Annotated in this window: 202 protein-coding genes, 1 tRNA gene, 1 riboswitch and 1 other annotated feature (1 of these 205 cut by a window edge); of the genes, 126 read left to right on the forward strand and 77 right to left on the reverse strand. The window is 43.4% G+C overall.

Annotated features, from left to right (window positions below):
• Positions 1-474 precede the first annotated feature (474 nt).
• Positions 475-1,974, forward strand: coding sequence for a PTS glucose transporter subunit IIBC (gene ptsG, locus CW749_RS10585; protein ID WP_101112013.1), 1,500 nt, complete (start codon positions 475-477; stop codon positions 1,972-1,974).
• Positions 1,975-2,043: 69 nt separating this feature from the next.
• Here the strand turns inward: ptsG and CW749_RS10590 are convergent, their stop codons facing one another.
• From CW749_RS10590 to CW749_RS10600, 3 genes are read right to left on the reverse strand one after another with little or no spacing between them, the layout of a single operon-like run.
• Positions 2,044-2,817, reverse strand: a complete 774-nt coding sequence (locus CW749_RS10590; RefSeq protein WP_101112296.1) for a heme ABC transporter ATP-binding protein — start codon at positions 2,815-2,817, stop codon at positions 2,044-2,046.
• Positions 2,818-2,822: 5 nt separating this feature from the next.
• On the reverse strand, positions 2,823-3,860 hold the full coding sequence (locus CW749_RS10595) for an iron ABC transporter permease (RefSeq protein ID WP_180958390.1): 1,038 nt from the start codon (positions 3,858-3,860) through the stop codon (positions 2,823-2,825).
• A complete protein-coding gene (locus CW749_RS10600) occupies positions 3,860-4,726 on the reverse strand; it encodes a hemin ABC transporter substrate-binding protein (protein ID WP_101112015.1) in 867 nt (288 codons plus the stop codon). Before CW749_RS10600 ends, CW749_RS10595 begins: the two co-directional genes overlap by 1 nt.
• A 195-nt stretch (positions 4,727-4,921) precedes the next feature.
• On the opposite strand from CW749_RS10600, the gene hutW reads away from it, so the two are divergent.
• The 4 genes from hutW to CW749_RS10620 all read left to right on the forward strand — a co-directional run bounded on the left by hutW (position 4,922) and on the right by CW749_RS10620 (position 8,147).
• Entirely contained in the window at positions 4,922-6,286 is a 1,365-nt protein-coding gene (gene hutW / locus CW749_RS10605; RefSeq protein WP_101112016.1) for a heme anaerobic degradation radical SAM methyltransferase ChuW/HutW, read from the forward strand.
• A gap of 4 nt (positions 6,287-6,290) precedes the next feature.
• Entirely contained in the window at positions 6,291-6,812 is a 522-nt protein-coding gene (hutX, locus tag CW749_RS10610; protein WP_180958391.1) for a heme utilization cystosolic carrier protein HutX, read from the forward strand.
• A 99-nt stretch (positions 6,813-6,911) separates the two neighbouring features.
• Positions 6,912-7,442 carry a heme utilization protein HutZ gene (gene hutZ / locus CW749_RS10615; protein ID WP_101112297.1) on the forward strand — a complete coding sequence of 177 codons (531 nt, stop codon included), beginning with the start codon at positions 6,912-6,914 and terminating at the stop codon, positions 7,440-7,442.
• A 252-nt stretch (positions 7,443-7,694) separates the two neighbouring features.
• A complete protein-coding gene (locus CW749_RS10620; RefSeq protein ID WP_101112018.1) occupies positions 7,695-8,147 on the forward strand; it encodes a hypothetical protein in 453 nt (150 codons plus the stop codon).
• Between the two features lie 65 nt (positions 8,148-8,212).
• Here the strand turns inward: CW749_RS10620 and CW749_RS28075 are convergent, their stop codons facing one another.
• Positions 8,213-8,311 carry a MetS family NSS transporter small subunit gene (locus CW749_RS28075; RefSeq protein WP_104399330.1) on the reverse strand — a complete coding sequence of 33 codons (99 nt, stop codon included), beginning with the start codon at positions 8,309-8,311 and terminating at the stop codon, positions 8,213-8,215.
• Positions 8,308-9,774, reverse strand: coding sequence for a sodium-dependent transporter (locus CW749_RS10625; RefSeq protein ID WP_101112019.1), 1,467 nt, complete (start codon positions 9,772-9,774; stop codon positions 8,308-8,310). The genes CW749_RS28075 and CW749_RS10625 overlap by 4 nt, the downstream gene beginning before the upstream one ends.
• Before the next feature lie 683 nt (positions 9,775-10,457).
• Here CW749_RS10625 and CW749_RS10635 point away from each other — a divergent pair.
• Entirely contained in the window at positions 10,458-11,615 is a 1,158-nt protein-coding gene (locus tag CW749_RS10635) for a patatin-like phospholipase family protein (RefSeq protein ID WP_101112021.1), read from the forward strand.
• Positions 11,616-11,713: 98 nt separating this feature from the next.
• Here CW749_RS10635 and pyk read toward each other — a convergent pair whose 3' ends face one another.
• Positions 11,714-13,159 (reverse strand): pyruvate kinase, encoded by a 1,446-nt coding sequence (gene pyk, locus CW749_RS10640; RefSeq protein ID WP_101112022.1) that lies wholly within the window; start codon positions 13,157-13,159, stop codon positions 11,714-11,716.
• Positions 13,160-13,415: 256 nt separating this feature from the next.
• On the opposite strand from pyk, the gene CW749_RS10645 reads away from it, so the two are divergent.
• Together CW749_RS10645 and CW749_RS10650 are read left to right on the forward strand one after the other, a co-directional pair.
• Positions 13,416-14,630: an ROK family protein gene (locus CW749_RS10645; protein WP_101112298.1), complete on the forward strand. Its 1,215-nt coding sequence runs from the start codon at positions 13,416-13,418 to the stop codon at positions 14,628-14,630.
• Between the two features lie 102 nt (positions 14,631-14,732).
• Positions 14,733-15,671 (forward strand): chemotaxis protein CheV, encoded by a 939-nt coding sequence (locus CW749_RS10650; protein WP_101112023.1) that lies wholly within the window; start codon positions 14,733-14,735, stop codon positions 15,669-15,671.
• A gap of 76 nt (positions 15,672-15,747) precedes the next feature.
• On the opposite strand, the gene CW749_RS10655 is transcribed toward CW749_RS10650, so the two are convergent.
• On the reverse strand, positions 15,748-16,491 hold the full coding sequence (locus CW749_RS10655) for a YciK family oxidoreductase (protein ID WP_101112024.1): 744 nt from the start codon (positions 16,489-16,491) through the stop codon (positions 15,748-15,750).
• 144 nt (positions 16,492-16,635) lie between these two features.
• On the opposite strand from CW749_RS10655, the gene sohB reads away from it, so the two are divergent.
• The 7 genes from sohB to pyrF all read left to right on the forward strand — a co-directional run bounded on the left by sohB (position 16,636) and on the right by pyrF (position 23,104).
• A complete protein-coding gene (gene sohB / locus CW749_RS10660) occupies positions 16,636-17,697 on the forward strand; it encodes a protease SohB (protein WP_101112025.1) in 1,062 nt (353 codons plus the stop codon).
• Between the two features lie 213 nt (positions 17,698-17,910).
• Positions 17,911-18,588, forward strand: coding sequence for a (d)CMP kinase (gene cmk / locus CW749_RS10665; RefSeq protein WP_101112026.1), 678 nt, complete (start codon positions 17,911-17,913; stop codon positions 18,586-18,588).
• A 109-nt stretch (positions 18,589-18,697) separates the two neighbouring features.
• Positions 18,698-20,368, forward strand: a complete 1,671-nt coding sequence (rpsA, locus tag CW749_RS10670) for a 30S ribosomal protein S1 (protein WP_101112027.1) — start codon at positions 18,698-18,700, stop codon at positions 20,366-20,368.
• A gap of 65 nt (positions 20,369-20,433) precedes the next feature.
• The gene (ihfB, locus tag CW749_RS10675; RefSeq protein ID WP_167404719.1) at positions 20,434-20,730 is read left to right on the forward strand and encodes an integration host factor subunit beta; all 297 of its coding nucleotides are present in this window, start codon (positions 20,434-20,436) and stop codon (positions 20,728-20,730) included.
• Positions 20,731-20,878: 148 nt separating this feature from the next.
• A complete protein-coding gene (locus CW749_RS10680; RefSeq protein WP_101112029.1) occupies positions 20,879-21,151 on the forward strand; it encodes a lipopolysaccharide assembly protein LapA domain-containing protein in 273 nt (90 codons plus the stop codon).
• An 11-nt stretch (positions 21,152-21,162) separates the two neighbouring features.
• Positions 21,163-22,332, forward strand: a complete 1,170-nt coding sequence (gene lapB, locus CW749_RS10685; protein WP_101112030.1) for a lipopolysaccharide assembly protein LapB — start codon at positions 21,163-21,165, stop codon at positions 22,330-22,332.
• 76 nt (positions 22,333-22,408) lie between these two features.
• Positions 22,409-23,104 (forward strand): orotidine-5'-phosphate decarboxylase, encoded by a 696-nt coding sequence (gene pyrF / locus CW749_RS10690; protein WP_101112031.1) that lies wholly within the window; start codon positions 22,409-22,411, stop codon positions 23,102-23,104.
• A gap of 105 nt (positions 23,105-23,209) precedes the next feature.
• Here the strand turns inward: pyrF and CW749_RS10695 are convergent, their stop codons facing one another.
• Together CW749_RS10695 and CW749_RS10700 are read right to left on the reverse strand one after the other, a co-directional pair.
• Entirely contained in the window at positions 23,210-23,986 is a 777-nt protein-coding gene (locus CW749_RS10695; RefSeq protein ID WP_101112032.1) for a tRNA isopentenyl-2-thiomethyl-A-37 hydroxylase MiaE, read from the reverse strand.
• A gap of 66 nt (positions 23,987-24,052) precedes the next feature.
• Positions 24,053-24,817, reverse strand: coding sequence for a DNA repair protein (locus CW749_RS10700; protein ID WP_101112033.1), 765 nt, complete (start codon positions 24,815-24,817; stop codon positions 24,053-24,055).
• A gap of 396 nt (positions 24,818-25,213) precedes the next feature.
• On the opposite strand from CW749_RS10700, the gene cysB reads away from it, so the two are divergent.
• Together cysB and CW749_RS10710 are read left to right on the forward strand one after the other, a co-directional pair.
• Positions 25,214-26,188, forward strand: coding sequence for an HTH-type transcriptional regulator CysB (cysB, locus tag CW749_RS10705; protein ID WP_101112034.1), 975 nt, complete (start codon positions 25,214-25,216; stop codon positions 26,186-26,188).
• A 55-nt stretch (positions 26,189-26,243) separates the two neighbouring features.
• A complete protein-coding gene (locus CW749_RS10710) occupies positions 26,244-27,446 on the forward strand; it encodes a methyltransferase (RefSeq protein ID WP_101112035.1) in 1,203 nt (400 codons plus the stop codon).
• A gap of 52 nt (positions 27,447-27,498) precedes the next feature.
• Here CW749_RS10710 and ald read toward each other — a convergent pair whose 3' ends face one another.
• On the reverse strand, positions 27,499-28,623 hold the full coding sequence (gene ald / locus CW749_RS10715; protein WP_101112036.1) for an alanine dehydrogenase: 1,125 nt from the start codon (positions 28,621-28,623) through the stop codon (positions 27,499-27,501).
• 155 nt (positions 28,624-28,778) lie between these two features.
• On the opposite strand from ald, the gene lrp reads away from it, so the two are divergent.
• The 5 genes from lrp (at position 28,779) to serS (ending at position 35,817) form a co-directional block, all read left to right on the forward strand.
• Complete coding sequence (lrp, locus tag CW749_RS10720; protein ID WP_004406045.1) at positions 28,779-29,273, forward strand: leucine-responsive transcriptional regulator Lrp; 495 nt, start codon at positions 28,779-28,781, stop codon at positions 29,271-29,273.
• A gap of 233 nt (positions 29,274-29,506) precedes the next feature.
• The gene (locus tag CW749_RS10725; RefSeq protein WP_101112037.1) at positions 29,507-32,389 is read left to right on the forward strand and encodes a DNA translocase FtsK 4TM domain-containing protein; all 2,883 of its coding nucleotides are present in this window, start codon (positions 29,507-29,509) and stop codon (positions 32,387-32,389) included.
• 77 nt (positions 32,390-32,466) lie between these two features.
• Entirely contained in the window at positions 32,467-33,072 is a 606-nt protein-coding gene (lolA, locus tag CW749_RS10730; RefSeq protein ID WP_101112038.1) for an outer membrane lipoprotein chaperone LolA, read from the forward strand.
• Complete coding sequence (locus CW749_RS10735; RefSeq protein ID WP_101112039.1) at positions 33,072-34,418, forward strand: replication-associated recombination protein A; 1,347 nt, start codon at positions 33,072-33,074, stop codon at positions 34,416-34,418. Before lolA ends, CW749_RS10735 begins: the two co-directional genes overlap by 1 nt.
• Before the next feature lie 91 nt (positions 34,419-34,509).
• Positions 34,510-35,817, forward strand: a complete 1,308-nt coding sequence (gene serS, locus CW749_RS10740; protein WP_101112040.1) for a serine--tRNA ligase — start codon at positions 34,510-34,512, stop codon at positions 35,815-35,817.
• Between the two features lie 127 nt (positions 35,818-35,944).
• On the opposite strand, the gene bioA is transcribed toward serS, so the two are convergent.
• Complete coding sequence (gene bioA, locus CW749_RS10745) at positions 35,945-37,222, reverse strand: adenosylmethionine--8-amino-7-oxononanoate transaminase (RefSeq protein WP_101112041.1); 1,278 nt, start codon at positions 37,220-37,222, stop codon at positions 35,945-35,947.
• A 137-nt stretch (positions 37,223-37,359) separates the two neighbouring features.
• Here bioA and bioB point away from each other — a divergent pair, with 137 nt between their 5' ends.
• The 4 genes from bioB to bioD are packed head-to-tail and all read left to right on the forward strand — an operon-like array spanning position 37,360 to position 41,030.
• Entirely contained in the window at positions 37,360-38,412 is a 1,053-nt protein-coding gene (gene bioB, locus CW749_RS10750) for a biotin synthase BioB (RefSeq protein WP_101112042.1), read from the forward strand.
• Entirely contained in the window at positions 38,396-39,553 is a 1,158-nt protein-coding gene (gene bioF, locus CW749_RS10755; RefSeq protein WP_180958382.1) for an 8-amino-7-oxononanoate synthase, read from the forward strand. Before bioB ends, bioF begins: the two co-directional genes overlap by 17 nt.
• A complete protein-coding gene (gene bioC / locus CW749_RS10760; RefSeq protein WP_101112043.1) occupies positions 39,550-40,356 on the forward strand; it encodes a malonyl-ACP O-methyltransferase BioC in 807 nt (268 codons plus the stop codon). The genes bioF and bioC overlap by 4 nt, the downstream gene beginning before the upstream one ends.
• Positions 40,350-41,030, forward strand: a complete 681-nt coding sequence (bioD, locus tag CW749_RS10765; protein ID WP_101112044.1) for a dethiobiotin synthase — start codon at positions 40,350-40,352, stop codon at positions 41,028-41,030. The genes bioC and bioD overlap by 7 nt, the downstream gene beginning before the upstream one ends.
• A gap of 47 nt (positions 41,031-41,077) precedes the next feature.
• Here the strand turns inward: bioD and CW749_RS28185 are convergent, their stop codons facing one another.
• On the reverse strand, positions 41,078-41,245 hold the full coding sequence (locus CW749_RS28185) for a hypothetical protein (RefSeq protein ID WP_167404720.1): 168 nt from the start codon (positions 41,243-41,245) through the stop codon (positions 41,078-41,080).
• 361 nt (positions 41,246-41,606) lie between these two features.
• Here CW749_RS28185 and htpX point away from each other — a divergent pair, with 361 nt between their 5' ends.
• The 9 genes from htpX (at position 41,607) to CW749_RS10810 (ending at position 48,715) form a co-directional block, all read left to right on the forward strand.
• Positions 41,607-42,473: a protease HtpX gene (htpX, locus tag CW749_RS10770; RefSeq protein ID WP_101112045.1), complete on the forward strand. Its 867-nt coding sequence runs from the start codon at positions 41,607-41,609 to the stop codon at positions 42,471-42,473.
• Positions 42,474-42,688: 215 nt separating this feature from the next.
• Positions 42,689-43,108: a nuclear transport factor 2 family protein gene (locus tag CW749_RS10775; RefSeq protein WP_101112046.1), complete on the forward strand. Its 420-nt coding sequence runs from the start codon at positions 42,689-42,691 to the stop codon at positions 43,106-43,108.
• On the forward strand, positions 43,105-43,839 hold the full coding sequence (locus CW749_RS10780) for an SDR family NAD(P)-dependent oxidoreductase (RefSeq protein WP_101112047.1): 735 nt from the start codon (positions 43,105-43,107) through the stop codon (positions 43,837-43,839). The genes CW749_RS10775 and CW749_RS10780 overlap by 4 nt, the downstream gene beginning before the upstream one ends.
• A 16-nt stretch (positions 43,840-43,855) precedes the next feature.
• Positions 43,856-45,133, forward strand: coding sequence for an FAD-dependent oxidoreductase (locus CW749_RS10785; protein ID WP_101112048.1), 1,278 nt, complete (start codon positions 43,856-43,858; stop codon positions 45,131-45,133).
• Positions 45,130-45,888, forward strand: coding sequence for a DUF1365 family protein (locus tag CW749_RS10790; protein WP_101112049.1), 759 nt, complete (start codon positions 45,130-45,132; stop codon positions 45,886-45,888). Before CW749_RS10785 ends, CW749_RS10790 begins: the two co-directional genes overlap by 4 nt.
• The gene (locus CW749_RS10795) at positions 45,882-47,111 is read left to right on the forward strand and encodes a cyclopropane-fatty-acyl-phospholipid synthase family protein (protein WP_101112050.1); all 1,230 of its coding nucleotides are present in this window, start codon (positions 45,882-45,884) and stop codon (positions 47,109-47,111) included. Before CW749_RS10790 ends, CW749_RS10795 begins: the two co-directional genes overlap by 7 nt.
• A gap of 19 nt (positions 47,112-47,130) precedes the next feature.
• Entirely contained in the window at positions 47,131-47,655 is a 525-nt protein-coding gene (locus CW749_RS10800) for a DUF2878 domain-containing protein (protein ID WP_101112051.1), read from the forward strand.
• A complete protein-coding gene (locus tag CW749_RS10805) occupies positions 47,652-48,203 on the forward strand; it encodes a chalcone isomerase family protein (RefSeq protein WP_101112052.1) in 552 nt (183 codons plus the stop codon). The genes CW749_RS10800 and CW749_RS10805 overlap by 4 nt, the downstream gene beginning before the upstream one ends.
• Positions 48,200-48,715: a DUF3833 domain-containing protein gene (locus CW749_RS10810; protein ID WP_101112053.1), complete on the forward strand. Its 516-nt coding sequence runs from the start codon at positions 48,200-48,202 to the stop codon at positions 48,713-48,715. Before CW749_RS10805 ends, CW749_RS10810 begins: the two co-directional genes overlap by 4 nt.
• A gap of 90 nt (positions 48,716-48,805) precedes the next feature.
• Here CW749_RS10810 and rsmS read toward each other — a convergent pair whose 3' ends face one another.
• The 4 genes from rsmS to dinG are packed head-to-tail and all read right to left on the reverse strand — an operon-like array spanning position 48,806 to position 52,400.
• Positions 48,806-48,979 (reverse strand): pleiotropic regulatory protein RsmS, encoded by a 174-nt coding sequence (gene rsmS, locus CW749_RS10815; RefSeq protein ID WP_101112054.1) that lies wholly within the window; start codon positions 48,977-48,979, stop codon positions 48,806-48,808.
• The gene (locus CW749_RS10820; RefSeq protein WP_101112055.1) at positions 48,976-49,527 is read right to left on the reverse strand and encodes a primosomal replication protein; all 552 of its coding nucleotides are present in this window, start codon (positions 49,525-49,527) and stop codon (positions 48,976-48,978) included. Before CW749_RS10820 ends, rsmS begins: the two co-directional genes overlap by 4 nt.
• Positions 49,524-50,303: a TSUP family transporter gene (locus CW749_RS10825; RefSeq protein WP_101112056.1), complete on the reverse strand. Its 780-nt coding sequence runs from the start codon at positions 50,301-50,303 to the stop codon at positions 49,524-49,526. The genes CW749_RS10820 and CW749_RS10825 overlap by 4 nt, the downstream gene beginning before the upstream one ends.
• Positions 50,304-50,324: 21 nt before the next feature.
• Positions 50,325-52,400: an ATP-dependent DNA helicase DinG gene (gene dinG / locus CW749_RS10830; RefSeq protein ID WP_101112057.1), complete on the reverse strand. Its 2,076-nt coding sequence runs from the start codon at positions 52,398-52,400 to the stop codon at positions 50,325-50,327.
• 514 nt (positions 52,401-52,914) lie between these two features.
• Here dinG and CW749_RS10835 point away from each other — a divergent pair.
• Both CW749_RS10835 and CW749_RS10840 read left to right on the forward strand, forming a co-directional pair.
• On the forward strand, positions 52,915-53,847 hold the full coding sequence (locus tag CW749_RS10835; protein ID WP_101112058.1) for a porin: 933 nt from the start codon (positions 52,915-52,917) through the stop codon (positions 53,845-53,847).
• A 60-nt stretch (positions 53,848-53,907) separates the two neighbouring features.
• A complete protein-coding gene (locus CW749_RS10840; protein ID WP_101112059.1) occupies positions 53,908-54,558 on the forward strand; it encodes a DUF2057 domain-containing protein in 651 nt (216 codons plus the stop codon).
• 97 nt (positions 54,559-54,655) lie between these two features.
• Here CW749_RS10840 and CW749_RS10845 read toward each other — a convergent pair whose 3' ends face one another.
• The 4 genes from CW749_RS10845 to CW749_RS10860 form a co-directional block, all read right to left on the reverse strand.
• The gene (locus tag CW749_RS10845; RefSeq protein WP_101112060.1) at positions 54,656-57,727 is read right to left on the reverse strand and encodes an error-prone DNA polymerase; all 3,072 of its coding nucleotides are present in this window, start codon (positions 57,725-57,727) and stop codon (positions 54,656-54,658) included.
• Between the two features lie 7 nt (positions 57,728-57,734).
• Positions 57,735-59,135 carry a DNA polymerase Y family protein gene (locus CW749_RS10850; protein WP_101112061.1) on the reverse strand — a complete coding sequence of 467 codons (1,401 nt, stop codon included), beginning with the start codon at positions 59,133-59,135 and terminating at the stop codon, positions 57,735-57,737.
• A gap of 3 nt (positions 59,136-59,138) precedes the next feature.
• On the reverse strand, positions 59,139-59,813 hold the full coding sequence (gene imuA / locus CW749_RS10855; RefSeq protein WP_101112062.1) for a translesion DNA synthesis-associated protein ImuA: 675 nt from the start codon (positions 59,811-59,813) through the stop codon (positions 59,139-59,141).
• 366 nt (positions 59,814-60,179) lie between these two features.
• Complete coding sequence (locus CW749_RS10860; protein WP_101112063.1) at positions 60,180-60,584, reverse strand: H-NS family nucleoid-associated regulatory protein; 405 nt, start codon at positions 60,582-60,584, stop codon at positions 60,180-60,182.
• 323 nt (positions 60,585-60,907) lie between these two features.
• Positions 60,908-61,091, forward strand: a riboswitch (Lysine riboswitch).
• A 98-nt stretch (positions 61,092-61,189) separates the two neighbouring features.
• Between CW749_RS10860 and CW749_RS10865 the strand changes: the two genes are divergently transcribed.
• Positions 61,190-62,818, forward strand: a complete 1,629-nt coding sequence (locus tag CW749_RS10865) for a Na+/H+ antiporter NhaC family protein (protein WP_101112065.1) — start codon at positions 61,190-61,192, stop codon at positions 62,816-62,818.
• A gap of 73 nt (positions 62,819-62,891) precedes the next feature.
• On the opposite strand, the gene CW749_RS10870 is transcribed toward CW749_RS10865, so the two are convergent.
• Complete coding sequence (locus CW749_RS10870) at positions 62,892-63,353, reverse strand: hypothetical protein (protein ID WP_101112067.1); 462 nt, start codon at positions 63,351-63,353, stop codon at positions 62,892-62,894.
• Positions 63,354-63,612: 259 nt separating this feature from the next.
• Positions 63,613-63,745: a sequence feature (His leader region), on the forward strand.
• Between the two features lie 56 nt (positions 63,746-63,801).
• Between CW749_RS10870 and hisG the strand changes: the two genes are divergently transcribed.
• Genes hisG through hisIE form a run of 8 tightly spaced genes read left to right on the forward strand, consistent with a single transcriptional unit; the run spans position 63,802 to position 70,905 of the window.
• Positions 63,802-64,698, forward strand: a complete 897-nt coding sequence (gene hisG / locus CW749_RS10875) for an ATP phosphoribosyltransferase (RefSeq protein WP_101112069.1) — start codon at positions 63,802-63,804, stop codon at positions 64,696-64,698.
• A 4-nt stretch (positions 64,699-64,702) separates the two neighbouring features.
• Complete coding sequence (gene hisD, locus CW749_RS10880; RefSeq protein ID WP_101112071.1) at positions 64,703-66,001, forward strand: histidinol dehydrogenase; 1,299 nt, start codon at positions 64,703-64,705, stop codon at positions 65,999-66,001.
• Entirely contained in the window at positions 66,001-67,053 is a 1,053-nt protein-coding gene (gene hisC, locus CW749_RS10885) for a histidinol-phosphate transaminase (protein WP_101112073.1), read from the forward strand. Before hisD ends, hisC begins: the two co-directional genes overlap by 1 nt.
• A gap of 14 nt (positions 67,054-67,067) precedes the next feature.
• The gene (hisB, locus tag CW749_RS10890) at positions 67,068-68,141 is read left to right on the forward strand and encodes a bifunctional histidinol-phosphatase/imidazoleglycerol-phosphate dehydratase HisB (protein ID WP_101112075.1); all 1,074 of its coding nucleotides are present in this window, start codon (positions 67,068-67,070) and stop codon (positions 68,139-68,141) included.
• 13 nt (positions 68,142-68,154) lie between these two features.
• Positions 68,155-68,769, forward strand: a complete 615-nt coding sequence (hisH, locus tag CW749_RS10895; protein WP_101112077.1) for an imidazole glycerol phosphate synthase subunit HisH — start codon at positions 68,155-68,157, stop codon at positions 68,767-68,769.
• Between the two features lie 11 nt (positions 68,770-68,780).
• Positions 68,781-69,518, forward strand: a complete 738-nt coding sequence (hisA, locus tag CW749_RS10900; protein ID WP_101112079.1) for a 1-(5-phosphoribosyl)-5-[(5-phosphoribosylamino)methylideneamino]imidazole-4-carboxamide isomerase — start codon at positions 68,781-68,783, stop codon at positions 69,516-69,518.
• Positions 69,500-70,273, forward strand: coding sequence for an imidazole glycerol phosphate synthase subunit HisF (gene hisF, locus CW749_RS10905; protein ID WP_101112081.1), 774 nt, complete (start codon positions 69,500-69,502; stop codon positions 70,271-70,273). Before hisA ends, hisF begins: the two co-directional genes overlap by 19 nt.
• Complete coding sequence (gene hisIE / locus CW749_RS10910; protein WP_101112083.1) at positions 70,270-70,905, forward strand: bifunctional phosphoribosyl-AMP cyclohydrolase/phosphoribosyl-ATP diphosphatase HisIE; 636 nt, start codon at positions 70,270-70,272, stop codon at positions 70,903-70,905. Before hisF ends, hisIE begins: the two co-directional genes overlap by 4 nt.
• Before the next feature lie 107 nt (positions 70,906-71,012).
• Here hisIE and CW749_RS10915 read toward each other — a convergent pair whose 3' ends face one another.
• From CW749_RS10915 to CW749_RS10930, 4 genes are all read right to left on the reverse strand, one after another.
• Positions 71,013-71,525 (reverse strand): YchJ family protein, encoded by a 513-nt coding sequence (locus CW749_RS10915; RefSeq protein WP_101112085.1) that lies wholly within the window; start codon positions 71,523-71,525, stop codon positions 71,013-71,015.
• A gap of 121 nt (positions 71,526-71,646) precedes the next feature.
• On the reverse strand, positions 71,647-72,858 hold the full coding sequence (locus CW749_RS10920) for an HDOD domain-containing protein (RefSeq protein WP_101112087.1): 1,212 nt from the start codon (positions 72,856-72,858) through the stop codon (positions 71,647-71,649).
• A 107-nt stretch (positions 72,859-72,965) separates the two neighbouring features.
• The gene (gene lpxH, locus CW749_RS10925; RefSeq protein ID WP_101112089.1) at positions 72,966-73,700 is read right to left on the reverse strand and encodes a UDP-2,3-diacylglucosamine diphosphatase; all 735 of its coding nucleotides are present in this window, start codon (positions 73,698-73,700) and stop codon (positions 72,966-72,968) included.
• Positions 73,701-73,738: 38 nt separating this feature from the next.
• Positions 73,739-74,233 carry a peptidylprolyl isomerase gene (locus CW749_RS10930; RefSeq protein ID WP_101112091.1) on the reverse strand — a complete coding sequence of 165 codons (495 nt, stop codon included), beginning with the start codon at positions 74,231-74,233 and terminating at the stop codon, positions 73,739-73,741.
• 220 nt (positions 74,234-74,453) lie between these two features.
• Here CW749_RS10930 and cysS point away from each other — a divergent pair, with 220 nt between their 5' ends.
• Together cysS and CW749_RS10940 are read left to right on the forward strand one after the other, a co-directional pair.
• A complete protein-coding gene (cysS, locus tag CW749_RS10935) occupies positions 74,454-75,842 on the forward strand; it encodes a cysteine--tRNA ligase (protein ID WP_101112093.1) in 1,389 nt (462 codons plus the stop codon).
• 65 nt (positions 75,843-75,907) lie between these two features.
• Entirely contained in the window at positions 75,908-76,486 is a 579-nt protein-coding gene (locus CW749_RS10940) for a thymidine kinase (RefSeq protein ID WP_101112095.1), read from the forward strand.
• Positions 76,487-76,652: 166 nt separating this feature from the next.
• Here the strand turns inward: CW749_RS10940 and CW749_RS10945 are convergent, their stop codons facing one another.
• The 6 genes from CW749_RS10945 to CW749_RS10970 all read right to left on the reverse strand — a co-directional run bounded on the left by CW749_RS10945 (position 76,653) and on the right by CW749_RS10970 (position 82,780).
• Positions 76,653-77,621, reverse strand: coding sequence for an alpha-L-glutamate ligase-like protein (locus CW749_RS10945; protein ID WP_101112096.1), 969 nt, complete (start codon positions 77,619-77,621; stop codon positions 76,653-76,655).
• Between the two features lie 4 nt (positions 77,622-77,625).
• Positions 77,626-79,134, reverse strand: coding sequence for an inactive transglutaminase family protein (locus CW749_RS10950; RefSeq protein ID WP_101112098.1), 1,509 nt, complete (start codon positions 79,132-79,134; stop codon positions 77,626-77,628).
• A 19-nt stretch (positions 79,135-79,153) separates the two neighbouring features.
• The gene (locus CW749_RS10955; RefSeq protein WP_101112100.1) at positions 79,154-79,900 is read right to left on the reverse strand and encodes an ATP-dependent zinc protease; all 747 of its coding nucleotides are present in this window, start codon (positions 79,898-79,900) and stop codon (positions 79,154-79,156) included.
• Positions 79,901-80,049: 149 nt separating this feature from the next.
• Positions 80,050-81,021: a tRNA 5-methoxyuridine(34)/uridine 5-oxyacetic acid(34) synthase CmoB gene (gene cmoB, locus CW749_RS10960; RefSeq protein WP_101112102.1), complete on the reverse strand. Its 972-nt coding sequence runs from the start codon at positions 81,019-81,021 to the stop codon at positions 80,050-80,052.
• A gap of 45 nt (positions 81,022-81,066) precedes the next feature.
• The gene (gene cmoA / locus CW749_RS10965) at positions 81,067-81,795 is read right to left on the reverse strand and encodes a carboxy-S-adenosyl-L-methionine synthase CmoA (RefSeq protein ID WP_101112104.1); all 729 of its coding nucleotides are present in this window, start codon (positions 81,793-81,795) and stop codon (positions 81,067-81,069) included.
• A 118-nt stretch (positions 81,796-81,913) separates the two neighbouring features.
• Positions 81,914-82,780 (reverse strand): DUF72 domain-containing protein, encoded by an 867-nt coding sequence (locus CW749_RS10970; RefSeq protein WP_101112106.1) that lies wholly within the window; start codon positions 82,778-82,780, stop codon positions 81,914-81,916.
• 127 nt (positions 82,781-82,907) lie between these two features.
• On the opposite strand from CW749_RS10970, the gene CW749_RS28540 reads away from it, so the two are divergent.
• The 18 genes from CW749_RS28540 (at position 82,908) to nadA (ending at position 98,557) form a co-directional block, all read left to right on the forward strand.
• Positions 82,908-83,039, forward strand: a complete 132-nt coding sequence (locus CW749_RS28540) for a hypothetical protein (RefSeq protein WP_272897856.1) — start codon at positions 82,908-82,910, stop codon at positions 83,037-83,039.
• A 21-nt stretch (positions 83,040-83,060) separates the two neighbouring features.
• Positions 83,061-84,839: an aspartate--tRNA ligase gene (gene aspS, locus CW749_RS10975; RefSeq protein WP_101112108.1), complete on the forward strand. Its 1,779-nt coding sequence runs from the start codon at positions 83,061-83,063 to the stop codon at positions 84,837-84,839.
• A 137-nt stretch (positions 84,840-84,976) separates the two neighbouring features.
• Positions 84,977-85,720, forward strand: a complete 744-nt coding sequence (locus CW749_RS10980) for a YebC/PmpR family DNA-binding transcriptional regulator (protein WP_101112110.1) — start codon at positions 84,977-84,979, stop codon at positions 85,718-85,720.
• Positions 85,721-85,858: 138 nt separating this feature from the next.
• Complete coding sequence (ruvC, locus tag CW749_RS10985) at positions 85,859-86,380, forward strand: crossover junction endodeoxyribonuclease RuvC (protein ID WP_101112112.1); 522 nt, start codon at positions 85,859-85,861, stop codon at positions 86,378-86,380.
• Between the two features lie 85 nt (positions 86,381-86,465).
• The gene (gene ruvA / locus CW749_RS10990; protein ID WP_101112114.1) at positions 86,466-87,083 is read left to right on the forward strand and encodes a Holliday junction branch migration protein RuvA; all 618 of its coding nucleotides are present in this window, start codon (positions 86,466-86,468) and stop codon (positions 87,081-87,083) included.
• Positions 87,084-87,104: 21 nt separating this feature from the next.
• Positions 87,105-88,118, forward strand: a complete 1,014-nt coding sequence (gene ruvB, locus CW749_RS10995) for a Holliday junction branch migration DNA helicase RuvB (RefSeq protein WP_101112116.1) — start codon at positions 87,105-87,107, stop codon at positions 88,116-88,118.
• 504 nt (positions 88,119-88,622) lie between these two features.
• On the forward strand, positions 88,623-90,209 hold the full coding sequence (cydA, locus tag CW749_RS11000; protein WP_101112118.1) for a cytochrome ubiquinol oxidase subunit I: 1,587 nt from the start codon (positions 88,623-88,625) through the stop codon (positions 90,207-90,209).
• Between the two features lie 15 nt (positions 90,210-90,224).
• Positions 90,225-91,361: a cytochrome d ubiquinol oxidase subunit II gene (gene cydB / locus CW749_RS11005; RefSeq protein ID WP_101112120.1), complete on the forward strand. Its 1,137-nt coding sequence runs from the start codon at positions 90,225-90,227 to the stop codon at positions 91,359-91,361.
• An 11-nt stretch (positions 91,362-91,372) separates the two neighbouring features.
• Positions 91,373-91,483: a cytochrome bd-I oxidase subunit CydX gene (gene cydX / locus CW749_RS11010; RefSeq protein ID WP_004398540.1), complete on the forward strand. Its 111-nt coding sequence runs from the start codon at positions 91,373-91,375 to the stop codon at positions 91,481-91,483.
• Complete coding sequence (gene ybgE / locus CW749_RS11015) at positions 91,473-91,781, forward strand: cyd operon protein YbgE (RefSeq protein ID WP_101112122.1); 309 nt, start codon at positions 91,473-91,475, stop codon at positions 91,779-91,781. The genes cydX and ybgE overlap by 11 nt, the downstream gene beginning before the upstream one ends.
• Positions 91,782-91,931: 150 nt before the next feature.
• A complete protein-coding gene (gene ybgC / locus CW749_RS11020) occupies positions 91,932-92,354 on the forward strand; it encodes a tol-pal system-associated acyl-CoA thioesterase (protein WP_224055353.1) in 423 nt (140 codons plus the stop codon).
• Positions 92,344-93,030: a protein TolQ gene (gene tolQ / locus CW749_RS11025; RefSeq protein WP_101112126.1), complete on the forward strand. Its 687-nt coding sequence runs from the start codon at positions 92,344-92,346 to the stop codon at positions 93,028-93,030. Before ybgC ends, tolQ begins: the two co-directional genes overlap by 11 nt.
• Positions 93,030-93,470: an ExbD/TolR family protein gene (locus CW749_RS11030; protein WP_101112128.1), complete on the forward strand. Its 441-nt coding sequence runs from the start codon at positions 93,030-93,032 to the stop codon at positions 93,468-93,470. Before tolQ ends, CW749_RS11030 begins: the two co-directional genes overlap by 1 nt.
• Positions 93,471-93,488: 18 nt before the next feature.
• The gene (tolA, locus tag CW749_RS11035; RefSeq protein ID WP_101112130.1) at positions 93,489-94,544 is read left to right on the forward strand and encodes a cell envelope integrity protein TolA; all 1,056 of its coding nucleotides are present in this window, start codon (positions 93,489-93,491) and stop codon (positions 94,542-94,544) included.
• A gap of 12 nt (positions 94,545-94,556) precedes the next feature.
• Entirely contained in the window at positions 94,557-95,909 is a 1,353-nt protein-coding gene (tolB, locus tag CW749_RS11040) for a Tol-Pal system beta propeller repeat protein TolB (protein WP_101112132.1), read from the forward strand.
• A 69-nt stretch (positions 95,910-95,978) separates the two neighbouring features.
• Entirely contained in the window at positions 95,979-96,515 is a 537-nt protein-coding gene (gene pal, locus CW749_RS11045; protein WP_101112134.1) for a peptidoglycan-associated lipoprotein Pal, read from the forward strand.
• A gap of 13 nt (positions 96,516-96,528) precedes the next feature.
• Positions 96,529-97,308, forward strand: a complete 780-nt coding sequence (gene ybgF, locus CW749_RS11050) for a tol-pal system protein YbgF (protein WP_101112136.1) — start codon at positions 96,529-96,531, stop codon at positions 97,306-97,308.
• Between the two features lie 187 nt (positions 97,309-97,495).
• On the forward strand, positions 97,496-98,557 hold the full coding sequence (nadA, locus tag CW749_RS11055; RefSeq protein ID WP_101112138.1) for a quinolinate synthase NadA: 1,062 nt from the start codon (positions 97,496-97,498) through the stop codon (positions 98,555-98,557).
• Between the two features lie 207 nt (positions 98,558-98,764).
• Here nadA and CW749_RS11060 read toward each other — a convergent pair whose 3' ends face one another.
• On the reverse strand, positions 98,765-99,334 hold the full coding sequence (locus CW749_RS11060) for a UPF0149 family protein (protein WP_101112140.1): 570 nt from the start codon (positions 99,332-99,334) through the stop codon (positions 98,765-98,767).
• Positions 99,335-99,453: 119 nt separating this feature from the next.
• On the opposite strand from CW749_RS11060, the gene CW749_RS11065 reads away from it, so the two are divergent.
• The 3 genes from CW749_RS11065 to CW749_RS11075 all read left to right on the forward strand — a co-directional run bounded on the left by CW749_RS11065 (position 99,454) and on the right by CW749_RS11075 (position 102,877).
• Positions 99,454-101,889, forward strand: a complete 2,436-nt coding sequence (locus tag CW749_RS11065; protein WP_101112142.1) for a hybrid sensor histidine kinase/response regulator — start codon at positions 99,454-99,456, stop codon at positions 101,887-101,889.
• A gap of 299 nt (positions 101,890-102,188) precedes the next feature.
• Positions 102,189-102,638, forward strand: coding sequence for an L-alanine exporter AlaE (locus CW749_RS11070; protein WP_101112144.1), 450 nt, complete (start codon positions 102,189-102,191; stop codon positions 102,636-102,638).
• Between the two features lie 151 nt (positions 102,639-102,789).
• Positions 102,790-102,877: transfer RNA gene (locus tag CW749_RS11075), tRNA-Ser, on the forward strand.
• 156 nt (positions 102,878-103,033) lie between these two features.
• Here CW749_RS11075 and CW749_RS11080 read toward each other — a convergent pair.
• Entirely contained in the window at positions 103,034-103,894 is an 861-nt protein-coding gene (locus CW749_RS11080; protein ID WP_101112146.1) for a WYL domain-containing protein, read from the reverse strand.
• A 116-nt stretch (positions 103,895-104,010) separates the two neighbouring features.
• Here CW749_RS11080 and CW749_RS11085 point away from each other — a divergent pair, with 116 nt between their 5' ends.
• From CW749_RS11085 to CW749_RS11125, 9 genes are all read left to right on the forward strand, one after another.
• Complete coding sequence (locus CW749_RS11085; protein ID WP_101112147.1) at positions 104,011-107,583, forward strand: hypothetical protein; 3,573 nt, start codon at positions 104,011-104,013, stop codon at positions 107,581-107,583.
• A complete protein-coding gene (locus tag CW749_RS11090; protein WP_101112149.1) occupies positions 107,565-109,628 on the forward strand; it encodes a hypothetical protein in 2,064 nt (687 codons plus the stop codon). The genes CW749_RS11085 and CW749_RS11090 overlap by 19 nt, the downstream gene beginning before the upstream one ends.
• Positions 109,629-109,771: 143 nt before the next feature.
• Positions 109,772-112,153, forward strand: a complete 2,382-nt coding sequence (locus CW749_RS11095) for a class I SAM-dependent DNA methyltransferase (RefSeq protein WP_101112151.1) — start codon at positions 109,772-109,774, stop codon at positions 112,151-112,153.
• A gap of 4 nt (positions 112,154-112,157) precedes the next feature.
• Positions 112,158-113,453, forward strand: a complete 1,296-nt coding sequence (locus CW749_RS11100) for a restriction endonuclease subunit S (protein WP_180958383.1) — start codon at positions 112,158-112,160, stop codon at positions 113,451-113,453.
• Complete coding sequence (locus CW749_RS11105) at positions 113,454-114,866, forward strand: DUF262 domain-containing protein (RefSeq protein WP_101112154.1); 1,413 nt, start codon at positions 113,454-113,456, stop codon at positions 114,864-114,866.
• Positions 114,859-116,850: a DUF262 domain-containing protein gene (locus CW749_RS11110; RefSeq protein WP_101112156.1), complete on the forward strand. Its 1,992-nt coding sequence runs from the start codon at positions 114,859-114,861 to the stop codon at positions 116,848-116,850. Before CW749_RS11105 ends, CW749_RS11110 begins: the two co-directional genes overlap by 8 nt.
• Before the next feature lie 36 nt (positions 116,851-116,886).
• Entirely contained in the window at positions 116,887-119,958 is a 3,072-nt protein-coding gene (locus tag CW749_RS11115) for a type I restriction endonuclease subunit R (protein ID WP_180958384.1), read from the forward strand.
• A 23-nt stretch (positions 119,959-119,981) separates the two neighbouring features.
• Positions 119,982-120,461 carry a hypothetical protein gene (locus tag CW749_RS11120; RefSeq protein WP_101112160.1) on the forward strand — a complete coding sequence of 160 codons (480 nt, stop codon included), beginning with the start codon at positions 119,982-119,984 and terminating at the stop codon, positions 120,459-120,461.
• Positions 120,448-121,128 (forward strand): hypothetical protein, encoded by a 681-nt coding sequence (locus CW749_RS11125; protein ID WP_101112162.1) that lies wholly within the window; start codon positions 120,448-120,450, stop codon positions 121,126-121,128. The genes CW749_RS11120 and CW749_RS11125 overlap by 14 nt, the downstream gene beginning before the upstream one ends.
• Before the next feature lie 53 nt (positions 121,129-121,181).
• On the opposite strand, the gene CW749_RS11130 is transcribed toward CW749_RS11125, so the two are convergent.
• On the reverse strand, positions 121,182-122,093 hold the full coding sequence (locus CW749_RS11130; protein WP_101112300.1) for a 1-aminocyclopropane-1-carboxylate deaminase: 912 nt from the start codon (positions 122,091-122,093) through the stop codon (positions 121,182-121,184).
• A 456-nt stretch (positions 122,094-122,549) separates the two neighbouring features.
• Here CW749_RS11130 and CW749_RS11135 point away from each other — a divergent pair, with 456 nt between their 5' ends.
• Both CW749_RS11135 and CW749_RS11140 read left to right on the forward strand, forming a co-directional pair.
• Positions 122,550-124,037 (forward strand): glycosyltransferase family 39 protein, encoded by a 1,488-nt coding sequence (locus CW749_RS11135; RefSeq protein ID WP_101112301.1) that lies wholly within the window; start codon positions 122,550-122,552, stop codon positions 124,035-124,037.
• Positions 124,028-124,468, forward strand: a complete 441-nt coding sequence (locus CW749_RS11140; RefSeq protein ID WP_237322419.1) for a GtrA family protein — start codon at positions 124,028-124,030, stop codon at positions 124,466-124,468. Before CW749_RS11135 ends, CW749_RS11140 begins: the two co-directional genes overlap by 10 nt.
• Positions 124,469-124,561: 93 nt before the next feature.
• On the opposite strand, the gene CW749_RS11145 is transcribed toward CW749_RS11140, so the two are convergent.
• From CW749_RS11145 to CW749_RS11155, 3 genes are all read right to left on the reverse strand, one after another.
• Positions 124,562-126,820 carry a YgiQ family radical SAM protein gene (locus tag CW749_RS11145; RefSeq protein WP_101112164.1) on the reverse strand — a complete coding sequence of 753 codons (2,259 nt, stop codon included), beginning with the start codon at positions 126,818-126,820 and terminating at the stop codon, positions 124,562-124,564.
• Between the two features lie 140 nt (positions 126,821-126,960).
• Positions 126,961-130,518 (reverse strand): ATP-binding protein, encoded by a 3,558-nt coding sequence (locus CW749_RS11150; protein WP_101112166.1) that lies wholly within the window; start codon positions 130,516-130,518, stop codon positions 126,961-126,963.
• On the reverse strand, positions 130,515-131,564 hold the full coding sequence (locus tag CW749_RS11155) for an ABC transporter substrate-binding protein (RefSeq protein WP_101112168.1): 1,050 nt from the start codon (positions 131,562-131,564) through the stop codon (positions 130,515-130,517). Before CW749_RS11155 ends, CW749_RS11150 begins: the two co-directional genes overlap by 4 nt.
• 296 nt (positions 131,565-131,860) lie before the next feature.
• On the opposite strand from CW749_RS11155, the gene CW749_RS11160 reads away from it, so the two are divergent.
• The 3 genes from CW749_RS11160 to CW749_RS11170 all read left to right on the forward strand — a co-directional run bounded on the left by CW749_RS11160 (position 131,861) and on the right by CW749_RS11170 (position 135,398).
• Positions 131,861-134,338 (forward strand): EAL domain-containing protein, encoded by a 2,478-nt coding sequence (locus tag CW749_RS11160; protein WP_101112170.1) that lies wholly within the window; start codon positions 131,861-131,863, stop codon positions 134,336-134,338.
• Between the two features lie 162 nt (positions 134,339-134,500).
• Positions 134,501-135,124: a hypothetical protein gene (locus CW749_RS11165; protein WP_237322421.1), complete on the forward strand. Its 624-nt coding sequence runs from the start codon at positions 134,501-134,503 to the stop codon at positions 135,122-135,124.
• Positions 135,125-135,197: 73 nt separating this feature from the next.
• Positions 135,198-135,398, forward strand: a complete 201-nt coding sequence (locus tag CW749_RS11170) for a DUF4250 domain-containing protein (protein WP_101112173.1) — start codon at positions 135,198-135,200, stop codon at positions 135,396-135,398.
• 49 nt (positions 135,399-135,447) lie between these two features.
• Here the strand turns inward: CW749_RS11170 and CW749_RS11175 are convergent, their stop codons facing one another.
• A complete protein-coding gene (locus CW749_RS11175) occupies positions 135,448-136,359 on the reverse strand; it encodes a LysR substrate-binding domain-containing protein (protein ID WP_101112175.1) in 912 nt (303 codons plus the stop codon).
• A 212-nt stretch (positions 136,360-136,571) separates the two neighbouring features.
• Between CW749_RS11175 and metE the strand changes: the two genes are divergently transcribed.
• Complete coding sequence (gene metE, locus CW749_RS11180) at positions 136,572-138,854, forward strand: 5-methyltetrahydropteroyltriglutamate--homocysteine S-methyltransferase (RefSeq protein WP_101112177.1); 2,283 nt, start codon at positions 136,572-136,574, stop codon at positions 138,852-138,854.
• A gap of 123 nt (positions 138,855-138,977) precedes the next feature.
• Here the strand turns inward: metE and CW749_RS11185 are convergent, their stop codons facing one another.
• Complete coding sequence (locus CW749_RS11185; protein WP_180958385.1) at positions 138,978-139,421, reverse strand: META domain-containing protein; 444 nt, start codon at positions 139,419-139,421, stop codon at positions 138,978-138,980.
• Between the two features lie 216 nt (positions 139,422-139,637).
• Between CW749_RS11185 and CW749_RS11190 the strand changes: the two genes are divergently transcribed.
• Positions 139,638-139,889: a DUF1289 domain-containing protein gene (locus CW749_RS11190; RefSeq protein ID WP_101112180.1), complete on the forward strand. Its 252-nt coding sequence runs from the start codon at positions 139,638-139,640 to the stop codon at positions 139,887-139,889.
• 388 nt (positions 139,890-140,277) lie between these two features.
• Positions 140,278-141,753 carry a chitinase gene (locus CW749_RS11195; RefSeq protein ID WP_101112182.1) on the forward strand — a complete coding sequence of 492 codons (1,476 nt, stop codon included), beginning with the start codon at positions 140,278-140,280 and terminating at the stop codon, positions 141,751-141,753.
• A gap of 135 nt (positions 141,754-141,888) precedes the next feature.
• Here CW749_RS11195 and rplY read toward each other — a convergent pair whose 3' ends face one another.
• Positions 141,889-142,167: a 50S ribosomal protein L25 gene (gene rplY, locus CW749_RS11200; RefSeq protein ID WP_101112184.1), complete on the reverse strand. Its 279-nt coding sequence runs from the start codon at positions 142,165-142,167 to the stop codon at positions 141,889-141,891.
• A 274-nt stretch (positions 142,168-142,441) separates the two neighbouring features.
• Here rplY and CW749_RS11205 point away from each other — a divergent pair, with 274 nt between their 5' ends.
• Together CW749_RS11205 and CW749_RS11210 are read left to right on the forward strand one after the other, a co-directional pair.
• Positions 142,442-143,167, forward strand: a complete 726-nt coding sequence (locus tag CW749_RS11205) for a glycosyltransferase (RefSeq protein WP_101112186.1) — start codon at positions 142,442-142,444, stop codon at positions 143,165-143,167.
• Positions 143,168-143,172: 5 nt separating this feature from the next.
• Positions 143,173-144,462, forward strand: coding sequence for an LssY C-terminal domain-containing protein (locus tag CW749_RS11210; protein ID WP_237322423.1), 1,290 nt, complete (start codon positions 143,173-143,175; stop codon positions 144,460-144,462).
• Positions 144,463-144,809: 347 nt separating this feature from the next.
• On the opposite strand, the gene CW749_RS11215 is transcribed toward CW749_RS11210, so the two are convergent.
• Complete coding sequence (locus tag CW749_RS11215; RefSeq protein WP_101112190.1) at positions 144,810-148,250, reverse strand: M4 family metallopeptidase; 3,441 nt, start codon at positions 148,248-148,250, stop codon at positions 144,810-144,812.
• Between the two features lie 606 nt (positions 148,251-148,856).
• Positions 148,857-150,668 (reverse strand): PLP-dependent transferase, encoded by a 1,812-nt coding sequence (locus tag CW749_RS11220; RefSeq protein WP_101112192.1) that lies wholly within the window; start codon positions 150,666-150,668, stop codon positions 148,857-148,859.
• A gap of 134 nt (positions 150,669-150,802) precedes the next feature.
• Here CW749_RS11220 and CW749_RS11225 point away from each other — a divergent pair, with 134 nt between their 5' ends.
• On the forward strand, positions 150,803-151,258 hold the full coding sequence (locus tag CW749_RS11225) for an Lrp/AsnC family transcriptional regulator (RefSeq protein ID WP_101112193.1): 456 nt from the start codon (positions 150,803-150,805) through the stop codon (positions 151,256-151,258).
• Here CW749_RS11225 and CW749_RS11230 read toward each other — a convergent pair.
• The 5 genes from CW749_RS11230 to CW749_RS11250 form a co-directional block, all read right to left on the reverse strand.
• Positions 151,255-152,604: an ATP-binding protein gene (locus CW749_RS11230; protein WP_101112195.1), complete on the reverse strand. Its 1,350-nt coding sequence runs from the start codon at positions 152,602-152,604 to the stop codon at positions 151,255-151,257. The genes CW749_RS11225 and CW749_RS11230 overlap by 4 nt on opposite strands.
• Positions 152,594-153,253 (reverse strand): response regulator transcription factor, encoded by a 660-nt coding sequence (locus CW749_RS11235; RefSeq protein WP_101112197.1) that lies wholly within the window; start codon positions 153,251-153,253, stop codon positions 152,594-152,596. The genes CW749_RS11230 and CW749_RS11235 overlap by 11 nt, the downstream gene beginning before the upstream one ends.
• Positions 153,254-153,258: 5 nt before the next feature.
• Positions 153,259-153,657: a PepSY domain-containing protein gene (locus tag CW749_RS11240; protein WP_101112199.1), complete on the reverse strand. Its 399-nt coding sequence runs from the start codon at positions 153,655-153,657 to the stop codon at positions 153,259-153,261.
• A gap of 194 nt (positions 153,658-153,851) precedes the next feature.
• Complete coding sequence (locus tag CW749_RS11245; RefSeq protein WP_126606961.1) at positions 153,852-154,034, reverse strand: hypothetical protein; 183 nt, start codon at positions 154,032-154,034, stop codon at positions 153,852-153,854.
• 269 nt (positions 154,035-154,303) lie between these two features.
• On the reverse strand, positions 154,304-155,188 hold the full coding sequence (locus CW749_RS11250) for a LysR family transcriptional regulator (RefSeq protein ID WP_101112202.1): 885 nt from the start codon (positions 155,186-155,188) through the stop codon (positions 154,304-154,306).
• Positions 155,189-155,295: 107 nt separating this feature from the next.
• Here CW749_RS11250 and CW749_RS11255 point away from each other — a divergent pair, with 107 nt between their 5' ends.
• Positions 155,296-155,667, forward strand: a complete 372-nt coding sequence (locus CW749_RS11255) for a nuclear transport factor 2 family protein (RefSeq protein WP_101112204.1) — start codon at positions 155,296-155,298, stop codon at positions 155,665-155,667.
• A gap of 44 nt (positions 155,668-155,711) precedes the next feature.
• Here CW749_RS11255 and CW749_RS11260 read toward each other — a convergent pair whose 3' ends face one another.
• Positions 155,712-157,448 (reverse strand): DEAD/DEAH box helicase, encoded by a 1,737-nt coding sequence (locus CW749_RS11260; protein WP_101112206.1) that lies wholly within the window; start codon positions 157,446-157,448, stop codon positions 155,712-155,714.
• Positions 157,449-157,519: 71 nt separating this feature from the next.
• On the opposite strand from CW749_RS11260, the gene rsuA reads away from it, so the two are divergent.
• The 3 genes from rsuA to CW749_RS11275 all read left to right on the forward strand — a co-directional run bounded on the left by rsuA (position 157,520) and on the right by CW749_RS11275 (position 160,176).
• Positions 157,520-158,215: a 16S rRNA pseudouridine(516) synthase RsuA gene (rsuA, locus tag CW749_RS11265; RefSeq protein ID WP_101112207.1), complete on the forward strand. Its 696-nt coding sequence runs from the start codon at positions 157,520-157,522 to the stop codon at positions 158,213-158,215.
• Between the two features lie 111 nt (positions 158,216-158,326).
• Positions 158,327-159,517, forward strand: a complete 1,191-nt coding sequence (locus CW749_RS11270; RefSeq protein ID WP_101112209.1) for a Bcr/CflA family multidrug efflux MFS transporter — start codon at positions 158,327-158,329, stop codon at positions 159,515-159,517.
• Positions 159,517-160,176, forward strand: a complete 660-nt coding sequence (locus CW749_RS11275) for a DUF2913 family protein (RefSeq protein WP_101112210.1) — start codon at positions 159,517-159,519, stop codon at positions 160,174-160,176. The genes CW749_RS11270 and CW749_RS11275 overlap by 1 nt, the downstream gene beginning before the upstream one ends.
• A gap of 251 nt (positions 160,177-160,427) precedes the next feature.
• Here the strand turns inward: CW749_RS11275 and CW749_RS11280 are convergent, their stop codons facing one another.
• Positions 160,428-161,879, reverse strand: a complete 1,452-nt coding sequence (locus CW749_RS11280) for a DUF2867 domain-containing protein (RefSeq protein ID WP_101112212.1) — start codon at positions 161,877-161,879, stop codon at positions 160,428-160,430.
• A 310-nt stretch (positions 161,880-162,189) separates the two neighbouring features.
• Here CW749_RS11280 and CW749_RS11285 point away from each other — a divergent pair, with 310 nt between their 5' ends.
• From CW749_RS11285 to nhaA, 5 genes are all read left to right on the forward strand, one after another.
• A complete protein-coding gene (locus tag CW749_RS11285; protein ID WP_101112214.1) occupies positions 162,190-163,569 on the forward strand; it encodes an MATE family efflux transporter in 1,380 nt (459 codons plus the stop codon).
• 128 nt (positions 163,570-163,697) lie between these two features.
• Positions 163,698-164,369, forward strand: a complete 672-nt coding sequence (locus CW749_RS11290) for an ABC transporter ATP-binding protein (protein ID WP_101112216.1) — start codon at positions 163,698-163,700, stop codon at positions 164,367-164,369.
• Positions 164,350-166,803: an FtsX-like permease family protein gene (locus CW749_RS11295; protein ID WP_101112217.1), complete on the forward strand. Its 2,454-nt coding sequence runs from the start codon at positions 164,350-164,352 to the stop codon at positions 166,801-166,803. Before CW749_RS11290 ends, CW749_RS11295 begins: the two co-directional genes overlap by 20 nt.
• 1 nt (position 166,804) lies before the next feature.
• The gene (locus CW749_RS11300; protein ID WP_101112219.1) at positions 166,805-167,923 is read left to right on the forward strand and encodes a lipocalin-like domain-containing protein; all 1,119 of its coding nucleotides are present in this window, start codon (positions 166,805-166,807) and stop codon (positions 167,921-167,923) included.
• A gap of 328 nt (positions 167,924-168,251) precedes the next feature.
• Positions 168,252-169,421, forward strand: a complete 1,170-nt coding sequence (gene nhaA, locus CW749_RS11305) for a Na+/H+ antiporter NhaA (RefSeq protein WP_101112221.1) — start codon at positions 168,252-168,254, stop codon at positions 169,419-169,421.
• A 72-nt stretch (positions 169,422-169,493) separates the two neighbouring features.
• Here the strand turns inward: nhaA and xthA are convergent, their stop codons facing one another.
• Positions 169,494-170,300, reverse strand: coding sequence for an exodeoxyribonuclease III (gene xthA, locus CW749_RS11310; RefSeq protein WP_101112223.1), 807 nt, complete (start codon positions 170,298-170,300; stop codon positions 169,494-169,496).
• A 550-nt stretch (positions 170,301-170,850) separates the two neighbouring features.
• Here xthA and CW749_RS11315 point away from each other — a divergent pair.
• From CW749_RS11315 to CW749_RS11340, 5 genes are all read left to right on the forward strand, one after another.
• Positions 170,851-171,357, forward strand: a complete 507-nt coding sequence (locus tag CW749_RS11315; RefSeq protein ID WP_101112225.1) for a GNAT family N-acetyltransferase — start codon at positions 170,851-170,853, stop codon at positions 171,355-171,357.
• Positions 171,358-171,804: 447 nt separating this feature from the next.
• Positions 171,805-172,305: an SLATT domain-containing protein gene (locus CW749_RS11320; RefSeq protein ID WP_101112303.1), complete on the forward strand. Its 501-nt coding sequence runs from the start codon at positions 171,805-171,807 to the stop codon at positions 172,303-172,305.
• A 541-nt stretch (positions 172,306-172,846) separates the two neighbouring features.
• Positions 172,847-173,659, forward strand: a complete 813-nt coding sequence (locus CW749_RS11330; RefSeq protein WP_101112226.1) for an ABC transporter ATP-binding protein — start codon at positions 172,847-172,849, stop codon at positions 173,657-173,659.
• Positions 173,659-174,612, forward strand: a complete 954-nt coding sequence (locus CW749_RS11335) for an ABC transporter substrate-binding protein (protein ID WP_101112228.1) — start codon at positions 173,659-173,661, stop codon at positions 174,610-174,612. The genes CW749_RS11330 and CW749_RS11335 overlap by 1 nt, the downstream gene beginning before the upstream one ends.
• Positions 174,613-174,618: 6 nt before the next feature.
• Positions 174,619-175,620 carry an iron ABC transporter permease gene (locus CW749_RS11340; protein WP_101112229.1) on the forward strand — a complete coding sequence of 334 codons (1,002 nt, stop codon included), beginning with the start codon at positions 174,619-174,621 and terminating at the stop codon, positions 175,618-175,620.
• 77 nt (positions 175,621-175,697) lie between these two features.
• Here CW749_RS11340 and CW749_RS11345 read toward each other — a convergent pair whose 3' ends face one another.
• Positions 175,698-175,994, reverse strand: a complete 297-nt coding sequence (locus CW749_RS11345) for a metalloregulator ArsR/SmtB family transcription factor (RefSeq protein ID WP_101112231.1) — start codon at positions 175,992-175,994, stop codon at positions 175,698-175,700.
• A gap of 106 nt (positions 175,995-176,100) precedes the next feature.
• Between CW749_RS11345 and CW749_RS11350 the strand changes: the two genes are divergently transcribed.
• Positions 176,101-177,018: a permease gene (locus CW749_RS11350; RefSeq protein WP_101112233.1), complete on the forward strand. Its 918-nt coding sequence runs from the start codon at positions 176,101-176,103 to the stop codon at positions 177,016-177,018.
• A 116-nt stretch (positions 177,019-177,134) separates the two neighbouring features.
• Positions 177,135-177,596, forward strand: a complete 462-nt coding sequence (locus CW749_RS11355; RefSeq protein WP_101112234.1) for a GNAT family N-acetyltransferase — start codon at positions 177,135-177,137, stop codon at positions 177,594-177,596.
• A gap of 24 nt (positions 177,597-177,620) precedes the next feature.
• Here CW749_RS11355 and CW749_RS11360 read toward each other — a convergent pair whose 3' ends face one another.
• On the reverse strand, positions 177,621-178,376 hold the full coding sequence (locus CW749_RS11360; protein WP_101112236.1) for a 3-hydroxybutyrate dehydrogenase: 756 nt from the start codon (positions 178,374-178,376) through the stop codon (positions 177,621-177,623).
• A 253-nt stretch (positions 178,377-178,629) separates the two neighbouring features.
• Between CW749_RS11360 and CW749_RS11365 the strand changes: the two genes are divergently transcribed.
• From CW749_RS11365 to CW749_RS11385, 5 genes are all read left to right on the forward strand, one after another.
• Complete coding sequence (locus CW749_RS11365) at positions 178,630-178,932, forward strand: Dabb family protein (RefSeq protein WP_101112237.1); 303 nt, start codon at positions 178,630-178,632, stop codon at positions 178,930-178,932.
• 215 nt (positions 178,933-179,147) lie between these two features.
• Positions 179,148-179,495, forward strand: coding sequence for a hypothetical protein (locus CW749_RS11370; RefSeq protein ID WP_145997847.1), 348 nt, complete (start codon positions 179,148-179,150; stop codon positions 179,493-179,495).
• A gap of 143 nt (positions 179,496-179,638) precedes the next feature.
• Entirely contained in the window at positions 179,639-180,100 is a 462-nt protein-coding gene (locus CW749_RS11375) for an OsmC family protein (RefSeq protein ID WP_101112241.1), read from the forward strand.
• 73 nt (positions 180,101-180,173) lie between these two features.
• Positions 180,174-180,698 (forward strand): lipocalin family protein, encoded by a 525-nt coding sequence (locus CW749_RS11380; protein WP_101112243.1) that lies wholly within the window; start codon positions 180,174-180,176, stop codon positions 180,696-180,698.
• 174 nt (positions 180,699-180,872) lie between these two features.
• Positions 180,873-181,820, forward strand: a complete 948-nt coding sequence (locus tag CW749_RS11385) for a polysaccharide deacetylase family protein (protein ID WP_180958386.1) — start codon at positions 180,873-180,875, stop codon at positions 181,818-181,820.
• Positions 181,821-181,944: 124 nt separating this feature from the next.
• Here CW749_RS11385 and CW749_RS11390 read toward each other — a convergent pair whose 3' ends face one another.
• From CW749_RS11390 to CW749_RS11415, 6 genes are all read right to left on the reverse strand, one after another.
• Positions 181,945-183,639 (reverse strand): LruC domain-containing protein, encoded by a 1,695-nt coding sequence (locus CW749_RS11390; protein WP_101112247.1) that lies wholly within the window; start codon positions 183,637-183,639, stop codon positions 181,945-181,947.
• Between the two features lie 9 nt (positions 183,640-183,648).
• Positions 183,649-184,134: a hypothetical protein gene (locus tag CW749_RS11395; RefSeq protein WP_101112248.1), complete on the reverse strand. Its 486-nt coding sequence runs from the start codon at positions 184,132-184,134 to the stop codon at positions 183,649-183,651.
• Positions 184,135-184,392: 258 nt separating this feature from the next.
• Positions 184,393-184,857, reverse strand: a complete 465-nt coding sequence (locus tag CW749_RS11400; RefSeq protein ID WP_101112249.1) for a DUF302 domain-containing protein — start codon at positions 184,855-184,857, stop codon at positions 184,393-184,395.
• A gap of 122 nt (positions 184,858-184,979) precedes the next feature.
• Positions 184,980-185,657 carry a spondin domain-containing protein gene (locus tag CW749_RS11405; protein ID WP_101112250.1) on the reverse strand — a complete coding sequence of 226 codons (678 nt, stop codon included), beginning with the start codon at positions 185,655-185,657 and terminating at the stop codon, positions 184,980-184,982.
• A 176-nt stretch (positions 185,658-185,833) separates the two neighbouring features.
• Positions 185,834-186,715: a DMT family transporter gene (locus tag CW749_RS11410; RefSeq protein ID WP_101112304.1), complete on the reverse strand. Its 882-nt coding sequence runs from the start codon at positions 186,713-186,715 to the stop codon at positions 185,834-185,836.
• A 148-nt stretch (positions 186,716-186,863) separates the two neighbouring features.
• Positions 186,864-188,036, reverse strand: a complete 1,173-nt coding sequence (locus CW749_RS11415) for a phytanoyl-CoA dioxygenase family protein (RefSeq protein WP_101112251.1) — start codon at positions 188,034-188,036, stop codon at positions 186,864-186,866.
• Positions 188,037-188,304: 268 nt separating this feature from the next.
• Between CW749_RS11415 and iolB the strand changes: the two genes are divergently transcribed.
• Positions 188,305-189,129, forward strand: coding sequence for a 5-deoxy-glucuronate isomerase (iolB, locus tag CW749_RS11420; protein WP_101112252.1), 825 nt, complete (start codon positions 188,305-188,307; stop codon positions 189,127-189,129).
• A 3-nt stretch (positions 189,130-189,132) separates the two neighbouring features.
• A complete protein-coding gene (gene iolG, locus CW749_RS11425; RefSeq protein WP_101112253.1) occupies positions 189,133-190,119 on the forward strand; it encodes an inositol 2-dehydrogenase in 987 nt (328 codons plus the stop codon).
• A gap of 21 nt (positions 190,120-190,140) precedes the next feature.
• Here the strand turns inward: iolG and CW749_RS11430 are convergent, their stop codons facing one another.
• Entirely contained in the window at positions 190,141-190,956 is an 816-nt protein-coding gene (locus tag CW749_RS11430) for a MurR/RpiR family transcriptional regulator (RefSeq protein WP_101112254.1), read from the reverse strand.
• 470 nt (positions 190,957-191,426) lie between these two features.
• Here CW749_RS11430 and CW749_RS11435 point away from each other — a divergent pair, with 470 nt between their 5' ends.
• Together CW749_RS11435 and CW749_RS11440 are read left to right on the forward strand one after the other, a co-directional pair.
• Positions 191,427-192,032: an HD domain-containing phosphohydrolase gene (locus CW749_RS11435; RefSeq protein ID WP_101112255.1), complete on the forward strand. Its 606-nt coding sequence runs from the start codon at positions 191,427-191,429 to the stop codon at positions 192,030-192,032.
• A gap of 248 nt (positions 192,033-192,280) precedes the next feature.
• Positions 192,281-193,735 carry a DUF3360 family protein gene (locus CW749_RS11440; protein WP_101112256.1) on the forward strand — a complete coding sequence of 485 codons (1,455 nt, stop codon included), beginning with the start codon at positions 192,281-192,283 and terminating at the stop codon, positions 193,733-193,735.
• Between the two features lie 136 nt (positions 193,736-193,871).
• Here CW749_RS11440 and CW749_RS11445 read toward each other — a convergent pair whose 3' ends face one another.
• The gene (locus tag CW749_RS11445) at positions 193,872-195,083 is read right to left on the reverse strand and encodes a hypothetical protein (RefSeq protein WP_101112257.1); all 1,212 of its coding nucleotides are present in this window, start codon (positions 195,081-195,083) and stop codon (positions 193,872-193,874) included.
• Between the two features lie 250 nt (positions 195,084-195,333).
• On the opposite strand from CW749_RS11445, the gene CW749_RS11450 reads away from it, so the two are divergent.
• A complete protein-coding gene (locus CW749_RS11450) occupies positions 195,334-195,882 on the forward strand; it encodes a DUF2975 domain-containing protein (RefSeq protein ID WP_101112258.1) in 549 nt (182 codons plus the stop codon).
• A 9-nt stretch (positions 195,883-195,891) separates the two neighbouring features.
• Entirely contained in the window at positions 195,892-196,107 is a 216-nt protein-coding gene (locus CW749_RS11455; RefSeq protein WP_101112259.1) for a helix-turn-helix transcriptional regulator, read from the forward strand.
• A 102-nt stretch (positions 196,108-196,209) separates the two neighbouring features.
• Here the strand turns inward: CW749_RS11455 and CW749_RS11460 are convergent, their stop codons facing one another.
• From CW749_RS11460 to iolD, 6 genes are all read right to left on the reverse strand, one after another.
• Positions 196,210-197,370 carry a Gfo/Idh/MocA family oxidoreductase gene (locus CW749_RS11460; RefSeq protein WP_101112260.1) on the reverse strand — a complete coding sequence of 387 codons (1,161 nt, stop codon included), beginning with the start codon at positions 197,368-197,370 and terminating at the stop codon, positions 196,210-196,212.
• A 103-nt stretch (positions 197,371-197,473) separates the two neighbouring features.
• Positions 197,474-198,304, reverse strand: a complete 831-nt coding sequence (locus CW749_RS11465; protein ID WP_101112261.1) for a class II fructose-bisphosphate aldolase — start codon at positions 198,302-198,304, stop codon at positions 197,474-197,476.
• Between the two features lie 17 nt (positions 198,305-198,321).
• The gene (locus CW749_RS11470; RefSeq protein ID WP_101112262.1) at positions 198,322-199,179 is read right to left on the reverse strand and encodes a 5-deoxy-glucuronate isomerase; all 858 of its coding nucleotides are present in this window, start codon (positions 199,177-199,179) and stop codon (positions 198,322-198,324) included.
• Complete coding sequence (gene iolC / locus CW749_RS11475; RefSeq protein ID WP_101112263.1) at positions 199,172-200,263, reverse strand: 5-dehydro-2-deoxygluconokinase; 1,092 nt, start codon at positions 200,261-200,263, stop codon at positions 199,172-199,174. The genes CW749_RS11470 and iolC (CW749_RS11475) overlap by 8 nt, the downstream gene beginning before the upstream one ends.
• On the reverse strand, positions 200,253-201,434 hold the full coding sequence (locus CW749_RS11480; protein ID WP_101112264.1) for a Gfo/Idh/MocA family oxidoreductase: 1,182 nt from the start codon (positions 201,432-201,434) through the stop codon (positions 200,253-200,255). The genes iolC (CW749_RS11475) and CW749_RS11480 overlap by 11 nt, the downstream gene beginning before the upstream one ends.
• A gap of 10 nt (positions 201,435-201,444) precedes the next feature.
• Complete coding sequence (gene iolD / locus CW749_RS11485) at positions 201,445-203,301, reverse strand: 3D-(3,5/4)-trihydroxycyclohexane-1,2-dione acylhydrolase (decyclizing) (protein ID WP_101112265.1); 1,857 nt, start codon at positions 203,299-203,301, stop codon at positions 201,445-201,447.
• Positions 203,302-203,538: 237 nt separating this feature from the next.
• Between iolD and CW749_RS11490 the strand changes: the two genes are divergently transcribed.
• From CW749_RS11490 to CW749_RS11530, 9 genes are all read left to right on the forward strand, one after another.
• Entirely contained in the window at positions 203,539-204,429 is an 891-nt protein-coding gene (locus CW749_RS11490; protein ID WP_101112266.1) for a TIM barrel protein, read from the forward strand.
• A 62-nt stretch (positions 204,430-204,491) separates the two neighbouring features.
• On the forward strand, positions 204,492-205,619 hold the full coding sequence (locus CW749_RS11495) for an ABC transporter permease (RefSeq protein ID WP_101112267.1): 1,128 nt from the start codon (positions 204,492-204,494) through the stop codon (positions 205,617-205,619).
• Positions 205,620-205,640: 21 nt separating this feature from the next.
• Positions 205,641-206,447 (forward strand): ATP-binding cassette domain-containing protein, encoded by an 807-nt coding sequence (locus CW749_RS11500; RefSeq protein ID WP_101112268.1) that lies wholly within the window; start codon positions 205,641-205,643, stop codon positions 206,445-206,447.
• Between the two features lie 85 nt (positions 206,448-206,532).
• Complete coding sequence (locus CW749_RS11505; RefSeq protein ID WP_180958388.1) at positions 206,533-207,498, forward strand: sugar ABC transporter substrate-binding protein; 966 nt, start codon at positions 206,533-206,535, stop codon at positions 207,496-207,498.
• A gap of 378 nt (positions 207,499-207,876) precedes the next feature.
• The gene (locus CW749_RS11510; RefSeq protein ID WP_101112269.1) at positions 207,877-208,911 is read left to right on the forward strand and encodes a LacI family DNA-binding transcriptional regulator; all 1,035 of its coding nucleotides are present in this window, start codon (positions 207,877-207,879) and stop codon (positions 208,909-208,911) included.
• Between the two features lie 338 nt (positions 208,912-209,249).
• Positions 209,250-210,551: a hypothetical protein gene (locus tag CW749_RS11515; protein WP_145997848.1), complete on the forward strand. Its 1,302-nt coding sequence runs from the start codon at positions 209,250-209,252 to the stop codon at positions 210,549-210,551.
• A 110-nt stretch (positions 210,552-210,661) separates the two neighbouring features.
• Positions 210,662-211,633, forward strand: a complete 972-nt coding sequence (locus tag CW749_RS11520; RefSeq protein WP_101112271.1) for a hypothetical protein — start codon at positions 210,662-210,664, stop codon at positions 211,631-211,633.
• A 6-nt stretch (positions 211,634-211,639) separates the two neighbouring features.
• On the forward strand, positions 211,640-212,860 hold the full coding sequence (locus tag CW749_RS11525; RefSeq protein ID WP_101112272.1) for a cytochrome c: 1,221 nt from the start codon (positions 211,640-211,642) through the stop codon (positions 212,858-212,860).
• Positions 212,850-214,226 carry a hypothetical protein gene (locus tag CW749_RS11530; RefSeq protein ID WP_101112273.1) on the forward strand — a complete coding sequence of 459 codons (1,377 nt, stop codon included), beginning with the start codon at positions 212,850-212,852 and terminating at the stop codon, positions 214,224-214,226. Before CW749_RS11525 ends, CW749_RS11530 begins: the two co-directional genes overlap by 11 nt.
• Positions 214,227-214,340: 114 nt before the next feature.
• Here the strand turns inward: CW749_RS11530 and CW749_RS11535 are convergent, their stop codons facing one another.
• The 3 genes from CW749_RS11535 to iolC (CW749_RS11545) form a co-directional block, all read right to left on the reverse strand.
• Positions 214,341-214,706 carry a VOC family protein gene (locus CW749_RS11535; RefSeq protein WP_101112274.1) on the reverse strand — a complete coding sequence of 122 codons (366 nt, stop codon included), beginning with the start codon at positions 214,704-214,706 and terminating at the stop codon, positions 214,341-214,343.
• 115 nt (positions 214,707-214,821) lie between these two features.
• Positions 214,822-216,333 carry a CoA-acylating methylmalonate-semialdehyde dehydrogenase gene (locus CW749_RS11540; protein WP_101112275.1) on the reverse strand — a complete coding sequence of 504 codons (1,512 nt, stop codon included), beginning with the start codon at positions 216,331-216,333 and terminating at the stop codon, positions 214,822-214,824.
• Positions 216,334-216,358: 25 nt separating this feature from the next.
• Complete coding sequence (gene iolC / locus CW749_RS11545) at positions 216,359-218,302, reverse strand: 5-dehydro-2-deoxygluconokinase (protein ID WP_101112276.1); 1,944 nt, start codon at positions 218,300-218,302, stop codon at positions 216,359-216,361.
• Positions 218,303-218,877: 575 nt separating this feature from the next.
• On the opposite strand from iolC (CW749_RS11545), the gene CW749_RS11550 reads away from it, so the two are divergent.
• Positions 218,878-220,998, forward strand: coding sequence for a methyl-accepting chemotaxis protein (locus CW749_RS11550; RefSeq protein ID WP_101112277.1), 2,121 nt, complete (start codon positions 218,878-218,880; stop codon positions 220,996-220,998).
• Between the two features lie 67 nt (positions 220,999-221,065).
• On the opposite strand, the gene CW749_RS11555 is transcribed toward CW749_RS11550, so the two are convergent.
• From CW749_RS11555 to CW749_RS11590, 8 genes are all read right to left on the reverse strand, one after another.
• Positions 221,066-222,211 (reverse strand): cupin domain-containing protein, encoded by a 1,146-nt coding sequence (locus CW749_RS11555; RefSeq protein ID WP_101112278.1) that lies wholly within the window; start codon positions 222,209-222,211, stop codon positions 221,066-221,068.
• A 183-nt stretch (positions 222,212-222,394) separates the two neighbouring features.
• Positions 222,395-223,423 (reverse strand): glycosyltransferase family 2 protein, encoded by a 1,029-nt coding sequence (locus CW749_RS11560; RefSeq protein ID WP_201797007.1) that lies wholly within the window; start codon positions 223,421-223,423, stop codon positions 222,395-222,397.
• A gap of 391 nt (positions 223,424-223,814) precedes the next feature.
• Positions 223,815-225,041, reverse strand: a complete 1,227-nt coding sequence (alr, locus tag CW749_RS11565) for an alanine racemase (protein WP_101112279.1) — start codon at positions 225,039-225,041, stop codon at positions 223,815-223,817.
• A 135-nt stretch (positions 225,042-225,176) separates the two neighbouring features.
• Positions 225,177-226,811, reverse strand: coding sequence for a methyl-accepting chemotaxis protein (locus tag CW749_RS11570; RefSeq protein ID WP_101112280.1), 1,635 nt, complete (start codon positions 226,809-226,811; stop codon positions 225,177-225,179).
• A gap of 414 nt (positions 226,812-227,225) precedes the next feature.
• Entirely contained in the window at positions 227,226-228,596 is a 1,371-nt protein-coding gene (purB, locus tag CW749_RS11575; RefSeq protein WP_101112281.1) for an adenylosuccinate lyase, read from the reverse strand.
• A gap of 34 nt (positions 228,597-228,630) precedes the next feature.
• Positions 228,631-229,248: a high frequency lysogenization protein HflD gene (gene hflD / locus CW749_RS11580; RefSeq protein WP_101112282.1), complete on the reverse strand. Its 618-nt coding sequence runs from the start codon at positions 229,246-229,248 to the stop codon at positions 228,631-228,633.
• An 18-nt stretch (positions 229,249-229,266) separates the two neighbouring features.
• Complete coding sequence (mnmA, locus tag CW749_RS11585; RefSeq protein ID WP_101112283.1) at positions 229,267-230,379, reverse strand: tRNA 2-thiouridine(34) synthase MnmA; 1,113 nt, start codon at positions 230,377-230,379, stop codon at positions 229,267-229,269.
• Between the two features lie 133 nt (positions 230,380-230,512).
• Positions 230,513-230,686, reverse strand: partial view of a pseudouridine synthase gene (locus CW749_RS11590; protein ID WP_180958389.1) — the 3' end only. The gene runs 501 nt beyond the window's last position; 174 of the gene's 675 nt are visible here — the last part of the coding sequence; the start codon falls outside the window, past its right edge; the stop codon is at positions 230,513-230,515.

Raw genomic sequence — 230,686 nt, forward strand, 5'->3', positions numbered from 1 at the left:
CCTTAACTGATCGGCATTAGCTTATGCTCCCTTTTTTTATTCTAATTAGCCCATTTGCTGATGTTCACCATATATGTTGGTGAATTAAATAACAAAATTGATGACTTGTAATTTTGTTACGTAAAATAACAAGTGTTCATTTTTTGTTTACCTTATGCTTAAAAGCTAAAGTTCGAATATATCAATTAAAAACAATACTTTATGTGTTTGCAATCCTTTGCATCAGAGAATTACGATTGTGATCACGGTACTGTTTTGGAACTAAATTTCAGAATGAGATTTAAAGGGTGAGTTAGGTCACGAAATATTTAGAGGCTAAAAATATAATCCATCTCAGGAATTCGTTCCTTTGAAACCTGACATGTTTACTAGAGTGATTGATATCGCGACATCGATATTGATTGTGGATGGTACAAGGCTACGGGGGTGTGCCGTCAGTGTTCAAAATACTAATAATCAATTTGGAGCATAAACATGTTTAAAAATCTTTTCGCTAACCTACAAAAAGTAGGTAAGGCGCTGATGCTTCCCGTTTCTGTGCTGCCGGTCGCGGGTATTCTCTTAGGTGTCGGTGCTGCCGATTTAAGTTTCATTCCAGAAGTTGTTTCTAATCTCATGGAAAAGGCGGGTGGTTCAGTATTTGGTCAGATGCCATTGCTGTTTGCCGTCGGTGTTGCTCTTGGCTTCACGAACAATGACGGTGTTTCTGGGTTGGCGTCAATCGTTGGTTACGGCATTATGGCTGCGACCATGAGCGTCCTTGCTCAAATGGATGTCGAATCCGCACAAGCAGCAGCTCTAGCTGCTGGGCAGGTGTTAGATGACAGAAGCATTGAACTCATTACCAAACAGTATGAGACCGGTGTTCTAGGTGGGATCTTGGTTGGTGGTATTGCTGCTTGGTCATTTAATCGATTCTTCAAAATTCAGCTGCCTGAATACTTGGGTTTCTTTGCGGGTAAACGCGCGGTGCCAATCATTACTGGCTTTCTAGCCATTGCGTTGGCGTTAGCTCTTTCTATTGTGTGGCCACCTGTTGCTGTTGTTATGCAAACTTTCTCGGATTGGGCTGCTCATCAAAATCCACAAGTTGCGTTTGGTATTTATGGCGTGATTGAACGTTCATTGATTCCATTTGGCTTGCATCACGTTTGGAATGTACCTTTCTTCTTTGAAGCGGGCTCATGTGTGAATGCGGCTGGTGAAGCTCAAAACGGCGTTCTTACTTGTTACCTAGTTGCTGATGAAGCATCTCGCGAAGCAGGTAATGGTTTTGGTCAGCTTGCTGGTGGATACATGTTCAAAATGTTTGGTTTGCCAGCAGCCGCGATAGCGATTGCTCATTGTGCAAAACCAGAAAACCGTGCGAAAGTGATGGGTATCATGGCATCTGCTGCTCTGACATCATTCCTAACGGGTATTACTGAACCAATCGAGTTCTCGTTCTTGTTCGTTGCACCTGTGCTTTATGGTATTCACGCATTGTTAGCTGGTTCTGCATACGTTGTTGCAAATACCTTAGGCTTTGTTCACGGTACGTCGTTCTCACATGGCTTGATCGATTTTATTGTTCTTTCAGGAAACGCGCAGAAGCAATTCCTAATGATTGCAGTAGGTTTGGGCTATGCCGCAATATACTACTTTGTTTTCCGTGCCGTCATTGTAGCGATGGACCTAAAAACGCCAGGTCGTGAAAGCGAATCTGAAGAAGAAGTGGTTGTATCGACTGGAACAGAGCTAGCGGGTGATCTAGTATCAGCATTTGGTGGTAAAGCGAATATTACTGGCTTAGATGCATGTATCACTCGATTGCGTGTATCAGTAGCAGATACGGAGCAAGTTAATCAAGATCAGCTTAAAAAACTGGGAGCGGCTGGTGTCGTTGTTGTCTCTGGTGGTGTACAAGCTATCTTTGGTACTCGTTCAGACAATCTAAAAACAGACATGGATGAGTGGATTCGCAACAACGCTTAATTTGCGTTTGCCTTATCCAACAAAGCCAGCCTTATTACGAGGCTGGCTTTTTGTTTTTTAATGGCGGTATTAAGCAGGGTAGACCACTGGAAAGTCACTTTTTGGGTGTTTCTCTATCAGTGTAGAAAAGCCATAAACTTCTTCAATGAGCTTTGGTTTTAGCGCCGACCAAGGTTCGCCATCTTCCACTATTTTGCCTTTATTTAGGAAGACTAATCTATCTGCATACTGAGCTGCCAAATTGAGATCATGCAGAACAACAATGACCGCTGCCCCTTCTGCTGCAAGCTTATTGGCAAGATTCAATGTACTGTGTTGATGAGCAAGATCGAGGGCCGAAGTCGGCTCGTCCAGCATAAGAATCTTATTTTCGCTGCTTGAGAGCTGTAGAAGAACTCGTGCGAGATGGACACGTTGTTTTTCGCCTCCGGAGAGTGAAGGGTAGAGCCTATCTGCCAAATTCGACACATCGACTTGTTCCATCATCTCAGTCGCGCGCGTTTGAATATCAGAGTGGGAGATCTTAAGCGGCATAGCGCCCAGCTCTACCACTTCTTTTGCTAGAAAAGGGAAACTTAAAGTACTGTGTTGAGGCAGTATACCCACGTGTTTCGCAAGTTCACTTTTATTCCAATTCGAGCGTGATTTTCCTAAATATTGGATGTCTGAGTGAGAAGGTATTTCACCATTAAGCAATTTAAGAAGGCTACTTTTTCCAGCACCATTTGAACCTAATAGTGCTGTTACTTGTCCTGAAAAAATTTCGATGGAAAGGTTATCAATGATCTTTCGATTACCAAAACTTAAATCGAGATTCTGTGCAGACAACACTCGAGAATTCAGAGGCATCATATTATTTTCCCTCTTTGCTGAACCAAAATGAACAGGAAAAAAGGTGTACCAATGAGAGCGGTAACAATCCCCACAGGCAATTCAGCTGGAGTCACTGCCACGCGAGCTATCATGTCCGACATGGTTAACAGCAGCGCACCAAACAAAGCAGATAGTGGGAGTAAGCTTCGATGATCGGGGCCTACCAACATTCTAATTAAGTGTGGAACGACCAAGCCAATGAAGCCTATGATACCTGTTAAGCTTACTGCTACCCCAACGCCCATTGCTGACATAATAATGAGCCGTCTTTTAAAAGACTGAACGTTTACGCCCATGTGCGCGGCTTCAGATTCTCCTAGCAACATAGCGTTTAAGGGCATAGCTTCACGTCGAAAGGCAAAATAGAGTAACGCAAGAGTTGCAGCACTTAGACTTATTCCAGACCACGTTGCACCTGCGAGAGAGCCCATAGACCACAAAGAGAGGTCGCGGAGTGCTTGATCGTCGGCAGCAAAGTTCAGATAACCAATACCAGCACCGCTTAGCGCACTGATGGCAATGCCTGCTAATAGCATTATCGTGACTGATGTACCGAACTTACTCGTACCCAATCGGTACACGATCATAGTCGTAATTACGCCACCAATAAAAGCAAACACTGGAACTGCAAAAAGGCTCGCTACGGCAGATGCATTTTCTAGCCAACTTGCAAGTAATACCATTGCAAGGGCTGCCCCAAGCATTGCGCCCGCCGACACACCAATAATACCAGGTTCGGCAAGTGGGTTGCGAAATAATCCCTGCATTACGGCACCACAAAGCGCCAATATAGCACCAATAATCAAACACATGAGTGTACGAGGCAAACGTATTTCTGTGATGACTACCTGAATATGGCTCGGCAATTCAAAAAGTGAAGGGAGTAAGCTTTTGAAGCTATCCAATATGGAGATGTTCATTGGACCAACCGCAATAGAGCTTGCTGAAATAAACACCAATAACGCAGAAAACAGCAACAACAATGCTGAAATTGGAATTCGTCTGAGCATGATTAGTTCTTTTCAGGTGCGTATAAAATCTTATTTACGCGTTGAGCTTCTTCAAGTGTCTTAAGCCCCAAACCGCCAACTAAAGCTTGTCCATCAATAGTAATAAAAGCTTTGTTTTTACCTGCTGGTGTGGCGGCTAATAAGGGCATTGATTTCAATATTGCATCAGCACCACCCAGTTTTTCCCAACTTCGTCCACTGACGAGAATGACATCTGGCTGCATCTCTACCAAAGACTCAGTTGAAAGGGGTTTATAAGACTTTACGGATTGAGCCACGGGGTTAAGTGCACCAGCCAATGTGATTAACGCATCTGGGGTCGTTTCGCTACCTGCAACATTGGCAGGGCGACCTTCATGAATTAGAAGGAAAAGTACACGTTTTTGTTCGGCTTTGGCCGGGTGGTTGTTTTGAATGGACTCAATCTTTTCTTGCACGGTTTGTTTTAGTGCACCTGCTTTTTCGTTTGTATGAGTAATCGATGCCACTTCATCAATTCGCTCTAGCAGACCATCAACAGTAGGGGAGGTATTAACGACTTCAACTTTTACGCCAGCATTCTTTAATAATGTCAGTGTGGTTTCTGGTCCCATTTCTTCAGAGCCGATAAGCATGTTTGGCGACAACGCTAAGAGACCCTCTGCAGACAATTGACGATGATAACCAATCACAGGCAAGCGCTTTCCCTCTGGTTGTGCGCTTGTGACATCGACGGCAACAAGCTGGGACGATGCACCAAGTGCGTCAACCAATTCAGTTACCGCTGAGCCCGCACTGATAAGACGCTCTTGGGCGATAAGAGATGTACTTGCTAGCAAAGAAGCCAGTGCAATCGTCAGAGTTTTTAAGAATGAGTGAGTCTTGTCCATAATGTGAAATATTCTTTTTTTGGTTAAAGTTTCAGTTTGTACTGTTGCATATTGTTGATTTTAGAAATAAATACACTGTTGTGACATACTGATACGAATGACACTAATTATCAATTGCATTATCATAATCGGAAACTTACTATATTGCGAGCTTAGTTATCTAAGCCTTTTGAGGCACAATTCGTGTAAGTAAAAATGACTATAAACCTTCAAATGCTGGACGAATCTGTATTGGGTGCATCTACCCCAGATCCGTTGAGATTTGCCTTCGAGAAAAAGCATTCAGCACACGCTGGAGCTCATGCACAGCCTCCACTTTCTCAAGAGCAACTATCCGAGCAGCTAAAAAAAGTGTTGTCAGATACACAAGGTGTAGCTGGCAAAAAAAGATGCCTTTATGTTCATGTTCCTTTCTGCCGAGTGCGTTGTACGTTTTGCAATTTCTTTCAGAATGCAGCAAGCCGGAAACTGGTCGATGAATATTTCTCTGCATTGTTAGTTGAACTGGAACATAAAGCGAAACAACCTTGGACTCAGTCCAACGCGTTTCATGCTGTGTATATAGGTGGCGGAACACCAACAGATCTGTCACCTGAGCAAATTAGGATTCTCGGAACCAAGATTCGAACCTTGTTTCCACTGACCACGGATTGTGAAATTACACTTGAAGGTCGTATAAATCGTTTCGGCGATGAAATGTTTGATAATGCTTTGGAAGGTGGGTTTAACCGCTTTTCTTTTGGTGTACAGAGTTTTAATACGCTTGTTCGCCGGACAGCGAAACGCTTAGATGACAGAGAAGTAGTGCTTAAACGTTTATCTGAGCTGAGCCGTCAAGAAGCTGCACCCATTGTTATCGATTTACTCTATGGCTTGCCTCATCAGAATAGTGAGGTTTTTGAGCAAGATCTAAAGGATTACATAGATACAGGTGCGCATGGCATTGATTTGTACCAATTGATGGTTGGAGGCTCTGCTCCGATGATCAATTTAGTTGAAAAAGGGAAAATGCCTCCGCCGGCATCAACTCCCGAAAAGGCAGCATTGTTCGCACAGGGTGTGGATTTTATGTCTAAGCACCACATCAAGCGACTGAGTGTTAACCATTGGGCTCGAGATAACCGCGAACGTAGTCTGTATAACAGTATCGCAAAAACATCTGCTGAGGTTTTACCTGTTGGATGTGGAGCGGGAGGACATTTGTCGGGGTATTCATTGATGAATGTACGTACGCTCGATCAATATAATGAGCGAGTGAAATCGGGCTTACCGACAGCCGCCATGATGATGCCCCGATCTTTGCACGCCGACTTGCACGACGAGGTAAAAGCTGGCTTTGATTCTGGAGTCCTACGTGCAAGTGGTCTTGAAAGTGCCGGATATTCTGGAGTGTTTTCATGGCTAAGACCATTGTTTGAAAATTGGCAGGAAAAAGGCTTGGTCAACCTTGAAGGAGACTACCTTACGTTGACAGTTGCTGGCTCATTTTGGTCGGTTACATTGGCTCAGGGAGTGATTCAGGCATTGCAATACTACGAAAGAGAAGCCTGCGTGGCTTAGCTCAATATTGGAAATGATTATGGAAAAAAATGAACTAAAGCAGAAAGTCGCACAGATTTTAGAGCAAGACCCAACATTGTTACCTGTTTCAGTTGCGGAGCAGCTTGACGTTTCTGAACATGATGTTGTTCGCTCGTTGCCTGAAGGTATGGTGACAATGATTGATGGTGAGTTCGCACAGGAACTTCTAGAAGGGCTTGTAGGGTGGGGACCTGTAACCACCATCGTTCACTCAATGGGATCAATATTTGAAGTGAAAGCCCCTTTCCCGAAAGGAAAAGTAGCACGAGGCTACTACAACCTTATGGGAGATAAAGGCGAAATGCATGGCCATTTAAAACTAGACCTTGTGAAAAGCGTTGCGCTTGTTAGTAAACCGTTTAGGGGTAAAGAAAGTCATTACTTTGGATTTTTTACAGAGCAAGGTGACAGCATCTTTAAAATTTACCTAGGGCGAGACGAAAGCCGGAAGTTGCTTCCGGATCAGGTAGAGAAATTTAACGCGCTTAAAAAGCAGTACGTCTAAATTACATAGTCACACGCTACGCCACATAAATGGGGTTCCATAAATTAATAAACTTAAAGTAGCGTGCTAGATTGAGAATAAGTGGTAGGAGAGAAAATGATGGATCAAGTTGTTAAGCAAGAGCGTCTTCAAACGCGTTTGGGACCAGAAATTAAAGAATTTCGTGCAGAGCGAAAAACACTTCAACTGGCTACGGTAGATGGCGAAAACCGACCAAATGTTAGTTATGCTCCTTTTGTTCAGAATGAGAACGGATATTTCGTTTTGATTTCTGAGATTGCTCGTCACGCTAGAAACCTAGGTCAAAACCCTCAAGTTTCGATCATGATGATTGAAGATGAAGATTCATCTAAGCAATTATTCGCACGCAAGCGCTTAACATTTGACGCTACGGCATCAGTCGTTGATAGAGAAGAAGCACTTTGGGGAGAAGTTGTCGATCAAATGAGAGGTCGATTTGGCGATATCATTGATGGTCTTAGCCAGCTTCAAGATTTTAAACTCTTTAAACTAACGCCAATACAAGGGTTATTTGTTAAAGGTTTTGGTCAAGCGTTCCAAGTATCTGGTGATGATTTAGTTGATGTTGTGCATCTTCAAGAAGGTCACAAAAAAGCCGAACAAGATTAAGATATGCTCAGTAGGACCTAACTTTGCGTCAAGCGAAGAGACCAGAGGAAAAGATCAGCAATGCTGGTCTTTTTTTTGTTTTCCAAGCCGATAAAAATGGATTTCTCAACAGCAAGAGTTTGTACACTCGAACACCATCGTGTTCATGAGCTCTAGTGTTTAATGTTTTTACAGAAACCTTACGTCTTTCCTATTTACCCTTTCGAGAGATTTACGCACAATCCGCGCAATGAAAATATGTGAGGGTTGAAAATGAATCGACTTACGTTATCGCTAAATACTTTGTCGCTAAGATCACTATCTCTAAGCGTATTCGCGCTAACAATAGGAATATCTCAAACTGCAATGGCTGAATCGTCACCAAGTGGGGATTGGAAGTTTGGTATGGCAATCGATCAAGGGCTGAGTGCGGTTGCTCAATATCAAGACACCTATAATTTTGCTATTGGCAATCATGGCGTGTCTGCCGACTATCTACTAAAAAAAGGACGCTTTGAATCCTCTGATGTTCCATTCACTTGGTATTTTGGTGCAGGTGGCTGGATTGGGTGGGAGGAAAGCTTTGGTCCAAGACTGCCTTTGGGGTTAGATTGGGATTTTGCTAATGGCTGGGATGCTTATGCTCAGGTAGCACCAGGGTTAAATGTGCATAAAGGACTGAATCTCGGTTTAGATGCTTCGTTAGGCATTCGTTATGCGTTTTGAGCAGATTGAAGAATAGAAAATGCCGGCTATTTTAGCCGGCATTTAACGTAAATAGAGTAGAGATTTTAATCTTGCTTATTCATTGCACGTTTGATGCAGATGGCCGCGCCACCCCAAGTAATGCCTAAGCCTAAAACCATCATGATGATTGCACTTGTTGTCATGCGTTGCTCTCCTTACTGCTCGTAGCGTTAATAATTAGACCGAATACAAATAATGCAGCAATGAGTGCCCAACCTAGCGTCAGGTCGTAGCCGCCATAGCCTTCTGTGAATAGCGCGTTCAGTTTAGTCACCAAAATAATCGCTAAAATCACTGGAGTAATGAAACGTAGGCAAATGTCGAACCATTGGCCAATTGAGAAATCCGATGTGGAATTCACGTATTCACGTACATCGCCGACTTTATTCAACAACCAAGCCATTAGCAAGATTTCAATGAAGCCACCCAGCATAATACCAACGTTGTTCGCGAAATGGTCAACCAAGTCAAGTAGCAACAAACCACCATTGGTTGCAAATGCCATTGAAACAACAAGGCCTACACCGATGACAATATTTGCCGCTTTCTTACGGCTCCAATTTAGTTTGTCCATAATGGCAGATGTTACGGCTTCCATTATGGAAATGTGAGAACTCAAACCAGCAACAACAAGAGCAAAGAAGAACAGCGGACCAAGAATATAAGGTGCCGGAAGTAAGTTAATGGCAGCTGGAAGTGTTACGAAAGCCAAGCCAACACCTGCTGAAACAACTTCAGTAAGTGGCTTGCCTTGTTCCTGAGCCATATAGCCCAACACAGAGAATATCATGATACCTGCAAGGATAGAGAACCCGCAGTTAATCAAAACAGTCATGAATGCGTTGTTTGTTATGTCTGATTTTTCAGGCAAGTAGCTTGAGTAAGCGAGCATAATGGCAAAACCAATACTCAAGGTGAAAAAGATCTGACCATACGCAGCGGCCCAAACTTTTACGTCCCAGATCTTACTGAAATCAGGTTCAAACATATAGTTCACACCATCTAGGGCGCCTGGTAGAAATACCATACGACCAATAAGTGCGATAACCATAATGAATAAAACAGGCATCATAATCTTAGAAGCACGTTCGATACCGGCCTTTACGCCTCCAACGATTGCAGCGTAGGTGATTCCCCAAGCAATAAGCATTGCAATGGCAATTTTCCATTGGATACTGCCTAGATTCGTCGGGGAGTTGTCGCCGAGTTGCAAGTATTCGCTGAAGAAGAATGCATTAGTATCTTCTCCCCACTCCTGAGTAAACGACATTCCGAAATAAGAAATCGCCCATCCAATAACGGCAACGTAGTACACAGCAATAACTGCGGCTACACCAACTTGGAACCAACCAAGCCATTCAAATTTTGAATGTATTTTTGCGAGTGTTTTCGGTGCAGAACCACGATATTTCTGTCCCATACTGAACTCTAGGATCATGAATGGGATACCAGCGGTGATCATGGCAAAAAGGTATGGAATAAAAAATGCGCCGCCACCGTTCTCGTAAGCCATGTAAGGGAAACGCCAAATGTTCCCTAACCCGATTGCTGATCCTACTGCGGCAAGAATAAAGCCCGCACGGGATCCCCATTGTTCTCGTTTCATTATGTAACTCCTAACGACTTTACTAAGATCAAAATTTTCACCACAAAACGGTTCCCTTTTATGTTTTGTTATTGCTCTGGAGTCATATGAACGATACGAATCGTATGTTAAACGGCAATATCTTAGGGGTTAACTCTGATTTGTGGGTTGTAACTTAGTGGTTAATTCTGATTATTACGATGTGTGTGTGCATATTCTGGAACATTCCGCTATGCATAGAGTCGAGACTACCCATTAACCAGTTGTAAGGCAATAGTTTCTATTGTGTGGATTATTGTTTGTTACTTGTCTTTAATTTGACATAAACCTAATAAATCAGTGAATGATTCTAATTTTTTGCTTCTATCGTTTCTTATAAAACTATTATTAGCTATTTAATAAATATTTATAACTTTGGATATGAAAAGTTCATTTGACGGAAAAAAGAGCAAATATTGATGTTTGTGTACTGAATTCATCGAAATGTGATGAAAGAATTCAAATGTGATACTGGCAGCATACTTAAAACGTGGATAGCGAGAAGTCTTGAATGGAAGAGTATCTGCTGTTATTAATTTGTTAATAACCGGAGGTGATGTATGGACTTTGATTTTAAATTTGCCCTTGGAACAACCATTGTTGTATTTACTGTGCTTGTGGCGTTTGCAGTTATAGCCATTACAACTGCTTAAGATTGTTCATGCATGAGTAATACAGGGGTAGTAACCGACTCTACCACCAATGTTAATACTCAACGTTTGCAAAATTACTTTGGTGGTAAAACAGCACTGGTTGCCCAAGGTGGTGGGCAACGTGGAATCTTCACAGCTGGTGTTTTAGATGCCTTTCTCCTCTCTGATTTTGATCCCTTCAATACTTACTACGGCACTTCTGCTGGCGCGTTGAATTTATGTGCTTATATCTGTAGGCAGGCTGGGCTTGGTCGCTCGTTTCTACTAGACCTGACGACTCAGCCAGAATTTTTTAGCCTGTTTGGCTATATCCGAAACAAGCAAACGCTCGATATAGATTGGGCACTGGATAAAGTTAGCCAATACCCATATAAGCTCGATGTTGATCTGGGCAGAAGTCAATTAGTCGGGAAAAGTGCTTTTGCTTCAGTAACGGATGCTGTTCATTTACAGGATCATTATCTTCCCATGCTTGAAGATAACTGGGTCAATGTACTAAAGGCAACATGTGCCATACCTAGGCTGTATAAAGGAGAGGTCGTGATTGATGGTAAGCGATACCTTGATGGTGGCGTCTCTGCTTCTATTCCCGTACAGGAAGCGTGGAGGACCGGAAGTCGATGCATTGTTGTTATTAGAACGGAGCCGTTTGAACAAGAAATACCGAAAGATGATGTTCCCGCTACAGTGAATGACGGCATGCCTATTTGGTTGCGTCAGTCTGTCGATGCTTTGCAAAACCAATGGGATAGCAAAGTACAAGAATGGAAAAATGATTGGTCTGATTTCTTCATTGAAAGATTTAATCAATCTGCGCAACAAAACAAATTGCTTTCGCAAGCAAGGCTTTTGAATGGTGGGCGATGGCTATTTGGCGCGGGTGACGTTTACCGTTTAAGTCATATGTTGGGGGAAACATTCGATTCTGGTTTAGCGGATATGTTGATGGTGCATTATCAGACTTACTCATTGACACAACAATTTCTGACTTCGCCTCCTGATGATTGTTTTATTCTTCAAATCCACCCTGAATCTCCACTTGAGTCCACTTCTCTACTTAGTGATCGTGAAGCCCTTCTTGCGGACTATGAGCTTGGATTAAAAGCCGGTAATAATTTCGTCAATACGTTTTTGCAAGCCGAGTCTGATATGAACCCTCGCTCTGCATAGCTTTAAAAGGTAATGACGGAAGAAAGAGCAAGTTAATGAGCCTTTTTACTTGCTCTTTCTATGTTTACATCGAAATATTTACGTCAATTTAAGTGACGTTATCTTACCTCAATGATTCTCATACAGTTGGTAGATCCAATAAGGTCCATGACATCGCCTTGCGTGATAATGACAGTATCACCGACATCCAATAACCCTTTCCCTTTTAATGTTTCCAGAGCAGAGTAGGTAGTATCTAAGCCAGATGCACCATCGCTACCAAAGTAAACGGGAGTCACCCCACGATATAAAGTACATCGATTAAGGGTATCTTCATTGCGAGACAGAGCGAAGATGGGAAGCCCGGAGCTTAAACGAGACATCATGAGTACAGTTTTACCTGACTCCGTTAGGCTCACCATCGCTTTTACGCCATCTAGGTGGTTTGCGGCATACATGGTTGCCATAGAAATAGTTTCAGATGCTGACTCAAATTTCGTTTCTAAGCGGTGTCCAGACACGTTGAGCGAAGGCATTTTTTCCGCACCAATACACACTTCAGCCATAGATTTAACGGTTTCGACAGGATACTTACCCGCAGCAGTTTCCCCAGAAAGCATTACAGCGTCAGTACCATCCAGTACTGCATTGGCGACATCCATAACTTCAGCTCGGGTAGGAAGTGGGTTCTCAATCATGGATTCCATCATTTGGGTTGCCGTGATAACGGTACGATTGAGTCGTCGAGCACGAAGTATGAGTTGTTTTTGCACGCCTACGAGTTCTGGGTCTCCGATTTCAACACCGAGATCACCCCTCGCTACCATAACCGCGTCTGATGCGGAAATAATATCATCCATGCTTTCTTCGTCTTCAACGGATTCGGCTCTTTCTACTTTGGCTACCAGCTTTGCACTCAGCCCTGCGTCGGTGGCGAGCCTGCGAGCGTATCTCATATCTTCGCCATTGCGAGGGAAAGAAACGGCAAGGTAGTCGACTTTTATTTTTGCGGCAGTAAGAATGTCGGCTTTGTCCTTATCTGTCAGTGCTTCGGCAGACAGTCCACCCCCTTTTTTATTTATTCCTTTGTTGTTTGAAAGAGGACCACCGACGAGAACCGTTGTGTGGACTCTGGTATTTTCTACTGACATGACCTTCAACTGTACGCGACCATCATCCAGAAGAAGGACATCTCCTTTGGATACATCTTTTGGCAACTCTTTATAGTCAACGCCGACTGATGCGACCGATCCTTCGCCAGGTAGCAGCTCTGCATCTAAGACAAATTTTGCTCCAACGTCTAAGTTGACCTTATTGTCTTTAAATGTTGATACTCGAATTTTAGGACCTTGTAAGTCACCTAATATGGCAACATGTGTTCCAAGTTTTGCAGCGATTTGTCGGACTTTTTGCGCGCGATGTATGTGGTCTTCTGAACTTCCGTGAGAAAAATTCATCCTTACAACATTAGCGCCTGCTTCTATTATCTCTTTTAAATTGTTGCCTTTGTCTGTTGAGGGACCCAAGGTAGCAACAATTTTTGTTCGTCTGAGTAATTTAGACATATCATTCTCCGTTTGATCGCGAATTTTCCATGCATTTTTGTTCTTGTATGAATTAGTGTAGCGATTGAGAGATATTTTCGTGCGCAAAAAAACATCGACTTGATCACTATTCTAGTCTTTAAAAAATGTCTAAATTCAAACTTGTATAAAAAGATCTGATAGATACGTGATGGGAGTCACGACGATGGATCAAGCCGCTTCACAATTACTTTTCAAAGTAAAAAAATTAGTGGGTTTACAATCTTCGGAGTTTTCTATGTACATGGCTCAACCAGGCCATATTGATCATATCAAGCAGGTCAATGCTGGCCGTGTATATAAATTGATAGACCTTAAAGGTCCTATTTCTCGTATAGACTTATCCAAAACCAGCGAGCTGGCACCAGCCAGTATTACTAAAATTACCAGAGAGCTCATTGATGCTCACCTAATTCACGAAACGACGGTGCAAGAAGCGACAAGCCGTGGTCGTCCTGCTGTTGGTCTTCAAACCAATAACGAAGGGTGGCAGTTTCTGTCTATGCGTTTAGGGCGTGGTTATTTAACGATTGCCTTACATGAGCATGGCGGCTCTGTGCTGGTGGATACAAAAATCACCATTGAGGAAATAGAGCAAGAAGATGTGTTGGAAAGACTTCTTCATGAAATTGAAGAATTTTTCCAAGGTTACTCCGACAAACTAGATCGGGTAACGAGTATTGCACTTACCCTTCCAGGCTTAGTGGATTCTGATAAAGGTGTGGTGTTACAAATGCCACATTACAACGTGAATAACTTAGCGTTGGGACCAGAAATCTATAAAGCGACAGGGCTCCCTGTGTTTATTGCGAATGATACTCGGGCTTGGGCGCTGGCTGAAAAGTTGTTTGGCAACTCTCAAAGTGTCGATAATTCAGTACTGATTTCCATTCATCACGGTTTAGGCGCTGGTATCATACTGGATGGGCGAGTTTTACAGGGGCGTCATGGCAATATCGGAGAGCTGGGGCATATCCAAATCGACCCAAAAGGTAACCAGTGTCATTGTGGCAATATAGGATGCCTCGAAACACTCGCAAGCTCAAAAGCGCTCAGAGAAGTCGTGGCTGCGCGAATTGAAAAAGGTGACCATACTTCCATTCCTCGCGATAACGTAACCGTCGAAAGTATTTGCGAAGCAGCCGAATCGGGCGATCAATTAGCCATTGAAGAAATACAGCAGTTAGGACGTTATCTTGGGGCTGCGGTTGCTATTGTTATCAATTTATTTAACCCCGAAAAAGTGTTGATTGGCGGTGTGATTAATCAGGCGAGATCGATTTTGTATCCCGTGATTCAAGAATGTATCGAGACTCAAACCTTGCCAGTTTACCATCAAGACCTACAATTGGAGGAGAGTCGTTTCTATACAGAAGCAACGATGCCGGGTGCCGCTTTGATTAAACAAGCTATGTATGATGGTCAACTGCTCATGAAAGTGGTTGAAGGGTAAGCTAATCCTGTATAGGTTGAACCTGTTTTGTTGGTTCACAATATGGCGCAGATGCAATTGATGCTGTACTCTGTAATTATTGATAAATGAGTGAGAAACTTTATGTCTGGAGTATTAAGCAGCGTTGACCAAAGAACACAGCTAGTCGGTGAAAACCGATTGGAGCTGTTATTGTTCCAGCTCAATAGCTCACAAATCTTTGCTGTAAACGTTTTTAAGGTCCGTGAAGTTTTAAAGCTTCCTCCTCTCACCAAATTGCCAGGCTCACATCACTACATAACGGGTGTTGCTTCATTGCGAGGGGAGTCTCTTCCTGTTATCGATCTTCGGGCTGCTATTGGTTTTAGACCTATGCAAGATGAAGAAGAGCAAAACTTGATCATCACCGAATACAACCGGACTATTCAAGGCTTTCTGGTTGGCCAAGTAAGAAACATCATAAACACAGCTTGGACCGAGATTCAACCACCGCCAAAAACCGCGGGTCGAGCTAATTACTTAACCGCAATCACCAACATTGTTGAGAACGAACAAAAGCGTATCGTTGAAATCATTGATGTTGAAAAAGTATTGGCTGAAATTGTTGATTATGATGTGTCGATTTCTGATGGCGTTTTAGATGAAGATCTGTCTCAACAGATGTCGGGTCGAAAAATCCTCATCGTTGATGATTCTTCTACAGCAAGAAACCAAGTGAAAGGTACGCTAAGCCAACTTGGTTTAGAGATTTTAGAATGTAATGATGGCTTAGAAGCGCTGACTCTACTTAAATCTTGGTGTGATGAAGGAAAAGATGTTGCCAGAGAACTTCTTCTGATGATCACCGATGCAGAGATGCCAGAAATGGATGGCTACAAGCTGACCCATGAAGTACGAAGTGACCCGCGTATGAAAGACTTATACATCACTCTCAATACCTCTTTGAGTGGGAGCTTCAATGAAGCGATGGTTGAGAAAGTAGGGTGTAATAAATTTATATCGAAGTTTCAACCCGATGTATTGGTAAAAGTTACCCAAGATAGGTTGAGAGACATTCTTTAGAAAAACCCGGCAGCCGCCGGGTTTTTTGTTTTATGAACTTCTTAAAGCCAACCTTTTTGGCTTCAGGAATTTAATTCTATTTTTTAGGTTGCGCGTCGATGCACTGCCCGTTAACCGCTTTCCCTTCAGGAGCCATCAAGTACAAATACAAAGGCATAATGTCTAAAGGCGTTTTTAGCAGCTCAACATCTTCTGCAGGGTAGGCTTTGGCTCGCATTCCTGTTCGAGTTCCGCCTGGATTTATAGCGTTAACTTGTACATTCGTTTCTTCTAACTCATCAGCTAAGACTTGCATCATTCCTTCAGTCGCAAACTTGGACATTGCGTAAGTCCCCCAAAAAGCGCGACCATCATGCCCGACCGTTGAAGATGTGAAGACAAGTCGAGCATCAGGGGATTTTTTGAGCAGAGGTAAGACCGCTTGGGTCATCAGAAATTGAGCTTTTACGTTGACCTGCATTACATCGTCGTATGTATCTTCTCCGATTTGGTCAAATGGGCTAATAACACCTAATAGGCTGGCATTGTGTAGAACACCATCTAAACGTCCGAATTGACCTTCAATTGTCTCTACCATATCAATATAGTTTTGTTTGCTAGCGCCTTTCATATCAAGGGGAATAATGGCAGGTTGGGGAGCGCCTAAAGCTTCAATTTCATCATAAGTTTTTTCTAGTTTCGCAACAGTTCGACCAAGTAATATTACGGTCGCACCATGTTGCGCGTAGCTTAATGCTGCTTGTTTCCCTATGCCAGCACCTGCACCGGTCACTAAAATTACTCTTCCTTCTAGGGCTTTCTCTGAGATTGAATAATCCACTTTTCTCACCTTGTTTAATGAATCTTTAACCACCTTGCAGACTCATAAGTATTTGATAGGTCATCAAGGTATTTCGGTTTTAACTATTGGTAATCGTGACAAGATCGTTACAATACACCAATTCATTCTTTTGGGGATATCACATTGGAATTTTTGTTAGATTACGGATTATTTTTAGCTAAGATCGTCACATTACTGGCTGCGGTCGTGGTTTTGCTGGTGGTTGTTAAGTCAGTGAGCGGAAAGCAAGCTGGTGCAAAAGGCGAGCTTGAAGTCACAAACCTGACTGAGCGATACGAGCACAGCGTTGAACAGCTAGAGCATCATTTGCATGACGACGCTTATTTAAAAGCCAAACATAAAGCAGATAAGAAAGCACAAAAAGAAAAGGACAAAGAGCGAGAAAAAGAAGTTAAAAAAGCGGCAAAGGGTGGTGAGCTAGAAGCAAATCGAAAACCGCACTTGTTTGTACTTGATTTTAACGGTTCGATCGACGCAAAAGAAGTGGCAGCGCTTCGTGAAGAAATCAGTGCCATTATCGCTGTAGCGCAAGACGGCGATGAAGTCTTGGTGAAGCTTGAGTCTGGTGGCGGCATGGTACATGCGTACGGTCTAGCGTCTTCTCAGCTTGATCGACTAAAAGCAGCGAACCTTCCATTAACCATTTCTGTCGATAAAGTTGCGGCAAGTGGGGGATACATGATGGCGTGTGTCGCCGATAAGATTATTTCTGCCCCATTTGCAGTAGTCGGATCAATCGGTGTTATTGCTCAGTTGCCTAACTTCAACAAATTGCTTAAAAAGCATGATATTGACTATGAGCAACTTACTGCTGGTGAATATAAGCGCACCTTAACCATGTTTGGTGAGAATACCGATAAGGCCCGTGAAAAATTTAAAGAAGAGTTGGAAGAAACTCATGGTCTGTTTAAAAACTTTATTCGCGAGCGCAGACCCTCTCTTGAATTAGATAAAGTGGCGACGGGTGAGCATTGGTTTGGTACTCAGGCAAAAGATCTTGGTTTGGTCGACGAGATTTCGACGTCCGACGATTTGGTTATGCAAGCATGCAAAGATAAAACTGTCTTAGCGATACATTATGTTCAAAAGAAAAAATTGTCTGACAAGCTTACTGGGGCAAGTGCAGACATTGTTGATAACGTGATCATGAAGTGGGTATCGAAAGGTCAAAGACCTATTCTTTAAGCTATAATTTAGCAAGGTCTTATATTTTGAAGAAAAGTCCGTTTGGTGTAAGTGGTATTACAATTTCTCGAATAAACAGAAAGTTGTAGAAAGCACACACCTTAATATACGGACTTTTTTGTGTTTTATTCACCATAGCTTTCGGTATAATAGCGCGCCGATAAAAGCGAATGCTCACTAAAGTGTTTGCTACAAACGAAAACGGAGAAAAACATGTCCCTTCAACCTCCAGTCATTACAGTAGATGGTCCAAGTGGTGCAGGTAAAGGCACGCTTTGTATGTTGTTGGCGGAAAAATTAGGCTTTCACTTGTTGGATTCCGGAGCGATATATCGGGTATTGGCTCTGGCCGCTATACATCATGGGGTCGACACGAGCTCGGAAGAGGCTTTGGTTCCGATTGCTACCCATTTGGACGTGCAATTTATTGCCGATGGTGACTTGGTTAAAGTTATCCTCGAGGGCGAAGATGTTTCAAAAGAACTTCGCAAAGAAACCACTGGTGATGCAGCATCAAAAATTGCCGCGTTACCTCGTGTAAGAGAGGCTTTGCTACGTCGTCAACGCTCTTTTGCTGCAGAACCTGGTTTGGTCGGTGATGGTCGAGATTTAGGCACGGTTGTATTTCCGTCTGCTATCGCCAAAATCTTTTTAGATGCAAGTGCAGAAGAAAGAGCCAATCGCCGCTACAAGCAGTTGCAAGAAAAGGGGCATGATGTTAAATTTGATGACCTTTTACGCGAGATCCAAGACAGAGACGACCGTGATCGTAATCGAGCGGTTGCACCGTTGCGTCCTGCGGATGATGCGTTAGTACTTGATTCTACATCGCTTTCTATCGATGAAGTGGTGGTTCAAGCACTTGAATATATTGAATCTAAATTGTCTTGATAACGATATCGAGGCAATAGGACTGTTGGTCGCAAGGATGATGACTGGCATTTTTATCAACCCCATGCGGTAGGATACCCGTGGACGTTTAATTATTGAAGATCAAATAATGACTGAATCTTTTGCTCAACTCTTTGAAGAGTTTCTAAACGAGACTGAATTCCAACAAGGTACTATTGTTAAAGGTACTGTAGTAGCTATCGAGAACGGTTTCGTTCTTGTTGACGCTGGCCTTAAGTCTGAGTCTGCTATCCCTGCTGAACAATTCAAGAACGCTGCTGGCGAACTTGAAGTTGAAGTTGGTACTGAAGTAGATGTTGCGCTAGACGCTGTTGAAGATGGTTTCGGTGAAACTCAACTTTCTCGTGAGAAAGCGAAGCGTCACGAAGCTTGGATCGTACTTGAGAAAGCATACGAAGAAGCTGAAACTGTTGTTGGTGTTATCAACGGTAAAGTTAAAGGCGGTTTCACTGTTGAACTAAACGGTATCCGTGCTTTCCTACCTGGTTCACTAGTAGACGTACGTCCTATTCGCGACACTGCTCACCTAGAAAACAAAGAGCTAGAGTTCAAAGTAATCAAGCTAGACCAGAAGCGTAACAACGTTGTTGTTTCTCGTCGTGCGGTTATCGAATCTGAAAACAGCGTTGAGCGTGACGAGCTTCTTGAAACTCTTCAAGAAGGTACTGAAGTTAAAGGTATCGTTAAGAACCTTACTGACTACGGTGCATTCGTTGACCTTGGTGGTGTTGACGGTCTTCTACACATCACAGACATGGCTTGGAAGCGTGTTAAGCACCCATCTGAGATCGTGAACGTTGGTGATGAAATCCTAGTTAAAGTTCTTAAGTTCGACCGTGACCGCACTCGTGTATCACTAGGTCTTAAGCAACTAGGCGAAGATCCATGGGTAGCAATCGCTAAGCGTTACCCAGAAGGTCACAAGCTTTCTGGTCGTGTAACTAACCTAACTGACTACGGTTGCTTCGTTGAAATCGAAGAAGGCGTTGAAGGTCTAGTTCACGTTTCTGAAATGGATTGGACTAACAAGAACATCCACCCATCTAAAGTTGTTAATGTTGGCGACGAAGTTGAGGTTATGGTTCTTGAGATCGACGAAGAACGTCGTCGTATTTCTCTAGGTCTTAAGCAATGTAAAGCTAATCCATGGCAGTCATTCGCTGAAGCTCAAGCTAAAGGCGACAAAGTTACTGGTAAGATCAAGTCTATCACTGACTTTGGTATCTTCATCGGTCTAGAAGGCGGCATCGACGGTCTTGTTCACCTATCTGACATTTCTTGGAATGTTGCTGGTGAAGAAGCAGTACGTGAATACAAGAAAGGCGATGAAATCTCTGCAGTTGTTCTAGCAGTAGATGCAGAGCGTGAGCGTATTTCTCTTGGCGTTAAGCAAATGGAAAACGACCCGTTCAACGCATACGTTGCTGACAACAAGAAAGGTACTCTAGTAAACGGTACTGTAACTGCAGTTGACGCAAAAGGTGCTACAATTGAACTTGTAGAGGGCGTTGAAGGTTACATCCGTGCTTCTGAAGTATCTCGTGACCGTATCGAAGATGCGTCTCTAATCCTAAGCGTTGGTGACAGCGTTGAAGCGAAGTTCACTGGTGTAGACCGTAAGAACCGCGTAATCAACCTATCTATCAAAGCTAAAGATGAAGCTGAAGAGCAAGAAGCAATGGCTTCACTGAATAAGTCTGAAGACGGCGGATTCGGTAATGCTATGGCTGATGCATTCAAGGCTGCTAAAGGCGAATAAGAAATCGCTTAAGGGGAGCCATTAGGCTCCCTTTTTTCGATAAGTGCCTTTTTGATACCATTGAAATGAGGGGAACTATGACTAAGTCTGAACTAATTGAAAGACTCTGCGCGCAGCAAACACATCTTTCTGCAAAAGAAGTAGAAGATGCCGTCAAGGATATACTTGAACATATGGCGTCAACCCTAGAGAGCGGAGATCGTATTGAAATCCGTGGTTTCGGTAGTTTCTCACTGCACTATCGAGAGCCAAGAATGGGTCGTAATCCTAAAACTGGTGAAAAAGTTGAGCTGGAAGGCAAGTATGTCCCTCACTTTAAGCCGGGTAAAGAATTGCGTGAACGCGTAAATATCCACGGCTAATCACCTTTTGGTATTATAGAAAAGCGGCATGCATCTCGTATGCCGCTTTTTTATAATTAAATTACTCATATTCCATCGATTCTGGATGGTTTGATAATTCAATTTCCTGCATAATCTAACCCTTAAGCTTATTCCGGAGTAGTGATTTATGAAAATTATAAAAATAATCTTGGTGATTGCTCTTGTACTGATCGCCTTAGCATTAGGTGCTCAAAATCAGCAAGTTGTATCATTTAACTACTTACTTGCTAAAGGCGAATTTCATCTATCATTACTCTTAGGCTTGGTGTTTGTTGTAGGGTTTAGTCTCTCGGCTCTTATTTTTGGTAGTTTGCAATTTAAGTACAAACTCACTATTCGTAAGCTGAAGAAACAACTTAACAAACAGCCAGCGATAGAGAAGCAACAAAGTAACGCCTAAGGCAACATTGAATGCTTGAACTTCTCTTCTTGTTGTTACCGATTGCCGCTGCCTATGGTTGGTACATGGGTAATCGCAGCGCGAATTTCGACAAGCAGAAACAATCTAATCAAATTTCCCGACAGTATGTCACGGGTTTAAACCTCTTACTTTCTGATCAATCAGACAAAGCGGTCGATCACTTTATCGAGCTTCTCCAAGTCGACGATGAAACGATTGACACGCATTTAGCGTTAGGGAATCTTTTTCGATCACGTGGTGAAGTTGATCGTGCTATTCGTATTCACCAAAATCTTATCTCTCGTCCTGGTTTAACCATCGATCAAAAAAATATCGCTCTTCAGCAGCTCGCGAAGGATTTCATGGTATCTGGCATCCTTGATCGTGCAGAAAAGATATTTATGCAGCTTTTGGACGAGCCTGATCACCGAGAAGCAGCCCTTCATCAACTGGTCGTCATATTCCAACAAACCAGAGAGTGGAGTAAAGCTATTGAATATGCTTCAGCATTGGTCAAATTAGGCAGGAAGCGAATCAAAAAAGATATTGCTCACTACTACTGTGAATTGGCGATGCAAGAGCAAGGGGAGGGAAACACCAAGAAATCAATTAACCTCCTCAAGAAGGCTCTAACAGAAGACTCTCGCTGTGTTCGGGCGAGTATCACGCTAGGTAAAATATACCTTTCTCAGGAAGATTACATAAATACAGTTCGTTATTTAGAGCAGGTTATTGATCAAGACATCGACTTTGTAGGACAGGTTTTACCTACCATTGCCGAATGTTACCAAAAGCTCGATAGAGAAGGCGATTTACTCGCATTTTTACATCGTTGTATTGAGAAAAAAGCAGGGGTATCTGCAGAACTTATGCTTGCTCAGCTTGTGGCAAACCACGACGGTGTTGCCGCGGCACAGACTTTATTAACGAGGCAACTTGTTAAGAACCCAACAATGAAAGGCTTTTATCGATTGATGGATTATCATCTTGAGGAAGCTGAAGATGGAAGAGCAAAAGATAGCTTAACAACGCTACAAGGAATGGTGGGTGAGCAGCTTAAAGTAAAACCTCATCATCGATGTAGGAAGTGTGGTTTTTCTACCCGCTCTTTGTATTGGCATTGTCCATCTTGCAAAGGTTGGGGTACCATTAAGCCGATTCGCGGGTTAGATGGCGAATAGCAGGATTTAAAGACCACCGCTTATTGAGCGGTGGTTTAGTGTCTGGATGCAGACGAAATACAATTAGGAGAGAAAAGTGATCGACCAGAAAATCATCGTAGCACTTGATTATGACAAAAAAGCGGATGCACTAGCGTTTGTTGATAAGATTGACCCAAGTTCGTGCCGTTTGAAAGTTGGCAAAGAGATGTTTACTCTGTTTGGTCCTGAATTTGTTCGTGAGCTCCATAAGAGAGGCTTCTCAGTATTTTTGGACCTTAAGTTTCACGACATCCCAAATACTTGCTCAAAAGCGGTACGAGCGGCTGCTGAATTAGGTGTATGGATGGTAAATGTCCACGCAAGTGGTGGTGAGCGCATGATGAGTGCTTCTCGTGAAATCCTTGAGCCTTACGGTAAAGATCGCCCACTGTTGATTGGTGTAACTGTACTGACAAGTATGGAACAATCCGACCTTGCAGGAATCGGTTTGGATATCACTCCTCAGGAACAAGTTGTTCGTTTGGCGAGTCTGACTAAAAACTCGGGTTTAGATGGTGTAGTGTGCTCTGCGCAAGAATCATCGATGTTGAAGTCAGAACTAGGGAAAGATTTCAAACTGGTTACTCCAGGTATTCGTCCCGCAGGTGCTGCTATTGGTGACCAAAAGAGAATAATGACTCCTGCTGAGGCTATTGAAGCAGGGTCTGATTACCTAGTTATTGGCAGACCGATAACTCAAGCACTTGACCCAGCGAATGTTCTTGCAGACATTAATCAATCTTTGGTTTAAAGCAAAACTTGATTGGAAACTAAAGACCGTGTTTAGTTCAATGTTAGGCTTTTCTAGTCGTTTATATTGAATTCGGAAAGCCCGCCAATATGGCGGGCTTTTTGTCTACATCCTATTAGGAATACCGCTATGAAACTTGAACTCTTTATCTGGGGTTGTAATTAATTCGGCTTCAACCTTGCCAAAAAATACCACTCTCTCTGTTATATCTTTTCCAGCAATCTGCTCCGCTAATGACAAGTAGTCTTGGTAGTGACGAGCTTCTGAGCGCAGTAGAGACACATAAAACTTGCTAATGTCGTCTTCCATATGTGGAGCCAATTTAGCAAAACGCTCGCATGAACGAGCTTCGATATAGGCACCTATTATCAGCTTATCGATCAACGTTTCCGGCTCATGAGTCTTCATATGCGAAAGTAGCCCTTTAGCATAGCGACTAGCAGATTCATTTCGATAAGTGATCCCACGATTGTCCATAATCTCAAGAACTTGATAGAAGTGATGGAGCTCTTCTTTTATCAGCAACACCATTTTATCAATGAGATCTTGGCTGTATGGGGAGTCTCCTTTTGCTTTGATTGCTTTTGAGATACTACTTTTACCCTTGAGAGTTTCAATGGTCCCTATTTTGCGATAGGCAAAGTCCTCATACGGTTTAAACCAGTCTAGTAGAGTATGAGCACTGTCTTTGTCTACAGCATATTTCCGAATCAAATACATCGCTGATTGACCGGCTTTCAGTTCACACATTAAGTGATCAAGTAAAACGGTTGGTAGATTCTTCGGTTTTTTAGCTTCATCTATCCACTCTTTAGGTGTCTCGCACTGGAGAAAGGATTGGATAGGAACAAGGAGCTTTTGGATATTTTCTTCTTCAATCATAACATTGCATCAATATAAAAAAGGTCGCATAAAGCGACCTTTGATTTCAATAAGTCTATGGCTAGTTTACCACTTTTTCTTTTCACCGAAGAGGGCATCCATATCATCGTTACGTTCTTTCTCGTCTCGATCTTTAGCATGTTCCGCTTCTTTGTCTTGTCTTTTCTGATCCATATCATCCAGCATGGCTTGCAGTTTTTCTTTAGCCTTGTTGGAATATGAATCATTTTTAGACGCCAGTGCATCTAAGCCTTTTTTCAAAAGCTGCTTCGCCGTACCAGCTTGTCCTCTCAATACCGAATCATTAGCACGTTTAATAACGTTTTCGATGTTTATGCGAACTTGGATTTGTTCTAAGCGAGAATTTTCCGCCACATAAGCTTGAGTCTCAAAGCGACCTTTATTGTGCTCACTTCGAATTGTCTCGCGCAATCGTTTAACAAGCTTCAGCATTATAATGGCTTGCTTATCACTGCTCGGTACTTTGAACGAAGCCGTTTCGCCACCTTGGTAGTTTTCTTTTAATTGTTGGATTTGAGATTGCATGTTGGCAACACGAGACTTCAACTGCTTGTTTTTAGGATCTAATTCAAACATAGATTCTAGTGCATCAAGAATTCGCGTGTTCAAACACACCAAAAGATCCTTACTGTAGGGTAGGTGATGAGCGTTCCCAATAAGATCCTCTGTTGCATCAATAACTGCTAGATGCCGTGTGGACTCTTGTTTTTTTGCAGTCTCTACTTTCATGCGGTACTGAAGCATAATGTTGTAACCAATTACGAGAACCAACAAAATAGCAACAAGCGCGATTATTAAACCAATATTCATAAACTTAAGTCTGCGTTCCGTACAAAAAGCTAACCCCCGAGGATACACGATATCGTGTTGTTTCTATACCCGAGATAACAACAAACTTCATTATTATCCTTACTTAGAGGAAAATTAATGAAAAAATCAAATTTGCCCCAATTTATGCGGGGTCTATAGCAAAACATACTTAATACTATAGTTGATAGTCAAACTCAGCACATAAGTATCTGCGTTTTTGCTGTCTTTTTTTAGCTTAAGGCGTTATAACTAATACTTATATACCTAAGCAACTTAGGTGTTCGCTGAATCTAGCATCTTAAGGTGGTTTGGGTATATACCCAAGTGACTTCAACATTAAAATTATGTGAGGTTATTTGTGTATATAAATTTAGAGTAACGGAATACGGGGTAACGATGAAATTACAGCAACTGAAGTACATTGTTGAAGTTGTTAATCACAACTTGAACGTCTCAGCGACGGCAGAAAGCTTGTTCACCTCGCAGCCAGGTATTAGTAAGCAAGTTCGTTTGCTAGAAGATGAACTCGGGATACAAATATTTGAGCGCAGCGGTAAGCATCTCACACAGGTTACCGACGCTGGTGAAGATATAGTACGTATTTCAAGTGAAATATTGGCAAGGGTAGAAAGTATTAAAGCCGTTGCGGGAGAGCATACCCACCCAGAAATGGGAACACTGAATATTTCTACTACTCATACTCAAGCACGTTACGCTTTACCTGATGTTATTAAAGGCTTTACGGCTCGTTATCCGAAAGTTTCACTTCACATGCATCAAGGAACACCTTCTCAAATGTCGGAAGCTGTTGCTAAAGGAACCGCAAATTTTGCAATTGCAACTGAGGCTCTGCATTTGTATCAAGATGCCATTATGCTACCGTGCTATCACTGGAATCGTTCAATCGTAGTCACGAAAGATCATCCGTTGGCTAAAAAAGAGCATGTCACCATCGAAGACTTGTCGACATACTCTTTGGTTACCTATGTATTTGGCTTTACAGGACGCTCTGAACTGGATACGGCGTTCAACAATGCAGGTCTCACACCTCGCATTGTGTTTACTGCTACAGACGCTGACGTTATTAAAACTTATGTTCGCATGGGGATTGGTGTTGGTGTCATCGCTTCTATGGCTGTCGACAAAGCACTAGATTCAGATTTGGTCGCTATTGATGCGAGCCATATTTTTGGTGCAAGTACCACCAGCATTGGTTTCCGTAGAGGAACGTTCTTACGCTCATACATGTATGACTTCATGGAGCGATTTGCCCCTCATTTGACTCGCCCAGTTGTCGAGCAAGCTATTTCATTAAAAAGTAATGTAGAAATTGAAGAGATGTTTAAAGACATCGAACTACCCGTTAGGTAAACCACTTTAACTCTCTTATGATTCCCCTTACAATCGCCCGATTCTAGGGGGAATCATGAATAAAACTTTCCAAAAGATCAGTTCATTATTGGCTTTGCACGATAATGAATGGCGATTTCAGCCATTTCACATGAGTGATTGCGCAGATTTTCCGTGGGATCTAAATTACCCCAACCTCACCCCTTGGTTAAGAGGTCTTTCCGAAGCAGAAATCATTAGCCTCAAAGCTAATACCCCCCAATTGGTAAAGGAAATATCAAGATTTATTCCTGATGTAGCTTACTTACACGAGCTTTCTTACTTAAATAGACTGACACCCTCTGAATTAACAAAGCGATCTAGGGGCTCCGAAGCCGGTATACCCGGGAGAAAGCTAAATCAGATACGTTTAATGAGTGATGCTTGCCTAAAAGGAAATGCTGGAGGGGAATGGCTTGAATGGTGTTCTGGTAAAGGTTTTTTAGGACAACTACTTGCATCAAACTCCACAATGCCAGTCACAAGTTTTGAATGGCAGGAAGCCTTGTGTAATAGCGGACAAGCCCTAGCGGACAAAAAAGGATTAGCTATGCGCTTTGTTCAAGGAGATGCCCTCACCAAGAGTGCATCTCTGATTATGAAGCCTAATCAGCACGCTGTCGCTCTACACGCTTGTGGAGATTTGCACGTTAACCTTATCAAGCGAGGGTGTGAAGTAGGTATAAGCGAGTTTTCTATCTCTCCCTGCTGCTATCACCTTATTCAGTCGGACTGTTATCTGCCTCTTTCATCGGAAGGTATTGAGAATGATATGAAGTTGACCAAAGCCGAATTAAGAATACCTCTGCAAGCGACAGTAACTGGGGGAGAGCGGGTTCACCGTCATAGATTTGAAGAAATGAGTTATAGGCTCGGATTGGACTCATTTCTAAAAGAGCAGAAGGGGCACCTTAACTATACGGCTATCCCTAGTATTAAGAAGTCGATGTTATCGGGTGGATTTGAAGCGTTTTGCTTATGGGCTGACAAGGAAAGAAATCTCGAACTGGGGTCAATAGACTTTGAGTATTGGAATCGACGTGGTGAAGAGCGATTTTGGCAGATGGAGAGATTAAGCCTAATTCAGCAAGTTTTCCAAAGACCACTAGAGCTTTGGCTCATTTTAGATCGGGCTTTATATCTTGAAGAAAATGGATATTCGGTTAGCGTGAATGAGTTTTGCCCTGAAGAAGATACACCAAGAAACATACTCATACAGGCAAAAAAAAGACCCGCGTAAGCGAGTCTTTTCCATCATCATTCAGTTAAGAATAACTAATAACATATCGTTCTTAGTTGAACATAGCGATAGCTTGCTTCGCTTCAACGTATTCTAAGTCGAAGCTTTCAGCTACTTCTTTGCAGGTTACTTTTCCGTGAATTACATTTAGTCCTTCAAGTAGCCCTTCGTCTGCAAGGAGTGCTTTCTCGTATCCATTGTTTGCGAGCTTAATAATGTAAGGTAATGTTGCATTATTTAGCGCAAAAGTAGACGTTCGTGCTACGGCTCCTGGCATATTTGCTACACAGTAGTGTACAACTTCGTCAACGATGTAAGTTGGTTCAGCATGTGTTGTAGCCTTTGATGTTTCAAAACAACCGCCTTGATCGATTGCGACATCCACTACAGCTGCCCCTGGCTTCATGCGTTTGATGTGTTCTTTCGTGATTAGCTTTGGTGCTGCCGCACCAGGTATTAGTACTGCACCAATCACTAGGTCAGCTTCAAGTACATGTTTTTCAAGCGCATCTTCAGTAGAGTAAACGACTTTCGCACGGCCTTGGAACTCTTCGTCTAGCGCACGTAGAGTGTCAATGCTGCGGTCTAAAATGGTGACGTCTGCACGTAAACCCACCGCCATACGAGCCGCATTTGAACCTACTACGCCACCGCCAACGACAACAACTTTTGCTGGTTCAACACCTGGAACACCACCTAAAAGTAGGCCGCGACCACCGTGTGATTTCTCAAGAGTTTGAGCGCCAGCTTGAATCGACATACGACCTGCAACTTCAGACATTGGTGCTAAAAGTGGCAGACGACCCATATTATCTGTTACAGTCTCATATGCTATGCAGACAGCTTTGCTCTTGATAAGCTCTTCAGTTTGTGGAAAATCTGGTGCTAGGTGTAAATATGTGAACAATATTTGCCCCTCACGCAGCATAGCGCGCTCGACGGCTTGAGGTTCTTTAACCTTAACAATCATGTCTGCTTTCGCGAAAACGTCAGCAGCAGTAGGAAGAATGGATGCACCTACGGCAATATAGTCTTGATCGGAAAAACCGATACCACTACCGGCATTAGTTTCGACAACGACTTGGTGACCGTGAGAGACAAGTTCTCTCACACTGGATGGAATCATGCCCACTCTGTATTCGTGGTTTTTGATTTCCTTCGGTACGCCAATAATCATCCTGACTCCTCAATATTTTTGGTTGTATTATCTATGTGTAGGGTAATTCCGTCGAATTAATATCTAGTATAGAGTTGTATTTGAAAAATTTGATACTGAATATTAAAAAGTTGTAGTATATTTTTTTGCAAGGAAGTAATAAGGTGGGATAAAAAATGGTGGATAACTATAAGAAGCCGTCCAAGGAATTAGATCGTATTGATAGAAACATTCTTAACGAACTTCAGAAAGATGGTCGTATTTCGAATGTAGAGTTATCTAAGAGAGTGGGATTATCTCCAACGCCATGTCTAGAACGTGTGCGTCGATTGGAGAGACAAGGATACATTACTGGATACACAGCTTTGCTGAATCCTCAGTATCTAGATGCGTCGCTATTGGTATTTGTTGAGATTACGTTAAATCGAGGCGCACCAGATGTGTTCGAACAATTTAATCATGCAGTACAAAAGCTGGATGACATTCAAGAATGTCATTTAGTGTCTGGCGATTTTGACTATCTTCTAAAAACCCGTGTATCAGATATGAGTGCCTACCGTAAGCTGTTGGGTGACACGCTTCTGCGTTTACCTGGCGTTAACGATACCCGCACATATGTGGTTATGGAAGAAGTTAAACAGACCAACCAGTTGGTTATTAAAACTCGATAAGTACAAGACGTAATTTCTGTTGTGTAGTGGCGAATTCGATTGAGATCTGGATTCAACTTCAGGAATTACGTTAGTTAATTGTCCTTATTTTGTTCGGGAAACTACCCGTTTATTGGGTTTGCGAACCGAACAGAGATTGGGTTTTATTGCTTGATGTGGTTAAATCATCTAACAAACCGAGCGGCTATTGCCGCTCGGTGCGTTTTTGAAATCAATAAGCATAAAGTTGGTATATGTTCAGAGAGAACAAAGAAAAGGTTGAAACCATTATAAAGTCCCAAGAAGAGACTTCATCTCCTCGATTAAATGGGCTACAACGACTTCGCGATTGCTGCTTCATATTAGGTTGTCTTACAGCGATTCTAATCTCTATTGCTTTACTTTCCTTTGATCCTGCCGATCCTTCATGGTCTCAAACTGCATGGGGAGGCGAGGTGAAAAACCTAGGTGGGCAATTTGGCGCTTGGGTAGCAGACAGTCTTTTCTTTGTTTTTGGCTCTATAGCTTATCCTCTACCTATTGCTATCTCCGTGATGACTTGGGTGTTCTTTCGAAAAAGGGCAGAAGATGAACCCATCGATTTTATGTTGTGGGGAACTCGCCTCTTAGGGCTAACCGTCGTCATAATTACGAGTTGTGGCCTTGCCGATATCAATTTTGATGACATCTGGTATTTCTCATCAGGTGGCGTGATTGGTGACGTGATCACTAATCTGGCGTTACCCGCATTTAACTTGCTCGGAACAACACTTGTTCTGCTGTTTTTATGGGGAGCAGGCTTCACCCTTCTTACGGGCATTTCTTGGTTATCTATTGTTGAATGGTTAGGCAATTCGTTTATTTCATTCTGCGCATGGGTCATAAATTTGGTTCGCGGTTCTAAAGAAGAACACATTAAACCTACATTGCAGGATCCAGAGCTTAAAGATTCTGACCAGCAAGAACCCATATCGCCTTCGTTGGTTATGGAAAGCCCATACCAAGAGCCTGCTGACGACATTGAACCGAATTTCTCCCAGTTGGATGATGACGATGGTCATGCCGAGTCAAGATTCAACATTCACCTCCCTCAAGCGGTACACAGAGATGATTCTGATCATATTCCCATCAGCGAGCAAATGGCTGAAGCGAATGAATTCGACAGTGGTGTGCTTGAGCAAAATGAAGAACGGGCACTTTCACCTAATGCAACCATCGAAGAGCTGACCTATCAAGCAGAGCAAGCGAACGATTATGCTGAAGGAGCAGATGCTGTTGCGGTGAGTGATATTCAGCCGAGTGAAAACTCTCAGGAAGTTGAAGATGTGCAGCAAGACATGCATGACTCTATTAATTTCGATGATGTGGATATAGAAGAGAGTACGCCAACAATTTCTGAATTTGATACCGAATCTAACCTTATTGAAGAAGAAAGAGCTTCTGAGGTAGAAGTAGAAGCTCCATCTGATTTTAATGAGGAAGCCATTGAGCCAGCATCAGACTCTTTAGCAGAGGTTGAAGAAGTTGTGGAAGGCGACGCAGATGTTGCGGCATTCCAGTCATTGGTGGCGGACGCGCAGCAAAATGTTGCCGCGAGTCAAAATCCGTTCCTCGTACAAAAGGACCAAACATTACCCAAGCCCACTTCTCCTATGCCAACTCTTGAGTTGTTGTATCACCCGGAGAAGCGCGAGAATCACATAGATAGAGCAGCTCTAGAAGATATTGCTCGTTTGGTTGAATCAAAATTAGCTGATTACAAGATTACCGCGAAAGTGGTTGATATCTTCCCCGGTCCGGTTATTACTCGTTTCGAGTTAGATTTGGCACCTGGGGTAAAAGTAAGCCGCATATCTGGTCTGTCTATGGACTTAGCGCGCTCTCTATCTGCTATGGCAGTACGTGTGGTTGAAGTCATTCCGGGCAAACCTTATGTTGGATTAGAGTTACCCAATATGAGCCGTCAGACGGTCTTCTTGTCAGACGTGATCAACAGTCCTCAATTTGAAAATGCCACTTCACCAACTACGGTGGTACTTGGTCAAGATATTGCTGGTGAGGCTGTTGTTGCGGACTTGGCGAAAATGCCACATGTCCTTGTCGCTGGTACGACGGGTTCAGGAAAGTCAGTCGGCGTGAATGTCATGATCTTAAGCATGCTCTATAAGTCGAAGCCGGAAGATGTTCGATTTATTATGATCGACCCGAAAATGTTGGAGCTTTCGATTTACGAGGGTATCCCGCATCTTCTTTCGGAAGTGGTAACCGACATGAAAGATGCGTCGAACGCGCTGCGTTGGTGTGTTGGTGAAATGGAACGTCGATACAAGCTCATGTCCGCTCTGGGTGTTAGAAACATAAAAGGATTCAATGAAAAATTAAAAATGGCAGCAGACGCTGGGCACCCAATCCATGACCCACTGTGGCAAGCGGGTGATAGTATGGACGAATTGCCACCTCTATTAGAGAAACTGCCGTACATTGTTGTCATTGTCGATGAATTTGCCGATCTTATGATGGTCGTCGGTAAAAAAGTGGAAGAGTTGATAGCCCGACTGGCGCAAAAAGCACGAGCTGCTGGTGTGCATTTGATTTTAGCAACGCAGCGTCCATCGGTTGATGTGATCACCGGTTTAATCAAAGCGAACATACCTACACGTGTTGCCTTTACGGTATCAACGAAAACGGATTCAAGAACCATTCTTGATCAAGGTGGTGCCGAATCACTACTTGGGATGGGTGACATGCTTTATCTTCCTCCGGGATCTAGCCATACGATTCGTGTTCACGGAGCATTTGCCTCGGACGATGATGTTCATGCCGTTGTTAATGATTGGAAAGCTCGTGGTAAGCCAGAGTACATTGATGAAATCACTAACGGTGAGCAGACAGCAGATACTTTGTTGCCCGGTGAGGCTATGGAAGCTGACGAAGATGTCGATCCATTGTTTGACCAAGTGGTAGAACACGTTGTTGAAAGCCGACGTGGCTCTGTTTCCGGTGTACAGCGTCGATTCAAGATCGGGTATAACCGCGCAGCCAGAATTGTGGAACAACTTGAAGCTCAAGGTATTGTTAGTGCCCCAGGTCACAATGGTAATCGCGAGGTTCTTGCACCGCCACCAATTAAAGACTAGGTCAACAGGTCCTAATGAAACAGAGACAAAAAAACGTTGTCCAATTCGTTATCGGTATTAGTTTAAAGAGATTTTAAATGAAAAAATGGCTTATTCTGTTCACGTTTAGTGTATCTGCCACCACAGTGGCATTACCTAAATCTGAATTAAGTGAACGATTGAGTAAAACAGACGGGTTCAGTGCGGCGTTTTCGCAAACGGTGACAGCGCCTGACGGCGAAGTGATTCAGCAAGCAAATGGCACTGCGGACATTGCACGTCCAAGCATGTTTCGTTGGTCGACAATAGAACCAGATGAGACAGAGCTTGTTTCTGACGGTGATGTGGTTTGGTATTACGAACCTTTCTTGGAGCAGGTGAGTATTTATAACCAAGAGCAAGCCACGGGACAAACACCCTTTGTTCTGCTCACACGAAATAGACAAAGTGACTGGGATAATTACCGAGTTGCTCAAAAAGATAACCGGTTCACCCTTGAGCCTGTCTCTGAAAATTCCACACAAGGGCAATTCATCATTGATGTGACCGCCAAAGGTAAAATAGAAGGTTTTTCGGTTGTCGAGCAAGATGGCCAAACAAGCCAATTTACATTTAATTCAATCAGTATGAAGACGCCAGAAAAAGAAAGATTTACTTTCACACCACCCAAAGGTGTTGAAGTCTATGATGAGCGTGGCAACTAATGAGTAACTATTCGCTCGACTTTTCTGGTGATGAGGACTTTCGTCCTTTAGCCGCACGCATGCGCCCAGAAACCGTCGAGCAATATATTGGTCAGCAACATATTCTGGGCGAAGGTAAGCCTCTACGTCGTGCTTTAGAAGCTGGGCATTTGCACTCCATGATCCTATGGGGGCCACCGGGCACTGGAAAAACGACATTAGCTGAAGTCGCGGCAAATTATGCTAATGCGGAAGTTGAGCGGGTTTCTGCGGTGACCTCTGGTGTCAAAGACATCCGTATTGCCATTGAAAAAGCACGTGACAACAAAGTCGCAGGCAGGAAAACCATCTTGTTCGTGGACGAGGTACACCGCTTCAATAAAAGTCAGCAAGATGCTTTTTTACCCCATATTGAAGATGGCACCGTGACTTTCATTGGTGCGACAACCGAAAATCCTTCCTTTGAGCTGAACAATGCACTTCTTTCAAGAGCGCGAGTTTATAAGCTATCGTCTTTAAAAGAAGGGGATATTCTCGATGTTCTTAACCAAGCACTGTCTGATGAAGACAGAGGGTTAGGTAAAGAATCAGCAGAATTTGAAGAGGGTGTGTTAGACCGTTTATCTGAATTGGTTAACGGTGATGCCCGAATGTCGCTTAATTATCTCGAGTTGTTGTTCGATATGGCAACAGAGAAAGATGACAAGAAGCAAATCACATTAGCGTTACTTGCAGAAGTCGCAGGGGAAAAGGTCGCCCGTTTCGATAACAAAGGCGATATTTGGTACGATTTAATCTCCGCACTCCATAAATCCATTCGAGGTTCTGACCCAGATGCTGCGTTGTATTGGGCAGCAAGGATGATCAGTGCGGGTTGCGATCCACTGTATGTTGCGCGTCGGTTGCTTGCTATTGCATCTGAAGATATTGGTAATGCTGATCCTAGGGCGATGCAGGTTGCGCTATCTGCTTGGGATTGTTTCTCTAGAGTTGGTCCCGCAGAAGGTGAGCGAGCCATTGCTCAAGCGGTGGTGTATTTAGCCTGTGCACCCAAAAGTAACGCAGTATATAACGCTTGGAAACAAGCATTGAGAGATGCACAAAATCACCCAGAATACGAAGTTCCCCCACACCTACGCAATGCGCCGACCAGCCTAATGAAAGATCTCGGTTACGGAGAAGAGTACCGTTATGCTCATAATGAGCCAGGTGCTTATGCTGCAGGTGAGCAATATTTCCCCCCTGAAATGGCAGAGACTCGTTACTATTTTCCGACAAATCGCGGCTTAGAGACCAAAATCGGCGAAAAGTTAGATTATCTCTCCTCTTTGGACGCAAAAAGCCCACAAAAGCGCTATGAAAAGTAGCGCTTTTTGGATATCTTTAGCGAGATAATTTTCTCAGTAGCAGGACAGCCTGCTACGTCTTCAAAACAAACCAAAAGGCATAGGATTAGCAATGCTGGATTCTAAATTACTTCGAACTGAGCTGGATGAAACAGCTGCAAAATTAGCACGTCGCGGCTTCAAGCTGGACGTAGAGACAATCCGTCAACTTGAAGAGCAACGTAAGTCCATTCAAGTAGAAGTTGAAAATTTACAATCCTCACGCAATTCCATCTCCAAACAAATCGGTCAGAAAATGGCTGCTGGTGATAAAGAAGGTGCCGAAGAGATTAAAAAGCAGATCGGTAACCTTGGTAGTGAGTTGGATGCTAAGAAAGTTGAGCTGGCTGACGTTCAATCTAAACTTGAAGACATCACGCTTTCGGTACCTAACTTGCCAGATGATTCTGTGCCTGATGGAAAAGATGAAAGCGACAACGTAGAAATTTCTCGCTGGGGCGAACCAAAAACTTACGATTTTGAAGTAAAAGATCACGTTGACCTTGGTGAGTTAAGTGGTGGTCTTGATTTCGCAAGTGCGACCAAAATCACTGGTGCACGTTTTATTGTGATGAAGGGGCAGTTTGCTCGCCTTCACCGTGCTATTGCGCAATTCATGCTTGATCTTCATACCGATGAGCATGGTTACTCTGAAATGTATGTCCCATACCTTGTGAATGCCGACAGCCTATATGGTACAGGTCAGCTTCCTAAATTTGGTGAAGATCTGTTTCATACAGAACCATTAACCGAAAAAGTAAACGATGAAGAGCCTCGCAAATTGTCTCTTATCCCTACGGCAGAAGTTCCTGTAACAAACATGGTTCGCGATACCATTACAGACGAAGCAGACTTGCCAATTAAGATGACGGCGCACACACCGTGTTTCCGTTCAGAAGCAGGTTCTTATGGTAGAGATACTCGTGGTCTCATTCGTATGCACCAATTTGATAAAGTTGAGTTGGTTCAAATCACTAAGCCAGAAGATTCAATGGCAGCGTTAGAAGAGCTGACAGGGCACGCAGAAAAAGTACTTCAGCTGCTTGAGCTTCCATATCGTAAAGTGATTCTATGTACAGGCGACATGGGCTTTGGTGCTCGTAAAACTTATGATTTAGAAGTGTGGGTTCCGGCTCAAGAAACCTATCGTGAGATTTCGTCTTGTTCGAATACGGCAGATTTCCAAGCGCGTCGCATGCAAGCTCGCTTCCGTCGTAAAGGCGAGAAAAAACCGGAACTTGTGCATACATTGAATGGTTCAGGTTTGGCAGTCGGTCGTACAATGGTTGCTATCCTAGAAAACAACCAAGAGTCAGATGGTCGTATTGCTATCCCTACTGTACTTCAGAAGTACATGAACGGTGCGACTCACATCGGTTAATTCCTACGCTAATCAATTGATTAGCCGGTCAACACCTGAGTATGAAATTGAAAAAGCTGACTTCTGTCAGCTTTTTTTGTACTTGCTACTTAGATTCGCACTTTTTATTTAAATTCGAGCTTTCAAATCATTTGAAGCAGCTATCTAGATCGAGCGCGCTTGAAATGGCGCCTATCAGTTTTTCTAAATGCTCTGGTTCACTAATGTACGGAGGCATTAGGTAGATTCTATTCATAAAAGGGCGGATCCAAACACCGTGATCAACAAAATGCTTCTGAATCGACTCCATATCAACATTTTCGTGAGTTTCAACGACGCCTATGGCTCCCACCCATCGGACACTTTTGACTCGTGCATGATGCTCTAAATTTGGTAGTTTTTCGGAAAACTGAGCTTCAATTGTCGAAACTTGTTGTGACCACCTTCCTTCTTCTAATAGCCCTAAGCTGGCATCGGCGACAGCACAAGCGAGTGGATTCGCCATAAAGGTTGGGCCATGCATAAAGCAACCCGCTTCACCACCGCACACTGTATCTGCGACGTGTTTAGAGGTTAGCGTTGCAGATAACGTCATATATCCACCCGTTATGGCCTTGCCTACGCATAGAATATCGGGGAGAACATTTGCGTGCTCGCAGGCAAACATCTTCCCAGTCCGCCCAAACCCCGTCGCGATTTCATCTAGAATCAAGAGCACATCATATTGGTCGCAAAGATTACGTACCTCCGATAGAAACTGCGGGTGATAAATATTCATTCCTCCCGCGCCTTGTACTATCGGCTCGAGGATAACTGCCGCAATATCTTTGTGATGAGTTTTTAATTGCAGTTCAAAGTCACTGATATCTGTGGCGTCCCAAGGTTCAGAAAAGCCTGTCTTCGGACTGTCGGCGAACAAGTGTTCTGGCAAGAACCCTTTATACAAGCTGTGCATGGAATTATCTGGGTCGGTGACAGACATAGCAGCAAATGTGTCGCCATGGTAACCATTTCTGAGGGTGAGGAACTTAGGGCGATTTTGACCTTTGGCGTGCCAATATTGCAGTGCCATTTTTAGGCTAACTTCAACAGCGACTGATCCTGAATCCGCTAGAAACACATGCTCCATATTACTGGGTGCTAGATTCAATAGCTTTTTACAAAGGTTAATCGCTGGATCATGCGTAATGCCACCGAACATCACATGAGACATCTTGTCAATTTGAGATTTTGCGGCGTCATTTAATACTGGATGATTGTACCCATGAATCGTCGACCACCAAGACGACATGCCATCTATTAGCTTATTCCCACCCTCTAATTCGAGGTGTACACCGCACGCTCCTACTATGGGGTAGCAGGTCAGAGGTGTCAGTGTTGATGTGTAGGGATGCCAGATGTGCTCTCGGTCGAAGGCTAAATCCATAGCAAATACTCTCCGCTTGAGTGATTATTTTTTAATCAATTGTAAACCCTGTAAGGGTTTGGAATGTTGACAGTCTATCGGTTGTCAGTACACTAGCCAAGTAGCAATTAACAATAATCAAAATTAAGGATACGCACGTGGAAGTTCGTCATAACTGGACTCATGCCGAAGTCAGAGCCTTTATGGATAAACCTTTTATGGACCTACTGTTTGACGCACAGATCGTTCATAGGCATTACCAACAGCACAATCATGTCCAAGTAAGCACATTACTTTCCATAAAAACGGGTGCGTGTCCTGAAGACTGTAAATACTGCCCTCAGAGTGCTCGATACACGACGGACGTTGAAAAAGAGCGCTTGATGGAAGTAGAGCGTGTATTGGATGCGGCTAAAAAAGCAAAAAACGCGGGCTCCACTCGCTTCTGTATGGGAGCTGCATGGAAGAACCCGAAATCTCGCGACATGCCGCATCTGACTGAAATGATTAAAGGCGTGAAAGGCATGGGGCTCGAAACCTGCATGACGCTAGGTATGTTGACCCCCGATCAGGCAGACGAATTGGCAACCGCGGGGCTGGATTACTACAATCACAATCTTGATACCTCTCCAGAATTTTACGGCAGTATTATTACCACTCGTACGTACCAAGACCGCTTAGATACACTTTCACACGTCCGCGATGCAGGTATGAAAATCTGCTCTGGCGGTATCATCGGCATGGGAGAAAGCGTCAACGATCGAGCAGGTCTTCTCGTTGAATTAGCGAACTTACCGGTCCACCCTGAAAGTGTGCCAATTAATATGCTGGTTAAAGTGAAAGGAACACCGTTAGAAAGTGTGGACGATGTTGACCCGTTTGACTTCATTCGCTTGATTGCGATTGCTCGTATTATGATGCCAATGTCTGCTGTTCGTTTATCTGCTGGTCGTGAGAATATGAATGAACAAATGCAAGCACTTTGCTTTATGGCTGGTGCGAATTCTGTCTTTTACGGTTGTAAGCTTCTTACGACACCAAACCCTTCTGAAGATAAAGACATGCTGCTATTCAAAAAGTTGGGTATTAATAGCCAAGCCGTTAGTCAAAAGCCGGATGAAATCGAAGAGAATGAATTATTAGACAGGGTTGTTGAGCGTGTTGCTGCACGTCCTGCTAAAGACGATTTATTCTATGATGCAAGCGTTTAGACAAAGAATCCAGCACCAACTGAAGCATAGAGAGGAGAACGGTTTAACTCGTCGCCTCTCGGCTTTATCGGGTGGTAACAGTGCTCATTTCAAGCTTGGCGACCAAGCTTATATCAATTTTTCCAGCAACGACTATCTAGGTTTAGCCACAGACAAATCAATGGTTAAAGCGTGGCAAAGTGGTTTGGAAAAATACGGTGCGGGTAGCGCGGCGTCACCTCTTGTGACTGGATACTCTCTTGCACATCGTTGTTTGGAAGAATCATTGTGTCGTTGGCTGAATTTTGACAGAGCTATATTGTTCAGCTCCGGATTCAGTGCCAACCAAGCCGTTTTGTATTCTTTGCTTGAGAAAGGTGATTGGCTGTTTCAAGACAAGCTGAATCATGCTTCGTTAATAGAGGCGGGGATGCACAGCCCTGCGATGATGAAGCGTTTCAAACACAATGATGCCGATAACCTCAAAGGCTTACTCGCCAATAAAGAGAATGCGCTTATCGTGACGGAAGGCGTATTCAGTATGGATGGTGATAAATCACCACTTACTCTCCTTAGTCAGATTGCCACCGCTTCAAATAACCTATTTATGGTGGATGATGCACACGGCATTGGAGTTTTGGGTACTGAAGGGCAAGGTAGCTGTAATGCTGCTGGGGTTCACCCCGATATTTTGGTGGTGACTTTCGGAAAAGGGGCAGGGCTATCTGGCGCAGCTGTTTTGTGTGATCACGAATTAGGTGATTATCTAACCCAGTTTGCACGGCATCATGTTTACTCCACAGCAATGCCGCCATCTCAAGCGCATGCATTAACTCATTCTATAGATATGATGCGAGAGCAGCAGTGGCGCAGAGACAAATTAACTGAATTGTCCGGTATATATGATGAAGTGCTTTCTGAGGTTCCTGGGTTCATTCACACAGAAACACCGATAAAACCTTTTATTTGTGGTGATTCTGATTCGGCTCTTGAATGCGCAAGTTCTCTCAGAGAGCAAGGTTATTGGTTAACCGCAATTCGTCCACCCACTGTACCTAATGGGCAAGCAAGGCTTCGAATTACGTTAACAGCGAATCACAGTAAGAAAGATGTGATAGAAATGGCAAGCAAAGTTAAACAGGTAGTAGCGAGTCGTACATGATAGAGCAAGCAGTATTCATCTCTCATTCTCAAGCCGACAAAAAGGCGATTTCCGAATCGTTTAGTCGTGCTGCCAGTACATACGACCAACATGCTGAGTTTCAGCGTCAGGTTGGTCAACATATTTTAGAAAGAATGCCCTCAGATCTTACTGGAACAAAGGTTCTCGACTTAGGTTGCGGGACTGGGTATTTTGCAAAACTTCTCGCATTGCGAGGGGCTAAAGTTATTGCTGCAGATCTGTCTGACGCTATGTTACGAGCGACCGCATCACGTTGTGAACAACTGGATGTAATGTGTGAACTTGTGGATGCCGATGCTCTTCCGTTTTCAGACGCCAGCTTTGATTTCGTATTTTCAAGCTTAGCGCTTCAATGGTGCGAGGACTTGTCTTTACCACTTCGAGAAATCCGTCGCGTATTAAACCGCGGTGGGCGAGCATACTTTTCTACCTTGCTAGATGGTTCTTTACTTGAGTTGAAAAACGCTTGGTCTAAAGTTGATGCATATCAACATGTCAATGAATTTCTGACGAGTAAACAGGTAAAACTTGCGTTAGCGCAAGCAGGGTGCAGTACTCATAAAATAGACTCATTTCCTATCACTTTGAGGTACCGCTCCGCTCTGGAGCTGATGAAAGACCTAAAGGGGATAGGCGCGAGCCATGTAGACGGTCGTGCTGTAGGGCTAGTCACTAAGTCCAAGCTTATTCGTGTGGATAAAGCTTACCGACAATTACATGCCCCTCAAGGTTTAATACCTGCAACTTATCAAGTTTGTTTAGGAGAAATTTCAGCATGCTGAATGCATTTTTTATCGCCGGTACGGACACCGAAGTGGGGAAGACTGTTGCTTCTAAAGCCATTCTTCAAGCGTTAAATGAGAAAGGACTATCGACTATTGGATACAAGCCTATCGCTTCTGGTTGTGAAATTACCGAGCATGGGAAAAGAAACTCAGACGCATTGCACCTCCAGGAAGCGAGTAGCGTAAGCGTTGATTATGATGACGTGAATCCTTTCGCAATGTATATACCAGCTTCACCACACATTGCGGCTAAACACGATAACATGGAGATTGACTATCGTGTGCTAAGCCAGAAACTACACCAGCATAAAGAAAACGCTGAGGTTGTTCTGGTAGAGGGGGCTGGCGGTTGGCGCGTACCGGTATCGGATTCTGATTGTTTGTCTACTTGGGTGCAGCAAGAAAAGTTACCTGTTGTTTTAGTTGTTGGTATTAAGCTCGGTTGTTTGAGTCATGCCATGCTTACTGCCGAAGTGATAAAACATGATGGTTTAGAGTTGGTGGGCTGGGTTGCCAATCGTATTAATCCAGGAACTGAGCATTATGCTGAAATCATTAAAATGCTAGAAGATAAGCTACCAGCACCAAAGCTCGGAGAAATTCCTTATGTTCCCGGACCTAAGCGAAGAGATATAGGCAAATACATTAACGTATCGCCCTTAATTGAATGAAAAAAAACGGCTGCGAATTTCGCAGCCGTTTCTTTAATAATACATTACTACTTTTCAGCAGATAGACCCATCAATGCTTGCTGAGTATCAGTGATCTGCCGTTGAAGCTGAGTATCAGATTTTAAACCTAATTGCTCTCTTGCTTCATCTTCAGTCAAGCCTAAGTGGCAGCAAAGCATATCAATAGCCATCTGAAAATTTCCGTTGTCATTCATGTTTCCATTCTCCGTGGATATTATGTATTTGAGGACCGCTTTTCCGACCCCAACACTCTAGAACTTGTGATGACTGACAGCAATAAGACTATGGTCTAATACTTTTTAAGAGATCGGAACAGTGAGCTTTAAAGCCTTGATGTTTCAGAAGATGGTCATCTATTTACATATGAACCCTTTTAGACATCAAATGTTGCAATTTTGCTCTTAACCTTGTTTTTAAAATTTAAGACTATATGTATATGTTACATTCTTAGGTGTAATGGTTCGTTGGGTTAGCTCTCAATCATTAGCCATAACGCCTTAGAGTATGACTAACCGAAGAGTTAGAAAAAGTTAAGCTTCCTATTGGAGAAAACAAATGAAGCGAGTGATGTTGTTCTTGGCAACCAATTTAGCCGTAATTTTGGTGCTGAGTATTGTATTGAACATTGTTTATGCTGTAACTGGAATCGCACCTGGTAGCCTGTCTGGTCTGCTTGTAATGGCAGCCATATTTGGTTTTGGTGGTTCCTTTATTTCGCTGTTGATGTCTAAAAAAGTTGCTCTACGTTCAGTAGGCGGTCAAGTCATCGAGAGTCCACGTAACGAAACCGAGCATTGGTTGCTGGAAACGGTTCAACGTCAATCACAACAAGCGGGTATTGGTATGCCGCAAGTTGCGATTTATGATTCCGCAGACATCAATGCATTTGCAACAGGCGCAAAGCGGAACGACTCGCTTGTCGCTGTTTCAACCGGGCTTCTTCATAGTATGACGCGTGATGAAGCTGAAGCGGTGTTAGCGCACGAAGTAAGCCATATTGCGAATGGTGATATGGTAACCATGACGCTAATGCAAGGTGTTGTGAATACGTTTGTCATCTTCTTATCCCGTTTTATTGCCAATATTGTGGCTTCGAATGATGACGAGGAAGGAGAGGGCGGTTCGAACACTATTACGTATTTTGTCGTGTCTATGGTGTTGGACTTGGTGTTTGGCTTTTTGGCAAGCTTTATCACAATGTGGTACAGCCGTCGTCGAGAGTTCTATGCGGATGCGGGGGCAGCGCAACTTGTCGGCAAACATAAGATGATAGCGGCATTGGAGCGGTTAAAAGTCAGCCATGAATCAAAGTTAGAAGGCTCAATGATGGCTTTTGGTATCAATGGTAAAAGCTCAATCTCACAGCTTATGATGAGCCATCCACCGTTAGATAAGCGTATCGATGCGTTACGCCAAAGCTAGGGTTAAATGTTCTAGAACCTATTGAATATATGACGAAAAGGTCCAGTTTTTACTGGGCCTTTTTTGTTTGTGATCCATTTTCATTTTCTCATCGTAAACAAACCTGAATACAAAAAAGTTATACAAAAATATATTTGTACAACTTTTACAGCTATATTAAACATGTACAAAAAAATATCTTGTACAATGCAATGGGTGTCATTAGCGAGGTAAAGATGGATATTGGTCAAGTGGCGGATTTTTACCGTTCATTAAGTAAGCATAATTTGGAATCGGTTAGAGACCTATACCATCCAAATGTCGTATTTGAGGACCCTGCTCATCGCTTAGAGGGTAACGAGGCTCTTTATGATTATTTCGAAAACCTCTTTGCAAATGTTGATCAATGCGAATTTCAGATCCACAACCACTATCAGGCGGGTGAAACGGGATTTATCGTTTGGACAATGCTGCTGAGACACCCAAAGCTAAACCGTTCAAACCCAGTTGAGGTAGACGGGGTTAGTCAGATTGCTTTTGAAGATAACAAAGTTGTGTACCACCGAGATTATTTCGACTTGGGCTCGATGCTTTACGAACAGATTCCTGTATTGGGTGCGGTTGTTAAGAAAATAAAAGCGGGGCTAGGGCAATGAGTCAGCAGGTAGTGTTGATCACTGGGGCGACATCTGGGATAGGGCATCAGCTTGCCAAAGATTATGCGTTGAGCGGTTTTAAAGTCTGGGCTTGTGGTCGAAATCATGAAAGTCTCGCTAGTCTGGAAGCTTTTTCTAACAATATCCAAACGCTTCAATTTGATGTTACTGATCTTGAACAGGCAAAAGCGGCGTTGTCAGATCTTACTCCCAAACCCTCTATTTGGATAATGAATGCCGGCAGCTGTGAGTATATTGATGATGGAGAAATAGACGCCGAGCTGTTCCGAAGAGTATTAAACGTCAATGTAATGGGGGTTGTTAACTGCATTGAAGCGTCTCAATCTCAAATCATTCAAGATGACCATTTAGTTATCGTGGGCTCCATTGCGAGCGAGGTAGCACTGCCAAGAGCAGAAGCCTACGGAGCATCTAAAGCAGCAATTAATTATTTGGCAAGAAGTCTCGCGCTACCGATGAAACAAAATGGCGTTGACGTTTCTATGGTATTTCCAGGATTTGTTGAAACGCCTTTAACGGACAAAAACGATTTTCCAATGCCGATGAAAGTCAGTGTTGAAAAAGCGTCAAAGCGTATTCGTGCAGGTATTCACTTGCGTAAAGAAAATATTTATTTTCCACGTCGATTCACGATGTTTTTGAGATTAATAGGGGCTTTGCCGTACTCATGGCAGCGCTTGTTCATCTCCAAATGGGTTACTACGGCTTAAGGTTGAAGGACAAATCATGAAAATAGCAATAATAGGATCAGGTATTTCTGGATTAACATGCGGTTACTACCTTCACCAAGAGCATGACATTACGGTTTTTGAAGCAAATGACTATATCGGTGGGCACACTGCTACTGTAGACGTAAGCATAGAAAACCAATCCTATTCAGTTGATACTGGCTTTATCGTTTATAACGACAGGACTTATCCTAATTTTATCGAAATGATGAACGAAATTGGGGTCACTGGCACACCGACTCAAATGAGTTTTAGCGTGAGCAACCAGAGTAATGGTTTGGAGTACAACGGGCATACCTTATCGACGTTGTTTGCCCAAAAACGAAACTTCCTGAACCCGAGATTTTATCGGTTTATCTATGAAATATTGCGTTTCAATAAACTCGCTAAAGAAGCGGCTATTCAACCCCATAATGGGGAACTGACACTAGGCGACTTCCTTCAACAGCATCGATTTAGCGATTATTTCTCTGACAATTACATTCTCCCTATGGGGGCTGCAATTTGGTCATCCACTTTGGCGGATATGCGTGGCTTCCCTTTACCATTCTTCCTCAACTTCTTTCTGAATCATGGATTACTCGATATCGTAGATCGCCCTCAGTGGTATGTGATTGATGGCGGATCTAAGGCGTATATCGATCCCTTGACCAAAGGATTCAAAGAAAAGATACGCTTGAATTGCCCAGTAAATTCAGTCGAACGAAACCATGACGGCGTTCTTATTCAATCTTCTTTTGGAACTGAGCACTTTGATGCTGTCATTTTTGCTTGTCATAGCGATCAAGCCCTAAGAATGCTTCAAGACCCGAGTGAGATGGAACATAACCTGCTTTCTAAAATGGAATATCAGGCAAACGAGGTTACGCTGCACACAGATACAACACTGTTACCGAAAAGCGAAGCGGCATGGGCTTCTTGGAATTATTTGCTTTCAGGTCAAAAAGGCGAACAAGAGGCACTTCCCTCATTAACTTATAATATGAATATCTTGCAGCACATAAAAAGTAACAAGACATTCTGCGTTTCGCTAAATTCAAACGATAAGATCGACGCAGATAAAATTCTCAGAACATTTACCTATCATCACCCTGTTTTTACCCAAGATTCCCATGTTGCTCAAAAGCAAAAATCCAGTATTGATGGTTTCAATTCTACTTGGTACTGCGGGGCATATTGGTACAACGGGTTCCACGAAGATGGGGTTCGAAGCGCGCTAGATGTTGTTGAAGGTATTAGGTTGCTGAACTCGGCCTCAGAGAAGGAGGTTGCATGATTTTCTCTAGTTGTATGCTAGATGGTGAAGTGACTCATAGGCGATTTTCTCCAATAAAACATAGCCTGAGATATCCGCTTTTTATGCCGTGCTTAGATCTAGATGAGATCGATGTTCTAAAAGAAAAACTTATTGGTTTTGGAGACAAGGCGTGGCATTGGGCTCGATTTCGAAGAGAAGACTACGTAGGGACTGGAGATCTAAAGCTGGCAGTTCAGAACAAAGTGTTTGAACTTACAGGTGTTAGGCTGAAGGGTAAGGTAAAAGCGGTTTGTCACTTGCGTTACTTCGGTTTGTATTTTAGTCCAGTAAACTTTTACTACTTGTATGACGAGGCAGGAAATTGGAAATATTTGCTCGCGGAGGTGAGTAATACACCATGGAATGAATGCCACTATTATGCAATTGATTCTAACGCTGGTAGTGAAAGGGAAAATTGGCGTCATGACAAAGAATTCCATGTATCTCCTTTCAATCCAATTGAACAAGAATATGTATGGTCACTCAAACCTCTAGATAAAAAGTTAATGATACATCTGGAGTGCCATCAAGAAGAAAAAGTGTTTGATGCTTCTATGGCAATGAATGCAATACCTCTGAACAGAATGACTCTGATTAGATACCTACTGAAAACCCCCGTTATGGCATTAAAAATCGTCATTGGTATTTATTGGCATGCCCTTAAATTGTGGGTTAAAGGTGCAAAATTTTATTCTCATCCAAATAACAAAAAGAAGGAGACACCCTCATGCTAAATAGCCGTTCATATGCATCCGAAGGTGTACTTAGTGTTCGTCAGCAAGCTTATCGCACATTGATTTTTAGAATGCTTTCTCAATTGATGACTGGTCACATAACAATTACTGAAAGCTTTGGCGAGCGGGTGGAGTTTGGTGACGGATTGTCTGACTTACACGCTGTTATTGAAATTCATGAACCTAAGTTTTATGAGAGGCTTCTAAAAGGTGGCAGCATCGCAGGAGCCGAAGCGTATATGGATGGTTGGTGGGACAGCCCGAATTTGACAACTGTTACACGCATCATGGCTGAGAACCTCGACACCTTAGATGCTGTTGATAGCAAAGTGAGTTGGATTCAAAAGCTAACCTTACAATTTTCGCATTGGCTGAATCGCAACTCCTTGTCGCAGTCAAAAGAGAATATAGAAGCGCACTATGACTTAGGGAACGATCTTTATAAGCTGTTTCTTGATGAAAACATGCTGTACTCCTCTGGTGTTTACAAAACGAAGGATGATTCGTTAGCCGTGGCACAAATCAATAAGATGGATAGGCTTTGCAAGCAGCTTAAGTTAAATGAAAATGACCACGTGTTAGAGATCGGTACTGGTTGGGGCGGGATGGCGATATATATGGCTTCTCAATATGGTTGCCGTGTTACAACTACGACAATTTCTGAAGAGCAATATCAATATGCTAAAACGTCAATCGCTGAAGCAGGGCTAAACGACCAAATAACGCTTCTCAAGCGAGACTATCGTTTACTTGAAGGCGAGTTTGATAAGGTTGTCTCTATAGAGATGATAGAGGCGGTAGGTAAACAGTACCTATCTTCTTATATAGATAAGTGTTATTCGCTATTAAAGCCGGATGGGTTACTCGCGATTCAAGCCATCACTATTGCGGATCAAAGATTTGATAAATACAGTAAAGAAGTCGACTTCATTCAAAAATATATCTTCCCTGGCGGATTCTTGCCGTCGGTTACACATCTTATGGATCAAATGACGAATAACAGTCAATTTGTGATCAGAGACTTATATGACATAGGGCAAGATTATGCCCGCACTCTGTCTGACTGGCATTACGCATTTAATCAATCCTATTCAAAAGTTATTCAGCTGGGTTATGACGAACGATTTGTACGTATGTGGCGCTATTACATGAGCTATTGTGAAGGTGGATTTCTTGCCAATACCATCAGTACTGTTCACTTAACTTTTCACAAAGTTCGATAAGTAACGAGCGAGTCGACAGATGATGCTTAAGTCTTTGTTCGATAAAAGTAATGGGTCTGTACTCCTGAGTAGTTTGTGGTTTCAGATACTTTGGTTTTTTGCGGTGATAGGGCGAGAAGACACACTCTTTTGGTTGATGTCTGGCAGCCTGATTACTTTGATTTATTGTATCTACGAAGAAGCTAAAAAACTTAAGCTAGTTATTGCAATTAGCTCTGTTGGCATTGTCATTGACTTTCTTAACTGGCAAACGGGCTTATTTAGCTTCTCTACCGATGCATTTCCGGTTTGGTTGCTTTTACTGTGGGGTTTATTTGGTTGGTACGCTGTTCAGATGACTTCCATAGTGAACCGTACTCCTCGCTACCTCGTATTAACTCTGGTGTCTGTATCTGGTGGGCTTAGTTATTTTGCTGGGCACAGGCTTGGTGCTGTGGAGTGGACATTTGGTGTTCCTTTGACACTTGCAGTTTTGTTTTTGGAATGGTTTTTGCTCGCTTATTTTGTAACCACATTACTAAGCTCTCGCTGGGGGAAGTTATGAATAAGTACATCGGATTTCTAGTTTTAAGTTTGTTGATAATGGCAAACGCTCAAGGCTCTACTCCAAATTCTCAAGACGATCAGAACTGGGATGGTTGGAAAACAGTCGGAAAATCGAGCTTGAGTTGGCTTTTTTTTGATATTTATAAATCAGAACTTAAAACGCCCAGTGGAGTATATGAAGAAAGTACGGATGTTTCCCCTCACCCGATGGCATTGCTCATTAATTACATGAGAGATATTCCTAAGCAGCAGTTGCTCGATGCAACTCAAGAGCAATGGGAACATCTAGGCTACAGCGAAGAGCAGCAACAGAATTGGATTTTAACACTATCGGATATTTTACCGGATGTGAGTAAGGGTGAGCGATTGGTGTACATTTCAGACGGAGAAAAAGGGCAATTTATCTTCTATGATTCCGCCAATCAAACGACTCATTTAGGAGACATTACAAACGAACAGTTAAATGATGCCTTCTTATCCATCTGGTTTTCACCTGACACTGAATATCCAAAACATCGTAGACAATTATTGGGAAAGATTAGATGAGAACACTCCTAACACTTTGGCTTGCCGTTTTACTCAGTGCTTGTACAGCTGATGTTGAAGAATACCGCCAAGCAACGCCAGATTTTGATTTGTTTGGTTACTTTCAGGGCAACACCAAAGCTTGGGGAATGATTCAAGATTACACAAAAAAACAAACCCGACGATTTTCTGTTGATCTTTCAGGGGAGGTCAACGGGAATACGTTGGTGTTAGTAGAAGATTTTATTTTTGATGATGGCGAAAAAGATCAACGTATTTGGACTATCGAACGCCAAGAAGACGGTCGGTTTACAGGCAAAGCCGACGATATTATTGGGCAAGCCGTCGGTGTTCAGGTCGGCAATGCTTTGCAGTGGAAATATGACTTTTTGCTTGAAGTAGATGGTTCTGAGTTAGAAGTACATTTCGACGATTGGCTTTACCGCCAAGATGAACGTCATGTCTTCAACCGAACGTCGATACGCAAACTAGGGTTAGAAGTCGCTGAAGTGACGATATTCTTTCAAAAGTAACTATTTTAATCCAAACGCATTTATTCGATAAAACGTTACAACGCGATATTCCTAAAAGAGTCGATTTGAGTCTATTTGATAAATTCGTTATTAGTTTTCTTTAGTTAAGCGTTTTTTTTGTAGGTCTGACTTTACAATTTCTAGAGCTGCCAGAGCGGTTTCAATATCCACTTCGTTCGACTCCAATAAGTAGATGAGATCAACAGCTAGCTTGATTTCGTCTGGTGCTGTATCTAAAGGAGAAGAAGAGTTGGAATGGGTCATACTTGATTACGCTCTCTATAGGTGATTTGGTTTTCAATTTTTAGCTTAGATTCTTGGCAGCGTTTAAGGCGCTGTTCTGCAGCTACCAGCGTTTGTTGAGCCTGACTCTGCATATATGCGGGAGCCGACTCAAGCGCATTGGACTTTTCGACGACGAGCTCCTTTAGCCGACGCTCCCATTCTTGATGTTGTGCCATTTCTTGATAGAGCTGGTTGATTGGCTTCTGAAAATGGCTCGAATGCTTGATTTCACTTTTCCTGATCGTTTGCGTCGACAGCTCGCGCTGTATGGCTTCGAGCTGTGCCACCATTTGAGCCGTTAAATGCTCCGCTCTTAAAGGTGTTAGCCTTCCACTCTCTTGTTCTCTGATAATGGATTGAAAGGTGGATTCAAGCTCCTGGACACAAGGAACCAGTAAACGCGCTTTGCAGTGGAAAAGTCGCTCATCAAAAAGTGCCTGATGATGCTCGCCTCGTTGGCGGTCAAGTTGTGCCGCTTGAAGGCTTAACTGAGCAATGTTTTCTTTCAGGGAACTGAAATTCTTCATAGAGTTACAAACCAAGCATCAAACGCCAGTTTACCAGCAAGTACAACCACGACGGTGACAAAAACAGGGCGAATGAATTTTGCTCCAAATTTGATAGCTGAATGAGCGCCTACGTAAGCACCTACCATTAAGCATACACCCATCGTAAGACCTAATACCCAATTAATGTGCCCTAAGAAGGCAAACATAACTAAAGAGGTAAAATTACTGGTGAAGTTCATGGCTTTGGCTAAACCGGAAGCCAGCAGAATGTTCATTTTGTACAAAGCCATACTGCTTACTGTCCAAAATGCACCTGTTCCAGGGCCTGCTACTCCATCATAGAAACCTAAAGTTAGGCTTTGTAGCCATTGTTTTTTCGTAAGGCTAGGGCATGGCTCTGGTACCGCATTATTTGATGCTTTCACTGGTTTGTGGAGGATCGTATATAAAGCGGTAATTAAAATAACAAGAGGCAGAACTTTCTCCAACCACTCAGTGCTGATGGCGTCGACGGCAAAGGTTCCTATGGTCGCACCTATGAGTGTGCCAATGAATGCCTTCTTCCAACATTCTGGTTTAAATAACCGCTTCTTATAGTAGGTGAGAGCAGCTGTAGAAGAGGCAAAGGTTGCTGCGAGCTTATTCGTTCCTAAGGCGATATGCGGAGGCAAACCTATCGATAGTAACGCGGGGACAGTAAGCATTCCGCCGCCACCAGCTACCGCATCAATAAATCCTGCAAGAAATGCCACAAGAGCGAGAACAACCAACATTGTTGGTTCTATAAATTCCATATGATTGCTTATTATTTGTTATTAATAATCGATACGTCTTTTGAATGGGGGTAATGAGTCTATTAAAGACTTGCCATAACGCTTTGTGACGAGTCGCCTGTCTAGGATGACGACTCTACCAGAATCTCGTTCCTTACGCAGCAATCTACCAACAGATTGAATGAGCTTTTTGCTGGCTTCTGGCACAGAAATTTGGAGAAATGGGTTTCCTCCCTTCCGCTCAATATACTCCGCATGAGCCTCTTCTACTGGAGAGGTGGGAACCGCAAAAGGAATTTTAGTAATAATGAGGTTTTCTAATAATTCACCAGGTAAGTCTAACCCTTCTGAAAAACTCCCTGTTCCAAAGAGAATGCTGGTTTTTTTCTTACTGCAGTAAAATTTATGTTTCTTGAGGATCTCGTTGCGCGAGGTTTCGCCTTGGACTTGTAGCATCCATTTATTTTTCTTTGCGAGTTTCTCTATGCCTTGCTCTACTTTATTCATTTGCCAATAAGAGGCAAACAAAACCAAGTTGGCCTTCCCCTCTTCTATATAAGAAGGAAGAGTTTCAATTAAACAATCGGTAAACTCGCTGGCTTGTGGCTCGAATTTAATTTTAGGTATGTAGAGCTCACCCTGATTTTGGTAATCAAAAGGAGAGGCGAGTGCAAGAAATTGTGTACCGTCTTCCTTTTTCTCGCTTATACCCGTCTGGCGGCAGAAGAATGAAAAGGAGTTGAGCGCTCTCATCGTGGCAGAGACCAAAACAGCACCCGCGCAGCGACTCCACAATAGTTGGTCTAATTGCCAACCTACCTCTAATGGAGATACCGATATAATAAAATCGCCCTCACGCTCTTCCGAGGTTTCCACCCATCGAGCTAATGGTGCACCTTTCTCTCTTGTAGGTTCTGCCATTAAATGCCAAACCTTCGATAAATTTTCGTATCTTTGCAAGAAGAACCCAATCTCAGCCAATGCGGGCTCAGCTAAACGATTTGATAACTCTCCTTCTTTTACGCGCTCGGAAATTAAATCGGCAATCTTAGCTAGAGCTTGCGCGCCCTTTTTACTCGCTTTCTTAAGTTCCTGAGATTCATTTTCTAGCCATGTAGGCAGCTCGCCGTGCTCAAAGCGGTAACTTTTTTCAACAAATAGTGAAGGATCGAATTGCTTCGCCAGTTGGTTGAGGCTCGGAATTAGGTGTTGTATCGAGTCTTGAAGCTCATTTCTAAATCGACTTACTCGCTTGTCATCGGCTAGGGAGCACAGCTTTGCAGATTGTGAATTTAACTTCTCTAACCAAGACGCCACTCCTTTTAAACTTGCCGAAGCAGATGAATGATCACGTGCCACTTTAGGGAGGTGGTGGGCTTCATCAAAGACAAAAATAGTCTGTTCAGGCTCTGGAAGAATAACCCCGCCTCCTAATTCGGCGTCTGCCATGACTAAGCTGTGGTTTGCGATAATAACGTCGACTTTATCTAACTGAGAACGTGCTTTTTGAAAAGGGCAGTCGCGGTGAGAAGGTAATGTTGTATTACAGCTGTGTTTGTCGCTGACAATACGTGACCATAAAATATCTGATATAGGGGTTGACCATGAGTCTCGCTCCCCATCCCATTTATTTGAACTCAATTGAGAGTACATTTGTTGCAACGTTTCTATATCGCTACTCGATGGTTTGTCTTCAAAAATAGCAATTTGTTGATCTGAGCTTCCACTTGCTATGGCTAATTTTTCAGCACAGCAATATCTTTGCCGACCTTTTGCTAATGCAAATGAAAACGGAACATCGCTAATTCTACGAAATAGTGGGAGGTCTTTGTGAACCAGTTGTTCCTGTAGCGCAACTGTGGCGGTAGAGATCACTACCTTCTTCTTACTAAAAGACGCAAAAGGGATGGCACTCATTAAATACGCTAAAGACTTACCGATTCCTGTTCCTGCTTCGGCAACAAGCATTCTATTTGACTTGTGATACTGCCCTGCCAATGTGCGAGCAATCTCTGATACGAGATAGTTTTGCGCGCGTCTTGGTATAAAGTTTTCTAAATGATTTTGCAGATTGCTATAGCTGCTGCGAATGGACTTTTGAATCGTTGTATTAAGCATTTTCTGCCTCTGATTTAACCGCGCGAGATTGTAGCACAATCCTGCTGTTGCATGTGTTTTCGTCAGAATGGCGTGCTTTTTAGGTAAATCTAGATCTCAATCACAAAAAAAAATTGAACGATCATGGGGTTAGGTAAAGTCGGTAAAAAGTATAGATAATAATATCAAGAAACCCCATTAAGTGGAATTATTGACTTTATTTATCGCTTTATTTTTGCCTAATTAATTTTTTGTGCTGAAAAAATAAAAACAACAGGAAAAGATTTTCTATGAAAATGTGATGTGATTTCACTCTAAAAGTTTATGTTGTCAATGTAAGTTATTGAATTTTGGTTATTTACGAATTTTTATTTTTATTTTTTTAGTCATTTGACATGTAGCGGATTCTTCTGCAATCTTAACATCGAAATTTAGAGGAGTTGTGCCTTAAGCAAATGCTTAAGAATCGACTCTAATAAAACTAAATAAGGGAACCGAAAAGGAATTCCCAGCTAAGAAAAGGCAGTGGATTATTATGAAAAAGACTCTAGTAGCTCTAGCAGTTATGGCGGTTGCAGGTTCTGCAAACGCATCTATCGAACTTTACAACAAAGATGGCGTTACAGCTAACCTTAAAGGCGACATCGAAGTTCGTTACAAGAAAGACACTAAGAAAGATTCTGAGCTAACGCAAGAAGTCGATGATGCGGATTTCGCATTTGACCTACGTTACGCTCTAAACGACGACCTTCAAGTTGGCGGTTTCTTCGAAGTACAAGACACTGGTTCTAAAACTGGTGACGCGTACATCGGTTTCTACTCTGCTTCTATGGGTGACATCGTATTCGGTCGTACAGTAACTATTCTTGATGACCTTGGTATCGGTAACGATTACCTATTCGGTATCAAGTCAAAAGTTGACGAGTTCGACTTCTCTGGCGACGAAGTTGTTAAGTACAACCTAGACAAAGGTCAGTTCTACGGTGGCATTGCATTCATGCAAAACAAATCTGCTGACCACAAAAAGCTACAAGACGCAAACAGCAACCACGTTGATGCTAAGCTTGGTGCACGTTTTGGTGACCTAGATGTTCAAGGTTTCTACGGTAAAACTAAAGGCACAGCAGCTGGTAACGACCAAACTATCCTTGCTCTAGAAGCAGCATACACTATCGATGCTCTTAAGCTAGAAGCTTTGGTTTCTCAGGGTAAGCTTGAGAAGACTGGTACTACAGTTAAAACAAACATCCTAGGTGGTGCAGCAACTTACACTATGGATGCATGGACTTTCTCTGGCGGTATCTCTAGCTCTAAAGATGATACAGATGGCGCAGATACAGTTACTAACACGTACGTTAATGCTGGTTACGCTCTGACTTCTAACGTAACAGCTTACGCAGAACTTGGTCACACTTCTGAAGACAACACTGAGACTGGCTACGGCTTCGGTGTTAAAGCGTCATTCTAATTCGCTTTAAAGTATTGTATAAAAGCCACCTTAGGGTGGCTTTTTTATTATGGAGGATTCATGAAGTTTAGGAATACGTTTATTGTTCCTTTGGCAATGTGCTTTTCTACTTTTTTAAGTGCAGCGCAGTTAGAGCTAAAATCAGGTGTCGACCTTTTGGTATTGAATGGTATGGAGAGTTCAGAGTTTGAAGAAGGCTTCAAGCTATCTGAAGGGACCAATCAGGCTGTAGTTAAAATGTCCAAATCTTTTGGGACGGGTGGAAGTAAGGATATTTTTACCTCCAACCCATATATTGTGTCTTTCCAATCAAGTGGTAAAGACATTACGATCGCACATCCTAAAGTTTATAGTGTTCAGCATGCTCGTAATACTTTTAATAAGAACCCGGAATGGCTTGTGTATGAAGACGGTGATCTAATTGAAAGTCAGTCTGTTTTTTTAGAAGGGAAAGGGGGCTTTGTTCCTTATTGGGATGTGAAAGCACTAGTTCGCGATTATAATGAGAAGCAGGGTATTTCATTTTCAGCGGCCCCTGTAGCAGTAGCTGCGACGGCAAAAGCAGCCCCAGTCGCTAAGCCTCAAAAATCGGTTGCTAAAGCGGCTCAAGGTGAAAAACCTCAGACGTTAGAGCAATTGCAAGCTTGGTACTTGAAAGCGTCCAAAGAGGAGCGTAAGGCTTTTCGTAAATGGATGATCGACCAAGAATAAAGAATTATATAGTTGAGAGCGGCAATTGCCGCTTTCTTGCTTTTTAAGTCTTTCAATTAACTCAATAAGTTATACTATTTCTTATCCAAAACTGAGGTTAATGAAAGTCTCTTGATTGTGTTCTTAATTTGGATAAGTGGTTGGTCATGTCAGTCAGTTTTCCCGCAATTACATGTATAACTTCCCCTTCTCGTTCTAGAATCCCTTTTACCTTTAGAATCTTTGCCGTAAGGTAAGCTTGCTTTTGGGCTCTTGCTGTTGCTCCCCATACAACCACATTCACGTTTCCAGTGTCGTCCTCTAACGTGAAAAATGTGACTCCGGCGGCTGTGCCGGGAGATTGTCTGCCTGTCACTAAGCCAATCACAGTGATCAGAGACTTATGCGGTTTATTAGAAAGATCTTGCATACGCGTGAATTTCGGCAGTATACCTGCGTTGCTTAACAACGTGACAGGGTGCTTGTTTAAAGAAAGCCCTGTAGCGGCGTAGTCTTCTGTTAAGGTACTGAAATCGTCAGGCTGATAAAAGTAGCGACTATCTTGCTCTTTCTGTGAATGAAACAAGGGGAGGTCATCAGTACCATCCATTATCTTCCAACGTGCGGAGAAACGATTACCAGCAAATACTTTTAGTGCATCTGCAGAGGCGAGAGTTTCTAAATCTTTACGTTCGATTCCTATACTTTTCAAATCTGAAGTGTGTTGATAACCTGAATGAGGGCGGCGGTGAGTGATTCTTTCTGCAGTTTCTTTTTTTAATCCTTTGACTAGCCTCATCCCTAATCGAATATGAAAACTATCGTTATTTCTTACTACTAAATGATCGTAGTCTGAGTGATTCACACAAATTGGTTTTATATTAATCCCATGCCTTCGAGCATCTTGGACTAGCTGAGAGACACTGTAAAACCCCATAGGGTGGCTGTTCATTAGCGCTGTATAAAAAGCTTCGGGGTAGTAATATTTAAGCCAAGATGAGACGTACGCAAGGACTGCGAAAGAAGCAGAGTGGCTTTCAGGAAAACCATACTCACCAAATCCACATATTTGGTCAAAGAGTCTTTTCGCGAACTCTTCTTGATACCCTCTCTCTAGCATGCCATTAATGAGTTTGGAGCGGAACTGCATCAATTGACCATTCTTTTTCCAGGATGCCATTGCTCTTCGAAGTTTGTCGGCTTCTCCTCCGGAAAAACCGGCTGCAACCATTGCAAGTTTGATCACTTGTTCCTGAAATATGGGTACGCCCATTGTCCTTGATAGAACATCTTTGACGGCTTCCGATGGGTAGGAGACTTCTTCAATGCCATTACGTCGCTTGAGGAATGGATGAACCATGTCACCTTGTATTGGACCTGGGCGGACGATGGCGATTTGAATGACTAAGTCGTAGTAGTTCTTGGGGCGTAATCTAGGCAACATGCTCATTTGAGCGCGAGATTCTATTTGAAATACACCGATGGTATCGGCTTTTTGAATCATGTTATAAACATTAGGATCATCTTGCTTTCGAGTAATGTCCGCAATGCTCAACTCGATGTTATGGAAAGATTGGATCGTTTTGAAGCACTTACGAATTGCCGTTAGCATCCCTAATGCTAAAACATCGACTTTGAGTAGCCCCAAACTTTCGAGATCATCCTTGTCCCATTGGATGACCGTACGTTCGTCCATTGCTGCATTCTCAACAGGAACCAATTCATATAAAGGACCTGATGAGATGACAAAACCACCGACATGCTGAGAAAGATGACGCGGAAACCCAAGTATTTCATTGACCAATTGAATGAAAAGTTGCCCTTGATAAGCGTCAGGGTCGAGACCTAGCTCGACTATTTGCGCTTGCCAGTTCAATTCTTTATCTCGTCTATTCACATTCTTTATAAAGAATTCGAGTTGCTCTGCTGAGATCTCTAAGGCTTTACCCACCTCTCTCACCGCGCTTTTAAACCGGTAGGTGATAACGGTTGCAGAAAGAGCAGCGCGACTGCGTCCATATTTCTGATAGATATATTGAATGACTTCTTCGCGTCGTTCATGTTCAAAATCGACATCGATATCGGGTGGCTCATTGCGCTCTCTACTGATGAATCTTTCAAAAAGCACTGATATTTGACGAGGATCGGCCGCTGTGATTTCTAGGCAGTAACAAACAACAGAATTGGCGGCAGACCCCCTACCTTGATAGAGAATTTTCTTCCGTTTGGCAAACATGACAATGTCATAGATGGTTAGGAAGTAAAATGGGTAATTTAACTCTTCAATTAAAGCCAATTCTTTATCGATAAGTTTTTGTATATCGGATGGGACGCCTTGAGGAAATCGGCGTTTGCTGCCCGCTTTTACTTGCTCTTTTAGATAATCTATTGCCGTGTATCCATTTGGAACCAGTTCGCTTGGGTATTCGTATTGAAGAGAACCTAAGTCGAAACGACAACGCGAGAGAATACGCTCGGTTTCAACATACCATTCTTTCTTGAAGATTCTTTGAAGCTTATCTTTCGAACGAAGTGAATGCTCACAATTGCTTTGGAGTAATCGACCAGCGTTGCTGACGCTCGTACCATGCTTAATCGCGGTCAAAGTATGCTGTAAAGGAAGCCTAGCTGCGCTATGCATGAGGACACCACCACAAGCCGTTATCGGAATATGGTATAAAGCGCTAAGGTGTTCGCAGTGCTCTATGAATGCATGGTCATCATGCTGTAGATGGCGTTGTAGGCCTATCCATAACTTTTGAGAGTGGTGTCTCGTTAACCATTTTGCCCAATGGTAGTCACAATCTTTATGAGTTGGTAGCCAGATAATCAAACAATGTTTTGCTGACATGATATCCCATTCAGATAAGCTGTATTCTCCTTTAGGACTACGTCTTCGTGCATTTGATATAATTCGGCATAACTCACCATACCCCTGTCTATTTGTGGATAGCAGGATTAATTCAAGCTCATTCCCCATTCGAAATAATGAGCCAACAATGAGTTTCAGTTGTAGCTCTTGAACTTGTATCGCCTTATAAGCTCGTACTACACCAGCAACGGAACATTCATCGGTAATGGCAATCCCTGAATATTGTAAGAAATCAGCTTGAACAACTAACTCCTCTGGGTGAGAAGCCCCCTCTAAGAAGGAGAAATTAGTTTGGCAAAACAATTCGGTATAACCCATAAGAACCCTAACTGAATATTCCGTGTAGAAACCACTGTTTCTTTGGTGTTCTGAATACCCAAAGCCAGCGACCATCATGACTTTGCACAATAAAATAATCTCGAATCACAGGGTTATTATCCCACCAGCCGGTGGCAACCCTTTCAGGACCATGTGCTATGGATATTTCATCTGTCAGCCGCTCTGGGTGTGGAAGGAGAATACTTGGTCTAAGTTTGGGTTTGAATAAAGGGTCTCTCAGTTGTTCAGAGAGAGGAGAAGAGTATGAATTAGCAATTTCTGGCCGGGGATCTGGGGCAATACTGGGTCGGCTCACAGCCTTTTTACCTAGTTTCGCTTCTAATACTGACATTAACTCTAGTGCCGTTGTCTTGCCCTGTTGCCCTGTAAATAGGTCGGTGTTGAAGCTGGCTTGTTGCTCAACTCGTTTAGTACTCAAGCTTATTGCTATTACGGGAGAACGGATTGAAATAGACTCTAAGGTGAGCTTAGATAAGTTTATCCAATTAACAGCTAGATATTCTCCTTGTGCAGAGCTTATTATAAAGCTGGTGTTCTGTTTATTCCTGAGAAACAAAACAACTTCAATTTCATGAGCGATTTGATCACGTAATTTAAGGAAATGTTCCAACTTTTTCAGTAATTTACTTAGCGGTTTTTCGAGCCATTGGACATTTTCTATTTCATATAATAGATCGAGAGAATATTTAAAGGTTTGCTGTGGATGATAGAATTCAACTGGATGCTTAAACCTACCCGTTACTTTTCCTATATAGTTAATAAGATCTATATCAAAACGCTTAGCAATATCAGCCATTGGTATGGCTAATAGGTCATCGAAAGTTTCAATACCTACGCGGGAAAGTTTTTCTACTGTTTTATGGGGTAGTCCACTAACCGATAAAGACAATGCATAAAGTTTCTTTTTTAAGACTTCTTTATTATCTGTAATTAAATGTGTTTTCTGTTGAGAAAGTATTTGTGCTGAAAATGGGGAAAATCCAGTTGAATAGTCATAGCGTATATTAAAAGATTGCAAGTGGGACTGAATGATTGACCAGTAATGTTCAATATTAGAATACAACGAAAGCATATCGCTGATTTTAAAAAGAATTCCATTTGGCTCAAACAATGTGATGTCTGAGGTTATTAAGTAAAGCCACCGTGCTATTTCCTGCAATTTTGTTTGTTCAATATAGGGATCGTATGAATGAACTTGTAAATCGTGGCAGAGCGATGCAGCCGTTCCAAGCCCCATACCGATTTTTAATCCTGAGGTATAAGCATGAGGTGTAAGTTGTACGATTTGGTGATCGTGATTAATGATGGCAAGGTTACCATCATAAGCTGAGCCACAAAATGAAGAATCTAGCTGTAGGTGAGTAAAGTTCAGGTAAAGCCACAGCATAATTTATCCTCGTTTTAGAAGAGGAAAGGTAATGATGGTATTATCTGTGGGAGCCCTAGTTAAATTCACCCAGTTATGGGACATGTCTATGCATAAGGCTGTTCTACCTAAGCCTCCCTTTCGTTTATTGATTGTAATGTTCAAACCTTTTGAGTGAGCCTCAAGACTTAAACTAAGTGATACAGGTAGAGGAAAGGCTTGTTTTTGTGGTTTGAAGATAATAAGTGAGCAATTACCATTTTCACTCGCCATTTGTAACCGTTTTACTTGATGTATTTCTAACGTGTCACGCCATAGTAATACATGAGAGCAAGCCCCACTTTTCAATGATTGTTCGGCAGCCCATAAAGCTTCCTTGTAGTTTCTTGGCGAAATAACAACAATCCTGTCAAGTTTATAGCCTTGTGCTACGAAAAACTCTCCACATATCTTTCCGGGAGGGTGAATAAAAACTCTAAGTCTGTTGTCTGCAGTGTTGCTTAAAAATGCATCTAGCAATCGTAGCTCACCGATACCAGTAACAGTATCTATTTCGATAACCCCTTTACTTGGAAAGCCGCCGCCTAATTTGTTATCTAGTTCGGTATAGCCTGAAGAGATAACATCTGCATAATTTGATGTGTTTACCCCGTTCCATAGTAAGTTTTTATGCTTTAGTGTCTTTATTATCTCATGCATCCTCATAAACCTGTATGTATGTACAGTATTTATAGTATATGCATTCAAAAGGGAGCGGCAAGAACTTTCTGCACTACTGAGCTTGTAGAAGAAGAAAGTACAAATAAATCATAAATGTATGACTCAGGTGTTTTCTTCAAAAGAGATGATAATGAAATGAGCTTAGATGAATATATTTTAAATGAAATAGCTTGAATGGTTATCAATAATATAAATATATGCAGTTTGAAGATAATCGATGTAATGCAAATAGTGGCATTAAAAAAGCCGAAATTTATATAAATTTCGGCTCAATATATGAAACACTGGTGTATAGAATCGAGGGACATGCCCAGTGCTGCAATAATTTTTGTAACAAAGTGAAAGCTAGATTAGGAAATCATCCAAAGCTTTACCTGAATCCAAGTGAGCTTGAATTGCAGAAGGAGTACGACCTTGACCTGTCCAAGTCTTTTCTACACCATCAACAGTATATTTGTATTTAGCTGGGCGAGGATCGCGCTTTTTCTTCGCTTTAGATTTTGTTTCTCCAGATAGCGCTGCAATAAGGTCATCTACATCGATACCATCTTTAGCAATCATATTTGCGTATTCAGCTAATTTAGCTTCGCGTTCAGCTTTTTCTGCTAATTCTGCAGCTTCTACTTCACGACGTTCATCAACAACGGTAGTTAATTTATCTAGCGCTTCTTCCAAGTGCTCAAGCGGTAGATCACGAGCAAATGCTCGTAGACTGCGAATATTAAGCAGGGTTTTTGCAATATCTGACATGTTCAGTCCCATTCTTATTTTAGTAAACGTACACAATAATAACAGTGTAAGACGAGAATACAATATAATTTTATTTCAAATATATCGAAATTCAAATACACATTTCTAAAAATATATTTAATTACTTATTTAGCAGAATAGAATACGTCAATATTTAATACGCTAAATGTCAGAAAAGTGTAAGTGTAAGGCATATAGACGCTCAATCTAGTCGAAAGTTTCATCAGGTTGGTTGAAACTTGAAATTATATGTTGCAAAAAGCTTTTGCATCCGTAGAATGACTCGAACCTGATTTAAGTGGTGGATTTTTAATCAATCCAGTACTTAAGGTAGAGGCGCAGTAATGATTAGTATGTTTCAAGAGGGTGATACCTAAGAGGGAAACAGAAAGGCGTTATTGCCGAAGTATTGAAAGCCATCATTCTTCAATGCTGGGGTTATATCCGAATAGGTATAACACTGCCATAGTCTATATTGTTGTTAAACTATGGAGCGCTACTGTGGGGTTGGGTGAAGTGTTCACTTCCCTTTCGCTTGTTCAACTTAAGGTATATATAATACCGACTACAGTAGATCTCTAACCAAATATTGGTTTCTGAAGATCATGAATTTATTAGATTTTGCATCGTCCCCCCTTTCATTGTTGCCGCCGCTTGTCGCTTTAGGGCTAGCTATTATTACTCGTCGAGTTCTTGTCTCATTAGGTATGGGCATTTTTCTTGGTGGTTTACTGATCACTGACTATTCCATTGCTGATTCCATTAAATATATATGGGACAAAGTATATGGCGTAGTTATTGAAACTAATGAAGTTACTGTTGATGGTGTAAAAGTAGAAGAGAGTAGCCTTAATAGCTGGAATATGAGTATTGTTGCGTTTCTTTTATTATTAGGAATGATGACAGCTTTACTTACATTGTCTGGTGGTACACGGGCATTCGCTGAATGGGCACAAAGCCGCGTGAAAAGTAAACGTGGTTCAAAATTACTCGCCGCATTTTTAGGTGTATTTATTTTTGTTGATGACTACTTTAATAGCCTAGCCGTCGGAGCAATATCTCGCCCAGTCACGGATCGTTTTTATGTATCACGTTCTAAACTTGCTTATATTCTAGATTCTACAGCCGCTCCGATGTGCGTGTTAATGCCAGCATCTAGCTGGGGCGCTTATATAATGACTATCATTGGCGGGATTTTAGTCACTCACGGGTTGACGGATTATTCTTCTGCGCTTAGTGCTTACGTCAATATGGTTCCAATGAATTTTTATGCGGTATTTGCATTACTGATGGTTTTTGCTGTGGTGTGGTTCCAGCTAGACGTTGGACCGATGCGTAAAAAAGAAATTGAAGCCTCTCAAGGAATGGGATTTGATGATGCAAATAATCAATCCAGTAGTGAATTGAGTGAAGACCTTGATATTAGCGAAAGTGAAAAAGGTAGAGTTGCCGATTTAATTATGCCAATTGTTGCTTTAATTCTAGCGACAATATTTTTTATGCTATATACCGGAGCAGAATCACTCACCGAATCAGGTAAAGAATTTGATCTGTTAGGTGCGTTTGAAAATACCGATGTAGGTGCATCTTTATGCTATGGCGGTCTGATTGGTTTAGCGACAGCACTTATTACCGTCTTCCGCCAGAAAATTGAACTATCTCAAATTGCTCGAACTTTATGGATCGGCGCTGGTTCAATGTTCGGTGCTATATTAATTTTGTTTTTTGCATGGACAATTGGTTCAGTAATAGGTGACTTAAAAACGGGCACTTACTTGTCTTCGTTAGTACAAGGCAACATCAGTGTTCATTGGCTACCTGTTATTTTATTCTTGTTATCTGGTTTGATGGCATTCTCGACGGGAACTTCTTGGGGAACATTTGGCATCATGTTGCCAATCGCTGGTGATATAGCTGGTGCGACAGACTTAGCGTTGATGCTTCCTATGTTGAGTGCCGTTTTAGCTGGTTCTGTATTCGGAGACCATTGTTCTCCAATTTCTGATACGACGATTCTATCTTCGACGGGAGCTCGTTGTAATCACATTGATCACGTTGCAACGCAATTGCCTTACGCATTATCCGTTGCACTAGTATCTTGTGTTGGATTTGTCGTTCTGGGAATGACGTCATCCATTCTATTCTCATTCGCCGCTGCGAGTGTGACATTTGCTGTGGTATGTGGTGCTTTAAGTGTCATTTCCAAACGCAAACAAAGCCTAGCTAAGGCTTAATTACTAAGTTCAATAGCTCTTAATCAAAAGAGCAGGTGAAAACCTGCTCTTTCTCTATCCACTCTTCTTCTATTTACTCTTTTCTATACATCTTCTGCAACGTCACAAGGCAGCTTTTCGCTGAATCTCTCGTTGCTTTCTCTACTGCTTGCATTGAAATGTATGCCACATTAGCCAAAGACGTTTCATTTAAACTTTCTGCTGGGATATCTTCACAATTTTCAGGGACAGATTGATAAGTTGCATCAGGGAAGGCATGGGTTACCACATCAGCGTAATTTTGAAGTTGTTCGGGTGCCATGTCTTTTACTGGTAGAGCTTCCAGTTCCTCATGGGTATAAGCCAATCCATCATTGTTAAAAGGGCGACCCTCGAGGCTGTGTGGTGAAATTTCATATGCAGCTTCAGTAACGTAAGGGAAATCCCAAGAAGGTGGCTCAGGGTAACCTGCATTATGAGAAGCAGTAGTATCGGATGTACAGCCTGCTAATAAGATAGAAGCGCTTGCAGTCATCAACACCTTTAATTTGTTCATCACGTTTGTATCCTTAGGTAGAGGTAATAATATTGTTGTGAATATTTTGAATGGTGTTTTATTGTTGGGCAATACAAGAAAATCGCATTTAATTACCAACTTGATGCATTTGTTTAACAGCTTCTAAGGACAAGCAGAAAAAGTGTAATTACCGAGAAGACAATTTTTTTCGAATAGAGTCTTGCAAATCCAATTGAGCTTAGTTAGTGTGGAGTTAACTCAAGGAGAAACTAAATATGCGTAAAAGTGTAATGAACATTCATCACCATCATCATCCTGACTAGTCTTTCGGGAGGTTTACGCATACCCGAGAGGCTCAGAACTCTCGGTGGTTGAATCAGAAAATACAGATTTAAACCCTCGGGAGAGAAAACTCCCGAGGGTTTTTTCATTTTTAACGACTTATAAAATATTAAATATTCACTAAATTTCGCATAGGGACATCGTAATGCAAACACAACGCCTAAGAATTGCTATTCAAAAAAAAGGACGCTTGAGTAAAGAGTGTCTAGACCTACTTAAAAAATGTGGCGCTAAGTTCAATATCATGGGGGAGAGACTTGTCGTTCACTCTGAAAACATGCCTATCGATCTTCTGCTTGTGCGAGACGACGATATTCCAGGGCTTATCATGGACGGTGTTGTCGACTTAGGCTTCATTGGCGAAAATGAATTGGAAGAGGTGCGTTTAGACAGAAAAGCACTAGGGGAGCCTTGCGAATTCGTTCCGCTTCGTCGTTTAGATTTTGGTGGCTGCCGTTTGTCCATCGCTATCGATAAAGATGAAGAATATAAAGGTCCGCAAGACCTTGCGGGTAAACGTATTGCAACGACGTATCCTCAACTACTAAAAAGCTACATGGATGAACAAGGCGTTGAGTTCAGTGCTTGTGTACTGACAGGTTCTGTTGAAGTTGCACCAAGAGCAGGGCTTGCTGACGCTATTGCTGATCTCGTCTCAACAGGTGCAACGCTTGAAGCAAATGGTCTTAAAGAAGCGGAAGTTATCTTTAAATCTAAGGCGACCCTGATTCAACGTAAAGGTGAGTTCGAAGCAGACAAAAAAGCTCTGATTGAAAAGCTGCTGACTCGAATGCAAGGCGTTTTACAAGCCAAAGAATCTAAGTACATCATGCTACATGCCCCAACGGATAAGCTAGAGCAAGTCAAAGCTTTACTTCCAGGGGCTGAAGATCCAACCGTGCTTCCACTGTCTGCTGAGCAAAACCGCGTTGCTGTACATCTTGTTAGCACTGAAAACCTGTTCTGGGAAACCATGGAACAATTAAAAGAGCTTGGCGCCAGCTCAATTTTGGTACTGCCAATTGAAAAAATGATGGAGTAATGGGATGAGAACCGTAGTTTGGCAATCATTAAGTGAACAGCAACAAGACGCTGTCCTAGAGCGCCCTGCCATAACGGAAGGGGCGAATATTACCGCCGCTGTTTCTGATGTTATAAAGAAAGTGCGAATTGGCGGTGATGCAGCGCTTATCGAATTGACTGAAAAATTTGATGGTGTCACTCCAGATTCAGTTCGAGTGTCTAAGCAGGATATTCAGGCAGCTTCAGATCGCCTTTCTAGTGAGATGAAACAAGCGCTAGAACAAGCGTATGCCAATATCTCAATGTTCCACAAAGCACAAAAGCCCCAGCCGATTAAAGTTGAAACTCAACCAGGGGTGGTTTGTGAACAAGTGACTCGCCCAATTAACACCGTCGGGCTATACATTCCGGGTGGTAGTGCTCCGTTGCCCTCGACCGTGCTTATGTTAGGCGTACCAGCTAAAATTGCTGGGTGCCGTAAAGTCGTATTGTGTTCGCCACCTCCGATTGCTGACGAAATACTTTATGTCGCACAGCTGTGTGATATCGATGAGGTATATAACGTGGGAGGTGGGCAAGCGATCGCCGCGATGGCATATGGTACTGATTCTGTAAGTAAAGTGGACAAGATTTTCGGCCCCGGTAATGCGTACGTAACAGAAGCGAAGCGTCAGGTAAGCAACGATTTTCGTGGTGCGGCTATCGACATGCCAGCAGGTCCGTCAGAAGTGCTTATTATTGCCGATGAAACAGCAGAACCGGATTTTATCGCTGCCGATTTACTGAGTCAGGCCGAGCACGGACCAGATTCGCAAGTGGTTTTGGTTACCCCTTCTCCTGTTATTGCAGACAAAGTCACGGACGCTGTTCAACGTCAGTTGAAAGCGCTTTCCCGTGCTGAAATCGCAGAGCAAGCATTAGGTTCAAGCTTGATTGTTATCGCTGAATCTCTAACACAATGTGTCTCTATTTCTAACTTTTATGGTCCTGAACACCTGATTGTTCAAACTAAAAACCCACGTGAACTGCTACCACTTCTAGATAATGCAGGCTCAATTTTCCTTGGGGATTGGTCACCAGAATCTGCAGGCGATTATGCTTCAGGTACCAACCACGTGCTTCCGACATACGGGTATACCCGCACTTACTCAAGCCTTGGCTTAGCTGATTTTTCAAAGCGTATGACAGTGCAAGAGTTAACATCGGATGGTCTGAAAATTTTGGCTCCAACTGTTGTTACAATGGCGGAAGCTGAAGGGTTGGATGCACACAAGCGTGCTGTCACTATTCGTATAGAAAAGCTACAAGAGGGAGAGTCGTGATGGAAAAATTGGCTCGTAAACAGGTTCAAGCACTGACCCCTTATCTTTCTGCTCGTAAAATTGGTGGTACAGGGGACGTTTGGCTCAATGCAAACGAATCGCCTTTTAATAATGAATACAAAACAGACTTTGCTCGACTGAATCGCTACAGCGAATGCCAGCCGAGAGATCTCATTGAAGCGTATGCCGCTTATGCTGGGGTTAAGCCAGAGCAAACACTAACATCACGCGGTGCAGATGAAGGCATCGAATTATTGATTCGTGCTTTTTGTGAACCCAATGAAGATGCCATTCTCTACTGCCCACCCACCTATGGCATGTATGCCATTAGTGCAGAAACCATTGGTGTTGAGCGAAAAACAGTGCCGTTGACACAAGATTGGCAGTTGGATCTGAAGGGAATTGAAGAAAACCTAGCGAACGTAAAACTGGTTTTTGTATGCAGCCCTAACAACCCAACCGGAAATTTAGTCAAACGCGAGGACATTGTTTCCTTGCTTGAAATGACAAAAGATCGCGCCATTGTGGTGATGGATGAAGCGTATATTGATTTCTGTCCAGAAGCTTCAACCACTGATCTTTTAGCGCAGTATCCTAACCTGGCTATTTTACGTACGCTTTCTAAAGCTTTTGCACTAGCAGGGCTTCGCTGCGGATTCACATTGGCAAATGAAGAGCTGATCAATGTGCTATTGAAAGTCATTGCACCCTATCCAGTGCCAGTTCCAGTTTCGGAGATTGCCGTTCAAGCGCTTTCTGAAGCAGGGTTAGCCAGAATGAAATTCCAATCGTTAGATCTGAATGCAAACCGTGCCTATCTTCAAGTGGGTCTCAGTATGCTGGAAGGGGTTGAAGTTTTTGAAGGATGGGGTAACTACCTATTAGTTAAATTTGAAGATGGCGATGCAATATTCCAAGCTGCATGGGACAGCGGAATCATTCTGCGAAATTCTCCCATTGAAAACTGCATACGCATTAGCGTAGGAAATCGTGATGAATGTGAAAAAGTTGTCGCTTTTATTCGCAATCAGTTAGCTAAAAATGTCGCTTAAGAAAGGAAATCGTAGTGAGCAAGCAACAAAAAATTCTATTTATTGATCGTGATGGCACTTTAATCGTTGAACCACCCGTTGATTTTCAGGTGGACCGTCTCGATAAATTAAAGTTCGAACCGTTTGTGATTCCTAGCCTACTGGCTTTGCAAGATGCGGGCTATCGATTGGTTATGGTGACGAACCAAGATGGACTCGGTACAGACAGCTACCCTCAAGAAGATTTCGATGCGCCACATAATATGATGATGGAGATCTTTGAGTCACAGGGGGTGAAATTTGACGATGTTCTAATATGCCCACACTTTGATGAAGACAACTGTTCTTGCCGAAAACCACAACTGGGGATGGTGAAAGAGTACCTTCAAGGTGGGAAAGTGGATTTTCGAAGCTCAGTAGTGATTGGTGATCGCGAAACGGATCTTCAATTGGCTGAAAACATGGCCATTCGCGGAATTCAGTACAACCCAGAAACCATGGGATGGCGGACCATTCTAAAAGATCTGACCGTGAATGCGCGTGTGTCTGAAGTGGTTCGTACAACTAAAGAAACCGACATCAAGGTAAACGTTAACCTTGATGAGCAAGGTGGGAATGACATCAAAACAGGTTTGGGCTTTTTTGACCACATGTTGGATCAAATCGCGACACACGGCGGATTCCAAATTAAATGCAGTGTGGACGGAGACCTGCACATCGATGACCACCATACCATTGAAGATACTGCTCTGGCGTTAGGGCAAGCATTAAAAGAAGCGTTAGGAGATAAGCGTGGTATTGGTCGCTTTGGCTTCAGTTTGCCAATGGATGAATGCTTGGCGCAATGTGCGCTGGATTTGTCGGGCAGAGCTTACCTCGTCTTCGATGCAAAATTTAGCCGTGAAATGGTTGGCGACTTTTCAACTGAAATGGCGGAACACTTTTTCCGTTCTATAGCGGATTCTATGGCTTGTACCTTGCACCTATCTTCTACCGGTGAAAACGACCACCATATTGTAGAGAGCCTATTCAAATCGTTTGGTCGTACACTTCGCCAAGCCATTAAAGTAGAAGGTAACGAATTACCAAGCAGCAAGGGCATGCTTTAAAGGGGAAAGACACGTGACAGAACAAAAAGTTGTCATTATTGATACTGGATGCGCCAATGTGTCCTCTGTGAAGTTTGCTATTGAACGCCTAGGCTATAAAGTCACCATTTCCAAAGATCCTGAGGTGGTACTCGCAGCGGACAAGTTGTTTTTGCCCGGTGTCGGGACCGCAAGTGAAGCCATGAAAAACCTTCGAGAGCGAGATCTGATTGATCTCGTTAAGAAGGTTGAGAAGCCACTACTTGGTATTTGTTTGGGTATGCAGCTGCTCGGAAAAGTCTCTCAAGAGAAAGGGCAGAAGGCGAATGAGTTGGTGGAATGCCTTGGGCTGTGTGACGGTGAAGTCAATTTGATGGAAACGGGCGAGTTACCTTTACCACATATGGGGTGGAATACAGTTTCAGCGAAAGTAGGGCACCCGTTGTTCAAAGGTATTGAGGAAGGTGAGTACTTCTATTTTGTGCATAGCTTTGCCATGCCAGTAGGTGACTACACAATCGCCAACTGTGACTATGGAAACCCGTTCACCGCAGCGGTACAAAGTAGTAACTATTATGGTGTGCAATTTCACCCAGAACGTTCTTCTAAAGCCGGCTCTAAGCTCATTGAAAACTTTCTGAATTTATAAGGGAATTATAAGTGATTATTCCAGCTCTCGATTTAATTGAAGGTCAAGTCGTTCGCCTGTATCAAGGGGATTACGGTCAAGTAACCGAATACAAAGTAGACCCAGCTGAGCAATTTAATTTATACCATCAAGCCGGCGCGGGTTGGCTGCATTTGGTCGACCTGACTGGTGCAAAAGATACATCGGCACGCCAGCTTGATTTGATCGCCAAGCTACTGGCAAGTACCCCAGCAAATATTCAAATTGGCGGTGGAGTAAGAAGCGAACAAGATGTGGTCGACTTACTGGAAGCCGGAGCCCAGCGAGTTGTGGTTGGTTCTACTGCGGTAAAACAACCTGAACTGGTAAAAGGTTGGATGGAGAAATACGGTGCAGAGAAAATCGTTCTAGCACTCGATATTAATATTGACGAAAATGGCGTGCGCAAAGTCGCTATTTCCGGTTGGCAAGAAGATTCCGGCGTCACTATTGAAGCGCTTATCGATGATTATTTAACTGTCGGCTTAACGCATGTGCTTTGTACTGATATTTCTCGTGATGGGACATTAGCTGGCTCAAATGTAGAGCTTTATGTGGACCTATGTAAACAATACCCACAAGTTCAGTTTCAATCGTCCGGTGGTATCGGGTCACTAGCAGATGTTGAAGCCTTAAAAGGCAGTGGAGTCGCTGGTGTGATTGTTGGACGTGCTTTATTAGACGGTAAATTTACAGCAGAGGAGGCATTTGCATGTTGGCAAAGCGAATAATTCCGTGCCTTGATGTTCGAGATGGTCAGGTGGTAAAAGGGGTTCAGTTCCGCAATCATGAGATCATTGGTGATATCGTTCCTCTTGCACAAAGATACGCTCAAGAGGGCGCCGACGAGTTGGTGTTTTATGATATTACGGCATCGAGTGATGGTCGTGTGGTCGATAAAAGTTGGGTCGCGCGCGTAGCAGAAGTTATCGATATTCCTTTTTGTGTAGCTGGCGGCATTAAATCAGCAGAAGACGCAGCCCGAATCCTAGAGTTTGGCGCAGACAAAGTGTCCATTAACTCTCCTGCTTTAGCAAACCCTTCCCTTATAACTGAGCTTGCCGATAAGTTTGGTGTTCAGTGTATCGTCGTCGGTATTGATTCCTACTTTGATAAAGAAACAGGTAAATATCAGGTTTATCAATTCACAGGTGATGAAGCCCGTACAAAAGCGACGCAATGGGAAACCCGAGATTGGGTTCAAGAAGTGCAAAAACGCGGTGCTGGCGAAATCGTCTTGAACATGATGAATCAAGATGGCGTGAGAAATGGATACGACATCGAGCAATTGAACATGGTTCGAGAAGTCTGCAATGTACCATTGATCGCTTCTGGTGGGGCGGGCGCTATGGAGCACTTTGCCGAGGCATATCAAGCGACAAATGTGGATGGAGCTCTTGCAGCATCGGTATTTCACAAACAGGTCATCAATATTGGTGAACTGAAAAAGTATTTGAAGAAAGAAGGCGTAGAGGTGCGATTATGAGTTTTGAATCAGCTGAAGTAAGTGCACTGTCTGAGCGCATCAATTGGGACAAAGTGGATGGCTTGGTTCCAGCCATAGTGCAAGACTTCCAGTCTAGCCAAGTCTTAATGATGGGCTACATGAATCAAGATGCGCTAGCGAAAACAGGTGAAACGGGTCAGGTGACTTTTTTCTCTAGAACGAAAGAGCGTTTGTGGACCAAAGGTGAAACGTCGGGCAACGTCCTAGCATTAAAAAATATCTCATTAGACTGTGATAACGATACGTTACTTGTAAAGGTCGATCCTGTTGGACCTACTTGCCACAAAGGCACTACGACGTGTTGGGATGGTGATCCTCAAGAAGAGTCACAAATGGTGTGGCTTCATCAGCTTGAGCAGCTATTGGCTGCCCGCAAGAATGCCGACCCAGATTCTTCCTATACTGCCAGCTTATACGCCCGTGGCACCAAGCGTATTTCGCAAAAAGTGGGCGAAGAAGGGGTTGAAGTTGCGCTTGCGGCGACGTCGGGCGACAAGGCGGAGTTAGTCTGTGAGTCTGCCGATTTGATATATCACTTGTTGGTGCTATTACAAGATCAAGGCTTATCGATGGACGATGTGATTAATAAACTGAAAGAGCGTCACAAATAGCATTCTAATCGTTGTTTTTAGAAGCCTCTACGTAAGAGGCTTCTTTCTCTTCTTTCTCTTCTTTCTCTTCTTTCTCTTCTTAGTTTCACCTTTTTGCGTAGCATCAGCTAGCCACAGCATTTCTTAAATTTCTTGCCACTTCCACAAACACATGGGTCGTTTCGCCCAACTTTAAGGTTTTTAATGGGCTGACTCAGTCTAGGATCAGGATCTTCAGAGGGCTGATTTTCCTCTTTTGGAAAAGTCCCATCGACGTAATACCACATACCATTTTCACGAAGGAATCGAGAGCGTTCACCTAAACAGTATTGTTGGTTATCTTCATTGAAGTAAGCTTTAAACTCGACGTAACCCTCGTCAGCATGGCTTCCGCTTTCGGTGTTGATCACTTCCAGCTTACACCAGTCACTTTCTACCGAATTAGCAATCCCTTCTCTTTGTTCATCGGCATATTGTGATGGATGATAAGTATCAACAACGAAATCCACCAATCCTTTAACGTGTGCACTGTAGCGAGCACGCATCAACATTTCAGGTTGGATGGCAGCAGCGTGATTTAGGTGAACGATTTCACAGCAATCTTGATAAGAACGAGAGTTTCCACATGGGCAATTAGACATAGCACTTCTACCAGATAGAGCGTAGTAAGCTAAACCGAAGTGCACCTTCAATTTAGCCTGCAGTTTATTTTAGCTAGGAGGCTATCACGCTTTAAAAATGAAAGGTAGAGAGTGGTATGTGTTAATCTACATCCATTAATTCTTGAGACCAACTAATTGCCTCTCGGTAACAATCAGCCACACAGTTTTCACTTAAATTCAGTTCAGTTCGCTTACTTACTGCCGTTGTCCAATCGGCACGTTCAAACGCTTTAACCAGTGTATAAATGTCACCCAATATACCCTGTTGGCCCAATAAAGCGTCTTTAACCTTTTGGTCTACAGGAATAGATTGGAGGATTTCCTCCATGGATTGATCTAATAAAGAATCCAGTAAAGACAACATACCAGTTAAAAATGCGAGACTTTTATCTACGTCGCCTCGATAGCTAGACGCGACCAATTCGCAGAATCTCGCTCTGGTTATCGATAAGGTATAAAGCGTATTGGGTTTCCCTTCATTGGTGTTTGAAACAGCAACCAAAGAGATGAATTTTCTCAGTTTATCTTCACCCAAATAAACCAACGCTTGTTTGAATGACTTTATCTCATTTGAAACGCTAGATGATGAATTGACATAGCGCAGAAGCTTGTAGGAGAGAGAAACATCCGTTGCGACTAAGCGTTCAATCTCGTTGTAGTTGATTTGGTCGCTAGAGATTTCTTTACACAGCTGAACAACCGTTAATAATGCTGGTTCAATAGCGCGATGCTGTATCATTTCAGGCTTGGCAAAAAAGTAACCTTGGAATAACGTAAACCCAACGTCTTTAGCATGCTGAAACTCGTCATAAGTCTCTACTTTTTCTGCCAAAAATTGAATTTTTGAGTTTTTAAGCTTTGAAATGAAATAAGCCGCCTTGCTGATAGGGACGGTGCGAATATCAAATTTTATGATGCATATTAATGGCAAGAAGCGCTTCCATTCTGGGCTTGGAACAAAGTCATCCAGAGCGATCTTATAGCCAAGTAAGTATAAGTCTTTAAGCGCTTTAAAAAGCTCGTCCGTGGGTGCACAATCTTCCAATACTTCAATAATGATAGAGCTACGTGGAAAGAGAGCCGGAATCTGGTTGATCAAGCTTTCATAAGGGAAATTCACAAACCCTTTTAGAGAGCCTAGATTGTTTTGATTGGGGCTCAAGAACTGGTCGCTAAATAATCGCTTGGTTGCGAGTTCTGGTTCGATGTCTGGAAACGTGTTTTTAGGACCATCACGAAATAACAACTCGTAACCCATAGTCTTGAGGTCGAGGTCAAATATGGGCTGCCTTGCAACATAAGAGTATTTCAATGGTATTACTCACGTCTAATTACTGGAATGGTGCTGCATAATAATCAGACGAAAAAAAATATCTATATTTAGCTCAATAACCCGTTACACAGTGTTACGTTAGACGGCTATTTTATCGGGTTAAGTGGAAACGTAATCCGTCTTACCCCAGCTTCATTGTAGGCTAACGCATAGCCTTCCTTGTACCAATCCCCTAACACAACCCTTTTACCATGGGAGTTTGTGAGCTCAACGTCGTGTTCATCTGGTCTATGGGTATGACCATGAATCATCAACAGAACGTTATGCGCATTCATAACACGTTCTACTTCAGGTTCTGTAACATCCATGATGTCCAGAGCTTTTGATTTCTTGTCACTTCGGGTTTTATTTTGAACGTTTTTGACAATTTTCTTTCTTAGAAAAAGGGGGACACATAAAAATAATCTTTGTAGCCATCGCTGATGTACTTTTTTCCTGAATTCTTGGTACTTAACATCATCAAGACACAATGTATCACCATGAAGAAGTAGAGTAGGGGTACCATAAAGGTCAATTTTTGTTTCTTCAGGCAAAAGCTCAACACCGGTCTCTTTGCTGAAACGCCTACTGATTAAAAAGTCACGATTTCCGTGAATGAAGTAACAACGAACGCCAGAGTCAGTGAGAGACTTGAACGCATTGATAATTGATCGGCTGAATGGCGAGTTATCATCATCACCAATCCAGAAATCGAACAGATCACCCAATACGTATAGCTTTTCAGCCTGAGTGGCGTGATGTTCAAGGAAATAAAAAAAACCTTCAGTGATTTCAGGGTGGGCAGGAGATAAATGCAGGTCAGAAATAAAAAGAGTGGTCATAAGCCTTAGAAAAGGGAGCGAAAAGCTCCCTCAATTGATTATTCTTCGATAGTTGTGCCAGTGATAAGCACTTCTTCAAGAGGAACGTCTTGGTGCATGCCCATTGAACCGGTAGCAACGTCTTTGATTTTGTTGACTACGTCCATGCCTTCCACAACTTCACCAAACACACAGTAACCCCAGCCATCTAAGCTTTCAGATTTAAAATCAAGGAAAGTGTTGTCGTTCACATTGATGAAGAACTGAGAACTTGCAGAATGCGGTTCCATAGTACGAGCCATAGCAAGTGTACCCACTTTGTTGCTCAAACCATTGTTCGCTTCGTTTTTAATTGGAGCGCGAGAATCTTTTTCACGCAAGCCTGAAGTCATACCACCACCTTGAACCATGAATCCATCAATGACACGGTGGAAAAGAGTGTTGTCATAAAAACCATCACGGCAGTACTGTAAAAAGTTAGCACTGGTTTCTGGTGCTTTTTCATCATTAAGTTGGATCTTGATGTCACCAAAGTTTGTGTGAAGGGTGATCATGATTACTTCCTTTAAAAATTAATGGGAATGGATACAGAATTCTAGCGTAACTTCAAATTTACACAAGCGATACCCGAATGAAGATAGCATGGGCAAAAGTTGTTCGATTGGAACGAAATAACATTTTCAACGGCGATTTCTGAAACGGAGCTATTACTTAACCTCAGCTGTCTTGTTATACTCATGCGTCCTAAAACTCACCAATTGATAAATAGAGATCATGTTAAAGATATTCAACTCACTCACACGACAAAAAGAGGAATTCAAACCCATTCATGCTGGCAAAGTTGGCATGTACGTTTGTGGAGTAACTATCTATGATCTCTGTCATATTGGACATGGTCGTACGTTTGTTTCCTTTGATGTTGTTTCACGCTACCTTCGCTACCTTGGTTATGACTTGACGTTTGTTCGTAACATTACCGATATTGATGACAAAATCATCAAGCGAGCAGCAGAGAATGGCGAGACATGTGATTCGCTAACTGAGCGTTTAATCGGTGATATGCACGCCGATTTCGATGCATTGAATATGAAACGCCCAGATGTAGAGCCAAGAGCGACTCAGTTTATTCAAGAAATCATTGCTTTAGTTGAAACCTTAATTGAACGTGGTTTCGCTTACGTTGCCGACAACGGTGATGTGATGTTTGAAGTGAAGAAATACGACGAATACGGGAAGCTTTCTCGTCAGGATTTGGACCAGCTTCAAGCAGGTGCTCGAGTTGACGTTGAGTTAGCAAAACGCAGCCCACTTGATTTTGTACTGTGGAAAATGTCCAAGCCAGGTGAACCAACTTGGGAATCACCTTGGGGACCTGGCCGTCCAGGTTGGCACATCGAATGTTCTGCAATGAACTCTTCTATTTTAGGCGACCATTTTGATATTCATGGTGGTGGCTCAGATTTGCAATTCCCACACCATGAAAATGAAATTGCTCAGTCATGCTGTGCTCATGATACTCAGTACGTGAACACTTGGATGCACAGCGGTATGGTGATGGTTGACCGTGAGAAAATGTCTAAGTCACTAGGCAACTTCTTCACGATTCGCGATGTTTTGACGCATTATGATGCGGAAACGGTTCGTTACTTCTTAATGTCTGGTCATTATCGTAGCCAACTCAACTACAGCGAAGAAAACCTAAATCAAGCTCGCGCTTCGCTTGAGCGTTTATATACTTCTCTTCGTGGCTTGGATTTGACCGCGTCACCAGCAGGTGGTGAAGAGTACGTAACTCGCTTTACTGAGTCTATGAACGACGATTTCAATACACCTGAAGCTTATTCAGTGCTGTTTGATATGGCACGTGAAGTAAACCGTCTTAAAGGCGAAGATCTAGAAAAAGCGTCTGCATTGGGTGCATTACTGCGCGAATTAGCGGATGTGATTGGTATTCTTCACCAAGAGCCAGAGGCATTCTTGCAAGGTGGCGCAGCGGCGGGTAATGATGACGAAGTGGCTGAAATTGAAGCACTGATCAAACTGCGTAACGACTCTCGTGCTGCGAAAGATTGGGCAAATGCGGATATGGCGCGTGACAAGCTAACCGAAATGGGTATCGTACTTGAAGATGGTCCTGAAGGGACAATCTGGCGTCGTAAGTAATAACGATTTTATAAAGGGCTGAGATTTCAGCCCTTTTTTCTGATTTAGATTCTTGGAAACATTCTGTGGCTCAAATGTATTTCTATTACTCGGCGATGAACGCGGGTAAATCGACAACTCTTCTTCAATCTTCATTTAATTATCAAGAGCGTGGTATGAATCCTTTGATTTACACTGCGGCGCTTGATGATCGTTACGGTATGGGTAAAGTCAGTTCCAGAATTGGTCTGCAATCGGAAGCTCAATTGTTTAGTGAGAAAACCGATCTCTACGCAGAAATATCAAATCACAATGCAGAAGAAAAACGCCACTGTATTTTGATTGATGAGTGTCAGTTTCTTTCCCGTGATCAAGTGTATCAGCTGACAGAAGTCGTCGATAAGTTAGGCATCCCGGTTTTATGTTATGGCTTACGAACCGATTTTCTTGGTGAGCTTTTCGAAGGGAGCCGCTATTTACTTTCATGGGCAGATAAACTGGTAGAACTGAAAACCATTTGTCATTGTGGAAGAAAAGCCAACATGGTGATTCGAACGGACGAGCAAGGCAACGCCATCGCCGAAGGCGATCAAGTGGCTATTGGTGGAAACGATCGATATGTCTCGGTTTGCAGAAAGCACTATAAAGAAGCGTTAGGCAAATAAGAGCGCAACAAACACAGACAAAAAGAGCACCGGAAAGGTGCTCTTTTACGTTATGGGATACCGCTAGATAGCTGTTCCAATGCAGGTTAACTATTTATAAGGCTAACTATATATAAGGCTAACTATATATAAGGCTAACCATCTACAAGATTACCTATATAAAAGGCTAACTTTCGCTTTGCGAACCAAAAGTCTTAGCGGCATAAGCGACCCTTTCAGCTGGCTTAGGGTATTCCGCTGGTTCGCCAAGGCTTTCTATATGTCTAAGCCTTGGCAGCAACCCGCAACCATTGGCAATCTGTATTGCCAAGCCCGGTCTAGCGTTTAGCTCCAAAACCATAGGACCTTCTTCTCTGTCCAGTACCATATCGGTGCCCATGTAACCCAGCCCGGTCATTTCCCACGCACTGGATGCCAACACCAGTAAGCGCTCCCAATGAGGGACTTGCAGCGTAGAGAGATCTTTCCCAGTATCTGGGTGGGCTTTAATGGGCTGATCAAACTGCACCGCTCGAATTGCTTTGCCTGTGGCAATATCGATGCCTACACCTACCGCACCTTGGTGCAAGTTAGCTTTTCCGTCTGAATCGGATGTTGATAATCGCATCATTGCCATCACAGGATAGCCTTTGAACACAATAATACGAACATCGGGCACGCCTTCGTAACTGAAACCTTCAAAGCAATCATCAAATTTAATTAGGTTTTCTACGACCGCGACATCATTCTTGCCGCCAAGAGAAAACAAACCCGCGAGTGCGTTACTTACGTGGCGTTCTACGTCTTCTTTATTGATGGCTGAACCCGATGGCTTAATGTATTCCCCATCTTTGTGGGAAGTGACAACCAATATGCCTTTGCCACCACTGCCTTGAGCTGGCTTAATCACAAACCCTGGCCAGTCTTTCACCATATTGTGAATCGTCTTTACTTCTGCTTGGTGGCTAATAACACCAATCAACTTGGGTACCGTTGCTCCAGCACGTTCAGCGATGATTTTCGTCTTCAGTTTATCGTCAACTAATGGGTACTTTGAGCGATCGTTATATCGCCCAATGTAGCTATGATTTCGTTGATTCATGCCCATAATCCCTTTGCTTTTCAGCTTGAAGGGTGAGGTGAACTTACTCCACATGGCTTTAGTCCTCTGCTAGTGGCTTAAAGCGTCTAAGTTCAGTTAAGCGGTAACCTGTGTAGGTGCCGAGTAACAAAATCAGAGCAAGAACAATGAGCTGAAGCCCAATGAAGTTGAACGTCAGGTGCTGAACAAATGGGTTGGTCATCGCTAGGTAAACCAATACCGCAGTGAGGAGAGAACCACCACCTTGGATAAATACCTCTTTACCGCCTTCTTCTTCCCAAAGAATCGACATTCTTTCGATTGTCCAAGAAAGAATAATCATCGGGAAGAAGGTAATGGTCAGCCCTTCATTTAAGCCGATATTGAAAGAGACAATGGTAAAGATAGAAATGATTAAAATAACCGTGATGATAACGGCGGAGATTCGTGCGACCAACAGTAGGTTGAGTTTCGATAGATACCCACGTATTACCAAACCTGTACCAACAATCAATAAGAAACCGACGATACCCGTTAGGAGCTGAGTCTGTACAAACGCGACTGCGATGAGCACAGGCATAAATGTTCCAGACGTTTTCAAACCCACAATGACCCGCAGAAACACAACAATCAACGCCCCAATTGGAATGAGCATGATGGTTTTAAACATCGATTGCTCAGCAATAGGCAAACTGTGAATGGAGAAATTCAGCAAGCTGTCAGCTTCCACTTTTTTACTGGTTGCTTGCTGCGGTGTGACCTCTTGAGCAATCATCGAGAACAGTACTTGGCTGTTTTTACCGCCAATCAAGTCAAGGAGCGAGATATTGGAATCGTCCCACACAAGCCAGTGGCTTTGTTTACCTTGTACTCCTGTATTGGTATCGAAAAGTTCCCAGCTTTCGCCATCCCAAACCTCAATCATCGGAATGATATTCTGGCGACGGCGTCCATCTTCAAGTTGGATGACACCGACAACTTTATTGGGAATATCAGCGTAGCTAAGTAATTTTGATGTAGTGCTTACTGCGTCTTTTGCATTTAACAACAAAGCTGCGTTTTGGTTATCACTGTCATTAAGCTGCTTGATCAGCTCACGAGTCAATGTTGCGTTATCGGCGCTGCGATTTGTTGCTTGCTGAAGTAGAGACTGGGCGGCTGCATCTTGTGGACCATCAAAAATGGGTTTTTCAATGGCTTTATCTGCTGGAGGAACCACCGCTACTTTTGCTTGTTCATCAACCAAAAATTGCGCTTTGTAGTATATAACTTGCGGTCCTGTTGCGTTTCGAATGCTCCATTCCGCTCTACGACCCGTGTCAGTATTCACATAAGCGACACCATAGCCTGGAGACGACGTGCTTTTGTTGATCAAGGTAAAACCGCTTTGCGTTCCTGGTGCGGCAAGAGATGCTTTTACAGATTCACCGTTTGCAGTGAATTCGACACGGGCTTCTACATCCCATACTTGCCTTGTTTCGCCTGGCGTCCAAGGTACGCCATAATCAGTATGGCGAAGAATACTGAGTGCAATCCCTGCAATTATCAGAAAGGCGACCGCAAGGTAAAAGGGCACTTTAGACGTCATGGTACTCGTTCCTTAACGATTATTTGGTTTCAGATTGCAGATAAGATTTGCTGACATCAACAAGCGCGATGTCTTGAATAAATTCACGACCTAACAGTATTGGATGGCTCATTTGAGAACGGTCAGCTAGTGTGAATTGTGCTTTTTCATGTATTTTCCCAACTTGCACCCAAAGTTCTACCACGGGTCTACGTTCTGTTTCTTCGCTGGTGGATTGTCGAATTTTGGCATAGCGGATGACGGGGGACTCAATCCAAAGTTGATCTTCTTTTGCCGTTTTATCATCGCTGATATGGAACTTAATCCATGTTTTACCATTACGTTCGAATTCTTGAATGTCGACGGCATTGATGGAAGATGTAGCGGCTCCAGTATCAACGCGTGCATCAAACTGCTGTTTAATCGTGTCGACTTTAACTTTCTCTATGCCACCGAGAACAATGGTTTGAGAGGGTTCGATAACGGGTTTTGCCTGCTTTGGCGGTTCGCTAGTCGTTTTTTTAGCTTTTAGCTTTTTGAACTGAGCAGCTTGATCTTGTCTGAGTTTAGCCACTTCGTTGTTTAAATTGGACAGCTCTATACTCAAGTAATTAATTTGATCATTTTGTTTGTCAATTTGAGCAGAATAAGAGTGAAGCTGATTGGTCAGGTTTGTTTCAGATTGTTGGATGGCAGCTTGTGTAGACTGACTGTATTTATCGCCATCGATCAGCGAACATCCGGAAAGCGCTGTAATAACAGCTAAGGCGGCAACCTTCTTAAGCATTATTGACCTATTTTTGCGGGTTAAAAGCGGGAAGTGAGACAAAGTGTATATTATAAAAAAGGATGCGTGAAGCATCCTAATGTTAATCTGTTGTCAGAGCTTACTGAGCTTTTTTGAGATCTTTACCCCAAACCACAAAATTTTGAAGGTTAAGGGTTCTTTGCAACCAGAACGGCGCGCCTTGGTGCAGGGTAGCCTTCTACGGTTTTGCTTGGATCGGCGGGGTCGAGATAATCAGGTAAGGAGTTGTGTGTCATCCAGCCTGTTGTGCGTTGTTCACCCGTTGATGTGACATTTTCATCAACGATACGAACATCTTCAAATCCACATTTTTCCAACCAAACTTTCAGTGCTTTAGCTGATGGGAAAAAGTACACATTACGCATTTGAGCATACCGATCGACAGGCACCAATACCGCGTTTTCATCACCTTCAATAACCAAGGTTTCCAAAATGAGCTCGCCACCAGAGACCAATTGGTTTTTTAGTTGGATGATGTGATCTAGAGGAGAGCGGCGGTGGTACAAGACTCCCATACTGAATACTGTGTCAAATGCTTGCAAATCAGGCAGTTGTTCAATACCAAGCGGTAACAAGTGGGCACGTTGGTCACCACCCATCAGTTTTCTGACGGCTTCAAACTGCACTAAAAAAAGATGTGAGGGGTCAATGCCCACACACAGTCTTGCCCCTTCGCCCAACATACGCCACATGTGGTAGCCATTACCACAGCCCACATCTAAAACCGAGCGATCTTTTAAAGGGGAGATATGTGGAAGTACGCGATCCCATTTCCAATCACTTCGCCACTCTGTATCGATGTGAATGTCATGGAGGTTGTAAGGACCTTTACGCCATGGGTGAAAAGTTTTTAGCAGATTTTCTAGTTTTTTTAACTCGCCGGAAGCTAAGGGAGCATTGTTGGACAATGTTACCGAATCTTTTAAGTCGACATTGTCCGGTTTGCCTTCCTGAATCTTATTCAGCGCTTTAAGCCAGCGTTCGAAATCACCGTGCTCTGCATTTTGCCAGTCTGTAAGCTGCTGAGGCAGGATATTCAACCAAGGTTGAAGGCGAGTGTCTTGAGCAATAAGTTGGTAAAAATTAGCAAAATTGAACATGGTATCGTCGTTAAAATTTCAATATAAAAGAGTAAAGAGCGTTCGCTATTTAACTGCGAACATAGAGCCGAAGTTGAAGCATTGGAACCACACTTCATAACTTGAGAATCCAATTTTTTCGAATCGCTCTTTATGTGCTTGTATGGAATCTGGGCGCATAACATTTTCAATGGCACTGCGTTTTTGGCTTATTTCTAGTTCGCTGTAGCCATTGGCGCGCTTAAAGTCGTGGTGCAGATCAATCAAGAGCTCATTTGCTGATTCGCTTTCAAAGACATACTTTTCAGACAAAATTAGGATGCCGCCGGGTTTTAACCCTGCGTGTATCTTTTCAAGCAGAATAAAGCGATCTTCGGGGGACAAAAACTGAAGTGTAAAATTCAATACGACTACAGAGGCGTTGTTGATTTCAATGTTACGTATGTCAGCTTCAATGACTTCAACCGGCGTTTCAGAGCGGTAGGCGTTCACATGCAATTTGCAACGCTCCACCATGGCTTGCGAGTTGTCGACAGCAATAATTTTGCAACCGTCTTGTTTTATGTGGCGTCGCATAGAGAGCGTTGCTGCGCCTAAAGAACAGCCTAAATCGTAAATATTGGAATTAGGTGTGACAAAACGTTCAGCGAGCATGCCAATAGCAGAGATGATGTTGCTGTAACCTGGAACGGATCGTTGGATCATATCGGGGAAAACTTCAGCAACATTCGCATCGAAAGTAAAATCTCCAATCTTTTCAATAGGGGTGGAAAAGATGGTGTCTTTATGGCTCATAGCAAACTCGTAATCGTAGACAAAAACGCGACCTGAACTCAGATCTTAAAAAAGGGGCGTATTCTAAGAAATATTTGCCTTTCTGTCACCAAGGGTTTTCTCGCTTGATGCACGGACGTCAAAACATACTGATTTGTTTGTTATCAGCGAAAGCAGGGGAAGCTGCAAGTTCAGGTAAATCTGTTTGTTTTTGTAATATTCCGTATAGCGCGCGAGCAAATTCTGGTGCGTCAATATTGTCTGGCGTATGGATCATCAAATAAGGCTGTTTCCCTTCAGCAATCCAACTTGGAATCTTAGCTAGCCAAGGTTGAAAGAAAGGAAGGTTAGCGTCTAACTCTGGATGACCGATAAAGCGAATCATTGGATTTGAGGCAGTAGAGACCGCATGAGCCGGCACCTTTGGTTTCTTTTTGTGAGCGTCAATAACGGCATCAGAGACTGGCGCCGCGGAATGTACAGGTCGGCTATCCATAATGATACGGTCTATCCCTTCTTCATGAAGCCAGCGATTCAACGCCTGCTCTTCTTTCCCTTTATTGAAAAATTCTAAATGCCTGACTTCAACGCCAAGAGAGAAATCCTTGGGAAATAGACGGCAAAAGGTCTTAAGGGCTGGTAAATCGCGTGGGCTGAAGTGTGCAGGAAGCTGAATCGTCCACATACCGACACGGTGATGTATCGGTTCCATCACGCTCATGAATTCTTTTAGCAGTGCTTCGCACCCGTGAAGCTTATGATCATGAGTGATGCTTTTAGGGAGCTTAAAGGTAAATCGAAAGTCATCATGGGTAGCGGCTTTCCAATTTTGAACTGTGGAATCAGAAGGCGTAGCGTAAAATGTTGTGTTGCCTTCTACTGTATGAAACACCCGAGCGTATTTCTCCAGCCTTTCCGAATTCTGAGTCCCACTGCCATAAAACCCCGCCTGCCATGCATTGTGAGACCACATGGTCAGACCTAGCCGAAGAGGTAAGATCTGCATATTCCGTTATCTATATATTGGTGATAGCCATTACCTTACGAGATTTTTGAAGCGAAGGGCAAATTCAAGATATAATCCTGCTCCATATTCTTAGTTTTGGTGCTTATTTGGTCAATTGATTAGCAAAATGGCATCAAGACTCGATAAATCGCAACAAATTGTATTCGATGAGGTCGATTTTAGCCGACTTTCAGCGTATAAATGGCACTTTGCACTGTCGATAATATCAAGCATCGGCAGCTTAGAAATTAATAACTAATTAGAGATTGGGAAATTCATTATGCGTACCCATTATTGTGGTCACCTGAACAAGTCCCTTGCAGGACAAACTGTAGAACTGTGCGGCTGGGTAAACCGTCGCCGTGATTTAGGCGGTCTTATCTTCATTGATATGCGAGATCGTGAAGGTGTAGTTCAGGTAGTCGTAGACCCGGATATGGCAGATGCTTACGAAGTAGCTAACCAGTTGCGTAATGAATTTTGCATCAAATTGACGGGTGAAGTTCGCGCTCGTCCAGACAGCCAAATTAACAAAGACATGGCGACAGGCGAAGTTGAGATTCTGGCGAAAGGCTTGGAAATCATCAACCGCAGCGACGTACTTCCATTGGACTTCAACCAGAATAACTCTGAAGAGCAGCGTTTGAAGTTCCGTTACTTGGATCTACGTCGTCCTGAAATGAGCGATCGCATCAAATTGCGTGCAAAAGCTTCTAGCTTTGTTCGTCGCTTCCTAGATGACAATGGTTTCCTAGACATTGAAACGCCAGTGCTGACAAAAGCAACACCTGAAGGCGCTCGTGACTACCTTGTTCCTAGCCGTGTACACAAAGGCAGCTTCTACGCTTTACCTCAGTCACCTCAGCTGTTTAAGCAGCTTCTGATGATGTCGGGTTTTGATCGCTACTACCAAATCGTTAAGTGTTTCCGTGATGAAGACTTGCGAGCGGATCGTCAGCCTGAATTTACCCAAATAGATATCGAAACATCGTTCATGAGTGCGGATGAAGTTCGTGCAACGACTGAAAAAATGGTTCGCGATATGTGGCAAGAGCTACTGAACGTAGATTTGGGTGAATTCCCAACTATGCCGTTTAGTGAGGCGATTCGTCGTTTTGGTTCTGATAAACCTGATTTGCGTAACCCGCTTGAATTGGTTGACGTAGCCGATCTAGTGAAAGACGTTGAATTCAAAGTATTCTCTGGCCCTGCGAACGACGAAAAAGGCCGTGTTGCCGTAATACGTGTTCCGGGTGGCGCTAAGCTAACTCGTAAGCAAATCGACGGTTACGGTGAGTTCGTTGGTATCTACGGCGCGAAAGGTTTGGCGTGGATGAAAGTGAACGATCGCGCTGCCGGCATGGAAGGCATTCAGTCTCCAGTGGCTAAGTTCCTAAGCGAAGAAGTCATCAGTGGTATTCTAGAGCGTACTGGCGCAGAAACGGGCGACATCATCCTATTCGGCGCTGACAAAGCGAACACGGTTGCGGAAGCGATGGGCGCACTTCGTTTGAAGTTGGGTAAAGATTTAGAATTAACCAATGAATCTGCTTGGGCACCACTGTGGGTTGTCGACTTCCCAATGTTTGAAGAAGATAACGAAGGTAACCTGCATGCCATGCACCACCCGTTCACTTCTCCACTGGGTGTGACAGCACAAGAATTGAAAGCGAACCCTGCCGCGGCAAACTCAAATGCATACGATATGGTTATTAATGGCTACGAAGTGGGCGGTGGCTCTGTTCGTATTCATAATGCAGAAATGCAAGCGACCGTATTTGATATTTTGGGCATCGATGCAGACGAGCAACGCTTGAAGTTTGGATTCTTGCTGGATGCACTTAAATTCGGTACGCCTCCGCATGCTGGCTTAGCATTTGGTTTGGACCGTTTGGTTATGTTGTTGTGTGGAACGGAAAATATCCGTGACGTGATTGCATTCCCTAAAACGACGGCAGCAGCGTGTCTACTAACGGATGCACCAAGCTTAGCTAACCCAGCAGCTTTGGATGAGCTAGCGATTGCGGTAACGGTAGCAAAAGAAAAAGACGCCGAGTAAGCGCAAATAAATGAATGAAAACTCCCGCAATTGCGGGAGTTTTTGTTTTAATGAAGATATATCCAGAACACTTAGATGAATCTTATTTGGCACATAAATGCAGCGTCTGAGTATTCCACTAACATAAAAGGTGAATTATGGCTGGTCACAGTAAATGGGCGAACATTCGTCACCGTAAAGCGGCGCAAGATGCCAAACGAGGAAAAATCTTTACTAAGTTGATCCGAGAAATCGTTGTATCAGCAAAAGAAGGCGGTGGTGAGCCTGAAAACAATCCAAGGCTTCGCGCGGCTATTGATAAAGCTCTATCGAACAACATGACGCGAGACACAGTTAACCGTGCTGTTAGCCGAGGTGCTGGTGGTGAAGGTGACGATAATATGGAAACCGTCATCTACGAAGGTTATGGTCCTGGTGGAACGGCCGTTATGGTCGAATGCATGACAGATAACCGAAATCGAACTGTTTCGGGCGTGCGACATGCTTTTTCTAAAGCGGGTGGTAACTTAGGCACTGACGGAAGCGTGAACTATCTTTTTGATAAGAAGGGCGTTATCTCGTATGCGCCAGGTCTGGATGAAGACGAAGTAATGGAAGCCGCGTTAGAAGGTGGTGCCGACGACATTGAAACAGGGGCTGATGGCGCAATTGACGTGTACACAGATCCTGCAGATTTTGGTGATGTAAAAGATGCCTTGGATTCAGCAGGGTTCGAGGCTGCAAATGCTGAAGTGTCGCTAATACCGTCAACCAAAGCGGATCTCGATGCCGATACCGCTCCGAAACTTCTACGTTTGATTGATGCACTGGAAGACTTGGATGATGTCCAAGAAGTTTATCATAACGGTGATATTTCGGATGAGGTTGCAGCCACGCTCTAATCTTCGCAAAGGCGCTATGTGCGTAAAGGAAAGGTATGCGGGCAGGCACAATACGGATATAAACGTATTAGCAAAAGAAAAGCCGCCAGTATTTGAAAACGTACATCGTGGCAGTCCTTTTTATTATGGGAAACTTTTATGTCGATAATTCTTGGTATTGATCCAGGATCTCGCATTACTGGCTACGGAGTGATCCGTCAGCAGGGTAGGCACCTTCACTACTTGGGGAGCGGCTGTATTCGCACCTCGCATGACGATTTGCCGAGTCGATTGAAACAGATCTACGCAGGCGTGACCGAAATTATTACTCAATTTCAACCTGACGTATTTGCTATTGAGCAAGTATTTATGGCGAAAAACGCCGATTCAGCGCTGAAGCTTGGGCAAGCACGTGGAAGTGCAATTGTGGCAGCCGTGAATGCCGATTTACCCGTTTATGAATATGCGGCACGTCTTATTAAGCAGGCGGTTGTGGGAACAGGTGGCGCGGACAAATCTCAAGTTCAGCACATGGTCACGAGTATGCTTAAACTACCCGCAAAACCTCAAGCGGACGCTGCTGATGCGTTAGGTGTGGCGATATGCCATGCCAATACGAATAAAACGCTTGTAGCGCTTGCGGGTAAAGCCACAAGTGCCAAAAAAGGGCGATATCGGTAACCCTCCCCAAATTGATTGAACTGGCTATCCATCCAGTAATCCATTATTATCATTTTCACTGAATTTTATTCCATAGGACAAGATTGTGATCGGACGCCTTCGCGGTATTTTGATAGAGAAGCAGCCACCAGAACTATTGATTGAAGTTTCTGGAGTAGGGTATGAAATACAAATGCCAATGAGCTGTTTTTATGAGCTTCCTAATGTGGGTGAAGAAGCCATCATCTACACTCATTTTGTGGTGCGAGAAGACGCTCAACTGCTTTACGGGTTTAATACAGTGAAAGAGCGTGCTTTATTCCGTGAAGTAATCAAAGCCAACGGTGTTGGACCTAAACTGGGTTTGGGGATCTTGTCAGGCATGACAGCAAGCCAATTTGTTTCATGTGTGGAGCGTGAAGATATTTCTACTTTGGTTAAGCTACCAGGAGTCGGTAAAAAAACCGCAGAGCGCCTTGTTGTTGAAATGAAGGATAGGCTTAAAGGGTGGGGAGCCGGAGACCTGTTTACACCTGCTACCGATGCCGCACCTATAGATTCTGCACCACAAAGCAGTGAACAAAATGCAGAAGAAGAAGCGATCAGTGCGTTGCTTGCCTTAGGATATAAACCACAAATGGCTTCTAAAGTCGTTTCGCAGATTGCCAAGTCAGGAATGAGCAGTGAAGAGCTTATCCGTGAAGCTTTAAAGTCGATGGTATAACTTTCAAAATAGTAGATATTTATGATCGAAGCAGACCGCCTAATTGCGCCGGAAAACCCTACCTTCAAAGAAGAAGATGTGATTGATAGGGCGATACGCCCTAAAAAACTTGAAGATTACCAAGGTCAAGACCATGTTCGTAACCAAATGGAAATCTTTATTAAAGCGGCACAACTAAGAAGAGAAGCCCTTGATCATCTATTGATATTTGGTCCTCCAGGGTTAGGTAAAACCACACTTGCGAATATTGTCGCCAACGAAATGGAGGTGAATATTCGCACCACATCTGGTCCAGTATTAGAAAAGGCGGGCGATCTCGCTGCACTTCTGACAAATCTCGAAGAAAATGACGTGCTCTTCATCGATGAAATTCATCGCTTGAGCCCAGTCGTTGAAGAGGTACTGTACCCAGCCATGGAAGACTACCAGCTCGATATCATGATTGGAGAGGGACCGGCGGCTCGCTCCATAAAAATTGATTTACCCCCTTTCACCTTGATAGGTGCAACTACGCGAGCGGGCTCACTCACTTCGCCTCTACGTGATCGCTTTGGTATTGTTCAAAGGCTGGAGTACTACAATGTAAAAGATTTGAAAAACATTGTGCAGCGCAGTGCAAATTGCTTAAACCTTTCTATGGAGCCAGAAGGGGCTTTGGAAGTGGCTAGACGCGCTCGTGGTACGCCGCGTATTGCAAACCGCCTACTAAGGCGTGTGCGCGATTATGCTGAAGTAAAAGGCGATGGACACATATGCAGTGACATTGCTGATAAAGCATTGAACATGCTCGATGTGGACAGCCAAGGCTTTGACTACATGGATCGTAAGTTGCTGCTTGCCATTATGGAAAAATTTACGGGTGGACCAGTAGGTTTAGATAACTTAGCAGCGGCAATTGGTGAAGAAAAAGACACGATAGAAGACGTAATCGAGCCGTATTTAATACAACAAGGCTATTTGCAAAGAACGCCCAGAGGCAGAATCGCAACAAGTCGAGCATATTTACACTTTGGGTTCGATAATCCAACAAAATAACAACATTAAATTACGCACAGTGCCATCATTAGAAAGTTGGCACTTGCGACAACTTCCCCTTCCAAAGAACCAACTTTTTCGACGTGCCACAAATTTTTTGCAGTTTCTTTCAGAACATTTTGGAATAAGAATCTAGCACGTAATTTCCCTCCAAATATCGTTAATGTGATCTATATCAACATAACTTACGCAAGAAATCCTACCTTGATTGATATAGATCAATTTGGTTGTTTTTTAATCGCTATTAGCCTTTTGTTTTTGACCTAAATCAAAGCAGATCTGTGCCATAAATCTTTTGAAACATACTGATTTTATCGATAATATTAGCCCAAGCTATATTAGCTGATACTTAACATTAAACTAACCATTTGGGTACAGGATTGCAACAATAAGCAGCTATTTCGCAACATTTTACGTTGCTTGTTATTTATTGTTTCAACCGAGTAACCCAATATACGCTGCAATGTGTATCGGTGTCACTCAGCCGACACGAAAGGAGTTACCATGATTGATGTAGTTGATCTGTCGCGGTTGCAATTTGCACTCACCGCGATGTATCACTTCCTATTCGTTCCATTGACTTTAGGTATGGCTTTCCTGCTTGCCATAATGGAATCGCTCTATGTAATGACCGACAAGCAAATCTACAAGGACATGACAAAGTTCTGGGGTAAGCTTTTTGGTATTAACTTTGCTCTCGGTGTCGCAACCGGCCTAACAATGGAATTCCAGTTTGGTACTAACTGGTCCTATTACTCCCACTATGTTGGTGACATATTTGGTGCGCCACTAGCCATTGAAGCTCTCGTCGCTTTCTTTTTAGAGTCCACTTTTGTCGGTCTTTTCTTCTTTGGTTGGGACAGGCTATCTAAGCGACAGCACTTGGTCGTGACTTGGCTAGTAGCGTTAGGTTCGAATTTCTCTGCTCTTTGGATTCTCGTCGCCAATGGCTGGATGCAAAACCCAGTTGGTGCTGAGTTCAATTTCGAAACCATGCGTATGGAAATGGTGAGTTTTTCTGAAGTTGTTTTAAATCCAGTTGCTCAAGTTAAGTTCGTACATACCGTGGCTTCAGGCTATACCTGTGGCGCGATGTTTGTACTTGGTATCAGTGCTTACTATCTATTGAAAGGGCGTGACGTCGCTTTTGCTCGCCGCTCGTTTGCCATTGCCGCTTCGTTCGGTATGGCTGCAATCTTATCTACGATTGTTCTTGGAGATGAGTCTGGCTACGAGTTGGGCGAAGTTCAGAAAGTAAAACTGGCTGCTGTTGAAGCCGAGTGGCACACAGAGCCTGCGCCTGCGGCCTTTACTGTATTTGGTTTGCCAAATCAGGAAACAATGGAAACAGATTACGCCATTAAGATCCCTTATGTAATGGGTATTATCGCAACGCGTTCTTTTGATGAACAAGTGACAGGTTTACGTGAATTGCGTGATGACCACGTTGATCGTATTCGCAGCGGTATGTATGCCTATGAACTTCTTGAAAAGCTTCGTGCAGGCGAGCGTTCAGAATCCAATTTAGCGGCGTTCGATGAAGTGAAGGGCGACTTAGGTTATGGCTTACTTCTGAAGCGATACACCGAAAACGTGACTGATGCGACTGAAAGCCAAATTCAAGCAGCCGCTGATGATTCTATTCCTACTGTATGGCCATTGTTCTGGTCGTTCCGAATCATGGTTGCGTGTGGCTTTATCATGTTATTCGTATTTGGTGCAGCGTTTGTTCAAACTTGTCGCCAAAGAATTGAACAGAAACCTTGGATTCTTAAAGCAGCGCTGTTCAGTATTCCACTGCCATGGATTGCTATCGAAGCAGGATGGTTTGTTGCTGAGTATGGTCGTCAGCCATGGGCAGTAGGTGAGATATTACCTGTACATGTCGCTGCATCGGCCCTGACGGCGGCAGAAATCTGGACGTCATTGTTTGTGATTCTTGCTCTGTATACGGTTTTCTTGATTGCTGAAGTTTACTTAATGGTGAAGTTTGCTCGTAAAGGTCCTAGTAGCCTAAAAACGGGTCGTTACCACTTTGAACAGAATGCAGACTCGATCGAAGACAAAGTCGGTCGCCAAGTAGAAGCTTAAGCAAGGAGATTTAAGATGTTTGATTACGAAATCTTGCGATTCATTTGGTGGGTACTGATTGGTGTCCTCTTTATTGGCTTCGCAATTACCGATGGATTCGACATGGGCGTGGGTGCGCTGGTTCCTGTCATCGGCAAAAACGACACAGAACGTCGTGTCATGATTAACTCAATTGCACCACATTGGGATGGCAACCAAGTTTGGCTGATCACCGCTGGTGGTGCCTTGTTTGCCGCTTGGCCTTTGGTATACGCCACCTCATTCTCTGGGTTTTACCTTGCGATGGTTGTGGCGTTGGCCGCCTTATGGTTGCGCCCAGTTGGCTTGGATTACCGTTCAAAGATTGAAGATCCAAAATGGCGAAAGTCTTGGGATATTGCTATTTCAATCAGTGGCTTCGTGCCGCCTCTAATCTTTGGTGTTGCTTTTGGTAACTTGCTTCAGGGCGTTCCATTCAAGCTGAGTGAATTCTTAATGCCAACGTATCACGGTTCGTTCTTCGGTCTTTTGAACCCATTTGCTTTGCTTTGCGGTGTGGTTAGCTTATCGATGATTGTGATGCAGGGTGCAACATGGCTTCAGATGAAAACCACTGACGAAGTGCATGACAGAGCTCGCTTTGTCGCTCAAATTTCTGGTGCGTTAGTCATTGTTACATTTGTTGGTGCTGGTTTCTGGGTACAAAACATGGATGGCTACGTTGTTGTGAGTGGGCTGGATATTGCGGCTCAATCTAATCCATTGAACAAAGTGGTGGAAGTTAAAGAAGGGGCATGGATGCTTAACTTTGAGAAGTACCCATTGATGTGGGCAGCACCTGTTATTGGTGTGGTCATGCCATTGCTAGCGATCATTGCATCTCGCTTTGAAAAAGGTGGTCTTGCATTCTTAACATCAAGCCTAACCAATGCGGGCGTCATTCTAACCGCAGGTTTTGCTATGTTCCCATTTGTTATGCCTTCTAGTGAAGTACCAAACCACAGTCTGACGATGTGGGATTCCACTTCAAGTGAACTGACACTAAATCTGATGACTGGCGTCGCTTTTGTTATGGTGCCGATTATTCTGGGCTACACATCATGGACGTACTACAAAATGTTTGGTCGCCTTGATTCGAAGTTCATTGAAGAAAACAAAAACTCACTTTACTAAGGAGCATTACTATGTGGTATTTTGCATGGATCTTGGGTGTATTGCTGGCATGCGCGTTTGGCATCATCAATGCTCTTTGGCTAGAGCACACAGAAATGATGGATAAGGACAGTGAAGAATAACTTAGCAGACAAAGTCGCTGAGCTCCACAAACCTATGGATAGAGCCCTTTTACGGGCTCTTTCCTTATTGTTGGCGTTTGGCAATGTGGGGCTCTTTATGTGGGAGCCTAACCAATATGCAGAAGCGATTGGTGGCTTTAGTGCATTTTTAGGACCGCTGTTTATCTACAGTGTATGTTCTAGCATGGTCTACGGAATAGGGTTTAAACCAAGGCATTGGGTTTGGCAGATTTACTTTAGCCCCTATTTATCAATCGCAGCCCTCACTTACTTCACTCTAGTGCGCTTTGTTGTATAGCTCGCGCTTAAACATTCGCCTCTCAGAGCAGTTATCAGACAACTGCTCTCGTTTTTTTGGTGTTAACCACAAAAAATCCCTTTATTTTTCCTGACGAAGTCACAACATGAGGTATAGTTACGTTTTATATATTTTGTGATTGGTGTCTTGGTGAAAGGGGAATTTACGCGCATCTTTGAGTGGTCTATTCGAGTTTATTACGAAGACACTGATGCGGGTGGTTTGGTATACCATTCTAATTATCTTAACTACTTTGAACGTGCTAGAACGGAACTTCTGAGATCGCTCGGAGTCTGTCAACAAAGACTTCTTACTGAAAACTTCGGTTTTGTTATACGTCATGTTGAAATGGATTTTCTACAAGGCGCAAGATTGGACGACCAATTGACAGTAAGAACATCAATTTCTGAATTAAGGCGTGCTTCCTTGGTATTTTGTCAGGAGTTAGTTAATCCTGACGGCAAGACATTGTGTCGAGCAACAGTTAAGGTAGCATTCGTTAACACAAAAACAATGAAGCCTCAGGCAATCCCAAGCTCAATGACTGCGGAGTTAATAGACAGTGACAGCTGATATTTCAATTTTAGATCTTTTCTTACAAGCAAGTTTACTCGTAAAGCTCGTGATGCTGACTTTACTCGGTATGTCAGTAGTTTCTTGGGCGATGATTATTAAGCGCAGCAAAATTTTAAAAGAAGCATTAAAAGACGCAGACCGATTTGAAGATAAGTTTTGGTCGGGTGTCGACCTTTCTCAGCTGTATCAAGAAGTGAAAGCTCGAAAAGATAACATTGGCGGAACCCAACAAATATTCTATTTGGGCTTTACTGAGTTCGCGAAGTTACGTCGCTCCCCAGGCACCTCTCCTGAATTCGTCATGGAAGGAACGGGTAGAACGATGCGAGTTGCTGTTGCTCGTGAAGTGGACGAGCTAGAACACAGCTTGCCGTTTTTAGCAACCGTGGGTTCAATTACTCCTTACATCGGGTTATTTGGTACGGTTTGGGGCATCATGCATGCCTTTATAGCGCTTGGTGAAGTCAAGCAAGCGACACTTGCTATGGTAGCACCTGGTATCGCTGAAGCGCTGATCGCAACAGCAATGGGGCTTTTTGCTGCGATTCCTGCTGTTATGGCGTACAACCGCTTCAGCAATCAGGTGTCGAAACTAGAGCACACCTACGCAACATTCTCGGAAGAATTCCACAGTATTTTACACCGTCAGGCTATCGCTGGTAAGGAACAGTAATGGCAGGTTACCAGCGTAAGAAAAGAAAGCTGACGGCAGAGATTAACGTCGTACCTTATATCGACGTTATGCTGGTACTTCTAATTATCTTTATGGTGACGTCGCCGTTTGTTACGCAAGGTGTCGAAGTTGAGTTACCAAAAACAACAACAGCGCAGCCTGCTTCTGATTTAGCAGGCGACAGCGAAGCGAGCTTTATCATCGTAGAGATAGACAAAGATGGGCAATTAGGGCTCAGCGTGAACGATGAAGACGTAATTCGCGGTCTTAGTTTGGAAGACATAATTGTTCGAGTGAAAGCTGAAATATCTCTTGCGCCAGATTCTCCAGTTGCAGTGGGAGGCGACGCCGCCACCCCATATGCTGAAGTCGTATTGGTATTGGACGAGTTAAGCCGGGCAGGCATCCCTAAAGTGGGTTTGCTGACGGATTTAAAATAGGGACGCATCGGTTCATCGATGAAAAATAAGAACAACTATACCTCAGCAATCATTGTATCCGCCGTTTTGCACATAGTGCTTATTGGGGGACTTCTATGGGGCGCGGACTTTTCCGAGCCAAAGAAGGATACAACAGGCAATATGGTTCAGGCGGTTGTGATTGATCCAAAAATGGTTCAACAGCAAGCTCGAGAAATTAGACAGCAACGAGAAGCCGCCCAACGTGCTGAAGAAGAGCGCTTAGATAAATTAAGAAAGCAAAGTGAGCAGCTAGAGAAAAATCGAAAAGCTGAAGAAGAGCGGATTCGAAAGCTCAAGCAAGAAAAAGCCAAGGCAGAAAAAGCCGCGAGAGAAGCTGAAAAAGCGCGCCAGAAGAAAGAACAAGAGCGTAAGGCTGCAGAGCAAAGAGCAAACAAAGAACGTGAGCGTGTCGCTAAGGCTGAGGCAGAACGTAAAGCCAAGGAAGAAGCGGTGAAAAAGGCAGAGGCAGAGCGAGTTAAAAAAGAGGCTGCCATTGCCAAAGCTGAACAAGAAAGGGTTGCGAGAGAAAAAGCGGCTAAAGAAGCGGAAGAAAAAGCCAAACGCGAGCGTGAAGCAGCCAAGAAGGCAGAGGCGGACCGCATAGCGAAAGAAAAAGCAGCAAAAGAAGCCGCTGAGAAAGCTAAAAAAGAAAAAGAACGTTTAGAGCGCCTTGAAAGGGAACGAAAAGAGCAAGAAGCAGCTCTAAACGACATCTTTGCTGGTCTTGAAAGTGAAGTTTCTCAAAATTCTGCTGCAAAACAGCAGCATGTTGTCAGCGAAGTACAGAGATATGGCGCAATTTATAAGCAACTTATCCAGAGTCGACTATTGAGGGATGACTCATTTGTGGGAAAGTCGTGTAAAGTCAATATGCGCCTAATACATACCGGTAACAATGCTATTGTTAATGGCGTTAAAGTATTAGGCGGTGACTCTCGCGTGTGTACCGCAACCAAAAGTGCGATTGCGCAAGTTGGCTCTTTCCCTGTCCCAAGTGACAAAGATGTGGCAGAAGAGCTAAAAAATATCAATCTAACTGTTGAATTGGATTAAAAGGACTAAGAAGTGACTAAACGCCTTTTACTAGGACTGCTGGTGCTGTTAACCAGCATGGCGAACGTAGCCAACGCTGCTTTAGAGTTGGTGATCACAGATGGCATTGATTCGGCTCGACCGATTGCCATTATTCCATTCAAATGGGAAGGTGAGGGTAAGTTACCTCACGATATCAGCGCGGTTATATCCTCTGATCTTCAGCGCAGTGGTAAATTTAGCCCAGTTGCTCCTAACAAAATGCCTCAAACACCTTATTCCGATGTCGATGTCGATTTCTCGTCTTGGACAGCTCTTGGTGTTGATGCCTTGCTGACTGGTTCCGTGACCAAAAAAGCCGACGGTAACTATCTCATTGAATACCAGCTTGTTGATGTTGTACGTGGTCAATTGACGAGCGGGCAAAGCAAAGCCCTAAGTGATACAGGCGAGCTTGTACTATCAAAGGACCATGTTTTATTTAATAAGCGCGCTACGGTTCCAGGCCCAAGGCTGCGTGAATATGCACACCGAATCTCTGATCTTGTCTACGAGCAGCTAACTGGTGAAAAAGGCGCATTCTTAACGCGTATCGCGTATGTTGTTATTAATGATAAAGAGAAATTTCCTTACCAGCTCAGAATAGCAGACTATGATGGTTATAATGAACGCTTAGTATTGCGCTCAAAACAGCCATTGATGTCTCCAGCTTGGTCTCCAGATGCACGTCAGCTTGCGTATGTTAGCTTTCAAAATGGGCGTGCTGAAATTTTCTTAATGGATATCTATTCCGGTAAACGTGAGAAGCTCACGTCATTCCCTCGTCATAATGGTGCGCCAAGATTCTCACCAGACGGTAAAAAACTGGCAATCGTATTGTCAAAAACCGGAAGCCTTCAGGTCTACGTTCTCGATTTGCAAACTAGAAAGTTGAAGCAAATAACGAGAGGTAGAGCAAATAATACAGAACCATTTTGGCATCCTGATGGGCAATCACTAATATTTACCTCGGATCGGGGTGGTAAACCTCAGATATATCGAGTAAATTTGTTAGACGGTGCGACCAACCGTCTAACTTGGCAAGGCAGCCAGAACTTGGGTGGGCAAATTACACCTGATGGAAAGTTCATGATTATGGTTAATCGGAACGACTCCGGGTTTAATTTGGCCAAGCAAGATTTGGAAACAGGAGCCGTACAAGTGTTAACAAAAACACAATTGGACGAGTCTCCAAGTATTGCGCCAAACGGTGGTATGGTCATTTACAGCTCCATGTATAGGAAGAAGAATGTACTTTCTATGGTCTCTATAGATGGTCGCTTTAAAGCTAGATTACCGGCAACGAATGGGCGCGTAAGAGCTCCCGCCTGGTCACCATTTTTGTAGAAATACCCATTTGTATGTAGTTCGGCAAATCGGTTAAAACAAAGTTTCGGACAAATAAGGAAGAAAAAGATGCAACTTAATAAAGTTCTTAAAGGGCTTCTGATTGCGCTACCAGTACTAGCTGTTACGGCATGTAGCTCAAGCGACAAAGCGGCAGAGGCTTCTACTACTTCTCAAACAAACAATACTGAGCAAGTGGTAAAAGAAGCAACTACTGAAGTAACGCCACTAGAGACAGGATCTCAGCTAACAGAGCAAGAGATCAAAGAAGCGCAACTTCGTGAAACTCAGACTGTTTACTTTGCGTTTGATAACTCAACAATCTCGTCTGATTACGAAGATATGCTAGCGGCACACGCAGCATTCATCAGTAAAGACCCTGCACTTAAAGTACGCATCGAAGGTCACGCTGATGAGCGTGGTACTCCAGAGTACAACATTGCACTAGGTGAGCGCCGTGCTGAAGCAGTCGCTAAATACCTTCAAGCTCTAGGTGTTCAGGCAGACCAAATCGAAGTCATTAGCTTCGGTGAAGAACGCCCTCTACTTCTAGGTCAAAGCGAAGACGTTTACGCTAAAAACCGTCGCGCTGTACTAGTATACTAATAGGAATTTTCCTATGTTCAGTAACTCTAAGCGACTTGTATCGCTTATGTTACTGGCAAGTGCGGCGAATGGAACGTTCGCCGCACCAGCTCCAGTAACTGATCTCAATAGCACCACTACCACCACTTCCAACCCGTCCTCTACGAGGGTATCGTCTGTTAACGAGACGGATGTGCAGCGTCTTGAGCGCCTATTACAAAATCGCGCTAAAATCCAAATTCAAATGCAGCAGCAAATTGATGACTTAAGCTCAGAAGTAGGCGAGTTGCGTGGAATTGTTGAACGTAATTCTTACGAAATGAAGCAGATGTTAGAAAGGCAACGAGAGTTATTCGTTGAACTGGACAACATGAGGCAGCAATTACAACAGGCGCCCGTTGTTGCGGCTGAGACTGGCTCTGAAACTTCTGGAACGTTCAGCACAAACAAAGACGAGCAAACCGCCTATCAGGATGCCGTTGATTTGATTTTGAAACAGCGTGATTACGCCGGTGCAATCACCGCTTTTAAACAGTTTCAAAAAGATTTCCCAGATTCTAAATTTGCCTCAAATACTCATTACTGGTTAGGTCAGCTTTACTTTGCGAAAAAGCAAGATGTTGACGCAGCAAAAAGTTTTGCTTCAGTTGTGGCGTATAAAGAGTCGAATAAGCGTGCCGATGCTTTACTCAAGCTTGGAGATATTGCCAAGCGAAATAAAAAATCGGATGCCGCAATAAAATATTACCAGCAAGTTATCAGTGAATACCCTCAAAGTGCGTCAGCTGATATGGCAAAAAAACAGATGCAATAAACAGATATCAGGGTCACTTAGTGGCCCTGACTTATTTCCAACCTCTCGATCTTCTTTAGACTCAACACTCTTCTTCCAATCAAAATGAAATAACTAATTCATCACTTGCCTATCTAGGCTCTGGAAGCTTGCAGCCGTTTGGGTATACAATACCCGGATTACTTGGAAGTTGCGTAGAGCAAGAGCAATGAGCCACATTTTAGACACAATTGAGACCGTATACCCTTTTCCTCCAAAGCCCGTTCCTCTAACAGATGATCAAAAGCAGCAACACATAACAAATATCAAAAAGTTGCTGAAGGAAAAAGACGCGGTATTGATTGCACATTACTACACCGACCCTGAAATTCAGGCGTTAGCAGAAGCCACTGGCGGCTTTGTTGGCGATTCTTTGGAAATGGCGAAGTTTGGTAATCGACACCCCGCAAGTACATTGATCATTGGCGGCGTGCGCTTTATGGGGGAGTCAGCGAAAATCCTGACACCAGAAAAACGCATTCTTATGCCAAATCTAGAAGCAGAATGCTCGCTTGATCTTGGCTGTCCCGCCGATAAATTCACAGAGTTCTGTGATGCCCACCCTGATCATACCGTTGTGGTTTATGCCAACACCTCTGCTGCCGTAAAAGCACGCGCAGATTGGGTGGTGACCTCAAGCATCGCTCTAGAAATTGTCGAGCACTTAGATGCAGAAGATAAACCCATTATATGGGGTCCCGATCGTCACTTAGGTTCTTATATTTCAAACAAAACCGGTGCAGACATGTTGCTTTGGCAAGGTGAGTGCATCGTACATGATGAATTCTCTGCTGATGCATTGAAAAAGATGAAGAATCTCTACCCAAATGCCGCTATTTTGGTTCACCCAGAATCGCCGGCGAGCGTTGTAGAGTTAGCCGATTCAGTGGGTTCAACTAGCCAATTGATCAAGTCAGCTAAAGAGTTACCGCATCAACAAATGATTGTTGCTACAGACAAAGGTATCTTCTTTAAAATGCAGCAATTGGTGCCTGAAAAAGAGCTTATCGAAGCGCCAACGGCTGGTGCTGGTGCGACTTGTCGTAGCTGTGCTCACTGCCCGTGGATGGCAATGAATGGTCTGTCTGCGATTGAGAGTGCGTTAACCGATGGTGGTAAAGAGCACGAAATCTTTGTTGATGAAGACGTTCGAGTTAAGTCTCTTATCCCACTAAACCGCATGTTGGATTTCGCAGAGCAACTCAATATGCAGGTAAAAGGTAATGCATAAGTCTAAATAGCTTGAGTCTAAAAGAGCTTAAGGCTATAGAGCCTAGGTCAACAGCTCTTGATAAGCACTGATAAAAACGAAAAATGCCGCGATATACGCGGCATTTTTAGTTCTAGCAAGGCTTGTCTAAAAGCTGTTTTTTTAAGATCTGTTTGCTCAAAAACTGTGGATTCTAGAACTTGGATTTCAAAGGCAATAGTTAATCTGTTACTGCGCTTCTGCTAGTGCCACACCACGCTGAGTTAAGCCACAAAGCATGACGGGAATAGCATTGAAAATCTCTTCAAACTGTTCTAACCCTTCGATCCCTTGCTGAGCGAGTGTCGATACTGCCGTTTCCGGGTCATAAAGCATGCTCATAGATAAAATAACACCACCTAGAAGGGCATTATCTTCACTGTCTTCTGGCATTAGTGTTTCCCAATCATCTCGGGATACTCCCCAGCCTTGAAGCAGCCCTTCAGTGAAGTTTCTTGCTTCTTCATTGACGATTTCTTCGTCATCCAAGGCACAGTTTTCAGGCCACTGCCAAGTCCCTTCAAGTAGTTTTGGCCTTGCATCATTCCAAATCGCAATAACTTGATCTGCAAAGAATTCTAAGTGTTCTGGTGTTGAGAAGGGGGCGACTTCTTCACCACCCCAAAGAAACGCAAGCCATTCAGCTGGGTCAATAATATTTGGAGCAGCTGCCATGGAGGTAACAAACCCACGGATTTGGTATTCATTTAAAATTTTGCCTTCCATTTCTGGTAAAGCAAGCAATTCTGTTAAAGTCAAAATACGTTCCCTTCTTGAGTGATTGAGGTAGTGTATCAAGCTCACACGACTGGAAAAAGACTTGATGAATACCATACTAAGATATAGGTTTTTTAATATGTGTACTGTTGGCTAATAATATGGCGATCCAATCTTCACTTAAAAAGAAAAGTATCATCGCTTTGGGGTTATACCTTTGTTTCTTTATCGCAACCGTAGGTAGCGTAACCTATTTGGTAGTAGAGCACCCAATCAAAAGTAAACTTCAAAAGAATTTAGATTTAAGAACTGAGCTTCTTGCCACCAGTTTGGATGAATCATTAAACGGCTCCCTTGGCTTGTTGCACAGTATTGCGGCTGTAGGTGAAGCTTCGGAGCAATATGATAGTTTGAAGTCTCTATTGCCTTTCATGATTGCCCAGAGCACCAACATGATTGTGAGTGGCGGTACATGGCCCGAGCCTTATTCAATAGATAAAGACATTCGCCTAAAGAGCCTTTTCTACAATAAGAATTCAGAGGGTGGAGTTGACCTCATCCATTCATGGAATAATCCAGAATCAGGGGGATACAATATAGAACCTTGGTACACCTCTGCCATAAATATCAAGGCACAAGAGGTGTCTTGGTCGGATGTCTATATCGATCCCTACACCCATGTTCAAATGATTACTGCTTCAACACCCTACTTTAAGAATGGGGTGGTTAAAGGTGTCGCGACCATCGATATCTCTTTGTCGGAACTGATTAAGTACGTTCAAAACCACGCCAACCAATACGATCTTGGTGTTCTGATTAAAGACAAAGCGGGTAATGCCATTACAGAACACAACTTCTCACTCACTAAAGATATCTATATTTCTAGAATGGCGTTTGGTAAATACAACTGGGAAATAGAAGTTGTTAATTCCAAAAGACTAGTAGGAGAAGAAACGTTCGAATTGGTGATGAGCTTAGAATTCGTCATCGCGCCGTTTCTACTGCTTTGCGTCATGATCGGTTACTACTTGATCAACCGTTACTTGATTCGACCGATAGTCGTGATTGCAGACAAGGTGTCGGATAAAAATACTCACGGCATCATTGATATGACTTACAACAGCAATGATGAAATCAAGCACCTCATCGATAGTTTTAATCACAAGACGGTTTTCCTTAGAGAGGAAACCGTGAAAGCAAAAGCATCGACGAAAGCGAAATCTGCCTTCCTTGCAACACTATCACATGAAATTCGAACACCCATGAATGGTGTGTTAGGCACGGCACAAATATTAGCCAAAACAGATCTAACAGAACATCAAAGTAAGCTGCTCCATAGCCTTTATGATTCTGGCGAGCACATGATGACGCTTCTCAACGAAATTTTGGACTTCTCTAAAATAGAGCAAGGGAAGTTAGAGCTCGATCCTTCTCCTTTTCCACTGGCAAGTATTATCGGCAGCATTAATAGCGTGTACTTTACATTAGCGACCGAGAAAGGGCTTAATTTTAAAGTGTATAGTGAAGTCCCATCAGAACGCTGGTACAACGCCGATAAGGCACGAATTCGACAGATACTTTTTAACTTGCTGAACAACGCCATTAAGTTCACTTCTCGTGGTTTTATCGAAGTCTATTTAAACGAATACGAGCGAGCAGGAAAAGTCTACTTATCCATACAGGTACGCGATACTGGAATTGGCATCTCCAAATCGGCACAAGAAAAAATATTCAAACCATTTGAGCAAGCGGAGTCTACCACCACACGACGATTCGGTGGGACAGGGTTGGGCTTAGCGATCACTCAAAAAATCGTACAAGGCATGGGGGGAGACATAAACGTAAAAAGCGAAGAAGGCATCGGTTCTAGCTTTTTCCTAACTTTGCAAACAGACGTATGCTTACCAGAAAGCACACAAGACGTTGTCCATCAAAAATTTGACTGCAATGGTTTATCCGCTCTAATAGTGGAAGACAATCGAACTAACACCATGATCATGGATGCGTTTTTGCGCAGTAAGGGGTTTGAAACCACCAGTGTTGTCGACGGTGCGAAAGCGGTTGAAATACTCACACAGAAAACCTTTGATCTTGTCTTAATGGACAACCACATGCCCGTTATGGACGGTATTGAAGCGACAGAACGGATCCGTAATTTAAATCATCAATCATCGAAAGGGCTGATTCTTGGTTGCACCGCAGATGTATTCAAAGAGACTCGAGAAAAAATGCTGAGTGCAGGGGCGGATCACATTCTCGCCAAACCGATTGATGAAAGGGAGTTAGACGATGTTTTGATCAAGTTCTCTGAACGTTTAAATCAGCTAAAGAGAGACGCATCAGAATTCAATACTTCCAATCCAACAGAAGTATCGAGTAAAAACAATGAACAGAGATTAATTGATTTGTACGTCTGTTTAGACAATCAAGACTATGAACAAGCAAATCAGATCCTAGAGTGCATCATAAGCCAAGACAGCATGAGGTTTAACCATGATGAACTCAGCGCGATAGACAAAATTGTGACCGCGCTTCGTGAAAACACGACCCCATCAGAAGAAGACATTAACGTACTTACGTTAAGCCTCGCGGACTGATTTCGTAAGTAAATTACATAAAATTCTAGGAAAGCACTGAAAGGTTAACTCTCAGTGCTTTTATGTATTCATAATATTGATATACCTCTCATAAAAAGACCTTTCAGACGAATTAGTCAAACTCACTATTATTTCGTAGAAAATCAGTTGTAAATTTACAACAAAATATAAAATACGGAATATAAATCCATTTAAAAAGTGATTAAATAGCGAATAAATCTAGTATTTAATGTTTTATCTAGATTTACCTGTTGCTTAACAATTCTTTAACTAGTTTTATATTCTTTGTGAGGAAGGAAATGAGTTCTAAAGCCCCTTTTTGTATTCGCCACGCAGCAGCGGATACATTTGCTATGGTGGTATTCAGCTTTGTTGTCGGAATGCTGATAGAGATTTTTGTATCAGGTATGTCCTTTGAGCAGTCATTGCAGTCGAGAACTCTATCTATACCCGTGAACATCGCCATTGCATGGCCTTATGGGGTATTCCGAGACTGGGTTCTTAACCAAGGCGGAAGAATACATGGTGGCGAACTGACAAAACGTATTTCCGATGTAATTGCCTATGTATTGTTTCAATCACCTGTTTATGCCGCGATTCTATGGTTTGTAGGCGCGTCTTCTGATCAGATTGTGACAGCCGTTGCGAGTAACGCAGTTGTTTCATGTGGATTAGGTGTACTTTACGGATATTTCCTAGATAACTGTCGAAAATTATTTCGTGTTCCTGCTTATAGTCAACAGGTCTAAAGCTAACCAATCTGTTGGTAAAGTGAGTGTTTTAGCTAAAATCTGAGCGAACAGACATGAAATGATGTTTTTTTTCAGATAATCACTTGACCGACAAACACATAAACATTAAATTAGCGCCCCGTTGAGACGCAAAGTTCAACAACAATTCGGTGAGTTGTCCGAGTGGCTGAAGGAGCACGCCTGGAAAGTGTGTATACGGCAACGTATCGAGAGTTCGAATCTCTCACTCACCGCCACATTCGAAGCCCCAGCAAAAATGCTGGGGCTTTTTCGTTATGTACTATAAACCAGTTTTTTGATCAGTGAGGTGAGTGAATACAATTGAGACTTGCAATTGGTCTGAGAAAACATCTATTAGACTGCTAAGTACAATTTAGATCAGTACGTAATATTTAGAGGGGCAAGTACTGTTTTAACTCAACTAGATTCTTCACGACAATTTGTTGACCTTGCGGGTTGTATTGTTGAATGTTCACATCAATGTTGTATGCGCTCAGCATATAACCTACCAATGATGCATTTGTTGGAATTTTCAACATACCATTTGTCATTGCGTAGTCGCGCTCAATAACTGCTTGCTGTTTATCATTTAAGCGTTGATCTGGGATCAGTTCAATTTCTACATATGTATTCCACAGCGAGTCACCTGATAGAGTATAAGCGGCTTTATTTTCAAGCACAGGCTCGCCATGAATTCGGCTCAATACAAAGTCTCGATAACCCTTAGCATGCTCACAGTATGCTCGGACATGCCAGCGTAACGGTGTGCATACTAAACTATGTGGGGAAATAATCCTTTCAACCTCTTCGCCATCTTTTAGCGGTGTGTAGCATATATCGACACGTTTTTTTTCGCGAATTGCTTGAACTAATGGTCGCATTATTAGCGGCGAGATATTACGTGTAACAGGGCGGACCATTGCAACGTTCTCAAATCCCATATCAAGTTCATCAAATGTAACCGCCATATCTTCACTACGCGAAAGTATGTGAAGATATTCATCAGCATGTCCACTAGTTAGCTTAGGAATAAAGTTAATACTAGGCTTGTAGCCCTTTAGCTTCTTATCGTAAATAAGATTACCTGGTGCAATATCTGCCAAGTAAGTATTGATGTCTTTTGATGCTTGCTGCCTTCCAATACCAAAACTTTGAGTAAGATGGTTTGTATTTAGCCTACCTTCCCACAGCGCAATAATTTCGATCATTCTGTATCTGAAAAGCAAGTCCCATCGAATTGGCCATTTACTCACTATAAAACTCCTGTCTAGTTATGCGACGTGTGTATGTAACCAGCATTTACCTGTAGTTAACGGCGTCATATTATGGCCCGGTTGAGTGAACATCAAGGACTGCGAAATAATATTGTATGAATGAATCGATAGAAGAGTTTATTTATTTTGATTTTCAGCTTGCTCCCGATCCTTCGCCCTTGGATCTTGTCATTACAGAATCGCTTGAAAGTCACACTAAAGTTAATGGCGTTAAATCTGGTGCTTTGCTTCCACTACCGTTTCAGACGGGAATAGGGAAAACATACACGGCATTAAACTTTTTGCTCCAGCAGATGCTTGATCAAGTGCAAAATGAATTGCAGGAAAAAGAGAGCGGTAGTAGATCCAAGCGTTTGCTTTATTACGTTACAGATTCAGTAGATAACGTCGTAAGTGCGAAAGCAGACTTGTTTACGTTAATTGAAGAGCAGACAGTTAGAGGTGAACCTCGCTTCACTCTAGAACAGCAAGAGTATCTTAAAGCGCAAATAGTCCACCTACCTAATCAGTCAGAGCAGTTGTTGCAATGTTCTGATGCTGTCTTGAATGAAGTATTAGTCGGATTTGACTTGAACGTTGAGCGCGATGTTAAAGCAGAATGGAGCGCTATCTCAGGTCTAAGGCATCATGCGAGCAAGCCAGAAGTTAAAGTTTCTTTAGGTAGGCAAGCAGGTTACTTCTACCGCAATTTAGTCGCCCGCTTGCAAAAAAAACAAAAAGGGGTCGATAGAATCGCGCTGAACGGCTCGTTACTGAGTGCTGTTGAAGCACTTCTGCCGGGAGAAAAAATCCGCAATGGAAGCGCCCATGTTGTTTTCTTAACGACGAGTAAGTTTCTGAAAGGCTTCCACAATACCCGTTCGCGCTACAGTCCATTGCGCGATTTAAGTGGTGCGGTACTTATCATTGATGAAATTGACAAGCAGAATCACGTCATTCTCTCCGAACTGTGTAAGCAACAAGCGCAGGACTTAATTTGGGCTATAAGAACTCTGAGAGCGAACTTTCGAGATCACCAACTTGAGAGTTCGCCTCGCTACGACAAGATTGAAGACCTGTTTGAGCCACTACGTGAGCGACTCGAAGAGTTTGGCGCCAAGTGGAACCTAGCGTTTGCATTTAATACGGAAGGACCTAACTTGAATGAACGACCTGTTCGGTTGTTTTCAGATAGAAGCTTCACGCATGTAAGCAGTGCCACTCATAAGCTGTCATTAAAATCAGACCTATTGAGACAGAAGAATCTCATATTTAGTGATGAGAAAGTAGAAGGCTCCCTCATTGAAAAAAATGGTCTTCTAACCCGCTTTGTCAATGAAGCTGATGTTATATATCAGTGGTTTCTTGGCACAATGCGTAAGGCAGTGTTTCGGTACTGGGAGAACGTTCGTAGTCTTGAAATTGAAGAGCGCGAAAATAGAAGCTTAGAAGGAACGTTTCAAGAGGCCGTTCAATCCCTGCTTACTCACTTCAATTTGCAAGAATTTGAGTCTGCTGTTTACGAGTCATTTGATACTAGGGGACTGCGGCAATCTGCAGGTGGACAAGCGAGTAAGTTAAGTTCTAGTAAGAGCTACCATCATACCGGAATGAAACTTGTGGAAGTCGCTCATAATCAGGGGACTCGCGATACCGTAAATTGTAAAGCGTCATTCTTAAACCTTTCGCCATCGGGTGTATTGGCGGATATGGTTGATGCCGGAGCTGTCATTCTCGGTATAAGTGCAACAGCGAGAGCAGACACCGTAATACATAACTTTGATTTTAAATACTTGAATGAGCGTTTGGGTAAAAAGCTTCTATCTTTGTCTAGGGAGCAAAAGCAGCGAGTAAATGACTATTATCATAGTAAGCGCAACTATAAAGATAACGGTGTGGTTTTGACGGTCAAATACCTTAATAGTCGAGATGCGTTTCTTGATACTTTGTTAGAAGAATATAAGCCAAAAGCTCGTTCAAGCCACTTTATCCTAAATCACCATCTCGGTATTGCTGAGTCACAGCAGGCATTTGTTCGGAGCTGGCTGTCTAAGCTCTTAGCGAGTATTAAAGCGTTTATCTCAGTTTCTGATAATCGTTATATGCTGTCGCTGTTAAACCGTACTCTTGATACAACACGTCAGGATATTAATGATTTCATCCTGTTCTGCTGTGATAAATGGGCGAAAGAATTTAATGTTCCAACCAAGACTTTTTTTGGCGTGAACGCTGATTGGATGAGGTTAGTTGGCTATGATGAAATTTCCAATCACCTAAACACAGAAGCAGGGAAAGTCGTTGTATTCAGTACATATGCTTCAATGGGTGCTGGTAAAAACCCTGATTATGCAGTCAATTTAGCGTTGGAAGGTGGAAGCCTAATATCAGTTGCCGATGTCACTTACAGCACCCAGCAGCGAAGCGATATAGACAGTATTTATCTTGAAAAACCTACTCAGCTATTGTTGTCAGATGATTATTCGCATACTGCTAACCAGCTTTGTCAGTTCCACCAAATCTTATCTTTGCAAGAGAACGGAGAGTTGTCGCCGAAAAGTGCTGAAAGCTGGTGTCGCCAGCAACTTATGGGCATGAGCAGAGAGCGCTCTTTACAGCAATATTACCAAACAAGTGACTACCAAAGCGCGGTAAGGAAATACATTGAGCAAGCGGTAGGAAGAGCCGGGAGAACGTCTCTGAAACGAAAACAAATTCTCTTGTTTGCTGATTCTGGTTTGAAAGAAATTCTGGCGGAAGAGAGTAGAGAGCCAAGCTTGTTTTCGCACGAATATCTTGCTTTGGTTGATAAAGCGAAATCAGCTGATAAGTCAATTGTTGAAGACAGAGTTGTTCGACGTTTATTTAATCTTGCCCAAAGAAACAACAAAGACGGTATGCAGTCAATCAAGGCCCTAGTTCGTCGTCTACATAATCAACCTGCATCTAAGAGTGATATTCAAGAGTGGCAAGATACTAGAACTCAGTTACTTCGCTATCCGACGATCGTCTCTCAGCCTGAGCGATTCAATCGATTGTACTTACAGTCTATGACCAAAGGGTATTACCGTTATCTGGGTAACTTAGATGGTGATCCGAATGCCTTCGAGTTCTTTGATAGAGTGCCTACTGGCGATATGGTTTCAGAGGAAGCATGCAGCCTAGCTACGTTAGTACAGAACCAATATGTGAGGCCGTGGTTTGAACACAAAGGTTTTGCCTGTTCGTGGCAAAAAGAAGCGTATGTGATGACGCCAGTTATGTTTACCAACATTTATAAGGGAGCATTGGGCGAGCAAGCGGTAGAGGCAGTGTTAACAGCATTCGATTTTATCTTTGAAGAAGTTCCAAATTCTATTTACGAGCGATTTGACAATAGAGTCAAATTTGCAGGGATTGAGCAACCGATCTGGCTAGACAGCAAATACTGGAAGCATGAAGGCAATGAAAGCAGCGAAGGCTACAGTTCGAAAATTTCATTGGTAGAAGAAGAGTTTGGACCTTCGAAGTTTATTTACGTGAATGCGTTGGGGGATGCTTCAAAGCCGATTAGATATTTGGACTCGTGCTTCGTAGAAACCTCACCACAGTTAGCTAAAGTTATTGAAATTCCGGCACTAATTGATGATAGCAATGCCGACACCAACCTAACCGCAGTACAGGAGTTGATAAAATGGTTACACAACAACTAGAACCTTCCTCACACGGTCCTTTGTCAACCTTAGTGGAACAAATATCAATTGACACAGATTGGGTTGATAGAAGCTTCGCGATTTACTGTTTCAGTTATAAAGGAATAGACTTCTCAGAACGACCTAAACGTTTAGTTACATTAGCGTCTGAAATCTATAAATCCGGAAGTGTTTATTGCTTAGTGAAAGGCATCAGTAAAGAAGCGTGTTATTGGGTGCTGTTACCAAAGGACGCCAAATTAGACCTCAAAGACACGTCTTTGGCTATCAAACCAGTTAACGCTGCCGAGCTACCTACATGGCAATTGGCCCGTTTACTGATTAAAGCGATACCAAAAGTATTGAGTGGCACTACGCCAGAGATAAAGCGCTTTGAAAGTGAAGGTTTATATTATCTAGTCAAAAGCAAAAAGTTACCGAAAGGTCACTCTGGCTATGAATTAACGACCGTAGAAATCGACTTAGCGCCATGTGCAGCGCTTGGATTCAAACAAACGCTGTCAATGAGTGCCAAAACGTTTTCCCCTTTGTCTTGGTTTACGTTAGAGAACGGAGAGATACAAAAAAAGGCGAAGTTTGCTACACGTTATCAACTTGATGATGTAGGGATGTTGGTAAGCAAATCCATAAAGGGCGATTACATCAAGAAGCCGCTTTATTCTAATGCGAAGAATCGAATTCAGGCGATTGATATAACCAAAGAATCTTATAGCGGCTTTCAACTATCTAAGGTCGGTATTCTTGAACAGTTCATGCAAGATCTTAAGCAAGCTTATGGCGATTCAGTTTCAGTGAAGTTGCAGCGGATACCCGGGGAAAAGCACAGATTTGTTTCAGATACAATTGTCAAAAAACACTATGTAGGGCTGTTTGATGCATTGAAAGAGCATCGTTTGGTGATTTGTGATTTAACCGAAAGCAAAGATACTGATGCTGCATTAACCTTGCTTCATGGTATCGAGCATCTAGATATAAACGCAGAAATAGCTGAAGTTCCGATTCGCGGGGCACTGAATATCCTAATTGTCGGTAATAAAGACACCTACAAGTCAGCTGAAGAAGACCCGTATCAAGTTTATCGCAAAAAGTACCAAGATACGGTTTTCCAGTCGTGTTACCCAGAGCGGTTATGGAACCGTCAAGGTCAGCCAAACCGCCATGTGGTGGAAGTGCTGTTAAAAGAACTACTTATCAAGCTAGAAGTCCACACAAGAAAACACTTGATTGAGTACCCAAGCAGCCCTGAAGGATGTGTATATTACATGCCTCATCGGCCGCAAGGCGAATTTTCAGAGGTTCGAGACGGGCCGTGGCCAGTGTATGCGTCTAAGTTAGTGGGTAATGAATGGCAATATATACAAGCGACTCAAGAGGACCTTGAAGATCTTGAACTCGATTTAGGCAATGACAAATGGCAAGTATTTCAAGGATTCCAACGTTCCCCTTTTATTTATTGGCCGGAGACGGGGGACTATGCGATTTTCATTGACACTGGCATTCAAATGCTGCCGGAATTTGAAGTTGTTGCCGAGCGATTGCGTGAACTTAAAGAAGGCCGATCACAAGATGTTCCTATTGCATTGTTAACTCAGTTCATTGAAGAAAACCCCGAGAGTAAAGTTGTAACAAAACTGAGAGCGATATTGTCAGAGTGGGATGATACGGCCCCTCTACCGTTTGATGAGTTTTCGACAATCGCATACAAAAGCAATGATGAAAAACAATTCTATGATTGGCTGCGCGAACAAGGATTCTTTTTTAAAACATCGATGAGAGGGCAAAGTGAGGGATTCTTTGATGCATCTTTAGGTTTCTTCTATAACCGAGAGCAGGGGGTGTACTTTGCTGGTGGTAAAGGCAGTCCACAGAGCAAAATCGAGACCTTTAGCCATTTATACTTGATAAAACATTCGTTTGATGCGTTGCCTGAAAAGGTAGAAAACTTGTTTGATGTTTATCACTTAAGGCATCGCCAGCCAACCGTAACACCTTATCCATTTAAGCATCTGCGCGAGTATATTGAGACGCAGCGTTTTAAATCTTGATAGCAGACCAAACCAAGAAGCTAGTGGCGAGCAGAAACTAATGTTTTATTCGCTACTAGCGGTAAAAGTCAGTAAAATCCTGCCCAATTATCCCTATTATTATTGTTTGAATTTCAAACAACTATCGTTATAAGAAGAATATTATGGACCACTCAGTACATAACAAACTCGTTTCATTTATTTGGTCAATTGCCGACGACTGCCTTCGTGATGTCTATGTTCGTGGTAAATACCGCGACGTTATCTTGCCTATGGTCGTGCTACGTCGTCTGGATACGCTTTTAGAACCATCAAAAGAAGCGGTACTGGAAGAAGTGAAATTCCAAGTAGAAGAGATGAATGAAACCGAGCTTGATGATGCACCATTGTGCGCTGCATCAGGTTATGTGTTCTACAACACCTCTAAGTGGACACTGCAAACGCTATTCAGTACCGCGACCAATAACCAACAGATTCTGCTGGCTAACTTCGAAGATTACCTCAACGGTTTTAGCGATAACGTAAAAGAGATTGTTGAGTGTTTTAACCTGAAAGCTCAAATCCGCCACATGGCGGGTAAAGACATTCTGCTAGATGTGGTTGAGAAATTTGTCTCGCCATACATCAACCTAACGCCAACGGTGAAAGAAGACCCTGAAGGCAATAAAATACCAGCACTTAGCAATCTTGGTATGGGTTATGTATTTGAAGAATTGATCCGTAAGTTCAACGAAGAGAACAACGAAGAGGCAGGTGAGCACTTTACTCCGCGTGAAGTTATCGAGCTGATGACGCACCTAGTTTTCGATCCAATCAAAGATAACTTGCCCCTTTCAATCACAGTGTATGACCCTGCATGTGGTAGTGGCGGTATGCTGACAGAAACACAGAACTTTGTTGAAGAGAAGTACCCGGCATCGAACCGTGATATTTACCTCTACGGTAAAGAGATTAACGATGAGACTTACGCCATCTGTAAGTCAGATATGATGATCAAAGGTAACAACCCAGAAAACATCCGTGTTGGTTCAACCCTTTCTACCGATGAGTTCTCATCAGAACGTTTCGATTTCATGCTTTCTAACCCGCCTTACGGTAAGAGCTGGGCGAGTGAGCAAAAGCACATCAAAGACGGTAAAGACGTCGTTGATGGTCGCTTCAAAGTGAAGTTAAAAGACTACTGGGGCGTTGAGTCAGAACAAGATGCTATCCCTCGCTCAAGTGACGGTCAGTTACTGTTCCTTATGGAAATGGTCAATAAAATGAAGTCGCCTCAAGTTAGCCCATTAGGTTCACGCATTGCGTCCGTTCACAATGGTTCAAGCTTGTTTACCGGTGACGCAGGTAGTGGTGAAAGCAACATTCGTCGCTTCATTATCGAAAATGACATGTTGGATGCGGTTGTTCAATTGCCAAACAACCTGTTCTACAACACGGGTATTACCACGTATATCTGGCTACTCAATAACAACAAGCCTGAAAGCCGCCAAGGCAAGGTGCAGCTAATTGATGCTAGTTTGCTGTTCCGAAAACTGCGCAAAAACTTAGGCAACAAAAACTGCGAGTTCTCACCAGAGCACATTGCGGAAATTATCTCGACCTATCTAGATAACCAAACCGTTGAGCGTGCTATCGACGAGAAAGGCGATTCGGTGGGTATTGCCGCGCAGGTATTCAAAAACCAAGATTTTGGTTACTACAAAGTCAATATTGAGCGCCCAGATCGCCGCAGTGCACAATTCAGCGCAGAGCTAATTGAGCCGCTACGTTATGAGAAATCACTGCGTGAAGTGATGGAGTACTTGTACGCCGAATATGGCGAGCAAGTTTATGATGCTGGTTTTGTTAAAGGGATTGAAAAAGAGATCACCATGTGGTGTGAAGAAAACGATATCAGCCTAAACAAAGCAGCGAAAACCAAATTGCTGGATACGAAAAACTGGATTAAACAGCGCACACTGGTTAATGCGGCAAGCCAGTTACACAGCAAGATTGGTGAAGATATTTACAACGACTTTAACCAGTTTAAGCAGCTAGTCGACGCAAAGCTGAAATCACTGGGACTTAAACTAGCGGCAACTGAGAAAAAAGCCATTGTTGATGCGGTAAGCTGGTATGACGAAAATGCAGAAAAAGTCATCAAGAAAGTCGCCAAGCTCAAGCAAGACAAGTTAGATGACTTGCTAGAAAACTACGAATGCGAGCTTCAAGACTTGCCAGATTTCGGTTACTACCCAACGGGCAACCACAACGAGTTTGTGACTTATGAATCAAGCTCAGATCTGCGTGACAGCGAATCTGTACCGCTTGAACAAAGTATCTACCAATATTTCCTTGATGAAGTAAAGCCGCATGTGGATGAAGCTTGGGTAAATTTAGAATCAGTCAAGATTGGTTACGAAGTCAGCTTTAACAAGCACTTCTACCGTCACAAACCACTGCGCTCAATGGATGAAGTGGCGAACGACATCATTGCGCTAGAGCAAAAAGCGGAAGGCTTAATTGCTGACATTTTGGGCATCTCTGTGGCTAAGGTTAATGGGTGAGCGAATGACCGATACTATGATCACCCAGATGCCAAAGTATGAGTCAATGCAGGACTCAGGTTTCGAGTGGATTGGAGACATTCCGTCTAGCTGGAATCTTCTTTCAGTAAAGCAAATTTACCGTTTGGTTATGGAAGAGTCGGGTAAGAACCATAATTTGGAATTACTATCTGTATATTCTGATATAGGTGTTCGGCCGAGGGCTGAACTGGAAGAGAAAGGGAACAAAGCATCAAGTACAGATGGATATTGGTTAGTTAGGAAAGGCGATTTCGTCGTTAATAAGCTTTTGGCTTGGATGGGGGGATTGGGTTTATCGGAATACGATGGTGTTACAAGCCCCGCTTATGACGTTTTAAGACCAAGAAAGGAAATATGTGGAAGTTACTTCAATTATTTGTTTCGTAGTCCAGCATGTACCTCTGAACTGAAAAAACATTCAAGAGGCATAATGGATATGCGACTTCGATTGTATTTTGATAAGTTCGGTGTGGTAAAAGTCCCTTTCCCGTCTCTGAAAGAGCAAAAGGCTATTTCTAACTTTCTTGATAAAAGAACATCGCAAATCGATGAAGCGATCGCTATCAAACAAAAGCAAATTGAGCTGCTAAAAGAACGTAAGCAAATCATTATTCAGAAAGCTGTGACACAAGGGCTTGATTCTAATGTGCCACTCAAGGAGTCAGGAATCATTGGTCTTGGTCTAGTTGCTGAACATTGGGACATTGTGTTCAATAGAAGAGTTTTTAGAGAGAACTCGAGAAAGGTTAAGGGGGACGAGCTGCCACTATCATTATCACAAGTAGATGGTGTTATTCCTTCGAATGATATGAAAGAGCGTTCGCTCAGCCCCTCCCACAGAAATAACTTTAAATTGTGTTTCCCTGGTGATCTTGTGGTGAATCGTTTTAAAGGCCATCTAGGAGTGTTTTTTAACTCTGAGTATGAAGGGATAGTGACTTTTCATTATGGTGTTTTTGAACCGCAGAAAGGTGTTCATACTAAGTTTTATGAGCACCTATATCATACTGAACCTTTTAAAGCGATTTATGCAGGAGCCTCAAACGGCATGACTGTTGGTCTGCAAAACCTTTCTAATCAAAATTTCTATATGATTAAAACAATTCGACCGCCTGAAAAAGAGCAGATTGAGATTTGTAAGTATATAGAAAAGATCTCTGATGAGATTAATGTTGCAATAGGTGGCAATGAACTCCAAATCGAAAGGCTCAAAGAGTATAAAGCCACTCTTATCAACAGCGCTGTTACTGGTAAAATCAAAGTGACGGAGCTGTCATAAATGGCGGTTGTTGTTGCCAGTTGCACACTGGATAAGTTGTTCTCAGGTGTGCCGATTTTGGCTTCTGACGGTAAGGTTAAAAAAGACGTTCACGGGATGCTTGCCATCCCTGAATATCAGCGCCCATATCGCTGGAATGAAGCGCAAATCACTCGCCTGCTAAAAGACTTTAAGCTTCATCATCAAGAGCTAACAGGTAAGCCTGAAGCAGAACATTGCCCATTTTATTTGGGCAGTGTGATCTTGCATCAACACGGTGACAAGCTGAATATCATCGATGGTCAGCAACGTCTGACCACAATGGCGTTGATTTCCCACTTAGCAAATAAACATGCCGACCTAAAGCTGGTTTATGAATCCCCGGAGAGCCAGCAGCAAATCAAACATAACCTCGGTTGGCTGTATAAGCATGAAACCTCATTGGTTGATATCGATTTTGCTCAAATCAACATTACCTTGGTAGTGACAGACAGTGAAGATGAAGCCTACCGGTTTTTTGAAACCCAAAATACCGGTGGGGTGCGTTTAGCAGGGCCAGATATTATCAAAGCTCACCATCTGCGAGCGGTGGATGAAAAGGATAAATCTGCGGTAAACACCTTTGCGACTTGTTGGGAAGCGCTGGGGGATTTAAACCCCGTGGTTGATATTTTGCTGCGTGGTCGCTATTGGCAATACCTTAACTTCCGAGATTACCCAATGCACAACCAAACTCAGCAAGTGCGTCATAGCATTGTCACCGAGCTGGCAGAGCAAACAGGCAAAGGCGACGATATTGCCTTTGGTAGAATTGCTCGTACTTATATGCCCAACGGTGGAGAGAGCTTGGCACAGCCTCAAGTTGGCTATGAGTTGCGTCAGCCGTTAAATAGTGGCGCTAACACCATCCATTATTTGCAATATTTTGAGCAACTGCGCCAAACCTATTTACTGAAAAACTCAGCGCAAGGTGAGCTTGCAGGCTTTTACGAGTTTTATCAAAAGCTGGTGTGTAAACTCGATGGCTGCGGTTATCTCAAACAGCTTTATGACGCATGCCTGTTGCTCTACATCAGTCAGCATGGGCAGCAAAGCCTAGAGGTCGCAGCGAAAAAACTTTTCCGCGTGGTTTACTCTCGACGTGTAGAGAACCAAAAAGCAGTAAAAGAGAAATCGGTTCCTGCTTTCGTAAAAGAAACCCCAGTGCTGGATTGGATTGCAATGAGCTATACCCCAGAGCAGTGTTTCGCACAGCTAGATGGTTTTAAGCTGTCGGTCGACAAGAGTGGCTTTGATAAAAACAGCGTTAAAAAACGTTTCGTCGAAAAAGTATCTCAATACTTTGGCCTTGATATAGACAAGCAAGATTATGCCAATCAATTTGGCCCTACATTGAGCCAACACATCTCTGCGTTAGGAGCAAAATATGGGTGATCATTTATCAGTGCAAACTGAGCTTCTGACGCTTGAGAAAATCTATACCGACAACTACCAGTTTTCTATTCCTAGCTATCAACGTCCTTATGTCTGGTCAGATGATGATGTCTTGCTGCTGTTTAGAGATATTAAAGAAGCGTGTCGATTAAAAGAACCAAACTACTTTATCGGCACTATTCTTTCCTCTCGCATTGAACAGGATGGAGAGCGGATCTATGAGTTAATCGATGGTCAGCAACGCACCACCACATTAATGCTAATGACTATTGCCTTTAAATACGCAGGCATTAAGTCTGATCTTGCAGGGCTTGCTGTTTATACATCGAATAACGGTGAAGATAAGCCACGTCTCCAATTCTCAATTCGTGAGCAAGTTCAGCAGCTTTTAGGTGGCCTTGCAGGGCTTAAGAATTATCAAGTCCCGTCTGAGGAAACGATTGCCGACAATACTTATTTGAAACAGATGGGCGTGGCGTTAGGTGTATTGACCAAAGAGGTAGAGAAACTCAAATCAGATGATGAGGTGAGTGCCGAAGCTATGGGGGATTACCTCTACCGCCAAGTTCAATGGGTGAACAACGTTGTTCCAACACAAATGGACTTAAACCGATTGTTCGCCACCATGAACACCGCTGGCATTCAGTTAGAGCAAGCGGACATTTTAAAGGCGAAGCTGTTCAAACATATTCATACTAACAAAGCACAGTATGATGCAATGTGGGTGGCGTGTGAGCATCTGGAAAACTATTTTGAACGCAATGTACGCAAAGTATTCCCTAATGCTGATTGGTATCATATTGAACCCGAACACTTGGCGTCTTTTGATGCTGAACGCTTCGCTGCAAAAGATGAAACGTCAGAGGCGTTACCTGGCTTGTCGATTGCTCAGTTAGCGTCGCTAGTTAAAGCGAGTTCAATTCCTGATAACACCGAGCAAGAGAAGTTTGAAACCTACGATTTGGACGTTGAAACAGTTTACTGTCGTCCAATCATCAAGTTCCCGCTGTTATTGATTCACGCTTACCGAGTCTGCTTGGCGCTTAATGATCATAATGATATTGAGCCACGTCTGCATAGTGATCGCTTGTTGGAGATATTCGACCCACTTATCAACGGTGATGAGCAATCGGTAAAGCTGTTTATCGAAACGCTATGGCAGGTTCGCTACCAGTTTGACCGTTGGGTTGTTAAATGGGTTGAACGTGACGATGCGACAGATGCGCAGCTTGGTTTAACGTATCAATCTCGCAGCAAGTCGAATGACACTTACTACATCAACCGAACGCAGAAAGAGCTGACGGATATTGTGCTTCTGCAAAGTGTTCGCAACTTTACCGGTGAGCGCAGCGCCCAGTATTGGTTAACGCCATTTCTTTCAGGCTTGATCCGTTCGAGTATCAAACAAGACTCTGAGGCGCTAGAGCTGCTTGAAAACATCGACAACAAAATGTCATTGTCTGTTGATACTCAAAAAGAGGCCAGCTTTGCACTGGCTGAGGGCTTGGAACCTAACTACCAGAGTTGGCAATCACAATCGACGTACTTTGAACAGTCGTTAGGGACGAGTTTCGAGCACTACTGGTTTCAGAAACTTGAATACTTGATTTGGAAGCAAATGAAGGCTTCAGAATCTTCGTTGTCTTCTGAAGAATTAAATAAGTTCAAAAAGTACCGAATTACGTCCAAAAACTCAGTAGAACATGTTCATCCTCAAAATGATGAGTATAAGAGTGAGTTAGCATATGAAACGTTAAACTCATTTGGTAATTTAGTATTACTTAGTCCCGGTGAAAACTCTTCTTACAGCAATCAAGACGTTGACAAAAAGCGTATTGATTTCGATAGGAAGTCCCATTTCGACGCACTCAAGTTAAGAGAAATGTTTGCTGTAAAAGGGCAGGGGCTATGGGGCAAACAGCAAATAGATAACCATCTAGAAGACATGATGGCAGTATTTGCTCAGCACTATAAACATCAATAAAAACTTCGAGTCACCAAACCAAACAACGTGGTATTTATGGTTAGTAAAACAAATGAACAGGCACTAGAGGCCGCAATTGAAAAAGGTTTAGCAGGTATTTGTAAAGAAGAGTTAGCGTTGGGTGAAGCGCCTCTTAATTACAATAATGATCTTTATCTTATTGGCTCTCCAAGTGACTTTGATAAACAATACGCTTTAGATACCCGTTTGTTTTGGCAGTTCCTTGAAGATACTCAAGCCAGTGAGTTAGAAAAGCTCAAGCGCACTAGTCCTCACGATTGGCAGAGAAAAATCCTTGAGCGTTTTGATCGTATGATCAAGCGTCATGGTGTTTTGCGTTTGTTGAAAAAGGGGCTAGACGTTGATGATGCGTTTCTAACGTTAATGTATCCAGCACCTCTCGCCAGTAGTTCTGAGAAGGTAAAAAAAGATTTTTCTGCCAACCTGTTCAGTGTGACTCGTCAAGTTTGTTATTCCAATGCAAATCCATTGGAAGAAATTGACATGGTGCTTTTCATCAATGGTATTCCGCTGATTACTCTTGAGCTTAAAAACCATTGGACGGGACAAAATGCGGCTTATCATGGTCAGAAACAGTACCGAGATGATAGAGACGCGAATCAACCTCTGTTGAACTTCGCACGCTGTTTGGTTCATATGGCGGTTGATACCGATGAAGTCTATATGACGACCAAACTGGCAGGCAAAAAGACATTCTTCTTACCGTTCAATAAAGGCTTCAATCTAGGTAAAGGAAACCCTACTAACCCATATGGCCACAAGACGGCTTACTTGTGGCAAGAGGTATTCCGTAAAGAAAGTATTGCTAATATTATTCAGCACTTTGTTCGCCTTGATGGCAGCAGTAAAAAGCAGTTGGACAAACGAACTCTGTTCTTCCCTCGATACCACCAAATGGATGTCGTGCGTCGTTTGGTTGATCACTGTTCAGTTAATGGTGTTGGGCAAACCTATCTGATACAGCACTCAGCGGGTTCAGGTAAATCTAACTCAATTACATGGGCAGCGTATCAGCTCATTGAAACTTATCCTATCAGCGACGACCTACCAGGAAGTAGAGGGAAAGAAGTGCCTCTATTCGATTCGGTCATCGTCGTTACTGACCGCCGATTGCTCGATAAGCAGCTACGCGACAATATTAAAGAGTTCTCCGAAGTGAAGAACATTGTTGCACCTGCGTTTAAATCGTCTGAGCTAAAATCAGCGTTAGAGAATGGTAAGAAAATCATCATTACCACCATTCAGAAGTTTCCATTCATTATTGATGGTATTGCAGATTTAAGTGATAAGCGCTTTGCAGTCATTATTGATGAGGCCCATAGCTCTCAGTCAGGCTCCGCTCATGACAACATGAACCGTGCAATGGGTAAGAAGGAAGTGGAAGAGCTGGAAGATGCTCAGGACAAAATCCTACAGGCAATGCGATCTCGTAAGATGCGTGGAAATGCCTCTTATTTTGCGTTCACCGCAACGCCTAAAAACACCACTCTAGAAAAGTTTGGTCAGAGACAAGCGGACGGAAATTACGTTCCTTTCCACTTGTACTCGATGAAACAAGCCATCGAAGAAGGGTTCATTCTCGATGTTATTGCCAACTACACGACTTATAAGAGTTATTACGAGATCGAAAAATCAATCCAAGATAACCCTGAGTTCGATAGTAAAAAAGCGCAGAAGCGTTTGCGAGCGTATGTAGAGGCAAGCCAAGAAACAATAGATACCAAAGCCGAGATCATGCTTGAGCATTTTATCAAACATGTGATTAACGGTAAGAAGCTAAAAGGTAAAGGCAAAGGCATGGTGGTGACTCAAAATATTGAGTCAGCTATCCGCTACTATCGCGCTTTAACAAGGCAACTCGATAAGATGGGTAACCCATTTAAAGTCGCGATTGCTTTCTCTGGCACCAAAGAAGTTGATGGTATCGAATACACTGAAGCAGATCTTAATGGGTTCCCAGAAGGTGATACCAAAGATTACTTTGATGTGAACTACAAGCGTAAGGAGTCGGACTCCCCAATTCCTAAGCATGTAGATCAGGATGCTTTCCGTTTGTTGGTCGTGGCCAATAAGTATTTGACAGGTTTTGACCAACCGAAGCTTTGTGCCATGTATGTAGATAAAAAACTGGCAAGTGTACTGTGTGTGCAAGCGTTGTCTCGCTTGAACCGTTCAGCACCAAAGTACGGTAAGAAAATGGAAGATCTGTTTGTGTTGGATTTCTTCAACTCAGTGGATGATATCAAAACCGCATTCGACCCTTTCTATACATCGACAACACTTTCTGAAGCCACTGATGTCAATGTTCTTCATGAGCTAAAAGATGATATGGACGACACAGGTGTTTATGAGTGGTTTGAAGTTGAGGAGTTCAACAAGCGTTTCTTTGAAGGAAGAGATGCTCAAGATCTTAGCCCAATCATTGACATCGCAGCAGCGCGTTTTAACCACGAGTTAGAACTAGAAAACGAGTTAAAAGTCGATTTCAAAGTGAAGGCCAAGCAGTTTGTGAAAATCTATGGCCAGATGGCATCTATCATGCCGTATGAGGTCGTTCAGTGGGAAAAACTGTTCTGGTTCTTGAAGTTTTTGATTCCGAAGCTTTCCGTCGAAGACCCGGATAAAGAAGCATTAGACTCGTTACTAGATTCAGTCGATTTGAGCTCTTATGGATTACAAAGGGTTAAGCTCAACCATTCCATCGAGCTAGATGACTCTGAAACTGAGTTAGATCCTCAAAACCCGAACCCTCGTGGATCTCATGGTCCTGAAATTGAAAAAGACCCGTTAGATGAGATCATCCAAATCTTTAACGAACGTTGGTTTCAAGGTTGGAGCGCAACACCAGAAGAACAACGAGTTAAGTTTGTGAATATTGCTGAGAGCATCCGAAATCACCCAGACTTCGAAGCTAAATACCAAAACAACGCCGACCCTCATACGCGAGAGCTAGCGTTTGAGAAGATGCTGAAAGAAATCATGCTTCAACGTCGTAAAGACGAATTAGAACTCTACAAGCTGTTTGCACAAGATCCTGCTTTTAAAGCGTCTTGGACGCAAAGCATGCAGCGTATGGTTGGTGAATAAAAACAAATTCGATAGGGAATACCATGAGTAGATCAATCAAGTTACTTACCTTTTTGAACGAGAAAAGAGATTTGAACTGGGTCTTCGATGAGGTCGTTGGCACCATAAAGCAAGGGTATACTGAAGAAGCAACTTCAACTCTAACAGCAGACAACTTTCAACTTGGGGAGTCTATTTCTAAAACTGATCATAAAAAGCTCACAGGTTACGAGAAAACTAGAGAATACACACAAGATGAAGTATCTGATTTAGTTATAGATAGATTGAAATTCTTACACGTAGAAGTCCCAGAGTTCCAGAAAAGCTCATTTGAGCTATTTCACTCCATCAACCCGTCGTTAAAGGAAATTCAGCTTGTGGACAGTGATGATGGTGAGCTGAAAGGTTTTGAGTTGATAAGGGATACTAGCTTGTGGAAATGGCGTGAAATTCAGGATGATCTAAAAACGCGTCAGGAACGATTTGATCGATTTCTATTGGAGGTAGATCGTGTCTGCGAGTAAACCTAATATTACAGATTTGACAACGGCATATGATTCGATTTTGGCGGCGCATGCTCCTGTTCATCACTCAAACCATGCTCATGATGCATATGAAGTCTATTTGTTCTCTCTGGTTATTAAAGCAGCTCAAGCAGAAGGGGCTACAGTATCATTTGAAGACAATCGAAATCAGAAAAATCCGAGTACTCTTATTTTTAGAAGCTCTCCGGCAACTATTTATTCGAGCGCAAATGCTTTTACTCATGCTTTAATATCATTTGCCTCTGCACCGATTTTAGAGGTTCATGTCGGGGTTTATGTTCAAGGTTTAGCTGGAGTAATTCATGAGTGCGATGTGGCTGTTATAGATCAGAATGAAGCTAGGTTTTGTAGAGCACACGGAGTACACCCCAAGAAGAATAAAGTTGTAATCGCAGTTGAGTGTAAACTGTATGAAAACAATCTAGGCATAAAAATCGGTAGAGAGTTTATTGGTATGACAGCAGACTTGGGTAAGGAAAATAGGTTTCTATTTAGTAATTCCTCTGGTGCTTCATTAGAGAAAATACTTGTCCACCATAAACGTCATAGACTAATGGGAGTTACACCTCTTGACCATGATAGAGAGGAGCAAGCAATTGCAAAGCTAAGAGATGCCTTCAGGGATTATATAGCTAAGAATAGGTGACTTTCACCTCTCACAAAAAAGACGCCTTTGAGCGTCTTTTCTACTTTCCATCGTCACTCCCCAAACTTCCTCAAATACCTAGGTAACATAGTTTCATTGCCTAGCAATCCACCTTGGTGGATGTAGAGTAGCGTCCCGTGCTGTTCCTTTTCGTAATCTTGTATTAAACAGCGCCACATTAGTGGGTCGTAGAGCAGGTCGAATTCGATTTCGGTTTGTTCTTTTAGTTTTTTCCACATATCAAAATCGGCTTGGTAGAGTTTGCCAAAGTGGTGCTTTTTTCCTGTATTCAAAATATGTGGAAACTGTTCTTCGTTTAGCGATTGCCATTGTTGCATTAGGTATTCATCGCCGCCAACGCATGCGCAGGTGACTACTCGAATATTGTGTTTTTCTAAGTGCTTATTGAGGTAGAGAGAGGTCGTCCCCGTACCGGAAGGGAGGGCTACGGTAAGGGCGGCAATGTTTGCTTCTTTTTTCCAATCCAATATTTCATTTGCAAGCTGCTTTACGCCATATTCTGCCAACTCACTTCGGCCGCCTTCTGGAACAAAAAGGCAACGGTTGTCGGGCTTTCTGATCTCTTTTATGTAGCGCTCGCTACTTAGTGCATTATCTCCGTCGCGTTCCAATTGGCTTACATCAATAATCTTTGCCCCTAAATCCAGCGCTGCGCGGTAATTACCTTTTGGGTTTTCTAATACATAAGTCGGGATATGGTCCACATAAAACTCGAAGCTCCACCCTTTTAAGTGGGCGAGTGCGGCTAACGAATACAAAGAGTTGGCTTGAACAGATCCGTGCCCAATAACCGTTTTTACTTCTGGGTATTCGGTGTTCAGCAGCTGCATAAATTTTCTGGCTTTGTTGCCGCTGAATTGTGGATGAAGGAGCTCATCTCTCTTTAGGCAAAAAGTAATGTCATCAACGCAGTGTTGAGTAATTGGGCTGGCTTGAAGTTTCATAGCGATACGGGTGTTGCGATAAAGCTGTAGTCTAACAGAATCTTGTTTCTCATTGAGAGTGGCATTGCAAAGTGATCCTCGCAACTTCATACGACTTGGGTATAATGCAGCCTTCGTGCATTTTCTTTTGTGCGACACAGACTTTTACCCAAAGTTAGATGCTTGATTTCATTACCGCCCAAACGCCCAGTCTGCATGTTGACAGGTTTTCATGTCGATAGGTTTACTTGCTATTCGCTTAGCTCGCAGCCAGTAAGATTAGGTGGGCGCATTTTCATAGAGCATCAAGGGTATTGGAATTGAAATGAATGACATAAAGAATGAACTTACTTGATTTTGATATATCTCACGTAAGGGATTTGAATTGATAGAGGTAGAGAAGTGAAGCTAACTTCGAAACATTTGTGGTTCTTACTAGGTGCAGCCTTGTTAATAAGGCTTGTGTCTTTGGGTATTATGCCGCTGATGGATACAACGGAAGCTCGATATGGTGAGCAGGCTCGAATTATGGTGGAAACCGGTAACTGGTTAACGCCAATGTTTGATTACGATGAGCCATTCTTGGGCAAACCGCCGATGTTTACTTGGCTGAGTGCTGTGGGCATTGAAGTTTTCGGTGTGTCAGAATTTGCCGTTCGATTCCCTCATTGGGTTGTCGGAGTTCTAACCATTGCTTTGGGATGTTTTTTTGCAAAACGTGTTGGCATTAATCCGCTAAAAACCGCGGTAGTCATGGCAACCATCCCTGTATTCTCTATCTCATCTGGCGCTGTCATGACGGATATGGCGCTAACGTTCTCTCTAACGCTCGCCATGATAGGGTTCTTCTTTTGCTGGCGAGGCGAAAAGATATGGGGCTACATCGGGTTTGCTGGGTTAGGTCTTGCACTACTGGCTAAAGGGCCGATGGCCATCGTATTGATGGGGTTATCCGTTCTTCCATTCTTGATTATTCAACATGGCTTTGTCGGTGCGTTTGTGCAGCTTTGGAAGCGTTTTCCAATCATTGGCGGCTTAGTCCTAATGTGTGTAATTGCGCTGCCGTGGTACATCCTAGCCGAACAAGCAAACCCAGGATTCTTAGAATACTTTATTGTAGGCGAACACTTTAACCGATTCCTTGTGAGTGGATGGGAAGGGGATCGCTACGGTAATGCGCACGACGAACCAAGAGGCATGATATGGCTGTTCTTGATGTTGGCGGCTCTGCCTTGGTCTATTGTATTGCCTCTGCTTGCGGTTTTTCGATTTACAAGACTGAAAGAAAAGTTTGCTGAATTACCTGGGGTGTTTGTATTCCTCTTGTTCTGGGTACTTTCACCGCTCATTCTATTTACGTTCTCGGGCAATATTCTTGCTACCTACGTTCTGCCGGGCATGCCCGCGTTTGCGTTATTAGTGGCGTATTTAGCAGAAGAAAAAGTGAGTTACAAAGCGACATACTTCAAGTTCATTGCGATTACAGGGCTAATTATTACGTTGGTATCTGTCTATGTGGCAAGCGAACTTAAGAATGATGCGATCATTATGTATGTTGCTGCTGTAGCGCTTGTTGTTTCTGGCATTGCGTTTATGTTCCGAGGGAAACAATTTACGTTCAACTGGTTTACGTTTACTTCGTATATCTCGCCAATCATTCTGATTATTGCTATCTGTGTAGTGATGTTCAAAACAGGTAATGAGCGTAGCGACAAAATGCTGTTCATCGATATCGATCACAGTAAGCCTACGTTCTATGTAGAAGGCGGACGACCGTTCTCTGGTCAGTACTACAGTTTTGGTCAGGCGAAGCGAATGTATACACTGGATCAACTCGAAGGTCATGAGAATGGGTATTACATCGTTGGGCCTAATGAGCGTATCGGAAACTTTGTTGAGAAATACAACTTGTCTTGTACGTTCGAAGTGGCATCACCTAAACGCTCGCGTTACCTGTGCCAGTGATTTCTCAGCTTAAGGCTTTGCAGCATAAACTATTTCAGCATCGGCTGTTTAAGTTTGCCTTTGTTGGCGGTATCGGCTTTTTAGTCGATACCGCGGTATTTTCTCTTCTGTATTATGTTGCAGAAATGCCGATATTTTCTTCGCGTGTTATCGCGTTTATTTTAGCGGCAACCGCAACATGGGTTGGAAACCGAGTTCTGACGTTCAGTGACAGAGAAAAGTCCAATAAAGCGAAGCAGTGGCAAAAACACATGGTTGCGGCGCTCTGTTCTGCGATACCCAACCTAGGTGTGTTCAAACTGGTTATCGCTGTTTTTGGTGATCAAGGAGCCATGCCTTTTGTGGCGCTTGTAGCGGGAATCTTGGTAGGAATGTTCAGTAACTACTTCTTGAGTTCGAAGTGGGTATTTGCCGACAAAGAAACCAGTTAATGAAGGTCTAGCAGCAAGCGTTGATTCTGAAAAAACAAATAAAAATGCGACCAATTGGTCGCATTTTTTGTCTCTGGCTCCATCAATAACTTTCTATTGATGTGCTTTAGCGCGATGCTTCTGCTTATTCTTTGGCTTGCTAGAGCCAGCAGATTGATGCGCTGGTTTACCTTGCCCTTTGGATTTCGGCTTGGTGGAAGGCTTACCCTTTCCATTTTCTTTACGGCTATCAGGCTTACGGATATCGGGCTGATTCTTGGTATGCTTGGTCGCAAAGCGGTTTGCACCATGTCTACCAGAACGGCGGCGCTGCGCTGGCGTTTTGGAGTCGAGATCTTCCGCAGGAATCAAGCAGCCAGGTTTATCGCCAATAAGGTGCTTTTTGCCCATGCTGATCAGTGCTTCGCGAATGATTGGCCAGTTAGCCGGATCATGGTAACGAAGCAGCGCTTTGTGTAAGCGTCGCTGCCTTTCTCCTTTCGCAACGGGGATGTCTTCACGTTGCTTGTATTTCACTCGCTTGAGTGGATTGGTTTCCGAGTAATACATGGAGGTCGCATTACACATCGGTGACGGGTAGAAGTTCTGGACTTGGTCACATTCAAAATTATTCGATTTTAACCACAGTGCCAAGTTCACCATGTCTTCTTCTTCAGTACCTGGGTGCGCAGCAATGAAGTAAGGGATCAAATACTGTTTTTTCCCGGCTTCTTTACTGAACTTTTCAAACATTTCTTTGAATCGGTCATAGGTGCCCATGCCCGGCTTCATCATCTTATCTAGCGGACCTTTCTCGGTGTGCTCGGGTGCTATTTTCAAATAGCCGCCTACGTGATGCGTGACGAGCTCTTTCACGTATTCTGGAGATTCAATGGCTAAGTCGTAGCGAACGCCAGACGCGATCATGACTTTCTTGATGCCTTTTACCTTGCGCGCTTCTCGATACAAATCGATGGTGTGCTTGTGGTCGGTGTCTAGCTTATGGCATATCCCCGGGAATACACAGGAAGGTCTTCGACAGTTCTGTTCTGCACGTGGGTCGGAGCAACCGAGGCGATACATGTTGGCTGTTGGTCCGCCTAAATCAGAAATGGTACCGGTAAAGCCTGGGACTTTATCGCGAATTTCTTCCATCTCGTTAAGGATCGACTCTTTCGAACGGTTTTGAATAATACGTCCTTCGTGCTCTGTTATCGAACAGAAAGAGCAGCCACCAAAACAACCACGCATGATATTGACTGATGTTTTAATCATGTCATAAGCGGGGATCTTCGCATTACCATACATAGGGTGTGGAACGCGGGCGTAAGGCAGCCCAAACACAAAATCCATTTCTTCTGTTGTCAGCGGAATCGGCGCTTGGTTCACCCAAAGTTCGCGATCACCGTGTTTTTGAATGAGCGCGCGACCGGAATAGGGGTTAGTTTCCAGGTGCATGATTCGGCTGGCATGCGCGTATAGAATACGGTCGTTTTTCAGCTTTTCGAAAGGGGGGATTCTCACTGCGGTAGTTTTCGCATCGTGCCTTGATGGTTGAATAGTGACAGCCTTGGCTACCTTTTCTTCTTCCTTCGGCTTTGTTTCACATTGCGTTTCTACCTGATAAGGGTTCGTTGGAACGAACGCTTTTCCTGGCTTTTCAATACGAGAAGAATCAATAACTTTGAAACGCTCTGGAGCAGCGGCTAGGTTTACTGCTGTGCCACGAATACTCGTGAGAGTGGAAATATCTTCGCCATTTGCCAGCCTATGAGCCACTTCCACTAACGCTCTTTCCGCGTTACCAAACAATAGAATATCGGCTTTGGCATCGAACAAAACAGAACGTCTAACTTTGTCTGACCAATAATCGTAGTGTGCGATACGACGAAGGCTCGCCTCAATGCCACCTAAAACGATGGGGGCGTCTTTGTATGCCTCACGGCAACGCTGAGAGTAAACCAAGGTTGCGCGGTCTGGGCGTTTTCCACCTTCATTATTCGGTGTGTATGCATCGTCGTGACGAAGCTTTTTGTCTGCGGTGTAACGGTTGATCATTGAATCCATGTTACCCGCGGTAATACCAAAAAAGAGGTTTGGTTTACCGAGTTTCATGAAATCGGATTTATCTTGCCATTCTGGCTGAGCCAAAATACCTACACGAAAACCTTGTGCCTCTAAAAGGCGTCCAATAATAGCCATACCAAAACTTGGGTGGTCGACGTAAGCGTCACCAGTGACGATGATGATATCGCAACTGTCCCAACCAAGTGCATCCATCTCTTTTCTACTGGTGGGCAGAAAAGGGGCGACACCGTAACATTCAGCCCAGTATTTTGGATATTGATCGATTGGAGTGGGTTTGTTGTGCATTTTTTGACCTCAGCGTTAGGAGGCGGGAATTATAGCGGCATAAAACCTTCCTGACTAGGTTATCATTTTATATGAGAATCATTCGTATTTAAGGGGCTGTAAGGCTTACGTATAAAGGCTCTATCGATATTTCATGCTTGCTAAGAAAGGTATTGATTTAGTCTTAAAAACAGTTGTTCTTGGTGCTCAGAAATACGTGTATTTACACTGGGATCCGGAAGCTGATTTTGGGATTTTACCTGTTTTTCAATTTCATCCATCAAAGTGTAAAGGCTGTGCGCACCAATTTGGCTACTTGTCCCCTTTAAGGTATGAGAGTGGACCTTTATTTCACTGACATCTCCGTTATCAATGGCAGAGATAAGCCGGTGAATTTGTTCTGGAGTTTCCTCCATAAAAGCACTGAGTACGACGTTTAAAGCGCCTTTATCGTTGAACATCATATGCAGAGCTTCACGTTCATCCCATATAGGATCATTCTGATCGCATACGGCACTGTGTTCATTCATGCTGGTACTGGAATTTAAAGGGTTTGAGGAGATTGAAGAGTTTGAAGAGAAATTAAGCCATTTTGATAACACCGATTCTAAGCTCTCTGGGTTAACGGGTTTGCTTATGTAATCGTTCATACCTGCAGCAAGGCATTTTTCCATATCACCCTTCATGGCGTTGGCTGTCATGGCAATAATTGGAATGCTTTTGTAGTTTTGTCCCGCTTCTCCGTCTCTTATCGCCATTGTGGCCTCATATCCATCCATTTCAGGCATTTGGCAATCCATTAAAATCAGTTGATAGGGTGTGGAAGATTGCAACGATTGGAGAGCAGCGAGACCGTTTCCAGCAATGTCTGATCGGATGCCTAGGTTTTCAAGCATTCCTTGCGCGACAATTTGATTGATATCGTTGTCTTCTACTAGCAAGATTCGGTTTTGCGCTTGTTTCAAATACGGATCTTTGGCCTCGTGTTGCTCAGGTTTTGATTTCGACTCTGTTGACGTTAAATATTGAGAATCGAATGCTGTTTCGTGAGGTAAGTTTTCCATTGTTGCGTCACCTTCTCGGAGCTGAATAGAGAAAGAGAAGGTAGAACCTTGCCCTAGCTGGCTAGAGACTTCTAACGATCCTCCCATCAGTAAACACAGTTGTTTCGTGATGGAAAGACCCAAGCCAGTGCCGCCAAATTGGCGTGTGGTTGAGGTGTCGGCCTGTGTAAAGGCGTCAAACAACACACTTAGCTGCTCTTTCTTAATGCCGATTCCTGAATCCGTTACTGAGCATTGAAAGACTAAAAGCTCGCCTTCGGCTTTCGTGAGTTGAGCATCAACTTTGATTTCGCCTTGGTCGGTGAACTTGAAAGCGTTACCCACTAGATTATTCAATATTTGTAGAAGCCTTGTTGGATCGCCTTTTACCGACGGAGTAGAAACATTTTGAGTATCTAAATGGAAACTGATTTGTTTCTCTTGTGCTTTGATAGCATTGATTTCTTTGAATCGATTAAGCAATTCTAATAGGTTGAAATTCACTTCTTCCAAATCTAACTTCCCTGCATCGATTTTGGAGAAATCTAAAATGTCGTCAATGATGGTGAGAAGAGATTTGGCACTGGATTGAGCCAAATTTAGGTAGTGGCTCTGATTGTCGGTAAGCTCATTTTTATTGATGAGATCCAGCATGCCCAGTACACCATTCATTGGAGTTCGTATTTCATGGCTCATATTGGCAAGAAATTCACTTTTGGCTTTTGCTGCTTCCACGGCTTTGTTTTTTGCATCCAATATTGTTTTTTCATACTCAATTTGATCGGTGATATCTCTAAAGCTCCATACTCGCCCTACAAGTGTTCCTTCTTGCAACATTGGGTGAGAAATTCTCTCTATAACCTTCCCATTTCTTAGCTCTAACGTGTCGAACGAGCGCTCAAGGCTGCCAGCATTTAACTGATCAGGGGAGAGTGTGAATGAAGACGGGTCAACAAGCTGAGAGCGAATTTGGTGAATAAAGGTCAGTGAGCTTCCTTCTTCAGTGTACAAGTTTGGAAGTTGCCAAAGCTGGCAAAATTGCTGATTCATTTTTAGAAAGTGGCCATATTTGTCGGTGACAAGCAGCCCGTTTTCAGCAGAGTGCAATATGGTTTCCATTAAGGACACGGTTTCTTTAAGTTTCTCCTCCGATTCTTTAATGTTGGTTAAATCCTCAACGGACACAAAAACACCGGCGACTTCTCCATCTACTATATCTGGCAAATATGTTGCTCTGATATGCCTAGATTGCCCCAATCCTGCATCTATTCGGCTTTCAAATTGAGTTTCTTTACCTGCCAGACTTTGCTCTAGATAAGGGAGAACTTCATTGAATATTTTTTCTCCAAGTATGAGCTTTATATGCTGATTTAAGATTTCATTTTCCGGTAACCCAAACCAATCTTGGTAAGCTCGGTTTACAAACCTGTAGTGAAGATCTTTATCGACATAAGAGAACAATTGGGGAGCGTTATCGCTAATGCCTTTGATGTATTTATTTGCTTCAGAAAGCTGCAAATCTTTGATTTCTTTTTCTTTGAGCGCTTCTTTACGGGCGAATATTTCTTCATTAAGGCGCTCAATGGACGTGGTTTTGGACTGCAGACCATCCACCATCCCGTTAATCGCTTGTCCCAGCTCCGCGAGCTCATCTTTCCCAAGCGAAGGAATGTTGATATCCAGATCGCCTTGTCCAATATGGTAGGTCGCTCGGTGCAACAAAGCGAGACGGTGCAAAACCAGCTTTCTGAGGAGTACAACAATCACCGTGGCGATAATGAAACTGCCTGTGATAAATGAGAGTAAAACGAATTGATTCGAGTCGTAAATAGGTTGAAAAGCTTTATCTTTATCGTAAACAACCACCGCTTTGAGGGCAGCACCTGTACGATCTAATGTGTTGCTTGCCGTCAGCTCTGATTGGCTTTGTACGTACGTTTTCCCTTGTGAATAGGTATTGTTAGAAAGAAGAAGATCGCCTTGCGCATAGGACGCGTAGATTTTATCTTCCATGTCGGTGAGTAAGACGAGCTTAAGCGGTCGACCTGCATTGATGATGGACTGATTGACCTCTCCGAGTAAGTCGTAGGCAATTTGAGTCCAATTTGTTGAGATGATGACTTTACCTAAACGTCGACCTCGGATCTTAATTTCGGCTATAAACCATTGTGATAAGTGCTGGTCTAACCCTAATGTAGGAAGGTAAGGGTCGTAGAGAATGTCACTAACGACGGTTTTGCCTTCTTTGGAGCCCTTGTACATAGGGTGTTGAGTGACACTTTCCAGCAACAGCCTTTCTCCGTTAATTTTATTGCCCTCTGTGTCGACGGTGGACGTGGCAAATACGGTGTTTTCTTCATCGAGAATTAATATGTAGTTTATTAACGGGTACACCTCTAGCAAGCTATTCAGTATCTGGTTAATTCCTCTGTTTTCCAGTAGGTCGAGTGCTTTAGCTATGTCTCTTTTTTTAGAGATGATGTTAGCCATCGCAATGTTGCCTTCAATATTTGTATTTAAGCGTTTCAAAGCGTAGTTAGAATCGAGAGCCATCTCATTGTATAAGCGGTCAGACATCTCGGATTTGGTGTTGGATACCAGTAAGTATCCCATTACAGCCATGAGAATACTCAGTGTCGTAATGACAGTAAAAACAACCTTAGTGGTGAGTTTCATTCGGCGACCCAAATGAGTTGATCACGAATATCGACTGATACGGATATTCCCATCATGTTTATTGCTTTTGTATTAACCATAAAGAGCGGTGGCTCTTGGAGCTCCGATTGAAGCTGTGTTGGTGGCACATCATTAACTAAGATCTGTCCTGCTTTCTCTCCTGCCATTTTTCCAAGCGTATAGAAATCGGCTACGGGTCCAAAGGTAGAGCCCTTCAAAATGCCGGACTTGTTGGAGCTTAAAATCGGAATCTTGTGTTGATGAGATAGAGTAATGAGTGCTTCTTCCCCTCCCGATTGCATAAGGGTGTCTGTGGTGGTCATAAAAACATCGACCTTACCTAGTTGGTCCATGGCCAGTTCAGATACGTGCTCCACGCTTGTCGCTGCCAAAATCTTTACCGTTATCCCTTCTTTTTTCATTAGACGTAAAATATTGGAGGCCTGGATTTTAGAATTAGGCTCTCCTTTACGGTGAAAAATCGCTATTTTACGAGTCTCTGGAAGAACCTTTTTAAGTAGGGCGACATAGTGTTTGTTAGACACATAGTTACTGGTGCCTACAAGGTTGTTACCTGAATAATCGAACGAATCTATCAACCCTGAATCGGCTGGATAAGTCACAATCGAAAATACAATTGGTGTGCTTGTCGGCAGTACGTTCTTGATGATGGTTGTGCCCGGAGTAGTCAATGAGTAAACCAAATCTGGTTGAGCATCTTTGATTTTGTTGGCGACTTTGGTTTGTAATTCTTTGTTAGCACCTGTTTTGCCCATAATGAACGAGGCGTTTTTTCCTTCCTGTATTCCATATATGGCAAGCCCAGCTTTAAAGCCAGCCACGCTATCTGGATAACCGCTCCATGTTGCTAGCCCAATCACGTAATTTACGTTTACCGTTGTCGCGAAAACCAGGCTCGGTGTGATTAAGCCAAGTGATATGACAATGAATGAAATTAATACAATGTGTCTATTTGACCACTGGTGGATGAGTGCATGGTAATAATAAGTATATGGTTTTGGTTGAGCTGAATTGGAACGTCCCATGGATTATTTCTCTTGTCATTTGTTCGATGGACACGAGTGGCTTTAGAGCTAACGACCTAAAGATAAGGCTAGGAGAGATTGAGGGTGTTTCAAGTGTGAGGTGTAAAGAAACCCCAATATATTGGTAAGCAATTTTTGCGCTTTTATGAAAAGGGAGTGAGCTCACACAATGGTCGCTAATTTGACTGAATCGCTTTTTTTTCAAACAAATGTTGATCCAGTCACGCCCGATTATTTAAGAGTTTGCTTGAATGTAATAAGAGTTCTTAGTTGCAATGTAAGGGGTTGCATCAAATATGAATACATCGCTAATTTCAGTGTTGAACGCTATGAGTATTTCCAGTGGGGAAGAAGGGGAGGTGCAGGGTTATAAAGCAGCAAATTGGCGTTGGAATGCCAGTAGTGACGAGTTTCAGTTTCTAGACCCCTTTTTAGTCGAAAGCATTCATAGCCAGTTTAAAGTTCAGACTATTGCTGATCTTTTGAAAATAATGCCAGTAAACGACAAAAAAAAACTGGTAGGCGCGCTTCAGTCAACACATGAATGCAATTCGAAACACTCTATTTTTTGTGTTCTAACCCCAACGAAAGGGTTACTTATTTATTGTGAAGTAGAAGTAAGTCGGGCAGAAGGTGACGTCCTTTTGGGTTACATCCGACCGTTGTTCTACTTATCTTCTGTGTACGAAATTGGGCAAATTTTTCAAGCAATTTTTGAGAACCGGCACCATGGTATTGTTATCACCGACAGCGATACTCGGATATTGGCTTGCAACCCTTATTTTATCGAACGCTCGGGCTATCAATTTAATGATCTGTTGGGCAAAAAAACGAGTCTATTCAACGCTGGAAAACACAGTGATACCTTCTTTGAAGAAATTTGGCGATTGATTCATAGGGAGGGTCACTGGAGCGGCACCATTTTGTCTAAGCGAGCAAATGGTCAAACAGAGCCTCAGGATCTCACTATCCAGAAAGTGGAGATGGCGAATGGTAAGACATATTTTGTCGGGTTTACTGTCGATTTATCCAATCATTTGTACCGAATTGCTGACACGGAATATGGTGGGATTGAACTGCTGACGCAGCTTCCTAATGAAGATGAATTTAAATCAAAATTAGCCAACATTGTTAAACATTACAGCCATTCTCATACCATTATCGTATTGGCTATAGAACCTGCGTTCGATGAAGACTCGACGTTAGAGCAGAGGGTTGCGTTTTCGAACGCCGTTGCTCAGGTGGATGAGCAATACCTTTGTGGTTACAAAGGCGATAATCTGTTTGTGTGCGCACTAAAATGCGTCAATTCTGCTAATAGGGTCAGGGCTATCCATAGCGAGATCAGGCGCTTCATGACGGCTATTCGTCAGTTTGGTAACGAACATCTTTTCAAGCTCGTTACAAGAGGGAAAATTGGCGTATCTGTTCTTGGGTACGATACCAATCAACCTAAAATGTTGGTTACTCATGCGACTCAGGCGATGTTAGAACAGCATTCGAGTAAAAAAGGGTACAACATAAGCTTCTTCGACCGTTCTATGCATGAAGAAACGGTTCGAAGGAAGAAGCTTGAGGAGCTTTTGACGGATTTTATTAAGAAAGAAAACATCGACGTACACTTTCAGCCTATTGTTTCCACTGAAACCTGGCAAGTCATTAAGTTTGAAGCACTTTGCCGTTTTCCTTCTGTTGAAGGGCTCCAATATACACCTCAAGAAATGATCAATATTGCTGAAGACCTGAACCTTGTGTCGACCCTAGATAAAATTATTGGTTCCAAGTCGTTGCATTACCTTGAAAGAATTCATCGTCACTTTGGCAAGCATGTGGGGATTACGATAAATCGGTCACTTAATACCAAAATGAGTGCGCAACAAGTGCTGACAAACACTTTAAATATGGTCGAGGAGTCGGGTGTGGACCCTAAACTGGTGACCATTGAACTTACAGAAAGTGCCTATTTTGATAGTGAAGATTGCCATATACAGGCATTGAAAGCTCTAAGACAAAGAGGCGTTAAAGTCGCAATTGATGATTTTGGTACAGGGTATTCGTCTTTCACTTACTTAAGCAATGGTCACTTCGATTATCTGAAAATCGATAGAGAATTCATATTCGATATAGAAATAGGCACACACAAATACTTCATTGTGAAAATGCTGGTGGATCTTTCTCATACCCTAGGCGTTAAAGTGATTGCCGAAGGTGTCGAAACCATACAAGAAATTGAAGTGCTTACTGGGTTGAATGTGGATTACATACAGGGCTATTACTTCTCAAAACCCGTTTCTATTGATGATATTGAAACAGCACGTCACTACGTGAAAAAACAGAACGAGTTGCGTCGCTTTTCTTTGCCTAAGCAGGGGGCAGGAATACTGAGCCTGCATGAACAAATGTCACCATTTTTAGAACCCAGCACGGCACTGAGTGAAGTGCATGAGATTTTCCTGCGAACAGATTTAGAAGCCATGGTGGTGACAGACAGCTTACATTGCGTTGGGGTGATTGATAGGGAAGTGTATAACCTTCATATGACTTCAACGTTTGGCACTAAGTTAGAAACGCAACGCGATACGCAAATTCTAAAACGCAAACTTAGCCAAGTGATGAAAACGAAATTTACGGTTCTTAGCCACGCGACGTTACTTAAAGATGTTCCAGCACTCGTTAAAAAAGGCGTCCCATTGCCTTGGGTGATCGCCGGAGATAAAGGAGAGTGTTTAGGCATAGTGACCAAAAACAAAGTGCTCAAGTTTTTAGCCAGTTGAGGTTACTAGGGTGTAACGTAAGGCTAACGAGTTGTTAAAGGTGGTTACTTGGATAATTAGAGTCTGTTATTATCCGAGCCACAATTTTGAATGACGTAACTCTGCCTAATAATGCTTGATTATTTTCTCGCTCAATTGCTTCCGATGACACTGGGAGCACAATTGGTTATCACTTTAGTGCTGCAAAAAGGGGACATTTGCCCAGGGCAAAGAGGTCGCTTGCACAAGCTTTTACCTGCCTTCATCGCATTGTGGATAGCTACCGCGACCATTAGCCTACTTGGCTTGGTGACGGCTGGTGTTTTAGTGGCGTTTTATTCTAAAGTCCAAACGGGAAAAACACGTGAAACGGGCTCTTTCCACATATTGAATTTATCAGCATTGAGTGGATTGATAGCACTCGCACATGTGATAACACAAAGTTTCACATTTTGGGGTGGGGTCAATGTTGCTATTTCTGGCATCTTGTTAGGTGCGGCATTTGCGCAGCTTATGTTGGTAGTTTCTCGCTCTCGATTACAAGCCTTCCATCGTATATTACCTATTACTGGTATCGTCAGCGGAATGCTCTTTGCCGTCGTCTCATTAGTTCAGGCGTATCAGCTTCCTCCCGAAGCCATAGAGCACTTTACCACTCAAATTTTAGCGGGCTTTGCGATGTTAATCACTGCGCTCCTAATCTGGTGCTGGCATATGTTGTTTAACCAAACGCCAACTAAAATTCAGTTAAGTGTGGCAGTGTGTTGTTTACTTGCCTCACAATTTGGGTTCCAGTCTCTAATATAATACTTCTATCAAATAGCACTTTTCCTAATAGACGCTAACCTTTAATTAGGTAACCTGAAAAGGGGAAAGTGCCATGGATTTGAGTAACATCACCAACCTCGATAGCATCATATTGCTGAGCATAGTGAACGAAAAATTGCGTTTGGAATGCGACAGTTTTGAAGAGTTGGTTACGACCTATGAAATGGACGTTGAAAGCTTGGTGGGCAAGCTGGATGTGGTGGGTTATCAGTACGACCCACTCACGAACCAATTTAAATCTTACGATCGATAATGCAATGATTCGATACCTAAACAGCTAGACCAGATAGGTATCGACTTTGTTATGCTAACTTAATCCCTTCAAGATGACTTTTGCATTGCTGTCGGGCCGTGTTGAAGAACGCTTGTAGGTACCTTTTTTTGCTTTCGCTGCTGCGAGTGGCTGCGAATAGCCTTCTCCAAAGCCCATCCGACAGTGGCTTACTCGTGATCAACCCTTGGCGTGAAAACTCAATGACCGCCCAATTTGGTAAAGCGGCAACACCTAAGCCAGCAGAAACCATTTGAACCAGCATTAATGTGTTATCGCACTGCTTCCATTTAGCGGGCTCAACGCCTGCTGGCTGAAGGAAATGTTTAACAATGTCTAACCTTTGCTTTTGCACAGGGTAGGTAATGATCGTTTGATCGGCTAAATCGTGCGGTTGAATACTTTCCAATTCTGCAAGTGGGTGGGTGGTTGAAGTCACTAGTCTCATTTCAAAATCAAACAAAGGCTCATAGTGAACTTCTGATTTTGGCTGAATGTCGGAGGTAATGACCAAATCGAGCTCTCCCCCCATCAATGCTGGTAATGGTTCAAACCCAAAACCAGAAGAAAAATCCAATGTTACGCTGGGCCACGCTAGCTGATATTCCTTTAGAGCGGGCATGAGCCATTGAAAACAGGAATGGCACTCAATGGCCATGTGCAACCGACCATTAACATCTTCCTTAAGACTGGCGAGTTCACTTTCTGCCATCGCTAGCCTAGGCAGAACTTCGTCGGCGACTTTGAGCAGTATTTCGCCTTCAGAGGTGAATTTTACAGGTCTTGTTTTACGCAAAAAGAGCTGCCCACCAATACGCGATTCTAAGTCCTTTATCTGATGAGAAAGTGCCGACTGCGTTAAATGCAGGGCGGTTGCTGTTGCTGTTAGTGATCCGGTATCCCTTAATGATGTCAATGTTCTCAGATGCTTCAATTCAATCATGAGCTTCTCTCACTTTTCCATGTTCTCTATGACATATGTTCATAAAATACGAGCTTTTGACCTCTTTGTAAACGTCTAGATGGCTAAATAAAGTTTAAAACATGAAAAAAAATAATAAACAAGTTGAATAAATGGAATTTGCTCAACTAGGTAATTCGAGAGATATTTTAGCCATCCAGACTTCTTAAATTTATGTGCAAGGAATAATAACTATGGCAACGACTAAGACTCATATCCTCGGCTATCCACGTGTTGGTGAAAAACGAGAACTAAAATTTGCGCAGGAAAAATATTGGCGAGGTGAAATTTCACAGCAAGAACTGAAGGAAGTGGGCAGTGAATTAAGACAGCGCCATTGGAAAGATCAAGCCGAGAGTGGGCTGAGCTATGTAGCAGCAGGTGATTTCGCATGGTACGACCATGTACTGACTACCAGTTTACTATTGGGGAATGTCCCTTCACGACATAAAGAAGGTTTCCCAGATCTCGATACACTGTTCCGCGTTGGTCGCGGCCAGTCACAATCCAGTTGTGGTTGCGGCTCTGCAGCATCCGACATGACGAAGTGGTTCAACACTAATTACCACTACATTGTTCCTGAATTCAGCAGCGATGCTTCATTTGAAGTGAGCTGGCCGCAGCTTTTTGAAGAAGTAAACGAAGCCATTCAAGCTGGACATGAAGTAAAACCAGTTCTTCTTGGCCCGGTAAGTTACCTATTCTTGGGTAAAGAAGTTGAAGAGGGGTTTGATCGCCTTACACTCCTTCCACGCCTTCTTACGGCTTACCAAGCGATTTTAGCGAAACTGGCAGAGCTCGGTGTTGAGTGGGTACAGATTGACGAACCTATCCTCGGTCTAGAATTAGACAAACCGTGGTTGGATTCATTTAAGCTGGCTTACCAAGTTATTCAAAGTGATGTAAAACTTCTTCTGACTACTTACTTTGATTCGGTAGAAGAACATTTCGATTACGTCACCGCACTTCCAATTAATGGTGTGCACGTCGATCTTTCAGCGGCACCTGAACAACTAGACGCGATCGTCAACAAACTGCCTGAAAACTGGGTGTTATCAGCTGGTGTGGTCAATGGTCGTAATGTTTGGCGCGCAGACGTTAATGCTTGGTTGAAGAAGCTGCAACCAGTAAAAGAAAAACTGGGTGAAAACCTTTGGGTTGGCAGTTCTTGTTCTTTATTGCACAGCCCAATCGATCTTGAGCTGGAAACTGAGTTAACCGAAGAAGTGAAAAGCTGGTTCGCATTTGCGAAACAAAAGCTGAGTGAAGTTAGCCTGCTTGGTGCTGCCTTAAATGGTGATGAGAAAGCTATCGCAGAATGTGAAATTTACAGCCAACCGATTGTTGCCCGTAAAACCGCGGATCATGTGAATAAGCCTCAAGTGAAAGCACGAGTTAACGCTATTACAAGTGAGTTAGCTAACCGCAGTGCTCCATACGAAGAACGTGCCCATCACCAGGCCGAAGTGTTGGGGTTACCTCTTCTACCAACCACGACAATCGGTTCGTTCCCTCAAACCAGCGAAATCCGCACGCAACGCAGCGCATTCCGTACCGGAAAACTGTCGGAAGCCGATTATGAAGTCGCGCTGAAAGGTCACATTAAAGATGCGGTCCAGCGTCAAGAAGCATTGGATCTTGATGTTCTGGTTCATGGTGAAGCCGAGCGTAACGACATGGTGGAGTATTTTGCGGAGAATTTAGCGGGTTTCCAAACGTCCAAGTTTGGTTGGGTTCAAAGTTACGGTTCTCGCTGCGTTAAACCTGCGATTGTTGTGGCTGATATTGAGCGTGAAAAGCCGATGACCGTTGAGTGGTCTACTTATGCTCAGTCTCTCACCAGTAAGCAAATGAAAGGCATGCTTACAGGGCCGGTTACGATTCTGTGCTGGACGTTCCCACGTGAAGACGTTACTCGTAAAGAAATTGCGCAACAGTTAGCATTTGCATTACGCGATGAAGTGAGTGATTTACAGGATGCAGGGATCAACATTATTCAGATTGATGAGCCTGCGATTCGCGAAGGGTTACCACTTAAGAAACGTGACCATGAAGAGTATCTAAACTGGGCGGTTGAATCCTTTAAAATCTCTGCGGCAAGTGCAAAGCCTGAAACTCAGATTCACACCCACATGTGTTACAGCGAGTTTAACGAGATCATTGAATCTGTTGCCGCGTTAGATGCCGACGTTATCACCATTGAAACTTCTCGTTCAAACATGGAATTGCTGAAAGCATTTGAAGAGTTCAACTATCCAAATGAGATTGGGCCGGGTGTATACGACATCCATTCACCGAATATTCCAACAGAAGAGTGGATGGTTGATCTACTTGAAAAGGCGGCGGCGAAAATTCCAGCAAAACGACTTTGGGTTAACCCAGACTGTGGATTAAAAACACGTAACTGGGAAGAAACCGAAGCATCACTTAAAAACATGGTCAATGCGGCTAAAACATTGCGTACTCAATGGCAATAACAACCGCTCATATAGTCTAACCAAACGGTAAAAAGCCCCTGCTCAATGAGCAGGGGCTTTCTGTTAACTTTTGCTGTATCTTTTAGCGCGTTTCATTCCAAAATATGTTGAATAAAATTCTGGTTAGTTTACCCAGTCTCTAAGCGTAAAGGTAACTTGGTGCTTGTCGTTTTTGAGAGTCAATGTGTCTTTCGTTAGAGTGACATCGCTCCACTCTCCTAATGCATCTGACATCACCTGTTCGGTGTCCATCATTTCATCGGAGCACATCATCATGGTCATGCCCATGTTTTCAACACGGAACTGCCCATCTTTTAATTCGCCTTGCCCAAAGTAACCATTGCAACCAGCGAACCCATTAACAGTCAACTTTTCACCGACTTCAATGCTAGGGTGTTTACTGTGTGCCGGTTTTACGTAGTTTTGTCCATCCACCTGAGTCAGGATCCAGTGATGATGTTGTAAATCCTCTTTGGTTACCACCGATGCATCTCCGTTGCTGGTACAAGCTGCCAAAATAACAGGTAAAGCGATAAGAGCGAGTTGCTTTTTCATTCGAAGCTCCAAGAAGTGTTTTCAAAATCCCGTGCAGTATAATCAACAAGTTCAGTTTCTTGTCAATGGAAAGTCATAATAATACTGCCAAGGGTATAAAACCATGACATTTCGTTATTCAATTTTCTTTTAGGAATCTACCCTGATTAACTCTCAAATGGGTAGAGTATGCTGTATTGTGAGTAAAGTGTTATGATTAAGTAGTCATCGCTAAGCATAGGAGGGGATATGGAGCAGTTGGAGTTTTTCAATGTGCCGAGTCCATGTGTTCGAGTATGCACAGTTGACGAACGAGGATATTGCCAAGGATGCATGCGTAACCGGCAAGAACGTTTCGATTGGCTGAACATGACGCCCGCTCAGCAACTGCATGTCATCAAGCTTTGTCGTCAACGCTATCGAAGAAAGATGATGAATCAACGTAATCAAAAAAACCAAACTGAGCTTGATGATACGAGCCCTCAGCAAGACCTATTTTAATCTTCCCAATATTTTAGATGAAATCTCTCTCTTTCATTTATCACCGCTCGCTTAGCGCTTGAATATTTTCCCTAGCGGATTTCAATCCAGAAAAAAAGTAACTTATCATTTTGACTCCACAGAATTTCTAGTTATCACTCGCAAATATTCTATAAATCACATTTACCTGTAGAAAATTGTTCTACTTCGCACAGTAATACTAGTTGCATTAACTATAGTTTTTGCGATTAGAATTCTTTGAGCAGCTTTATCTGCTATTAAGCAGGTTGTCTTAGATTTCTTTTCATTTTCATTTCATCACCACGGGTTGGAGTGGTTTTGGGTGACTTTATAAATGGATGTTGAACTTTGAAGCATCTGAAAATACAAGAACAAGGAATTGACGAAAATGTTGAAGAGAACGCTGATATCGACGTTGATTGGCTGCACTATGGCTAGTAGTGCCTTTGCTATGAACGTACAACCCGATCCACAAAACCCGACAGGGTACATTGTGTCGAAAGTTGATCTGCAAGCTGCTGAAGCGGCAAAGACAGCCGATCCTATGTATGCCATATGGGCTAAGGCGTTGGAGACACGTCTCAATTCAATCGTAGAAGCGATTGATGCAGGGGTAGCAACAAACCCAGATAACGTTAAGCGAGTGGAAAGGGTCTTTCCTCGTAGTGAGTGGGATTTTCTCACTCAAATGGCTGCACCAGAGTATACGTATACTAAATTCTTAAGAGCTATCGGTAAGTTCCCTGCTTTCTGTGGCGACTATACAGATGGTCGCGATGCCGATGCAATTTGTAAAAAATCCATCGTGACGGCTTTTGCCCACTTCGCACAAGAGACTGGTGGTCACATCGCAAAAGATAACGTTTGGGATAACCCATTAGCGTTGGAAGAGTGGCAACAAGCGTTAGTGCATGTTCGTGAAATGGGATGGTCTGAAGGTCAGCCGGGGTATACAACAGGGTGTGGTCAAAACGATTGGCAAAATCGCCGATGGCCTTGTGCGCCAAACCAAGGGTATTTTGGTCGTGGAGCTAAACAGCTTTCGTACCACTTCAATTACGGACCATTTTCCGAGGTAATGTACGATGGCGACGCAACGGTATTGCTGAACAATCCAGCGCTCGTTGCAGATACGTGGCTTAACCTTGCATCGGCAATTTGGTTCTACCTAACACCTCAAGCTCCAAAACCTGCCATGTTGCACGTAATTGACCGTACTTGGAAGCCTTCTCAGCGTGAAATCGATGCTGGAATCGGTTACGGGTTTGGTACAACCATCAATATCATCAATGGCGGTATTGAGTGTGGTGAGCAGAACAAAAATAAAGGTCAGCCAGTTAACCGAATCCGATACTGGGAAGGGCTAGCAGCACACTACAACATCCCAATTGAAGCAGATGAGTCAAATACATGCTGGCAGCAAACTCCTTATGGAAGTTTGAACCTGAATGGTGCGACAGATGTGCTTTATACTAACTGGGAAGCTGATTTTTCATATCATGCCGATCGCCCCGAAGGTGTCTCATATGAGTGTAAACTCGTTGGTTACCAAACCGCATATTCCGCACTTGTCCCTGGTGACTATGAAAAATGTGTGACTAATTTCTATTTGTCACATCAACGCTGGCCAGAAGTGCGTGTAGTGGCTAAGTTAGATCCTGTTCCAACTCCAGGACCTGGCCCAGGTCCAAACCCAGATCCAAATGGATTTATCGTTTGGGAAGCAGGGAAAACAGATGTGGGCGTTGGAGCGAAAGTGACGCATAACGGTAAATGTTTTGTTGCTAAAAATGATCCCGGCGTTTGGGAAACTCCTACTCAGAACAACTGGTTTTGGGAAGAAGTGACTTGCCCGGTTAAGTAAGAACGTCAGAAAAAGCAAAACCCCAGCTGTTGGTAGCAGCTGGGGTTTTTAATTTTTTAGATTTTTCGGGTGGTAAATCCGAGAATCTTTATATGCAAAAGGCTGGATTTATCCGGCTAATTCCTTGGTGAGGAATTAGATGCGGATGAAGTCCATGTGCTCAACTTTTGGCTTGAACGCGTGACGTTGAACGTCTTGCGGCTTAACCTTAACTTCTGCACCGTCAATCACTAGAGTGATTGCTTCGTAGAATTCAGGCTTATCCATTTGGTTGATTAGCTCGTCGTGGTTTAGAGCGATAGAAACAGGCGCTGCTTCACCACCGTAAACGATTGCTGGGAATTTACCAGCGTGACGTAGGCGGCGGCTCGCACCCTTACCTAGTTCAGTACGTACTACTGCTTCGAATTTCATAAGATTTACTCTCAAATAGTAAAATTTAAAGTTCACCATCAACATAGCGACCTAGTCGATGATGCTAGCGCTGGATTAACTTATACAAGTCAATCAACAGCGAGCGCGGATACTACCATTCTGGCTTTCTTGGAGCAAGTAAATTCATACGTTATCAAGTAAGAATACTATTTTTACAGTACGATGAATGGAAAGTGAATCTTAGCCTCACCATGAGTTAATCCTCAGCTTGATAGCTTAAGCGTGACAAACAAGCAGAAGAGAGAGTGGACTTATGGAACCTATCAGCATCATCGTGATCACATTGAATGAAGAAATCCGAATAGCCAATCTGCTAAAAGATTTAAGTCAGCAGACCTATCGGAACTTTGAGGTGATAGTGGTGGATTCTAACAGTGATGATGAAACCATCAACGTCGCGTCTTCGTTTAGTGAAGATTTACCCGCCCTTACTGTACATAATATGAGGGAAAGAGGCGTCAGCTTGGGCAGGAATACTGGTGCTTCAAAAGCTAAACACAATCGACTGCTATTTTTGGATGCAGATGTCCGATTAAGGCCATCATTCTTACAAAATGCAATAGAAAAGCTTTCTGAAACGAAGTTGGAAGTAGCCGGCGTCTACATGGGGGCAAAAGATCTTCCGTTAGCACATAAGGCGGGTTACGGGTTATTTAATGCGGGGCTGTTTGTCACCCAATTTGCGTTTCCAACGGCAGTAGGTGCTTGTATTTTTTCTACCAAAAGAGCGCATACCGATCTAAATGGGTTTGATGAGCAAATTACGTTGTGTGAAGACTGTGACTATGTGAAACGTGCGAGCCAAACATGGCGCTTTCGCTTCCTGCCTATGACATTTGAATTCGACCCTCGACGTTTAGATCAAGACGGTTTTGCTGCAACAGGATGGTTGTATCTAAAAGCGAATGTTAGGCGATTTTTCTTTGGTGAGATGCGTAACCAAGAAATGGAGTATAAATTCGGGCATTACACTCGCTAATGGAAATGCTTACGTTATTCCTTGGCGCATTACTGGATGGACTAATAGGTCCGAATTTAATTGTAATGGGGGAGCCATTCCTACTAAGCGCAGGCTACTTACTTCAGCAGGGAAGTGCTGCAGGAGTAGTGGCTGTGCTTTTAGGGGCATTGGTTGGTGATCAATGCAGTTATTTTATTGGTCGGAACTACGGTTATGCTATTCAACGTATACTTATTCGCATGAAGCCAAGTTTGCGTAGGGTTTTTGCACGAGCTCGGCTTCTGATGTATCGGAGAGGGGCTTGGGTGATTACTCTCGCTCGCTTACTTGGTCCTGTTGCTTGGGTCGTCCCTTTTATTGCTGGAGGAAGCAGGGTAAGTTGGCGTCGTTTTACGCTTTATGATTCCATCGGCATTATCATAGGAGTGGGGCAATTTATATTCTGGGGTTATTTGATTTCTTACGGGCTAGATTCTTTTGATCTACTCACTCAAATTCAAGTTTTTGTAAAAGAGCACATCGCACTCATTTCTCTATTATCTGTTGTTTTTGTATTCAGCTTCTATTGGATTCGAAAAATAGGGGCTAAAAAGGCCACAGCTAGGATCTTGATTTTTGGTGTATTAGGGTTATTGAGTTTGAATTATTATCACTTTTTTATTCAAAGTTACCCTGCAAGTAAACCCACGGCATCAAATCATCACAGTCTTGAACGGGCAGATTTCAATGTTTACCCGGGAAAAGCAGATGTATATGACGCACAGGCAATAAACCTAATATTTATAGGTGAGTCCCCCAATACATTGATGAACAAGATGGGGTGGATAGAGAACCGAACATTTAGCCGAGATCAGTTTAGAGTAAAAGAATATTTAACGATGTTGGATAAGAGGGTTCCTCCTATATCTGATTTGTATTGGAAAGGTGAACCGCAATGGCTGGCGTACCAACTGCCAGGTGACTTATTTAACCGAAGCCATGTGCGCTGGTGGAATACTGGGATTAATCAAGAAACAAACCAGCCAATATGGCTAGGGGCCATAAGCTATGATTCCGGTCTTAAGATTTCTCATTACAACGGTATTGTAACGGTACTTCACAAAATCAACCCAAACGTTGATCAAGAGCGCGATCGCTTTGCAGAGGAAGTCGAACTGAAAACGACGCTTTGGGAATCGGTACCCTTAAAAGTGACATCTCCTAGCGTCATTAATGAATCACAAGATTATTACTCCGACGGGTTTGTTTCAGTTATACAGCCGAAAGCTTTAAATCCGTCAGCTGCACATACTCTGCTATCTAATAAAGACTAGGGTCTGTTGACCTTTCAAGATGATTTTTGCAGCAATTTGTGGGTGATTTATACAAGGCAACGCTCATTAGGTGTAGTCGCTCTACATCAATGAGCGATAACGCAGTAGAAATAAGCCACAAATGCAGCCCGAAGGGTTCGACTAGGCGTCCCCGTTCCCATGTCTTTTACTCTTTGTTGCAAGGTATTTGCTTAGAAATGCTTTTTTTCTTAAAGAATGGGCTACACACCTTGCGCCGCGATTAAAAGGCATAGAACTCGAACAAAATTTAACCACGAAAGGTCAACAGACCCTAATTTGCAGTTGAATAAAAAAGCCCTTGAGTATATTCAAGGGCTTTCGGCTAACTAGATTTTATTTTTTCGACGTGTTGACACAAGTAAGAATAATCCAAACAAAGCGAGCATCGAGGTGGAACCACCACTGGAACCACTTGCTTCGATCTGCTTTTGGGTTGGAGCCGAATCACTTCCGTCTGGCATTCCGTCGTTGTCAGTATCAGGATCCATTGGATTAGTTTTCGCGATGTATTCGCCCAAATTTGTTAGAGAGTCTCCGTCAGCATCCCCAGCGGCATCAGCAGCATCAGTAGGATCTAGATTATGATCGTGTTCCCATTTGTCCGGCATACTATCACCGTCAGAATCTAATTTGTTCGGGTTGGATTTTATCTCAAATTCCTGCAATGCATTCAATCCATCATTGTCTTCATCTGACGTTGCATCGGATTCTAAAAGAGGGTTTAGATTATGCTCTACTTCCCAGCTGTCACTTATACCATCGCTGTCAGAGTCTGATGAATTGGGGTTCGTCTTATACTCATATTCTTGAAGGGCAGTTAGATCATCATTGTCTATATCTGACGTCGCGTCAGATCCTAATAGAGGGTTCAGATTGTGTTCTACTTCCCAGCCATCTGGAAGAAGGTCGGAGTCAGAATCAGAATTCGTTGGGTCCGAACCTACAACATTAATCTCTTCACTGTCACTAAGTAAATCACTATCGCTGTCGGAATTTTGTGGGTTTGTTTGGTGAACGTATTCATCAAAGTTTGATAGCGTGTCAGAATCGGCATCAGAATCTCGATCGGATGGATCGTTTGGATTTAAACCATTTTCATATTCCCAACCATCTGGAATGTCATCGTTATCGGTGTCATGAATTGTTGGATTACTATGGGAATCATTGAGTTCTATATAATCCGAAAGACCGTCATTATCGCTATCAGATAAATTCGGATTTGTACCAACATTGTGTTCTTCTAAGTTGGTTAAGTTATCATTGTCACTATCTAAGCTAGCATCGCCTGCGTTTTGCGGGTCATAACCATATTTGTTTTCCCATGAATCACTCATACCATCAGAGTCTGAGTCGGTCGCAACGAATTTAACGTTATCAATCCAAGCAGAATCAAATCCAGAAGACAGGGAGTAATCTTTAGAGAATTTGAAGTGAAGAGTATTGAGTCCTTCCTGAACGGCAACAGTTACACTCTCTGAGTGATAACCCGATTTCTCAATCACCAAGTTATCGTTTAAGTACATTTCAAAGTAGTCGTAGCTTTCTTCAGATTCGACTGTAAAGTCAAAAGATAATATGCCTGTACCAAAGACATTTGAAAATGTAACCTGCGACGATTGGTTATCTTCAATGTCTTCAGAGACAAAACTTGCCACTCCATGAGTGTTGTTGGAATTTGAAATAATCCAGCCTTTGGTTGCCTCGGGTGGTGTGTTCCAACCAATTGGTGAACCATTTTCAAAAGATTCATGGAGGGTTGATAGTAAAGGTGGGTAAGAGTAGGCATCGTTCGCTCTCGTACCCATTTGATATTCTTGGCTATTTGTAAAGCCATCGGAATCTAAATCTAAAATTGCATCGGTAGAGTCTAGTGGATCCAGACCGATATCTTTTTCCCAACCGTCAGGTAAACCATCGGAGTCAGAATCTACATCGGTTGGTTTTGTTCCAATTCTGACCTCTTCGCCATCATTGATACCGTCATTGTCAGTGTCTGGAACGAGAGGGTTCGTTTTGTATATAAACTCTTGCAAGTTTGTTAAGGCATCACTGTCACCATCCAGTTCAGCATCATTTGCACTCGTTTCATCCAACCCATAAGTGATTTCCCATGTGTTAGGCATGCCATCGCCGTCTGTATCAATTGGTAAATCGTCGCAAATGACACCTACCTGTTGAAATGATTCAAAGGCTTTTTGCCAGTCATACCCTTTGTCTATGGCTGCCAAAATCACTCCGCATGCGCCTTCGACATATGTGGTACTGGGGGTCCAATAAAACCGATTGGCATCCACATAGGCAGTGAATGCTTTTTGAATATTCCACCCAGTCGAGTTTGCGAGTAAGTAAAAAGCGCGGTTGAATACCCCGCTGCTGTAGTGAACATTCATACCGCTATGATAGTTATCGGCATGACCTATAGATCTGCTATCTCTGGTAGGATCTTCTAAATATCGAAGTGCCTGATCCGTCGCTTTGAATATCGTTTCTCCGACCAGCCAATCATTGCTGCCCGTCATAAAGTACTCTGCGGCTTCGCCAGCCACATCTGAAAACGATTCGTTGATGCCTCCAGATTGGTTTGAGTAGATAAGACCGCTGTTTTGCTCGGTAAAACCGTGGGACACTTCATGTGCGACGACATCAAGGCTGACCAGTGGGTAAAAGCGACTGGCACCATCCCCAAAGGTCATTCTTTGACCATCCCAGAACGCGTTTTCGTAGCTGTTACCGTAATGTACTCGCATCTCGAGTTTTTGGCTTAATGGAGAAAGTTGGAACCAATCGTTATATAGGTCAAATACAACCCCACCAAAATAGTGAGCATCGTTTAATGGTGAATACGCGCCATTAATTTCTTTATCAATGTTTGTTGAGCAAGTAAAAGAATGAACCGAGCCTCCATATTTGGAGTGGTTCATGTTAAGAGTTCTAACCCGATCGTTTTCTAGTAAGCACTCAGTTCCATTTTGAGTCACTTCTAGGTGGTTGTATTCTGTCCCGTAATTGTATCGCCCCGTTTTTAGATTCCCACCAGGACCACTTGCTTGAGCATGTGTCATGGAATTCCACGCTTCGATAACCTTTCCTTGTTTATTTACAAACGCGTTGAAACGAATAGGGTTTGCTACGTGACCATAAGGTGTCGCGATGAACGTAACGTGTTTAACCTCGAATGCTTGTTGTTCTTTTAATGCAATGGTGGCGAGGCTATTCTCGCGCTCAAAAGTCCATAACTTTCCTTTCGCAAAATTGGCATCAAAATACGCTTTTGCTAAGTTCTTTGCTTCTAAATCTGTCAGAGTACGAAGAAGTGCGCCTGATTGAACATCTTGATTTGCTCCGACTAATACTTGCCCACCTAACCAGTAGACACCTTGGCCATCAACATGGATTGATACCTGTTTGCCATATACAGGCACACCGTTAATCGTTTGAACGTACCTTTGATGAAGCTGTCCAGAAGATGAACGCACACTTTTTAACAGTTGGAATTCTTCGTTATCCGAAAGTGCGTAAACCTTTTTGAGTGCAGAGAAAACAGCGTTACTGCTCGACGTGACATTGACCGTCTGTTGAACTCCTTGGGTACTTGATAAAGCATTCTGTTTCTGTAAATGATGCAAACTCAGAGAAACAGAATTTGCAGCGATTGCGTTAGGGAAGTAGGAAGCGGGTAAAATTGAAGCGCAAAGTGCGATAATAATTCTATTAGGGCGCAAATTTAACTTTTTTGTAGGCGAGGTTTGCCCAGCATACTTAAACACGGTGAAATATCCTTTTCCTGCATTTTGAAAATGCAGTTTTAACTAGCCAATATATAGTTTGTCTTCCTGACGGGCAGAACTCGAAGAATGTGTTTCTAAATGCAATTTACATTAAATATATGTGTATGGATCTTTGTTGATCGAATAACTTATTGTTTTTTATGTAATGTTTTTGAATTCGTTTTTATAAGTGGTCCATTTAATGATATTGCATTTATCAAAGCAAAGAGTTCATTGGCGACTCGTGATCTAAGCGAGCAAATATCAGATATTGGAACTAAAACCAATAAGTACTTAAGTATTTTTTGGTACTTATACTCAAGCTACCTCAAGAAGCTAGGTTCAGCGAGAATTGCTTGGATTTCAGGCAAGGCACCGATTTGAAGATCTAGTAGTTCTAAATCAAGAATCGATAACGCAGTATGAAATCCAAGCAAACTTGCCCTTGGGAGCTTATCTTCTGTCCCATTTCATCGTCAAATAACTTGGAAAGGACTCGTCATTCCACTGCGTTCTTTTCCTTGAATTGAAACAGAAGATAGAGCTCTGAATCCTGCATCTTGAGGTAGCTTGAGTATATTGGCTTGATTTAAGCTAGGGTAAGCCCTATTCAGAATACTGATTGAAACTAGGCGTACTCATTGCAAATTTCTGGTGGACTTCCATGTACGTACTGAGATAGATCTCATCTATTTTTTCTGCACTTGGGAATTGGGTTGAAAAATCTGGGTGTGCCAAGTCTATCGATAGTTTTGCTGCATTTACGATATGAGCAAGGAACATTCTTGGATCTTCTAATCCAATAGAAATTCGCATCGTCGTGGGGGTGATACCTGCGTCTTCTTGCGCTTTTTCTGAGAGTTCTGAATGCGTTGTCATGGCGGGACAGAGCGCCACCGTATTCGTCTGCCCAAGACTGACCTGCATCCCTATCGCGGGTTCTAACATATCGAAAAATTGCTTATAGACGCCTTGGTTTATAGCTTCACGACCTTCACCTCCTTCCATATCGATAGTAAATAAGGAGGCGGGTAATGATAAATGCATATTTTCCTTGAGAATAGGGTAGTTGGGGCTGCTTTCTAATCCAGGACAAGACACGTTAATATCAGGGTGAGCATCAAATACTCGCGCTAGCGCAAGTGTGTTCACTGACTTTTGAATCACTCGCAATTCAAATGTCTTCATACCGTTCAACACTTCAAATGCTTTATCCGCATCGAGAAAAGCGCCTTTTACGTAGTAAACATTCCAAAAAAGGGTTTCATCCCAGTTGCGTTGGCGAATTTTGCCATTGGCGGTTTCATAGCTAACAGAGTCGCCTTTGGGAATGAACATTTCTTCATTACGCCCAATGACCACACCCGCTGTCGTGGTTCCTGAGCCAGCTAACTCTTTTGTGTATGAATGGATGACAAAATCCGGTCGTTCTAGGGGATCGTCTTTCTTTAAAACTGGGTGTAAAAAAGGGGTTCCAACAGTGGTATCGACCATCACCATCCAGTTTCGTTGGTGAGCGGATTTAGAAATTCCAGCAACGTCTAGAACGTAGCCGTGCGGGTTACATGGACTTTCTAAATAAATATAAATCTGTTTGCCAGCTTGGATTCTGTCTGAGTATTTTTCTGCGACCGTATCCATAGCTTGGGAAAAGTCGCTAGCTTCATAGCCATCTACCCACTCAATAGCGACATCCAGATTGGAAGATTTTCGATACCAGTCGTGTAATAACTGGTATGAGCCGCCATATATATTTCGAGAAGCGATAACGATGTCTTCTCGACCGAGAGTATGGCTAAGGAGCCCATCAATCGCTGCCATTCCGGAGTTAAAATTCCAAGCTAGATATTGATCTGCATTTGTTCCGGCTTCGATATCTACGATGTGATTCGCCAAACTGATCGAGGTTGGATTAAGTAGGCGAGAATAAATTTCATGCAATGGCTCTCTGCCATTGAACGCATCTTCGACCCATTCGGTGCAGGCAAATAGGTACGTTGCCGTTCGAGTAATAACGGGGCTTGCTGAAAAAATGGCGGCAACATTGTCAAAGATTGGGTATGCCCCTTTTGCTGCAAAATGACCGTTATTCGTTGCGATGGATTGATAAGTGGCACGCATTGGGTTTTGAAGGTTATCTAGGATTTTCGCGAGCTGAAATGAGAGAAACCTTTTGGCGTTAAACCATGCAATCCTGTCGCTTTTATCTAAATCGGTTAACCCTTCCATGGTGATTGCCCATAAGTCATGGGTTTTGCTGTTTGCGCTATATAGGGTTGTCGCGAGTTCTACAAGTGTTCGCCCGTATTCGGTTTCGACATCAATCCCAAAATGTTCGGCTTGTTCTATGGCAAGCGCAAAAGCCCCATCTTCAGATGTTGAGTTTCTTAAAGGGCTAAGTTGTTTTTCAGGGTTCATAAAGCATCCTTGCGCGGTTTGGTTAACATATTGTTAATTTTAAGTGCATGCTCTGGGTGAATGATTGCAATATATGCTCTAAATTAATCATTAATTAGCAGGAATTTGTAATTCAGAGTGATATTGAGCAACTTATGGATAGTATTGATAAAAAGATATTGAATGAACTGCAAAGAGATGGTCGGCTAACAAATCAAGAACTGGCAGATAGGGTATCGTTATCGCCTTCCCCATGTTTAAGAAGGGTAAGGGCACTTGAAAAAGAAGGGTTATTACAGGGGTATCATGCTCACGTAGACCAAGAAAAGTGTGGGTTACCAATCAATGTTTTTGTGCTAGTTAAGTTAGAAAAACCGACGGAAGATAACATCCGCCAGTTTGAGGCGATGGTGCAAGACATGGAGGAAGTGATGGAATGTTTCTTAATGACGGGTAGTCACGACTATCTCTTGCGTGTGGTCAGCCACTCTTTACAGACTTACGAAAGGTTTATCCGTAAAGAGTTGACTTGCTTGCCGCATATTGAGTCGATAGAGTCCAGCTTTGCGTTCGGACAGGTTAAAAAGCAATTTGCACTGCCCATTCGCTAACGCTTTTTCTGATTCGTACACAAGTTTATGATCAGTTTGGCTTTTGTGCCGCCTGAGTCGCTGTCTTCCAAAATAAGCTGTCCTCGGTAACTGTGTGCCATTTCTTGAACGATATTTAAGCCCAATCCAGACCCTGGTGTTTCCTCATCGAGGCGAACTCCTCGTTTCATGACAAGATCTTTCTTTTCATCCGGAATTCCCGGGCCATTATCTTCAACAACCAATGCTACTTGAGTGTCGGAAACGGGTTCTGAATAGACGCGGATCTGAGATTTTGCCCATTTATAACCATTCTCAAGTAAGTTACCCAGCATTTCATCCATATCTGTCGCTTCAACCGCAACTTTTAAGTCTGAGTTTAACTCGTTGATAAGCAGGATTTCTCTGTCTACGAATACTTTATCAAACGCGATGGAAATCGCATCTACTTGGTCACTTGGTTGGCAACTAACAGCCAAAATATGCATTGATCCCGCCATTCGAGCGCGCCCTAAGTGGTAATCAATTTGCTGCTGTAAATTGGAAAGGGAGGGTTCGAGTTTTTCTTTGGTATCCGGGTCGAGTTGAGATACTTCGTTTTTAAGTACGGAAATGGGTGTTTTTAATGCGTGAGACAAATTGCCCGCGTGATTTCGAGCTCGTTGCAATAATTCCTGATAATGGAAAAGCAAGGCATTCAAATCCGATGTTAAAGGTTGAACTTCTTTAGGGTAGTTGTTTTCTAGGGAGTTTTGCTCACCTGAGCGCAGCTTATGTAACTCTTTCTGCATTTTCCCAAGAGGTCGGAGCGACCAAGAAACTTGAAGACCAATTAGAGTTAGGATGCCGACAAAAAGCAACATAAGAACCAGAGATATCTGACCCATTAAAGCGTGAAGTGTATCTTCTAGCGGCTGTTCATCTAACCCAACCGTGATGGTTATAGGTTCTGAAAAATCGGGTAAGTAAATGTTTCTTTGGATATATACGAGTTTTTCGCCATTCGCCCCTCTTGCACCTTTGAAGCGCTTAAAGGTGATTAATTGGTCCCATAATGAACGCGAACGCATGACTTGGTTTTCAGTGACAGCCATCCAATACAAGCCACTATAAGGGCGGTTAAACCGAGGGTCAGATAGCCTAAATGGCATAACCATTCTACCTTGGCTATCTACATCAATGTTGGCTGTGAGCTCGTCCAGAGATAGGCTGAGTTGCTGTCGAATATCTTCTTCTAGATAATCTTTGATTAGATTGGGGATAAGAAGACCAGCTGAGAATACCATTAACCCTAACCAAATAACCGCCCCAGCAAGAAGGCGGTTTCTTAGGCTTAAGTGGCGTACAAAAGCGGGTTTAATTAGCATTCAGTTGATACCCAAGTCCACGCACTGTTTTTATTACATTTGGCGCGATTTTTTTTCGAATTCGTCCAATAAAAACTTCGATGGTATTGGAGTCTCTGTCGAAGTCTTGTTTGTATATATGCTCAACCAGCTCTGTCCTAGAAATCACTTTTTCCGCATTATGCATAAAGTAAGCAACAACTTTGTATTCGAGTGCGGTCAGGCTAATGGCTTGTCCTTGCCACAATACTTTGGAGGTGCGTGTATCTAAGCTTAAATCACCAACCTGCATAATAGGCGATGCATTGCCAGAAGCACGGCGCAGTTGGGCGCGTATACGAGCAATCAATTCAACCATTTCAAAAGGCTTAGTTAAGTAATCGTCTGCGCCGGCATTCAAACCTTCAACACGCTGAGATAAGGTATCGCGAGCACTAAGAATAATGACAGGGGTATTTATATTCTCATCGCGTATACCTTTAAGTACCGTTAGACCATCCAACTTGGGTAGCCCAAGATCCAATACGATCATGTCCCACTCTTCGGATGTCGCTCTGTACAAGGCATCAATCCCATCTTCCGATAATTCGGGAACCCAGCCAGCCTGCTCAAGCGTTTCAATAATTTGCTCGCCTAAGCGAGGCTCATCTTCTATTACGAGTACTTTCATTTTGGTTACTTCTTATTTTGTTTTATGACTTGATTGAGGTTCCTTCCCTTGATTTGCATTAGCTCAAGGGTGCTCGCGTCGTATTCAACTTTAATGACATTGTCGTCGTGTACTAGCCGGAGCTCATATATCCATTGGTCATCATCTTCGTCTAACTCGACTTTAATTACCCGACCATTTAGTTGATTTTCAACCGCCTGATACAAGGCGGAAAATGGTTGAATACGTCCTGCTTGAACAGCTTCATAGACGTCATCCTGATCTTCATCTATTTCAATTCGAGTCCCGTCGTGAGGAACGTCGATCACAATTGAATTTGGAGATTCATCTTGGAAAGCATAGACCTGACTTGCCCCGAGTGGGAGCAGAAGCAGAGCGATAGCTGCAATAGGATGTCGAAACATAGACTTACCTTAAAAGCGATAACTGTAAAGGAGTATAAACAAGTAAAAATGAATAGAAAGTGAACTTAGGCATGACAACAACAATCTGCCAAATTTGAGAATAAATGACGAGTTTGAAGAGAAGTGTGGAGCAAAATGTGGAGCAAAAAAGGGCGCGTTAATAGACCGTTTTCGAATGACCTTTAAGAATAACGCTAGCGCGCTTTTTTATCTCGGTAAACGCGTTTACGTTTATAAGCGATAACCGCAAAGATAATAAGGGCATTAAGCGCGAGCATTTCCTGCGCTTCTGGTATTTTTCCATAGACAAAAGCAAACGCAATCGCGACTGCAATAAAAGCAGCCAGCTTTCTGAAAAGATTGATAAATTGGCTCAAAGTACCCTCGAATAAAAACAGATTACAAAAAAAGCCCGCGTATGGCGGGCAAAAAAAAGATACTTCAATCATAATCGCAGGACGCCTATGAAAAGCGTGCCTAACCGCATATTGCTTAGTTTCTTTTTATCTTTCAACCAATCCGATTAAACAAGTAGGGCAATCAATTCAAACTGACCATTCGGATGATGGATGTGCGGCTATTTTACGTGCAGGATGCTATTGAGTCTTTACTCATTTGCTCAATTGTTTATGAATCTTACACTTTCTTACATATATGCTTTTTTATCATACCTATTCTTCATATGCAACATTGCTTCTATGGAATGCGTTGCCTTGGAAACACTAATGGGAATAGCGGATTTAAAGGGATGGAGTACGAAAACAGGAGTAGGGGATACGTGATAATTCTCTATCACTGGAACGAGTTCATCACCCTCATTGATGAGAATGTCCGGAATCAAACCAATGCCGATTCCTTTCGATATCAGCGATTTTGTTTGATAAATGGTATTGGTGCGATGTGTCGGTGTAAACACGAACTCCTGAGATACACCAGTTTGGTTATGAGCCATTTTATGAACAATCTTTTGCCCCTGCCAATGGTTAGCCACGTAAGGTGATTCGTGTGAGTGAGTGCTCTCTTTCTTAGATCTGCATAAGACGTCAGTAATTTCCCCGATTCTTTTTTGTTTGTAGCTACTGTCTTTAGAAAGACCGACTCGAACTGCTAAATCAATATCATGTTCCATTAGGTCGAGTTGTTGGTCGCTGCAAATCAAATCTAGCGAGACATTCTTGCAGCTGGCAAACGCATCGACTAGCGCAGGTACGACAACACTATCCATGAGTGCGTTTGGAGCTGTCACAGTTATTTTTCCACTGGGCTCTGTTTGCTGCTCTTGTACCTCTTCCCATGCCAAGTTAGCAATGGAATGCATTTCACGGCAGTGGTCATAGAACTTTTGCCCTGCAACGGTGAGAACTTGTTTTCGTGTCGTGCGTTTGAGGAGTGTTGTTTTAAGGTCGGATTCAAGTTGTTTCAAGTGTTGACTTAGCACCGATTTGGATAAGTCCAATCGGTTTGCAGCATTGGTAATTGATCCTTCCTCGACGATGTTCATAAACAGCGTCATTTGACGAAATCTATCCATAATTGTTCTATCTGATTAAACAGTCATTTCTAATTGATTTGTTTTTCTTTACTAATCATAGCGGTAAATTTCTTGTTGTTCACCCATACAACATAGGAAATACGAAAATGTCCCAAGAAACTCTTAACGCTTGTAAGGCTGGGATTGAGGCTTGGCAAAATGCGTTCAATCAAGGAGATGCAGAAGGTTGCGCTTCTCAATATGCCGAGAGTACAGAAATGGTGGCTAAGCCATTTGGCACATTTAAAGGAAGAGAAGAGATAGAAACGTTTTGGGCAAATCTCATTGGCCAAGGTTTTACTGAGGTCGAATATTCCAATATAGATTGGCAACCAGAAGGCGAAGGCGGTTACATTTTGAGTGCCCAATGGCAGATGAACAAAGCCTATGGTGTGGTTCATCGTGAGCATTGGCAGCTTCAAGCCGACGGAAAAGCAAGATTGGTCTACGATGAATTTGAAGTGCTCGGTGAACGCTAAATCTGAATGGTAAGCTCAGAGCTCATCACATAGATCTTAAAGCTTTATTGCGTGAGTTCATCTGCAAAAATCTTGTCGCGCATTGTCCAGAATCGCCCAGATTTTCTTGCAATGACAAACTGAGGCAAGCGGAATCGGTGCTGGTGGTTGACCACCTTTGTGGGTGAGCTCTCTTCGAATGGGCGATGACGGTCTGCCAGATGAGGGCGAACAAACATTTTTTGAAATGTCTCTTTCTGTTTTTTAGTCGTCAGCGACCAAAACTGATGGACCTGAGCATTGTTATCACCGTAATAAGTGACTTTAAGCTGCGGTTTGCCTTTCTCGTTTTTATGAACAGAGAGCTGCATATCCGTGCATTCAAAAACTAACGCATCTTTCAAGTTCAGCGCTTCTTTGAGTTTTTTGTCGGGGTCTACTAATGTAGCGTCGCACTCATGGCAGATACGAGCGGCAATGTCATTATCGGCACCGCATTCAGGACAATATTTCGCACGAAAGCGATAGTCGCAGTGCTCTCGCGTGCCATCTTCTTCTTCGAAGTAGCCTTGGCATTTCCTGCCATAGTGTTCGATTAAGAAGCCTGCTGCATCGAGTTTGCCCCAAAAGCTGTTGTTAAAGCCGCAAGATGGGCAAGGTATGGTGATGATTTCGCTATCAGAATCTGGTTTTGGGTTGCCAATTTCAGGTTGATAAAGGTCGTAACTATTTCCTGCGTAATCGAGCACCAAACATTCGGTTTTTCCGTCCGAAAGACGAAGCCCTCGCCCAACAATTTGTTGGTATAAGCTCACCGATTCTGTAGGGCGTAAAATTGCAATTAAATCGACGTGAGGTGCATCAAAACCAGTGGTCAAAACTGATACATTAACCAAGAATTTGATATCACGATTTTTAAAAGATTGGATAATACGGTCACGTTCTTTGGTTTCTGTATCTCCAATAACGAGTGAGCACTCATTTTCTGGCAAGAGGGAGAGAATTTCCTGAGCATGCCTGACTGTTGCTGCAAAAATCATGACGCCATGTCGGTTTAGAGCTTGAGCAATAATTTGTTGTACGATTTGCGGTGTCGCTCGTTTTGACTGCTCTATCACCATGTCCATCTCGGACTCTTTATATCGTCCGGTGGATGCGGGTTTGAGCTGAGAAAAGTCGTAACTCAATACCGGCGCGTCGATCAACTTTGCCGGAGTAAGAAATCCTTCATCGAGTAGGTAGCGAATCGGAAGTTCGAAAATACAATCACGGAAAAATCGAGGTTCTTCGCTGCGAACCAACCCTCGGGTGTGGTACTGGTATATCCAACCCATACCTAAGCGGTACGGGGTGGCAGTTAAACCAAGAACTTTAATACCTGGGTTTATGGATTGAACATGGCTGATGACTTTACGGTAGCTGCTGCTGGTGTTGTCGGGGACGCGATGACACTCGTCGATAACCAGCAACGAAAATTGGTTTGCAAACGCGTCAAGGTTTCGGACGACAGATTGGACAGATGCAAATACAACTTGTTGGTCTGTTTCTTTGCGCCCTAAACCTGCCGAGTAAATGGAACCTTGCAAATCATACCCTTCGTACTTGGCATGATTTTGCTCAACAAGTTCTTTTACGTGAGCAAGTACTAACACTCTTCCTTTTGCTAGGCGAGCCAATTCAGCAATTACGAGGCTTTTGCCTGCACCGGTTGGGAGCACTATTACCGCAGGTGAGTTATTTTTACGAAAATAATGCACAACCGCTTTAACGGAATCGGCTTGGTAGGGGCGAAGGGTGTACATACAGTAATGAAAATCGTCATTTATTTTTATTTGCTGGGTATAATACCCGACTTAGTAGTTATGAGGTATCCATGCGTTTAGACAAATTTCTCTGTGATGCTCTAGGAGCAACACGTAAAGAAGCCACCAAAATCATTAAAAGTGGCGATGTTACCGTCAATGACACCATGCAAAAAAGTGGTGCCTTCAAAGTAACCGAAGCATGCGACGTTGAATGGCAAGGTCGAACTATCACCATGCAAGGTCCGCGATACATTATGCTGTTCAAGCCGGATGGCTTTGTATGTTCCCATGAAGATGGGTTCAACCACACCGCATTTGTTTTACTAGACGAAGTAAAAATGGAAAACTTGCACTTCGCAGGCAGGCTAGATGTGGATACAACAGGGCTGGTTCTTATTACCGACGATGGTAAATGGTCGCATCGTATTACTTCACCAAAACATAAGTGTGAAAAAACCTATCGTGTGTGGCTTGCTGATCCTGTGCAACAAGAGTATGTTGACCAGTTCAAACAGGGAATTGAGCTCAGAAATGAAAAAGAGCCGACTTTACCAGCCCAGCTCGAAATCATTGATGAAAAAGAAGTACTGCTGACAATTCACGAAGGTAAGTACCATCAAGTTAAGCGAATGTTTGCGGCACTTGGCAATAAAGTAGAAGGGCTCCACCGAGAGCGAATCGGTGACATCTATTTGGATGAAGACCTAGAACCTGGTGAATATCGTTATCTGACCCAAGAAGAAATTGATTCTGTCTATTCTTGATTAAGCCTAAGGGGCGCAAAGCCAGTCACCTTTAGGCATTTTCGTGTCTATAGGTTGGAATTGATATATCTATTACTGACAGTTTTTTCTCATCTTTTCTCTAGGAGAGTTATGTCTTCTCAAAAGACACCCCAGCTCAGCTTATTGCTGTTCATTATTTTAGGAGCCATCGGGGCTCTTACTCCGCTCGCGATCGATATGTATTTGCCTGCGATGCCTGCTATAGCAAAAGATCTCGGAGTCACTGCGGGTGAGGTACAAATCACCTTAACTGCATACACCTTAGGGTTTGCATTTGGGCAGTTATTGCATGGTCCACTGGCAGACAGTTATGGCCGGAGGCCTGTGCTGTTGATCGGCGTCGTATTGTTCGCGCTTGCTTCAATAGTGTCTGCGACCACAACGGGCATTGATGCATTAATGGCAGTGCGTGTTGCGCAAGGGTTTGCCGGAGCTGCGGCAGCGGTTGTGATTCAGGCGGTGGTCAGAGATATGTTCGATAGAGAAGATTTTTCTCGAACGATGTCCTTCATTACATTGGTGATTACGCTTGCTCCGTTGGTTGCACCAATGATCGGTGGTCACCTTGCCGTCTGGTTTGGTTGGCGTTCGATCTTTTGGACATTGGCTATCTTTTCTGCCGTCGTTATCGCTGCTGTTTTATGGAAAATCCCAGAGACACTGGCACCAGAGAATCGTCAGCCATTAAATTTCAGAACAAGTTTGAGAAACTACGCCAAATTGTGTACTAATCCACTGGCGCTAGGGCTCATTCTTTCAAGCGCGTTTTCATTTTCTGGTATGTTTGTCTTTTTAACTGCTGGCTCTTTTGTTTATATCGATCTTTATCATGTCACTCCTGATCAATTTGGTTATCTATTTGGACTGAATATTATCTGCATGATCTTGATGACGATTCTCAACGGTCGGATTGTAAAAAAAGTGGGCTCACACTGGATGCTAAGACTTGGGTTAACGCTTAAATTGATTGCAGGAGTTGGGCTTTTTCTCGGCTGGCTATTTGATTTAGGGCTATGGGGTATTGTTCCTTTTGTAATGCTGTTTGTCGGCACTATTGCGACAATCGGCAGTAACAGCATGGCGCTACTACTTAGCGGATACCCTAATATGGCAGGTACTGCCTCTTCTTTGGCGGGCACGCTGAGGTTTGGTATGGGTTCTTTGATGGGGGCTCTGGTTGCCTTTATGCCGTCGAATACACAAGTACCAATGATTATGATGATGACGCTCTGTGCGGTATTATCCGCACTATTTTACTGGACGCTAGGAAGAAAGGCGTAATGTCTAAATACCATATTGAGATTCAAAACCTTGTTAATACTGCTTTAGATGAAATGGCAGAAGAGCACAATAAAGGGCGTTTAGCCGATACACCGGTGAGCAACACGCACTTTATTCTTCGCTGGATCACACGTGCGATTAAAGGTCAGCGTTTTCATCGTGTTGTTAGCGGAGATTTAATTCGCTGGCAGAAATCAGGTCGAAGCAAAGGTACACAACTCGATCTACTGTTATTGTTCCGTCAAATTTCTCAGTTATACGCTAAGTTTACGCCAGCAGATAAAGACGCGACCCCTGTTTTAGATAGCGAAATTGAAGGTTTTATCGATTTCATGGAAGCGAAGGGTTGGGCTGTGTGTTCTGAATATGATGCCCGAGAGAAGATTCAAGTCTTTACAGAAGGCGACAGTTCATTTTTGCTCTGTTCACATCAATGCGATGATTGCTTTGAAGGCACGGATTTAATCAAGCCAATGAGCTGGTATGTGCGCGGTAACCACGCGGAATTTATTCGTTTGGCAACGGAGCAAGGTTTTTTGGTCCACAAAGTCACCGATTATAAATCTAAGGTTAAATACCATGGTGAGTATTTGGTGTACCCAAATAACCAAGGTCCGCAGTTAGCCGAAATTCCACTTGGCTATGGTATGGATAAATAGACCTAGATAACCTGAACTCGGGATAACAGATTGCTTTCTAATGGCTCTTTTTACTTATTACTTCGTTGAACCCCCTCCCAATAACCCGTTATTGGTTCGTGGCTTCGCCTTGTCTTAAGCAAAAATGGCTCATTAGAATTCATATGTTGGAAATCTACCTGTATTTGAATAGATTAGCTAACCCCTTATCCCGAGTTCAGGTTAGATAGAAAATAGATCCAGATAGGTATAGTAGGGAGCCAAATGGTTTCCTATTTTTTTGCCTTATTCTCGAGCTTTGCTTGTTGAACAATGACTTTGATCATTCCTCGAAAAACAAATAGGTGCGCGGGCATCATTGCAAACCAATAGAGCAACCCTAAAAAGCCTTTCGGGTGCCACCAAGCGGTGACGTTCAGCTCCCGGTAGTTACCGTGGTCTTTTATCGAGAATTCTAAACGCCCTAGTCCAGGACCTTTCATTCCAAACAACAAAGAAATAAAGGTGTTTTCTTCGTGTTTAATGACTTTCCAAGAATCGATGTAGTCGCCTTCTTTTAATGCAGAATCGCTGGGCTTTTGCCTTACTGGGAAAGATCCGCCAGCTAGCACATCCATCCACTCTCTAAGTCGCCACATCCACGTAGCAAAAAAGTATCCTTTTTCATGGCTTCCAATTTCTTTAACCACTTTCCAGAGACTTTGCGCATCCATTTCTGTTTGTATGCTAGCGCCCGTCTTTTTAGGGTAGTAGCCAAAGCCTGGCTGCCACCTCTTAAGCGCAGAAGGATCGAATCCCCAAACGTTGGATTTCAAATAAGCACCTTCACTTGCAATTGCGGATGCGACGGCTTGTTCGAAAGGTATTAGAGGTTGAGGGAATTTACGCTCTAGGGCTTGGCTGTCCGCTATGAAATCGTGCGTTAGCCCTGCTAATAGTGCTCTCCCAACACTAGAAGGAACGGAAGTCACCATACCCAACCAATAGCTCGCCATCTTAGGTGTGAGCATTCGTGTCGATAAAATTGAGCGTTTTCTTCGCGTGACTTTGCAAAGGATCTGAAACTGCTCTCGATAGCTTAAAATATCGGGACCGCCCGCTTCGAATACGTGGCTTTCACTCGGAGTGTCTTTTGCGAGTGCTAACAGGTAGTGATTTAAATTGTCTAGTGCAATTGGATTAGCTTTGGAGCTTACCCACTTCGGTGTAATCAGGATAGGGAGGTTATAGACGAAGTCTCGCATGATCTCGAACGCGGCGCTGCCTGCACCAATAATGACACCAGCACGAACTTCCGTAACGGGGACATGAGATTGTCTTAGTACGTTACCTGTTTCTCGTCTTGCTTGTAGGTGCTTAGAATCACCAGTTTGAGGTTGAAGTGAGCTCAGGTAAATAACGTGTTGGATTTGGCTTTTGTCCAAGGCTTGACGAAAATTCTCTGCCAGTGACAGTTCATAATCGATGAAGTCATACCCGTGTGCCATGCCATGTACGAGAAAGAACGCGAGGTCAAAGTGATTGACCAAATTTAACGTAGATTCGCGATCGGCTAAATCAAGGTATTGCACTGTTAAGTTTGGATGCTCAGGAACACGTCGTTTTAGGAACTCAAATTGGCGAGCGACCGCCGTTACGGCGTACCCCTCTCTTAATAAAAGTGGAATCAACTGTGAGCCGACATAGCCGGATGCCCCAAGTACCAACACTCGCTTTAAAGCCATAAACCTCTATTACCTATCTCTAATAAACAGCGCTATTTGAATATATTTAAGCACGTGGAGAAGCCCAAACGTGTTAGAGAAAGTGATCGAACACTAATCATTTAGAAACCCTAACATATTGAGTATATTTATTTTTATTATTCATATAGATTAGTATGCCTAAGCATCATTAGGTCACTTAGGTACAAAAGATGGCTCAGGTATAGAGCTAGGGAAACGTGTTTCTGTACTTTTTCTCCACAGCATTTTTCTCCCAAGACTTTTACTTCAATACCTTTACTCCAAAATAAACCGATGGCAAGAGGGACGTATGACATCAGCAATGCATCTTGTATTTCACCATACTCGAGGGGACTTTATTCGGAAACTGTTTGCCATTGCTTTGCCTATTGCGTTGCAAAGTGTGATGTTTTCGAGCCGTGGGTTGGTTGATGTATTAATGTTAGGACAACTTGGTGAAGCAGATATTGCGGCAGTGGGTATCGCGTCACGCGCTATGTTTGTCACCACTATCATGCTGGTGGGAATTACAACCGGTGGTTCTATGCTCATCGCTCAGTATTGGGGAGCGGGTAATCACAAAGGGGTGAAGGAAAGTACAGCGCTGACGTGGATGATAGCAAGCCTCACTGCTGCGGTTACCGTTGTTGGCTTTTCACTATTCCCATCACAAGTGATGCGCCTTGCAACTGATTCGCCCGAAGTCATTACTTTGGGAACCGACTATATTTTGCTGACTGCTTTCAGCATGTTTGGTGTAGCGTGTGTCGCGAGTATGGCAGTGGGGCTACGTTCCATTCAAAAGCCTGGTCTGAGCACTTTTTTTAGTGGTATTGGTATCGTTTCGAATGTGTTTCTGAACTGGGTTTTCATCTTCGGAAATTTAGGCGCGCCTGCAATGGGAATAAAAGGCGCGGCTATTGCTACCTTGATAAGCAGCGCCATTGAAGTGTGCTGTCTTTACGGTTATCTGTACTCCAAAAAACATTTATTGTCTTTTGGTTTCCATGAAATGGTAACAGTTTGGAAGCGAGAAACTGTTATTCGCTTCTTGAAACTTTCGATGCCAACGACATTTAACTTTCTTGCTTGGGCTGGGGGCTTATTTGTCTATCACGCAATCATGGGACAAACAGGCGTCCAGGGACTTGCCGCACTCTCTGTGATGACCCCCGTGGAATCCATATCCCTTTGCGTAATGATTGGCATCTCTACCGCTTCAGCCGCCCTCATTGGTAATCAATTGGGGGCAAAGGATTTAGAGTCAGTTTATTATCGCGCTATCGGCCTCGTGGTGGTGAACATAGGTGTGGGGATTGTTACAGCTACGCTTCTTTATCTATCTCAGATCTATATTTTGGAAGCGTTTACCGCATTGTCTGATGAAACACGAGCACTCAGCCAGAAATTCATGTTGGTATTAAGTGTGGGAATCGTTCTTCGCTCCCTACCTATGATGGCGATTGTTGGTGTACTTAGAGCGGGTGGTGATGTTAATTTCTGTTTGTATCAAGACTTGGTTGCTCAGTGGGTTATTGGCATTCCAGTTACTGCGTTTTGTGCCATCGTCCTTGGGTGGAAGCCGGAATATATTTATGCACTATTTTTGCTTGAAGAGCTCATTAAGTGGTTTGGGTCAACGTACCGTATAAAAAGCAAGAAGTGGATTAGAAATTTGGTTGAAAATTGAACACAAGTCTCTCTTGTAATGTAACGGTGTGCATATATTGTGATCTCTGTGTCAAAATACTTCCTAGGCTTCCTGTTTTAGTGTAGATTCTCATACCTAATTTCTAACTAAGCCAGTTGAGTAAGTGAATGTTAAATCTTTCAGACCTATGTAAAGGGTACGTGGATGGTGGAGAGTTTCACCCCGTACTGCAAGGGGCTGAATTGACATTGAAGCAAGGAGAGCAGCTCGCCCTGATGGGGGAAAGCGGATCGGGAAAAAGCACCTTACTCAATTTAATAGCAGGAATCGATCAAGTTGATTCCGGCGAAATATGGTTTTCGAAATTTTCTATGCATGCGCAACCTGAATATAAGCGTACAGCGTATCGCAGAAATAACATTGGTCACATCTTTCAACAGTTCAATTTGCTTCCTACTCTAAATATTGCAGACAATATACGTTTTTGTAGGCAGCTCAAAGGGCTTCCAGAAGATCGAGGCTTATGGCGGCAAATACTCTCGGCGCTTGATCTCATGCCTTTACTCGGTCGTTATCCTGAAGAAGTATCTGGTGGCCAGCAGCAGCGTGCTGCAATAGCGCGTTCTCTATATATGGAACCAAAACTTCTTTTAGCGGATGAGCCGACAGGCAGTCTAGATGAAAGAAACGCAGAAGCTGTTATGCGGCTTCTTACGAGCTTAACAAAACAGCTCGACTGTACGTTATTGCTTGTCACGCACAGTGAAAAAGTGGCGCAACACATGGAAGGTTGCATTCGCCTGCAAGGAGGGCAACTGCATGTTATGGCCCGTAGTTAAGGCACTACTTGGTCACTATAAACGCCACCCCTTACAGATTGTTCTCGTCTGGCTAGGATTGACTTTAGGAGTCTCCCTTCTTGTTGGTGTACTTGCCATCAATCACCACGCAAAACAAAGCTACAGTGCTGGCGAAAAACTTTTCTCTAACCCTTTGCCTTACCGTATTCGCCCTGTACACAGTGCCAATAAGATCCCTCAAGGATTCTATATTCAGCTAAGAAGGGAAGGCTTTCATCAATGCATGCCTTTTGATGCCCACCGAATCTCAACTCAAAGCGGTTTAGAACTCACTATTACGGGGCTTGATCCCGTTGCAATGCTTGAATTACAGCAAGGTGCTTCGCTTCGAGACATCAATACCCTCAAATTAAAAGAGCCACCTTATCCGATTATGGTGAGTTCAGATCTTGCCGGTCACTTGAATTGGCATGATGGGGATTACGTTACCCTTGAAGATGGCTCGTTACTGGGCCCTCTATTGGTGGATGAGCAAAATTTGCTTTCGGGTACACGGGTAATCGCGGACATTGCGCTAATTCGAATGCTAAGCCAGCGAACTGGTTTCGACCTCATTGCGTGCGGAAAGATGCCGCCTGAAAAAGTGGAAACACTAAAAGAACTTTTACCTAACGGTATGAAGTTTTCGCAAAATACTCGAGCGGAACTTGATTCGCTAACGTTGGCTTTTCATACCAACTTGACCGCACTTGGGATGCTTTCTTTCTTTGTGGGTCTGTTTATTTTCTATCAAGCGATGACACTCTCTTTTGTGCAACGTCAGCCATTGGTTGGCGTATTGCGTCAAACTGGCGTGTCCATGTGGCAACTCACCTTAGCACTCGTTTATGAGCTGATTTTTTGGATCGTTATTGCTTGGCTTTGTGGCAACGTGTTTGGGTTGTTCTTAGCGAATCAATTAATGCCGAGTGTATCCGCGAGTTTAGAAGACTTGTATAAAGCCAACGTTGGGTTGGATATTCAGTGGAGTTGGGACTGGAGTCAGAAGAGTTTACTGGTTTCAATTTTGGGTACGCTACTCGCTTGTAGTTTCCCGTTGTTCCGACTCCTTAGAACTCAACCTGTCCGGTTAAGCGCAAAGCTGTCCATTGTGCGCTTTGCAGGTAAGGAATTTACCTTTCAGGCTATGCTGGCATGCGTATTCGTGGTGGCAGCGGTTGCGGTTCATCAAGCCAATCAAACTCAAGAGTCCGGTTTCGCTTTGATCGCACTATTGTTGATCAGCGTCGGGCTCTTTATGCCCTTTATTGTGTGGAAAATCTTCAATGGGTTGTCCTTCTCATTGAAATGGGTGAAAGCTCGCTGGTTTTTTGCCGACTGTGCTGCCAGCATGAGTTATCGTGGAGTGGCTGCCATGGCCTTTATGCTTGCACTCGCCACCAACATTGGTGTTGAAACCATGGTGGGAAGCTTCCGTGAAACAACAGATAAATGGCTAACTCAGCGTTTAGCGGCAGACGTATATGTGATGCCGACCAATAATATTTCAAAGAGAATGAGTACCTGGCTATCAGATCAAGATGAAGTGAAAGAAGTCTGGTGGCGTTGGGAAAAGGAAATAAACAGTATTACAGGGACAATGCAAGCCGTCAGTACTGGTAATACAGCAGGTGAAAAAGAAGCGCTTACCCTTAAAGTTGCCATTCCCAATTATTGGTTCCATTTGCAACACTCCCAAGGCGTGATGGTGAGTGAATCTATGGCAATTAAGACGGGAATCCGAGCGGGCGACTACATCGCGTTACCGGCGCCTTTAGATGGAAATTGGCAAGTTGTTGGAGTTTATTATGACTACGGCAACCCCTATAACCAGGTGATGTTGTCACATAGAAACTGGCTGACACATTTTGCTAATCAAGGCGAAGCTGGGTTGGGTATTATTCTCAAAGATGGCTTTAGCTCCAGCCAGTTGCTTCGAAAGCTGAACCAAGAATTTAAGCTCTCACCTGAGCGAATCTACGATAACAATAAAGTGCACGATCAAGCATTGAAGGTGTTTGACCGTACCTTTGGCATCGCAGGGACCTTGGGCAATATAACGCTCGTTATCGCTGTCTTCGGGTTGTTCTTCTCTACTCTGGCCGGTGAAACTTCACGTCAGCGACACTTTGCATTGCTCCGGTGTTTTGGCTTATCCGCTAAGGAACTCGTCCTATTGGGTGGTTTACAGCTTCTGGTGATAGGGATTTTCTCAGCGATGATCGCCATTCCATTAGGGTTAGTACTGGCTGATCTCATGATCGATGTTGTCCTTAAACAATCTTTTGGATGGACCATGCAGCTGGAAGTGATTCCTTGGGAGTACGGCACAACGTTCGCTTGGTCATTTGGTGCGCTCATTATTGCCGGCGCGTGGCCAGTCTTTAACATGGTTCGGAAAACCCCAATGAAGTCACTGCGGGACGCGTTATAGTATGAGTCGTCCATCCAAATCAAAGATATTTCCAGTTCTATTCTCTATTGTTGCTCTGAGCGGCATATCGTGGATTTTTTATGATTCTTTTTATGGTCCTGTAACAGGGGAGCATGAAAATGAAGTTAATACGGTGTTGATAGGCAGCAAAGACGCGGTATTCGAACCTGTATTACCAGATGATCCGGTGGCGATACCTGAAGACTTCAAGGAACACCCTGAATTTCAGCATGAGTGGTGGCACTTTTTTGCTAATGTTCAAGACGAGAATGAAGAACACTATGGCATTCAATGGAGTTTTTTCCGAATTGCTAGCGATGAGCGTGAAATAGGCGGTTGGCAAAGCCCACAGACTTACTTGTCGCATGTTGTTATCACATCTAATCAAACAAGCATTAAAGAGCAAAGGGTCGCTCGTGGCGGGATCGGGCAAGCCGGTGTGCAAGATGCCCCATTTGGTATTTGGATTGATAACTGGCGTTGGAGTACAACCAGCAATGCGCCTTTTCCTAGTACTCTGAATATTGAAACCGATGAGTTTAAAGTCAACCTTCATAGCTCTACCATTGGTCCTTATGTGGTGAATGGCGATCTCGGTTATCAGATTAAGCACGATCTTCTTCCTGTTGCGTCATTCAGTGTGGCTGCTCCGTTTATTCGTACCAAAGGTCAACTTGTTCTTGGTGGCAAAACTTACCGAGTACAAGGGGAAGCGTGGTTCAATAAAGAGTGGGGGAGTGGTTTACTTGCGGAAGGGCAACAAGGTTGGGACCAATTCTCACTCCGTCTTACAGATGGACGAACATTAATGGTCAATCAATATCGACACGTAAGGCAACCGTCCTACACTTTTGGAACCATTGCAGATAGAAAGGGAGACGTTGTTGTTCTAAAAGGCGAAGACGTTGAGATTGTTCCGATTGGCACAGCTAAGTTAAGGAATGGTCGTAAATTGCCTTTGCAGTGGGTTATTAATGTACCTAAGCACAACATTAATTTAACAACTCGAGTGATGAAAGCTGAGCAATGGTTGCCATTCGCTATCCCTTATTGGGAAGGGCCGATCGTGGCTACCGGCAGTCATGAAGCCGTGGGATTAATGCAATTGACAGGGTATTGATTGGCTTAATCTTAGAAATTAGCAATCACTCTCATAATGAGATATTTAAAAAACCGCGTTCTTGTAGCGCGGTTTTTTTGTGGGTATAAATACCAAATTAGTTGCAACGTTTAGCGTTATAAACTGTGAACGGCTATACAATAAGGGAAGTAATAATAAACTTAGTCTAAATAACAGTAAGGAATACTCTGATTAAAACTTGATAAGTTTCGGAAAAACCGATGTTTGAGCTCCAAACAAGCGATTTTTCCCAAGCGACATCACACTATAAACTTTGAATTATTGTTTGTTAGCATTCTATTAACAAAGTAGATGAAAGGGCGATATCATGAATGATGTCATTAAACACTTTTTTAAAATGGAATCCGCGGGTGGTATCATCCTAGTAATTGCGGCTGCAATTGCTATGTTCGTCGCGAACTCCCCACTCAACGAAATGTACCAAGCTGGGTTACACACCTATGTATTGGGCATGTCCATTTCTCACTGGATCAATGATGGCTTGATGGCTGTCTTCTTCCTTCTCATTGGTCTAGAAGTTAAGCGCGAATTACTCGAAGGCGCGTTAAAATCTAAAGAAACCGCAATCTTCCCAGCTATTGCTGCTGTTGGCGGAATGCTCGCACCTGCACTTGTTTACATCGCATTCAATAGCGGTGACCCAACAGCAATGCAAGGATGGGCGATCCCTGCGGCAACAGATATCGCATTTGCCTTAGGTATTATGGCGCTTCTTGGTAAACGCGTACCGGTAAGTCTTAAAGTGTTCCTACTTGCTTTAGCTATAATTGATGACCTAGGTGTCGTTGTTATTATTGCACTGTTTTACACTGGCGATCTTTCGACTACTGCTCTTCTGATAGGCTTCGTTGCTACTGCTGTCTTGTTCTTTATGAACAGTCGACACGTCAGTAAGATTCGATGGTATCTCATCGTTGGCTTTATTCTGTGGGTCGCGGTATTGAAATCTGGTGTGCACGCAACGTTGGCTGGTGTAGTAATAGGCTTTGCTATTCCACTTAACGGTAACAAAGGGGAGCGGTCGCCTCTCAAGCACGTTGAACATGCACTGCACTCTTATGTCGCGTTCTTTATTTTGCCAGTCTTTGCGTTTGCAAATGCAGGTATATCGCTAGCCGGTGTATCCATGTCGGGCCTAACTTCAATGCTACCGTTGGGTATTGCGCTGGGGCTGTTGGTAGGTAAACCTCTTGGTATCTTCAGCTTCAGCTGGGTTGCCGTGAAGATGGGAGTGGCTAAGTTGCCAGAAGGTATCAACATGAAGCACATATTTGCGGTTTCGGTACTGTGTGGTATTGGCTTTACCATGTCGATATTCATATCAGGATTGGCGTTTGTTGATGTTAGCGCAGAATTTGATACGTATTCTCGCTTGGGTATCCTGATGGGTTCGACGACTTCAGCAATACTTGGCTACTTACTGCTTCACTTCTCCCTACCTAAAGAGCCTGTTCCGGTAGAAGAAGTACAGCACTAATTACAGCAGCTTCAATTAAACAAAAACCCCGCTAGAGATAGCGGGGTTTTTTGTATCAATCGATTCAAATGGTTATTTAAAAACAGACCAAATAGGTGCGTGATCGGATGGCTTCTCTATTCCGCGCAATTCATAATCAATATCGGCTTCAACGCACTTTTTCGCTAAGCTAGGTGTCGCTAATACCACGTCAATCCTCAGACCTCGGTTATCATCAAACCCACGAGATCGGTAGTCAAACCAAGAGTATTTGTCCTCGACATCGGGGTGCAAGTTACGGAATGTGTCTTCAAAACCCCAATCTAATAACGTTTGTAGCCATTCGCGCTCGATAGGTTGGAAAGAACATTTTCCTGTTTTTAGCCAGCGCTTACGATTCGGTTCACCGATGCCGATATCCAAGTCGATAGGGCTGATATTGATATCGCCCATAACAATGACCTGTTCTTCGTTGGTGTGGTGATCATTAAGGTATGTCATCAAGTCTTTGTAAAACTGTTCTTTATACGGGAACTTTGTTTCGTGTTCGACGTTATCACCTTGTGGGAAGTAGCCATTGAGTACCGTGACTTTTTCACCATTTTCGTCTTCAAATGTCGCCATGATCATGCGCTTTTGATGATCTTCATTATCTGTAGGGAAGCCTTTTTTTACTTCGAGCGGCTCTGTTTTGCATAACATAGCGACACCGTAATGTGCTTTTTGACCATGGTAGTAAACTTTGTACCCCATAGCTTCCACATCTTCCAAAGGAAATGCATCATCATGAACTTTGATTTCCTGAAGACCGATGACATCGGGTTGGTGCTTATCTATTAATGCTTGCAGTTGGTGAAGGCGAGCTCGAAGGCCATTTATGTTGAAGCTTATCACTTTCATTATTTTTCTATCCTCTAGTGAGACCTTGTGCGACATAAGGTATCTATTTTCATAGGCTTCGCTACAACGAATCCTCATTTTCTACATCAATTTAAACATGTTTGTTTCGGCATCTCTACCTCGACACTCCCACCTGAATTCAAATGTCCTAAATTTAGACACTTTCTCCAAAACCGCTTTAACTCTGCTGGTACTCACTTTATCTGCGTTTGTTCATAAAATTTAATTGGCTGTATGAAAAATATACAGAACTCCGTAATGTTAAGTGATGTGATCTGTCAACATTTTAGTTTTGTATCTTTGATATCGTGCTGCATCAATACTTAGATTTTTGACAATGTACGGTAATGACGATTTTTTATGGAATTTAGTGCTATCAAGGGGGTTGAGTAACAGTGTTTTGTCTAATAGTATCTGCTTTGCCGTACACACCTGCAGGGGTGTATAAGCAACCTTAATTTGTGGTACATTTTTCACCTACATAGCGATATGTAGGTGTTTTTTTATGGGTACTCATTCCCACTCTCTAACCTAATCAAATTTACACATAATGATCCCAAAAATTGAAACCGATAGGCTGCTTTTAGTCGCGCCAGATAAAAGCTGTTTTGAAGCGTATGAGGCATTTTATACCGATAGCGATGCGTCAGAGGCATATGGTGGACCTATTTCACGTTCAATGGCTTGGGCTCGTCTTAAAAGCGATGTTGGTGGTTGGTACATGGATGGCTTTGGCGTTTGGGCTATCAAAGAAAAAAGTTCAGGTAAAGTCGTTGGGGTTTGTGGGTTTTGGCAAGGGTTGGGCTGGCCAAGAGAGCTAACTTGGTGGTTGCTACCAAACTCAAGAGGAAAAGGTTACGCGGTGGAAGCCTCTCTTGCCGTTATCTCGTATGCCTACCGCGAGTTTGGTTGGCAAGAAGTCGAGACCTATATGAATGACGCCAATAAGCCCGCGAAATCCTTGGTCAAGCGTTTAGGTGGTGTAAAGTCGAGGAGAGAACGATTCCCCGATGACTTAAACCGCGATATTTATGTTTTCCCCGATATCGATATCTAAGATCAACAACTTCTATAGTTATTGTCCTTCCACGTACCTCTTCTCTGTCTCCATTTTGTGCACGTTACCGTGTTTGTTTTTACCTTTTGTATACCCCTATCTCTATCTTCTTACAGAGGGAACTTTGTCTTTTCTGTACTTTGAAAGTGTTCACACCGTGAATAAACAGCAAAAATCACTGGTGGAGTGCTGTTTTTATATACAGTATATTTCTAATTAATAATATGGGATTTGATGCGTTAAACAGGTGAATTCATCAAACGACTTCCATGTATGGTTATGACTTAATATATTGAATTTATGAAGCTTTAAGTCAATTAGGACCAGTGTTCTTCTTTTCTAGTTTGATGAGAATGGATACGAATCAGGGTTTTTATCTCAAAACCAGTTGCAATGGAGTTGTTGTTAGCAAGGAAGCTGAATGCTCGGAATGGTTCAGGTGACGTTATGGCGAAGAATTTAAATGAGGGTCAAATGGCTACTTTGATCAAATGGCGGGCGAGGTGCAAAAGGGCTCAATTGGCACATAGCTATACGGCAATTTCTTATGGGCGTTATCATTTGCTGCTCGGTGTTGTATTGATTGTATTAACGACAGCGTCTTCTGTTTTGATTTTCGCCAGTGATGTCCAGCCCATTTGGTTATCACCAGTCGTAGGGACATCGGCCGCTTTGTTTGCTTATTTACAAACTTTTTTAAGGCTTTCAGAAAAAGCAGACACCCATAGGCAAGTTGCAAGACGCTATGGCGCGTTAAAAAAACGGATTGAATACGTCGTGGACTTTCGTGCGCCTATTAAGGATTTGAGTACTCATATTGATGCCATTCGGCAGAAAGAAGACGAGATAGCCTCGGATGCCCCTCATGCTCTCAGCCATCGCTGGAGTAAAGCCAAAAAAGAGACGCATACAGAAAACGAGGCTGCAAGATTAATGACGCGTTTGTAACTAGGGTCTGTTGACCTTTCGTGGTTAAATTTTGTTCGAGTTCTATGCCTTTTAATCGCGGCGCAAGGTGTGTAGCCTAGTCATTCTAAGCAAGTACCTTGCAACAAAGAGTAAAAGGCATAGAAGCGAACCCTTCGGGCAGCATTTGTGGCTTATTTCTACTGCGTTATCGCTCATTGATGTAGAGCGCTACACCGAATGAGCTTTGCCTTGTATAAATCACCCACAAATTGCTGCAAAAATCATCTCGAAAGGTCAACAGACCCTAACCTCAGCTTTGGATAACAGAACATCTTTCTAGTCGCTGTTTGTGCCGCTAACTGCGTTGAATTCACTTGCAATAGGCTTGCTATTGGCGCGTTAATTCGCCTTGTTATCAACAAAAACTTCTGACGAGAAGGGAGATAAAGTACAACTTTCATTTAATTCCATGGTTATGCTGTTTCTTATCCAAAGCTGAGGTTAACTAACGTACAAGCTATTGACATGTATATCTATAATTATGTTATGTTATAACATATCTTTCGATTATGGTTTAACGATGTCCACACAGCATGAGCTCGTCCTCGATGTAGAAAAGTTATGTGCCAAAAGCCCGCTAGGGTGGAAGGTGTTAACACAAGCCACTTTTACCGTATCTACAGGTGAGTGTGTGGCAATTATTGGACCTAATGGCTGCGGTAAGTCGAGCTTGCTGAAAGCAATTTCAGGTGAATATGACCCCATAGATGGTCGCCTGTTTATAGAAGGCATATCGGTCAGCGAAATGTCGCCGCAACAAAAAGCAAAATCCATTGCTGTTGTTGCGCAAAACGATCATGTAGATCCAAGACTTACGGTTCGTGAATATGTTTGGTTGGGTCGAGTTCCTCATACCTTTTGCTGCTCTAAAAATACTCATGAGAGAGCGGTGGAACAGGCCATTCGAGACGTAAACCTCAGTGACAAAGCCGACCGCCCGATGGGCGCGTTATCAGGTGGAGAACAACAGCGAGCAAACATAGCGAGAGCATTTGCTCAAGAACCTAAGCTAATGCTGCTTGACGAGCCAACCAACCATCTTGATCCACTTGCCCGATTAGAACTACTGGAACTAATAAAAAACAGAAACATGGCATCCATCGCTGTATTGCATGATTTGCCGTTGGTCGCACCCTTTGCCAACAAAGTGATTTTGATGTCAGAGCAAAAAATAGTGAAGTGCGATACCGCTGAAGAAATATTACAAGACAAGCACATTACCCCTGTTTTCGGGCTTCGTGTTTTAACTTTTAACCACCCGCATTTGACCAATGTCGTTCACCACTTTGAAGCGGCTGGATCACGGGTACAACCATCTTTAGGAGTTGCTTAATGAAATGGTCTGTCATTCTGACGGTTCTTTTACCTGTTTGGGCGCAAGCTGCAAATACTCAATACCCCGTTACCGTTGATAACTGTGGAACCCCCCTTGTGATTAAAGAACGCCCTAGTCGAGCGGTATTTCATGATATCAATATGACGGAGATGGCATTTGCTCTCGGTTTGCAAGAGAGTATGGCTGGTGTGACTGGCATTTCTGGTTGGTACAAGATGTCTCCGAGTTTTGAAAAAAAACTGGGTAATATTAAAGAGCTGGCACCCAAATACCCATCATTGGAAACCCTGATCACCTCCAAAGCCGATTTTTTCTTTGCGGGTTGGAATTATGGAATGAAGGTTGGGGGAGAGGTGACGCCAAAAACCTTAACTCCTTATGGGACCAATACCCTAATACTGTCTGAGAGCTGTATCCATACCAATAAGTTAGAGCAAAGCGCAAACATGAACTTGTTGTATGACGATGTCATGAAGTTAGGTGTGATTTTTGATAGGCAAGAAAAAGCCAAATTATTAGTCAAAGAATGGCAAAAGAGAATTGCAGCTGTCTCAAAAAATCAGAGCTCCAGTGCAACGAAACCGAATGTGTTTTTGTATGACTCAGGTGAAGATAAACCGTTTACCGCTGGAAAATACGCCATGCCTAACGCTCTTATTCGGGTTGCTGGTGGAAATAACGTTACAGACAACATGGAAACCAGCTGGTCAACAACATCGTGGGAACACGTTGCTAAAGAAAACCCTGACGTGATCATTCTTTTGGATTACCAAAGCGCGAGTGGTGCAGATGCTTTGCAAAACTTCTTAGAGCAACACCCACTCATGCAGCACACAAAAGCAGTTAAAGATAAGCGATATGTAAAGCTTCGCTATGAACAACTGACACCCGGTCCTGCCAATATAGATGCCATTGAAAAACTGTCACGTGCGCTATTTCCCAACAATTAGCGCTAAATGAAGTCTCATTCTTACTCAATAATGTGGCTGCTCGGAGGAGCAGCTCTTCTTGTGGTATTTACTTTAAGTCTAGTCCTTGGTTCCACAACGCTTTCTATGGACGAGCTGCTTATTGGATTACGTTCGTTTGGCGACGATGACATGTCTATGACCAGCCGGATATTGATGGATCTACGATTACCAAGAGCACTGCTTGCGGTCATTGCTGGAGCGGGGTTAGCGTTAGTTGGTGCTTTACTGCAAACCGCGACAAGAAATGACTTAGCTGACCCATTTTTATTTGGTTTGTCTTCAGGGGCTTCTGCTGGTGCTGTTTTAGTGATAACCCGCCTTGGTGACGCACTAGGGACTTGGTCTTTGCCAATAGCGGCGTTTGCCGGAGGCATCGTATCGGCATCGGCGGTGATCATCCTATTCTCCATTCAAAAGAAACGCGGGAATGACAACTTGGTTCTTTGTGGTCTTGCCATTTCATTTCTGTTTGGTGCCGTGACAAGCTTCCTCATATATTCAGGGGACCAGAGAGCGGCCAGTTCAATTCTATTCTGGACAATGGGCGGATTAGGGTTAGCACGTTGGGACAACTTATTCTTTGCACTCGTTGGCGTACTTGGTGTGGCAGCGTTGATTCTTAAGCGCTACCGAGATTTAGATACGCTGTTAGTGGGCGATCAGACAACCCACTCGCTAGGCATTAATGTTCACAGGTTAAGAAGTGAAATTTTCATATGCAGTGCCTTTTGTACGGCATCCATTGTTGCACTTACAGGGGTTGTCGGTTTTATTGGTTTGATGGTGCCACATTTGGTGCGACCTTTTTCTGGTATGACCCACCGAAAATTGTTGCCTTTGGTGGCGCTATGGGGAGCGGTAATGCTGACCACAGGTGATGTCGTCAGCCGAACCATTTTAGCGCCACAAGAACTGCCCGTTGGGATTATTACCGCCGCGCTTGGTGGGGTATTTGTGCTGTATCTTGTGTGGAAGAAAACCGTGTAACAGAAAATTGTGTAAGAAGTTGGTACCTTAATTTTTAGGTACCTTATTCTCTATCTGTATACCCTTTCCATTGTTCATTACTCTTCTTCTTCGTCGGCGCAGCACTCGTCGAGCAAGAAGCTGATCACGCCTCGGAGCTTTTCGTATTCAGCGACACAAAAAAGCGTTCTCCCTTCTCGGCGCTGTGTCAGTAAACCTGCTGAAACCAAGCCCGATATGTGATGCGAAAGTGTCGATCCTGGGATCGCAAGGCTTTCTTGAAGCCCTCCAACAGCAATACCTCTAAACCCTGCTTTCACAACACTTTTGTAAATAGTCAGCCTTGTTGGGTGCCCTAACTCTTTCAGAGACTTCGCAACGATTTCGATGTCCATTTAGATTCCTCTCAAATATTATATTTCGATATTACTAGAAATATCTTGATCATTCTATTGGTAAAGAATATATTTCGAATATTCTAGAAATATAGAGATTTGAATTATGTTCGATATAAACTCACTCGCTTTGCAAGAAACGTTATCCATGTTCGTCTTTTTAGCAGTAGAGCTAACCATACTTTTTTTAGCCATTAGTTATGTGGTAGGGGTTATTCAACTGTATATTCCGCCCGAAAAAATCCAGAGCATATTGAGTAGCAAAAATGGCAAAGGGTATGTGGTTGCCGCTTTCCTAGGTGCAGTCACCCCTTTCTGCTCTTGCTCGACGATCCCGTTCTTGAAGGGGCTATTAAGGGCAAAAGCAGGCTTTGGAACCATGATGGTGTTTCTATTTGCTAGTCCGTTGTTGAACCCCATCATTATTGGATTGTTTGCGATTACATTTGGTTATCAAGTCACAATATTGTATTTCGCAGTGGCTATGGGGGTGTCTGTGATAGCGGGGTACTCTCTCGAGAAATTGGGGTTTGAAAAGTACATCAAGCCTGAAGTCTATGCTGCGCCAATTGCAAAAGGGTGTGGAACAACGTGCGGTGAGAGTAAGAAACCAGAAAGCAAATGGGTTAGGGTTTGGCATAGTACTTGGAACGATTTTAAAAAGGTCTTACCCTTCTTGATTGGTGGTATTGCCATTGGTTCGATTATCTACGGTTTTATGCCCACGGAATTTATCGCAAGTGTCGCGAGTAAGGATAACCCTTTGGCTATTCCCGTTGCAGCTGTGATTGGTATCCCACTCTACATCCGTGCTGAAGCAGTTATTCCACTGAGTGCTGCACTTGCAGCCAAAGGAATGGGGCTTGGTGCGGTAATGGCGTTAATAATCGGGAGTGCAGGAGCCAGCTTAACAGAAGTGATCTTGTTAAAATCGATGTTTAAAAATACCCTAGTTGTCTCTTTTATCGCTGTGATTTTGTCTATGGCTATCGGTGCAGGGCTGCTCCACAATGTTCTGTTTTAGCTATCAGTAGACTTTAGGTATCAGTAAACTTGCAGCTATCAATATACTTTTAGTTTCAGAACATTCTGAGAAAGGCGAACTGTGTACAATCGAGTGTTTAAACGGATGGAAGCATAATGAATACTGGAACACCGGAAAGACTCTGCTTCAAACATGTCGCTCCGGACGATCGAGATTTTCTATTCTTAGTGAAAAAACTAAACAAGAGCCTAACTTCCATTACGAGTGATAGCGGTGAGAGTTCGTTCAAGGCAGAGGCATTTAACTCGGAAAAAGATGGGTATCTGGTGGGTTACTTAAATAGTGAACCCACCGTGTGCGGCGGATTTCGTTATCATTCAGAATCCGCCTGCGAAATAAAACGTATGTACTCCGCGAAACCGGGGCTAGGGTCACTACTGTTGAGTGAACTGGAGTCATACGCACTTAGCAAAGGGTATCGTTCGGCTTTGCTGTCTACGAGACGAGTGAATACAAAAGCGGTTTCATTCTACGAAAAACACGGATACCACAATATTCCAGCGTACGGGAGATATGTTGGGAGAGAGGTTTCCGTGTGCTTAGGAAAAAAACTGTAGTCGTTATCCATTCACCCATTGCACTTATTGCGCTGTCCACCCTAAGTCGATGGATAAGCTTGCCCCCGTTATTGATCTGCCTGAATCACTGACTAAAAACTTCACCATGGCTCCAACCTCTTCGGGTTCTATCATTCTTTTAATGGCGGCGTTTTTCAGCATGATCTCTTGAACAACGGAATCGTAATCCAAATTGTGGTTAGCAGCTTGGTCTGCAATTTGTTTTTCCACTAAAGGTGTTTTGACATAGGCAGGGCAGATAGCGTTCGCGGTAATGCCACATTCGCCGCCTTCTAGCGCGGAAGATTTAGTTAACCCAACTAACCCATGTTTTGCGGTCACATAAGCGGCTTTATACGGCGACGCGACTTGACCATGAATAGAGGCAATATTAATAATTCTTCCCCAATTATTGGTTTTCATAGGTGCCCAGCAGTACTTAGTGAGCAGGAAAGGGGAAGTAAGCATCACAGAAAGCATTTTAGATAAGACATTTTCGGGGAAAGTTTCTATCGGGCTGACATGCTGAAACCCTGCGTTGTTCACTAAAATATCGATTCTGCCAAGCTTGGACAGGACTTGTTCGACAAGCGCTTTGTTGTTCGATTCCAGAGAGAGATCGGCACAGAAAAACTCGCACCCGAGTTCAGATGCCGCTTGTTTGCCTTCACTCTCATTCAAATCAGCGATAGCTACTCGGATTCCCTCGAAAGCTAAAGCTTTAGCAATGGCGTATCCTATGCCGCTTGCTCCACCTGTCACGATTGCGACTTTAACCATTCAGTTTCCCCTTTCCTGTTGTTGAATAACCCGATCTCAGATTAATTTGAGATGTGGTATAGAACAAAAACCAACCGAAATTACAGTGTAATGGAAATTGGTACGTGAGACTTTGCTGTCGATACAGGTTCAGAATTTTGGGACTTTATCATCATTGCATGGAATGAAGTTCGCAGAACCCAATTTGGCGCGCGGAAACCTTTTCAGCGATCAGTATGATGTATAGAAATTAAGCGAATCGAAGGAGAATACAATGATAAGGCATCTACTACTTGTAGAGTTTAAAGAAGCAGCACAACACGAGCAGATCCAATCGTTGCTTGGGTTATTTTTGGAGATACCCAATACCGTGAAAGGTGTTGCGTCTGTTGAGTGGGGTAAAAATGATAGCCCAGAAGGAAAAAACAAAAATTATACGCATTGTATTTTTATGACGTTTGCAGATGAAGAAGGGCGTCAGAACTATTTAAAACACCCAGAGCATGAATCTTTAAAAGCGCAATTTCACCCTATCTTAGAAGACATTATCGTGCTTGATTACATCCCAACATGTTAAACCATTGGCTCTTATGCGCATGAAAGAAGGGGGGGAGCTTGGTATTGTTACGTTACCAGCTCTACTCCGAAAAAAGTTCCTTTATTAGCAGAAGATTTTTCCAATAAACCTTCATTTTTGAACCGCGAAAACAGTTACGTTAAAAAACATTGACCAAAACGTGGTTATTTATAGAATGCATTCCCTAAGTTGTATTGATAATTTTAATTAAACAAATGAATCGAAATCTTTTTGCTGTCTCTCTGTTGATGTTCAGCAGTCAATTACCTTCTCTTGCTTACGCTAATTCTATTCTCTACGATTCCTGCGACCGAAATTCGCATGCTTATTCCAGTACCAATTGCAATGAAGGTTCGAAGAAAGAAAATGGCTTCGAATACGAAGGATCCATATGGGAAAGCGATGAATCTGACGAACCACTTATCACGTTTATGGACCGAGGACGTTCACCAACCGACAGTGATTGGGAAGCGATGGATATCGAAGATAAGGTGCTGAACGAGCAAAGAAACGATTGTGCCCGTCGTGACGCTAATGATTGCATCATTTACGAGAATGATTAGGAAAAGGTGTTAGCCCTCAACTGTATTGTACCTACCTATTTTGCTTGGGAAATAAAATCGGCCGCTTAAATCGTTAAGATTCTCCGCGAATCCATCCAAGAGTTTGGGTACACTTTGTTTTTTCTCAAGGTGTACTCAAAACCATGACGACTCATCACGCAACAATTCGTTGGCAAAAATCGGAAAATCAAACGTTTACTGATAGCCAATTCAGCCGTGCACATTCTTGGGAATTTGACGGTGGACTATGCCTACAAGCATCTTCTTCTCCTTTAGTTATTCCTTCTCCTTTGTCAGATGAAACGGCCGTTGATCCAGAAGAGGCGTATGTTGCCACGCTTTCGAGCTGCCATATGATGGCTTTTTTGGCGATTGCCGCTAAGCGAAAATATGTGGTGGAGCATTACGAAGACAAAGCGTTCGGAATATTGTCGGAAGGTGAAGACGGAAAGCAGTGGGTTAGCAACGTGTCACTAAACCCAAATGTGGTTTTTTCTGGAAGTAAAATTCCAACTCCAGAACAACTTCAAAAGCTGCACGTAATGGCTCACAAAAACTGCTTTATCGCGAATTCAGTGAAATCCAAAATCGAAATCCATTCGTGAAAAACTGAGACTATTTTTATAATTAACCTCTACTTTGAGGTTATTTACCTTTTAATACTATGTCGGGGAATCAATGAAAATTATCGGAGTGGCTTTATCCATATTATTTTTGAGTGGCTGTTTAGGTATGCCAGACAAAGTACAACCAGTACAAGAATTTGCTGGAGAGCGATATTTAGGGAAGTGGTATGAAATCGCGAGGTTGGATCATTCGTTTGAACGTGGATTAGAGCAGGTAACGGCGGAATATTCTTGGCGCGACGATGGCGGTATTCGCGTTATCAATCGTGGTTATTCTCTTGAAGATAAAGAATGGAGCCAAGCGGAAGGTAAGGCATACTTTGTAGAAGGCGATGATCAAGGGTACCTGAAGGTGTCATTCTTTGGCCCGTTTTACGGTTCTTACGTGGTATTTGAACTGGAAAAAGAAGGTTATGATTACGCTTTCGTTTCAGGACCAGACAACTCCTACCTTTGGCTGTTGTCTCGTACACCTGAAGTTAGCCAAGAGATTAAGGACAAGTTTGTAGAGATCTCTAAAGCAAAAGGTTTTAACACCAATGAGCTGATATTCGTGAATCAGCAACCTTTCAAATAGACCTATCTAATGCAGTCTCAAAGCATTTATACCTGAGCTGGGTATAAATGCGAGATGGCTCGGATGTTCCATTCAAGCCGCTCAATAGGCTCTTAAAATCGAAACATAAGTCAAACTACACATATTGAATTTGTGGCATATTTTTGTTCAAACCAGAATATGTATAGGCGAAAAATGGCTAAGTTATGGGTCAATGCGTTAGGAGCAGCACTATTGCTGAGTGGGTGCTCCGATGCCAGCAAAATAAATCAGTGCCTCGGCTTCGATGCGCAAGACACAGTTTTTGTGATTAATGCTGACGACATTGGGATGCATCCCGATATGGATAAGGCTGTGTTTGAAATGTATGAGCAAGACATTGTTCAAACCTTTTCTTTAATGGTGCCAACACCAAATTTCAATTTCTCTGCACGTTATGCTATCAGCAATAAAGCACCTGTTGGCCTGCATCTAACACTGACCAACGAATGGCAAGAAGCCAACAGTTGGACGCCGTTACTCAGTCAAGAAGAGGTCCCTTCGCTATACAACAAAAAAGGCTTCATGTGGCCAACGGGAGATGAACTCGCAGAGCACGCAAATATCAAAGATGTGCGCAAAGAACTAGAAGCGCAAATCGACCTCGCATTAGAAATGGGGCTCGATGTGACTCATCTAGACTTCCACATGCTGTATTGGGCATATCGAGAAGATTTCTGGGACGTCACCCTTAGCATCGCGAAGCACTATAAGCTGCCTATCATTGTTCAGCACCACTGGATGAGTCAGCGTGAGCAGCGGAGCCGAACCGCGACTCTGCAATGGAAAGGATTCTTCTCTCCAGATGTTTTTTGGATGTATTACAACCCGACAGACAGGTTAATGGATGAGGGGCTAAGCCAAGTCCAATATCAAGAAATGTTTGAAGATGCCAAGCCAGCCCTTCATCACGTCGCGATTCACCCTGCACTTCGAACCGACAGTGCCAAGCAGCAATTCAGAGATGCTGAATTACGATTTGATGAATATCGTGTTTGGACCGATGGTTCACTTAAAAAAGCAATAAAAGAGAACAACATTCAATTTACGGATTATCGGGAGTTAAAACAATTGATGACGGAAGGGAGTAACTGCTTAAAATAGCGTCTTCATTGACAGGTCAACCGATATGATACGCCCATTGAATCAAATCAATGGGCGTATTGTTTTTATATAAGGCTAACGCTTGTCGATTTACCTTTCTATATAAAAACTTAGCAGAAAAAGTTTATCGGCATTTCCAACATTTTCCGTTGACCTTATTGCTAAACCAATCCGTGTTTGTTTTGCCCCCAGATTCCGCCCATGTTTTTAAATATGGGTATGCTACAGCAGCATCGGTGTTTTCGTGAGGGTGCAGCCATTCACTTTGAACATCAAGCGCCCAAGGTAAGCCTGCGGATGTTTGGTAGAAGCGTTCTGCTGCTGAATCGGAGTTATCGACTCCAGATCCAAATAGGCTGGTATCTGCCAAATCGGTATTGGGCTGATTCATTAGATGTACTTCTGTACCTCGGCTGTAAGTCGCATAAATAAAGGGGTTTATGATGGAGCTAGAGAACGACTCAAGTGCCGTGCTCAGCAAAACCGAAACCCGATAATCGACGCCATCTCGCTCGTCGGTGTTGTTGGTATTGAAGAAACTGAATGACCCATTGGAAGGCAGTATGTCGTGGATATTACTGAATGCAATGAAGACCATTTCACCGCTATGTCCGCTTTCAGGTGACAAGCTGGATTGGACGCCAGCAACAGTTTTCGTCATGCTCGATACATGGCTTGCTTCAATGCCGCTAAGTGAAACGCCAAAGCCATTCGCTCGGCTAGCGCCACGAGCGACAGCCTGCCCAATGTAATCGAAGCGCGTCATTTCATTATCGGCATTGGTATAGACTTCGTAAGCGTATCGCGTAACGAAATCGTTTAGGTCGTAATCGCCTTCATTTGGCCACTGATCCTCAAAGCTCAACGTATACCAACCAGAGGTTGGGGTGCGGCTGTAGAAGGCTATTGCTGGATCGTTTGGAGCGTAGTCTTCCGCATCCATTACTCCGTCACCATCGGTATCACCAATGGCTGGCCACGTGATTTCAGCTACGCCACTGATCAAGCCGTTACTGTCTACGGCGTACACCTGCACTTTCCATTGCTCGTTAAGACTCGTTTCGCTTGAAGGTAACGTTGCGCTCGAGTTGTTGGACTTACCTGCGAATTCGTCATCAACAAAATACCCTTGTCCAACGTCTACAAACCAACGATAAACGTAAGACACGCTATCGCCATCTGGGTCGGCAGGCGTGGGCCCTGTCACGGTGACCACAAGATCTTCGTTAACGCCCGTACCCGTATTTCGGCTCAGTGTAGGAGTATAGGGTGGATCATTTGGAATAATGATATACGTGACGGTCATTAGGCTGTAATTCAGCGTTGTTTTCCATGTTCTTCTCGCCATGTCGATATCAAGATCCACATCGATGATGCCATCCGATAAAGAGGCTACTGGGAGGTCAAACACCGTTGTAGACCAAGTTCGATTCGTTCCTTGCAAAAATCCGGGAGTGAGCATGGAGCCATCGACAGAAATGCTGTCGTATTCCCCGTTTTCGCCATGGCTAGGTTCTGAATCAATATCGTAGGCGTAAATGGTGAGCGTTGATTCCGTAACCTGAGCCCCTGTAGGTAAAGAGATACTGTGTTGCCAAGAGTAATCTTGGTCTTTACCGCTGTAGATATCAAACCCGTAGCCAGAAGGTGCAACGTAATGCGGTGACGTACTGTTTGCGTTGATTTTTTGAGTGATAGTGACGGAACCATCATTGTTGGTTACGGTGTTATCCTCCGACGCAGCGCCTAACGCAGAGGTACTGCATAAAGCTAGCGAGAGAAGAAACCACGTAGTTTGATGTGTTTTTCTAATGATCATAGCAGCCTCCTAATCCGTGCCTAATACAAGGTCGCAACCCACATTAATCTGATTCGTTAAATCTGAAATGGACGTCACGCTAGTGCAGTTTTCTCCATCCACCGTGGTTGTCACTTTGATGGATTGCCAGTTGGATGAAAGCCGAAGTTCACTTTGTATTTGACCCATTGAATCGGTTCTTCCAGTGAAGAATGGAATGGGATCTGCGCTGGATGATGTCATGCTGTAGATTTTTAAAATATGGTGCCCACGTATGTTGGCGTTAACCCCATCGACTTGAGTCATGTTACTGACGACACTGAATGTGATTTGTTGGTTGGACGAGCCTTTCCAATCAAACCCACTGGGCACAGTAATATCTGTAAATTCTGAGCTTGAAATTGGTGCGGAAGGGGAGGGTGACCCAGAACTGCTACTATCACCGCCGCCACCACATGCTGAAAGTATCAAGGTGGCTATGGTTACTGAAATGGCATTTTGTGTGATTTTCATCATTCACCCCGCTAGCTAGTATAGATTTTGGATTTATTCCTAATAGTGACTGCAGCAAGCGGTGTGCCAAATTTAATAGCTTGAATTTTAATGTTTTTTATTTTTTCGGGTTGGATTTTGTCTAATTGAGAATCAATTTAGAAGGTCAAAAAGCGAAGTGGAAAGGAGGGAAATACAGTAGGAGAGCTGCCAATTTGGCTATCGGTAAATACCGACACCACACTCCTACATTTAGAACTAAAATTGAATTGCGAGCGGTAGTTACTGAGTAGCAGCCTTAGCAAAATTGCTTAATGCTTGTTTCACTTTACCGATAACTTTTGCACACTTGTTCTCAGAATTCATGTCCAATCCATGACGAGTGTTGAGGTAGTCAGGGCTATTGTAAGACAACCAATTGTGCCCTGCTTCGTCTTGCCAAATGAGCATTTTTTGAGGCAAGTCGATAGCAGCAGTTTGGCTGCATTTCATCAGTGGTGTGCCGACTTTTGGATTACCAAAAATAACTAGACGGGTAGGTCTGAGTTCCATTCCCACTTTCTTTGCACCTTCATCATGTTTGATTTGGGTGAAAACGGTCATGCCTTTTTTCTCAAGAACTGTCACAAGGTTCTGAGTTGTTTGATCGACATTGTGATTGCTTTTGATGGTTACAAGACCGTTTTCAGCAATAGCCGAGTAGGACAAAAGGCATGAAAACACGCCAATAGCGATGGTTTTTTTCATTTTGATTCCTCTGGAAGTAAGGTCAATATTATTGAGTGCATTGACGTTCCTCCAATTCCCCATTCAGAGAGAACAATCGTTTAGAAGAATAAGGCAGAACATAGGTTCTGCCAAGATTCAACCTATTGAATTCGCTTGATTCTTACTTTGGCGACAGCGCCTTGCCAGTCATAGGCAGACTGCGCAAGATCGGCTTCACCGTGGATACCCGGGCTTGGGTAAACATAGCCTTCATCAGTGTCAGCAGCAGCAGAGAATGGCGAACCGCCACAGTGAGGACCAGGAATATTAGCGCACAATTCATCGTTGGCTTCTGTGCCAGCATCGTATGCGTGCATTTGGTAGGTCACCGATTTACCGATGTATCTAGGAAGTCGTTTCCCACGAAGTGACACTACGGTGTCATTGGTGGGCAGTAGCATGGAAATAAGGCTCAATCGATTATGTGGTCGAGTTGAAGTAATTTCAAACGACACACTTTGACCATTGTTGAGCAAGCCCTCTGATGAAGAAGTAGAAGAGACATAATTGGAGTCATCAAGTTGAGCTTGCAATGGCGCGATATCTCCCCCTTCGGCGACTCGTTCCACATTATCAGAGACAGGCTCCCCGAGCTTAAAAAGTTGGTGCCTTGGTAAATGGGTCGCGCCTAGAAAAGGAGTAAATGAAATGCCCTTTGTAAGGTTCGTTACCGTGACTTCGTAAACTCTTTCTTGATGGTAGTAATAAGAGTTGGCTAGCAATGAAGGAGAAAGACTAAATAGTGCTAAAGAGATGAGTGTTTTAGTTGTGTTTTTCATGCGAAAACCTCGCGTGTCGTTATTAAAGTCATAACGACTATACGCTCAGCCTTTGCTGGAATAACTCACAGAAAGCTCACAAATGCATCACAAATGATGCTCGCGCTATCATTCTTAAGCGCGAGCAGTTTAAGTTGCAAGTGTATTCAATGACAAGTACACCCTATCGCAGAAGACTAGTTCGACTTTTTGGTTTCCCAATGCGTAATAAAAGCGACGGCACCAATAATAATGGAGGCACCAAGCCATAGCCGACCCGGAGGAACCCAGCCAAATACCATCCACCCAGCCAACACGTTTAGAGGAAGTTTAGCGTGATCAAAGGGTTGTACAAACGATGCATCGGCAACGGCGTAAGCTTTCACAATTGCCCATTGTGCTAGCGCTGTCATCGCTCCCGCGGCAATCAACACTGCCCATAAATTCCAAGTGCTAGGCATTGAAAAATCGGGTAGTGCCAACACTAGGTTAAATGGGGTGATCAGCAAAAGAAGGTACACCACCATAGTGGAAGGTGGATCGTTCACTGATAATTTTTTCACCATAATGGAATAACATGCCCAGAAAAATGCAGCACCGACGGGCAATAGTGTCGCCCAGCTAAAGTCGTCGGCCCATGGCTCTAAAATAATCATGGCACCAGCAAAGCCTGCCAATGTCGCAAACCAGCGAGCAGCCCCCACTTTTTCTTTTAGAATCAAGCCTGAACCAACGGTGGCGAAAAGTGGTGATGTCATTAGCAATGCGATGCCTTGCCAAATAGGGACAGGGTAAGCCAGTGCCCACAGCCAAAGTTGTATACCAATAACGGAGAGAAAAACACGCATTGCATGCCACCCAAAATGTTGAGTTTTGAGTGATTGACGAATGCCTAGCGTTCTTAGATACGGGAGAATAACCAATAGCGCAATCCCATATTGGAGCAGCGCTACGGTGGTGGACGGAACGCCAAAGTTAATACTTGCGACCTGGGCAAGGCTATTAACAATAGCGAAAGCCATTCCGGCGGTAAGCATCCAAGACGCACCGCGTATAGGGTTATGTTGTTGAGTGTGCATAAAAGTGGTGAATAAAAATTGTGTTTTTAAATCATACGTTTTATTCACCATTAAGCCAACGCTTGTGACACGACAAATCTATTCAAAAAAATTGAATGAATTTGGTGCTGGTCGAATATAAAGGCTTAACCAAGCTAAGCGCTCTAGATCACCTCTCGGGTTCAGCTTTTCGCCTTTCAGATTGAGCTAATAGCGCTTCTTGGTATTGTTGTTTCGACTTGCCTTTGTCTAATACCGATTTGAGTAACTGTTTCATGGTTTGAGGCGCTAATTCACCAACGGGTGCGTCTGTATCTAAATTGGTGGGGAAAGAATAACCATCAGCCGAGGCTGTAAGAATGGCGTCTTTTTCCAATTCGCTCAGTGCCCCTGATTGCCAATGTACACTTAGGTTATCGAAGAGCGTTGACGATACCTTTGCTAAATCTACCGTTTCCATCGGTTTCGCAAACGCAGAGGAGATTTGAAGTAAGTTGGCACAGCGCTGCACGTCTTTTGTGTCGTTTTGTCCTGCTGCGTGCACGATGGCCGGGTTAAAAAAGAGGGCGTCGCCTTTGGATAACGGCAGTTGCACACAGTGATCTTCGAAGTACTGTTGAAATATGGGCTCTCTACAGGATACATACCCTAATGGGTAGTGTTGAGAGTAAGGTAAAAGCTTAGTCGGACCGCTCTCTAGCGGCATATCACTGTGTGCGATAGCTCCTTGCAGAGTCAGTAATGCCGACATTTGCTGAGCATGAACGGGATATTGGCTTAACGTATCTGCGTGTTGAAAACCAAGATGGTAATCGCGATGAGACTGTTGTGCACGCCCCCCTGGACGAACAATATTCACCTGAGCGGTAACTTGGTAGTTTCCGCCAAGCCAAGACTCTGAAACCAATTTAAGCAAAGGGTTCTTGTAGTAATTGATGAATACCTCTGGGTTCGCCAACGCACTTTTTTGAAACACATTCCAGATACGCCCATTGGCAGTTGCCCCTGCTTGAGCGAAATGATCGCCTTCACCAAACCCTAGCTCCGACGCCAGAATGTCATTAAAAACATGGCTCATTGAATCGACAATTTGGGTATCTGAGAAAAAGTGTTTAATGACGACGATACCGCCTCCCATCAGAAAAATACTCGCCAATTCATCTTTGATCGTGTCCCAGTTTTCGGAATCAATTTGATGCGCATCGTATATGACAATACCTTGATGCACTTCAGATGGCCATTTGAGCGCAAATTCTGAAGAGGGAACACGACTGGCAACAAAGTCTTCCAAGCTGATGTTGTCTTTGTTCGCAAACATTGGAAATTTAGAGTTCGAGTACATGGGGTTTCTCCTTTTCCCTAAGTAGTGTCTTACCGTTGTTTTGCTGTGTCCGACGGATATCTGTAACCCTTTGATTTTTTATTTTCCGCCAGATGTTATTCCGCATTCTTATGCAAATGTGCGGTTAAATTCTAGCCAATCATCACACTTTTGGGAACCACTTTTTGAATTAACTGTTTCATTTAATCTTTATGTGAAATATTTATTTCTAACAAAGACAACCCAGCACATAACCATCAAGTTGTGCAGCAATGTGGAGAAAGAATGGATGTCTGATTTACTTTCTAAACGGAAAAATCGGGACGAACAGAACCGTATACAGCACATTACGCCTACATCGGCGGGTTGGACGTACATTGGTTTTGACGTTGTGCAACTCACAAGCGGTCAATCCCAAAGTTTTGAAGCCGTAGAAGGACAAGAAATTTGTGTTGTGTTGGTTTCAGGCAAGGCAAGGGCGACATTAGCTGGGGAGAGTTTGGGGGAGATAGGGGAGAGAATGTCGCCATTCGACAAGATCAAACCTTACGCTGTTTACCTTTCAAGCGGAGATGGATGTACATTAAACGCGCAAACAGATTTAGAGCTAGCAGTGTGCCGAGCTCCCGGCAAAGGCACGCATCCATCGCGACTGATCTCTCCTAAAGACATAGGTGCCGAGCATCGTGGCAATGGTCGAAATCAGCGGTTTGTGCATAACATTTTGCCCGACAACGAACCCGCAGACAGTTTGCTGGTTGTTGAAGTTTATACCGATGAAGGGTGCACCAGTTCTTACCCCAGTCATAAGCACGATCAAGATGATCCACCGAATGAAACTTTGCTCGAAGAGACGTACTACCACCGGCTGAACCCAGAACAAGGGTTTTGTTTTCAGCGAGTGTACACCGATGATCGTACGTTGGACGAATCCATGGCGGTTTATGACCGCGATGTCGTTCAGGTACCTAAAGGTTATCACCCTGTCGCGACCGTAGCCGGTTACGACAGCTACTATTTAAATGTGATGGCTGGCCCAGTAAGACAATGGTTGTTTACATGGGAAAAAGACCATCAGTGGGTCAATACTGACGAATATAAAAAGATGGATTAAAACATGTTTAATATTGCTCTATTTGGTGCCGGACGCATTGGTCAGGTGCATGCTGCCAACATTTCTTCACACCCAAAAACTAACCTTACGGCGATTATCGACCCTTATGAAAAGGGCGCTCGTATGTTGGCAGAGAAATACGACGCGCAAGTTATGTCGATACAGGACGCGATGGAAAACCCCAGTATTCACGCGGTTTGCATTGGCTCGGCAACAGATACCCATGCCGATTTGATTGAACTTGCAGCGAAATCGAACAAGGCTATTTTTTGTGAAAAGCCAATCGATTTAAGCCTAGAGCGAGTGCGTCAATGTCTTGCGACTGTTTCTACCCATCAAGTACCGATGCTGGTGGGATTCAATCGCCGCTACGATCCTCATTTTTCTGCGCTCCAACAACAGTATGCTAAAGGGGCGATCGGTAAAGCTGAGTCGTTAGTGATTACGTCTCGCGATCCCGCTCCACCGCCAGTTGAGTATGTCAAAGTCTCTGGCGGTTTGTTTCGAGACATGGCAATTCACGATTTTGATATGGCGCGGTTCATACTAGGAGAGGATCCTATTTCTGTGATGGCCCATGGCAGTTGTATGGTGGATGAAGAGATCGGAAAAGCGGGTGATATCGACACGGCGGTAACAGTTCTCTCTTTCCCTTCAGGTGCTACTGCAACGATCATCAATAGTCGTCGATCTGGATACAGCTACGATCAACGTGCAGAACTTCATGGAAGTGAAGGGATGTTACGAGTAGAAAATTTGCCGGAGAACTTAGTTCAGCAATGGGATGAATCTGGTGTGCAATCAGCGAAGCCTCAGCCGTTTTTCCTAGAAAGATACGAAAAAGCCTATCAAGTTGAATGGCAACATTTTGTGGATATTCTCGAAAGAAAAACCGCGCCTTTATGCAGTGGGTATGATGGTGAGATTGCTTTGGTGATTGCTGAAGCTGCCACCGAATCCATGCGTTCAGGGCAGCCTGTTTCGCTATAAGAGTGTCGTAAATAGAGGCAACTATGAAGCCAATGAAACGGCAATGGTCTGTGCGAGACACAGCGTTGCAGACTGAGCTCTAAAGCCGTCGACATTGGCTTCATTTACAACAAAACTGACATCAGAAAGCTCTGCAATGGGGCTGACTTGGCTGTCTGTAATTGTGACCTGTTTTGCACCTTTCTGCTTAGCAGATTTTACCCAGTCATGTGTTTCCTGAGCGTACGGGGTAAAGCTGATCGAAATTACCGCATCTTTCCCAGTGACCATCGCAAGCTGTTCATTGTACATGCCACCCAATCCATCAATCAGCATGACTCGTTTGCCTAAATGGCGTAAGGCATACACAAAGTACGACGCTACACTGAATGAACGGCGCATTCCGACAACATAAACACATTCCGCTTCGTCCAGCAGTTTTACCGCTTTGTTCAAATCATCTTCTTCGATTTTGTTTGCCAGTTGCTCTAGAGCGTGGGCATTCGCGTGAGCGAAGGAATGCAAGCGAGAAATCGGCGTGCTTGGTTTAACTTCGTCTGGAGACATGGCTTTTACAAGCTTAACTCGATCTGAATAATTACTGGTTTCTTCTACCATGTTCTGGCGATACAGCTGCTTTATTTCATTGAAGCCACTGAAGCCCAATGCGCTGGCAAATCGAATGAGTGTTGAAGGAGGAACATCGGCATTACTGGCAATAACGGCAACCGTATCAAATGCCACATTATCAGGGTTATCCAGTAGATACTGGCCCACTTGTTGAAGACGTCGGCTTAAGCTTCCGTATTCCTTTCGGATACGATCTTGTAACTCATTGAGTGTTGTTACGGGTTTCATGTAGCGTCCAGATAAGTGAAAATGAGAAGGAAAACACCCTTCTTTATTTCGAGGTTACTTCATTTGGAATAAACATTTCAATCCTGCGTATCAGATTCGTGAGAGCTGCCTATATAGCTATACATTCAAATGCCTGTATACCCAAATATCTATATACCCATGTGACCTCAAGGTGCTTGCTCCAGCGAGAACTACCTAGATTTCAAACAAGGCATCAATACAAACGTAAAATTTAACCGCGAGTCGGTAGCTTGATTAAATTTGTGACTTTGAACCAATAATGACAAATCTATCCGGTCATTTTTATTGGGGAAGATAAGCTAATTGATGAATAAATCAAAAAGCGATAATTGCTTAATTCCTCACTTTTAATGGGTTTATTTACGAGTTTGCTTTTTCATACTTCTTTTTAGTAGCTGTAGACGATAGGAGCCTTCACAAAAGTACAACATTCTTAGGGTGGTCACTGTATGGGCTTAGAGAATGAAATTCTTGCTACTTTGCAAATGTACACTAAGGCATTATCGGTCTCTCTCAAATACCGTGACTTTTCGACATATCGGCATTCGGGCCGTGTTCAACAACTGTCTTCAGAGCTTGGGCGAAATTACGGTTTAGGTGGGAAAGAGCTCAATGCGTTGTGCATTGCTGCGGCATTCCATGATATCGGAAAGATAGGCATTCCTGATGACGTGTTAATGAAGCCGGGAAAATTCGAAAAAGAAGAGTGGGAGATCATGAAAACGCACTCTGAAATTGGCGAGAAAATACTGGCTTCCACCGAGCTAAAAGGAGCCGAGTATGTTGCCAAACTTATCCGTCACCATCATGAGCATTATAATGGAAATGGCTACCCCGATGGCTTGGCTGGGGATGAGATTCCTATTTCATCTAGAATTATCAGTATAGTGGATAGCTATGAGGCGATGTCGATTACCAGAGTTTACCATTTAGCCCGAACTCATGATGAAATTATGGAAATTTTACGTCAGGAAACGGGCTTAAAGTATGACCCAGATGTATTTAAAATATTTAGTGTCATGATAGAGAATAGTGAATTTAAAACGAAAAAATAGCTTTGTTCGTTATTTATTAACTGAATTTCATATTTTGTCATCACATTTATTTGTAACTCTCTGAACTGTTTTTACTATATCACTTGGCTCTTTCTAAGTTTTTGTAATTTAATGGATTATTTGTTTTTGATCGTGTTTCCCTTCTTACCCCTTAGGTATTCAAAAGCAATAATGATTTATATCAATAAACTAAACTCTATTCCTATAAATAATGATTTCGAGGGAAATTATTATTTATAGGAATAGAGATGCAAAAGGAAAACAAGAGTGTTTATCAAAGAAGAAGGAAGTCTGCTTCTTCATTTAATTCAAGAAATGAATACCTAGAGCATGAGTTAAATATTGCTGAATATAAGCGATGGGCACCTCATATTCCATTTCGGGACTTCGGTGTTGAAATAGAGGATTGGGTCCCTGCTATTGCAGCCACAATAGGAAAAGTGGTTATGGTCACCGCTATGGTGGCGGCGTTCGCAGCACAGTTTGGTTTGTCTCCTGAATTTGTGGCAGAAAATGTACGCTTCGAATTACTGATCGCAGGGTTTCTTTTCGTTATTTTGTTTTCCGCTATGCTGAATCCACGTACCAACCTTGCTGGGACTCATGGCCCTATGATCCCATTGATCCCTCTTGTTGCCGCAGCTGGTGGTCACCCTTTGGCGCTGGGAATTATGGTAGGGGTTTTTGGTTTATTGCTCAGTGCGTCCAAAGGGGGCTCGAAGCTTGTAAAGTTGACGGGTGAAGGTGTACGGGGTGGATTGCTCATTTATCTTGGCGCGGTCGGGCTGATTAGTCAGTTGGGTAAATTTGAATCTTGGTCGATTTCTGCCGGTTTTGATGCCGTTTCCTTTGCGGTCGTTCTATCCACAATTGTTATTTATGCCTATTTAGCGAAAGTAGAAAAGCGATGGCTTGCGATACCCCTGTGTTCTTTGATCGCTGGTGTAGTCGCGTACGTTATGGGGATACCGTTCGAATTTACGACAGAGCCAGGCTTACCGAATATGAGCCCTTTCTATTGGTGGGGTGAAGACACAGGGTGGCAGTTAGGCTGGCCAAAGTTAGAACACTTTATTGCAGTTATCCCTTTCGCGATTTTGGCTGTCGCCATGTGGTCGCCCGACTTTTTGGGTCATCGAGTATTCCAAGAACTCAATTACCCTAAATCCGCCAAAGGGGCATTGATGGATGTTGATGACACCATGACGGTTTGTTCAATTCGTCAAATTGTAGGAGTGGGGTTAGGAGGAGGCAATTTAGCGTCTTCGTGGGGGACTTACATGATTCCGGCTGCCATTGCGAAAAGACCGATTCCAGGGGGAGCGCTGCTAACCGGCTTGATGTGTATTTTTGCAGCGGTTTTAGGTTACCCAATGGATTTAGCAATGTGGGAACCTGTGTTACGAGTGGCACTTTTGGTTGGGGTCTTTCTACCGCTCTTAGAAGCTGGGATGCAAATGGTTAGGAATGCGAGAAACGCTCAAAGTGCAGGAATTTGCATGTTTGCGTGTGCGTTGGTCAACCCTGTATTCGGTTGGGCGATTGCCATGCTCTTGGACAATACCGGTATTATTGGAAATAAAGAACGCTCAGACTCTCTTTCTGGTATCGATAGGTTTGGTATTCCTTTGTTGGCCGTTTCCGTTTGTGTAGGCGCACTTGCACTAGTGGGGCAGTTACCTGGTATTCCTGCGTTGCTTTAGGTCAAGAAATGACTTAGGTCTGGAATTGCTATAGCTTTAGAATTGCCATAGCTCTAGAACTTTTCAAGCATAACCGGTTGTAAGTAAAGAAGAGGGAGAGCTCATACTCAATCGAGCTCTCCAAACTCAACTCGGGTTAAAGGGTGATTGTTTTGTCTTTGAACACCAGTTTTTCTATATGGCTTAAGTTGTTTTTACCGTCTCTGCGTTGTTGCTTGTCTTTAACGGTAACTGAGCCGTCGCTATGCTTTTCGATTGTGTAAGCTGAAGCGTTTCCAGAAAAGAACACTTTGTTTGTTGCTTCGTTTCCAGTGATGTCATTGTCCATAGAATTGACGATAACATTCGAAGGGTTCGACCCCGTTAATGTAATGTTTTTAAGGTATTGAGAGTGGTGAGTATAGGGAACGGATTCGTTAAAACGTAGGCTAAAGTCACCAGTAAAACTTCCATCGATTCGAGCATTGTATGTGAGATAAGAGTGGAAGAATTTATTGTTCATTAATTCCGCACCAAGGGAGTCTTCTAGGGCAATTTCTTTACGACTTTTGGCGGTATAAATCCCCCACATTCCATGCGTATTGCTTTCCGACCAAGCTCCCCATAGACCGTAGTAGGAATCAATGACCGAAGCGAGATATTCTTGTGACAGGCTGTTTTCTTCTTTTAGTTCATTTATCCAGCGTCTTTGGTCAATACCACCTCCCCATAATTGGTGCGCTAAGGCGTAATATTGCGCTTGTCGTATTTCAGCTTGAAATTCTGGCAGCGCCCCCATAAACGTGTCTTCTTGATCAATACCGATTCCGTAGTCGTGAACCAAGTGCAGAATTTCTTCAAATGTCGCGTCTCGATGATCGTAGTCTTGAGTGGTGTACCACTTGTGCCCTTCAACTTGGATTTCATTTTGGTACAGCGGTTGACCACCTAAATCCGAGGCAGGGTTAGAACCATCGTCCTCACCATTCAGAAGCAAGAGTACGGCATTGTTATCTGCCATTTTGTTGGCGACTTGGGTTTTGTCTGACCCAAACTGTGAATTGGGGAGAGGGGTTAAGTAATGCTCTAAGACTGATCTCGCACGAACAATTTGATTGTCTGATAGCTTGTCTTGCGCGATCAGGTGTATTGCCTTTCCATTTGGCGCAAGTACTTTTGTGTAGCGATTGAATTTCATTTCAACGCTGTAGGTTTCTGAAAGTGTGTCGGGTACGTCTTCAATTCCTAGGCTTTTTGTTTCTTCAGAAAGAGGAATAAAAACGGCTGAGGCACTACTTGTGCTGTTACAGCCAGCTAAGTTAAACGTGATGGACGTGGCAAGCAAACTAGTAAGAACGAAACGCTTCATTTTGGTATCCCGCTGTGCACTTCGTCAGAGGCGAAGTTCTGGCTATGTGGTTATTCGTATCATTAGACCTTAGCATTTCATGAATTAACCGAATGTTGGGTAAGCGAATGTAAGGATGGACCTTCTAGTTTTTTCTCTTGTATTTATTACTCTTAAATAACATTAAATTATCGTTTTTCGATAATTTAATGTTGATCTGCGATTTTTTACGATTTAGTATGCGCTTATCCAATCAGATGAGAATCACCTAATGTCAAAGATCCAAAATCAAAGCCGCCGCGTGCGAATTCTATTTCAATGTTTGTTTGCGCTTACACCTGTTTTGGTGTGTTACTACTGGCTAACAGTGGATACGTCGTATGATTTTTTAACTTCAATGGGCATCATTGAAATGAGTTTCAAGGCGAACGACTTCACCTCCCAACCTTTGGCGCTTAGCACCCGGCTGTTCGCGATGATTGCGAGTTTATTGTTGTGCAGCATTATTATGTATGCGCTGATGCTGTTAATTCGGCTGTTCAAGAACTACGAACGCGATGAAATTTTTTCGTTGGAGAATGCCAATTACTACCAAAAGCTAGGCTACAGCTTGTTTTATTGGGTCGGTGGCTCGGTCATCTATGGCGCAGTAACATCAGTGATTTTGTCGTTCAACAACCCACCGGGTGAGCGTGTACTTGCAGTCACTTTTCAAGGTTTGGATTTGCTGACGCTTATGTTTGGCTTTATCGTGGTGATCATTTCTTGGGTAATGAAAGAAGGTCACGCACTTGCAGACGAAAACCGCCATACCATTTAAGGGCTTATCATGACGATTTGTATTAATTTAGATGTAATGATGGCCAAAAGGAAAATGCGATTAAAGACGCTGGCTCAAGAAGTTGGGATTACCGAAGCTAATTTGTCGGTGTTAAAGAATGGCAAAGCAAAAGCCGTGCGTTTTTCAACGTTAGAAAAGTTGTGTGAAGTACTTGAATGCCAACCGGGTGATATCTTGGAGTATCAAGCAGAACAATCTGAGTGATTTTCTAAGGTCACAGGAAGGTTGGACAAGAATAAAGGCGTGAAGGGATGTTCACGCCTTTATTGTCTGAATAGGTATACGCCATTCAGCGCGACAAACATCTTAGCTAGTTAGCGCAACCCATTGGCTGTCTGAATCTCTTGAGTTTAATGCCGCAAACACAAAAGCCATGCCTTCAGCACCTTCTTCCACACTAGGATATTCAAGGCACAGCGGGTTAGGTTCCTCTCCTGATTCCAGTGCCACAATGTGATTCGCCAAATCAAAATACAAATTAGCGAATGCTTCTCGATAGCCCTCCGGATGCCCGATAGCTACATGAGATATTCTTTGTGCTTCAGGCAATAATCCTTTACCCCCTTTGGTTAAGGTATATGCAGGTGCATCTAACGGTCTAACAAGTAATTCATTGGGCTGTTCTTGGTTCCACTCTATGCCACCTTTTGAACCATAAATCGTGAAACTCAAGCCATGTACGCCACCAGCGGCAGCTTGAGTAACAAATAGCTGACCTCGCGCACGGTTTGAATATCGCAATTGCGCTCCACAATAATCGTCTGCTTGACGCCCATCCACCAAGGCAGTGACATCAGCACTGATCTTTTCGGGGATCATTCCTGACACATAATTAAGCAAGTGATAACTGTGGGTGGCAATATCACCCAGTATCAATGAAGGACCTGCTAACTCAGGTTTCATGTGCCAATTAGACCCATCAAGTTCGCTGGGTGTTAGCTCAGCCAAATGCCCTTGGATATAGTTGCTTTGAAGCATTTTTATGTCGCCGATGACCCCATTTTTTATCATGGCACGCGCTTGGCGTACCATCGCATAGCCCGTGTAGCCGTATGCGACGCAATAACACTTCTTACTTTGCTTGGCTTTGGTAACAAGATGGTTCGCTTCTTCTTCGTTCATTGTGAGTGGTTTCTCACACATTACGTGAAAACCCATTTCTAGAGCTTGAATGGATAAGGCGTAATGGGTGTTGTTGGGCGTCATGATCGCAATCACATCTGCACCATCTGCTCGGCTTTTTTCCTGTGAAAATAACGCATCAGGCGAAGCGTATCCGCGAACGCCCAAAGATTCAGCGGCTTTCAAAGAACGGTCTGGGTTCGAAGAAAAAACACCGGCCACGACGTCAAATTCTTCGTGCATAGTGGCAGCACTTCGGTGAATAGACCCGATAAACGAATCGGGACCTCCACCAATCACAGCAAGTCTTAACCTTCGTCCAAGTTTTTGTATCGAGAGGCTCATATTCTTTCCTTTTATCTGCTAGGAGAAAGGTGCGTACACGTTAGTCCTGTGCAAAAACTGTTTATTCTGGAGCAAGAAAAATCTAGTCAGGCGCAAGAAGAGCCTAGTCTGGTGCAAGAAGTGACAGGACGCGTACGACTTCTTCTTGAAGTGTAGGCATTGCAGCCAGAGCGAATCGACTTCTATCGAAATGTAAGTCTTCCTCCATCAACGTACGAACTTTGCACCCCATTGCCATCCTAAGCGTGGTCCCTACGTTAAATTTTGCCACCCGGGTCCTTTTGAGCTTTTGTAGATCATCAGAGTGAATTCCCGATGTGCCATGAATAACCAAAGGAATTGGCATGTCTTCTTCAATTTCTTGCAAACGCTTAAAATCAATAGGGCTATCTGCTCGTGTTTTACGGTGCACATTTCCAACGGATACCGCTAGCGCATCGACGCCACTCTCTTTTGCGTACTGCCAAGCCTCGTTTGCTGAGGTGAGAATCGACTGAATGTGATCTCGACCTTCTTCATAGGGTACGGATCCTAGCTCTCCTTCTAAAGAAACCCCCAGTGACTTAGCCACTTTTGCTACTTGTTGGGTACGCGACAAATTCTCTGAAAAAGGCAACTGAGAACCATCAAACATAACGGAGCTGAAACCCGCATGCATCGCCTGATACACGATCGATTCTTCGTAGCAATGATCAAGATGAACAACGACGGGAACTTGGCTTTTCTTGGCGATAGGAACCAGCATTCCAGCCATCACATCTACGCCAGCTAGATCTACCATGTCTTTATTAACGGCAAGAATTACAGGTCGGTTAATGGCTTCCGCTCCTTGCACAATCGCGATAGCTTCTTCTATTCCAAACACATTGCAGCAAGCGACAGCGCCTGAGCTGTCGGCCGCTTGAGGAAGTATCTCATTGAGTGATACGAGCATTTTGTTTTCTCTCCCTTTTATTTGAACTTCGCGACCATGTCTTTAATACCCGGAATGGTTTCCACTTGGTATTCATGGTTGGGGTCGAAAAATTGCACCAAAGATTTGCTGGTCTCGCCTACGATAATGGTGAAGTAATACATTTCATAACCCGGAGCTGCCACACTTGGGTGATAGCCTTTGTCTATCGCGATCACACTGCCTGTTTTAACGTGATAAACCGGTCCTTGATCATCATGGTGCTCATATAAAAACTGAGCACCAAAGCCATGTCCGGGGTTGAAACGAAATTGGTAAACTTCTTCATAACGGCTTTCAGTAGGGAGCCTATCTTCATCGTGTTTATGTGGTGGAAATCCTGACCAACCACCGGCACCAACGGTGAAGAGTTCACTCACGAGCAAGCGCCCACGGTTGTCGGCGTTTTTTTGACCAAGGATGTGTTTGATTTTTCGGTGAGTTTTTGTGTCGTCACTGCCATATTGCACTTTGTCTACGTCGTCAGGCGTGACAGCAAAAGGCGTGAGTTCTGGGCGATCTTCATCACCGTAATACCCGCCAGCAATCAGTACATCAGCAGAGTCGCTCATACAGGCAATGTTGACTGTTGATCCAACGGGTACATAGACTGCGGAAGGGTCGCCTTCCCAAACCGAGTTTCGTTTTCCTACGCTTGGAAACGACTTCTCGTTTACCGATATGTCGCAAGTTCCTCCTGCTAACACAACCACACTTTCATAGTTATCTAAGCTGTATTGGTAGGATTCACCCTGTTTCAACGAGACTGGGTTGAAGTAACACAACGGGGTTGTGTCATCATTAACATCAATGATGGGTTCGTTTTTGTTATTAAACGGTGGAATATGCTTACCCATGACACGACTCCTTGTTGGTTAGCAGTGAAAATTGAGGGGAAAATGGGTGATTGTGTGATTGCATGAATTCAAGCAGTTCAGGTAATGTCGACATTGCATCAGAACAGGTATTCCCAGTCACATTAATAGCGGCATTTGCACTGCCCATAGCAACGCAGTCTTGCAGGGGCTGTCCATGCAATAGCCCAAAAATCAATGCGCCTGCAAAAGCGTCTCCTGCTCCGTAAGGCTTTTTCGCAATGACATTGAATATGCCTTGGGTTGTGCTGGTGAGATTTTTGTTACTGTCGGACCCAAAGATTCTGCACCCATTTTCACCCGCTTTCGCAACCACCAATTCGGCTTGTTTGCATAAAATCTGGGCGGCAATGAGTGCCATCTCTTCGCTATCTTTATGGTGAAGCGCACTGCCTTGCATAACTTGATACTCTTCTTCGTTCCCGATGACGACATCGCTTATCGATGAGGCTTTTTGGTAACAATCGGCAGCTTCTTCTGCGCTCTCCCACGAATAAGCGCGATAATCTAAGTCGAGTACGACCTTACAGCCATGCGCTTTGGCTAACTTCATCGCTCGCAAAGTCGATTCACGGGAAGGAGATTGCGACAGTGCCGTGCCTGATACAATCAGAGCTCGAACGGCTGAAAAATCAACGGCATCGACGTGATCAAAATTCAGGGCGAGATCCGCAGCTAGATTTCGGTATATGACCACTTCAGGCTTAGGATCAAATTCAGCTAACGCGAGGCTGGTTCGATACTCTCCCTGAATGCTAAACAGATACTTTGTGCCGATGGCGTGTGCATCTAGCGTGTCTTTTACGTATTGCCCAACCCCATCTTTTGATACACAACTTAAAACCGAAGAATGCGCCCCCAGTTTAGACAGCGCGAAAGCGATATTCGCAGGAGAGCCGCCGACGGCTTTGTGGTAGCTTGATGTACTTCCGAGAGTTGCTCCGAAGTCATTGGCATACAGATCCATTCCAGCTCGTCCAAGGCAAAGTGCATCGATAGGGCGATCATGATGCTCGCCCCAATCACTTAACCGTATTTCATTTTGGGTGTTGGTATTATTTGTCATCGCAACTCACCCATATTGCCCCTTTATCGGCAGACTCAACACAGGACTCAACAAACTTAACGCCACTGATACCTGCATCAATATCTGGGTACCAATGAGTAGAAAGAAAGTCGGTGTCTTTGCGTTCAAAGGCGTCGATGGCTAAGGCATAGCGGTGGTAAAGGTTTGCCCACGACTCAAAGAATCCCTCACCATGACCTCCGCCAATCCGCGAACTGTTAACGCCAGCGGCATCGTTGTGAAGGTAGGGCATTCCCCGTTCCATGACTTGCGCAGGTTGCCCTTGAATCTCATATCGCAGTTGGTTCGGATATTCATCCCACCACTCTATACTGGCTTTTTCACCGACAATGCGGATTTTTTGCTGGTGCATCGAACCGGCGTTAATTGCACTTGCCCACATCGTGCCTGTCGCACCATTGTCGAAATTCATAATGACGTGCGCGTTATCTTCGAGTGGCGAGCGCGATTCAATGAAAGATTGCCTAGCACATAAAAGGGACGTCACTTTTAGTCCGGTGATCAGTTCCGCTAAGTAGAAAACATGAGTGCCACAATCTCCAATGATAAAGCTTGGTCCAGAAACCTCTGGGTTCATGCGCCATTTCGCTCCGGGAGAGTTTTTCTCCACTTCTACGTTGTGATACCCATGGGCAAATTGCATTTGAATAACGCGAACTGCGCCAATATCGCCCCTTTGCACCATTTCACGCGCCTGCTGAACCATCACATGACCGGTATAGCCATACATAACAGCCAACATGCGGTTATTTTGATGGGCTATCGCTTTAAGCTCTTCTGCTTCCGTGGCATGGAAAGTCACAGGCTTTTCACAAATTACGTGCAACCCAGCTTCTAATGCCGCTTTGGCTATTTCGTAGTGTGTTGCGTTTGGCGTCGCAATGGAGACGGCTTGAATCCCATTTTCTTTTTTGGCTTCTTCTTCGAACATCACTTTATAGTTGGCGTAGCATCGGTCTTTTTCTAGACCTAGGTTGGTACCAAAGTCTACGCAGCGCTGGTGGTCAATATCTAATGCACCAGCTACAAATTGAAACAAACGATCCCGAGCGGCAGCTGCACGATGCGAATGACCAATTTCACTGCCTCGTCCACCTCCAATGAGCCCCCAACGAATGGGGGTGTCAAAGTGTTTTTCTTCGTTAAACATCTGGCTACTCCTAAATGCCTCGACGTTGATGACGTCGACCTTCATCCCAAGTTTCTTTTGCTTTAACAACCTCTTCTCGATCGGTTATTTCTGGCAGTCCAACTTCCCACCACGCGTCAACCGAAGACCAGAGCGTCGGGTCGATATCAACCACAAGAACGTAAGTTTGACTTGCTTCTTTTGCACGATTAAACGCGTCTTCAAAATCCGTCAGGCTATCGACCTTTTCCGCAATAGCCCCTAAGCCTTGAGCGTGCTTAACAAAATCAACTCTAGGAAGCTCTGCTTCTTGTCTGATTGACGTGCAGTCTTTCAGTAAATTGTTAAAACTCTCGTTGCCCGTGTTGTTTTGAAGCTTGTTGATCACTGCAAATCCACCGTTATCACAAACGATCACAATCATTTTGTGACCCGTTAAAACGGAGCTGTAAATGTCTGAATTGAGCATTAAGTAAGAGCCATCACCGACGAGAACAATGGCATCACTGTTATCCAGAGCCATTTTCGCACCCCAGCCAGCGGCTACTTCGTAACCCATGCAAGAGAAACCAAATTCAATATCTAACTGACCTGGTTGGCTCGCTTGCCAGTTCATGTTGAGTTCTGCAGGTAAACCACCTGCAGCGGTTATGACTCTGTCGTCAGGCGAAGCCAGCTGATTCACTTTGCCAATAACCTGTGCGTAGGACGGCGTGGCTGTTTCCGAAGGTCGGGTACGTTCTGCAACGATATCCAACCATTTCTGTCTCTCTTGGCGAGCGAAAATCGACCATGTTTTGTCCACCTTCCAGTGGGTTAGTATCGGGCTAATCTGTTCGAGTGTTGCTTTGGCATCGGCTTGAATTGGGTGTGAAAGGTGCTTAATAACGTCGAAACGGCACGTGTTAACACTGATCAACTTCATGTTCTCATCGCGAAAAACGGTCCAAGATCCTGTAGTGAAATCTTGTAAACGTGTACCGATAGCTAATACCAAGTCTGCTTGTTCGGCGATGTTATTGGCACTATCGGAGCCCGTTGCACCAATTGGTCCACAATTTAAGGGATGTGAGGCTGGCAAGAGAGTTCGACCTGCAATGGTTTCAATTACGGGGATGCCATACTTTTCAGCAAACTCTTGAAGCTGCTGTTGCGCATCACTGTAAAACACACCACCTCCAGCCACTATTACCGGTTTCTTGCTCTGCTTAATCAGTGTGGCGGCGGCCTCTAAGTCTTCAAATTCGGGTTGAGGGCGTCGAATTCGGTGTACTTTTTTCTCAAAAAATACTTCAGGGAAATCCCAGGCGTCACCTTGAGTATCTTGAGGTAGCGCCAAAAAAACCGGACCGCAATCACCAGGATCCAGCAAAGTCGCCATAGCTTGAGGCAAAGAGGCGACTAATTGCGCGGGGCTGGTAATGCGATCCCAATAACGAGTTACGGGTTTGAATGCGTCGTTAACCGTTAGGGTCGGGTTATTGAAATGTTCGGTTTGCTGTAAAACCGGATCCGGCAAGCGAGAGTTAAAGGTGTCGCCTGATAAAAGCAATAATGGCAGTCGGTTGGTGTGAGCAACACCCGCCGCCGTAATCATGTTCGTGGCACCCGGTCCAACCGACGATGTAGCAATACCAATGCGTTTTCTCTTGTTAGCACGTGCATAGGCTATCGCCGCCAGCGCCATTGATTGTTCATTCTGCCCGCGCCATGTTGGGAACACATCTTGATTTTCTAGAAGCTGTTGACCCAAACAGGTCACGTTCCCATGACCAAAAATAGCAAACGCGCATCCAAATAAGGATTCTTCTTTACCATTTACTTCTATGTATTGCGCTGCCAAGTAGCGAACGAGCGCTTGAGCTGTTGTGAGTCTTACCGTTGTCATTTGTACACTCCTTGTCTACTCACTATTCGTATTGATCAAATAATAACCTTGCCCTGAAAATGTTTTCAATACATTTGTTGATTCTTTGATCGAAATGAGCTCAATTTGTGCGTAATTGAGATCTTAACAAACAAATATGATTATTTTTTGTCCTTCTTGTGTTGACATAATGAAAACATTTCCATTATTGTGACTTAATTGTTAATCAAATGTGAATTTTGTATAGAGAGTGACATTGTGGAATTGAAACTTGCAAATGCCCCGTGTTCGTGGGGAATAGAATTTCCAGATAATCCTGACAACCCGTCTTGGCAAACGGTCTTAAATGAGATCAGTACTTCTGGGTATAAAGCAACAGAGCTGGGACCTTTAGGCTATTTGCCGCAAGAAAAAGAAACACTGGGAAAGGAGCTGTCAGACAGAGGGTTGGAGCTTATAGCGGGTACGCTGTTTGTTCATCTTCATAGAATGGATACCCGACAAGCGATATTGGATCAAACCAAGACAGTGTGTCAGATACTGCAACAGCAAAACGCTAAATATTTGGTCATTATTGACCACGTTTCATCCCCCCGTACTGACCAAGCCGGTCAAGTAGAAACAGCGACACGTCTCTCAGACGAAAGCTGGAATTACATGATGGATACGCTGAAGGAAGTAGGACGTATTTGCGCCGACTTCGGCATTGTTCCTACCTTACATGCTCACGCTGGAACCTTCATTGAATATCGAGATGAGTTAGATCGTGCCATGAACGATCTACCGCCAGACTTGATGTCGCTTTGCGTTGATACAGGCCACTGCATCTACGCAGGAATGGACCCGTGTGATGTGCTTACTACTTATCAAGACCGAGTTAAATACCTGCACTTTAAAGACATAAATCCAGATGTTCACAAAGTCTCTGTTGCAAATGGCGTCGATTTTTACAAAGCCATTGGCAACAATATTTTCTGCCCATTGGGAGAAGGGTGTGTTGATTTTGAAAAGGTAAAACAGACTCTTATTGAAATTGATTTCAAAGGGTGGGTAACCGTAGAGCAAGATACCGATCCGAGTGCAAAGAGTGATGCAAAAACCGATGCCGAAAGAAGTCGGATGTTCATTGAACAAACAATTTTATCCTGAAGCTTCCTACACTGAATAGGCGGCACAGAAGGTAAATGCGCGAAAAACTGTGGAGAATTTTTATGACAGGGAAAGTATCTGCCGAAGCAACACAAGCTGCTTCGAGCAACGACGAACGGGTTCGCAAGGTCTCTGTACTGAACCGATTACTATCAAGGCCAGAGCTGGGGTCAGTATCTGGGACCATATTGGTGTTTCTATTTTTTGCCATAGTGGCATGGGATTCAGGCATGTTTAATGCCGATGGCATCATGAACTGGACAACGGTATCCGCACAGCTTGGCATTATTGCGGTTGGTGCATGTTTGCTGATGATTGCTGGCGAGTTTGACCTATCCATCGGCTCGATGATTGGTTTCGCCGGAATGATGATAGCCATACCCTCGGTTTATTGGGGGTGGCCAGTATGGCTAGCCATTATTTTTGCCTTCGTTGGTGCAATGGCGATTGGTTTTATTAACGGGTACATCGTTGTAAAAACGGGGTTGCCTTCTTTCATCGTTTCATTGGCCTTCCTCTTCATTTTACGCGGTTTAACCATCGCCTTATCCATTATGTTGACCAATAAAACCATCCTTTCCGGTGTGTCCGAAGTCGCAGAGGGAGATATTCTTGCCGCCGCCTTTGGGGGGGAAATAGGCATGGGATTTTTCCAGTGGTTAGCGGACGTCGGTTTACTTGAAGCTTATGGCGATGGCTCGCCGATCGTGAGCGGCATACCCATGGTCGTGATCTGGTGGTTCATCATTACCATTATCGCTTCATTTGTTCTGCTAAGAACCAAGTTTGGTAACTGGATATTTGCTTCTGGCGGCGATGCCAACGCAGCGAAAAATGTGGGTGTACCAACTGAAAAGGTCAAGATTTCGCTATTCATGTTCACGGCGTTCTGCGCAACGGTTTTTGCTGCATGTCAGGTGTTGGAGTTTGGCTCCGCTGCTGCTGACCGTGGGTTGCTTAAAGAGTTTGAAGCGATTATTGCCGCGGTTATAGGCGGGGCATTACTCACTGGTGGGTATGGCTCGGTGATTGGTGCATTTTTTGGCGCTTTGATATTTGGTGTCGTGCAAATGGGGATCTTTTTCACAGGCGTCGATTCTGATTGGTTCCGAGTATTTCTGGGTGTGATGTTACTGATTGCCGTTCTTTTCAATAATTTTATTCGCAAGAAAGTGACCAGCGCACGTTAATACGTTTTCAAGGAGCAATTTATGGATAAGTACATTCTCGAGCTTAAAAACGTCAGTCGCTATTTTGGTTCTGTGATTGCGTTAAAAGACATCGATATGAAAGTGAAAATGGGGGAAGTGCATTGTCTGTTAGGTGACAACGGTGCAGGTAAATCCACCTTAATCAAAACCTTAGCTGGCGTGCACAAACCTTCAGAAGGCGAGTTCTTAATGAACGGATCACCCGTGAGGTTTGACTCACCTCGTGATGCACTGGACGCAGGTATCGCAACGGTATACCAAGATTTGGCGTTAGTGCCTTTGATGAGTGTGACTCGAAATTTCTTTATGGGTCGGGAGCTCACTAAAAAATGGGGACCGTTTGAAATATTTGATACCAAACAAGCGAATGAAATTGCACGTGATGGTTTGGCTGATATGGGGATAGACGTAAGGGACCCTGAGCATCCGATCGGTACGATGTCGGGCGGTGAAAGGCAGTGTTTGGCCATCGCTCGTGCCATTCATTTTGGTGCCAAAGTACTGATTTTGGATGAGCCAACCGCAGCGTTGGGGGTTAAGCAATCAGCGAACGTTCTTAAAGTGGTCGCGAGGGCACGTGGTAAAGGTTTAGCGGTGATTTTAATTACCCACAACGTTCACCATGCTTACCCTGTCGCGGATCGATTTACGCTGCTAAATCGAGGAAAAAGTTTAGGTTCATGGAAAAAAGATGAAGTCTCTCGTGAGGAGATTCTGGAAATGATGTCAGGTGGCGAAGAGTTAGAAACGTTGGAAGCGGAATTGGCCGAGTTTGCACGCGCAGATGCTGTGTCGAGCGTGGGCTAGGTAACACATTCTGTCGATAAGAAAACAACAGAAGTGGAAGAACTGGATGACTTTCACTTCATTCACAACACATGGAGATATCCGGATGAACAACCTATTGAGCAACATAGCGAAAAAGGCATCGGTATTGGCGTTAGCCATTTGCGGAAGTGCAATAGCATTCACGCCTTTAACTGCTTCAGCAGAAGAGCGTTTTGTTTTAGTTAGCCACGCCCCAGATGCTGATTCTTGGTGGAACACGATTAAAACCGCGATTAAAGAAGCGGGGCAAAACATGGATGTATCGGTTGAATACCGAAACCCGCCAACGGGTGATCTGGCTGATATGGCTCGAATCATTGAGCAAGCCGTCGCGTCAAACCCACAAGGGATCATCACAACACTTGCTGATTACGATGTTTTAAAAGGCCCGCTAGAGAAAGCAAAGAAAAAGGGTATACCCGTGGTTACAATTAACTCTGGTACAAAAGAACAGAGTGAAAGTGTTGGTGCATTGTTGCATGTTGGTCAGCCGGAATATGATGCTGGCTTTGGTGCCGGCAAGCGTGCGAAAGCCGATGGCATTAAATCGTTCCTATGTGTTAACCACTACATCACCAACCCAGCATCCGTTGAGCGTTGCCAAGGGTTTGCTGATGCACTAGGTGTAGAGTTGGATGGTCAAATGATCGATTCAGGCCAGGATCCAACAGGCATCGAAAAGAAAGTCATGGCATACATGCGTAAAAACCCAAACATAGAAGCTATTCTGACTTTGGGTCCAACATCTGCTCACCCAACACTTCGTGCATTAGAGAAAAACCGTCAATTGGGTAAAATTTACTTCGGTTCTTTTGATCTAAGTAACGAGATTGCGCAAGGCATTAAAGAAGGCAACATTAAGTGGGCAATCGACCAACAGCCATACCTTCAGGGATATCTACCTGTCATGGTACTGACTTTATTCAATCGCTATGGTGTTCTACCTTCAAACCACATCAATTCAGGTCCGGGCTTTGTAACCAAAGAGAACTTGGCGCTTGTTGAAAAACTGGCAGGTGAATACCGATAGTAACATCGCCACTTCTTTTGGCTATTGCCAACAAAGCCAAGAGTGGTGGCAGGTTAGATATCAAGATTAAGGTTTAGGCTCACAGGGTGTCTGTTCGGTAGGGAGCAGGGTGCGCTAGTGTGACTGTTTTAGGGAGCAGTTGCATGTGTCGGAATGAATGGCGGATCGTTACATCCGGTTTGTGAGCCGTTTTAAATAAAGTAGTAAAGAAAAATACGAGCAAAAGATTTTGAAAACATTTTCAGTTAGACTCCAATGTCACGGCGTCACAAGGTAACAGTTAACCTGAGTCACATGCTGTTTCTGTAATGTCGCCATGAAATGGAGTGAAATTTTCAACAGACCCCAATACACGCATCGAAAAATATGGAAGTTTGAATGGACGATAGTGAGAACAGCAAAAAGGTTGAGTCAAAAGTACGTAAAGTCACGGTTGTACATGTAGCCGAACGTGCTGGGGTTTCTTTGTCTGCCGTTTCAAGAGCCTTTAACCCTGAAGCCAGTATCTCTTCAAAGCTGAGAAATAAAGTCATGGCAGCAGCAGAAGAGCTGAATTACAAGCCAAACCGACTTGCGAGAGGCATTAAGTCTCGCTCCAGCTTGATTGGCATTCTCGTTACCGATTTCAACAATCCATTCTATTTGCCAGTCCTTTCCCAATTCACAGAAGAAATTCAAAAAAGAAACTGCCACAGCCTGTTGATCAAAGTGACCGATGAAATGGATATCAAAGAAGCGGTTGAGCTGGTTATGGAATACAACGTAGATGGCTTGATTATCACTTCCGCTTCACTACCTGAAGCGTTGTCTGATGCTTGTAAGGCGCAAAATACGCCTGTCGTTATTTTTGGGCGAAACTCAGATGAGAACAGCGTTACCGTCGTGAGTTGCGACAACTTAGAAGCGGGCGGTATGGCTGCAGACATGATTTTGGATGCTGGATACAATCGACCAGCATTTGTCACTGGACCTGTCGGCACGTCGGCAACGGTCGAGCGTCAGAGAGGGTTTCTAAGTAAGCTAATATTGCGAGGTTGCGACAAATGGCAGATCGTTGAAGGTGGGGAATTCAGCTACGACTCTGGTTATGACGCGACTGTTCGTATATTTAATTCCAGCGAAAAACCCGATGCCTTGTTCTACGCTGACGACATAATGGCGTGTGGCGGTATGGATGCTATTCGATACGAATTTGGATTAAGAGTGCCAGAAGATGTCGGTATAGTTGGCGTGGATGACATAAGGCTCGCGAAAAGTCGTGCCTACAATTTGGCGACGATTAGGCAGCCATACGAAGAAATGATTCAAAAGACGATAGGCACATTGTTCGATCACATCGCAGACTCTGAGTTACCACCGCAATCTATTACACTACCTTGTGAACCCGTTATACGTGGTTCGATAAAGAAGTAAAAAGCTTATAAATGATGGCTATTAGGCGCTGTTTCTAAGCACTTTTAGAATACCGTTTTTAAGTCATTTCTGAGCCAACCTTACTGTTGCTTATATCAATTTATTTTTTATTTATATCCTTAATTATTAATACCTTACGCTATAATTTTACCTATCAAATACTCCGAATAAATATGGCTTTACTCTCATAATTTTTTGAGAGTAATAATCATTTCACCCTGAATTTTAGAACAAAGCGTGATATCGGTATATCTCGTCTTCTTCTTACACTTATCCTCTGGGCATAATTTCCATTCAACGCGTTGAATTATAAATACTTTTGTCAATTCGAGGAAAAAATGAAAAGGACTCATATTCTTAAGCTGAGCACTATGGCTGCGGCTTTACTTAGTTGTGTTGCGACTGCAGCACCAATGGATCCAAATGATGACAATGCATACCGTCATTTCCCAGCCAGCGTATCGGCTGAGATAGAAAGTAAGTATTACCTGTATAAAGATTCGCACGCGAAAGATCTTATTTTGTATGTGCCCAAATCTGGTTACGTTTCCTACCGTGGTCGAGGAAATAATACCCGCCCTAACTTCAACGCATCAAGCTACGTGCCAAGGTTCGGTACTTGGGCGGCACTTCGCCCTGGTGAAGCTCAAATCCGCATGGGTGGCGCATTCAATACAATGGGTCGTGTGGAAGATGTTACTTTCCTGAAGCTTGAAGCGGAGAAAGCGGGATTTAAAGTGGCTCCAGCCATTGTGAATCGTGGGACAGCGCTATTTGTTGTTGATGGTATCGATGCGGATGCCGATGGTCGAGTTGACGTGCAGTGTGTGGATGAGCCTTTGATGGTTACCGATCCGTATGGGAAAACCATCAATGTGAACATCAACAAGTGTTCGGTTACCGCCATCGATGGTACCCAACAGGAAACCTCTATCGTTGAGAAAGCGTATGCTAAGGTACCAAGTGGCAGAACCAGTGCTTCTGTACATATCCCTTTCCAATTGGTGACGCTACCTGATAATGATATGACCAATGCCATTCAAGACGATCTTATGGTAGGTAACAGCCTTGCACCTTATTTCAGCCTTGTCGTGGATTGGGAGTTGGAAACAGAAAGAGCGACACGTGCGGCACGTATTACTGTTGACTGGAATCAGACATTCGAACAAGCGCATACATTTGCGGCTTACCACAACTACGCGTGTGTCGATATTGAAATCCAAGCGTTCTTTAAAAAGCTCGTGCAGGAAGGCAAAGGTGTTTACGTTGAATACTACAACCCTGAAACAGGGAAGTATGAAGAGAAGGCGCCAAACCAAGCTGCATTTATAAAAGCTGTAGAAGGTATTCAAGCGGAGTTGCAAGCAGAACTGTTTGACCAAATCCAAGAGTACAGTCAATCACAGTTAGGGCAAGTAGACACAAGCACTAACTCTATGTGGACTCTACGCGCTAACTACGAGAAGCAAGTACTGAAGCGTAACGAAACCAGAACCATAAACTGGAGCCCTGGTATGTCAATGGAAACAGTACAAACTGAAATGAGTGTGGACTGTGTTGTTGGTGGCTTCGGAACGCCTGTTGAATGGAGCACCGAAGTAGGTTGTCACGCGATTGTTGACGACGTCACTACGCCGTAACGGAGGGTAACTCTGGGTTATGGCTTTCGTCATAATCTGGATTATCGCTCTTTGCAACGCTAATGCAGTGTTTAGCCCACGCAGTTCGTGGGCTAATTCAAGGACTACCTATGATGAAATTGACTCATTTACTTGCTAGTGCCGCACTCGTTTCAGCAGTGTCGGCGCATGCTAGCGATTACACGCTGTCTTTGTTGGATTTTAATTCCACAATAGATAACGGTGACATCGTTTTTGCCCCATTTAAAAATACCACTCGTGGCACTGGTTACGTTTGGTTTAGAGATTATGAATACGATTATCGGCTCCCTGTGGCTGGAGAATACCGAACTAAAACACTAACGGTCAGCTTTGTTCCAAGAAGTGTTCAGAGCGGAGAATTTACAACTTTTGCTCGGGAAAACAACATCCGACCAAACAGAAAGACCATCGTTCCTGACGATGCAATTCTTTGTCAGCCTACTCAAGCGTTAACCGACTTGCTTACCACATTTGAGTACTCGTCTGTGTCAACACGTCAACCTGGTTACCCTAAATTGTGTAGCTTAGTGATTCGTTACAACACCAGCACAGCCAAAGAAGCTCAATTACTTGAACTTATCGATACTAAGCAGCTAATGCATGCAAAGTTTTCGCTGTCAGACCCTGCTGATCAGCCCGCACCTGGTGTGTTCATCGAAGTACCAAGCATTGTCAATCAGTTGGTTGAACAAAAGGTACTGGAGCACGATCTACCGTTACCACCTGAACCACCAGTACAACCGGACCCACCAGTATCACCTGAACCAACATCAGCCGATCAAGCGGAAACCAGTCCCCCTCATGTCGATATTGGATGGTATGGATTGAGCCAAGGTATTAACTTTTACTCTTCTCATGTCGACCCGACTTTGTTTGGCTTTGATGCAGGAACAACGGTAGATAAGTCGCTTCTGTTTCAACGTTGGACACAGTTCATAGACCTCTTTTTAGTGATAGACCAGCAGCCTGGATACTGGGTTATTCCAGAAAAAGCAGCATCGGAAAAGATCGTTATTTCAGAGCCTGTGCCTTCAACCCCGTTCGTTGAGGTTATGTACTGATTTTCTATGCCTTTTCTTATTACCTACTTTAGTTGTATGTGGGTTCGTTGCGTTCTAGTTTCCTTGCTAGGCGCAACGTTTTTACTGTCTTTCAATGGATACGCTCTTGAGTTGGATGATCGCACTTACAAAACGGCGATTGAGCAAGAATGCCATGGCTGCCATTTTGATAACCGAATGAAACCCGTCGGAACTTTACCAAACGGTTCTCGAAAATGGACCGATCAAAAGTGCGTGGCGTGCCATACAGAAATTGACGAAATCGCGTACAACTACAGAAATAAGATCTCAGATCCACGATACGTCGCACTTCCAGTGAAGGACAAACGTCTTGAATCTATGGAGAAATACCCCCTTTCTTACTTACATGCACCCATATGGCCGATGTTTGAAAAACAAACGGTCAGAGTTAACCGAAAAACGTTAGCCAAATTCCTCAACGCCCCACATGGTACCTGTGACGGCAATAGCTGCAATGCCCCTAAAATGATGGCTTACACCAATATTTCTGAAGATGAAGTGATAGCGATCAATGAGCATTTGGGCGCCATACCCAATGAATCGGATTTGGAGGTGAAAGGCTCGATAAAGAAGGGAGAGGCGTTGTTTAAACAGAGTTGTTCTATGTGTCATGGCAATAGCCAGCTATCAGGCTATAACGCGAATGCGATGAGTTTATTTTCTGCAGATTGGATCCACCAATATGCCAATGGTAAGGCGGTGGAAGGGAGAACCATGCCCAAACTGCCAATCTCTCGTCACGATGCTCATGACCTTTATGCTTATTTTCAACATTCACGTTCTGAAAATGAAGAAGCCTTAGCTAAGGCTGTTTCGCAGGTATCGGCTGATTTCGAACAACTTCCCACAGGAAGCATACCGCCTAAAGCGCTGACCTATATATGGAACCGTTTATGGCGAGATACGGGCTGTGTACATTGTCATGGCATTGAGGGCAGGGCAAAAGAGGTTTTTAACATGGCTGGCAAGGAGCATATAGAGCAATGGCTAAGCGAGAACGACCCGAGCATTTTGTACCAACGGTTGGCTATACGGGAAAAAGAGAAAGAATTTGGTATGGGAGCGACTCCAGCAGGGATGCCTGCAACGGGGCGCCCACTACCTAAACCACTCATTAAATTACTGGGTATCTGGATAAAGTCTGGTTGCCCAAATGAAAAGAACGAAAATATTTGCAAGGAAAAATGGAATCACCATGCGCAATAAAATCGTAAACATCCTTATTCAGTGTTTATTGCTGATATCTGTCTTCAACAGTGGCGCGACCGCCGCTCCCATAGACCCTTCATTAAAAAATGTAGAAGCCGAATTTCCCGCAGATATTCTGCATAAGTTTTACCTTTACGGTGATACCGTAGATGCAAATTTAGTGTGGTTTGTGCCTAAATTTGGTTCGATCGCACGAGATAACACTGGGTTTAATCAGCCAGAGTTCGATATCGGCAGTGCTTATAGTGAACATCCTAATTATTTCCCTGGAGAGGAGCTGGTTTGGTTCAGTGGCGCGTTTGATACGAGAGGATTTGAAAATGATATTGAGCATTTGTCTCAGGTCGCGTCTCAAAAAGGGTATCGAATCTTAGCGGCACAACCCAAAGCTGCTGAGACGTATTTTGTGGTTGATGGTGTCGACGTACAAAGTTTAGATTTGGATTGTTCTGAAAGCATTAGTACGTCATATGGGGATTTTCCAATTTGCTATGTTTTCGATCAGCAAGGCCAAAAGCACCCCGCGGAATTTGTAGCAAAGTTAGAATCGACGCTGCCAGAAAACACTATGAGTGATTATGTCGGTTTTAGAGGAATAACGGTTCCTTTTTGGAAGGACACGTTAAAAGACTTAATGGGGTATGGCTTAGCGATCAATGACCCCTTCGTGGGACAAAACTGGGACGACAAAATTCAGGTAGTGACGGTGTGGGAGTTAGATACACACTACAATCGACCTAGAGCGCGAATCAACATCAATTGGCCAGATCTGGTACACCGTTTTATTGAATTTCAAAAAGCACACCCTGCGTTACTGACGGTGAGTGACATCAAACACCAAATTAATTCATGGGTAAGAGTTGCTCTCGCGACACAAAATGCCCCTTTTTATCTCCACACCTATAGTGCGAACAATGATGTTAACTTGATTACTGATGCCGTATATAAAGTGTTGAGCAAGAGAAGGCTGTTTGTTCCTCAGTGGGTGTTCACGCGCCCACCAATCAAGACAAATGTTTCTTCAAATGCCACTCGCAGTGAAAAGCGTTTAGTACCTATCGCTAATGGTGGGATTACGTTTTTTGTACCGGCGACGGTAACAGCCAAGCCAGAACTTAGATTTGCGATTAATCGTTCTGCGGCAAACCAGCCAAGACAAGACATTGATTTACACTATGGTCCGAGTGTCCTTACCCTCAATCCACAAACTAATATGTATATTGAGTGCTTGCATGGCGGGTGGAATTTACCTGTTAGATGGGCGCGTACATCAGCGTGTTTGGATACACATTCCGATAATCAAACTCGCCCACGTATCAGTTTAGATGCCATGAAAAAATTCATGCCACCGCCCTTGAAGTAGCTAGCAGCGGCAAGCGGAAAATGTATGTATGAATAGATCGTACTAATCAACCTATCGCATGCCGTTTCATTATTTTGGATGTTAACTTAGACGTACTGTTAACTTGGCTTTTCTTCATTCGATTCTTTCCATCAATTCGATTTGATTACCAAATGGGTCGCGAAATTCAAAACGCTTGACATTGGGGATTTGAATACTTTTTTTGATGATGAATCCGTTGTCTTCTAACGTCTTCTTATACATATCAAGATCATCGACTTCGTAGGCAATATGTGCGGATGTAAATGCTCGGTAATTTTCATTTTCAATCGCAAAGTGGATGGCGACGTCACCAAGCCCTAACCAAATACTCCCATTACCTTCAAGAGTTGTGGGCTTTTTAATTTCGCTGAGTCCAAGCACGTTACAATAGAAGGCTTTGGCATCTTCTTGAGCGCCGCTAGGAATAGTAATTTGGATATGGTTGATGGCTTTAAGCATTCTTTTCTCGTTAGATTCAATTGAGAGTAATTTGTTGAGGGGTAAAGCGAGCGAGTAAAGTAGGGAGGTGCTCTGCGCCACAATCACGGGGGAGAAAGCGGCACAGAGCGTATTTTTAGTCCATCGTAGGCATTATGAAATCGCTTTGGTGTTTCTCAAGTCGGACACTGGTTGGCCAGCGAGTGGTGACGGTTTTCATTCTTGTATAGAAACGCACCCCATCATTACCGTGAACGTTCAAAGGTCCAAATATTGAGCGTTTCCATCCACCAAAGCTATGGAACGCCATTGGAACAGGAATAGGGACATTGACACCGACCATTCCTGCCAAGACATCTTCACTGAACTGTCGTGCGGTTTCGCCGTCACGGGTAAAAATAGCCGTTCCGTTGCCGTATTCATGGGCATTGATAAGTTGCAGTGCCGTTTGATAATCGGGTACACGAACAACAGACAAAACCGGACCGAATATTTCTTCCTGATAAATGGTCATATCTGGCGTAACGTGGTCGAATAAAGTTGGACCAACAAAAAATCCGCTTTCATGCCCTTCCACACTGCAGCTTCTTCCATCTATTGTGAGTTCGGCACCTTGAGCTTCACCTGAATCGATGTAACCAATGATCTTTTGTCGATGTTCTGCGGATATGACTGGCCCCATGTCGTTTTCTTTGCCATCTACTAGCCCAGGACCAACTCGCATAGCCGCTATTTTGCTTGCTAGCCCTTCAATCAGTGCATTTGCAGTATCATCACCGACTGCGACAACCACTGAAAGTGCCATGCAACGTTCACCTGCTGCCCCGAAACCTGCGCCGAGAATAGCGCCCGTCGCCATATCCATGTCGGCATCTGGCATCAGAATGCAGTGGTTTTTTGCTCCACCAAGTGCTTGGCATCGTTTACCATGAGCCGATGCGGTTGAGTAAATGTATTCTGCAATTGGAGTCGATCCAACAAAGCTAACGGCTTGTACTGACGGGTGAGTGAGCAAAACATCGACGGCTTCTTTGTCTCCATTAACTACGTTGAATACGCCATCTGGCAGCCCTGCCTGTTTCAGTAACTCAGCCAGCATCAATGCAAGTGAAGGATCTTTTTCTGAAGGTTTTAGAACAAATGTGTTACCGGTCGCGATGGCTATAGGAAACATCCACATTGGGACCATCGCTGGAAAGTTAAAAGGTGTTATACCTGCACAAACGCCCAATGGCTGCATGATAGAGTGGCTGTCTACACCACTTCCGACGTTTGCCGAGCTTTCACCTTTTTGAAGATGGGGGATACCGCAGGCAAACTCGACCACTTCTAGACCACGCGTTAACTCTCCCATGGCATCGGAAAATACTTTTCCGTGTTCATTGGATATCAATTCTGCGAGTGTGTGACTGTTTTCTTCAAGTAATGCTTTGAATTTAAACATGACACGAGCTCGACGAAGTGACGGGGTTTTGGACCACGTTGGAAAGGCGTTAGCGGCAGCTTCAATAGCTTCCTCGACTTCCGATGCTAGGCTAAGTACTACCTGTTTGGTCTGCTGCCCTGTGGCAGGGTTATACACTTTCCCAAATCTATCGGTTTGGCTTTCTACGCGCTGCCCGTTAATAAAGTTGTTAATGGTTTCCATAGTTTTTCTCCTGCTAGCGCATAAATTAGGAATGTCGCTGTTGCCAGACTGCTACAAGCTGGTGGTAGTTATTCTTTACTTTTGAAATAAACGTTTCGTCGTTTATTTCACACTTTAGCCACTGTTTCGTAGGCTCTCCAAAGATAGAACGACCTACAGCAAATCCTTGTACATTTTTACTTTGAGCGGCATCTTGGAATCCTTTTGCAAGTTGATCCAATGGTGCATCTAGCCCAAGTAAAACAATGCCACGGCAATAGGGATCTTGCTGTTCAATAAGTGCATCGATGTCTTTCCAGCCTTGTTGCTCTATCGATGGCAACTTCCACCAATCGGGCTTTATTCCTAAGTCATAAAGCTGTGAAAGCGCTGAGGTATATAGCTGACCTTCTTCCTCGGGTGAGCATGGCGCTGAGTCTTTAGGTAAAATGATTTCCAACAGCAATTCATGACCACTTTGGCAGCAAGCTTGGTAGATCTCCTGTAGATCTCGTTGTTGCTGAAGTTTGAGAGATTGCTCATCGTTTGGATGATAGAAAACCAAGCATTTAACGATATGCTCTTGTGGCCAGTTCACAAGTTGGCTACCAATGTTGCCATGCTCAAGCATGAGAGGGCGTGAGGAAGGCTGCTCTATAGGGCGACCAATCCAAACCATCGAGTCATTATTTTCTTTAATCCCGGTAGCTTGATTCAAAACATGCTGACCAAAAGTACCGTCGCAGAGAATACCGGATTTGCCTTGTAGCCCTGCTTCTTCGGTAGCTTGACAGTAAGCTTGCCAAATCAATGATTTAATGTAAGGAATGGTATCAATTTCACGGTTAGCTTCTAGCGCCATCTCTGCGAATTGAGCTCGGTGATCAAACGCGAGAACACAGATATCTTTCCATTCTCTTGCTCGCTTTGTGACGCGATGGAGGTGATTCAGCTCGTGACTCACATCTGGGCGAGGAATGTTTTCGGCGTGCGTTATGTAATAGTCGAGCTCAGCTTTTGTTGGCATTGCTGGAGCACAGCCGTGTCTAGACACAACCAGAGCGCCACATGCGTTAGCGTAATTGCAGCTCTGCTCCCAAGATTCTCCGTTTAGATAACCACGCAACAGACCCGACATAAAAGCGTCGCCAGCGCCAAGCACATTGAGGACATCCACTCTTACCCCTTTAACGGTAATGCCTTCATCTAAGGTTTCAGGAATGTCTGTGGTAAAGACGCTGCAACCCATAGGGCCACGCTTGCAGACCAACTCTGCTTTAGAGTGGTTTCGAATCCCTTTTAATGCCTCAACGGTATCTGTGGATCCTCCTGCGATGTGAAATTCTTCTTCCGTCCCAACAATCAAATCAAAGTAGTGCAATACATCTTGAAGTGACTGGGTCACGCTATCTGATTCGATGAATCGAGTTTCACCATCACCTAAAGAGGTGAGCCCCCAAAGAACAGGACGATAATCAATATCCAATGCGGTTTTTACACCGTGTTTTCGAGCATAAGATAATGCAGTAAGTACGGCTTCACGTGAGTTAGGGTTTGAAAGGTGTGTACCAGTAATGGCTAAACATCGCGACGAAGCAATGTAGCTCTCGGAGACGTCATCTGACGTTATCGCCATATCGGCACAGTTATCGCGGTAAAAAATAAGTGGGAAGGTGTCTTCATCTTTTATGCCGAGTAGGACCAGTGCGGTCAGTCTGTCTTTGTCGGTGATTAAATGCGAAACATCCACACCGGCACGAATCAATTCCTCTCGAACAAATCGCCCCATATGCTCGTCACCCACTCGAGCCAACATGCCAGATTTTAGCCCTTGAATGGCCGTACCATAGGCGACATTTCCGGAAGAACCGCCTAAATACTTCGCAAAGGTGGTCATGTCCTCTAAGCGAGATCCTATTTGATCGCCATATAAATCGACGGCCACTCTGCCCATGCAGATAACATCGAGCTTTTTATCCACTTCTTTCATTCCTTGCTCCTGATACCTCGAACTCACTTATATTTCGTACTCACTTGCATCTATTGATGTCCTTCTTTGCCCTGAAGCGAAGTAATACATTGAATCAATTTATGAATGAAAGTGGCATATCGCAAATACAAATATTGAAATAAACATTTCATTTAATCTACATGTGAAATTTTTGAATCGCAAGATATTTGTTGTTTTTTTGAACGATCAAAAAGGGCTGTTAACAAGGCCAAGACGCAAATTGAACTCGAGAGAAATGAATTGAGCTGAAGAGAAACGGAAAATTGGCGTTCTATCCAAACCTGAATTTTCTTCTAAAGATGATTCTCAAGTGTCCGATAAATAAGAAATTAGTAAATAATCTAATCGAGTCAAAATATTGACAATGGTATGTAAGTCATACCTGTTGGTGTGTCGGATAAAATTCGCCATTAGATTGACGAGTTAGCATGAAAAACTTAGTCCTTGGTCGCTAGTAATTTACTAATCCTGTTGATAGATTGTGCCTGTAAAATATTTGTTAACACCAACTTTGGGTTGTGACAAATACGAGTTTGCAAAAGGAGGTTGGGAATATGCGAACGCTATCTGTTCATTTGAAAATTACACTGCTGGCTGGTCTCTGCCTGCTCTTTACATCGGTGAGCTTGATAGGTTTTTCAATCTACAATGCAACGGGCAATCAGAAGATTGTCATTGACCATAGTTCCCAATCCGTTATCGATAAATCTCAGCAAATCTTAGCTGGCATGGCCAAACTGAATGCTGCAGAAGTTCAAACTTATCTTGATGAAGCAACTTACCGCGCCGAAATGCTGGGTGAGAGTGCGTTATTTTTGCAGCGCAATGCATTAGAAAACTTTACTCCGAGTGAAGAACTGCGAACCGCGCTCAATGAAATGGTGAATAACACGGTAGTGCGTTTTCCAACCGTGCGTGGGGCTTACCTTGTTTTTAACGAAGATGCGCTTGATGGAGAAGACAGTAACTATCATGGTGCAGACTATGTAGGCTCCAACGAAAAGGGGCGATTTGCCAGCTATTGGTCGATTTCTCCTGAAGATGAAACGCTTGTTTTTGGTGAGCCGCTAGAAGAAAGTAAATTGATGGATTCGTCTCAGGCTGAGCGCTTTCTATGCCCTATAAATTCCGGTCAAGCTTGCGTTACCTCACCACGAATTACCAGCAGCCAAAATGGTGATGTGTTGCAAACCTCACTGACTGTCCCACTTGTATCTGAAGAAGAAGTGGTTGGTTTCCTCGGCGTTGAATTATCTCTTAATGCTCTGATTGATACGGTTATGCAGTCGGATCAAGCCTTATTTGCAGGTAAAGGGCACATTACGATTCTGAGTTTAGATGGCACTTTGATCGCAACAGACGATTCGAGCGCAAAACTGGGCGAAAAATATCAAAGCAATAGGGTCAGTGCTTCTATGTTGGAGGGTTTCCTATTTTCGAGCGAAGTCCAAACCCAGTGGAGTGCCGATAAACAGTGGCTCACGGTGTTTTCACCTGTCTCGGTAGCAAACCAAACTTGGGGCGTCATGTTAGAAGTGCCTCGCGAGAGTGTATTGGCCGACGCGACTCGACTTGATTCGGTTATAACTGAACTGGTTAATGGCTCCATTTCAAACGAATTGATGGTCGGTGTTGTGCTGGTTCTATTTGGCTTGGTGTTGATCGCTGGTCTTGCTACTCGCCTAGTGAAGCCTATTAAGGAAGTGGTCACTCGATTAGACGATATTGCTTCTGGGGAAGGGGACTTAACTCAGAGACTGGATGTTCAAACCCAAGACGAAATAGGTCAATTAGCGGCGGGCTTCAACAAGTTCTTAGATAAGTTGCAAGTGATCATCAAAGAGGTGGTTGCGACGACGCACGATATTTCTTCGACATCAGAACAATCGGGGCAAGCAGCATCGGTGACTCGCCAAAGCAGTGATGCGCAGTTTAAAGAGGTCGACTTAGTGGCAACGGCATCTGAAGAAATGACGCAAACGGCGGGCTTGGTCGTTCAAAATGCCGAAATTGCGGTTCAAGCGGCAAACGAAGCCAATATGTCTGTCTCTCAAGGTAAAGAGGTGATTGGCGATTCTTCGGATGAAATGACGAAGTTGGTGGATAAAATGACCAGCGCAGTGCCAGTGGTTGAGGACTTAGCGAAGAATAATGCGGCCATTACCGAAATCCTTTCGGTGATTGAAGGCATTTCAGAGCAGACAAACTTGTTAGCGCTAAACGCTGCGATAGAAGCTGCGCGCGCAGGAGAGCAAGGGCGAGGCTTTGCGGTGGTCGCCGATGAAGTACGAAACTTGGCAAGCCGAACGCAAGATTCAGTAGGCGAAATCCGAGAAGTGATTGAAAAAGTACAAGTCGGGACCAAAAATGTCGTGAGCGCAATTCAAGAAGGAAATGAACTGGCTGCACATACACATGATCAGGTTGATAAAGCGGTAAAAGAGCTTAATACAATCGATGAATCTATTGTGGCCATCGTGGACATGAACTCTCAGATTGTAAAAGCGGCGGAGGAGCAACAGTCGGTGTCTGGAGAGGTGAATCTCAACGTGTCTAATATCCGTGAGTTAAGTGCACAGATTTTGGAACAGGCGGAATCATCAGAAAGAATCAGTAAAGAAATTTCCGCAATATCCTCACGACAAAAAGATTTGGTCAACCAGTTTAAAGTGTAGGTTTGTTACCCATAAAATACTAAAGGGAGCATCATGCTCCCTTTTATTGTTTAACACAGTCGTTACTTTACTCGTGAGTAAACCAATATCCTCGATTAACGAAATCGCAAAGGATGTCGAGTGCCGTACCTGCATCACCTGAGTTGTCAATATCGTCCCAAATGATGACGTTTTGATCACACAGTGCATGTATGATCTCTTGCTGAGATTCTTCGACTGTAACAACGTCACCGTTTACATAGGCGGTGAGCGGGTTGTTTTCATGGTAATACGCTCTAAGACCGGAAACACGCTCAATTGCCCCACCTTCTTGTAAATAGCCCTGTAGCTCCTCTGGTGTCCATTTCTCCTCAGCAGAGACAATATCCAATTGATGGCGAGACTGGCTCACTAAGCAGCCAATGAACTTATCGAGTGTCGCTTCGTCGTTCAATGAGTTTTTAAGCATGGCTTTCAACTGATTGAGGTCTTTATCCTGAATGACCCCTTTTGTTTCTTGCGTTTCTTGAGCAGGGTTATGCAGATGGTGATCGCCCATATCATGAGCCAATACGTAATCCGCAAAATTGGAGAGAAGTTCTTGCTGCTTAGGGGAACGGTAACCGACGGAGTAACTCATCGAAGGTTCAAGTGCGTAGCCATCGTGTGGAAAACCGGGTGGGATATAAAGAATGTCACCGGGTTCGAGCACGTCGTCGATGATCGGATCAAACCCTTCAATTTGCCTAAGCACAGAGTGGCGACAAGTTTCTTTATATTGTCCTTCATCAAGCGCACCAACACGCCAATGACGTTTCCCCAAACCTTGAACAATGAACACATCGTATTGGTCTATATGAGGGCCAACACCACCACCTTGAACGGAGTAACTAATCATTAAGTCGTCAAACAACCAGTTGGGCATCGCATCGAATGCTTTAACAAGTTCAGCCGCTTCTGGGTGCCAATGATTGGCAGCTTGAACGATAAGCGACCAGTTGGTTTCAGCCAGCTCCGCGAATTTTTCTTCAGGAAAAGGACCGTGTTCAGCTACCCAGTCATCATCTAAATTGGAAACAAAGCGCGAATCAATTTCCTCTTCCATGGTTAAACCGGCTAATTCGTCCGGAGAAAGAGGGTCCGAAAAGTTAGAGAAACCACCTTTGATAATGGTCGGCTTTTTCTGCCAGTAATGAGTAAGAAATTCTTCTATTGAAAAGGAGAGCTGGTACATGGTGGATTCGCATCTTTTAAATTTGCCGACATTCTATACCTAAGTAACCACATTAACTACACCCAAGTGCCGTCATGCTGGAGGAATACGGGCTCTCAAGTCAGTGGATTCTATATTTGTCTTGGCTTTGAACAGGAAAAGATGAAGAGCGGTAAGACATGGCAATCTTACCGCTAACGGGACCTAAGGCCTGTTGACCTTTTGAGATGCACTACTGGATTGAGTTGAAGAGGAAAAGTCGACGCTTTTCAGGGTGCCTTTTTTCTGCTTTTGTTCTTTAGACGATTCTCGTTTTTTCAGGAGGTATCTTGGCCGTTGTTTGGTCTCAATGTATAACCGACCCACATATTCCCCAATGATTCCTATTCCAATCAATTGGATACCACCAAGGAATACAATAGCGACAATCAAAGTAGGGAAACCAGGGACAGGGTTCTCATTGATGAATTTATCTAAAATAATCCAACTGCCGTAACAAAGAGACATAAAAGAAATCACGAACCCAATGTAGCTCCATACTCTAAGTGGAAGAGTCGAGAAACTGGTTATTCCCTCTATGGCAAAGTTCCAAAGTTTCCAGCCGTTGAATTTGGATATACCGGCCGCTCGCTCATTTCGTGTGTATTCAACTATTTCAACTTTTCCACCAACCCATGAAAGGATGCCTTTCATGAATAGGTTTCGCTCAGGGAGTTGTTTGATATGCTCGACGGTGTCGCGAGAAAGTAAGCGGAAGTCTCCGACGTTCTCTTGAATTTTTAAATCACTTATTCGGTTATGTATTTTATAGAACATTTCAGCGGTGTTTCTTTTTAACACGCTGTCGCTTGTTCTATCGACTCGTTTGGCGAGCACAACGTCTGCCCCTGCTTGCCATTTGTCGACCATTTCAGGGATCACGTCGATAGGGTCTTGGAGATCTACATCGATAGGAATAACGGCGTCACCGGAAGCGTGTTCCAATCCAGCCATTAGTGCGGGTTCTTTACCAAAATTTCGAGTAAAGCTCAAAGAGATGACATTTTTATCGCTAACTGATAATGCTTCAATAATGCTTTCGGTAAGATCCGTACTCCCATCATTAATAAACAAAATTTCAATGTCATATCGGCTAAGTTCGCTATTTTCTTTTACCGTTTTATAAAAGAGAGGAATGGCCTCCTCTTCATTAAAAACTGGAACTACCAAGGATATTTTAATGCTATCTCTCATCAACAAACCGAATAAGTTAATAATTAGATTTTAAACTCAGGCTTAGTATGATGGGGTTAGGAGAAGCCTAAGTACATCTAAATTATGTAAGTAAAATTGTTAAGTTGAACAATGTCTCATTTAAATGTTCACTAGCTGAATCTTTCTCTACTTATTATAAATTAAGATCATTGTATTAATAATATTCTATTTAATTATATTCACTGAGTTGATAATTATCTTCATATCAAAAGTAATGATTTCTCATAAATTATTTATTTAATTACTAATATTATTTTCTTAATTTTATCGTGGTTTTTTATAAATAAATCATGCCTATATAGCGAAAAAGCTGCCCATAGGGCAGCTCAATATATATAGTAACTAGCTCAATTGATGGGTGAGCCCACTGTTACCAAACGTAGCGACGAGGGTTCGAGTTACCCCAAATTGTGTAGATTTCAGGGAAAATCATGTCGGTGTGCGTTTCTATCTCGCCAATGGTTATGCTGTTGTCACCTTGCGTACCAAACAGTACCGCTTCTGAATTCTGGCGAATGCCGTGAACATCGGTTACATCAACCATTGTTGTATTCATCGAAATCTTGCCTACAACAGGAACACGTTGACCGTTTATGATAACTTCTGCTTTGTTACCAAGGCTGCGGTTATAACCATCTGAATAACCAAGTGGTAGGTTGGCTAGAATGGTCTCACGTTCTGTGACGAATGAACTGTCATACCCAACTGTGCTGCCCGCAGGAAGTCTATGTAAAGATGCCACTTTTGTTTTGTAAGAAACGATAGAAGGGTACTCAGCATGTCCAGGAAGATCGCCATACAAAACACCGCCTGGGCGCACCATATCAAACTGAGCTTCTGGTACGTTGAGTGATGTAAATGAGTTGGCAGCGTGAAGAGTCACATCTTCGCGATCAAGGTCTGAGTTCTCAATGATCCAAAGTGCACTTTGCTCAAATTCTGCGGCTTTCTCTTTGATGTAATCCACTTCGTAGTTAGGGAAGTGAGTCATGATTCCTACAATTTCAACATTGTCAAAATCTGTCATTTTTAATGCGTCATTTTGTCCGCGTTTTGTCGACATATCTAAGCCGTTACGACCCATTCCGCCTGAGTTAAGCGCAAGGTGAACATTGATTTCAGTATCAAAACGCTCAGCGATTCGCTCGATCTGGCGAGCTTTAGATAATGAACCCACTAGCTCTTCAACATCGTATTGAACCGCATTAGCAATTTCTTTATTGCTCGCCGCGCGCACACGAATTAATTGACCATCAAAGCCAGATTCACGAACGATGCGTGCTTCTTCATTACTTGCAATAGCAACGCATGGAATGCCTTGGGCAAGGATAGTCGGCATGAGTCCTTGAATGCCATTTCCGTAAGCGTCTGCTTTCATAACCGCACAAATACTTGTACCCGCACTAACAAAAGTTCTGAACTGATTGATGTTGTCATTGAACTGAGATAGGTTTACTTCAAGCCATGCATTACTGGTTTTGTATTCATTACTGTATTCGCCTTCAATACCCGAAAGCAGTGGCGCACTTAGTGCAGGCGTTGAAATAGTGGTCGCGGCAGCAAAAGACAGCGCTAAAAGAGTTAATTTAGTTTTCATGTTTTTTCTCCAAAGCATCCCCCTCCCGAGTAAACGAGTGAATATAGGAGAGGGCATTAAATTTATATGCTGGGCGAATTGAACGCCCAGACGGGATCGGTTTACGTGGGTCAAAAGACCCTAGTAATGAAAGAGTTACACCAGTCGGAATTTTGCCATTGACTGCTGCAGCGATTGAGACAGTTGCTCTAACTCAGAGCAAGACTGTGCGGTTTGAAGAGAGCCTTGTGCGACTTGTTCGGACGAGCTTTGCATGTTTTCAACACGAACCGAAAGGTCACCAACTACTGCGGATTGCTGGCTACAAGCACTGGCTATTTGAACACCCATATCAGAAATTTGAGTCACAGCATTTTGGATGTCACCCATAATATCTTGAACTTGATCACCCAGCCCTAAGCACCTTGATGTACTTTCTTGGCTACCATCAGATACGTTTTTCACTTTCTGAGTACTGGCTTTAAATTCTTCAATGATTGTACTGATTTCACCGGTTGAATCTTGTGTACGACCAGCAAGTGAGCGTACCTCTGAAGCAACAACAGCAAACCCACGACCACTCTCACCAGCACGTGCCGCTTCGATTGCTGCATTAAGTGCAAGAAGGTTCGTTTGCTCTGCGATATCTTGAATCACGTCGACAAAAATATGGATTTGTTGTGAACGCTTTTCTAATTCAGCGACGGTTTCACTTGAAAGACGAATAGAGTCCGCGACTTCCATCATGGCATCGATCATCAATTTAACTTGATCATTACCATTCTTAGTTAGATTCATCGCATCTTGTGTTTCTTGAGCGGAGGTTTCTGTATTTTTCGAAATATCATGAATGACAGATTCCATCTCTGTCATGGCTGAAGATACCTGACCTGTTTCTTGTTGTTGATGCTGCATACCGTCTGCAGACTGTTTCGAAATCATGTTGACTTCACCAGCGGACTGGTTCACCTGAGAAACCGCAGAGGCAACTTGCTCAATGAGTGATTTTAGGTTGTTTTGCATGGATTCAACGGATTCAGCCAGCTGACCTAACTCGTCTTTTCCAATGGCGTTGCGATCTAGCTTTTGCGAAAGATCACCGTCTGCAATGTCGTTAGCCAATGTCGCGACTGCTTTCAGTGGACCACATATCGCTTTAGTCAGGATGATAGTAACAATCAACATGACGGCAAGAGCTAAGGCATTACTGACGAGGTTCTTTAACTCTAAACCTTCGATCTCTGAAAGAATGGTTGCTCTATTCGTTAACATCGCATCGTTCAAAATACGCTTCAATGTAGAGAAAGCACGAGACATAGACTCGGCTGTTGCCTGATTGTTAAGTACTAATTCTTGAGCTTTTAAATTCTTTGAATCAGCCAATAGCTTGTGGAATTGGTTGCTTTGTGTGATGTATTGATTCCAATCGTTCATCAGCTGATCGAACGTGATCTGTTCTTCACCTGGCCAGACTGTTTTGCCGTAAGCTGCTAGGTTTTTTGATAGCTCTTTTTTTAGTAGCTCATTGCTTTGAATGTCGCTCAGAAGTTCAGCTTGGTTGTTATGAACCTTTAGCAGTTTGTACTGAGAAAGGCGCAACTCTAAGAAATCTTGTTGGAGTGACTCAACGGTCATGACCGCTGGTAACGTGTCGTCAGCGTAGTTGAGCAGCTCGTTTTGAATGTGTTTTAAACCGTTCAGGAAAAAGACAGCAAAAATAATGTTAATAACTGCAATCAAAGAAAATGACAAAGCAAGTTTTCTGCTGATTGCGAGATTTTTAAGAAACATAAATTCCTCTTTATTATATGGCTCAGATTTGTTTTGTGTATTTTTTGTATTTCTATAACCATCCTTGATTTGGTGTGATTTATATCACAATAAATGATGTTTTGTACTGCATTTATATATTTAGTTACATTATCGGAAATGAGAATACTTATAAAACAAACAGTTAACATAATGCACAACTGTTTGTGTATAAAAAAAGAGCTACATGATCAAATTTTGAGCTTTTAAAGAAATGCAATCGAATTGATTATGTTTGTGGCTCAATTGTGGGATTGTGAGTTATAGGTTAGATGGGGTTAATGCGGGTTTTATATCGATTATCGGATGAAAATAAAAGTTGAAGGAAGGTTCTTTAGGCAGAAAAAACCAGCGAAGATTAACCCGCTGGTTTTGATATTCTTAGTATTATCTAAGTTATAGTTTGTCTGTTAACTCAATTGCTTGACCAATGTAGTTAGCCGGTGTCATTTCTTTCAAGCGTGCTTTTTCGTTTTCAGGAAGCTCTAAGCCATCGATAAAGTTACGCATTGCTTCACCGTCGATACGCTTACCACGAGTGAGTTCCTTTAACTTCTCGTAAGGTTTTTCGATGCCGTAGCGGCGCATTACCGTTTGTACTGGCTCTGCCAATACTTCCCAGTTTTGATCAAGCTCTGCCAGTAATGCTTCACGGTTTACTTCTAACTTGCTAATGCCTTTTAGAGTCGACGTATAAGCAATGATTGCGTAGCCCACGCCAACACCCAAGTTACGAAGTACAGTCGAATCTGTTAGATCACGCTGCCAACGAGAGATAGGCAGTTTCTGAGCTAGGTGATTGAATACAGCATTTGCTAGACCCAAGTTACCTTCAGAGTTTTCGAAGTCGATTGGGTTAACTTTGTGTGGCATCGTTGAAGATCCAATCTCACCAGCAATAGTCTTCTGCTTGAAGTGACCCAGTGCAATGTAGCCCCATACGTCGCGATCGAAATCGATCAGAATGGTATTGAAACGAGCGATTGCGTCAAACAACTCTGCAATGTAATCGTGCGGCTCGATCTGTGTTGTGTATGGGTTCCACGTCACATCTAGAGATTCAGTGATGAACTCTTCACTAAATTTGTGCCAGTCCAGTTCTGGGTAAGCAGAAAGGTGCGCGTTATAGTTACCTACTGCGCCGTTGATTTTGGCCAAGATTTCAACATTGGCGATTTGCTTGTATTGACGCTCCATACGGTAAGCGACGTTCGCCATTTCTTTACCCATCGTTGATGGGGATGCTGGCTGACCGTGCGTACGAGAAAGAAGAGGAATATCGCGGTACTCTTCAGCAAGGGCTTTAATCGCATCAATGATGTTTTTAATTTCAGGAAGAATGACAGTTTCACGCGCTTCTTTAAGCATTAGAGCATGAGAAGTGTTGTTAATGTCTTCTGAAGTACAAGCGAAATGAATGAATTCATTGACTGCGTGAAGCTCTGGTACACCTGCAACTTTTTCTTTCAGGAAGTATTCAACAGCTTTAACGTCGTGGTTAGTTGTACGCTCAATTTCCTTGATGCGTGCAGCGTCTTCTTCGCTGAAGTTTTCTGCTAGCTCGTCCAAGAATTTATTTGCTTCAGCGCTGAATGCAGGGACTTCTGCAATAGCATCTGTAGCTGCAAGCTTCTGTAACCAACGGATTTCAACGATTGAACGATACTTTAGGAGGCCATACTCACTAAAGATACTGCGTAACGCAATCGTTTTACTTCCGTAGCGGCCGTCTACCGGTGAAACAGCAGTCAATGCTGACAGTTCCATGTTATTCTCCTGAATATCTGAGTGATTTGTTAAGTTAGATTCGTGCCAGTAAAATTTGGGCTTGCTCGAGCATGCTCTTGCGGCCAAAAATTAGATGGCGACGCTTGCCGCCTGTTTGACGCCAAAGTACTGCGCATCGGATGCCTGAAAGCAACAGAGCACGGACTTTGTGTTGGTTGGCGGTTTGCTGTAATACTGAAGGGGTGCCAGTAACTTGAATGCGAGGACCAATCGGGCTGACTACATCCAAGTAAATGCTGGCGAGATTACTGATCATGTTGTCATCGAACAGATCAAAATGTTCGGTTTGGCGTTGAGCCATTTGAATGCGATCGCCCAATTGAGATAAGGCGTCACGGCGGGCACTTAGCTTACGCTCCAGTGCCATCAAAGAGATCAGGTAGCGAGTTACTTCGCTGCCAGCAGGCGTGCTGTCGATGCCTTTTTCTAGGCACTCCAACCCGATCTTTAGGTTTGATTCATCCCCGAATACTTCAATAGTGTTGTTAGGGGTGGTGTTCAAAATGGCTTTAATAGAGGTTTCAAACGCGTCTTTATCACAGTGACCTTCTTTCGCGATATCTTGCATCAGCGCTACTGCTTGGCACATGCCAGCAAAAGCGATGGTACGGTCATAAAGTGTATTAGCCACGTAAGTGCTCCTTAATTATCAAATACGTTTTTCTATGATGCCGCCGCCCAAACAGACTTCGTCTAAATAAAAGACAGCCGATTGTCCAGGTGTTACAGCAACTTGCGGTTCATCAAAAATGACTTTTATGGTTTCGTCATTAACCGGGATGATAGTACAAGGAATATCTTGTTGGCGATAGCGCGTTTTCACGGTACAGGACATTGGTTGCTTGATTACTTCGCGATCGACCCAATGAAGCTGTGATGCCATTAAACCAGTGGATTTAAGAAGTGGGTGATCAGCGCCTTGAACCGCAATGAGTACATTACGTTTTAGATCTTTCTCTGCAACATACCAAGGGTCTTCGTTTCCACCACCGCCTTTTTGCCCACCAATATGCAAGCCTTTACGCTGACCTAAAGTATGGTACATCAAGCCTTGGTGCTCCCCAATAACGCGCCCTTCAGGCGTTTCAATCTTTCCAGGCTGCGCAGGTAAGTATCGAGAGAGGAAGTCGGTGAACTTACGTTCGCCTATAAAACAAATACCGGTGGAGTCTTTTTTCTTGGCTGTGATCAAGTCTTGCTCTTCTGCAATACGTCGTACTTCAGGCTTCTCTAGTTCGCCTACAGGAAACAGGCTACGAGCAATTTGTTCTGAGCTTAATGTATAAAGGAAGTAGCTTTGGTCTTTATTGCCATCCAGTCCACGCAACATTTTTGGTTTTTCGCCTTCCACTGTAGGGAAGGTACGACGAACATAGTGACCCATGGCAATGTAGTCTGCTTCCAGAACTTCATCGGCAAATTCTAGAAATGCTTTGAACTTGATTTCTTTGTTGCAGAGGATATCTGGATTAGGAGTACGTCCGGCTTTGTATTCTGCTAAGAAGTACTCGAAAACGTTATCCCAGTACTCAGCAGCAAAGTTGATGGTGTGTAGGTGGATACCCAATTTGTCACAAACAGCTTGTGCGTCTGCCAAGTCTTCCGCTGCGGTGCAGTATTCCTCATTATCGTCTTCTTCCCAGTTCTTCATAAACAGGCCTTCAACTTGGTAGCCTTGTTGCTTCAGAAGGTAGGCGGAAACAGAGGAGTCAACACCGCCGGACATACCGACGATCACTTTCTTTTGGCTGTTATCTGACATTGTTTTTACCACATAAATTACTTGGGGGCAGATTCTAACAGAAAGAATTTGCTGGATACAGATCCGAGAGTTAAATCACAAAAAGCAATGGGTGTACTTGCTGAAATCTTCATCAATATCTCGAAATGGCGACCTATACGGAGACGTACTTCCATTCACCTGGTTGTAAGTCGCCTACGTTCCAATCTCCCATGGAATAACGGATCAAGCGAAGAGTAGGGAAGCCTATATTGGCTGTCATACGGCGTACTTGACGATTTCTTCCTTCTACGATGGTAATCGCAAGCCAAGTCGTTGGAATAGAAGC

The sequence above is a fragment of the Vibrio sp. vnigr-6D03 genome, from assembly GCF_002835515.1.
In the GTDB taxonomy this organism is placed as follows: Bacteria; Pseudomonadota; Gammaproteobacteria; order Enterobacterales; family Vibrionaceae; genus Vibrio; species Vibrio penaeicida.

Excerpts from the sequence above, each read along its gene's own strand:
- ptsG (WP_101112013.1), top strand. The coding sequence starts at position 475 with ATGTTTAAAAATCTTTTCGCTAACCTACAAAAAGTAGGTAAGGCGCTG.
- CW749_RS10600 (WP_101112015.1), bottom strand. The coding sequence starts at position 4,726 with ATGGACAAGACTCACTCATTCTTAAAAACTCTGACGATTGCACTGGCT.
- hutW (WP_101112016.1), top strand. The coding sequence starts at position 4,922 with ATGACTATAAACCTTCAAATGCTGGACGAATCTGTATTGGGTGCATCT.
- hutZ (WP_101112297.1), top strand. The coding sequence starts at position 6,912 with ATGGATCAAGTTGTTAAGCAAGAGCGTCTTCAAACGCGTTTGGGACCA.
- CW749_RS10620 (WP_101112018.1), top strand. The coding sequence starts at position 7,695 with ATGAATCGACTTACGTTATCGCTAAATACTTTGTCGCTAAGATCACTA.
- CW749_RS28075 (WP_104399330.1), bottom strand. The coding sequence starts at position 8,311 with ATGACAACAAGTGCAATCATCATGATGGTTTTAGGCTTAGGCATTACT.
- CW749_RS10625 (WP_101112019.1), bottom strand. The coding sequence starts at position 9,774 with ATGAAACGAGAACAATGGGGATCCCGTGCGGGCTTTATTCTTGCCGCA.
- CW749_RS10635 (WP_101112021.1), top strand. The coding sequence starts at position 10,458 with ATGAGTAATACAGGGGTAGTAACCGACTCTACCACCAATGTTAATACT.
- pyk (WP_101112022.1), bottom strand. The coding sequence starts at position 13,159 with ATGTCTAAATTACTCAGACGAACAAAAATTGTTGCTACCTTGGGTCCC.
- CW749_RS10645 (WP_101112298.1), top strand. The coding sequence starts at position 13,416 with ATGTACATGGCTCAACCAGGCCATATTGATCATATCAAGCAGGTCAAT.
- CW749_RS10650 (WP_101112023.1), top strand. The coding sequence starts at position 14,733 with ATGTCTGGAGTATTAAGCAGCGTTGACCAAAGAACACAGCTAGTCGGT.
- cmk (WP_101112026.1), top strand. The coding sequence starts at position 17,911 with ATGTCCCTTCAACCTCCAGTCATTACAGTAGATGGTCCAAGTGGTGCA.
- rpsA (WP_101112027.1), top strand. The coding sequence starts at position 18,698 with ATGACTGAATCTTTTGCTCAACTCTTTGAAGAGTTTCTAAACGAGACT.
- ihfB (WP_167404719.1), top strand. The coding sequence starts at position 20,434 with ATGAGGGGAACTATGACTAAGTCTGAACTAATTGAAAGACTCTGCGCG.
- CW749_RS10680 (WP_101112029.1), top strand. The coding sequence starts at position 20,879 with ATGAAAATTATAAAAATAATCTTGGTGATTGCTCTTGTACTGATCGCC.
- lapB (WP_101112030.1), top strand. The coding sequence starts at position 21,163 with ATGCTTGAACTTCTCTTCTTGTTGTTACCGATTGCCGCTGCCTATGGT.
- CW749_RS10695 (WP_101112032.1), bottom strand. The coding sequence starts at position 23,986 with ATGATTGAAGAAGAAAATATCCAAAAGCTCCTTGTTCCTATCCAATCC.
- CW749_RS10700 (WP_101112033.1), bottom strand. The coding sequence starts at position 24,817 with ATGAATATTGGTTTAATAATCGCGCTTGTTGCTATTTTGTTGGTTCTC.
- cysB (WP_101112034.1), top strand. The coding sequence starts at position 25,214 with ATGAAATTACAGCAACTGAAGTACATTGTTGAAGTTGTTAATCACAAC.
- CW749_RS10710 (WP_101112035.1), top strand. The coding sequence starts at position 26,244 with ATGAATAAAACTTTCCAAAAGATCAGTTCATTATTGGCTTTGCACGAT.
- ald (WP_101112036.1), bottom strand. The coding sequence starts at position 28,623 with ATGATTATTGGCGTACCGAAGGAAATCAAAAACCACGAATACAGAGTG.
- lrp (WP_004406045.1), top strand. The coding sequence starts at position 28,779 with ATGGTGGATAACTATAAGAAGCCGTCCAAGGAATTAGATCGTATTGAT.
- CW749_RS10725 (WP_101112037.1), top strand. The coding sequence starts at position 29,507 with ATGTTCAGAGAGAACAAAGAAAAGGTTGAAACCATTATAAAGTCCCAA.
- lolA (WP_101112038.1), top strand. The coding sequence starts at position 32,467 with ATGAAAAAATGGCTTATTCTGTTCACGTTTAGTGTATCTGCCACCACA.
- CW749_RS10735 (WP_101112039.1), top strand. The coding sequence starts at position 33,072 with ATGAGTAACTATTCGCTCGACTTTTCTGGTGATGAGGACTTTCGTCCT.
- serS (WP_101112040.1), top strand. The coding sequence starts at position 34,510 with ATGCTGGATTCTAAATTACTTCGAACTGAGCTGGATGAAACAGCTGCA.
- bioA (WP_101112041.1), bottom strand. The coding sequence starts at position 37,222 with ATGGATTTAGCCTTCGACCGAGAGCACATCTGGCATCCCTACACATCA.
- bioF (WP_180958382.1), top strand. The coding sequence starts at position 38,396 with ATGATGCAAGCGTTTAGACAAAGAATCCAGCACCAACTGAAGCATAGA.
- bioC (WP_101112043.1), top strand. The coding sequence starts at position 39,550 with ATGATAGAGCAAGCAGTATTCATCTCTCATTCTCAAGCCGACAAAAAG.
- bioD (WP_101112044.1), top strand. The coding sequence starts at position 40,350 with ATGCTGAATGCATTTTTTATCGCCGGTACGGACACCGAAGTGGGGAAG.
- CW749_RS28185 (WP_167404720.1), bottom strand. The coding sequence starts at position 41,245 with ATGAATGACAACGGAAATTTTCAGATGGCTATTGATATGCTTTGCTGC.
- htpX (WP_101112045.1), top strand. The coding sequence starts at position 41,607 with ATGAAGCGAGTGATGTTGTTCTTGGCAACCAATTTAGCCGTAATTTTG.
- CW749_RS10775 (WP_101112046.1), top strand. The coding sequence starts at position 42,689 with ATGGATATTGGTCAAGTGGCGGATTTTTACCGTTCATTAAGTAAGCAT.
- CW749_RS10780 (WP_101112047.1), top strand. The coding sequence starts at position 43,105 with ATGAGTCAGCAGGTAGTGTTGATCACTGGGGCGACATCTGGGATAGGG.
- CW749_RS10785 (WP_101112048.1), top strand. The coding sequence starts at position 43,856 with ATGAAAATAGCAATAATAGGATCAGGTATTTCTGGATTAACATGCGGT.
- CW749_RS10790 (WP_101112049.1), top strand. The coding sequence starts at position 45,130 with ATGATTTTCTCTAGTTGTATGCTAGATGGTGAAGTGACTCATAGGCGA.
- CW749_RS10795 (WP_101112050.1), top strand. The coding sequence starts at position 45,882 with ATGCTAAATAGCCGTTCATATGCATCCGAAGGTGTACTTAGTGTTCGT.
- CW749_RS10800 (WP_101112051.1), top strand. The coding sequence starts at position 47,131 with ATGATGCTTAAGTCTTTGTTCGATAAAAGTAATGGGTCTGTACTCCTG.
- CW749_RS10805 (WP_101112052.1), top strand. The coding sequence starts at position 47,652 with ATGAATAAGTACATCGGATTTCTAGTTTTAAGTTTGTTGATAATGGCA.
- CW749_RS10810 (WP_101112053.1), top strand. The coding sequence starts at position 48,200 with ATGAGAACACTCCTAACACTTTGGCTTGCCGTTTTACTCAGTGCTTGT.
- rsmS (WP_101112054.1), bottom strand. The coding sequence starts at position 48,979 with ATGACCCATTCCAACTCTTCTTCTCCTTTAGATACAGCACCAGACGAA.
- CW749_RS10820 (WP_101112055.1), bottom strand. The coding sequence starts at position 49,527 with ATGAAGAATTTCAGTTCCCTGAAAGAAAACATTGCTCAGTTAAGCCTT.
- CW749_RS10825 (WP_101112056.1), bottom strand. The coding sequence starts at position 50,303 with ATGGAATTTATAGAACCAACAATGTTGGTTGTTCTCGCTCTTGTGGCA.
- dinG (WP_101112057.1), bottom strand. The coding sequence starts at position 52,400 with ATGCTTAATACAACGATTCAAAAGTCCATTCGCAGCAGCTATAGCAAT.
- CW749_RS10835 (WP_101112058.1), top strand. The coding sequence starts at position 52,915 with ATGAAAAAGACTCTAGTAGCTCTAGCAGTTATGGCGGTTGCAGGTTCT.
- CW749_RS10840 (WP_101112059.1), top strand. The coding sequence starts at position 53,908 with ATGAAGTTTAGGAATACGTTTATTGTTCCTTTGGCAATGTGCTTTTCT.
- CW749_RS10845 (WP_101112060.1), bottom strand. The coding sequence starts at position 57,727 with ATGGGTTATACCGAATTGTTTTGCCAAACTAATTTCTCCTTCTTAGAG.
- CW749_RS10850 (WP_101112061.1), bottom strand. The coding sequence starts at position 59,135 with ATGCTGTGGCTTTACCTGAACTTTACTCACCTACAGCTAGATTCTTCA.
- imuA (WP_101112062.1), bottom strand. The coding sequence starts at position 59,813 with ATGCATGAGATAATAAAGACACTAAAGCATAAAAACTTACTATGGAAC.
- CW749_RS10860 (WP_101112063.1), bottom strand. The coding sequence starts at position 60,584 with ATGTCAGATATTGCAAAAACCCTGCTTAATATTCGCAGTCTACGAGCA.
- CW749_RS10865 (WP_101112065.1), top strand. The coding sequence starts at position 61,190 with ATGAATTTATTAGATTTTGCATCGTCCCCCCTTTCATTGTTGCCGCCG.
- CW749_RS10870 (WP_101112067.1), bottom strand. The coding sequence starts at position 63,353 with ATGAACAAATTAAAGGTGTTGATGACTGCAAGCGCTTCTATCTTATTA.
- hisG (WP_101112069.1), top strand. The coding sequence starts at position 63,802 with ATGCAAACACAACGCCTAAGAATTGCTATTCAAAAAAAAGGACGCTTG.
- hisD (WP_101112071.1), top strand. The coding sequence starts at position 64,703 with ATGAGAACCGTAGTTTGGCAATCATTAAGTGAACAGCAACAAGACGCT.
- hisC (WP_101112073.1), top strand. The coding sequence starts at position 66,001 with ATGGAAAAATTGGCTCGTAAACAGGTTCAAGCACTGACCCCTTATCTT.
- hisF (WP_101112081.1), top strand. The coding sequence starts at position 69,500 with ATGTTGGCAAAGCGAATAATTCCGTGCCTTGATGTTCGAGATGGTCAG.
- hisIE (WP_101112083.1), top strand. The coding sequence starts at position 70,270 with ATGAGTTTTGAATCAGCTGAAGTAAGTGCACTGTCTGAGCGCATCAAT.
- CW749_RS10915 (WP_101112085.1), bottom strand. The coding sequence starts at position 71,525 with ATGTCTAATTGCCCATGTGGAAACTCTCGTTCTTATCAAGATTGCTGT.
- lpxH (WP_101112089.1), bottom strand. The coding sequence starts at position 73,700 with ATGACCACTCTTTTTATTTCTGACCTGCATTTATCTCCTGCCCACCCT.
- CW749_RS10930 (WP_101112091.1), bottom strand. The coding sequence starts at position 74,233 with ATGATCACCCTTCACACAAACTTTGGTGACATCAAGATCCAACTTAAT.
- cysS (WP_101112093.1), top strand. The coding sequence starts at position 74,454 with ATGTTAAAGATATTCAACTCACTCACACGACAAAAAGAGGAATTCAAA.
- CW749_RS10945 (WP_101112096.1), bottom strand. The coding sequence starts at position 77,621 with ATGTGGAGTAAGTTCACCTCACCCTTCAAGCTGAAAAGCAAAGGGATT.
- CW749_RS10950 (WP_101112098.1), bottom strand. The coding sequence starts at position 79,134 with ATGACGTCTAAAGTGCCCTTTTACCTTGCGGTCGCCTTTCTGATAATT.
- CW749_RS10955 (WP_101112100.1), bottom strand. The coding sequence starts at position 79,900 with ATGCTTAAGAAGGTTGCCGCCTTAGCTGTTATTACAGCGCTTTCCGGA.
- cmoB (WP_101112102.1), bottom strand. The coding sequence starts at position 81,021 with ATGTTCAATTTTGCTAATTTTTACCAACTTATTGCTCAAGACACTCGC.
- cmoA (WP_101112104.1), bottom strand. The coding sequence starts at position 81,795 with ATGAGCCATAAAGACACCATCTTTTCCACCCCTATTGAAAAGATTGGA.
- CW749_RS10970 (WP_101112106.1), bottom strand. The coding sequence starts at position 82,780 with ATGCAGATCTTACCTCTTCGGCTAGGTCTGACCATGTGGTCTCACAAT.
- CW749_RS28540 (WP_272897856.1), top strand. The coding sequence starts at position 82,908 with ATGGCATCAAGACTCGATAAATCGCAACAAATTGTATTCGATGAGGTC.
- aspS (WP_101112108.1), top strand. The coding sequence starts at position 83,061 with ATGCGTACCCATTATTGTGGTCACCTGAACAAGTCCCTTGCAGGACAA.
- CW749_RS10980 (WP_101112110.1), top strand. The coding sequence starts at position 84,977 with ATGGCTGGTCACAGTAAATGGGCGAACATTCGTCACCGTAAAGCGGCG.
- ruvC (WP_101112112.1), top strand. The coding sequence starts at position 85,859 with ATGTCGATAATTCTTGGTATTGATCCAGGATCTCGCATTACTGGCTAC.
- ruvB (WP_101112116.1), top strand. The coding sequence starts at position 87,105 with ATGATCGAAGCAGACCGCCTAATTGCGCCGGAAAACCCTACCTTCAAA.
- cydA (WP_101112118.1), top strand. The coding sequence starts at position 88,623 with ATGATTGATGTAGTTGATCTGTCGCGGTTGCAATTTGCACTCACCGCG.
- cydB (WP_101112120.1), top strand. The coding sequence starts at position 90,225 with ATGTTTGATTACGAAATCTTGCGATTCATTTGGTGGGTACTGATTGGT.
- cydX (WP_004398540.1), top strand. The coding sequence starts at position 91,373 with ATGTGGTATTTTGCATGGATCTTGGGTGTATTGCTGGCATGCGCGTTT.
- CW749_RS11030 (WP_101112128.1), top strand. The coding sequence starts at position 93,030 with ATGGCAGGTTACCAGCGTAAGAAAAGAAAGCTGACGGCAGAGATTAAC.
- tolA (WP_101112130.1), top strand. The coding sequence starts at position 93,489 with ATGAAAAATAAGAACAACTATACCTCAGCAATCATTGTATCCGCCGTT.
- pal (WP_101112134.1), top strand. The coding sequence starts at position 95,979 with ATGCAACTTAATAAAGTTCTTAAAGGGCTTCTGATTGCGCTACCAGTA.
- ybgF (WP_101112136.1), top strand. The coding sequence starts at position 96,529 with ATGTTCAGTAACTCTAAGCGACTTGTATCGCTTATGTTACTGGCAAGT.
- nadA (WP_101112138.1), top strand. The coding sequence starts at position 97,496 with ATGAGCCACATTTTAGACACAATTGAGACCGTATACCCTTTTCCTCCA.
- CW749_RS11065 (WP_101112142.1), top strand. The coding sequence starts at position 99,454 with ATGGCGATCCAATCTTCACTTAAAAAGAAAAGTATCATCGCTTTGGGG.
- CW749_RS11070 (WP_101112144.1), top strand. The coding sequence starts at position 102,189 with ATGAGTTCTAAAGCCCCTTTTTGTATTCGCCACGCAGCAGCGGATACA.
- CW749_RS11085 (WP_101112147.1), top strand. The coding sequence starts at position 104,011 with ATGAATGAATCGATAGAAGAGTTTATTTATTTTGATTTTCAGCTTGCT.
- CW749_RS11090 (WP_101112149.1), top strand. The coding sequence starts at position 107,565 with ATGGTTACACAACAACTAGAACCTTCCTCACACGGTCCTTTGTCAACC.
- CW749_RS11095 (WP_101112151.1), top strand. The coding sequence starts at position 109,772 with ATGGACCACTCAGTACATAACAAACTCGTTTCATTTATTTGGTCAATT.
- CW749_RS11100 (WP_180958383.1), top strand. The coding sequence starts at position 112,158 with ATGACCGATACTATGATCACCCAGATGCCAAAGTATGAGTCAATGCAG.
- CW749_RS11105 (WP_101112154.1), top strand. The coding sequence starts at position 113,454 with ATGGCGGTTGTTGTTGCCAGTTGCACACTGGATAAGTTGTTCTCAGGT.
- CW749_RS11110 (WP_101112156.1), top strand. The coding sequence starts at position 114,859 with ATGGGTGATCATTTATCAGTGCAAACTGAGCTTCTGACGCTTGAGAAA.
- CW749_RS11115 (WP_180958384.1), top strand. The coding sequence starts at position 116,887 with ATGGTTAGTAAAACAAATGAACAGGCACTAGAGGCCGCAATTGAAAAA.
- CW749_RS11120 (WP_101112160.1), top strand. The coding sequence starts at position 119,982 with ATGAGTAGATCAATCAAGTTACTTACCTTTTTGAACGAGAAAAGAGAT.
- CW749_RS11130 (WP_101112300.1), bottom strand. The coding sequence starts at position 122,093 with ATGAAACTTCAAGCCAGCCCAATTACTCAACACTGCGTTGATGACATT.
- CW749_RS11135 (WP_101112301.1), top strand. The coding sequence starts at position 122,550 with ATGCCGCTGATGGATACAACGGAAGCTCGATATGGTGAGCAGGCTCGA.
- CW749_RS11145 (WP_101112164.1), bottom strand. The coding sequence starts at position 126,820 with ATGCACAACAAACCCACTCCAATCGATCAATATCCAAAATACTGGGCT.
- CW749_RS11150 (WP_101112166.1), bottom strand. The coding sequence starts at position 130,518 with ATGAAACTCACCACTAAGGTTGTTTTTACTGTCATTACGACACTGAGT.
- CW749_RS11155 (WP_101112168.1), bottom strand. The coding sequence starts at position 131,564 with ATGGGACGTTCCAATTCAGCTCAACCAAAACCATATACTTATTATTAC.
- CW749_RS11160 (WP_101112170.1), top strand. The coding sequence starts at position 131,861 with ATGAATACATCGCTAATTTCAGTGTTGAACGCTATGAGTATTTCCAGT.
- CW749_RS11170 (WP_101112173.1), top strand. The coding sequence starts at position 135,198 with ATGGATTTGAGTAACATCACCAACCTCGATAGCATCATATTGCTGAGC.
- CW749_RS11175 (WP_101112175.1), bottom strand. The coding sequence starts at position 136,359 with ATGATTGAATTGAAGCATCTGAGAACATTGACATCATTAAGGGATACC.
- metE (WP_101112177.1), top strand. The coding sequence starts at position 136,572 with ATGGCAACGACTAAGACTCATATCCTCGGCTATCCACGTGTTGGTGAA.
- CW749_RS11190 (WP_101112180.1), top strand. The coding sequence starts at position 139,638 with ATGGAGCAGTTGGAGTTTTTCAATGTGCCGAGTCCATGTGTTCGAGTA.
- CW749_RS11195 (WP_101112182.1), top strand. The coding sequence starts at position 140,278 with ATGTTGAAGAGAACGCTGATATCGACGTTGATTGGCTGCACTATGGCT.
- rplY (WP_101112184.1), bottom strand. The coding sequence starts at position 142,167 with ATGAAATTCGAAGCAGTAGTACGTACTGAACTAGGTAAGGGTGCGAGC.
- CW749_RS11205 (WP_101112186.1), top strand. The coding sequence starts at position 142,442 with ATGGAACCTATCAGCATCATCGTGATCACATTGAATGAAGAAATCCGA.
- CW749_RS11210 (WP_237322423.1), top strand. The coding sequence starts at position 143,173 with ATGCTTACGTTATTCCTTGGCGCATTACTGGATGGACTAATAGGTCCG.
- CW749_RS11220 (WP_101112192.1), bottom strand. The coding sequence starts at position 150,668 with ATGAACCCTGAAAAACAACTTAGCCCTTTAAGAAACTCAACATCTGAA.
- CW749_RS11225 (WP_101112193.1), top strand. The coding sequence starts at position 150,803 with ATGGATAGTATTGATAAAAAGATATTGAATGAACTGCAAAGAGATGGT.
- CW749_RS11230 (WP_101112195.1), bottom strand. The coding sequence starts at position 152,604 with ATGCTAATTAAACCCGCTTTTGTACGCCACTTAAGCCTAAGAAACCGC.
- CW749_RS11235 (WP_101112197.1), bottom strand. The coding sequence starts at position 153,253 with ATGAAAGTACTCGTAATAGAAGATGAGCCTCGCTTAGGCGAGCAAATT.
- CW749_RS11240 (WP_101112199.1), bottom strand. The coding sequence starts at position 153,657 with ATGTTTCGACATCCTATTGCAGCTATCGCTCTGCTTCTGCTCCCACTC.
- CW749_RS11250 (WP_101112202.1), bottom strand. The coding sequence starts at position 155,188 with ATGGATAGATTTCGTCAAATGACGCTGTTTATGAACATCGTCGAGGAA.
- CW749_RS11255 (WP_101112204.1), top strand. The coding sequence starts at position 155,296 with ATGTCCCAAGAAACTCTTAACGCTTGTAAGGCTGGGATTGAGGCTTGG.
- CW749_RS11260 (WP_101112206.1), bottom strand. The coding sequence starts at position 157,448 with ATGTACACCCTTCGCCCCTACCAAGCCGATTCCGTTAAAGCGGTTGTG.
- rsuA (WP_101112207.1), top strand. The coding sequence starts at position 157,520 with ATGCGTTTAGACAAATTTCTCTGTGATGCTCTAGGAGCAACACGTAAA.
- CW749_RS11270 (WP_101112209.1), top strand. The coding sequence starts at position 158,327 with ATGTCTTCTCAAAAGACACCCCAGCTCAGCTTATTGCTGTTCATTATT.
- CW749_RS11275 (WP_101112210.1), top strand. The coding sequence starts at position 159,517 with ATGTCTAAATACCATATTGAGATTCAAAACCTTGTTAATACTGCTTTA.
- CW749_RS11280 (WP_101112212.1), bottom strand. The coding sequence starts at position 161,879 with ATGGCTTTAAAGCGAGTGTTGGTACTTGGGGCATCCGGCTATGTCGGC.
- CW749_RS11285 (WP_101112214.1), top strand. The coding sequence starts at position 162,190 with ATGACATCAGCAATGCATCTTGTATTTCACCATACTCGAGGGGACTTT.
- CW749_RS11290 (WP_101112216.1), top strand. The coding sequence starts at position 163,698 with ATGTTAAATCTTTCAGACCTATGTAAAGGGTACGTGGATGGTGGAGAG.
- CW749_RS11295 (WP_101112217.1), top strand. The coding sequence starts at position 164,350 with ATGTTATGGCCCGTAGTTAAGGCACTACTTGGTCACTATAAACGCCAC.
- CW749_RS11300 (WP_101112219.1), top strand. The coding sequence starts at position 166,805 with ATGAGTCGTCCATCCAAATCAAAGATATTTCCAGTTCTATTCTCTATT.
- nhaA (WP_101112221.1), top strand. The coding sequence starts at position 168,252 with ATGAATGATGTCATTAAACACTTTTTTAAAATGGAATCCGCGGGTGGT.
- xthA (WP_101112223.1), bottom strand. The coding sequence starts at position 170,300 with ATGAAAGTGATAAGCTTCAACATAAATGGCCTTCGAGCTCGCCTTCAC.
- CW749_RS11315 (WP_101112225.1), top strand. The coding sequence starts at position 170,851 with ATGATCCCAAAAATTGAAACCGATAGGCTGCTTTTAGTCGCGCCAGAT.
- CW749_RS11320 (WP_101112303.1), top strand. The coding sequence starts at position 171,805 with ATGGCGAAGAATTTAAATGAGGGTCAAATGGCTACTTTGATCAAATGG.
- CW749_RS11330 (WP_101112226.1), top strand. The coding sequence starts at position 172,847 with ATGTCCACACAGCATGAGCTCGTCCTCGATGTAGAAAAGTTATGTGCC.
- CW749_RS11335 (WP_101112228.1), top strand. The coding sequence starts at position 173,659 with ATGAAATGGTCTGTCATTCTGACGGTTCTTTTACCTGTTTGGGCGCAA.
- CW749_RS11340 (WP_101112229.1), top strand. The coding sequence starts at position 174,619 with ATGAAGTCTCATTCTTACTCAATAATGTGGCTGCTCGGAGGAGCAGCT.
- CW749_RS11345 (WP_101112231.1), bottom strand. The coding sequence starts at position 175,994 with ATGGACATCGAAATCGTTGCGAAGTCTCTGAAAGAGTTAGGGCACCCA.
- CW749_RS11350 (WP_101112233.1), top strand. The coding sequence starts at position 176,101 with ATGTTCGATATAAACTCACTCGCTTTGCAAGAAACGTTATCCATGTTC.
- CW749_RS11355 (WP_101112234.1), top strand. The coding sequence starts at position 177,135 with ATGAATACTGGAACACCGGAAAGACTCTGCTTCAAACATGTCGCTCCG.
- CW749_RS11360 (WP_101112236.1), bottom strand. The coding sequence starts at position 178,376 with ATGGTTAAAGTCGCAATCGTGACAGGTGGAGCAAGCGGCATAGGATAC.
- CW749_RS11365 (WP_101112237.1), top strand. The coding sequence starts at position 178,630 with ATGATAAGGCATCTACTACTTGTAGAGTTTAAAGAAGCAGCACAACAC.
- CW749_RS11370 (WP_145997847.1), top strand. The coding sequence starts at position 179,148 with ATGAATCGAAATCTTTTTGCTGTCTCTCTGTTGATGTTCAGCAGTCAA.
- CW749_RS11375 (WP_101112241.1), top strand. The coding sequence starts at position 179,639 with ATGACGACTCATCACGCAACAATTCGTTGGCAAAAATCGGAAAATCAA.
- CW749_RS11380 (WP_101112243.1), top strand. The coding sequence starts at position 180,174 with ATGAAAATTATCGGAGTGGCTTTATCCATATTATTTTTGAGTGGCTGT.
- CW749_RS11385 (WP_180958386.1), top strand. The coding sequence starts at position 180,873 with ATGGCTAAGTTATGGGTCAATGCGTTAGGAGCAGCACTATTGCTGAGT.
- CW749_RS11390 (WP_101112247.1), bottom strand. The coding sequence starts at position 183,639 with ATGATCATTAGAAAAACACATCAAACTACGTGGTTTCTTCTCTCGCTA.
- CW749_RS11395 (WP_101112248.1), bottom strand. The coding sequence starts at position 184,134 with ATGATGAAAATCACACAAAATGCCATTTCAGTAACCATAGCCACCTTG.
- CW749_RS11400 (WP_101112249.1), bottom strand. The coding sequence starts at position 184,857 with ATGAAAAAAACCATCGCTATTGGCGTGTTTTCATGCCTTTTGTCCTAC.
- CW749_RS11405 (WP_101112250.1), bottom strand. The coding sequence starts at position 185,657 with ATGAAAAACACAACTAAAACACTCATCTCTTTAGCACTATTTAGTCTT.
- CW749_RS11410 (WP_101112304.1), bottom strand. The coding sequence starts at position 186,715 with ATGCACACTCAACAACATAACCCTATACGCGGTGCGTCTTGGATGCTT.
- CW749_RS11415 (WP_101112251.1), bottom strand. The coding sequence starts at position 188,036 with ATGTACTCGAACTCTAAATTTCCAATGTTTGCGAACAAAGACAACATC.
- iolB (WP_101112252.1), top strand. The coding sequence starts at position 188,305 with ATGTCTGATTTACTTTCTAAACGGAAAAATCGGGACGAACAGAACCGT.
- iolG (WP_101112253.1), top strand. The coding sequence starts at position 189,133 with ATGTTTAATATTGCTCTATTTGGTGCCGGACGCATTGGTCAGGTGCAT.
- CW749_RS11430 (WP_101112254.1), bottom strand. The coding sequence starts at position 190,956 with ATGAAACCCGTAACAACACTCAATGAGTTACAAGATCGTATCCGAAAG.
- CW749_RS11435 (WP_101112255.1), top strand. The coding sequence starts at position 191,427 with ATGGGCTTAGAGAATGAAATTCTTGCTACTTTGCAAATGTACACTAAG.
- CW749_RS11440 (WP_101112256.1), top strand. The coding sequence starts at position 192,281 with ATGCAAAAGGAAAACAAGAGTGTTTATCAAAGAAGAAGGAAGTCTGCT.
- CW749_RS11445 (WP_101112257.1), bottom strand. The coding sequence starts at position 195,083 with ATGAAGCGTTTCGTTCTTACTAGTTTGCTTGCCACGTCCATCACGTTT.
- CW749_RS11450 (WP_101112258.1), top strand. The coding sequence starts at position 195,334 with ATGTCAAAGATCCAAAATCAAAGCCGCCGCGTGCGAATTCTATTTCAA.
- CW749_RS11455 (WP_101112259.1), top strand. The coding sequence starts at position 195,892 with ATGACGATTTGTATTAATTTAGATGTAATGATGGCCAAAAGGAAAATG.
- CW749_RS11460 (WP_101112260.1), bottom strand. The coding sequence starts at position 197,370 with ATGAGCCTCTCGATACAAAAACTTGGACGAAGGTTAAGACTTGCTGTG.
- CW749_RS11465 (WP_101112261.1), bottom strand. The coding sequence starts at position 198,304 with ATGCTCGTATCACTCAATGAGATACTTCCTCAAGCGGCCGACAGCTCA.
- CW749_RS11470 (WP_101112262.1), bottom strand. The coding sequence starts at position 199,179 with ATGGGTAAGCATATTCCACCGTTTAATAACAAAAACGAACCCATCATT.
- iolC (WP_101112263.1), bottom strand. The coding sequence starts at position 200,263 with ATGACAAATAATACCAACACCCAAAATGAAATACGGTTAAGTGATTGG.
- CW749_RS11480 (WP_101112264.1), bottom strand. The coding sequence starts at position 201,434 with ATGTTTAACGAAGAAAAACACTTTGACACCCCCATTCGTTGGGGGCTC.
- iolD (WP_101112265.1), bottom strand. The coding sequence starts at position 203,301 with ATGACAACGGTAAGACTCACAACAGCTCAAGCGCTCGTTCGCTACTTG.
- CW749_RS11495 (WP_101112267.1), top strand. The coding sequence starts at position 204,492 with ATGACAGGGAAAGTATCTGCCGAAGCAACACAAGCTGCTTCGAGCAAC.
- CW749_RS11500 (WP_101112268.1), top strand. The coding sequence starts at position 205,641 with ATGGATAAGTACATTCTCGAGCTTAAAAACGTCAGTCGCTATTTTGGT.
- CW749_RS11505 (WP_180958388.1), top strand. The coding sequence starts at position 206,533 with ATGAACAACCTATTGAGCAACATAGCGAAAAAGGCATCGGTATTGGCG.
- CW749_RS11510 (WP_101112269.1), top strand. The coding sequence starts at position 207,877 with ATGGACGATAGTGAGAACAGCAAAAAGGTTGAGTCAAAAGTACGTAAA.
- CW749_RS11515 (WP_145997848.1), top strand. The coding sequence starts at position 209,250 with ATGAAAAGGACTCATATTCTTAAGCTGAGCACTATGGCTGCGGCTTTA.
- CW749_RS11520 (WP_101112271.1), top strand. The coding sequence starts at position 210,662 with ATGATGAAATTGACTCATTTACTTGCTAGTGCCGCACTCGTTTCAGCA.
- CW749_RS11525 (WP_101112272.1), top strand. The coding sequence starts at position 211,640 with ATGCCTTTTCTTATTACCTACTTTAGTTGTATGTGGGTTCGTTGCGTT.
- CW749_RS11530 (WP_101112273.1), top strand. The coding sequence starts at position 212,850 with ATGCGCAATAAAATCGTAAACATCCTTATTCAGTGTTTATTGCTGATA.
- CW749_RS11535 (WP_101112274.1), bottom strand. The coding sequence starts at position 214,706 with ATGCTTAAAGCCATCAACCATATCCAAATTACTATTCCTAGCGGCGCT.
- CW749_RS11540 (WP_101112275.1), bottom strand. The coding sequence starts at position 216,333 with ATGGAAACCATTAACAACTTTATTAACGGGCAGCGCGTAGAAAGCCAA.
- iolC (WP_101112276.1), bottom strand. The coding sequence starts at position 218,302 with ATGAAAGAAGTGGATAAAAAGCTCGATGTTATCTGCATGGGCAGAGTG.
- CW749_RS11550 (WP_101112277.1), top strand. The coding sequence starts at position 218,878 with ATGCGAACGCTATCTGTTCATTTGAAAATTACACTGCTGGCTGGTCTC.
- CW749_RS11555 (WP_101112278.1), bottom strand. The coding sequence starts at position 222,211 with ATGTACCAGCTCTCCTTTTCAATAGAAGAATTTCTTACTCATTACTGG.
- CW749_RS11560 (WP_201797007.1), bottom strand. The coding sequence starts at position 223,423 with ATGAGAGATAGCATTAAAATATCCTTGGTAGTTCCAGTTTTTAATGAA.
- alr (WP_101112279.1), bottom strand. The coding sequence starts at position 225,041 with ATGAAAACTAAATTAACTCTTTTAGCGCTGTCTTTTGCTGCCGCGACC.
- CW749_RS11570 (WP_101112280.1), bottom strand. The coding sequence starts at position 226,811 with ATGTTTCTTAAAAATCTCGCAATCAGCAGAAAACTTGCTTTGTCATTT.
- purB (WP_101112281.1), bottom strand. The coding sequence starts at position 228,596 with ATGGAACTGTCAGCATTGACTGCTGTTTCACCGGTAGACGGCCGCTAC.
- mnmA (WP_101112283.1), bottom strand. The coding sequence starts at position 230,379 with ATGTCAGATAACAGCCAAAAGAAAGTGATCGTCGGTATGTCCGGCGGT.